The organism is Magnetospirillum sp. LM-5, from assembly GCF_902729445.1.
GTDB lineage: Bacteria > Pseudomonadota > Alphaproteobacteria > Rhodospirillales > Magnetospirillaceae > Magnetospirillum.
This window is the reverse complement of the sequence record NZ_CACVCE010000001.1, coordinates 55,791-278,885: the sequence shown is the minus strand read 5'-3', so window position 1 is coordinate 278,885 and position 223,095 is coordinate 55,791. Positions and strand designations below refer to the sequence as shown.

General features: G+C 65.2%; 221 protein-coding genes, 4 tRNA genes and 1 pseudogene (1 of these 226 cut by a window edge). 116 read left to right on the top strand and 110 right to left on the bottom strand.

Annotation, left to right across the window (positions count from 1 at the left end; genetic code table 11):
- Positions 1-6,058 precede the first annotated feature (6,058 nt).
- The 9 genes from MTBLM5_RS01395 (at position 6,059) to MTBLM5_RS01355 (ending at position 12,792) form a co-directional block, all read left to right on the top strand.
- On the top strand, positions 6,059-6,649 hold the full coding sequence (locus MTBLM5_RS01395; RefSeq protein ID WP_173974007.1) for an aminodeoxychorismate/anthranilate synthase component II: 591 nt from the start codon (positions 6,059-6,061) through the stop codon (positions 6,647-6,649).
- Positions 6,649-7,701, top strand: coding sequence for an anthranilate phosphoribosyltransferase (trpD, locus tag MTBLM5_RS01390; protein ID WP_173974006.1), 1,053 nt, complete (start codon positions 6,649-6,651; stop codon positions 7,699-7,701). Before MTBLM5_RS01395 ends, trpD begins: the two co-directional genes overlap by 1 nt.
- A 2-nt stretch (positions 7,702-7,703) precedes the next feature.
- A complete protein-coding gene (trpC, locus tag MTBLM5_RS01385) occupies positions 7,704-8,504 on the top strand; it encodes an indole-3-glycerol phosphate synthase TrpC (protein WP_173974005.1) in 801 nt (266 codons plus the stop codon).
- Positions 8,501-8,983 carry a cyclic pyranopterin monophosphate synthase MoaC gene (gene moaC / locus MTBLM5_RS01380; RefSeq protein ID WP_256367142.1) on the top strand — a complete coding sequence of 161 codons (483 nt, stop codon included), beginning with the start codon at positions 8,501-8,503 and terminating at the stop codon, positions 8,981-8,983. Before trpC ends, moaC begins: the two co-directional genes overlap by 4 nt.
- The gene (gene glp / locus MTBLM5_RS01375) at positions 8,980-10,182 is read left to right on the top strand and encodes a gephyrin-like molybdotransferase Glp (RefSeq protein ID WP_173974004.1); all 1,203 of its coding nucleotides are present in this window, start codon (positions 8,980-8,982) and stop codon (positions 10,180-10,182) included. Before moaC ends, glp begins: the two co-directional genes overlap by 4 nt.
- Before the next feature lie 104 nt (positions 10,183-10,286).
- Positions 10,287-10,997, top strand: a complete 711-nt coding sequence (gene lexA, locus MTBLM5_RS01370) for a transcriptional repressor LexA (RefSeq protein ID WP_173974003.1) — start codon at positions 10,287-10,289, stop codon at positions 10,995-10,997.
- 2 nt (positions 10,998-10,999) lie between these two features.
- A complete protein-coding gene (locus MTBLM5_RS01365; RefSeq protein ID WP_254430852.1) occupies positions 11,000-11,224 on the top strand; it encodes a hypothetical protein in 225 nt (74 codons plus the stop codon).
- Between the two features lie 175 nt (positions 11,225-11,399).
- Positions 11,400-12,101 (top strand): response regulator, encoded by a 702-nt coding sequence (locus MTBLM5_RS01360; RefSeq protein ID WP_173974002.1) that lies wholly within the window; start codon positions 11,400-11,402, stop codon positions 12,099-12,101.
- A gap of 10 nt (positions 12,102-12,111) precedes the next feature.
- Positions 12,112-12,792: a response regulator transcription factor gene (locus MTBLM5_RS01355; protein WP_173974001.1), complete on the top strand. Its 681-nt coding sequence runs from the start codon at positions 12,112-12,114 to the stop codon at positions 12,790-12,792.
- Between the two features lie 23 nt (positions 12,793-12,815).
- Here MTBLM5_RS01355 and MTBLM5_RS01350 read toward each other — a convergent pair whose 3' ends face one another.
- The gene (locus MTBLM5_RS01350) at positions 12,816-13,367 is read right to left on the bottom strand and encodes a GntR family transcriptional regulator (RefSeq protein WP_173974000.1); all 552 of its coding nucleotides are present in this window, start codon (positions 13,365-13,367) and stop codon (positions 12,816-12,818) included.
- 382 nt (positions 13,368-13,749) lie between these two features.
- Between MTBLM5_RS01350 and MTBLM5_RS01345 the strand changes: the two genes are divergently transcribed.
- From MTBLM5_RS01345 to MTBLM5_RS01335, 3 genes are read left to right on the top strand one after another with little or no spacing between them, the layout of a single operon-like run.
- Positions 13,750-15,219, top strand: coding sequence for a TolC family protein (locus MTBLM5_RS01345; RefSeq protein ID WP_173973999.1), 1,470 nt, complete (start codon positions 13,750-13,752; stop codon positions 15,217-15,219).
- A 54-nt stretch (positions 15,220-15,273) separates the two neighbouring features.
- On the top strand, positions 15,274-17,073 hold the full coding sequence (locus MTBLM5_RS01340) for a peptidase domain-containing ABC transporter (RefSeq protein WP_173973998.1): 1,800 nt from the start codon (positions 15,274-15,276) through the stop codon (positions 17,071-17,073).
- Positions 17,070-18,653 (top strand): HlyD family type I secretion periplasmic adaptor subunit, encoded by a 1,584-nt coding sequence (locus MTBLM5_RS01335; protein ID WP_217424947.1) that lies wholly within the window; start codon positions 17,070-17,072, stop codon positions 18,651-18,653. Before MTBLM5_RS01340 ends, MTBLM5_RS01335 begins: the two co-directional genes overlap by 4 nt.
- 12 nt (positions 18,654-18,665) lie before the next feature.
- Here MTBLM5_RS01335 and MTBLM5_RS01330 read toward each other — a convergent pair whose 3' ends face one another.
- The 15 genes from MTBLM5_RS01330 to MTBLM5_RS01260 form a co-directional block, all read right to left on the bottom strand.
- Positions 18,666-19,082: a hemerythrin family protein gene (locus tag MTBLM5_RS01330; protein ID WP_173973997.1), complete on the bottom strand. Its 417-nt coding sequence runs from the start codon at positions 19,080-19,082 to the stop codon at positions 18,666-18,668.
- A gap of 74 nt (positions 19,083-19,156) precedes the next feature.
- Entirely contained in the window at positions 19,157-20,764 is a 1,608-nt protein-coding gene (locus MTBLM5_RS01325; protein ID WP_173973996.1) for an ATP-binding protein, read from the bottom strand.
- Positions 20,765-20,783: 19 nt separating this feature from the next.
- Positions 20,784-22,490: a response regulator gene (locus MTBLM5_RS01320; RefSeq protein WP_173973995.1), complete on the bottom strand. Its 1,707-nt coding sequence runs from the start codon at positions 22,488-22,490 to the stop codon at positions 20,784-20,786.
- Complete coding sequence (gene cheB / locus MTBLM5_RS01315; RefSeq protein ID WP_173973994.1) at positions 22,487-23,542, bottom strand: chemotaxis-specific protein-glutamate methyltransferase CheB; 1,056 nt, start codon at positions 23,540-23,542, stop codon at positions 22,487-22,489. The genes MTBLM5_RS01320 and cheB overlap by 4 nt, the downstream gene beginning before the upstream one ends.
- The gene (locus MTBLM5_RS01310) at positions 23,539-25,836 is read right to left on the bottom strand and encodes a response regulator (protein WP_173973993.1); all 2,298 of its coding nucleotides are present in this window, start codon (positions 25,834-25,836) and stop codon (positions 23,539-23,541) included. Before MTBLM5_RS01310 ends, cheB begins: the two co-directional genes overlap by 4 nt.
- Entirely contained in the window at positions 25,833-27,452 is a 1,620-nt protein-coding gene (locus tag MTBLM5_RS01305; protein ID WP_173973992.1) for a methyl-accepting chemotaxis protein, read from the bottom strand. The genes MTBLM5_RS01310 and MTBLM5_RS01305 overlap by 4 nt, the downstream gene beginning before the upstream one ends.
- Positions 27,453-27,464: 12 nt before the next feature.
- Positions 27,465-28,010 carry a chemotaxis protein CheW gene (locus MTBLM5_RS01300; protein WP_173973991.1) on the bottom strand — a complete coding sequence of 182 codons (546 nt, stop codon included), beginning with the start codon at positions 28,008-28,010 and terminating at the stop codon, positions 27,465-27,467.
- The gene (locus tag MTBLM5_RS19090; protein ID WP_305792037.1) at positions 28,007-29,425 is read right to left on the bottom strand and encodes a protein-glutamate O-methyltransferase CheR; all 1,419 of its coding nucleotides are present in this window, start codon (positions 29,423-29,425) and stop codon (positions 28,007-28,009) included. Before MTBLM5_RS19090 ends, MTBLM5_RS01300 begins: the two co-directional genes overlap by 4 nt.
- A complete protein-coding gene (locus MTBLM5_RS01290) occupies positions 29,422-29,919 on the bottom strand; it encodes a chemotaxis protein CheW (RefSeq protein ID WP_173973990.1) in 498 nt (165 codons plus the stop codon). The genes MTBLM5_RS19090 and MTBLM5_RS01290 overlap by 4 nt, the downstream gene beginning before the upstream one ends.
- An 8-nt stretch (positions 29,920-29,927) precedes the next feature.
- Positions 29,928-31,019 carry a ParA family protein gene (locus MTBLM5_RS01285; protein ID WP_173973989.1) on the bottom strand — a complete coding sequence of 364 codons (1,092 nt, stop codon included), beginning with the start codon at positions 31,017-31,019 and terminating at the stop codon, positions 29,928-29,930.
- 390 nt (positions 31,020-31,409) lie between these two features.
- Positions 31,410-31,865, bottom strand: a complete 456-nt coding sequence (locus MTBLM5_RS01280; RefSeq protein WP_254430851.1) for a cache domain-containing protein — start codon at positions 31,863-31,865, stop codon at positions 31,410-31,412.
- A gap of 38 nt (positions 31,866-31,903) precedes the next feature.
- Positions 31,904-33,604: a methyl-accepting chemotaxis protein gene (locus tag MTBLM5_RS19085; protein WP_173973988.1), complete on the bottom strand. Its 1,701-nt coding sequence runs from the start codon at positions 33,602-33,604 to the stop codon at positions 31,904-31,906.
- A gap of 142 nt (positions 33,605-33,746) precedes the next feature.
- On the bottom strand, positions 33,747-34,916 hold the full coding sequence (locus tag MTBLM5_RS01270) for a patatin-like phospholipase family protein (protein WP_173973987.1): 1,170 nt from the start codon (positions 34,914-34,916) through the stop codon (positions 33,747-33,749).
- Positions 34,917-34,996: 80 nt separating this feature from the next.
- Entirely contained in the window at positions 34,997-35,308 is a 312-nt protein-coding gene (locus tag MTBLM5_RS01265; RefSeq protein WP_173973986.1) for a cytochrome C oxidase subunit IV family protein, read from the bottom strand.
- Positions 35,308-35,889 (bottom strand): cytochrome c oxidase subunit 3 family protein, encoded by a 582-nt coding sequence (locus tag MTBLM5_RS01260; protein WP_173973985.1) that lies wholly within the window; start codon positions 35,887-35,889, stop codon positions 35,308-35,310. The genes MTBLM5_RS01265 and MTBLM5_RS01260 overlap by 1 nt, the downstream gene beginning before the upstream one ends.
- A 146-nt stretch (positions 35,890-36,035) precedes the next feature.
- On the opposite strand from MTBLM5_RS01260, the gene MTBLM5_RS01255 reads away from it, so the two are divergent.
- The gene (locus tag MTBLM5_RS01255; RefSeq protein WP_173973984.1) at positions 36,036-36,389 is read left to right on the top strand and encodes an Hpt domain-containing protein; all 354 of its coding nucleotides are present in this window, start codon (positions 36,036-36,038) and stop codon (positions 36,387-36,389) included.
- A 64-nt stretch (positions 36,390-36,453) separates the two neighbouring features.
- Here the strand turns inward: MTBLM5_RS01255 and msrA are convergent, their stop codons facing one another.
- Entirely contained in the window at positions 36,454-37,089 is a 636-nt protein-coding gene (gene msrA, locus MTBLM5_RS01250) for a peptide-methionine (S)-S-oxide reductase MsrA (RefSeq protein WP_173973983.1), read from the bottom strand.
- Positions 37,090-37,194: 105 nt separating this feature from the next.
- Between msrA and MTBLM5_RS01245 the strand changes: the two genes are divergently transcribed.
- From MTBLM5_RS01245 to MTBLM5_RS01235, 3 genes are all read left to right on the top strand, one after another.
- A tRNA-Met gene (locus MTBLM5_RS01245) sits at positions 37,195-37,271 on the top strand.
- 289 nt (positions 37,272-37,560) lie between these two features.
- Positions 37,561-37,785, top strand: a complete 225-nt coding sequence (locus tag MTBLM5_RS01240) for an AlpA family transcriptional regulator (protein WP_173973982.1) — start codon at positions 37,561-37,563, stop codon at positions 37,783-37,785.
- A gap of 80 nt (positions 37,786-37,865) precedes the next feature.
- Complete coding sequence (locus MTBLM5_RS01235; RefSeq protein WP_173973981.1) at positions 37,866-38,591, top strand: hypothetical protein; 726 nt, start codon at positions 37,866-37,868, stop codon at positions 38,589-38,591.
- Between the two features lie 9 nt (positions 38,592-38,600).
- Here MTBLM5_RS01235 and MTBLM5_RS01230 read toward each other — a convergent pair whose 3' ends face one another.
- On the bottom strand, positions 38,601-38,783 hold the full coding sequence (locus MTBLM5_RS01230) for a hypothetical protein (RefSeq protein ID WP_173973980.1): 183 nt from the start codon (positions 38,781-38,783) through the stop codon (positions 38,601-38,603).
- 345 nt (positions 38,784-39,128) lie between these two features.
- Here MTBLM5_RS01230 and MTBLM5_RS01225 point away from each other — a divergent pair, with 345 nt between their 5' ends.
- Positions 39,129-40,832, top strand: a complete 1,704-nt coding sequence (locus MTBLM5_RS01225) for a glycosyltransferase (protein ID WP_173973979.1) — start codon at positions 39,129-39,131, stop codon at positions 40,830-40,832.
- A 6-nt stretch (positions 40,833-40,838) separates the two neighbouring features.
- Here MTBLM5_RS01225 and MTBLM5_RS01220 read toward each other — a convergent pair whose 3' ends face one another.
- Entirely contained in the window at positions 40,839-41,225 is a 387-nt protein-coding gene (locus tag MTBLM5_RS01220) for a hypothetical protein (RefSeq protein WP_173973978.1), read from the bottom strand.
- A gap of 282 nt (positions 41,226-41,507) precedes the next feature.
- On the opposite strand from MTBLM5_RS01220, the gene MTBLM5_RS01215 reads away from it, so the two are divergent.
- Positions 41,508-41,678, top strand: a complete 171-nt coding sequence (locus MTBLM5_RS01215; protein WP_173973977.1) for a hypothetical protein — start codon at positions 41,508-41,510, stop codon at positions 41,676-41,678.
- Positions 41,679-41,749: 71 nt separating this feature from the next.
- Complete coding sequence (locus MTBLM5_RS01210) at positions 41,750-42,178, top strand: DUF411 domain-containing protein (protein WP_173973976.1); 429 nt, start codon at positions 41,750-41,752, stop codon at positions 42,176-42,178.
- On the opposite strand, the gene mnmA is transcribed toward MTBLM5_RS01210, so the two are convergent.
- The 12 genes from mnmA to cysE form a co-directional block, all read right to left on the bottom strand.
- The gene (mnmA, locus tag MTBLM5_RS01205; protein ID WP_173973975.1) at positions 42,172-43,248 is read right to left on the bottom strand and encodes a tRNA 2-thiouridine(34) synthase MnmA; all 1,077 of its coding nucleotides are present in this window, start codon (positions 43,246-43,248) and stop codon (positions 42,172-42,174) included. The genes MTBLM5_RS01210 and mnmA overlap by 7 nt on opposite strands.
- Positions 43,245-43,949: a DUF599 domain-containing protein gene (locus MTBLM5_RS01200; protein WP_173973974.1), complete on the bottom strand. Its 705-nt coding sequence runs from the start codon at positions 43,947-43,949 to the stop codon at positions 43,245-43,247. Before MTBLM5_RS01200 ends, mnmA begins: the two co-directional genes overlap by 4 nt.
- Positions 43,950-43,994: 45 nt before the next feature.
- Positions 43,995-44,189: a Fe-S cluster assembly protein IscX gene (gene iscX, locus MTBLM5_RS01195; protein WP_173973973.1), complete on the bottom strand. Its 195-nt coding sequence runs from the start codon at positions 44,187-44,189 to the stop codon at positions 43,995-43,997.
- 94 nt (positions 44,190-44,283) lie between these two features.
- Positions 44,284-44,622, bottom strand: coding sequence for a ferredoxin family 2Fe-2S iron-sulfur cluster binding protein (locus MTBLM5_RS01190; protein ID WP_173973972.1), 339 nt, complete (start codon positions 44,620-44,622; stop codon positions 44,284-44,286).
- Between the two features lie 24 nt (positions 44,623-44,646).
- Complete coding sequence (hscA, locus tag MTBLM5_RS01185; protein WP_173973971.1) at positions 44,647-46,563, bottom strand: Fe-S protein assembly chaperone HscA; 1,917 nt, start codon at positions 46,561-46,563, stop codon at positions 44,647-44,649.
- 25 nt (positions 46,564-46,588) lie between these two features.
- The gene (gene hscB, locus MTBLM5_RS01180; protein ID WP_254430850.1) at positions 46,589-47,221 is read right to left on the bottom strand and encodes a Fe-S protein assembly co-chaperone HscB; all 633 of its coding nucleotides are present in this window, start codon (positions 47,219-47,221) and stop codon (positions 46,589-46,591) included.
- Positions 47,221-47,559, bottom strand: coding sequence for an iron-sulfur cluster assembly accessory protein (locus MTBLM5_RS01175; protein ID WP_068499817.1), 339 nt, complete (start codon positions 47,557-47,559; stop codon positions 47,221-47,223). Before MTBLM5_RS01175 ends, hscB begins: the two co-directional genes overlap by 1 nt.
- Before the next feature lie 23 nt (positions 47,560-47,582).
- Positions 47,583-47,996 carry a Fe-S cluster assembly scaffold IscU gene (gene iscU / locus MTBLM5_RS01170; RefSeq protein ID WP_068499820.1) on the bottom strand — a complete coding sequence of 138 codons (414 nt, stop codon included), beginning with the start codon at positions 47,994-47,996 and terminating at the stop codon, positions 47,583-47,585.
- Between the two features lie 61 nt (positions 47,997-48,057).
- Positions 48,058-49,296 carry an IscS subfamily cysteine desulfurase gene (locus MTBLM5_RS01165; protein WP_173973969.1) on the bottom strand — a complete coding sequence of 413 codons (1,239 nt, stop codon included), beginning with the start codon at positions 49,294-49,296 and terminating at the stop codon, positions 48,058-48,060.
- Between the two features lie 19 nt (positions 49,297-49,315).
- Complete coding sequence (locus tag MTBLM5_RS01160; RefSeq protein ID WP_173974054.1) at positions 49,316-50,440, bottom strand: cysteine desulfurase family protein; 1,125 nt, start codon at positions 50,438-50,440, stop codon at positions 49,316-49,318.
- An 18-nt stretch (positions 50,441-50,458) separates the two neighbouring features.
- Entirely contained in the window at positions 50,459-50,923 is a 465-nt protein-coding gene (locus MTBLM5_RS01155) for an Rrf2 family transcriptional regulator (RefSeq protein ID WP_068499826.1), read from the bottom strand.
- Positions 50,924-50,977: 54 nt separating this feature from the next.
- Positions 50,978-51,745, bottom strand: coding sequence for a serine O-acetyltransferase (cysE, locus tag MTBLM5_RS01150; protein ID WP_173973968.1), 768 nt, complete (start codon positions 51,743-51,745; stop codon positions 50,978-50,980).
- Between the two features lie 228 nt (positions 51,746-51,973).
- On the opposite strand from cysE, the gene MTBLM5_RS01145 reads away from it, so the two are divergent.
- Positions 51,974-52,660: an alpha/beta hydrolase gene (locus tag MTBLM5_RS01145; protein ID WP_173973967.1), complete on the top strand. Its 687-nt coding sequence runs from the start codon at positions 51,974-51,976 to the stop codon at positions 52,658-52,660.
- Between the two features lie 181 nt (positions 52,661-52,841).
- Here MTBLM5_RS01145 and MTBLM5_RS01140 read toward each other — a convergent pair whose 3' ends face one another.
- The 3 genes from MTBLM5_RS01140 to MTBLM5_RS01130 form a co-directional block, all read right to left on the bottom strand.
- A complete protein-coding gene (locus MTBLM5_RS01140; protein ID WP_173973966.1) occupies positions 52,842-53,321 on the bottom strand; it encodes a glycine zipper 2TM domain-containing protein in 480 nt (159 codons plus the stop codon).
- Positions 53,322-53,460: 139 nt separating this feature from the next.
- Positions 53,461-54,033, bottom strand: a complete 573-nt coding sequence (locus MTBLM5_RS01135) for a DUF1013 domain-containing protein (RefSeq protein WP_173973965.1) — start codon at positions 54,031-54,033, stop codon at positions 53,461-53,463.
- A gap of 89 nt (positions 54,034-54,122) precedes the next feature.
- Positions 54,123-55,091: an NAD(P)H-quinone oxidoreductase gene (locus MTBLM5_RS01130; RefSeq protein ID WP_173973964.1), complete on the bottom strand. Its 969-nt coding sequence runs from the start codon at positions 55,089-55,091 to the stop codon at positions 54,123-54,125.
- A gap of 84 nt (positions 55,092-55,175) precedes the next feature.
- On the opposite strand from MTBLM5_RS01130, the gene MTBLM5_RS01125 reads away from it, so the two are divergent.
- The 3 genes from MTBLM5_RS01125 to MTBLM5_RS01115 are packed head-to-tail and all read left to right on the top strand — an operon-like array spanning position 55,176 to position 56,590.
- Entirely contained in the window at positions 55,176-55,358 is a 183-nt protein-coding gene (locus MTBLM5_RS01125; protein ID WP_068499838.1) for a DUF1192 domain-containing protein, read from the top strand.
- 18 nt (positions 55,359-55,376) lie between these two features.
- Complete coding sequence (locus tag MTBLM5_RS01120) at positions 55,377-56,159, top strand: 3-hydroxybutyrate dehydrogenase (RefSeq protein ID WP_173973963.1); 783 nt, start codon at positions 55,377-55,379, stop codon at positions 56,157-56,159.
- Positions 56,156-56,590 (top strand): thioesterase family protein, encoded by a 435-nt coding sequence (locus tag MTBLM5_RS01115; protein WP_173973962.1) that lies wholly within the window; start codon positions 56,156-56,158, stop codon positions 56,588-56,590. Before MTBLM5_RS01120 ends, MTBLM5_RS01115 begins: the two co-directional genes overlap by 4 nt.
- Positions 56,591-56,780: 190 nt before the next feature.
- Here the strand turns inward: MTBLM5_RS01115 and MTBLM5_RS01110 are convergent, their stop codons facing one another.
- Positions 56,781-56,978, bottom strand: coding sequence for a hypothetical protein (locus MTBLM5_RS01110; protein ID WP_173973961.1), 198 nt, complete (start codon positions 56,976-56,978; stop codon positions 56,781-56,783).
- 153 nt (positions 56,979-57,131) lie between these two features.
- Positions 57,132-57,605: an Hsp20 family protein gene (locus MTBLM5_RS01105; RefSeq protein ID WP_173973960.1), complete on the bottom strand. Its 474-nt coding sequence runs from the start codon at positions 57,603-57,605 to the stop codon at positions 57,132-57,134.
- A gap of 227 nt (positions 57,606-57,832) precedes the next feature.
- Here MTBLM5_RS01105 and MTBLM5_RS01100 point away from each other — a divergent pair, with 227 nt between their 5' ends.
- Positions 57,833-58,225 (top strand): DUF1465 family protein, encoded by a 393-nt coding sequence (locus MTBLM5_RS01100; protein WP_173973959.1) that lies wholly within the window; start codon positions 57,833-57,835, stop codon positions 58,223-58,225.
- Between the two features lie 9 nt (positions 58,226-58,234).
- On the opposite strand, the gene MTBLM5_RS01095 is transcribed toward MTBLM5_RS01100, so the two are convergent.
- The 3 genes from MTBLM5_RS01095 to MTBLM5_RS01085 form a co-directional block, all read right to left on the bottom strand.
- The gene (locus MTBLM5_RS01095; RefSeq protein WP_173973958.1) at positions 58,235-60,031 is read right to left on the bottom strand and encodes an adenylate/guanylate cyclase domain-containing protein; all 1,797 of its coding nucleotides are present in this window, start codon (positions 60,029-60,031) and stop codon (positions 58,235-58,237) included.
- A gap of 167 nt (positions 60,032-60,198) precedes the next feature.
- A complete protein-coding gene (gene rpmE / locus MTBLM5_RS01090; RefSeq protein ID WP_173973957.1) occupies positions 60,199-60,423 on the bottom strand; it encodes a 50S ribosomal protein L31 in 225 nt (74 codons plus the stop codon).
- 82 nt (positions 60,424-60,505) lie between these two features.
- A complete protein-coding gene (locus MTBLM5_RS01085; protein ID WP_173973956.1) occupies positions 60,506-60,847 on the bottom strand; it encodes a response regulator transcription factor in 342 nt (113 codons plus the stop codon).
- Positions 60,848-60,998: 151 nt separating this feature from the next.
- On the opposite strand from MTBLM5_RS01085, the gene cyaY reads away from it, so the two are divergent.
- Positions 60,999-61,331: an iron donor protein CyaY gene (gene cyaY, locus MTBLM5_RS01080; protein ID WP_173973955.1), complete on the top strand. Its 333-nt coding sequence runs from the start codon at positions 60,999-61,001 to the stop codon at positions 61,329-61,331.
- A gap of 169 nt (positions 61,332-61,500) precedes the next feature.
- Here cyaY and tyrS read toward each other — a convergent pair whose 3' ends face one another.
- Positions 61,501-62,751 carry a tyrosine--tRNA ligase gene (gene tyrS, locus MTBLM5_RS01075; RefSeq protein WP_173973954.1) on the bottom strand — a complete coding sequence of 417 codons (1,251 nt, stop codon included), beginning with the start codon at positions 62,749-62,751 and terminating at the stop codon, positions 61,501-61,503.
- Positions 62,752-62,835: 84 nt separating this feature from the next.
- Between tyrS and MTBLM5_RS01070 the strand changes: the two genes are divergently transcribed.
- Together MTBLM5_RS01070 and MTBLM5_RS01065 are read left to right on the top strand one after the other, a co-directional pair.
- On the top strand, positions 62,836-63,903 hold the full coding sequence (locus MTBLM5_RS01070; RefSeq protein ID WP_173973953.1) for an anhydro-N-acetylmuramic acid kinase: 1,068 nt from the start codon (positions 62,836-62,838) through the stop codon (positions 63,901-63,903).
- 73 nt (positions 63,904-63,976) lie between these two features.
- A complete protein-coding gene (locus MTBLM5_RS01065) occupies positions 63,977-64,297 on the top strand; it encodes a ZinT/AdcA family metal-binding protein (RefSeq protein ID WP_173973952.1) in 321 nt (106 codons plus the stop codon).
- A 158-nt stretch (positions 64,298-64,455) separates the two neighbouring features.
- On the opposite strand, the gene MTBLM5_RS01060 is transcribed toward MTBLM5_RS01065, so the two are convergent.
- The 3 genes from MTBLM5_RS01060 to MTBLM5_RS01050 are packed head-to-tail and all read right to left on the bottom strand — an operon-like array spanning position 64,456 to position 67,785.
- Positions 64,456-65,013 (bottom strand): hypothetical protein, encoded by a 558-nt coding sequence (locus MTBLM5_RS01060; RefSeq protein ID WP_173973951.1) that lies wholly within the window; start codon positions 65,011-65,013, stop codon positions 64,456-64,458.
- Positions 65,014-65,015: 2 nt separating this feature from the next.
- Positions 65,016-66,164 carry a pyridoxal phosphate-dependent aminotransferase gene (locus tag MTBLM5_RS01055; RefSeq protein ID WP_173973950.1) on the bottom strand — a complete coding sequence of 383 codons (1,149 nt, stop codon included), beginning with the start codon at positions 66,162-66,164 and terminating at the stop codon, positions 65,016-65,018.
- A gap of 1 nt (position 66,165) precedes the next feature.
- Complete coding sequence (locus MTBLM5_RS01050; RefSeq protein ID WP_371813993.1) at positions 66,166-67,785, bottom strand: gamma-glutamyltransferase; 1,620 nt, start codon at positions 67,783-67,785, stop codon at positions 66,166-66,168.
- Here MTBLM5_RS01050 and MTBLM5_RS01045 point away from each other — a divergent pair.
- The 11 genes from MTBLM5_RS01045 (at position 67,772) to MTBLM5_RS00995 (ending at position 76,576) form a co-directional block, all read left to right on the top strand.
- Positions 67,772-69,148, top strand: a complete 1,377-nt coding sequence (locus MTBLM5_RS01045; protein ID WP_173973948.1) for a M48 family metalloprotease — start codon at positions 67,772-67,774, stop codon at positions 69,146-69,148. The genes MTBLM5_RS01050 and MTBLM5_RS01045 overlap by 14 nt on opposite strands.
- 76 nt (positions 69,149-69,224) lie before the next feature.
- Positions 69,225-70,013 (top strand): DsbA family protein, encoded by a 789-nt coding sequence (locus tag MTBLM5_RS01040; protein WP_173973947.1) that lies wholly within the window; start codon positions 69,225-69,227, stop codon positions 70,011-70,013.
- Between the two features lie 144 nt (positions 70,014-70,157).
- Positions 70,158-71,072 carry a branched-chain amino acid ABC transporter permease LivH gene (locus MTBLM5_RS01035; RefSeq protein WP_173973946.1) on the top strand — a complete coding sequence of 305 codons (915 nt, stop codon included), beginning with the start codon at positions 70,158-70,160 and terminating at the stop codon, positions 71,070-71,072.
- 1 nt (position 71,073) lies between these two features.
- Positions 71,074-72,327, top strand: coding sequence for a high-affinity branched-chain amino acid ABC transporter permease LivM (gene livM, locus MTBLM5_RS01030; protein ID WP_173973945.1), 1,254 nt, complete (start codon positions 71,074-71,076; stop codon positions 72,325-72,327).
- Positions 72,324-73,166 carry an ABC transporter ATP-binding protein gene (locus MTBLM5_RS01025; protein ID WP_173973944.1) on the top strand — a complete coding sequence of 281 codons (843 nt, stop codon included), beginning with the start codon at positions 72,324-72,326 and terminating at the stop codon, positions 73,164-73,166. Before livM ends, MTBLM5_RS01025 begins: the two co-directional genes overlap by 4 nt.
- A gap of 3 nt (positions 73,167-73,169) precedes the next feature.
- On the top strand, positions 73,170-73,886 hold the full coding sequence (locus MTBLM5_RS01020; protein WP_173973943.1) for an ABC transporter ATP-binding protein: 717 nt from the start codon (positions 73,170-73,172) through the stop codon (positions 73,884-73,886).
- Positions 73,883-74,224 (top strand): DUF6867 family protein, encoded by a 342-nt coding sequence (locus MTBLM5_RS01015; RefSeq protein WP_173973942.1) that lies wholly within the window; start codon positions 73,883-73,885, stop codon positions 74,222-74,224. Before MTBLM5_RS01020 ends, MTBLM5_RS01015 begins: the two co-directional genes overlap by 4 nt.
- A gap of 59 nt (positions 74,225-74,283) precedes the next feature.
- Entirely contained in the window at positions 74,284-75,384 is a 1,101-nt protein-coding gene (locus tag MTBLM5_RS01010; RefSeq protein ID WP_173973941.1) for a branched-chain amino acid ABC transporter substrate-binding protein, read from the top strand.
- A 161-nt stretch (positions 75,385-75,545) separates the two neighbouring features.
- On the top strand, positions 75,546-75,869 hold the full coding sequence (locus MTBLM5_RS01005) for a four-helix bundle copper-binding protein (protein WP_173973940.1): 324 nt from the start codon (positions 75,546-75,548) through the stop codon (positions 75,867-75,869).
- Between the two features lie 35 nt (positions 75,870-75,904).
- Complete coding sequence (locus tag MTBLM5_RS01000) at positions 75,905-76,150, top strand: hypothetical protein (RefSeq protein ID WP_173973939.1); 246 nt, start codon at positions 75,905-75,907, stop codon at positions 76,148-76,150.
- Between the two features lie 3 nt (positions 76,151-76,153).
- Positions 76,154-76,576, top strand: coding sequence for a bacteriohemerythrin (locus MTBLM5_RS00995; RefSeq protein WP_173973938.1), 423 nt, complete (start codon positions 76,154-76,156; stop codon positions 76,574-76,576).
- On the opposite strand, the gene MTBLM5_RS00990 is transcribed toward MTBLM5_RS00995, so the two are convergent.
- The 27 genes from MTBLM5_RS00990 to MTBLM5_RS00860 all read right to left on the bottom strand — a co-directional run bounded on the left by MTBLM5_RS00990 (position 76,554) and on the right by MTBLM5_RS00860 (position 105,605).
- On the bottom strand, positions 76,554-76,757 hold the full coding sequence (locus MTBLM5_RS00990; protein ID WP_173973937.1) for a hypothetical protein: 204 nt from the start codon (positions 76,755-76,757) through the stop codon (positions 76,554-76,556). The two genes, MTBLM5_RS00995 and MTBLM5_RS00990, sit on opposite strands and share 23 nt — an antisense overlap.
- Positions 76,758-76,843: 86 nt before the next feature.
- Positions 76,844-77,992, bottom strand: coding sequence for a diguanylate cyclase domain-containing protein (locus MTBLM5_RS00985; RefSeq protein WP_173973936.1), 1,149 nt, complete (start codon positions 77,990-77,992; stop codon positions 76,844-76,846).
- Positions 77,976-78,443 carry a hypothetical protein gene (locus MTBLM5_RS00980; RefSeq protein ID WP_173973935.1) on the bottom strand — a complete coding sequence of 156 codons (468 nt, stop codon included), beginning with the start codon at positions 78,441-78,443 and terminating at the stop codon, positions 77,976-77,978. The genes MTBLM5_RS00985 and MTBLM5_RS00980 overlap by 17 nt, the downstream gene beginning before the upstream one ends.
- 100 nt (positions 78,444-78,543) lie before the next feature.
- A complete protein-coding gene (locus tag MTBLM5_RS00975; RefSeq protein ID WP_254430849.1) occupies positions 78,544-79,779 on the bottom strand; it encodes a nitrate/nitrite transporter in 1,236 nt (411 codons plus the stop codon).
- A gap of 154 nt (positions 79,780-79,933) precedes the next feature.
- Positions 79,934-81,628 (bottom strand): ribonuclease J, encoded by a 1,695-nt coding sequence (locus MTBLM5_RS00970; protein WP_173973933.1) that lies wholly within the window; start codon positions 81,626-81,628, stop codon positions 79,934-79,936.
- The gene (locus MTBLM5_RS00965; RefSeq protein WP_173973932.1) at positions 81,628-82,407 is read right to left on the bottom strand and encodes a type III pantothenate kinase; all 780 of its coding nucleotides are present in this window, start codon (positions 82,405-82,407) and stop codon (positions 81,628-81,630) included. Before MTBLM5_RS00965 ends, MTBLM5_RS00970 begins: the two co-directional genes overlap by 1 nt.
- 14 nt (positions 82,408-82,421) lie before the next feature.
- The gene (locus MTBLM5_RS00960) at positions 82,422-83,165 is read right to left on the bottom strand and encodes a biotin--[acetyl-CoA-carboxylase] ligase (protein ID WP_173973931.1); all 744 of its coding nucleotides are present in this window, start codon (positions 83,163-83,165) and stop codon (positions 82,422-82,424) included.
- Between the two features lie 14 nt (positions 83,166-83,179).
- Positions 83,180-84,631 carry an NADH-quinone oxidoreductase subunit NuoN gene (gene nuoN / locus MTBLM5_RS00955; protein ID WP_173973930.1) on the bottom strand — a complete coding sequence of 484 codons (1,452 nt, stop codon included), beginning with the start codon at positions 84,629-84,631 and terminating at the stop codon, positions 83,180-83,182.
- Between the two features lie 15 nt (positions 84,632-84,646).
- Entirely contained in the window at positions 84,647-86,161 is a 1,515-nt protein-coding gene (locus MTBLM5_RS00950; RefSeq protein WP_173973929.1) for an NADH-quinone oxidoreductase subunit M, read from the bottom strand.
- A gap of 15 nt (positions 86,162-86,176) precedes the next feature.
- A complete protein-coding gene (nuoL, locus tag MTBLM5_RS00945) occupies positions 86,177-88,105 on the bottom strand; it encodes an NADH-quinone oxidoreductase subunit L (protein WP_173974053.1) in 1,929 nt (642 codons plus the stop codon).
- 10 nt (positions 88,106-88,115) lie between these two features.
- A complete protein-coding gene (gene nuoK / locus MTBLM5_RS00940) occupies positions 88,116-88,427 on the bottom strand; it encodes an NADH-quinone oxidoreductase subunit NuoK (RefSeq protein WP_173973928.1) in 312 nt (103 codons plus the stop codon).
- The gene (locus tag MTBLM5_RS00935; protein ID WP_173973927.1) at positions 88,427-89,038 is read right to left on the bottom strand and encodes an NADH-quinone oxidoreductase subunit J; all 612 of its coding nucleotides are present in this window, start codon (positions 89,036-89,038) and stop codon (positions 88,427-88,429) included. Before MTBLM5_RS00935 ends, nuoK begins: the two co-directional genes overlap by 1 nt.
- A 13-nt stretch (positions 89,039-89,051) precedes the next feature.
- A complete protein-coding gene (gene nuoI, locus MTBLM5_RS00930) occupies positions 89,052-89,540 on the bottom strand; it encodes an NADH-quinone oxidoreductase subunit NuoI (RefSeq protein WP_173973926.1) in 489 nt (162 codons plus the stop codon).
- A 13-nt stretch (positions 89,541-89,553) separates the two neighbouring features.
- Positions 89,554-90,585, bottom strand: a complete 1,032-nt coding sequence (gene nuoH, locus MTBLM5_RS00925) for an NADH-quinone oxidoreductase subunit NuoH (RefSeq protein ID WP_173973925.1) — start codon at positions 90,583-90,585, stop codon at positions 89,554-89,556.
- Positions 90,578-92,647, bottom strand: a complete 2,070-nt coding sequence (nuoG, locus tag MTBLM5_RS00920; RefSeq protein WP_173973924.1) for an NADH-quinone oxidoreductase subunit NuoG — start codon at positions 92,645-92,647, stop codon at positions 90,578-90,580. The genes nuoH and nuoG overlap by 8 nt, the downstream gene beginning before the upstream one ends.
- 21 nt (positions 92,648-92,668) lie before the next feature.
- A complete protein-coding gene (gene nuoF / locus MTBLM5_RS00915) occupies positions 92,669-93,946 on the bottom strand; it encodes an NADH-quinone oxidoreductase subunit NuoF (protein WP_173973923.1) in 1,278 nt (425 codons plus the stop codon).
- The gene (gene nuoE / locus MTBLM5_RS00910) at positions 93,946-94,551 is read right to left on the bottom strand and encodes an NADH-quinone oxidoreductase subunit NuoE (protein WP_173973922.1); all 606 of its coding nucleotides are present in this window, start codon (positions 94,549-94,551) and stop codon (positions 93,946-93,948) included. The genes nuoF and nuoE overlap by 1 nt, the downstream gene beginning before the upstream one ends.
- Positions 94,548-95,726 carry an NADH-quinone oxidoreductase subunit D gene (locus MTBLM5_RS00905; RefSeq protein WP_173973921.1) on the bottom strand — a complete coding sequence of 393 codons (1,179 nt, stop codon included), beginning with the start codon at positions 95,724-95,726 and terminating at the stop codon, positions 94,548-94,550. The genes nuoE and MTBLM5_RS00905 overlap by 4 nt, the downstream gene beginning before the upstream one ends.
- 1 nt (position 95,727) lies before the next feature.
- On the bottom strand, positions 95,728-96,336 hold the full coding sequence (locus MTBLM5_RS00900; protein WP_173973920.1) for an NADH-quinone oxidoreductase subunit C: 609 nt from the start codon (positions 96,334-96,336) through the stop codon (positions 95,728-95,730).
- Between the two features lie 24 nt (positions 96,337-96,360).
- Positions 96,361-96,921: an NADH-quinone oxidoreductase subunit B family protein gene (locus MTBLM5_RS00895; RefSeq protein ID WP_173973919.1), complete on the bottom strand. Its 561-nt coding sequence runs from the start codon at positions 96,919-96,921 to the stop codon at positions 96,361-96,363.
- Positions 96,912-97,277 (bottom strand): NADH-quinone oxidoreductase subunit A, encoded by a 366-nt coding sequence (locus tag MTBLM5_RS00890; protein WP_068501612.1) that lies wholly within the window; start codon positions 97,275-97,277, stop codon positions 96,912-96,914. The genes MTBLM5_RS00895 and MTBLM5_RS00890 overlap by 10 nt, the downstream gene beginning before the upstream one ends.
- Before the next feature lie 358 nt (positions 97,278-97,635).
- Entirely contained in the window at positions 97,636-98,709 is a 1,074-nt protein-coding gene (locus tag MTBLM5_RS00885) for a PQQ-binding-like beta-propeller repeat protein (protein ID WP_173973918.1), read from the bottom strand.
- Entirely contained in the window at positions 98,700-99,566 is an 867-nt protein-coding gene (locus tag MTBLM5_RS00880; protein WP_217424945.1) for a hypothetical protein, read from the bottom strand. The genes MTBLM5_RS00885 and MTBLM5_RS00880 overlap by 10 nt, the downstream gene beginning before the upstream one ends.
- 274 nt (positions 99,567-99,840) lie before the next feature.
- Positions 99,841-101,700, bottom strand: coding sequence for an ATP-binding protein (locus tag MTBLM5_RS00875; protein WP_173973917.1), 1,860 nt, complete (start codon positions 101,698-101,700; stop codon positions 99,841-99,843).
- 2 nt (positions 101,701-101,702) lie between these two features.
- Positions 101,703-102,140 (bottom strand): response regulator, encoded by a 438-nt coding sequence (locus tag MTBLM5_RS00870; RefSeq protein ID WP_068501622.1) that lies wholly within the window; start codon positions 102,138-102,140, stop codon positions 101,703-101,705.
- Positions 102,137-104,194, bottom strand: a complete 2,058-nt coding sequence (locus MTBLM5_RS00865; protein ID WP_173973916.1) for an ATP-binding protein — start codon at positions 104,192-104,194, stop codon at positions 102,137-102,139. The genes MTBLM5_RS00870 and MTBLM5_RS00865 overlap by 4 nt, the downstream gene beginning before the upstream one ends.
- 994 nt (positions 104,195-105,188) lie before the next feature.
- Entirely contained in the window at positions 105,189-105,605 is a 417-nt protein-coding gene (locus tag MTBLM5_RS00860; RefSeq protein ID WP_173973915.1) for a hypothetical protein, read from the bottom strand.
- Between the two features lie 190 nt (positions 105,606-105,795).
- Between MTBLM5_RS00860 and MTBLM5_RS00855 the strand changes: the two genes are divergently transcribed.
- Entirely contained in the window at positions 105,796-107,577 is a 1,782-nt protein-coding gene (locus MTBLM5_RS00855; RefSeq protein ID WP_173973914.1) for an alpha/beta hydrolase, read from the top strand.
- Here MTBLM5_RS00855 and MTBLM5_RS00850 read toward each other — a convergent pair.
- The gene (locus MTBLM5_RS00850; RefSeq protein ID WP_173973913.1) at positions 107,529-107,975 is read right to left on the bottom strand and encodes a bacteriohemerythrin; all 447 of its coding nucleotides are present in this window, start codon (positions 107,973-107,975) and stop codon (positions 107,529-107,531) included. The genes MTBLM5_RS00855 and MTBLM5_RS00850 overlap by 49 nt on opposite strands.
- A gap of 204 nt (positions 107,976-108,179) precedes the next feature.
- On the opposite strand from MTBLM5_RS00850, the gene fliN reads away from it, so the two are divergent.
- The 5 genes from fliN (at position 108,180) to MTBLM5_RS00825 (ending at position 111,668) form a co-directional block, all read left to right on the top strand.
- On the top strand, positions 108,180-108,443 hold the full coding sequence (gene fliN / locus MTBLM5_RS00845) for a flagellar motor switch protein FliN (protein WP_173973912.1): 264 nt from the start codon (positions 108,180-108,182) through the stop codon (positions 108,441-108,443).
- 64 nt (positions 108,444-108,507) lie between these two features.
- Positions 108,508-109,677 (top strand): cystathionine beta-lyase, encoded by a 1,170-nt coding sequence (metC, locus tag MTBLM5_RS00840; RefSeq protein WP_173973911.1) that lies wholly within the window; start codon positions 108,508-108,510, stop codon positions 109,675-109,677.
- Position 109,678: 1 nt separating this feature from the next.
- Positions 109,679-110,260 carry a DUF1007 family protein gene (locus MTBLM5_RS00835; RefSeq protein ID WP_173973910.1) on the top strand — a complete coding sequence of 194 codons (582 nt, stop codon included), beginning with the start codon at positions 109,679-109,681 and terminating at the stop codon, positions 110,258-110,260.
- Complete coding sequence (locus MTBLM5_RS00830) at positions 110,248-111,159, top strand: nickel/cobalt transporter (RefSeq protein WP_173973909.1); 912 nt, start codon at positions 110,248-110,250, stop codon at positions 111,157-111,159. Before MTBLM5_RS00835 ends, MTBLM5_RS00830 begins: the two co-directional genes overlap by 13 nt.
- Before the next feature lie 224 nt (positions 111,160-111,383).
- Entirely contained in the window at positions 111,384-111,668 is a 285-nt protein-coding gene (locus tag MTBLM5_RS00825; protein ID WP_173973908.1) for a hypothetical protein, read from the top strand.
- Positions 111,669-112,058: 390 nt separating this feature from the next.
- Here the strand turns inward: MTBLM5_RS00825 and MTBLM5_RS00820 are convergent, their stop codons facing one another.
- Positions 112,059-112,901: a carbohydrate kinase family protein gene (locus MTBLM5_RS00820; protein ID WP_173973907.1), complete on the bottom strand. Its 843-nt coding sequence runs from the start codon at positions 112,899-112,901 to the stop codon at positions 112,059-112,061.
- Positions 112,902-113,013: 112 nt separating this feature from the next.
- Here MTBLM5_RS00820 and MTBLM5_RS00815 point away from each other — a divergent pair, with 112 nt between their 5' ends.
- From MTBLM5_RS00815 to MTBLM5_RS00790, 6 genes are all read left to right on the top strand, one after another.
- A complete protein-coding gene (locus MTBLM5_RS00815) occupies positions 113,014-113,553 on the top strand; it encodes a TetR/AcrR family transcriptional regulator (RefSeq protein ID WP_173973906.1) in 540 nt (179 codons plus the stop codon).
- A gap of 5 nt (positions 113,554-113,558) precedes the next feature.
- On the top strand, positions 113,559-114,680 hold the full coding sequence (locus MTBLM5_RS00810) for an efflux RND transporter periplasmic adaptor subunit (RefSeq protein ID WP_173973905.1): 1,122 nt from the start codon (positions 113,559-113,561) through the stop codon (positions 114,678-114,680).
- A 1-nt stretch (position 114,681) separates the two neighbouring features.
- Positions 114,682-117,756 carry an efflux RND transporter permease subunit gene (locus MTBLM5_RS00805; protein ID WP_173973904.1) on the top strand — a complete coding sequence of 1,025 codons (3,075 nt, stop codon included), beginning with the start codon at positions 114,682-114,684 and terminating at the stop codon, positions 117,754-117,756.
- Positions 117,753-117,977: a GDCCVxC domain-containing (seleno)protein gene (locus tag MTBLM5_RS00800; RefSeq protein WP_173973903.1), complete on the top strand. Its 225-nt coding sequence runs from the start codon at positions 117,753-117,755 to the stop codon at positions 117,975-117,977. The genes MTBLM5_RS00805 and MTBLM5_RS00800 overlap by 4 nt, the downstream gene beginning before the upstream one ends.
- 589 nt (positions 117,978-118,566) lie before the next feature.
- Complete coding sequence (locus MTBLM5_RS00795; protein ID WP_254430848.1) at positions 118,567-118,929, top strand: nucleotidyltransferase family protein; 363 nt, start codon at positions 118,567-118,569, stop codon at positions 118,927-118,929.
- Positions 118,916-119,350 carry a HEPN domain-containing protein gene (locus tag MTBLM5_RS00790; protein WP_173973902.1) on the top strand — a complete coding sequence of 145 codons (435 nt, stop codon included), beginning with the start codon at positions 118,916-118,918 and terminating at the stop codon, positions 119,348-119,350. Before MTBLM5_RS00795 ends, MTBLM5_RS00790 begins: the two co-directional genes overlap by 14 nt.
- A 52-nt stretch (positions 119,351-119,402) precedes the next feature.
- Here MTBLM5_RS00790 and MTBLM5_RS00785 read toward each other — a convergent pair whose 3' ends face one another.
- From MTBLM5_RS00785 to MTBLM5_RS00770, 4 genes are all read right to left on the bottom strand, one after another.
- A complete protein-coding gene (locus tag MTBLM5_RS00785) occupies positions 119,403-120,815 on the bottom strand; it encodes a glutamate synthase subunit beta (RefSeq protein ID WP_173973901.1) in 1,413 nt (470 codons plus the stop codon).
- A 1-nt stretch (position 120,816) separates the two neighbouring features.
- Positions 120,817-125,436, bottom strand: coding sequence for a glutamate synthase large subunit (gltB, locus tag MTBLM5_RS00780; RefSeq protein ID WP_217424944.1), 4,620 nt, complete (start codon positions 125,434-125,436; stop codon positions 120,817-120,819).
- A gap of 337 nt (positions 125,437-125,773) precedes the next feature.
- Complete coding sequence (locus tag MTBLM5_RS00775; protein ID WP_173973899.1) at positions 125,774-127,366, bottom strand: flagellar hook-basal body complex protein; 1,593 nt, start codon at positions 127,364-127,366, stop codon at positions 125,774-125,776.
- Positions 127,367-127,538: 172 nt separating this feature from the next.
- The gene (locus tag MTBLM5_RS00770) at positions 127,539-128,669 is read right to left on the bottom strand and encodes a type III PLP-dependent enzyme (RefSeq protein WP_173973898.1); all 1,131 of its coding nucleotides are present in this window, start codon (positions 128,667-128,669) and stop codon (positions 127,539-127,541) included.
- 562 nt (positions 128,670-129,231) lie between these two features.
- On the opposite strand from MTBLM5_RS00770, the gene MTBLM5_RS00765 reads away from it, so the two are divergent.
- Positions 129,232-129,507, top strand: a complete 276-nt coding sequence (locus tag MTBLM5_RS00765; protein WP_217424943.1) for a hypothetical protein — start codon at positions 129,232-129,234, stop codon at positions 129,505-129,507.
- 4 nt (positions 129,508-129,511) lie between these two features.
- Here the strand turns inward: MTBLM5_RS00765 and thiS are convergent.
- Positions 129,512-130,494 (bottom strand): annotated as a pseudogene (thiS, locus tag MTBLM5_RS00760) (sulfur carrier protein ThiS).
- A 108-nt stretch (positions 130,495-130,602) separates the two neighbouring features.
- Positions 130,603-131,352, bottom strand: coding sequence for a hypothetical protein (locus MTBLM5_RS00750; protein WP_173973895.1), 750 nt, complete (start codon positions 131,350-131,352; stop codon positions 130,603-130,605).
- Between the two features lie 148 nt (positions 131,353-131,500).
- Here MTBLM5_RS00750 and aroQ point away from each other — a divergent pair, with 148 nt between their 5' ends.
- The 5 genes from aroQ to MTBLM5_RS00725 all read left to right on the top strand — a co-directional run bounded on the left by aroQ (position 131,501) and on the right by MTBLM5_RS00725 (position 135,014).
- Positions 131,501-131,947, top strand: coding sequence for a type II 3-dehydroquinate dehydratase (gene aroQ, locus MTBLM5_RS00745; RefSeq protein WP_173974049.1), 447 nt, complete (start codon positions 131,501-131,503; stop codon positions 131,945-131,947).
- 8 nt (positions 131,948-131,955) lie between these two features.
- On the top strand, positions 131,956-132,405 hold the full coding sequence (locus MTBLM5_RS00740; protein ID WP_068496872.1) for an acetyl-CoA carboxylase biotin carboxyl carrier protein subunit: 450 nt from the start codon (positions 131,956-131,958) through the stop codon (positions 132,403-132,405).
- Positions 132,406-132,415: 10 nt separating this feature from the next.
- Entirely contained in the window at positions 132,416-133,759 is a 1,344-nt protein-coding gene (gene accC, locus MTBLM5_RS00735) for an acetyl-CoA carboxylase biotin carboxylase subunit (protein ID WP_173973894.1), read from the top strand.
- Between the two features lie 141 nt (positions 133,760-133,900).
- Positions 133,901-134,353, top strand: a complete 453-nt coding sequence (locus MTBLM5_RS00730) for a YccF domain-containing protein (protein ID WP_173973893.1) — start codon at positions 133,901-133,903, stop codon at positions 134,351-134,353.
- A 190-nt stretch (positions 134,354-134,543) separates the two neighbouring features.
- The gene (locus MTBLM5_RS00725; RefSeq protein ID WP_173973892.1) at positions 134,544-135,014 is read left to right on the top strand and encodes a DUF3124 domain-containing protein; all 471 of its coding nucleotides are present in this window, start codon (positions 134,544-134,546) and stop codon (positions 135,012-135,014) included.
- 121 nt (positions 135,015-135,135) lie between these two features.
- Here the strand turns inward: MTBLM5_RS00725 and MTBLM5_RS00720 are convergent, their stop codons facing one another.
- A complete protein-coding gene (locus MTBLM5_RS00720; RefSeq protein ID WP_217424942.1) occupies positions 135,136-135,357 on the bottom strand; it encodes a hypothetical protein in 222 nt (73 codons plus the stop codon).
- A 167-nt stretch (positions 135,358-135,524) separates the two neighbouring features.
- On the opposite strand from MTBLM5_RS00720, the gene thiE reads away from it, so the two are divergent.
- The 7 genes from thiE to MTBLM5_RS00685 all read left to right on the top strand — a co-directional run bounded on the left by thiE (position 135,525) and on the right by MTBLM5_RS00685 (position 139,812).
- A complete protein-coding gene (gene thiE / locus MTBLM5_RS00715) occupies positions 135,525-136,160 on the top strand; it encodes a thiamine phosphate synthase (RefSeq protein ID WP_254430857.1) in 636 nt (211 codons plus the stop codon).
- Positions 136,160-136,741 (top strand): TIGR00730 family Rossman fold protein, encoded by a 582-nt coding sequence (locus MTBLM5_RS00710; protein ID WP_173973890.1) that lies wholly within the window; start codon positions 136,160-136,162, stop codon positions 136,739-136,741. The genes thiE and MTBLM5_RS00710 overlap by 1 nt, the downstream gene beginning before the upstream one ends.
- The gene (locus MTBLM5_RS00705; RefSeq protein ID WP_173973889.1) at positions 136,741-137,466 is read left to right on the top strand and encodes an MgtC/SapB family protein; all 726 of its coding nucleotides are present in this window, start codon (positions 136,741-136,743) and stop codon (positions 137,464-137,466) included. Before MTBLM5_RS00710 ends, MTBLM5_RS00705 begins: the two co-directional genes overlap by 1 nt.
- A gap of 122 nt (positions 137,467-137,588) precedes the next feature.
- Positions 137,589-137,663 (top strand) — tRNA-Val (locus MTBLM5_RS00700).
- A gap of 142 nt (positions 137,664-137,805) precedes the next feature.
- Entirely contained in the window at positions 137,806-138,279 is a 474-nt protein-coding gene (locus tag MTBLM5_RS00695; protein WP_173973888.1) for a type VI secretion system baseplate subunit TssG, read from the top strand.
- Positions 138,280-138,394: 115 nt separating this feature from the next.
- Entirely contained in the window at positions 138,395-138,784 is a 390-nt protein-coding gene (locus tag MTBLM5_RS00690) for a helix-turn-helix domain-containing protein (RefSeq protein WP_173973887.1), read from the top strand.
- A gap of 101 nt (positions 138,785-138,885) precedes the next feature.
- Positions 138,886-139,812, top strand: a complete 927-nt coding sequence (locus tag MTBLM5_RS00685) for an amino acid ABC transporter substrate-binding protein (protein WP_173973886.1) — start codon at positions 138,886-138,888, stop codon at positions 139,810-139,812.
- Between the two features lie 172 nt (positions 139,813-139,984).
- Here MTBLM5_RS00685 and MTBLM5_RS00680 read toward each other — a convergent pair whose 3' ends face one another.
- From MTBLM5_RS00680 to MTBLM5_RS00660, 5 genes are all read right to left on the bottom strand, one after another.
- Entirely contained in the window at positions 139,985-140,122 is a 138-nt protein-coding gene (locus MTBLM5_RS00680) for a hypothetical protein (RefSeq protein ID WP_173973885.1), read from the bottom strand.
- 10 nt (positions 140,123-140,132) lie between these two features.
- The gene (locus MTBLM5_RS00675) at positions 140,133-140,345 is read right to left on the bottom strand and encodes a hypothetical protein (RefSeq protein WP_173973884.1); all 213 of its coding nucleotides are present in this window, start codon (positions 140,343-140,345) and stop codon (positions 140,133-140,135) included.
- The gene (locus MTBLM5_RS00670; RefSeq protein ID WP_173973883.1) at positions 140,342-140,980 is read right to left on the bottom strand and encodes an acyl-homoserine-lactone synthase; all 639 of its coding nucleotides are present in this window, start codon (positions 140,978-140,980) and stop codon (positions 140,342-140,344) included. The genes MTBLM5_RS00675 and MTBLM5_RS00670 overlap by 4 nt, the downstream gene beginning before the upstream one ends.
- A 104-nt stretch (positions 140,981-141,084) precedes the next feature.
- Entirely contained in the window at positions 141,085-141,786 is a 702-nt protein-coding gene (locus tag MTBLM5_RS00665; protein WP_173973882.1) for a LuxR family transcriptional regulator, read from the bottom strand.
- Between the two features lie 113 nt (positions 141,787-141,899).
- Positions 141,900-142,385 (bottom strand): helix-turn-helix domain-containing protein, encoded by a 486-nt coding sequence (locus MTBLM5_RS00660; RefSeq protein WP_173973881.1) that lies wholly within the window; start codon positions 142,383-142,385, stop codon positions 141,900-141,902.
- 358 nt (positions 142,386-142,743) lie between these two features.
- Here MTBLM5_RS00660 and nifJ point away from each other — a divergent pair, with 358 nt between their 5' ends.
- The gene (nifJ, locus tag MTBLM5_RS00655; RefSeq protein ID WP_173973880.1) at positions 142,744-146,340 is read left to right on the top strand and encodes a pyruvate:ferredoxin (flavodoxin) oxidoreductase; all 3,597 of its coding nucleotides are present in this window, start codon (positions 142,744-142,746) and stop codon (positions 146,338-146,340) included.
- A 61-nt stretch (positions 146,341-146,401) separates the two neighbouring features.
- Here the strand turns inward: nifJ and MTBLM5_RS00650 are convergent, their stop codons facing one another.
- From MTBLM5_RS00650 to MTBLM5_RS00640, 3 genes are all read right to left on the bottom strand, one after another.
- Positions 146,402-146,998, bottom strand: a complete 597-nt coding sequence (locus tag MTBLM5_RS00650; RefSeq protein WP_173973879.1) for an OmpA family protein — start codon at positions 146,996-146,998, stop codon at positions 146,402-146,404.
- Positions 146,991-147,425, bottom strand: coding sequence for a FecR domain-containing protein (locus MTBLM5_RS00645; protein WP_173973878.1), 435 nt, complete (start codon positions 147,423-147,425; stop codon positions 146,991-146,993). Before MTBLM5_RS00645 ends, MTBLM5_RS00650 begins: the two co-directional genes overlap by 8 nt.
- A gap of 71 nt (positions 147,426-147,496) precedes the next feature.
- The gene (locus MTBLM5_RS00640) at positions 147,497-147,889 is read right to left on the bottom strand and encodes a hypothetical protein (RefSeq protein WP_173973877.1); all 393 of its coding nucleotides are present in this window, start codon (positions 147,887-147,889) and stop codon (positions 147,497-147,499) included.
- Between the two features lie 167 nt (positions 147,890-148,056).
- Here MTBLM5_RS00640 and MTBLM5_RS00635 point away from each other — a divergent pair, with 167 nt between their 5' ends.
- Both MTBLM5_RS00635 and MTBLM5_RS00630 read left to right on the top strand, forming a co-directional pair.
- Positions 148,057-149,487 (top strand): sigma-54 dependent transcriptional regulator, encoded by a 1,431-nt coding sequence (locus MTBLM5_RS00635; RefSeq protein ID WP_173973876.1) that lies wholly within the window; start codon positions 148,057-148,059, stop codon positions 149,485-149,487.
- Positions 149,487-150,809, top strand: a complete 1,323-nt coding sequence (locus MTBLM5_RS00630) for a sensor histidine kinase (RefSeq protein ID WP_173973875.1) — start codon at positions 149,487-149,489, stop codon at positions 150,807-150,809. Before MTBLM5_RS00635 ends, MTBLM5_RS00630 begins: the two co-directional genes overlap by 1 nt.
- On the opposite strand, the gene MTBLM5_RS00625 is transcribed toward MTBLM5_RS00630, so the two are convergent.
- Positions 150,705-151,406 (bottom strand): hypothetical protein, encoded by a 702-nt coding sequence (locus tag MTBLM5_RS00625; RefSeq protein ID WP_173973874.1) that lies wholly within the window; start codon positions 151,404-151,406, stop codon positions 150,705-150,707. The two genes, MTBLM5_RS00630 and MTBLM5_RS00625, sit on opposite strands and share 105 nt — an antisense overlap.
- Positions 151,407-151,529: 123 nt before the next feature.
- Between MTBLM5_RS00625 and MTBLM5_RS00620 the strand changes: the two genes are divergently transcribed.
- The 20 genes from MTBLM5_RS00620 to MTBLM5_RS00525 all read left to right on the top strand — a co-directional run bounded on the left by MTBLM5_RS00620 (position 151,530) and on the right by MTBLM5_RS00525 (position 171,900).
- Positions 151,530-153,053 carry a replicative DNA helicase gene (locus tag MTBLM5_RS00620; RefSeq protein ID WP_173973873.1) on the top strand — a complete coding sequence of 508 codons (1,524 nt, stop codon included), beginning with the start codon at positions 151,530-151,532 and terminating at the stop codon, positions 153,051-153,053.
- A 56-nt stretch (positions 153,054-153,109) separates the two neighbouring features.
- The gene (locus MTBLM5_RS00615; RefSeq protein WP_254430856.1) at positions 153,110-153,535 is read left to right on the top strand and encodes a putative toxin-antitoxin system toxin component, PIN family; all 426 of its coding nucleotides are present in this window, start codon (positions 153,110-153,112) and stop codon (positions 153,533-153,535) included.
- Positions 153,532-153,804, top strand: coding sequence for a toxin-antitoxin system HicB family antitoxin (locus MTBLM5_RS00610; protein ID WP_173973872.1), 273 nt, complete (start codon positions 153,532-153,534; stop codon positions 153,802-153,804). Before MTBLM5_RS00615 ends, MTBLM5_RS00610 begins: the two co-directional genes overlap by 4 nt.
- Positions 153,801-154,910 (top strand): alanine racemase, encoded by a 1,110-nt coding sequence (alr, locus tag MTBLM5_RS00605; protein WP_173973871.1) that lies wholly within the window; start codon positions 153,801-153,803, stop codon positions 154,908-154,910. Before MTBLM5_RS00610 ends, alr begins: the two co-directional genes overlap by 4 nt.
- A complete protein-coding gene (locus MTBLM5_RS00600) occupies positions 154,910-155,683 on the top strand; it encodes an ABC transporter permease (RefSeq protein WP_068501311.1) in 774 nt (257 codons plus the stop codon). Before alr ends, MTBLM5_RS00600 begins: the two co-directional genes overlap by 1 nt.
- Positions 155,684-155,685: 2 nt before the next feature.
- The gene (locus MTBLM5_RS00595; RefSeq protein ID WP_173973870.1) at positions 155,686-156,459 is read left to right on the top strand and encodes an ABC transporter ATP-binding protein; all 774 of its coding nucleotides are present in this window, start codon (positions 155,686-155,688) and stop codon (positions 156,457-156,459) included.
- Positions 156,460-156,529: 70 nt separating this feature from the next.
- Positions 156,530-157,270: an ABC transporter substrate-binding protein gene (locus MTBLM5_RS00590; protein WP_173973869.1), complete on the top strand. Its 741-nt coding sequence runs from the start codon at positions 156,530-156,532 to the stop codon at positions 157,268-157,270.
- Entirely contained in the window at positions 157,267-159,153 is a 1,887-nt protein-coding gene (locus MTBLM5_RS00585; RefSeq protein ID WP_173973868.1) for an ATP-binding protein, read from the top strand. Before MTBLM5_RS00590 ends, MTBLM5_RS00585 begins: the two co-directional genes overlap by 4 nt.
- Before the next feature lie 80 nt (positions 159,154-159,233).
- On the top strand, positions 159,234-160,019 hold the full coding sequence (locus MTBLM5_RS00580; protein ID WP_173973867.1) for an ABC transporter substrate-binding protein: 786 nt from the start codon (positions 159,234-159,236) through the stop codon (positions 160,017-160,019).
- A 13-nt stretch (positions 160,020-160,032) separates the two neighbouring features.
- Positions 160,033-161,499: an ATP-binding protein gene (locus tag MTBLM5_RS00575; protein ID WP_173973866.1), complete on the top strand. Its 1,467-nt coding sequence runs from the start codon at positions 160,033-160,035 to the stop codon at positions 161,497-161,499.
- A gap of 90 nt (positions 161,500-161,589) precedes the next feature.
- Positions 161,590-162,963: a DNA repair protein RadA gene (gene radA, locus MTBLM5_RS00570; protein WP_173973865.1), complete on the top strand. Its 1,374-nt coding sequence runs from the start codon at positions 161,590-161,592 to the stop codon at positions 162,961-162,963.
- A 35-nt stretch (positions 162,964-162,998) separates the two neighbouring features.
- Positions 162,999-163,682: a CvpA family protein gene (locus MTBLM5_RS00565; protein WP_173973864.1), complete on the top strand. Its 684-nt coding sequence runs from the start codon at positions 162,999-163,001 to the stop codon at positions 163,680-163,682.
- 20 nt (positions 163,683-163,702) lie between these two features.
- Entirely contained in the window at positions 163,703-165,163 is a 1,461-nt protein-coding gene (purF, locus tag MTBLM5_RS00560) for an amidophosphoribosyltransferase (RefSeq protein ID WP_173973863.1), read from the top strand.
- Positions 165,160-165,870 (top strand): SDR family NAD(P)-dependent oxidoreductase, encoded by a 711-nt coding sequence (locus MTBLM5_RS00555; protein ID WP_173973862.1) that lies wholly within the window; start codon positions 165,160-165,162, stop codon positions 165,868-165,870. Before purF ends, MTBLM5_RS00555 begins: the two co-directional genes overlap by 4 nt.
- Positions 165,871-166,025: 155 nt before the next feature.
- Complete coding sequence (locus MTBLM5_RS00550) at positions 166,026-167,309, top strand: hypothetical protein (protein WP_173973861.1); 1,284 nt, start codon at positions 166,026-166,028, stop codon at positions 167,307-167,309.
- Positions 167,310-167,402: 93 nt separating this feature from the next.
- Positions 167,403-168,569 (top strand): hypothetical protein, encoded by a 1,167-nt coding sequence (locus tag MTBLM5_RS00545; protein WP_173973860.1) that lies wholly within the window; start codon positions 167,403-167,405, stop codon positions 168,567-168,569.
- Positions 168,566-169,027: a VOC family protein gene (locus MTBLM5_RS00540; RefSeq protein ID WP_173973859.1), complete on the top strand. Its 462-nt coding sequence runs from the start codon at positions 168,566-168,568 to the stop codon at positions 169,025-169,027. The genes MTBLM5_RS00545 and MTBLM5_RS00540 overlap by 4 nt, the downstream gene beginning before the upstream one ends.
- Positions 169,028-169,078: 51 nt before the next feature.
- The gene (locus MTBLM5_RS00535; protein ID WP_173973858.1) at positions 169,079-169,852 is read left to right on the top strand and encodes a hypothetical protein; all 774 of its coding nucleotides are present in this window, start codon (positions 169,079-169,081) and stop codon (positions 169,850-169,852) included.
- Between the two features lie 230 nt (positions 169,853-170,082).
- Complete coding sequence (locus MTBLM5_RS00530) at positions 170,083-171,015, top strand: tyrosine-type recombinase/integrase (protein ID WP_173973857.1); 933 nt, start codon at positions 170,083-170,085, stop codon at positions 171,013-171,015.
- Between the two features lie 12 nt (positions 171,016-171,027).
- On the top strand, positions 171,028-171,900 hold the full coding sequence (locus MTBLM5_RS00525; RefSeq protein WP_173973856.1) for a hypothetical protein: 873 nt from the start codon (positions 171,028-171,030) through the stop codon (positions 171,898-171,900).
- Here MTBLM5_RS00525 and MTBLM5_RS00520 read toward each other — a convergent pair.
- A complete protein-coding gene (locus tag MTBLM5_RS00520) occupies positions 171,871-172,734 on the bottom strand; it encodes a hypothetical protein (RefSeq protein ID WP_173973855.1) in 864 nt (287 codons plus the stop codon). The genes MTBLM5_RS00525 and MTBLM5_RS00520 overlap by 30 nt on opposite strands.
- 470 nt (positions 172,735-173,204) lie before the next feature.
- Here MTBLM5_RS00520 and MTBLM5_RS00515 point away from each other — a divergent pair, with 470 nt between their 5' ends.
- Both MTBLM5_RS00515 and MTBLM5_RS00510 read left to right on the top strand, forming a co-directional pair.
- Complete coding sequence (locus MTBLM5_RS00515) at positions 173,205-173,867, top strand: hypothetical protein (protein ID WP_173973854.1); 663 nt, start codon at positions 173,205-173,207, stop codon at positions 173,865-173,867.
- A complete protein-coding gene (locus MTBLM5_RS00510) occupies positions 173,864-174,313 on the top strand; it encodes a hydrogenase maturation protease (protein ID WP_173973853.1) in 450 nt (149 codons plus the stop codon). The genes MTBLM5_RS00515 and MTBLM5_RS00510 overlap by 4 nt, the downstream gene beginning before the upstream one ends.
- On the opposite strand, the gene MTBLM5_RS00505 is transcribed toward MTBLM5_RS00510, so the two are convergent.
- From MTBLM5_RS00505 to MTBLM5_RS00480, 6 genes are all read right to left on the bottom strand, one after another.
- Complete coding sequence (locus tag MTBLM5_RS00505; protein WP_173973852.1) at positions 174,300-175,067, bottom strand: alpha/beta fold hydrolase; 768 nt, start codon at positions 175,065-175,067, stop codon at positions 174,300-174,302. The genes MTBLM5_RS00510 and MTBLM5_RS00505 overlap by 14 nt on opposite strands.
- 5 nt (positions 175,068-175,072) lie before the next feature.
- Positions 175,073-175,816 carry an amino acid ABC transporter ATP-binding protein gene (locus tag MTBLM5_RS00500; protein WP_173973851.1) on the bottom strand — a complete coding sequence of 248 codons (744 nt, stop codon included), beginning with the start codon at positions 175,814-175,816 and terminating at the stop codon, positions 175,073-175,075.
- A 1-nt stretch (position 175,817) separates the two neighbouring features.
- Positions 175,818-176,972, bottom strand: a complete 1,155-nt coding sequence (locus MTBLM5_RS00495) for an amino acid ABC transporter permease (protein WP_173973850.1) — start codon at positions 176,970-176,972, stop codon at positions 175,818-175,820.
- Positions 176,969-178,141 carry an amino acid ABC transporter permease gene (locus tag MTBLM5_RS00490; RefSeq protein WP_173973849.1) on the bottom strand — a complete coding sequence of 391 codons (1,173 nt, stop codon included), beginning with the start codon at positions 178,139-178,141 and terminating at the stop codon, positions 176,969-176,971. The genes MTBLM5_RS00495 and MTBLM5_RS00490 overlap by 4 nt, the downstream gene beginning before the upstream one ends.
- A gap of 9 nt (positions 178,142-178,150) precedes the next feature.
- Positions 178,151-179,170 (bottom strand): amino acid ABC transporter substrate-binding protein, encoded by a 1,020-nt coding sequence (locus MTBLM5_RS00485; RefSeq protein ID WP_173973848.1) that lies wholly within the window; start codon positions 179,168-179,170, stop codon positions 178,151-178,153.
- A 142-nt stretch (positions 179,171-179,312) separates the two neighbouring features.
- Entirely contained in the window at positions 179,313-179,456 is a 144-nt protein-coding gene (locus MTBLM5_RS00480; RefSeq protein WP_173973847.1) for a hypothetical protein, read from the bottom strand.
- A gap of 187 nt (positions 179,457-179,643) precedes the next feature.
- Here MTBLM5_RS00480 and MTBLM5_RS00475 point away from each other — a divergent pair, with 187 nt between their 5' ends.
- The gene (locus MTBLM5_RS00475; protein WP_173973846.1) at positions 179,644-180,984 is read left to right on the top strand and encodes a hypothetical protein; all 1,341 of its coding nucleotides are present in this window, start codon (positions 179,644-179,646) and stop codon (positions 180,982-180,984) included.
- Positions 180,985-181,020: 36 nt separating this feature from the next.
- The gene (locus MTBLM5_RS00470; RefSeq protein ID WP_173973845.1) at positions 181,021-182,097 is read left to right on the top strand and encodes a class I SAM-dependent methyltransferase; all 1,077 of its coding nucleotides are present in this window, start codon (positions 181,021-181,023) and stop codon (positions 182,095-182,097) included.
- A gap of 6 nt (positions 182,098-182,103) precedes the next feature.
- Here MTBLM5_RS00470 and MTBLM5_RS00465 read toward each other — a convergent pair whose 3' ends face one another.
- The 5 genes from MTBLM5_RS00465 to MTBLM5_RS00445 all read right to left on the bottom strand — a co-directional run bounded on the left by MTBLM5_RS00465 (position 182,104) and on the right by MTBLM5_RS00445 (position 183,430).
- A complete protein-coding gene (locus MTBLM5_RS00465; protein ID WP_068502490.1) occupies positions 182,104-182,313 on the bottom strand; it encodes a hypothetical protein in 210 nt (69 codons plus the stop codon).
- A gap of 61 nt (positions 182,314-182,374) precedes the next feature.
- Positions 182,375-182,451: transfer RNA gene (locus MTBLM5_RS00460), tRNA-Arg, on the bottom strand.
- 16 nt (positions 182,452-182,467) lie between these two features.
- On the bottom strand, positions 182,468-182,776 hold the full coding sequence (locus tag MTBLM5_RS00455) for an ETC complex I subunit (RefSeq protein WP_173973844.1): 309 nt from the start codon (positions 182,774-182,776) through the stop codon (positions 182,468-182,470).
- Between the two features lie 52 nt (positions 182,777-182,828).
- A tRNA-Pro gene (locus tag MTBLM5_RS00450) sits at positions 182,829-182,905 on the bottom strand.
- Between the two features lie 36 nt (positions 182,906-182,941).
- Positions 182,942-183,430, bottom strand: a complete 489-nt coding sequence (locus MTBLM5_RS00445) for a DUF192 domain-containing protein (RefSeq protein WP_173973843.1) — start codon at positions 183,428-183,430, stop codon at positions 182,942-182,944.
- A gap of 482 nt (positions 183,431-183,912) precedes the next feature.
- On the opposite strand from MTBLM5_RS00445, the gene MTBLM5_RS00440 reads away from it, so the two are divergent.
- Both MTBLM5_RS00440 and MTBLM5_RS00435 read left to right on the top strand, forming a co-directional pair.
- A complete protein-coding gene (locus MTBLM5_RS00440) occupies positions 183,913-184,317 on the top strand; it encodes a hypothetical protein (RefSeq protein ID WP_173973842.1) in 405 nt (134 codons plus the stop codon).
- A 17-nt stretch (positions 184,318-184,334) separates the two neighbouring features.
- On the top strand, positions 184,335-184,745 hold the full coding sequence (locus tag MTBLM5_RS00435; protein ID WP_173973841.1) for a nuclear transport factor 2 family protein: 411 nt from the start codon (positions 184,335-184,337) through the stop codon (positions 184,743-184,745).
- 261 nt (positions 184,746-185,006) lie between these two features.
- Here the strand turns inward: MTBLM5_RS00435 and MTBLM5_RS00430 are convergent, their stop codons facing one another.
- The 5 genes from MTBLM5_RS00430 to MTBLM5_RS00410 all read right to left on the bottom strand — a co-directional run bounded on the left by MTBLM5_RS00430 (position 185,007) and on the right by MTBLM5_RS00410 (position 189,928).
- On the bottom strand, positions 185,007-186,353 hold the full coding sequence (locus MTBLM5_RS00430) for an SLC13 family permease (RefSeq protein ID WP_173973840.1): 1,347 nt from the start codon (positions 186,351-186,353) through the stop codon (positions 185,007-185,009).
- Positions 186,354-186,356: 3 nt separating this feature from the next.
- On the bottom strand, positions 186,357-186,803 hold the full coding sequence (locus MTBLM5_RS00425) for an HPP family protein (RefSeq protein ID WP_173973839.1): 447 nt from the start codon (positions 186,801-186,803) through the stop codon (positions 186,357-186,359).
- Between the two features lie 69 nt (positions 186,804-186,872).
- Positions 186,873-188,156, bottom strand: a complete 1,284-nt coding sequence (locus tag MTBLM5_RS00420) for a TRAP transporter large permease (protein WP_173973838.1) — start codon at positions 188,154-188,156, stop codon at positions 186,873-186,875.
- Positions 188,153-188,854, bottom strand: coding sequence for a TRAP transporter small permease (locus tag MTBLM5_RS00415; RefSeq protein ID WP_173973837.1), 702 nt, complete (start codon positions 188,852-188,854; stop codon positions 188,153-188,155). Before MTBLM5_RS00415 ends, MTBLM5_RS00420 begins: the two co-directional genes overlap by 4 nt.
- A 60-nt stretch (positions 188,855-188,914) precedes the next feature.
- Positions 188,915-189,928, bottom strand: a complete 1,014-nt coding sequence (locus MTBLM5_RS00410; protein WP_173973836.1) for a TRAP transporter substrate-binding protein — start codon at positions 189,926-189,928, stop codon at positions 188,915-188,917.
- Between the two features lie 107 nt (positions 189,929-190,035).
- Between MTBLM5_RS00410 and MTBLM5_RS00405 the strand changes: the two genes are divergently transcribed.
- From MTBLM5_RS00405 to MTBLM5_RS00365, 9 genes are all read left to right on the top strand, one after another.
- Positions 190,036-192,000, top strand: coding sequence for a sensor histidine kinase (locus tag MTBLM5_RS00405; protein WP_173973835.1), 1,965 nt, complete (start codon positions 190,036-190,038; stop codon positions 191,998-192,000).
- Positions 191,997-192,608: a response regulator transcription factor gene (locus MTBLM5_RS00400; protein WP_173973834.1), complete on the top strand. Its 612-nt coding sequence runs from the start codon at positions 191,997-191,999 to the stop codon at positions 192,606-192,608. Before MTBLM5_RS00405 ends, MTBLM5_RS00400 begins: the two co-directional genes overlap by 4 nt.
- The gene (locus tag MTBLM5_RS00395) at positions 192,605-194,194 is read left to right on the top strand and encodes an MASE1 domain-containing protein (protein ID WP_173973833.1); all 1,590 of its coding nucleotides are present in this window, start codon (positions 192,605-192,607) and stop codon (positions 194,192-194,194) included. The genes MTBLM5_RS00400 and MTBLM5_RS00395 overlap by 4 nt, the downstream gene beginning before the upstream one ends.
- Positions 194,195-194,196: 2 nt before the next feature.
- The gene (locus MTBLM5_RS00390; protein ID WP_173973832.1) at positions 194,197-194,805 is read left to right on the top strand and encodes a response regulator transcription factor; all 609 of its coding nucleotides are present in this window, start codon (positions 194,197-194,199) and stop codon (positions 194,803-194,805) included.
- A 48-nt stretch (positions 194,806-194,853) separates the two neighbouring features.
- Entirely contained in the window at positions 194,854-195,999 is a 1,146-nt protein-coding gene (nhaA, locus tag MTBLM5_RS00385; protein WP_173973831.1) for a Na+/H+ antiporter NhaA, read from the top strand.
- An 88-nt stretch (positions 196,000-196,087) separates the two neighbouring features.
- A complete protein-coding gene (locus MTBLM5_RS00380) occupies positions 196,088-197,044 on the top strand; it encodes a TAXI family TRAP transporter solute-binding subunit (protein ID WP_173973830.1) in 957 nt (318 codons plus the stop codon).
- Between the two features lie 10 nt (positions 197,045-197,054).
- Entirely contained in the window at positions 197,055-199,118 is a 2,064-nt protein-coding gene (locus MTBLM5_RS00375; RefSeq protein WP_173973829.1) for a TRAP transporter permease, read from the top strand.
- Positions 199,115-199,498: a DUF1850 domain-containing protein gene (locus MTBLM5_RS00370; protein WP_254430847.1), complete on the top strand. Its 384-nt coding sequence runs from the start codon at positions 199,115-199,117 to the stop codon at positions 199,496-199,498. The genes MTBLM5_RS00375 and MTBLM5_RS00370 overlap by 4 nt, the downstream gene beginning before the upstream one ends.
- The gene (locus MTBLM5_RS00365) at positions 199,488-200,462 is read left to right on the top strand and encodes a ChaN family lipoprotein (RefSeq protein WP_173973828.1); all 975 of its coding nucleotides are present in this window, start codon (positions 199,488-199,490) and stop codon (positions 200,460-200,462) included. Before MTBLM5_RS00370 ends, MTBLM5_RS00365 begins: the two co-directional genes overlap by 11 nt.
- 42 nt (positions 200,463-200,504) lie before the next feature.
- On the opposite strand, the gene MTBLM5_RS00360 is transcribed toward MTBLM5_RS00365, so the two are convergent.
- On the bottom strand, positions 200,505-201,194 hold the full coding sequence (locus MTBLM5_RS00360) for an orotate phosphoribosyltransferase (RefSeq protein WP_173973827.1): 690 nt from the start codon (positions 201,192-201,194) through the stop codon (positions 200,505-200,507).
- 90 nt (positions 201,195-201,284) lie between these two features.
- On the opposite strand from MTBLM5_RS00360, the gene MTBLM5_RS00355 reads away from it, so the two are divergent.
- From MTBLM5_RS00355 to MTBLM5_RS00340, 4 genes are all read left to right on the top strand, one after another.
- Positions 201,285-202,064, top strand: coding sequence for an enoyl-CoA hydratase/isomerase family protein (locus MTBLM5_RS00355; RefSeq protein ID WP_173973826.1), 780 nt, complete (start codon positions 201,285-201,287; stop codon positions 202,062-202,064).
- A 1-nt stretch (position 202,065) separates the two neighbouring features.
- Complete coding sequence (locus MTBLM5_RS00350; RefSeq protein ID WP_254430846.1) at positions 202,066-203,031, top strand: mitochondrial fission ELM1 family protein; 966 nt, start codon at positions 202,066-202,068, stop codon at positions 203,029-203,031.
- Positions 203,025-203,834: a serine protease gene (locus MTBLM5_RS00345; RefSeq protein ID WP_173973824.1), complete on the top strand. Its 810-nt coding sequence runs from the start codon at positions 203,025-203,027 to the stop codon at positions 203,832-203,834. Before MTBLM5_RS00350 ends, MTBLM5_RS00345 begins: the two co-directional genes overlap by 7 nt.
- 115 nt (positions 203,835-203,949) lie before the next feature.
- Positions 203,950-205,680 (top strand): AMP-binding protein, encoded by a 1,731-nt coding sequence (locus MTBLM5_RS00340; protein ID WP_173973823.1) that lies wholly within the window; start codon positions 203,950-203,952, stop codon positions 205,678-205,680.
- Between the two features lie 231 nt (positions 205,681-205,911).
- Here the strand turns inward: MTBLM5_RS00340 and MTBLM5_RS00335 are convergent, their stop codons facing one another.
- Together MTBLM5_RS00335 and MTBLM5_RS00330 are read right to left on the bottom strand one after the other, a co-directional pair.
- Positions 205,912-209,367, bottom strand: coding sequence for a response regulator (locus MTBLM5_RS00335; protein WP_254430855.1), 3,456 nt, complete (start codon positions 209,365-209,367; stop codon positions 205,912-205,914).
- Positions 209,368-209,437: 70 nt separating this feature from the next.
- A complete protein-coding gene (locus MTBLM5_RS00330; protein WP_173973822.1) occupies positions 209,438-210,349 on the bottom strand; it encodes a dihydrodipicolinate synthase family protein in 912 nt (303 codons plus the stop codon).
- Positions 210,350-210,414: 65 nt separating this feature from the next.
- Between MTBLM5_RS00330 and otnI the strand changes: the two genes are divergently transcribed.
- From otnI to MTBLM5_RS00285, 9 genes are all read left to right on the top strand, one after another.
- Positions 210,415-211,191, top strand: a complete 777-nt coding sequence (gene otnI, locus MTBLM5_RS00325) for a 2-oxo-tetronate isomerase (protein WP_173973821.1) — start codon at positions 210,415-210,417, stop codon at positions 211,189-211,191.
- A complete protein-coding gene (locus MTBLM5_RS00320) occupies positions 211,188-212,444 on the top strand; it encodes a glycerate kinase (RefSeq protein ID WP_173973820.1) in 1,257 nt (418 codons plus the stop codon). Before otnI ends, MTBLM5_RS00320 begins: the two co-directional genes overlap by 4 nt.
- Positions 212,441-213,361, top strand: a complete 921-nt coding sequence (locus MTBLM5_RS00315) for an AEC family transporter (RefSeq protein WP_173973819.1) — start codon at positions 212,441-212,443, stop codon at positions 213,359-213,361. The genes MTBLM5_RS00320 and MTBLM5_RS00315 overlap by 4 nt, the downstream gene beginning before the upstream one ends.
- Before the next feature lie 92 nt (positions 213,362-213,453).
- On the top strand, positions 213,454-213,981 hold the full coding sequence (locus MTBLM5_RS00310; RefSeq protein WP_173973818.1) for a universal stress protein: 528 nt from the start codon (positions 213,454-213,456) through the stop codon (positions 213,979-213,981).
- Positions 213,982-213,994: 13 nt separating this feature from the next.
- Entirely contained in the window at positions 213,995-214,258 is a 264-nt protein-coding gene (locus tag MTBLM5_RS00305) for a hypothetical protein (RefSeq protein ID WP_173973817.1), read from the top strand.
- The gene (locus tag MTBLM5_RS00300) at positions 214,255-215,298 is read left to right on the top strand and encodes a sulfite exporter TauE/SafE family protein (RefSeq protein WP_217424941.1); all 1,044 of its coding nucleotides are present in this window, start codon (positions 214,255-214,257) and stop codon (positions 215,296-215,298) included. The genes MTBLM5_RS00305 and MTBLM5_RS00300 overlap by 4 nt, the downstream gene beginning before the upstream one ends.
- A gap of 19 nt (positions 215,299-215,317) precedes the next feature.
- Positions 215,318-216,175: a universal stress protein gene (locus MTBLM5_RS00295; protein ID WP_173973815.1), complete on the top strand. Its 858-nt coding sequence runs from the start codon at positions 215,318-215,320 to the stop codon at positions 216,173-216,175.
- An 81-nt stretch (positions 216,176-216,256) separates the two neighbouring features.
- Entirely contained in the window at positions 216,257-216,490 is a 234-nt protein-coding gene (locus MTBLM5_RS00290; protein WP_173973814.1) for a bacterioferritin-associated ferredoxin, read from the top strand.
- Between the two features lie 86 nt (positions 216,491-216,576).
- Complete coding sequence (locus tag MTBLM5_RS00285; protein ID WP_254430845.1) at positions 216,577-218,649, top strand: bifunctional diguanylate cyclase/phosphodiesterase; 2,073 nt, start codon at positions 216,577-216,579, stop codon at positions 218,647-218,649.
- Positions 218,650-218,869: 220 nt separating this feature from the next.
- Here MTBLM5_RS00285 and MTBLM5_RS00280 read toward each other — a convergent pair whose 3' ends face one another.
- Complete coding sequence (locus tag MTBLM5_RS00280; protein WP_173973813.1) at positions 218,870-220,312, bottom strand: DUF294 nucleotidyltransferase-like domain-containing protein; 1,443 nt, start codon at positions 220,310-220,312, stop codon at positions 218,870-218,872.
- 503 nt (positions 220,313-220,815) lie between these two features.
- Between MTBLM5_RS00280 and MTBLM5_RS00275 the strand changes: the two genes are divergently transcribed.
- Both MTBLM5_RS00275 and MTBLM5_RS00270 read left to right on the top strand, forming a co-directional pair.
- Positions 220,816-221,136, top strand: a complete 321-nt coding sequence (locus MTBLM5_RS00275) for a DUF485 domain-containing protein (protein ID WP_173973812.1) — start codon at positions 220,816-220,818, stop codon at positions 221,134-221,136.
- Positions 221,136-222,815: a cation acetate symporter gene (locus tag MTBLM5_RS00270; RefSeq protein WP_173973811.1), complete on the top strand. Its 1,680-nt coding sequence runs from the start codon at positions 221,136-221,138 to the stop codon at positions 222,813-222,815. The genes MTBLM5_RS00275 and MTBLM5_RS00270 overlap by 1 nt, the downstream gene beginning before the upstream one ends.
- 88 nt (positions 222,816-222,903) lie before the next feature.
- Here MTBLM5_RS00270 and MTBLM5_RS00265 read toward each other — a convergent pair whose 3' ends face one another.
- Positions 222,904-223,095, bottom strand: partial view of an alpha/beta fold hydrolase gene (locus tag MTBLM5_RS00265; RefSeq protein ID WP_173973810.1) — the 3' portion only. It continues 573 nt past the right edge of the window; 192 of the gene's 765 nt are visible here — the last part of the coding sequence; the start codon falls outside the window, past its right edge — the gene reads right to left on this strand; the stop codon is at positions 222,904-222,906.

Genomic DNA, 223,095 nt, shown 5'->3' with positions numbered 1-223,095 from the left:
TTCACCATCACCGTCAAGTCGGTGGCGGTCGAGAACGCCGCCGGCACGCCAGCCTCGGGCAAGATCGCGGTGACCACCGCCAACGCCACCGTCACGGTGTTCGGCGATGCCGACAAGCCCACTGTGCGGGTCGATGCCGACACCCAGATCATCAACGAAGATACCATGTTCCAACTGCGCTCGGTGCTGGCGGGTTACGACCCGGTCAGCGGCACCCTGGGCGAGGCCGGCAGCGCCCTGGCCACCAGCGCCGCCACGGCGATTTCGGCGGACGGATCGGAAACCCTGACCCTGTTCCGCATCTACCCGACCGAGACCGGCACCCGCCTGGCCATCAGCCCGGATACGACCATCGCCACCGGCGAGTACGTCGCCCTGCCCGCCTCGGGCTATTGGGAGGTGTCGGCGGCCGACGTCTTCGCCGGCAAGGTCTATGTCGGCGGCAAGGCCAACTGGTCTTCCGCCACCGACGGCGACACCATCCATTTCGACATCCGCACCGTGGCGCGCGAGGGCGACTATGCCGCCAACACCTCGGCGCTGACCGGCACCGGCCTGACCCGCGCGACCGAGACCGTGTCCGACCCGATGACCTTGACCTTGAAGGTGACCCCGGTGGCCGACAGCACCACCGTCGGCACCCTGTCGGCCGGCAACGAGGATGTGGCCATCGCCTTCAACCCGCAATTCACCCTGAACGACCAGGACGGGTCGGAGCATCTGGCCGGCACGGTGGACATCCTGATCCCCAAGGCCACCGCCCACGGACAGTTGACCGACGCGGCCGGCACGCCGCTGTCCTTCACCGACGACGGCACCAACTATGTCTATTCCTTCCCGGTGGCGTCGCTGACCACCACCCAGACGGTGGCCGGCGTGCCGGTCAAGTTCCGCCTGGACGGCGTCAAGTTCGACAATGTCGAGCATTCCGACACCGACCTGATCTACAAGATCCGCGTCACCAGCGAGGATAGCGGCGGCACCCGGAACACCTACACCACCCCCAACCAGACCCTGGTGGTCAAGGCGGTGGCCGATGCCCCGGTGGTGGCGGTCGGCAACGCCGTCAACGGCGTGGTGACCGGCACCGAAGACACCCGCATCGACCTGGATCTGTCGGCTTTGCGGGTCGACCTGGACGGTTCGGAAAGCCTGTCCAAGGCCGAACTGTGGAGCGTCGATGACGGCTGGGAGATCGGCTATGTCAACGGGTCCGGCCAGTATAGCGCCGCCACCAGCCTGGGCGGCGGCAAGTGGCAGCTCGATACCGCCAAGCTGGACCAGGTGGTGGTGACGGCGCCGGCCGACAGCCATCATCTGTCGGCGGCCAACGTGCAGATGGAGTTCCACGCCTGGACGCTGGAAGCCGCCACCGGCAGCCAGTTGGCGGTGGCCGAGGCGACCAGCCAGGTCAGCTTCCAGGTGGTGGTGAACGCCGACGCCGACACCCCGACCCTGCAATTGTCCCACGCCCGCGTCGACGAGGATGCCCGCGTCAAGCTGGAGATCAAGGCGGCGCTGACCGACACCGACGGCTCGGAAAGCCTGAGCTATTTCATCTCGAACCTGCCCGACGGCGGCACCTTGCAGACCTCGGCCGGCGGCCTGGCCGGGACCTTGGTGTCGTTCGACGGCAACAACCAGCCCTATGCCGACGCCAACGGCACCACCTGGATGCTGACCCCCGCCCAGATCGGCAACGTCTATTTCGTGCCCAAGCACGATTCCAACGTCGATGGCAATATCACCGTCACGGCGCGCTCGACCGAGGGCTCGAACCTCGACATCGCCGAGAACATTCAGACCCTGCGGGTCATCGTCAAGGGCATCTCGGACGGGCCGGAAATCCCGGCCGAGCACCTGTTGACCAACGGCGCCGGCCAGCCGGTGCTGGATGCCAACGGGCGCCAGATCCTTTCGGCCGTCGGCATCGAGGACAAGATCACCGACGCCCACGGCACCGCCTCGGGCTCGGGCTCGGGGGCGCTGATCGATCCCGGCTTCGGCGATTACGGCACGCTGGACATCGACAATTCCGAAACGCTGTCCATCGTCATCAAGAACGTGCCGGCCGACATCTCGATCGAGATGGCCAATGGCGGCGAGTCCTACCTGAAATATATCGGCGCCGACAAATGGTCGGTCGATCCCAGCCATCTGGGCGACGTGCGTTTCCGCGCGCCTTCCAATTATGCCGGGACCTTCGACGTCAAGCTGGACCTGATCACCACCGAGGATGATGGCCATTCGCTGGGCCAGGAGCGGACGCTGCGGGTGGCGGTCGATGCCGATGCCGACATTCCGAACGGCTCGATCGGCGCATCGGTCGCCGAGGATTCGTGGCGCTCGGGGGCCACCGACAACGGCATCGCCATCAACGTCTCGGCCTCGGTCGCCGACACCACCGGCGGCGTCGAGCATGTCAGCGCCCTGGTCATCGACCTCGACACCAGCCTGCTGGGCGGCATCGATCCGAACGGCGTGTCGCTGACCTTCGGCGGCCAGACCTATACCGCGATCAACGGCCACATCACCATCAGCCTGTCGGAAACCCCCGGTGCCGGCCAGTTGAACCTGGCCAGCCATTTCACCGACAATACCGCCAACGGCCTGGCCAACGATTCCGGCAGCCTGTCGGCGATGAAGCTGTACGGCGTGCCGGCCGACTGGTCCAACGACATCCCCATCAAGCTGACGGTGACGGCGACCGATATCGACGGCTCGACCGCGACGCGGGTGGTCAACGGCAAGGTGGCGATCTCGCCCGATGTCGATCAGCCGACCTTCACGGTGGATGACAGCACCATCTCGGCCTATCCCGGCGAGGTGGTCGATCTGGCCGCCGATACCGGCGCCAACCTGACCTTCGGCCTGAATGACGACGATCTGTCGGAAGCGGCCAGCTATTTCATGGTCACCGGCGTCCCGCAGGGCATGGTGCTGTCCTACGGCATCAATGCCGGCGAGGGAACCTGGATCCTGCCGGCCAGCGCCGGCACCTTCCCGCCCACACTCAGCACCAACTATACCGGCACCGCGACCTTGAACTTCTATGCGGTGGTCAAGGACACCGATTCCGAGGGCCATGTCGATACCGACCGCTTCGGCCCGGTGGCGGTGACGCTGACGGTCGCCGCCGACGGCACCCATCCCGGCAACGGCCCGTGGCCGACCACGCCCCCGGCCACCATCGGCGCCCCCGACATCGCAGGCTCCCTGGCCACCCCCGAGGATACCGCCTTCACTCTGGGCGGCCTGACCGTGACCGCCGACAATCCGGCCACCGAGACGATCAGCGGCCTGGTGGTCACCGACGTTCCGGCCGGCGCTTCGGTGTCGGGCGGCTATTACAACTTCCTGACCGGCGACTGGGTGGTGCCGGCCGGATCGGCCGCCTCGCTGTCGATCACCCCGCCCGACGATTTCTCAGGGACCATGGCGATCGGCCTGCGGGCGGTGGCCATCAAGGACGGGCTTTACGCCGTCACCGAAACCGCCGCCCTGCCGGTGGCGGTCAGCCCGGTCACCGACGGTGCCTCGTTCGCGCTGTCGGCCAATGGCGGCGGCGCCATCATCGAGGACATGGGCGACATCCCGCTGTCGATCTCGCTGGCCGAACTGGATGCCGATTACTCGGAATCCCTGGTCGATGGCGTGCTGACCATCCGGCTGACCGGCGGCGCCGGCCAGTTGGTCGATGCCAGCGGCACCCCGCTGATTCCGGTGTCTGCCAACACCTATCAGGTCAATGTCGCCGACTTCGCCGCCAACGGCTCGAGCAGCCTGACCGGCCTGTCGTTCCGGCCGCCGGCCCAATATTCGGGCCAGGTGTCGCTCGCCTTCTCGATCACCGTGTCGGACCAGGGGGCAACGGCTGCCACCGCCACCGGCGCGCTCAGCTTCTCGGTCCAGGCCGACGCCGACGCGCCCATCGTCCATGCCAACGCGGTCAGCGGCAACGAGGATACCGCCATCGCCCTGGACGTCATGATGGACGGCAAGGATCTGGTGGGGGCCAACACCTATGGCTCGGAAGGCATCTCGGTGGTCATCGGCAATGTGCCGGCCGGCGCGCTGATCCAGGGCGCCTTCAATAACAATGACGGCACCTGGACGGTCAAGGGCGCCAATATCAGCCTGGTCAACGACCCGACCCACGGCTGGGTCGCCAAGCTGACCGGGGTCAGCTTCCTGCCCGGCCAGGACGATTCGTCCGACTGGAATTTGACGGTCACCGCCTATACCTCGGAGAACGGGGTGAAGAACGAGATCGCCTCGGCCTCGGGCTCTTTCACCGTCACCGTCAACGGTGTCGCCGACCAGCCGACCATCGATCCGCAGGCCGCCTCGGGCTCCGAGGATGTCGAGCTGGCGCTCAACCTCAACGCCCAATTGATCGACCTGTCGGAAGGCCTGTCGGTGACCATCGGCAACGTGCCGGTGGGCGCCACCTTCACCGACGGCGCCGGCCATGCGGTCGGCACCCAGGTTTCGGCCGGAATATGGAAGATCGAATCCGCCGACCTCGCCCACCTGCATTTCAAGGGGCCGCTGAACGCCTCGGGGTCGTGGACCATGACGGCCTATGCCACCTCGACCGACGATGCCTCGACCGCGACCAGCGTGACCAAGTCCTTCGCGGTGATGCTGACCGGGGTGGCCGACCTGCCCACCGTGACCATCACCGATCTGACGCCGGCAACCGCCGGCAACCAGGCCTCGGGGCTGGAAGACACCGCCACCGCGCTGTCCTTCGCCGCCGCCCTGACCGACACCGACGGTTCGGAAACCCTGGCGGTGACCATCACCGGAGCACCGGCCGGCACCAAGTTCCTGGCCGTGGATGGCACCCAGATCGTCGAATCCTCAGGCGGCAAGTGGATCATCGACGCCGCCGACATCGCCGGCCTGAAGATGATCCCGCCCACCAACTGGTCGGGCGACGCGGTGCTGACCATCACCGCCACCGCCACCGAGGCCGCCACCGAGCAATCGGCCAGCAGCCAGTTGACGGTCCACTTCGACGCCGTCAACGACGCCCCCGATGTGTCGCTGTTCACCGTCGCCCAAGGGATCAGCGGCACCGCCACGACCAACCCGATCCATGTGCTGCCCGGGCCGGACACCATTCAGGTCACCGACGTCGATGGCACTGCGCTCAGCGGCATGACTGTCAAGATTTCCGGCGGCTGGGAGATGGGCGACAGCCTGGGGGTGTCGGGCCTGGATCTGGGCTTCAACGCCCAGGGCTCGCTGGTGGTCGAAGGGACCGGCATCACCGTCGCCTATGACGGCGCCAACCATGCGCTGGTGTTCTCGGGCGCCGGCACCTATGCCGATTACGGCGCCATCGCCGCCAAGGTGGTGTTGACCAACGACACCGGCACCATCGATCCCGGGGCGCGGACCTTCAGCGTCACCGTGTTCGATGAAAGCGGTGCCCAGGACAGCGTCCAGACCACCGCCTCGATCGGGGCCAACGGCGCCACCGACCCCATCGCCCTGCAAGGCGACGCCCTGGGCGACATCCGCTGGAACTCGACCGGCGGGGTGATCAACGGCGATTCCTTGTTCATCAGCCCCGAGGATGGCGGCGCCACCTTCAACGGATCGGCCGGCCTGGACATGCTGACGGTCCGCCATGGCGACGGCGGTGCCGGCGACTGGCTGCTGCAGGTCGATCAGAACGATCCGACCATCGTCACCGGCACCTCGGCCAGCGACCAGGATTTCGTCGTTCATCTCGATCCCGGCTCGGGGCCGGCTTCCATCGACGCCAATGGCGATCTGGTGTTCAACGGCGACGCCTCGGGCCGGATCGAGTTCGAGGATCACCACACGGTGGCGTTCAACCACCTGGAAAAGCTGGGGGCATAGAAATAGTCGGGGCGGCCGAAGCCGGCCGCCCCGCATGCGAATGCTTGCACCGAATCCGCCGGTTGCGATGAAAATCGCACCAGCCTAATATCCCGGTCGTCCCGCTTCGCCCGGCGCCCCTGGACCATCCTGGGTGGGGCGAGCAGGCGAATGTCGCCGATTCAAACGGTTAGGTGCAGACTTGTTCCTTCTGATCGATAATTACGACAGCTTCACCTACAACCTTTGGCACTATCTGGGCGAACTGGGTGTCGAGGTCGAGGTGCGGCGCAACGACGCGCTGACCGTCGAGCAGGCGCTGGCGATGGGGCCGGAAGGCATCGTCATCTCGCCCGGGCCGTGCGATCCCGACCGCGCCGGCATCTGCCTGGACCTGATCAAGGCCGCCGCCGGGAAGGTGCCGATGTTCGGCGTCTGCCTGGGCGAGCAATCCATGGGCCAGGCCTTCGGCGGCCGCGTCGTGCGCGCCCCCGAGCCGATGCACGGCAAGGTCGATACCATCCACCATGACGGCACCGGCATCTTCGAGGGATTGCCCTCGCCGTTCCGGGCGACCCGCTACCATTCGCTGGTGGTCGAGCGCGCCTCGCTGCCCAATTGCCTGCACGTCTCGGCCTGGACCGAGGATGGGCTGATCATGGGGCTGGCGCACAACGACATCGCCGCCTGGGGGGTGCAGTTCCACCCCGAAAGCATCGAGACCGAGCATGGCCACGCCATGCTGCGAAACTTCATCGCGCTTTGCCGCAAAGCCCAAGGGAACGCCGCCTGATGTCCACCGCCCCTGCTCCGGTCCCGGCGTCCCTGGCCCTGATGAAGGAAGTGCTGGGCCGTATCGCCGTCGGCCACACCATGTCCGAGGCCCAGGCCGAGGAAGTGTTCGAGGTCATCATGTCCGGCGACGCCACGCCGGCCCAGATCGGCGGCCTGTTGATGGGCCTTAGGGTGCGCGGCGAGACCGTCGAGGAAATCACCGGTGCTGCGCGCATCATGCGGGCCAAGGCGCTGCGCGTCGAGGCCCCGCCCGGCGCGGTCGACACCTGCGGCACCGGCGGCGACGGCTCGGGCACCTTCAACATCTCGACGGCGGCGGCCTTCGTCATCGCCGGCTGCGGCGTGCCGGTGGCCAAGCACGGCAACCGGGCGCTGTCGTCGAAATCGGGATCGGCCGACGTGCTGGCCGCGCTGGGCATCAAGGTCGATGCCGACATGGCGCTGGTCAAGGAAAGCCTGTGGGACAACCATCTGGGCTTCTTGATGGCGCCGCGCCACCACAACGCCATGCGCCACGTCGCCGGCCCGCGGGTCGAGCTGGGCACCCGGACCATCTTCAACCTGCTGGGGCCGCTGGCCAACCCGGCCGGGGCGGCCTTCCAGGTGATGGGCGTGTTCGCCAGCCAATGGGTCGAGCCCATCGCCGAGGTGCTGGGCCGCCTGGGCGTCGAACGCGCCTGGGTGGTGCACGGCCGCGACGGCCTGGACGAACTGACCACCACGGCGCCGTCGCTGGTGGCCGAATGGAAGGACGGCAAGGTCTCGACCTTCGAGATCCGGCCCGAGGATGCAGGCCTGCCCCGCGCCCATGCCGCCGATCTCAAGGGCGGCGACGCCACGGTCAACGCCGCCGCCTTGAAGGCGCTGTTGGACGGCGCCAAGGGCGCCTATCGCGACATCGTGCTGCTGAATGCCGCCGCCACCCTGATCGTCGCCGGCCGCGCCGCCGACCTGAAGGAAGGGGTCGCCGCCGCCGCGCAATCCATCGATTCCGGCAAAGCCCGCGCCGTGCTGGATCGCATGGTCGCCATCACCAACCGCGAGGTTTGATCATGTCCACCGTCCTTGACCGCATCTGCGACGAGAAGCGCAAGCAGGTCACCGAGCAGAAAAGCCGCCGGCCGATCCAGGAACTGTTGAAGCGCGCCCAGGACCAGGCCCCGCCGCGCGGTTTCGCCAAGGCGCTGACCGCCAAGGTCGAAGCCGGCGGCATCGGATTGATCGCCGAAATCAAAAAGGCGTCGCCGTCGGCCGGGGTGATCCGCAAGGATTTCAAGCCGTCGCAATTGGCCCGCGCCTATCAGCGCGGCGGCGCCACCTGCCTGTCGGTGCTGACCGACCAGAAATTCTTCCAGGGCTCGGACGCCGATCTGGGCGAGGCGCGGTCGAACTGCGATCTGCCGGTGATCCGCAAGGATTTCATGGTCGATCCCTATCAGGTGGTCGAGGCCCGCGCCCTGGGGGCCGACTGCATCTTGCTGATCGTCGGCGCCCTGCCCGATGCCGACCTGGCGTCCCTTGAAGACATCGCCCTGGGCTATGGCATGGACGTGCTGATCGAGGTCCATGACGAGGCCGAGCTGGACCGCGCCTTGAAGCTGAAATCGCCGCTGATCGGCATCAACAACCGCGACCTGCGCATCATGAAGACCGACCTGGCCACCACCGAGCGCCTGGCCCCGCTGGTGCCGGCCGACCGTCAGATCGTCTGCGAAAGCGGCATCGACAGCCCCGTCGACATCAAGCGCATGGTTGCCGCCGGCGCCAAGCGCTTCCTGATCGGCGAGGCGCTGATGAAGCGCCCCGACGTCGAGATGGCCACCCGCGTCCTGTTGGCCGGCGCCAAAACGTGAGTTCCGAGCTCACCCATTTCGACGGGGCCGGCAACGCGGTGATGGTCGATGTCTCGGCCAAGGACGAGACCGAACGCGTCGCCATCGCCCAGGGCACCGTGCTGATGGCGCCGGCCACCATGGCCTTGATCCAGTCCCGCGGCCTGAAGAAGGGCGACGTGCTGGCGGTGGCCCAATTGGCTGGCATCATGGGGGCCAAGCGCGCGCCCGATCTGATTCCGCTGTGCCACCCGCTGGCCCTGACCTCGGTCAAGGTCGAACTGGCGCTGGACCCTGAAAACAACGCCGTGCTGATCGAGGCCTTGTGCAAGCTGAAGGGCCGCACCGGCGTCGAGATGGAAGCGCTGACCGCCGTGTCGGTGGCGGCCTTGACCGTCTACGACATGGTCAAGGCGGTCGACAAAGGGCTTCGCATCACCAACATCCGATTGATCCACAAGTCCGGCGGCAAGTCCGGCACCTGGGAGGCCAGCCCATGATCACCGTCGATGTCGCCCTGGAACGGGTGCTGGCCGGCCTGGCGCCGACCGCGACGGAAGTCGTGGCCCTGCCCGCCGCCCTGGGCCGCGTGCTGGCCGAGGATGCGTGCGCCCGCCTGGCCCATCCGCCCTCGGACGTCTCGGCCATGGACGGCTATGCGGTGCGGGCCGAAGACATCGCCCAGCCGGGCAGCCGGCTGACGGTGATCGGCGAATCCGGCGCCGGCCATCCGTTCACCGGCATTGTCGGCCCCGGCCAGGCGGTGCGCATCTTCACCGGTGCGCCGATGGCCAAGGGCGCCTGCTCGGTGGTGATGCAGGAAGACACCAGCCGCGAGGCCGATATCGTCATCATCACCACCACCCAGGCCGCCGGCCGCCATGTCCGCCCGCAAGGGGCCGATTTCTCGGTGGGCGAATGCCTGCTGAAGGCCGGAACCCTGCTGGGGCCGCGCCAGATCGGCCTGGCGGCGGCGATGAACCTGCCATGGCTGACGGTGCGCCGCCGGCCGCGCATCGCCATCTTGTCCACCGGCGACGAAATCGTGATGCCCGGCGATCCGGTCGGCCCCGCCCAAATCGTGTCGTCCAACGGGCCGGCCCTGGCCGCCATGATCGCCCAGGCCGGCGGCGAACCGGTGCAGTTGGGCATCGCCAAGGACAGCCGCAACTCGCTGTCGGCGATGATCAAGGCCGCCGCCGGCTGCGACCTTCTGGTCACCTCGGGTGGTGCCTCGGTCGGCGATTACGATCTGGTTCAGGACGTGCTGGCCGAACAGGGGCTGGAGCTGGATTTCTGGAAAATCGCCATCCGCCCCGGCAAGCCGCTGATGTACGGAAAATTGAAGCATGTGCCGGTGCTGGGCCTACCGGGCAATCCGGTCTCGGCCATGGTGTGCGCCTATGTCTTCCTGTTGCCGATGCTGCGCGCCCTGCAGGGTCTGACCCCGGTGGTGCCGCCGGTCGCCGCTCGCCTGGGCGGCCCGGTCAAGGCCAATGACGGCCGCCAGGATTATCAGCGCGCCAGCCTGGAACGCCGACCCGACGGCAGCCTGGTCGCCACCCCCTTCCCCCGCCAGGATTCGGCGGTTGTCTCGGGCCTGGCCGCCGCCGGCTGCCTGCTGATCCGCCCGCCCCACGCCCCCGAAGGCAAGGACGGCGACCCGGTCCTGGTCATGCCGCTGCCGGACGGGACATAAGCCTGAATTCTTTGCTTGACGCCCACCGGGAACAGGCATAGAACAAAGCCAACAGTTTTGGCTTTGTTCCGCTTTCTGTGCGGTCCAGGTGGGAGTGATCGGCGATGCTGACCCGCAAACAGTACGAATTGCTGATGTTTATCGACGAGCGCCTGCGGGCCTCGGGCATCTCGCCGTCCTTCGACGAAATGAAGGAAGCGCTGGACCTCAAGTCGAAATCGGGCATCCACCGTCTGATCACCGGGCTCGAGGAACGCGGCTTCATCCGCCGCCTGGCCCACCGCGCCCGCGCGCTGGAAGTGGTGAAGCTGCCCGAGAACCAGGGCGATCAGCCGCTGCCGGCGCCGTCGCCGCGCTTCTCGCCCAACGTCATCAAGGGTGATTTCAGCCAGACCGCGCTGGCCGGCGCCGCCATGGTCGCGTCGGCCGCCGACGCGGTGTCGCTGCCGCTTTACGGCAAGATCGCCGCCGGCACGCCGATCGAGGCCCTGCGCGACCATTCCTCGACCGTCGAGGTGCCGGCCGCCTTGTTGGGCGGGGGCGAACATTACGCCTTGTCGGTCGAGGGCGATTCGATGATCGACGCCGGCATCTTCGACGGCGACACCGTGCTGATCCGCCGCTGCGACAGCGCCGAGGCCGGCACCATCGTCGTCGCCCTGGTCGATGGCGAGGAAGTGACCTTGAAGCGACTGCGCCGCAAGGGCGCCTCGATCGCGCTGGAACCGGCCAACAAGAAGTACGAAACCCGCATCTTCCCGCCCGATCGCGTGCGGGTCCAGGGCCGCCTGGTCGGCCTGATGCGGTCTTATTGATCATGCCCGGATTGACCGCCATGCCGATGACCGCCACCCTTCGTTTCCGCTTCGACCTGGATGGCCGCCCGGTGGCCGACGGCCCGGGCGAGATGAACGTCACCTATCTGGGCCGCGTCAACCGCAAGGCCGCCGAGGCCGACGCCCGGCGCCGCTTCGAGGAATGGCGCAGCCTGTCCAACTCGCTGTCGCGCCGCTGGTCCAGCAACCAGGTGGTGGTCAGCTGACAGGCCGCACCAACTGATCCCCGGCCCATGACCCAGACGGGAACGGCGGTGACCTGCGCGTCTCTCCCCCGCTTCCAGCGTCGGATTTGACCCGCTTTGCCCTAAACACAAAATCATGGTGTCAAACGTTCCCCCCTTGGGCATACTTGCAGGCCTGAGTTTGGGGGCTGGCAAAATGCCGGGTACGGCGGCAAAAAAGGGTCACGGCAAGAATCGGGCGCCAATTCAGGCCGCCGCGGCAGAGTCGATGCAGCCCCGCTTTATTCACGATGCTAACCAATGCTTGCATGTCATCCGATTGGCGGCCGAGACATTGCGGCTTGACGCGACCGATGGCCGGTTGGACATCCAGCGCGTGGTGCGCCGCGCCGATGCCATCTTGACTCAGGTCGAGGAACTGGCCGCGCTGATCGCCGAGGCCCGACCGCTGGCCGAAACACCGGCCAGCATTCATGCCGAGGTCGAGGCCGGTGCCGATTCCGATGGCGAATCTCGCCCGAGAATCCTGCTTGCCGACGACGAGGCCTTGTCCTCGATGATGCTGGCGGAATATCTGGAACGGGCGGGCTATACCGTCGATATCGCCTATGACGGTCTGGCGGCGCTGGGTTTTTGCCGTTCGTCGCTTTATACCGCGGTGGTCACCGACATCCGCATGCCCGGACTGGACGGCCACCAATTGATTTCGCAGTTGGCAGAAATTCAGCCGGGCACGCCGGTCATCATCGTGACCGGACACCTGGACCCCGGAGCACCTGGCGATTTGGGCGCCAATGTAACGGGTATTTTGTCGAAGCCGTTCAATCCGGCCGAACTGAAGCGGCGGCTTGACGAACTGGCGGGGCAGAATTCGACGCCTTTTCAGGATCACGCGTGAGGGGGGAGCCATGCACATCCTGTTAGCCGACGACCATGCGATGGTTCGTGATGGCCTGGTCCCGTTCCTGGAACGGGTGGGGCCCGACGTCACGGTGATCGAGGCGGCCTCGCTGGAGGAGGCCTTGACGCGGTGCGCTGGCGGCTCCGATCTGGCGCTGGCGATCCTAGACCTTTACATGCCGGGGATGGATCGCCTGGCTGGCCTGGATCGTTTCAAGGCGGCCTTCCCGTCGGTGCCGGTGCTGATCTTGTCGGGATCGACCAAGCCCGACGATGCCTTCGCCGCCATCGAGGCCGGCGCCGCCGGCTATATTCCCAAGACCATGCGCGGCGAAACCATTATCGGCGTTCTGCGGCTGGTTCTTTCGGGCGAGAAGTACGTGCCGCCGTTCTTGTTCGAACACCGCGACATGGTGCGCAGTTCGGCCGAGCAGGCCGAACCCACCTTGCCGCCGGGTTCGCCGATCGCGTTATTGACGCCGCGCGAACGTGACATCTTGAACCAGATCGTCGACGGCGCGCCGAACAAGGTCATCGCCCGGGCGCTCGACCTGCAGGAAGTGACGGTCAAGGCCCACTTGCGCAACATGTTCCGGAAGTTGGGCGTGGCCAACCGGACCGAGGCCGCCCGAATCGCGCTGATGGCGGGAATTTCCGGAAACAAGGCGAGCTCCGGCCGCCCGGTCTGATCGGAAGCCTGTGCATTGCCCGTTCAGGCAGCGCGCGCACCCTCGACGCATCCAGACACGGCGGACAGATAGGCGCGAAGCGCGATGCGCCCCCGCTCGCCATCACCATCCTCGACCGCCTTGGCCAAACTGGCACGCACCGCGCCGGCCTGATCGACGCGGGCGATGGCGTCGAAGATGTGCCATAGCGTCAGGCCGATTCGGCTCAGAATCGGGTTATGGCTGCCGCGCATCAGCCGCGCGCCCCAATCGCTGCCGGCCAGGATCGCATTGGCGGTTTGGCGTCGTTCGTCCGGGGTGGCCTGGGCCAGATGAACGCTCAGGCGGGCGCCGATCAGTTCCTCGACCGCCTGCAGCAGGGCCAGACCGGCACCATCGACCACGAATACCCCGCAATGGGATCGGCTATGCGCCAACCCCATCGAGGTCAGCTGGCACAAGGCCTCGCGCAGGGGCGTGCGCGAGACGCGAAGGCGCGCCGACTGAACCTTTTCGTCAAGGCGAGAGCCGGGAAGCAGGCTTCCAGTGACGATCTCGATGGCGAGTTGCAGGGCGACCTGCTCCGCCAGGGTCATTTTAGGTTTTGCCTGCCCGCTGCCAATACCAGACATCAAAAAATCGCCATACACAATTGTACCTTAAGGCTGCATTCTTAGCAGGTTTGCACCTCTTTGAGTAGCATTTTTCACCGTTCGCCAGACGCGGCCGCGCTTCGGCTGTCGTTTATTGCTTTATAAATCAAAGTGATCGGGTTATATCTTCTGATGGTGGGTCATACTGGCCATACTTGGAATGCCTGGCTTCGGTGGTTTTCCCGGCATTTCAATGGGTGTATAAGAATGTCGCGCGGGTGAAGGCGGCGGCATGATGTTCGCGCCTTTGGCTTCGAGTTGGTTTCAGGGGGAAGTCTTCTTGTCCGTACAGTCTTTCCGCTCTCTGCTTCTGGCATCCGGTGCGATGGTCGCCGTATTGCTCGCCTCGGCGCCAGCGTCTGACGCGCAGACTCTGCTTGATGAACTGCGTACCGCCGACGAAAACCACCCGAAACTGCAATCCAAGCGCAATTCCGTAGGCTCCAGCACCGAGGGAATCGGCGTCGCCCGCTCCGGCTATCTGCCGACGGTCAAGCTCACTGGCGATTCCGGCCCGGAATATGTCGACAGCCCGACCCGGCGCACCACCGAAGGCCACCGTTACTACAAGGGCCGCGAAACCGCCGGCATCACCGTCACCCAGAAGATCTTCGACGGCTTCTCGACCGACGCCCAGGTCGATCAGGCCAAGGCCGCCAAGGCCATGGCCGAAGCCGATCTGCGCGTCGCCCGCAAGACGGTGTTTTCCGAGGGCATGAGCGCCTATGTCGAGGTCTTGCGCTATCACAAGATGATCCAGTTGGCGCGCGAGAGCGAACGCAAGATCGCCGAGCAGCAGAACCTGGAAGACGAGCGCGTGCAAAAGGGCTCGGGCATCGCCGCCGACGTCCTGGCCGCCAAGCAGCGCCTGCAGGTGGCCAAGGTCCGCCGTCTGGCCTATGAACGCGACTTCCAGGTCTACGCCTCGATCTTCGCCCAAAATTTCGGCCACGCTCCGGAAGTGTCGAAGATGAGCGACCCGCCGATTCCGGCGACGGTCCTGCCGAGCGAACTGGAATCGGCCTTGCGTGCCGCCGAAGACGAAAGCCCGATGGTCGATTCCGCCGCGTTCAAGATCGAATCCTTGAGCGAGCAGAAGCGGGTGATGGAAGCCGGCTACTTCCCGACGCTGGACCTGATCGGCAAGGCCAATTACGAAAACGACAAGAACGCCACCCTGGGCGTGCGCCGCGACTGGTCGCTGCTGCTGACCGCCACCTGGGAACTGTTCTCGGGCTTCAAGACCGATTCCCAGGTCGCCCAGGCCACCTTCAACGCCACCGCCGCCAAGGACGATCACCTGGATGCCATGCGCACTGTCGCCAACGAAGTGCGCAGCGCCTGGCACAAGCTGAACAACGCCAAGGAAAGCCTGGACCTGCAGGACAACGCCGCCATCCTGGCCGAGGAAGTCTGGGAGGCGAAGAAGAAGCAGCGCGACGCCGGCAAGGCCACCGTCCAGGAAGTGCTGGACGAGGAAAACGCCATCATCCTGGCCCAGATCGAGCGCACCCAGGCCTATTACAACATCATCAAGCATTCTTATGAGTTGCTGGCCGGCATCGGCCGCCTGGAATTGCCGGTGATCGAGCAGGCCGCCACGCTTCCGCCGCAATATCCGGGCCGCATGGCTGTCCCGACCGCGCGCGACCTGAACCGTCAGCAATCCGGCGCCAATTCGCTGGCGGCCATGCCGGTGTCGGCCCGCAAGGACGAGGCCGAGGGCGTCCGGTCGCGCATGTCCGATCTGCTGCGTCAATCCGACCAGGCCGCCGCCCGAAAGGGCCAAAGGTAGGCCGGGCCGCACATTTCGTTTGCGTGACGCGCAACCTCGGGCAAGAGTCTGGGCATGAGCGACGCACCATCGAAAAATGCCTGGCTGATCGACATCATCGAGCCCTTGCGCCCGGTGGTCCGCGAGATGCTGGCCACCTCGGCCTTCATCAATATCCTGGCCCTGGCGGTCCCGATCTTCGTGATGCAGGTCTATGACCGCGTCATCGGCCACTCGGCGCTCGAGACCTTGAAGGGCATGGTCATCGGCGTCTTCCTGGTGCTGGCCTTCGACTACATCCTGCGCCAGTCGCGCGGCCGCGTGATGCAGACCGTCGCCTTGCGGATCGATGTCGAGATCGGCACGCGCCTGTTCGACAAGCTGATCCGCCTGCCGCTCAGGACGCTGGAATCCCGGCCGGGTTCCTATTGGCAGCAATTGTTCCGCGACGTCGATACCATCCGCAACACGCTGTCGGGCGGAACCGCCGTGCTGATGGCCGACCTGCCCTATGTGCTGATCTTCCTGGTCGTCATCTTCATGATCGGTAAGCCGCTGGCCATGGTGTTCCTGGCGATGTTCGTAGCCTTCGTGGTGCTGGCCTGGCGCTCGGGCAAAAGCCTGGCCGAATCGTCCCAGCGCGAGAAGAACGTCACCCAGTCGCGCGACGCCCTGGTGGCCGAGATCATCGCCGGGCGCGGCACCGTCAAGGCGGTGTCGCTGGACCGGGCGCTGCGGCCATTGTGGGAGGAACGCCAGGCCGGGGCCATCGAGCATTCCATCGAGCGCGGCGCCATCGGCGACGGCTATGTCAATCTGGGCACCGGCCTGACCACGCTGGCCAGCGCGGCGCTGACCTCGGTCGGCGCGGTGTTCATCATCAACCAGGAGCTCAGCATGGGCGCCCTGGTGGCCTGCAACATGCTGTCGTCGCGCCTTTACGGCCCGATCAATCAATTGGTCGGGGCCTGGCGCACCTTCGGGTCGTTCCGCCAGTCGGTCGATCGCCTGAGCGCGGTATTCTCGGAGACCGAGGAACGCACCACCAGCGCCATCCGCCGCGAGCGCCCCAAGGGTCTGCTGACCGTCGAGCAGGTGACCTTCGCCTATGACGAAAAGGCCAAGGAGCCGACGCTGGAGATCGAGCGCCTGCAGATCCTGCCGGGCGGCATCACCGCGATCCTGGGCCGCAACGGCTGCGGCAAGACCACCCTTTTGAAGCTGCTGCTGGGCCTTTACAGCCCGTCCAGGGGCCGCATCCTGCTCGACGAATCCGACATCGCCCAGTTCACCCGCGCCGAGCTGGCCGGCTGGATGGGCTATGTCCCGCAAGAAACCCTGCTGTTCGCCACCACGGTCCGCGACAACATCGCCTATGGCGCACCCGGCGCCGACGACGACGCCATCCTGGACGCCGCCAAGGCGGCCGGCGTGCACCAGGCCATCGCTGACCTTCCCGAAGGATACGCCACCCAGATCGGCGAGGCCGGCTCGCGCCTGTCGGCCGGCCAGCGCCAGCGTATCGCCATCGCCCGTGCCCTGGTCGGAAACCCGCCGGTGCTGGTGCTGGACGAGCCGTCGGCCAGCCTGGACCGCCAGGCCGAGGAAGCCCTGCGCGCGACACTGATGGAGCTGGCCAAGGAACGCACCATCATCATCGTCACCCACTCGCCGGTGCTGCTGCCGGCCTGCCGCGACGTGGTGGTGATCGATCGCGGCCATCTGGCCGCCGCCGGACCGGCCGCCAAGGTCCTGCCCGAGATCTTGGGGGCACGCCCGCGCACCCAGGCGCCCGGGACCCCCGGGGCTCCGGCGGCCCCGTCGGCTCCGATGCCGGCCATGCCGCCGCAATTGCAGGGCTCGGTGACGCCATGACCGAGGCGCCGCCCCTTCCGCCCGCAGCCCCCCAGCCGCCGCCCGACATGGCCGGCTTGGCCCTGGGCCAGCTTGGGCTGCCCGACCCCGCCCCCGCGCCCCGTCCGACCGGGCCGGCCGCATGGGCCAATCTGGTGATGGCGCGATTGCGCGGCCTGCTGGTCGCCTCGGACCCCGCCGCGCCGCCGCCGCCGCTGGCCCTTGCCTTGGCGCGGATCGGCGCCTTCCTGCGCTGGATCGGGCCGCAATCGGCCATCCCGCGCAAGCACGAGCCGGCCAACCCGCAAGGCGGCCGCCTGTGGACCCTGGGGCAATCCTACCCGCTGCCGACCTGGACCACCTTGTCGCGCTTCGTCATGGGAGCGACGGCCTTGTCGGTGGTGTGGGCGATGTTCGCCCGCCTGGACGAGGTATCGGTCGCCCAGGGCGACGTGGTCCCCGAGGGCAAGGTCAAGGTGATCCAGCACCTGGAAGGCGGCGTCGTGCGCGAGATCTTGGTGTCCGACGGCGCCGAGGTCAAAGAGGGCACGCCCTTGATGCAGCTGGAATTGTCGGCGTCGTCGATGAACCGCGAGGAACTGCAGGTGCGCCTGGACGGCCTGGTGCTGCAGCGCGCGCGCCTGCAGGCCGAACTGGCCGGCAAGGACATCATCGACTTCCCCGCGGCCGAAGCCGCCCGGCAGCCGACCTTGGTGGAATCGGAAAAGCGCATTTTCGACAGCCGGCGCCAGGCCTTGAAGGCCACCTTGTCGGTGATGCAGGACCAGGTGCGCGGCAAGCATGGCGAGGTCCAGGAACTCGACGCCCGCCAGCGCGCCGTGCTGTCCAACCTGCGGCTGGTGCGCGAGCGCCTGGCGATGTCGACCGAATTGATCAAATCGGGACTGACCTCACGCATGGACCACGTCGCCCTGCAGGGCCAGGTCGAGGAGCAAGAGGGCGTGCTTGAAACCTTGCGCGCCTCGATCCCCCGCGCCCAGGCCGCCCTGGCCGAGGCCAAGGGTCGCATCGAGGAGGAGCAGGCCAAGTTCATCCGCCAGGCCCAGGGCGAACTGGGCGAGGCCGAGCTGAACCTGGCGCGCACCCGCGAATTGCTGAGCCAGGCGTCGGATCAGCAGCGGCGCACCCTGCTGACCAGTCCGATCGACGGCATCGTCAAGAATTTGCGGGCCAACACCATCGGCGGCGTGGTCCGGGCCGGCGACCCGATCATGGAAATCGTGCCGCTGCACGAACGCCTGCAGATCGATGTCCGGCTGAATCCGATGGATCGCGGCTATGTTCAGGTCGGCCAGCCGGCGATGGTCAAGCTGACCGCCTATGACTACACCACCTATGGCGGGCTGGAAGGCAAGGTCATCATGGTCGCCCCCGACACCACCGTCGGCCAGGACAATCAGGCCTTCTACCGGGTGGTGGTTCAGACCGAAAAGGCCTATCTCGGCGACGAGGGCTCGAAGCGCTCGATCACCGCCGGCATGCAGGCCACCGTCGATATCCACACCGGCACCCGCACGGTGATGGAATATTTGATCAAGCCGGTCCTGAAGCTGCGCCACGAAGCCTTCCGCGAGCGTTAGACCATCCTTGGCCTAGGCCGCGTCCTGCTGCCTGACCGACACCGGCGCGATCACCCACGGCACATATTTGGGGTCCTCGTGGCGGATGTGGGTCATCCACCAATGGGCCAGGATCAGCAGGGTTTCCGCCTCGATCACCGGGACGCGCTTGTGCTCCCAGCGATCCCTGAGCTCGATGATCTGCCGGCGGAATTCACCGTGCAGGGCGATATGGGCCTCGAGGTCCGGGTATTGGCCGGCCCGCATCAAGGCCTCCTCGCGGGCGAAATGCCGCCTTACATAGCGGTCCAGGCCCGACAGCGCCCAGCTGACCAGGGCGGCGTCGCCATGGGAATCGTTCAGGTTGTTGATGATGTCGACCACGACGCGGTGGTCGTCGTCGATATCGGCATGGCCGATATCGAACCCTTGGCTCCAGACGATCAACATGTCCCCTCCAGAACGCGAAGTTTGTGCCTATCGCACATGCGTCAAAGGGATATGGCGACGGTGCCTGTGCGTACTTACCCCATCCTTGGTATGGTGCGGTGTGCCGGAAAGGTCAGGGTGACGGTGGTCCCCTTATCGACCACCGATTCGACCGACAACGTGCCGCCATGCAGCTCCATGAAGCCCTTCGACAGCGGCAGGCCCAGGCCGGTACCTTCCTGCTTGGGGGCCATCTTGTTCTCGACCTGGCCGAACGGCTGCAGCACGGTCAAGATATCGTCGGCGGCGATGCCGACGCCATCATCCTTGACCAGCACCGTCACCTGATTGTCGATCAGCGTCGCTTCCACCGAAAAATGGCCGCCGACGGGCGTGAACTTGGCGGCATTGGACGCCAGGTTCAGCAGGATCTGCTTCAGCAGCCGCTCGTCGGCCAACACCATGGGGAAGCCGTCGGGAACCGAGCTGGTCACCGACTGGCGCTTGGCCGAGGCGACATGGCCGATCAGCCGGATGGCCGAGCCGATCACCTCGCCGATATCCACTTCGACCTCGCGCAAGGTCACCTTGCCGACCTCGACCCGAGAAACGTCCAGGATGTCGTTGATCACCCGCAGCAGATGATGCGCCGATTCGGTGACATTGGACATGAAGCCGCCATACTTTTCCAACTCGGACGGGTTCATCATGGTTTCGGCCAATTCGGCGAAGCCGATGATGGCGTTCAAGGGCGTGCGCAATTCGTGGCTCATGTTGGCCAGGAAGATGGTCTTGGCGCGGCTGGCCGCTTCGGCGACGTCGCGGGCGGCGCGGGCTTCGCGCTCGGCCTCGGTGCGGCGCTTGACCTCGTCTTGCAGGTCGATGGTGCGCTCGTCCACCGCCTTTTGCAGCTGGTCGTGGGCGTGGCGCAGATAATCCTCGGCCTGCTTGCGCTTGGTGACATCGCGGGCGATGCCGACCAGACCGACGATGGTGCCGTTTTCGTGCAGCGGCACCTTGGTATGGGAGTACCAGGCCTGGTTGCCGGAACCATCGGTGACGCCGACGATGTCGTCGATGCTGGTACCGCCCTCGGCCAGCAGCTGGCGTTCGGCCGCTTCCAGGGCGGCGGCGGCGGCCCCCGGGACCAGCTCCGACAGGGTCCGGCCGACCGCCTGGGCTTCGCCGGCCACCCCGATCAGCGCCGCCTGGATCGGGTTGAGCTGGGTGAAGCGCAGATCGGCATCCTTGAAGAAGATGGCGTCGGGGATGCTGTTCATCAGCGAGCGCAGCAGATTGCGTTCGTGTTCCAGCTTGCGGCCCAGGCGCCAGCGGTCGGCGGCGGTACGCACCACCACTTTCAGCTCCAGCGGGTTCCAGGGCTTGGACAGATAGGCGTGAATCTGGCCCAGATTGACCGCCTTGACCAAGGCGTCCAGATCGGAATAGCCGGTCACCAGGACGCGGGTGGCGTCCGAGGCCTCGCGCACATGGCTTAACAGTTCGGCGCCGGTCATGCCGGGCATGCGCTGGTCCGACAGCACCACGGCCATCTCTTGGGCGGCCAGGATTTCCAGTGCCCGCGCGCCGGTCTCGGCGGTGAAAACGGTGAACTCGTCTTCCAGCAGGTCGGTGATCGCCGTCAGGATCTGCGGTTCGTCATCGACGACGAGAACGCATTCCTTGTGTCCGTGCTCGACCATCGATCCCTCTCCTATTTCGTCAGGCTGTCAGGTTGCGCGGAATCAACACCCGAACCTTGGTCCCGCTGCCGACCTCGCTTTCCACCTCGATCCGCCCCTTGTGGGCCTGAACGATCTTGTAGGAAATCGCCAGCCCCAGCCCGGTGCCTTGCCCGACCGGCTTGGTGGTGAAGAAGGGATCGTAAATCCGTTCCAGGTTTTCCGCCGGAATGCCGCAGCCATTGTCCTTGACCTCGATGACGAACATGTCGTCCTCGATGGCGGTGCCGACGGTGATGATTCCCTGGTCGGGGATGGCATCGACGGCGTTGGCGATGATGTTCATCACCACTTGGTTCAACTGACCGGCGAAGCAGGCCAGGTCGGCCTCGGGGCCGTAATCGCGGACCAGTTCGATGCGGTTGCTCATCTTGTGGCGCAGGAACAGCAGCACCGATTCCAGCGCCTCGCGGACGTCGATGGTCTTGAACTCGCCCTCGTCCAGACGCGAGAAGGTGCGAAGCTTGACCACCAGTTCGCGCACCCGCTCCAGACCCTGGCCGGTATCGACGATGCGCGAGCGGGCCTTTTCCAGCCGGCCGCGTGCCGCTTCGGGCAACGAATCGGCCGCCTCGCCCAGCACCGTGGTCAGCCAGTTCTCGATCGAGAAGACGTTGGACAAGGCGAACGACAGCGGATTGTTGATCTCGTGGGCGATGCCGGCGACCAACTGGCCCAGCGACGCCATCTTTTCCGACTGGATCAGATGGACCTGGGTCTCGCGCAATTTGCGATTGGCCTCTTCCAGCTCGGCATTGGCCTTGGCCAGCCCTTCCGCCAGGGCGGCGCGGGCTTCCATCGCGTCTTTCTCGGCGGTGGCGCGCAGCGCTTCCATCTCGCGCAGGCGGAATTCCTCGATGATCCGTTGGTTCTGTTCCAACAGGAACTTGCGGCGCAACAGGGCGCGCAGGCGGGCGCGCAGCACGCTCATCTCGGTCGATTTGCCGACGAAATCGTCGGCGCCGGCTTCCAGGGCGCGGGCGACGTTTTCCTTGTTCTCGTAGGCCGACAGCATCAACACCACCAGGGGCGATTCGACGTCGGTCCGCTGCTTGGTCAGTTGCTGGCAAAAGGCGATGCCGTCCATTTCCGGCATCACCATGTCGACCATCACGCAATCGAAATCCACCTCGTCCAGGTGACGCAATCCGTCGGCGGCGCTGCCGGCCAGGGTGACCTCGCAGCCCTCGTCGCGCAGCTCGGCGGCCAGGCTTTCCCGATAGGTGTTGCTGTCATCGACGATCAGCACGCGGGCGCGACGGAACATCGAGCGGGCGGCGTCGGGCACGGTGAAGTCGCGAACCGAACGGCGCAGCAGATTGTGGACACGCAGCAGCAGGATTTCGGTGTCTTCGGACTTCGACACGAAATCGTCGGCGCCGGATTCCAGGCCGTGCAGCTCGGTGGTCTGGGTCTCGTCGGCGGTCAGCATCAGGATCGGAATCGAGCGCGTGCCCAGATTCATGTGGATCTGGCGGCACAATTCGTCGCCCTGGATGCCGGGCAGGTGATAATCGACGATGATCAGGCTGGGCAGCAGCCGGTTCATCTCTTCCAGCGCTTCCTCGCCGGAATAGGCGCAGACGCTGGAGAAGCCGGCATTTTCCAGCACCAGCTGCAGACGCAGCGCCTGGGTCGCCGAATCCTCGACCACCAAAATCAATTCGCCGTTGGAAGGATGGCTCATGACTTCTCTCCGCTCACCAGGCGAATCAGACGAGGCCCGATGTCGGGCAGAGGCAGCATTTCCTTGACCGCGCCCAGCTTGGCGGCGGCGGCCGGCATGCCATAGACGACGCAGGTGCTTTCATGTTCGGCAATGGTGTGGGCGCCGGCCTTGTGCAGCGCCGCCATGCCGTCGGCGCCGTCGCTGCCCATGCCGGTCAGCACCACGCCGATGGCGCGCCGGCCCAGGTCGCGGGCCATCGAGGCCAGCAGCACCGAGCCCGACGGACGCTGGCTTTGCACCGGCGGATCATCGACCAGCGCCAGGCGGCCATCCTTCAGCACCATGTGACGATCGACCGGCGGCACATAGACGGTGCCGGGGGCCGGCACCTCGCCGGCGGCGGCGATCTTGACGGCGAACGGGGTGACGCCGGCCAGCCACGACACGAACCCTTCCAGGAAGCTGGCGGTGATGTGCTGGACCAGCAGCACCGGCAGCGGAAAGCCCGGCCCCATGCCGCCCAGCACCTGGGTCAGGGCCTGCGGCCCGCCGGTGGACGACACGATGCCGACCATGGCGTAGCCGTCGGCCGGGCGGCGCGGGCGCACCTCGACCGGCTCGGCGGTGCCGAACGACAGGCCGCGATTGATGCCCTGCCGGACCACCCGGACCTGGCTCATGATCGCCAGCTGCGTGCACAGGCGGCTGGCCATGCCCTCGAAGGCGACGTTGGTGACGCCGACCGGCTTTTCCACCACCGCCAGGGCGCCGGCGCGCAGGGCGTTCATGGCGATGTTCAGTTCGTCATCATCGACATTGGCGGCGACCACCACGATGGGGGTCGGCCGGCGCGCCATGATCTGCAAGGTGGCATCCAGGCCGTTCATGCCGGGCAGGCGGATATCCAGCGAGATGACGTCGGGCTGCAGGCTGTCCAGCAGTCCCAGGCCCTCCTCGGCGCTTTCGACGGCGGCAACCAGGTCGAAGCGGCTGTCCGAGCCGATGATGTGCTTGAGCAATTCGCGGACGACCAACGAATCTTCGACGATGAGAACCTTGATCTTCTTCATAAAATCTGCCCGATCGTGTCGAGGAGTTCCCTCTGGTCGAATTTGCGTTTGACGACATAAGCGTCGGCGCCCAGCGCCAGTCCGCGCTCGCGATCTTCGCGCGCTTCCAACGACGACACCAGGATCAACGGAATTTTCTTGAGCACCGGATCGGCCTTCAAGGCCTGCAGCAGGCCGAAACCGTCCAGGCGCGGCATCTGGATGTCGGAAATGACCAGATCGACGTGCTCGGCCCGAACCTTGCCCAGGGCTTCCAGCCCATCGACCGCCAGGCGGACGATATAGCCGTGCGCTTCCAGGATGCTTTTTTCCAGGGTGCGGGTGGTCAGCGAATCATCGACCACCAGGATGACCGGGGTGCGCGCCTCGGGCGGCTTTTCGACGGTGGTCAGGACGCGGGTGGTGCCGGATTTGCGGAAGGTCTCGACGATCTCGAACGGATTGAGCACCAGGGCGACCGCCCCGTCTTCCAGCAGCATGCCGCCCGCGACCATGGTGCCGATGGCCGCCGGCACGCCGATGTCACGGACCATCGCCTCGCGAATCGACAGGAAATCATCGACGGCGACGGCGACGCGGCGCTCGCCATGCTTCAACACCACCAGCGGCACGACGTTGCGGCTGACCGTCACCGCCGTCTCGCCCAGGGCCAGAAGATGGGCCAGGGACAGCAGCGGCAATTGCTGCCCGCTTAAGAAGACCACCGACTTGCCCTCGACGGTGCCGACGCTTTCCGAGGCTACCCGGTGCAGCCGGTCGATGCCCTCGGTCGGCAGGGCGTAGGTATAGCCCTGGCAGGCCACCAGGAACAGACGCTGGGTCGAGACCGACAACGGCACCGACAGTCGAAAGCGCGTGCCCGTGGGCTGGCGCTCGGACACCTGCACGGTGCCGTTCATCATGGTGGCGGTCTCGCGCACCACCGACAGCCCCATGCCGCGCCCCGACAGGTCGTTGACATCGCGCGAGGTGGAAAAGCCGGGATCGAAGATCAGGTCGATCAGGGCCTGGCGCGGCAGGTCGGCCGCTTCCTCCACCGTGAACATCCCCTGCCCGACCGCCTTGGCCCGAATGGACCCGTAACTGATGCCGCGGCCGTCATCCTCGACCACCACCGCCAGGCGGCCGTCGCTGACCGAAAAGGACAGGCCGACGATGGCAGCCGGCGGCTTGCCGGCGGCGACACGCTCGGCCGGGCTTTCCACCCCGTGTGCCAGCGAGTTGCGCAACAGGTGCATCACCGGGTCCTTCAGACCCTGCAGCACCATGCGGTCGGCTTCGACATCCAGTCCGTGCACCTGGACATCGACCTGCTGGCCGGCATCGCGGGCCAAATCGCGCACCATCTTGCGAAAGCCGGCGAACACGCTGTCGGCCGGCACCATGCGGGCGTCGCGGACCTCTTGCTGCAACTCGGTGCCCAACTGGCGGGTGGCCCAGCCGTTCCGTTGCTGCAGCCGGCGCGAACGGCGCGCCTCGCGGGCGACGACGCGCAATTCCTGTTCCCACGCCTCGGCCTGGCGGTCCCAGGCCTGGGCGCGATCGCGATCGCCCAGGTCGCGGGCCATGCCGGCGGCGAACTTGCGCAGACGGCGCCATTCCTTGTCCATCTCGGTCAGGCGGCGATCGACGTCTTGCAGGGATTCGGTGACCGTGCGCTGGTTCATGCTTTCGGTCAGCAATTCGTTCGAGGTGCGCAGCAACCGGTCGAGATGAACGGCGCGCACCCGCACGGTATCCTCGGCCTGGACGGCGACGCGCGGCGGCTCGGGCTCGGCGATCGGCTGGGGGGCGCTGACCGGTTCGGGCTGGGCTTCGGGTTCAGGAACGGCCGCCGCGGCGACGGCGGCCTCGATCTCGGCGGGAACCATGGGTGCCGCCGGCGGCGGCGGCGGCGGATCGTCGGACAGCGACAGCAGGGCTTCCAGCGCGCCGATGGCCGGCCCCATGTCGGGCGGCTGGGTGCCGCCGGCGAAGGCGGTGACCCAATCCTCGACGGAATCCAGCGCATCGGCGATGCGGGCGGCCAAGGGCGGGTCCATGACCACCGCCCCCGACCGCAGCCGGGTGAACAGGGTCTCCAGCCGGTGGGCCATCTGCTCGACCGGGGCCATGTCGACGGCACGCGCCGCGCCCTTCAGCGAATGGGCACGGCGGAAAATCTCGTCCAATTGCGGCGAGCCAGCACCCTCCGCGCGCATCGCCAGATCGACGATGAGCTTGCGGATAACCCCCAGGTGTTCTTGGTACTCGACCTGGAAGGCGGCCAGCAATCGTTCGCGGATGCCGATCAAAGCCGGTATTTCTCCAGGGTTCGGGCCAATTGTTCACCCAGCTTGGTCAGCTCGACCGACGAGCGTTCCAGATGCGCGGTGGTGGTGGCGGTCTGCTGGCTGGCCTGGCGGATCTCGTGCAGCGCCTGGGTCACCTGTTCCAGGCCGATCTGCTGCTGGTTGGTGGCGCCGACGATCTGCTGGAAGGCATGCACGCTGTCTTGGATGTTGGCGGCCATCTGGCGGATCACCTGCTCCGACAGGTCGGTCCGCTCGCGGCCGGATTCGACGCGCTTCAAGGCCTCTTCCGTCAGCATCACCGAGGTATTGATGCCCTTCTGGGTCTGTTCCAGGATGCCGCGCACCTGGCCGGTGGCTTCCTTGGCCTGGTCGGCCAGATTCTTGATCTCGTTGGCGACCACCGAGAAACGGCGGCCGGATTCGCGGGCATCGGCGGCTTCGATGGCGGCGTTCAGCGCCACCAGGTTGGATTGCTCGGCGATGTCGTTGACGGTGGCGATGATTTCGCCCACCGCCTGGGTCCGCTCGGACAGGGTGATGATGTTCTCGGCCACCGTCTCGGTCTGCTCGCGGATGGCTTCCATCCCTACGCTGGCGTCATGCACCGCCTGCAAGCCGGCGGTGCCGGATGCCGCCACCGCTTCCGCCGTGCCGGCCACCTGGCGCGAGCGCTCGGCCACCTGCTTGGACGACAGGTTGATTTCCTCGACGGTGGTGGTGATTTCCTGCACCGCCGCCGCCTGCTGCTTGGTACCGGCCGCCTGTTCCTGGGTCGAGGTCAGGATCTGGGCCGCCGCCAGCGTCAGGCTGTCGCAGACGCTCCGCGATTGCTGGGCGATCTCGCGCAGGCTGAACAGCATCTCGTTGAAGGATTCCTGCAACTGGCCCAACTCGTCGCCCGAGGTCACCTTTTGCGGATCGATCCGCAGATTGCCCTTGGCGATTTCCAGGGCGGCGACGGCGCACCGGGCCAGCGGATCGACCATCTGATGGCTGATCAGCCAGGAAATGCCGATACCGCCCATGGCCGCCACCAGTCCGGCGATCACCTGCCAGATGATGGATTCGGTGATGTGCTGGTCGGTATCGCGGCTGAATTGCTTGACCGCCTGGTCGGCGCTTTGCAGCACCTGGACCTGCACCGCCAGGACCTCTTTCAGCTTGTCGATCCGGCGCGCATCGGTGGGCGGCAGGGCCAGATAGCGACCGGCCTCGGTCTCGAACTGGCGCAGCAAGGCCGATTGTTCGGTCAGCCGCGCCCTGGTGTCCGAGCTTCGGGCTCCGGCCACCATCACCCGCAGCCCGCTTTCCGGGTTCATCAGAACCGAACCGCCATCGGTCAGCGCCGCCAGGCTTTCGCGCATCAGCCGCATGGTGCCTTCGTGATCCGAGGCGATGCCCTGGGCCGCCAGGATCACCTCCTTGGCGTATTTCTGCGACAGCATGCGCTGGCGCCCGGCCAAATCGGTGACGGTGCCGAAATCGCGCTGGTTGCCGATGGAATAGGCGGAAAGCCCGATCAGCCCGGCCAGGACGCCGGTGAACATCACGGCGACCACCACGAATTTGTGGCGGAGCCGAATGGTTTTCCACAGCGAGAAATTGCCAGAATTCATCAGAGCGTTCCTTCAGGTGGCGCAGGTGTAATCGGGGCGGCGCGGACGCAGGGCGTCGAGCGCCAGAATCTGGTGCGAATCGAGCAAGATCACGGTGTCGGCGGTGATGCCGGCGATGAAGCGCTGCGGCAGGCCGTTGCCGGCCTGGTGCGGCAGGGTCATCTGGTCGGGGTCGAACAGGCGGATGCGCAGGACCTCGTCGACGCGCAGGCCGACCTCGCGCCCGGGGCCGCGGATGAAGATCACCGACATCGGCGCGTCGGGCGCCGGATCGGGCAGGCCCAGCATGTCATGCAGATTGACCACCGGCCTGATCTCGCCGCGCACATTGGTCACCCCCAACAGGTGGCGCGACTGGCCGGGGACCGGCGTGGTCTGCTTCAAGGGCAGCACTTCGGTCAACACGTCCAGCGCGACGGCGTAAATCTCGACGCCGATCCGCACGCACAGGGCCGCCTGGCCGGTAGGGGCCGGCTCGGCCTCGGCGCGCGGGCTGGCCAGCCGCTTGGCCCGCAGCTTCAAGATCTTTTGTGCCAGTGCCGCGTCGTCCAAGGTCATGACGACCCGATCAGCTTAAGATGCATCTCGACACTCTCGCGCAGTTGCGATGCGGTCAAATCGTCGCCGTCCTCGATCGGGTGGTCGTCCGGCAAATCAGCCAACAAGGCCAGCACGTTGCGAAACGATCGACGTGCGCCGTTATTGTCGTCCCCCCGGGCCAGGAACAGCCCCAGGTGATAATGCGGCAGAACCGCCTTGCGGTCGAGATAGATGGCGCGACGCAAAGCGGTTTCGCACCCGGCGCCATCGCCCAGCTGTTCCAGGATCAGGGCGCGCAGCAGGTGAAGGCGCCAATCCAGGCCGGTGGCGGCCAGCAGCGCGTCGCACGAAGCCAGCGCCTCGTTCCATTGTCCGGAATCGGCCAGACGGCGAACCTTGGCCGCCCCTTCCGCCGGCGGAGCCACCGGACGGGGGGCCACAAACGCCGCCTTTTGTCGCGCGGGCGACGGACGCCGGACCGGAGTCGGAGCTGCCGGCCGGCAGGGCGATGGCGGGGGCGGCGCCAACGGCCGGGGCGCGACCGCCATTTGCGCAGGTTCGGCCGTCTCGGGCCGATCGACCCGCTGATACAGCACCGCGCCCGGCACGTTGACGGTGCGGAAGTCGCGGAACAGTTCCATGTTGGGCTCGGCGTGGCCCATGATCAGCCAGCCGCCGTCCATCAGCGATTCGCGGAAACAGGGCACCAGCTGGGCCACCGTCTCGGGGCTGAAATAGATGATGACGTTGCGGCAGATGATGATGTCGAAGGCGGCGATATTGTCGACCAGCGACGGGAAGCGGTTGCGGGTCAGGTTGTGGTACTGGAAGGTCACCAGCGAGCGGAACTGGCTTTTCAGCACCCAGTGCTTGGCCACCTTGTCGAAGCAGTCGCGGCGGATGTCGTCCGGCGTGGTGCGAAAGGCCCATTCGTCATAGCGAGCCTCGCGGGCGCGGGCCAGGAATTTCTGGTTGATATCGGTGGCGATGATCGAGATGTGCCAGTCGGCCAGCTTCTGGCCGAACTCGCGCTTGAGCATGATGGCCAGGGTATAGGGCTCGGGGCCGATCGAGCATCCGGCGCTCCAGATGCGCAGGCGCTTGAAGGCCTGATTGCGGGCGATCACGTTGGGCAAGATAGTGTCGCGCAGCGCGTCGAACTGTTCCTTGTGACGGAAGAAATAGGTCTCGCCGATGGTCAGTTCGGCTACCAGCGCCTCCATCTCGCCGCCATGGCCGGGCTCGCGCTCCAGCAGGGTCAGATAGCTGGCGCAATCGGACAGCTTGCACGCTTCCATGCGGTCGGCGGCGATGCGGGCCAAATCCTCGTCCTTGTCGGAATAGAAGGCCATGCCGGTGGAATTGATCACCAACGATTTCAGCCGCGCGAAGAAGGGATCGGCCAGCAAGGCGGCCATGGCTTCGGTGATCACGACAGCTCTTCCGCCAGGTCGTCGAGCCGCTTGGACATTTGGCCAAGATAGTCGAGGACGCGCTGGCGTTCCTCTTCCAGCAGGATTTTCGGCCAGGACAGCAAGGGGATGGCTTGCTCGCCTATTTCCAGCTGCGCCTCGACGCAGCCCTGGAACGTGCGGGTCTCGTCGATCGGCAAGACCCGGCAGGCCGACAGCGGATAGACGCCATCGACATGCTGGACCAACAGCCCCATCGGCACGGCCCGCTCCTTCATGATCAGGATCGAGGAATCCAGGCCGACCGAAAACGGTTCAAGCCCCAACAGCAGATCGGCGCGCAGCACCGTCACCGCGACGCCACCCAGATTCAAGATCCCCTGGACGATCGATGGCATCCCCGGCGGCTTGGCCAGCCACGGGATCGGCACCACTTCGGCGACGTATTCGACGGAAGCCGCGAAGGGCTGATCCGACACGTTGAACACCACGACCGAATGGGCGTCGTCGCTCATTACCCCCCCTAAGACAGTCCGAAGGCGTCGGCCAACAAACGCACGCCTCCGACTCCGGCGCCGATCACCATCAGGCCGACCAACGCGACCAGAGCCAAGAACACCGCCAGCACGCCCCGATGGTCGATGAAGAAATGGATCAGCGCCAGATGCAGGCGCTCGATGGTGGTGCGGTCGCCATACAGCATGCGGTCCAGCCGCGAGGTCTGCTGCGCCAGTCCACCCTGTTCCGGCGCCGCCAGATGGTCGGCCAGCAGGCTCCGCCAGCCCTGCAGGCGGTCCAGCGCCGCCTGGCGGGCCGGAAACGGCGCCAGTTCCTGACCGGCCTTGGCGGCGATCTTATGATGGCGTTCCAGGAACTCGACGGTGAAGTCCAGGTGGGCCTGAGCGGCCGCCGATTTCGGAGCATAGACGCACACCGGCAGCCGCGAGGCCGCCGCCTCGATCACCATGTTGTCGCGGGGGATTTCCGCCCCATAGACCGTGCCGCCCAAACGGGCGCGGATCAGGTCGCTGATCTTGCGCGCCGCCTTGTGGCGATCGTGGATGGTGAACAGAACGCCTTGCAGCAGCAGCCCCTTGTTCAGCCCTTCCTGCACGTACTTGATCGATGGCAGCGTGCGCAGCAGCCCGTCATTGGCGTAGGGCGTGGCGGTGACCGGAATGATCACCGCATCGGCGGTGGCCAGGGCGTTGATCGGCAAGATGCCCAAAGCCGGCGGGCAATCGATGATGATGTAGTCGCAATCGATCGAGGCATGGCTGACGATGGTGGAAAGCGTGCGCTGCGAATCCTTCAGCTCGGACAGCTTGATCTCGATGCCGGCCAGCGAATAGGTCGAGGGGATCACCCGCAGCCCCTCGAAACGGGTCGGCAAGATGACGTCTTCCAACTTGGCGGCACCGATGAACAGATCATAGATGCCCTGGCGGACATTGGGATCGATGCCCAGGCTTTTGGTCGAATCGCCCTGGGAATCGAGGTCGATGACCACCACCGACTTTCCATGCGCCGCCAGACAAACCGCAAGGTTCGTGCTGGTGGTGGTCTTGGAGATGCCACCCTTCTGATTGAATATGGCCACGATGTACGGTTTCATGCCGTCCAACACCACCCTCGCCCGTCCGCCACCCCGGCGCCAGGGGCCCCACCAAAACCGCGCAGCCCCCAAGCTTACGCGGTCCTTGCGGCCCGAAGCAACCAACCATGCCGCCCCGCAAGGGAAAATCCGATGGGATACGGCAAAAGTTTGGAGACGGTCGACCTAATCAAACCCCATACAATGCATACGATTCCAACCATTACCAAAAGATAAAGGCGCCGCCAGAACACCTCTGGCGACGCCCTTTATCCGGGAAAATCGGCTGGTGGGGTGATTTTGAAGTTCGCGTCAGAATGATGATGGCGAAATCACCACACAACCCCATGAATTAGTGGCCTGCTTATCCCAGAAGTTCGCATGCGGACTTCTGGGGCAGGACACCAGCGATTACGGATAGCAGCCGGCCATGAACAACTGGGCATCGTGGACCTTGACCCAAGTTTGCTTGGGGGCCAGTTTCTTGGTCTCGGGGTGGGTCCAGGTGTACTTGGCCCAACCGCCGTTGGGGGTTTCCTTGCCGACGCGGATCATTTCCTGAATGATCATCACGCCGTTGGTGTCCTTGAGCGCCGGCAGCGCCGGATTGTCGATCAGCTTCGGATTGATGGCGTGCACCTTGAAGATGCCGTCCATGGTGCTGACGATGACGTACAGCTCGCCATTGACCCAATCCTTGTTGTCCTTGTTCATGAAGTCGGCGAACGACTTTTCCTTGCCGGCGGCCTTGTAGTGCGCGATCGACTTGTCGACCAACATCTGGGCCGAGGCGCATTCGTCGGCCTTGGCGGCACCGGCGGCCAGGGTCAGCCCAAGGGCTGCGGCAATCCCAACAATCTTCTTCACGATATCCCCCTATGGATGTGAATGGGTGAACGGGTAGATCAGGCCGTCCGCAGACGGTGGACCAGACTGTCGACCTCGGATTGCAGGCGGGCGAACTCGCCCACCAGCCCCTCGGTGGTGGAATGGACATTGGCGGCGGCGGCGCCGACATCCTCGGCGACGCGGCGGACCTCGCCGATGCCGTCGCTGACGATGCGGGTGCCGTCGGCGGCCTCGCTGACCGAGGTGCTGATCTCGCCGGTGGCGCGCCCCTGCTCGGCCACCGCGCCGGCGATGGCGGCCAGGGCCTCGCTGACCCGGCCGATGGTGGCGACGATGCCGTCGATGGCGCGTACCGCTTCGTCGGTGGCTTCCTTCATGGCGCTGATCTCGCCGGCGATCTCGTTGGTGGCGCGCGCGGTCTGATTGGCCAGGCTCTTGACCTCTTGGGCGACCACAGCGAAGCCCTTGCCCGCTTCGCCGGCCCTGGCGGCCTCGATGGTGGCGTTCAGCGCCAACAGGTTGGTCTGGCTGGCGATGTCGTTGATCAGCTTGACCACCTCGCCGATCTTCTGCGAGGCGGCGGTCAGGCCCTTGACCGTCTCGTCGGTGCGGGCGGCCTCGCTGACCGCGTCCTCGGCCACGCGTGAGGATTGGGCGACCTGGCGATTGATCTCGTTGATGGCGCCGGCCAGTCGCTCGGCGGCCTGGGCCACGGTTTCGACGTTGCCGCTGGCCGCTTGCGAGGATTCGGCCACCTGGGCGCTGCGGCTGGACGCGGTCTCGGCATTGCCGGCCAGCACCTCGGCCTCGCCGCGGATGGCGTCGGCGGCCGACGAGGCGGCGGCGACGGCACCGCGCACGGTGCTCTCGATCTCGGCGGCCAGTTCGGCCATGGTGCGCCGCTTGCTTTCCTCGGCCTCGCGCTGCAGCGCTTCTTGTTCGGCGGTCAACGCCTTGACCCGCACGGCATTGTCCTTGAACACCTGCACGGCGGCGGCCATGGCGCCGATTTCGTCCTTGCGGCCGATGGCGGGGATCGCCACCCCCAGATCACCTTGGGCCAGCTGGTCCATCGCCCGGGTCATGCCGCCGACCGCCGACGAGATGGCCCGGCCCAGGAAGACCGAGAACGCCACCAGCAGACCGATGGCGGCGATGGCGATGCCGATGAACAGCGAGCGGGTCCGCCCGGCGGCTTCCATGGCGGCGGCCTTGGATTCCTCGACCAGCCGGCCTTCCAGCGCGATCATGCCGCGCGCTTCCTTCATCAGGTCCAGGAAGTTGTCCTCGGCGGTCCACATGAAAGACACGGCGGCGGTGAAGTCCAGCGCCTGCATCGACAAGACGTGATGGGTGTTTTCCTTATAAAGGGCCAGGGCCTTGTCAAGCTTGCCCAGCAACTGCGCCTCTTCGGCCGACAATTCATAGCCCTTGCGATAGGCCGCGATCGAGGATTCGGCGGTGGCGACCGCGCCCTTGAAGGCGTCTTCGACCTTGTCCATCTGCTTGGCATCGACGCCGGCCGCGTTCCAGGTCAGCAACCGGTACAGGTCGGAATGGGCGGCCTGGATGATTCCGGACAATTCGGCGGTCTTGACCGATTTGGCGAAGGCGATGTCGGCGATATCGTCGAGCGCACGCTCCTGTTTGGCCAGGCCCATCATGCCGACAATGGCGATCACCACCATGCCCAGGGTCGCCACCACCGGAATGACCGCGATCTTGGCACCAATCCGGACGTCGTCGAATACGCTCATAATCCCCCGCACTGCTGGCCGCGCTTCGTATGCACAGTTCTACCGACTCATTGGGCGAAACCAAAGCGGGACTTTGCTATCCTTAAGAATGTAGGTTATTCACCCCACCCCCAATGATCCTATGGAACGCGACATACCACCGTCACACGAGGGCCGGGCGCTTGCGCTTCGGCGCTTCCTCGGGCTTGGGCGCCTCCTCGCGCGAGATGCGTTCGGACTCGGTCGCGGTCAGATTGCGGCCGTCGCGATAGGCCTTGATCACATGGTCGGCGGCGTCGGCGCCCTCGGCGATGCCGCGATCGAGATTCGACCACGACCAGTCGTAATTGACGTTATAGGCCACCGGGATCTCGATGACCTTAAGGTCGGGGCGATCCTTCTCGACATGGGACTTGAACAGGCGGACATCGTCCTCGCTGGTGGTGGCGGCGAACAGCATCACCAGATTGTTCAGGGCGTCGTACAGATTCTCGGGCTTCCTGACCTGCTTGATGTCAAGGATGCGGCTGACCCACACCTCTTCCAGGTCGGGATGGTTGGTCAGCAGATCCTGGAAGTTGACGGTATCGACGGTGGCGCCCTCGCAATAGGTCTTGTCGCCGATGGTCACCGGGTCCTCGATATAGGGCAGCGCCGAGCAGGCGCACAGGGTTTCGGCCCGGATCTTCTGGTATTTGGGATTGAGGTTGGAAAACAGCTCGAGCCGGTCGTCGGTCAGGTTGTAGGCATTGTGGTAGATGGTCGGCCGCCCCGGCTCGCTTAAGCGGCCAAAGTCGATCTGGGCCAGGAAGGCGCTGTCGGGGTAATAGATGCGCGACAGACCCTTGGTCTCGCTTTTGTAGATCAGGCTGGTCAGGAAGCGCGACCACGGATTGACCGCCAGGATCTGGTTCAACACCAAAGCGTTGACGTTGGCCATCGACCATTGGCGGGGGTCCGCGGCGAAGCGCAGGATTTCCTGCCAGGCCTCAAGGATCGCCTCGGGCACCACCAGATTGTGGTAGCTGGCCGGATTGAGCATGAACGACACCGAGTTGCGCAGGCTGGCTTCGAAGTCGGGCGCGAAGGCGGCGGCGACCGGGAAACGGTCGTAGACATTGTCGGGACGGAAGATCTTGCGAAAGAATGTCTCGGAGACCTCGGCCTCGTGGCCGATATCGGCCTGGTTCCACACGATGCCCAGCCAGGCGCCGATGCACGACAGCGTCCACACGTCGAAGCGGATATCGGGCTCCTGGTGCAGGCGCTTCAGCGCGCCGAGGCTGATTCCCACCGCCGGACCGCCGCCAGCCAACGCAATCGCACGCTTCATGACAAACCCCTCTCTGTGCACTTCTACTTGGAAGTGTAGACGTCGCGACGCTCAGTCGCAACGCCTGCAGGGGTATGGGGTCATATGCCCGTTGGGCTAGCCCAAGCCGCGATCAGATAGGTGACCATCAGGCCACCCAGGATGACGATCAGCATGCCGGAAAAGAAGCCGCGCCAGCCCTTGTCGGCCCGGCGCAGGTCCAGGAAATGGTCCAGCACGGCACGCGCCTTGAAGTAAGACGCCACCAAGGCGATGGCGGCGGCCACCAATCCGGCTTCGGTGTGGCCAAAGACCAGCACGGCGGTCAAGGACACCAGGGTCAGCCCGACCAGCAGCGCCCAGGCGCGGACCAGACGGCGGCTCCACTCGGCTTGGCTTTCGGCATTGGTCATCAGCGCACCAGATAAACGATGGGGAACAAGATCAGCCAGATCAGGTCGACCATGTGCCAGAAGGCCGCCCCGGTTTCCAGATTGTCGACCGAATTGCGCCAGCCGACGATGGCCAGCACCACCAGTCCCATCACCACATGCAGGGCGTGGAAGCCGGTCATCAGATAGAACAGCGTGAAGAAGGTGTTGGTCTCGATGTCGATTCCATGGGCCGCCTTGTCGGCATATTCGACGCCCTTGACCGCCAGGAAGGCGAACCCCAGCACGCCCGCCGCCAGCAGCCAGCGGCGCGACACCGCCCCTTGGCCGGCGTGCCCGGCCTGCACCGCCTTGGCCGCCAGCCAGCCGCTGGTGACCAGGATCAGGGTATTGAGCCCGCCCAGGCGCAGATCCAGCATCGCCTGGCCGGCGCGGAACATCTCGACATCCAGGATGCGAGCGGCGCCGAAACCCAGGAAGAAGGCGCCGAACACCAGCAACTCGCTGATGATCAGCACCCACATGATGGGATTGCCGGGCAGGTTGGACAAAGCGCCCCATTCCTGGGCCGCCGCGTCGGGCGAAGAGGAGGTGTCGGTCATGGCGCCACCCTAGAAGACGGCCATCCCCGACCCATTGATTGCGGTCAAGCGCATCAGGAATGGCTGATATGCCCAACCGGGAGTAGCCAGCCGAAGCGGTTAGGCGCACCATCGGCTGATGTCCCGAGGACGGCAGGGGGGGAACCATGGCCGAAATGGGCGAGGACGTCCTTGACCACGCCTATTTGAGTGAACTGACCGAGTGGGTCGGTGCCGCCACCTTGACCGACCTTGCCGCCAAGGCGCCCGAGTCCTTCGGTGTGGAATCCGACGCCATGCGGGCGGCCTGGCAACAGGGCGACGCCACCGAATTGCGGGCCGCGTCTCACCGGTTGAAAGGCATGGCTTCCAGCCTGGCCTGCTGCCGGCTGGCGCAATTGTGCCAGTTTGCCCAGCACGACCCGGCCCGGGCGATGATCGACCGCGACCTTGGCGCCCGGCTGGACCGCGAGCTGGCCGCCGCCCTGGACGCACTGTCCGTCAGGTTCGGGCTTCGTTGATTTTGTGGGCCGATTCACCAGGCAGACGGTTCATGCAAATGAACCTTCTGTCTGGATCGGACCACTAGCCATAGGCGATCCCGGTCCCCCCCAGCCCGCAATAGCCGCCGGGATTCTTGGCGAGATATTGCTGGTGATAGGCTTCGGCGTAATAGAACGGGCCGGCATCGACGATCTCGGTGGTGATGGCGCCGCGACGCCCGGCATCGAGGCGAGCCTGATAGGCCGCCCGGCTGGCCTCGGCCAGCTCGCGCTGTTGGGCCGATCCGACATAGATGCCCGAGCGGTATTGGGTGCCGATATCGTTGCCCTGGCGCATGCCCTGGGTGGGATCGTGGCTTTCCCAGAACAGCCGCAGCAGGTCCTGATACGTGATGCGGGTGGGATCGAACACCACCTGAACCAGCTCGTTATGGCCGGTGCGGCCGCTGCAGACCTCTTGGTAGGTGGGATTGGGGGTGAAGCCGCCGCCATAGCCGACCGCCGTGCTGATCACGCCATCCTGGCTCCAGAACCGTTTTTCGGCGCCCCAGAAGCAGCCCAGGCCGAACCACGCCAACCCGGCGCCCGGCGGAAACGGAGCCACCAGGGGGGAACCCAGCACGAAATGCCGGTCGGGGACCGCCATCACCTCGTCCCGGCCGGCCAGCGCCTGGTCGCGGGTCGGCATCTGCATCTTGCTTGGTCCGAACAGGCCCATTTTCTCTTGTGCTCCTTTTGCTTCCCGTCCCAAAGATAGGTGTTTCCTTTGCCGCTTGACAGGGGGGCGAGATGCCTTTATATCGGCGCCTCTCGCACGGGATATGGCGGGGTAGCTCAGCTGGTTAGAGCACGGGAATCATAATCCTGGGGTCGGGGGTTCAAGTCCCTCTCCCGCTACCAACCTTCGCGAAACAAAAACCCTGACAGGTCGATGACTTGTCGGGGTTTTTTGTTGCCTGGGCGCATTCTTGCCGGAGCCTTTCCGAGCCCTTGCCACGCTTCCGGGGCACAAACGGGGGCACAAAATCAGTCAGGGGTACATGCCAAAAGATCTCTGAATTTTTCATAACCCCCACCACCCAATCCGCCCCCATCTCGACTCACACGGACGCTGATGCTACCTTCGGTATGCCTACCGGTGCAGCTTTTCACCGAGGCATCGCGATGCCTCCCGAAAGGGAGAAATCCGATGTTTCGGTACGAGAAGCGGCTCGTGTCGAAAAAGGAGCTGAAGAGCGTCTGCGGCATCCCGTACACGCCCCAGCACATCGGGCGATTGGAAGCGGCGGGGAAATTTCCCAAGCGGGTAAATCTCGGGCCGGGTCGGGTCGCATGGGTGTTGGCTGAGGTGGATGCGTGGCTGAGCGAGCGTATCGCCGAACGCGATACACCCTCTCACGATCCTTCCTTTTGACGGGGCGGGGTGGCCGGTGCGCACAACCGGCCACCCCAGTAATATTAATGTGAAGTTTACTCACAAACATTGGGTATGCCATGCAAGCCGCAGAAAAAATAAGGATCATCGCCAATATCAACAGCAACGGCGGCCGATCGTCAACGGTTGCATCTCGCTTAGGAATATCTAATTCTGTTGTTTTGTCTGCAATCGATGAAATCAATGCTGACTGTATATATGATATTAAATCAGGAAAAGGCGGTGGATTGGAGGTTTATGGCAAAATTTCTGATGAGAAGGAATCGTATTCTCACATTGGGAAATGCGCTGAAGATTGGATGGTGAAAAATATTTATGGCCCTCATGGGGTTACAGGACGCATTCTCAGGGCAACGCACGATAAAAAACTGAGTGGAAAGTGGAGTACCCCAGATTTCTCTGGCCTTTGCGTTCACAACTTCCAGCACACAAAAACGAAGCGCGTAGAAATTGTAACATTTGAAATAAAGTACGCGCCAAAGCAATTTAACGTATCATGTGTGTATGAGGCGCTTGCGCACACACGGGCGGCAAATTACGGAATTTTGTTTTTTTACGACGACCCACTGAATGAGAAAATTGATGCTGATGCCTTCGATGAAATTAAAATGGAGTGCTTGAGGCTCGGGATTGGAATGGTGATATCACAATACCCATGCGACATAAGTTGCTGGAATTATGTTGTACCTGCACGCTCTTTTAACCCAGATCCAAGAAGGGTTGATGCCTTCATTGAAGATGCGTTTGGCACTGCGGACAAGAAGTGGCTAAACAATAATTTGTAAGTAAATAATCTATTTCGCCCGGATCACCGGGTCTACACTCCACGTTTTCCCACCTGTAAACCGTTTTGCGATAATGGCGGGGACGGTTTTGGCAAGGTATTTGGGGAAGCCCTGCTCCAGGGCTTCCCGCTCATCCTCCGGCAGTCCGTCTATAAATTCCATGATGGCCGCTTTCTCACGGGCAGCGTCCACCTTGCGTCCTTCCGCTATCTGTACATCACGACGAGATTTACCGTATGCATGCAGACGGTAAATCTCGCATCTCTCGTCAAGGCTGACGTGATCATAGCTCGTCCCATAGCGGTCCCAGCATAGCTGGGTGTTGCGCTTGAGTTCTGAATCTAGGCTCGACGCGCCCGCGTCGATTCGGCCCCAGGTAGCTGACGGTCAGGATGGTGCGTTTGTAGTGGATGAGGACAACCCGCCCGTCGTCCGTCTCTGCGTCCCATTGGGACGGGAGGGCCGGACAAGGGTTTTTTGTTTGCTCGCGCGTCAAAATCTGCCACCACATCATCGGCTGAGGTCGGGATACGCGCGATGGTCGATGACGAGGTCTTGAAGCGGTGGCGCCACGACGTGCAGCAGGCAGGCGGCGGGCCGCAGGCCTGGCTGAACCTGGCCGGCGGGCTGGCCGGGCAAGGCCTGCTCGATGGCGGGGCCATCCCGGCCCTGCAAGACGGCCTGGCCCAGCTCCCCGGCGATGGCGGCCTGATCAAGGCCCTGGCCCTTTACGAGTTCCGCGCCGGCCTTGACGATGTCGCCCGCGCACGCCTGGCCGAGTTGGCCCCCCTTGATGCCGAGGCGGCGCTGCTGCGCCTCAGGATCGACCAGGCCAGCGGCGCCATCGCTCGCGACGACATGGTCCGGGCTGCCGCACTGGTCATCAACGTCACCCCCTGGGGCGAGCCGCACGAGGAATTCATCCGCCTGTGCCGCGAGGCCGACCACCACGATCTGGGGGTGCAACTGGTATCGCAATGGCTCCAGCACCGGGGCGCCAATGTGTGGGCCTATCTGCGGGCCGGCGAGATGATGCTGGAATCCGGCCAGGTGGCGGCTTCCATCCCGGTCTTGCTGGATTTGTGGCAGCAGCGTTATCTGGTCAGCGCCGATATCGGCCCATGGACCGGCATCCCCGACGACAATCCCGCCGACGAGGCCCGGGTGATCGAGGCGATCAGCCACGCCTTCGCGACCCCCGAGAGCGAGCTTCCCCTCCACCCCCTGCCCGACCATGGCCACGACCCGGCGCGGGTGTCGGTGCTGTATGTGGGGTCCGAAAGAACCGGCGCCGGCCTGGACGCCCAGAACGATCTGGCCGCCCACTTCAAGGCCGCCGCCCTGGCCGCCGGGGGACAATGCTCGGTCTGGCTGGACAGCGTGCTGGCCGCGCCCTGGGGCCGGCGCTGCGGCGATGCCCTGGCCCAGGCGCGGCGCCACGCCTTCGTCGCCGAACTGGACCGGACCCGCCCCGACATCGTCTTGTTCGACGTTCAGGCCCTTCCGGGCGGACGCAGCGTCTCGATCGACGACATGAAGGATCTGAAACAGCGCTTCGGGTTCCGGCTGGTGTTCGTCAGCCGCGACACGCTACGGGCCACCCACGGCCTGATCGAAGCGTGGGCGCGGGTCGCCGACAAGATCTTGCTGTTCGACCCCAACGCCTATGTCTTCACCGATCGCAACGCCACCGATCTGGGGGCGCGGTCGCTGGCCATCCCCGTTCCCGCCCTGGGCGCGCCGTTCGCGCCCATCGACGCGCCGGCCGAACACCAATTGCTGTTCGTCGGCAGCACGTCGGGGCCGCACCGTTCCTATCTGGTCGCCGGACTTGCCGCCGCCGATATCGGGCTCGAGGCCGTCATCGGCCGCCGCCGCCGCCAGATCGCCCCCGACCGCGAATCCTATGCCCGCCTGCTGGCGTCCAGCCGGGCGGTGGTCAATGTCGCCGCCCACGCCTATGGCGACGGCGGCTCGCTGGTGACCGGGCGGGTGTGGGAAACCATCGGCGCGGGATCGCTGTTGTTCGAACAATTGTACGAAGGATCGTCGCGATTCTTCGCGCCGTGGCGCCATTTCGTGCCGTGGAGCGAACCCGCCGACATCATCCGCCGCTGGCGGGTGCTGTCCCGTCACGAGGAATTGCGCGCCAAGATCGCCCGCGAGGCCCACGATTGGGCCGAACGCCATTACGGCCCGGACCGGGTGTGGCAAGCCATCCTCAGCCACGCTTTGGCTTGAGCGGCCTTAGCCCGGCTGGATGCTGGGGCAGTCGATGAGCGAGCGGCGGCAGCCATCGGGCTGGGCCGGGGCATAGTCTGGGCAGGTCCGGCAATCGCGGTCGTGGGCCAGCAACAGGCGGTCGCGTTCGGCGATCATCGCCTCGATGTCGCCCTGTTCCAGGATGTCCAGGGTGCGGTTGCGCTCTTCGGCGGCGCGCCCGGACCTTTGGCTCAGGGTCTGTTCCGCCTCGATCAACGAGGCCCGCGCCATCTCGCAGGCCGAATCCACCACCTGATTGAAGCGGTCGAAGGCCACGGTCATCGCCCGCAGCCCGTCGGCGGCGCGCTGCAGTTCGACGGCCGACCGGAACATCAAGAAGCGTTCGTGGCTGATGATCTTGGCGCTCGGCACGGCGGAACGCTCCCACCAATGAAGGACACACTCAGGATAGCAGTTCCCCCCTCGGTCAAGTCGAGAGAAATCGGGGAATGCCAGGCCCGCCCATCGGAGGGGGCTCGGCGAAAAAGTATAAGAACGGAACTAGGCCTATCGCGGGTTCCTTAAGCTTCCGCCACTTTGCTCCCCCACCGATGCTCATTATCCCTGCGGCCTGGTCATGGGTATGCTTCCAATCAGAGAAACGCACACCCAATTCAACCGCACATACGGTTGACATCAAGAGGGAGAGAGACCATGGAAAGCCGCCAGCAATGGATCGAACTGGCCCACATTCTGGAAGCCGAGTGGCGCGGCGAGCGCATCAACCGCAACCAGGCCCGCGATCTGGCGGTGACTTTGCTGCCCAAGCATCCCGAAATGCGCATGACCCTGTCCAGCATCCAGACCCGCATGGCGAGGGCTTGACCGAAGCGCTTGTTTTCGCGCTTGGCCGACCGACATAGTGCACCCGTCGTCGCAAGATTTTCGGGTGTTCCATGAAAAGTATCGTGTTGGCCTTGGGGCTGGTGTTGACCTCGCTTTTCGCCTGGGCGGCTGACGCGCCGCGCCAGGCGGTGGTCTACAAGAACCAAAGTTGCGGCTGCTGCGGCGGCTGGGTCGATTACCTGCGCGACAATGGCTGGCAGGTGGTGGTCCACGATGTCGATGACCTGGACGGGCTGAAGGACCGCATGGGCGTGCCCGATCAGGTGCGGTCGTGCCATACCGCCAAGGTCGGCGCCTATGTGATCGAGGGCCACGTTCCCATCGAAGCCATCGACAAGCTGTTTCAGGCCAAGCTGAAAATCACCGGCATCGCGGCGCCTGGCATGCCGCAGGGCTCGCCCGGCATGAGCGGAATCAAGGAACCCAACCCCATCGTCACCTTCGGCGGCGGCCCCAGCAAACTGATGGGGATCTATTGATCGGCGGCTGCGATCCAGCCGCCGCCCAGCACCCTGGCCCCTTGATAGAACACGCAGGCCTGGCCCGGGGCCACCCCTTCCTCGGGTGCCGCCAGCTCGACCCATGCGCCGCCATCCTCGGTCAGCTCGACCATGGCCGGCGCCGGCGGCCGGGTCGAGCGCACCCGCACCTCGACCGCCACCGGCCCGCAAGGTTCCTCGCCCAGCCAGTTGACCCGCTCCAGCCGGATGCGCCGCCGGCCCAGGGCCGAACGGGGGCCGACCACCACCCGCGCCGAGGCGGCGTCCAACGCCACCACATACAGCGGGTCACCGCCGCCCAGGCCCAGGCCCCGTCTTTGGCCGATGGTGTAATGGATGATGCCCGCGTGGCGGCCCAGCACGCGGCCATCGACATGGACGATGTCGCCGGGCCGCGACCCGCCGGGGCGTAGGCGCTCGACCAGGCCGGCATAGTCGCCGTCGGGGACGAAGCAGATATCCTGGCTGTCGCGCTTGGCCGCCACCGGCAAAGCGTGGCGCGCCGCGATGGCCCGGGTCTGGTCCTTGCTGTCCATGCCGCCCAACGGGAAGCGCAGGAATTCCAGTTGATCCTGGGTGGTGGCGAACAGGAAATAGCTTTGGTCGCGGGCGGGATCGGCCCCTTTCAGCAAGGTCGCCCGCCCGCCTTGCCAGCCCCGCTGGACGTAATGGCCGGTGGCCAGGGCCTGGGCGCCCAAATCCCGGGCAAAGCCCAGAAGGTCGCGGAACTTGACGGTGCGGTTGCACTCGATGCAGGGGATCGGGGTGCGGCCCTGGACATAGGAATCGGCGAAGCTCTCGATCACGTCGGCGCGAAAGGTCGCCTCCATGTCGATGACGTAATGGGGGATGCCCAGGGAATCGGCCACGGCGCGGGCGTCGTGGATGTCCTTGCCGGCGCAGCAGGTATTGGGCCGGCAGATGGCCTGGCCGTGGTCGTAAAGCTGCAGCGTGACGCCCACCACCTCCCAGCCTTCCTCCTGCAAAAGCGCTGCGGTGGCCGAGGAATCGACGCCCCCCGACATGGCGACGACGATGCGCCCCTTCATGCCCGTTCCCCGCCATCGACGATCGAGGCCAGCGCCTTCATGCTTTTGGAATGGAACTCGCGGCGGAACAAGATGGCGGTGACCGCCGCCGCCGCGGCCATGAACACCCAGGAATTGACGAACCAGCCCAGCATGGCCAGCGCGAAGTAATAGGCGCGCAGGCCGCGGTTGAAGCTGTTGGCGGCCAGGGCCTGCAGGCGGGCGGCATGGCAGGCGAAGCGGTCCTTGTCGGCGTCGGCCCCCTCGGGCATCGGCGCCGAGCCCATCAGGATGCAGCAATAATTGAACTGCCGCAGCGACCAGGTGATCTGGAAGAAGGTGTAGATGAACAGGCAGGCCAGCAGCAGCACCTTCATCTCGAACGCCTCGTGGCCGCCATCGGCCATGAAGGGGATGTCGAGAGTGACTTCATAGCCCCTGCGGCCCGAGCCCATCAGCGCGGCCAGGCCGCCGACCACCAGCAGGCTGGCCGAGGCGAAGAAGGCCACCGAGCGCATCAGGTTGCCGATGATGGCGGTGTCGGCGACGCGGTTGTCGCGGTCGCACAAGGATCGCATCCACACCAGGCGGTGGCGGCCCATCACCGCCGACAGCGAGCGGCCCTTCGAGGTGTAATGATCGGCCGCCACGGTATAGCCGACCCACAGCGCCAGGAACACGCCCAGCGCGGCAAGGTCGAGAAGGGGGATGGACTGGATCATGGCGACATCCGAATCATGAAGGGGCCGCAAGCGGCCCCTTCGTCGTCAATCCCGTTCGTCGATCCAGGCCATCTGGATGGCTTCCAGGATCTTTTCGTTGGACTTGGTGGGCTCGTCGTCGAAGCCCGGCAGGGCGCACACCCAGGCATGCAGGTCGGTGAACCGCAGGTTCACGTTGTCGGCATCCGGGTGACGCTCTTCCAGGGCGATGGCGATGTCCAAGACGTCGGCCCACTTCATTCTTTTCTCCGTCACCCTCGGGCTTGACCCGAGGGTCCAGAGGGCGCCATGGATGGCCGGGTCCAAGCCCGGCCATGACGCCCCTATCGGTGCGTCACTTCTTATCGACCATCATGTTGCGGGTCGCCGCCGGCAGGGTGACCACCAGGCCGTCCAGCGCCTTGCTCATGATCACCTGGCAGCCCAGGCGCGAGGTCGAGGTCAGGCCGAACGCCAGGTCCAGCATGTCTTCCTCGTCCTCGGTGGCCTCGGTCAGCTTGGCGAACCATTCCGGCGCCACCACGATATGGCAGGTCGAGCAAGCCAGCGAGCCTTCGCAGGCGCCTTCCAGCTCCAGCTTGTTGCGGTGGGCGATTTCCAACACCGACAGGCCCTCGGGGGCTTCGACCTCGTGGCGGTTTCCGTCGGGAGCAATGAACGTCATCTTGGGCATGGTCAAACCTTCTTCGAGTGCGATCTATTCGCCGCCCCCCAGGGCGCCATCGAGCCGATCCACCGACATGCCGGCCAGGGCGTTGCGGATGCCGCGGTCCATGCGCTTTTCGGCGAAGGACTTGGTGGCGTTCTCCAAGATGTCGATCGCCTGCGTCACCGCGTCGCGGTCCGACCCCGCGCACGCGGCGTTGACCTGCTCGATGGCCGCATCGATAGCCTGTCGTTCGTCCGCCGACAAGAGGTCTTGATCGACCGACAGCGCCGATTGCACCGCCAGCACCGACCTTTGCGCCTCGACCACCGTCTCGGTCAGCAATCTTTGCTCCATGTCGCCTTTGGCGTTGACCAGCGAATCGCGCAGCATGTTGGCCATTTCGTCGTCGGTCAGGCCATAGGACGGCTTGACCACCACCTGCTGCTCGACCCCCGTGGTCATCTCGGTCGCCGACACGGTCAAAAGCCCGTCGGCATCGACCTGGAACTGCACGCGGATGCGCGCGGCGCCGGCCGTCATCGGCGGAATGCCGCGCAGCACGAAGCGGGCCAGCGAGCGGTTCTGGTCGACCATCTCGCGCTCGCCCTGGACCACGTGGATGGCCATGGCCGACTGGCCGTCCTGGTAGGTGGTGAATTCCTGCGCCATCGCCACCGGGATCGGCGTGTTGCGCGGAATGACCTTCTCGACGATGCCGCCCATGGTCTCGATGCCCAAGGACAGGGGCGTGACGTCCAGCAAAAGCGTATCCGAGCCCACCGTCAGGGCTTCGGCCTGCAGGGCGGCGCCGACGGCGACCACCTCGTCGGGGTTGATGTCGGACAAAGGCGGCCGGCCGAAGAATTCGGCGACCCGGGCGCGCACCAGCGGCATCCGGGTCGAACCGCCCACCAGCACCACGCCCTGGATGTCGGCGACATCGATGCCGGCATCTTCCACCACGTCGCGGCAGATCGAGATGGTGCGCTCGACGAAGGGCGCGGCCAGGCTTTCCAACTGTTCGCGGGTCATGGTGTGCAGGCTGGGCTTGCCATCCACCTCGATCATCCATTCGCCCGTGGGCCGGCTGGTCAGGCATTCCTTGGCGACGCGCGCGGTCATCAGGGCCTGCTTGACCTCGCCCGAGGAAATCGGATGATCGCCCACCGCCACCTTGCGCTGGGACAGGAAATGCTCGGCGATGGAATGGTCGATATCGTCGCCGCCCAGCACGGCGTCGCCGCCGGTGGCCTTGACCTGGAACACGCCCTTTTCCATCTTCAGGATCGAAATGTCGAAGGTGCCGCCGCCCAGATCGTAGACGGCGTAAAGACCCTCGACCGAATTATCCAGGCCATAGGCCAGGGCGGCGGCGGTCGGCTCGTTGACCAGGCGCAGCACCTCGATGTCGGCCAGGCGGGCGGCGTCCTTGGTGGCGGTGCGCGCCGCATCGTCGAAATAGGCCGGCACGGTGATCACCGCGCGGCTGACGAACTTGCCCAGCAGGGCTTCTTCGGCGCGCGCCTTGATGGCGCGCAGGATATCGGCGGAAATCTCGACCGGGGTCAGCACCCGGCCGGCGACGCGTAACCGCACCATGCCGCCGTCGGGATTGGGCTCCAGCGTATAAGGCAGCGTGCCGGCCAGGCTTTTGACGTCCTCGATGCCGCGCCCCATCAGCCGCTTGATCGAGGTCACCACATGGTCCGGGCTTTCCAGGATCGCCTCGCGCGCGGCCTGGCCGACCACCACCTCGCCGTCATCCTTGTAATGGACCACCGACGGGATCAGCGCCTTGCCGTCGGCGGCGCGCAGCACCTCGACCTCGGTCTCGAAGGACAGCGCCACCACCGAATTGGTGGTTCCCAGGTCGATGCCGACGGCGGCGCCCTTCTCGGATTCGTGCGGGGCCGGCGTTTCACCCGGCTCGCACAATTGCAGCATGACGAGACCGTCGTCGGACATGGGATTCTTCCTTTTTCTTTGGCGGTCAGCGCGCCTGGCGGGTCAGGCGGGACTTCTTGGTGCGGGCCTCTTCGGCCAGCTTGACCAGATATTTCAGGCGGATGGTCAGGTGCACCGCTTCGTCCAGATTCTCGCCGTTGATGGCGGCCGAGATGTGGCACTGGCACGACAGGACGTCGGTGTCGGCGGCGGCCGACAGCTTGGTGATGGTCTCGACGCTGTCGGCCTCGGCGATGGCCTCGCGCTTTTCCATCTGCTCCATCAGCAGGCTTTTGTCGCTGATGGTGCCGCACGCCGTCAGATCGACCTTGTGGCCCATCAGCTCCAGCAGATAGGCCGCCCGCTTCAGCGGGTCCTTCAAGGTCTCATAGGCCTCGTTCAGGGCGGTGGCCTGCGATTGCGACAGCGCCCGTTCCTTCGGCGTCTTGGCGGCGAAGCGGTCGGGATGCAGCCGGCGCTGGAAGCCGAAATATTGCTTTTCCAGCTCGTCCAGATCGATATCGAAGGTGGCCTTGATGCCCAGCCGGGTGAAATGATCCACCGGCCCCGGCCCTTGGACGGCGCCACAGACCGAGCAGAACAGGGCGCGTGTCGCCACCGGCCCCTTGCAGGACCAGCACGGCATCAGTGCGGGCATCGCCTGGGCGGTCATGTCCATCAGACGTGGAAGGACTCGCCGCAGCCGCAACGACCCTTTTCGTTGGGATTGCGGAACACGAAGCCCGACTTCATCTGCTCTTCCACCCAGTCCATCTCGGTGCCGAAGACGAACATCGCCGCCTTGGGATCGATCAGCACGGTGACGCCTTTCTGTTCGACCACTTCGTCGAACTGAGTCTTCTCGTCGGCATATTCCAGGGTGTACTGCATCCCCGAGCAGCCCTTCGAGCGCACGCCGATGCGGATGCCGGCCGACGGCTTGCCGCGCTTGGCCAGCATGGCCTTGACGCGGTCGGCGGCGGCATCGGTCAGGATGATGGGCGTCTTCATGTCCATACGCAGGTCCCCTTTCTTTCCGGTCAGCCGGCGGCCTGTTCGGCCTCGTCCTCGCCCTGGCCGGACTTCTTGCGATAGTCCGCGATGGCGGCCTTGATAGCATCCTCGGCCAGCACCGAACAATGGATCTTGACCGGCGGCAAAGCCAGCTCGTGGGCGATGTCGGTGTTCTTGATGGCCGCCGCCTCGTCCAGCGTCTTGCCCTTGACCCATTCGGTCACCAGCGAGCTGGATGCGATGGCCGAACCGCAGCCGAAGGTCTTGAACTTGGCGTCCTCGATGATGCCTTCGGGGCTGACCTTGATCTGCAGCTTCATGACGTCGCCGCAGGCGGGCGCCCCCACCAGACCGGTGCCGACATCGCCGGAATCCTTGTCCATCGAACCGACATTGCGGGGATGTTCGTAATGGTCGACGACCTTTTCACTGTAAGCCATGGAAACCTCCAACCTGACCGGCCTAAACCGGAATCATTCTAGAATAGCACGAAAGCGCTTATCAATGCTCGGCCCATTGGATCGACTTGATATCGACTCCTTCGAGATGCATGTCCCACAGCGGGCTCATGGCGCGCAGATGCTCGACCGCCTCGGCGACATGGCCGATGGCATAGTCGATGTCGGCCTCGGTGGTGAAGCGGCCCAGGCCGAAACGCAGCGAGGTATGGGCCATCTCGGCATCCAGGCCCAGGGCACGCAGCACATAGGACGGCTCGAGCGAGGCCGAGGTGCAGGCCGAGCCCGACGACACCGCCAGATCCTTGACCCCCATCATCAGCCCCTCGCCTTCGACGAAGGCGAACGAAATGTTGATGTTGCCGGGGATGCGCTGTTCCAGGTCGCCATTGACATAGATTTCCGGCAGCCGCGCCTTCAGGCCGTTCAGCAGGCGGTCGCGCAGCATGTGCAGGCGCTCGCCCTCGGCCCCCATCTCGGCCTTGGCCAGGCGGCAGGCCTCGCCCAGGCCGACGCACAAGGGCGTCGCCAGCGTGCCCGAGCGCATGCCGCGCTCTTGCCCGCCGCCATTGATCATCGGCACCAGACGCACGCGCGGGCGACGGCGGACATACAGGGCGCCGATGCCCTTGGGACCATACAGCTTGTGACCCGAAATGCTCATCAGGTCGATGTTCATGGCGTTGACGTCCAGCGGAATCTTACCCACCGCCTGGGCGCAATCGGTGTGGAAGAAGGCGCCCTTCTTGCGGCAGATGGCGCCGATGGCCGCCAGCGGCTGGATCACGCCGATCTCGTTGTTGACGGCCATCACCGAGACGATGGCGGTCTTGTCGGTCACCACCGCTTCCAGTTCGGCCAGATCGATCAGGCCGTTGGTCTGCACCGGCAGATAGGTGACGCGGAAACCTTCCTGTTCCAGGTGGCGGCAGGTGTCCAGCACGCATTTGTGCTCGGTGACCACGGTGACGATGTGGTCCTTCTTGTCCTTGTAAAAATGGGCGACACCCTTGATGGCCAGATTGTTCGACTCGGTGGCACCCGAGGTGAAGATGATTTCCTTGGAATCGGCGCCGATGATGTCGGCCACCTGCTCGCGGCCGATCTCGACCGCTTCCTCGGCTTCCCAGCCGTAACGGTGATTGCGCGAGTGGGGATTGCCGAACTTCTCGAAGAAGTAGGGCAGCATCTTCTCGACCACGCGCGGATCGCACGGCGTGGTGGCTTGATAGTCGAGATAGATCGGCTGTCCAGGAGCCCGGGCAAGAGTGGTGTTGGTCATCCGTTCGATCCCTTTTGCTTCACGCGGCCTTGGCCGCCTGTTTAACGTCCAGTCCCTTGCGGCCCGCCAATTCGGTCCAGGCGTTCAGGAACAATTCGATCTCGGTCTTGGTCGTGTCCGGCCCCAGGCTGACCCGGATCGCCGAACCGGCCCATTCGGGCGCCAGCCCCATCGCCTTCAAGACATGGCTTTCGCCCACCTTGCCCGACGAACAGGCCGACCCGGCGCTGACCATCAATCCGGCCAAATCCAGCGCCATGACCTGCAACTGCGCGGCCACGCCGGGCAGCACCAGGCAGGTGGTGTTGCACAGACGGGCCACGCCTTGCGCGACCACGCGGGCCGCCGGCACCCGGGCGAGGGCTTGGGATTCCAGATGATCGCGCAAATCACTCATCTCTAATATGGTATCCTTGCGCAGGATGTCATCGGCGGCGACACCGAACCCGACGATTCCGGGAAGATTCTCGCTCCCCGAGCGCCGACGTCGCTCCTGCCCTCCACCAAGCAAAAATGGTGCCATCGGAAAGTCGGGGTTTTTCAACGCCAACGCGCCGCATCCGGGCAACGCGCCCAGTTTGTGAGCCGACAATGTCAGGAAGTCGACATCCAGGTCCGACATCGACAAAGCCAGCCGGCCGGGGCCTTGGGCGGCGTCGCAATGGACCAGGGCCCCCAAGCGGTGAGCCAGGCGCGCCACCTCGGCGACCGGCTGGATCACCCCGGTTTCGTTGTTGGCCAGCATCACCGAGACGATCGCCGGCTGGTCGGATTCGGCCAGCAGGCGTTCCAGTGCCGCCAGATCGACGATGCCGTCCTGGTCCACGGGGATGATGTCGGTGGCATAGGCCAGCACCGACGGATGCTCGACCGCCGAGGCGACGATGCGGGCCAGCCCGCACCCTTTCAGGGCCAGGGCATTGGCTTCGGTGCCGCCCGAGGTGAAGACGATTCCGCCGGCCTGCCCGCCGACCAGGGCGGCGACCGACATGCGCGCCGCTTCCAGCCGGGCACGGGCGGCACGGCCGGCGGCGTGGACCGAGGATGGATTGCCGGCCTCGCGCAAGAGGTCCGCGACGACCGCCACCACCTCGGGCCGCGCCGGTGAGCCGGCGTTATGATCGAGGTAAGCCGAAACCGTCACGGTCAATCACGCTCCTTTCTACTGGGCCGCCACCGAGCCGGAATTGCCGTGGAACATGCCCGAACTGCCGAGGATACGGCGCTCGCACACGTCGGACAGCGACACCGACGACAGGTACAGGTAAATCTGGTTGCCCAACTCTTCCCACAAATCGTGGGTCAGGCAGCGGCCCTTGTGGTGGTGGCAGCCGGCCGGCGAACCGGGCGAACAGCGGGTGGTCTGGATCGGCTCGTCCACCGCCAGGATGATGTCGGAAATGCGCAACTGAACCGGGGTGCGGGCCAACAGATAGCCGCCGCCGGGACCGCGCACGCTTTTCACCAGGCCGCCCTTCCTGAGCTTGCCGAACAGCTGCTCGAGATAGGACAGCGAGATTTCCTGGCGCTCGGCGATGTCGGCCAAGGCCACCGGACTTCCCTGGGAATGGCTGGCCAGATCGACCATCGCCATCACGGCATAGCGCCCTTTGGTGCTGAGTTTCACGTCTTCGTCTCCCGAGATGGCGGAACCTTGCTTTGGGCCCCGCGCCCGTTGTCGTTACTGCTGCGAGGATGCCGAGAGGGAGCCTTCCTCCTCGTCCTCGCCATGATGGGCCGCGATCACCCGCGGCTTGCGACGGCTGGTGCCGTTCTTTGATTTGGTAGCTTCCAGCTCGGCTTCCAGGTCGCCGACCCGTTCCAGCAGGGCGCCGACCTGGGCGCGCAGCGAATCCACCGCGCGCGCCACCGGATCGGGCAAATTCTCGTCTTCCAGACCATAGGCGCAGAAGGTCGGCTCGCCCTCTTTCGCCTTGCGAAGCACCATGCGGGCCGGGATGCCGACCATGGTCGCGCCCGCAGGCACCTCGGTCAGCACCACGGCGTTGGCGCCGATGCGCGCCCCCTTGCCGACGGTGATCGGCCCCAGCACCTGCGCGCCCGAGCCGACGATCACCCCGTCTTCCAGGGTCGGATGGCGCTTGCCCTTGTGCAGCGAGGTGCCGCCCAGGGTGACGCCGTGATAAAGGGTGACGTCGTCGCCGATGATCGCCGTCTCGCCGATCACGACGCCGGTGCCGTGATCGATGAACAGCCTGCGCCCGACGGTGGCGCCGGGATGGATTTCGATGCCGGTGAACACCTTGCCGATGTGCGACAACACGCGGCCCAGCAGACGCAAGCCCTTGCCCCAGCACCAATGCGCCAGGCGATAAATCAGCAGCGCATGCAGGCCCGGATAGCACAAGATGACTTCCAGCCACGAATGCGCCGCCGGGTCACGGCTGCGGATCGACGCGATATCTTCTTGAAAAGACTTGAAATCCATGGCGGGCAATATGCTAATCTTCCGGCTCGGTCGCGGCAGACCACGGCTTGGGGGGATACCGGCCAAGGTTCTGCAGCGAACGAAAGTGAATATAGGATGTCCGACCAGGCCGGTCAACCATGACCGACCCCAATCCATGAAGGCCTCGATAAGTCTCCGACATCGACGGTGGGAGATTCCCGCCGGTCCCGGCCGGAGAATGCAACGAAGCTGAAGTCAGGGGATACGATGCCCGAGGTTATTTTCAACGGACCAGACGGCCGCCTTGAAGGCCGCTATCACCATTCCAAGGTTCCCAACGCTCCGATCGCCTTGTTGCTGCACCCGCATCCGCAGCATGGCGGCACCATGAACAACAAAGTCGTCTATGGGATGTACCACACCTTCGTTCGGCGTGGTTTCTCGACGCTTCGCTTCAATTTCCGCGGCGTCGGGCGCAGCCAGGGCAAGTTCGACAACGGACAGGGCGAATTGTCCGATGCCGCCTCGGCGTTGGACTGGATGCAAAGCTACAATCCCAATGCCGGCGCCTGCTGGGTCGGCGGTTTCTCGTTCGGGGCCTGGATCGGCATGCAATTGCTGATGCGCCGGCCGGAAATCGACGGCTTCATCTCGGTGGCGCCGCCGGCCAACATCTACGACTTCACCTTCCTGGCGCCCTGCCCGTCCTCGGGTCTGATCGTCCATGGCAGCTCGGACGAGCTGGTGCCCGAGCCCAGCGTCGCCAAGCTGGCGGCCAAGCTGGGCACCCAGAAGAACATCAAGGTCCGCTATCGCACCGTCGAGGGGGCCAACCATTTCTTCGGCGCGCACATGGACCCCTTGAACGAGCTGGTCGACCAGTATCTGGGCGAATCGCTGGACGGCGCCACCCGCGCCGAGCCGGCTCCGGCCCTGGCCGCCGCCCTGCCCTGACCGTAAGACCGCGTTCCGTCATGGCCGGGCTTGACCCGGCCATCCCGAGCGGACCCCCGGGTCAAGCCCGGGGGTGACGGACAGAGAATAGGGCCGTCCCTGGTGTCCTGCCCCCGAAATTCGCATCGCGAATTCCGGGGATGAGCAGGCCACACACGAGGGACGGCCCGTTTCGTTTGGATCAATAGCGCGGCGGCACGGTGGCATAGCCGCGCGGTTCCGGCGGGCTCCAGCTGGGCTGGTTCCAGCCGCCGCCCCACGCGCCGCCTTGCGGAGCGCCGTAAGCCGGCGGCGGCGCATAGTTCCACGCCTGGGGCGCGCCATAGCCCTGGGGGGCGCCATAGGCCGGCGCCGGGGCATAATGCTGATAGGGCTGCGGCCCATAGGAATAGCGCGGCTGCTGTTGGGCGGCATAGGTGCGGTCGGCGCGATCGAGCGAGGCGCCGGCTTCCGAGCCCATCCAGGCCCCCAGCAAGGTGCCAAGCGCCGTGGTGGCCAATTGCCCCTTGCCCTTGCCGAACTGCGAGCCGGCCAGGGCGCCGCCGGCACCACCCAGCACGGCGCCGCCGGTCTGCTTGCTGATGCCGAAACCGTCGCCACCCGGCTGGGCGCAGGCGGCGAGAGACAGGGTCAACGCGGCCGCCACCAGAATCTTGCGCATGATGTCCTCCATGGTCGGGACCCCATGTCGGAAGGTCCCATGGACATCCTATAATACGCCCGGATGGCCGAATTATGGCAGCCCAAACGAAAACGCCCGCCGTTGCCGGCGGGCGTTGGTTCGCGCCAGTGGCCCTTGATTATTCGGCCGAGCCTTCGCCTTCCTCGTGGAATTGCGGCGCCACCGTGCCGGCACGCGGCCGGGCCAGGGCGACGGCCTTTTCCAGTTCCGCCTCGGTGCACAGGCCCAGGGTGACGGGATTGCGCGGCTTGATGTTGGTGGCGTTCCAGTGGGTCTTTTCCCGCACCGACTGGATGGTCGGCTTGGTGGTGCCGATCAGCTTGCACAGCTGCGGGTCCGACAGTTCCGGATGGTGCTTCAGCAGCCAGGCGATGGCGTCGGGGCGGTCCTGACGCTTCGAGACCGGAGTGTAGCGCGCCCCCTTGGGCTTGGCGCGCGGCTGCGGATAGTCGGTGATGTTCAGCTTCAGGTGGGCGTCCTGATCGGCTTCGCAGCGCTCGATCTCGGACTTGGACAGCTGGCCGTTGGCGACCGGATCCAATCCGACGATGCCGGACGCGACTTCGCCATCGGCGATCGCCTGCACTTCCAGGGCATGCAAGCCGCAGAAATCAGCGATCTGCTCGAAGCTCAGAGCCGTGTTCTCGACCAGCCAGACGGCAGTTGCCTTGGGCATGAGCGGCAGGGCCATGTATCTCTCCATCTTGGGGCGCCCGTGCTGGTGGGCGCCGACAATCAATTCCATGTGCGCCGTTGTTATAGGGGAGTGGTCAGCCCGGGTCAAACCGTCAACACGATCTTGCCGATATGGGCATTGGATTCCATCAGCCGATGCGCGTCGGCGGCCTGGGCCAGGGGGAAAGTGGCGTGCACCACCGGGCGGATGGTACCGGCCTCGATCAGCGGCCACACCTTGTCCTTCAGCCCTTGCGCCATGCGGGCTTTGGCATCGTCCGATTGCGGCCGAAGGGTCGAGCCGGTCAGGGTCAGACGCTTCAACATCACCGGCATCAGGTTCAGTTCGGCACTCGACCCCTTCAGGAAGGCGATGTTGACCAGCCGGCCGTCGGCGGCCAGCGAGCGGATGTTGCGGGCCATGTAATCGCCGCCGACCATGTCCAAGATGACGTCCACCCCCTTGCCGCCGGTCAGGTCCTTGATGGCGGCGGCGAAATCGGTGGCGGTGTAGTCGATGGCGTGGTCGGCCCCCAGCGCGCGGCAGGCGGTGATCTTCTTCTCGCCCGAGGCGGTGGCGAACACCGTCGCCCCGAAGGCCTTGGCCAGCTGGATGGCGGTGGTGCCGATGCCCGACGTGCCGCCATGGACCAGGAACTTCTCGCCCGCCTTCAACTGGCCGCGCTCGAACACATTGTGCCAGACGGTGAAGAAGGTTTCCGGCAAGGCCGCCGCCTGCACCAGATCCAGCCCGGCCGGAACCGGCAGGCAATGGCGCTGGTCGGCGGTGACGTACTCGGCATAGCCGCCGCCGGCCACCAGGGCGCACACCGTCTGATCGGTGCCGACAACGGTGCCGGCCACTTCCAGCCCCGGCAGGTCCGAGGCCCCGGGCGGCGCCGGATAGGCGCCCTGGCGCTGCAGCACGTCGGGGCGGTTGATGCCGGCCGCCGCCACCTTGATCAACACCTGCCCCGGCCCCGGCTGCGGCACGGGCCGGGTGGCGGGCTTCAGCACCTCGGGCGCGCCCGGTTCGCTGATCTCGATGCAGGTCATGGTGGTGGGCAGGGTCATGGTCGAAGCTCTTTCCGGGCCTGTTTCGCGCCGCGACAATCTGGTACGGTCACGGGAATATGGCAAGTGGCGCCGGAGGTTCCGATGGATTGGGACGAACCCGAGAAGAAGAAAAAGCGGCTGGAACCAGCCAATCTCGAGGTTTTGGGGGTCGCCGAACTGGGCGAATACATCGCCGAACTGGAAGCCGAGATCGCCCGCGCCCAGGCCGCCATCGCCGCCAAGAAGAATGTCCGTGCCGGCGCCGAGGCGCTGTTCAAGAAATAACCAACGGGGGGAATGACCATGTTGAAGGGACGCACCGCCATCGTCACCGGCTCGACCAGCGGCATCGGCTTAGGCATCGCCCGGTCGCTGGCCGCCAAGGGGGCGGACATCATGCTGAACGGCTTCGGCGACGCCGCCGAGATCGAGGCGATCCGCGCAGGCCTGGAAGCCGAATTCAAGGTCCGCGCCCTTTATAACGGCGCCGACCTCGCCAAGGCCGACCAGTGCGAGGCGCTGGTCAAGGATGCCGAGACCCGGCTGGGCCGCGTCGATATCCTGGTCAACAATGCCGGCATCCAGCATGTCGCCCCCATCGACGAATTCCCGCCCGAGCGCTGGGACGCGGTGATCGCCATCAACCTGTCCTCGGCCTTCCACACCATCCGCGCCGCCCTGCCCGGCATGAAGGCGCGCGGCTGGGGCCGGCTGATCAATGTCGCCTCGGCCCATGGGCTGGTGGCCTCGGTCAACAAGGCGGCCTATGTCGCCGCCAAGCACGGCCTGATCGGCATGACCAAGGTGGTCGGCCTGGAATGCGCCGAGACCGGCATCACCTGCAACGCCATCTGCCCCGGCTGGGTGCTGACGCCCCTGGTGCAAAAGCAGATCGACGCCCGCGCCGCCGCCCAAGGGGTGTCGGTGGCCGATGCCGGCCGCGACCTGTTGTCGGAAAAGCAGCCGTCGAAGCGCTTCACCACGCCCGAGCAATTGGGCGACACCGCCGTCTTCTTGTGCTCGGACGCGGCCTCGAACATCACCGGCACGTCGCTTGCGGTGGATGGCGGCTGGACCGCGCAATGACCAAGCCCGCCCCCCTGACCAAGGCCGATTTCCGCTATTTCGTCGATATCCAGACCCGCTGGGCCGACAATGACATGTTCGGCCATGTCAACAATGTCGAATATTACCGCTTCTTCGAAATCGCCGTGGTCGATTTCCTGATGGGGCCGTGCCAACTGGACCTGTTCAAGGCCCCGGCGGTGCCGTTCGCCGCCGAAAGCAAATGCCGGTTCTTCCGGCCGCTGTCATGGCCGGAAAAGGTGGTGGCCGGCATCCGGATCGAGAAGCTGGGACGGACCTCGGTGACCTATGGGATCGGGCTGTTCGGCGAAGGATCGGATCAGGCGGCCGCCGAAGGCCACTGGGTCCATGTGTTCGTCGGTCGCGCCGATCAGCGCCCCACCGACATCCCGCCAGCCCCTCGCGCCGCTTTCGAGGCGCATCTGGCGTGATGCCCTGAACCAATCGACATTCAGTCGGCAAGGGCGGACTTTCAGACACAGATGAACACAGAACCCCGCTTCGCGGGACACAGATGAAAGAAAATTATCTTCTTTCATCTGCGTTCATCTGTGTTCATCTGTGTCTGCAATTTCTTCCGTGACGACATTCCGGCAAGACATGCCCAGGATACCGCCCCCCCTAATCTTTTTCCCGCTTCAGCAGCACGCGGACGTCCGGCGTGTGGTCGAAATTGTCCAGTCGCCAGCCGATATCCTCGACCCGATAGACACGGCCGGAACGTGCGCGGATAAGATTGCCAATCCGGCAGGGGATATCCGCCTCGAAATAATGGTTCACTTCAGTCTTGTCGAAAGACTCTGTAATGACGAACCGCATGACACCCACCATGTCTTACGTTTAACCCCTATTCATCATTATGCCTCCACTTTAGAGTGATTTCAATATTTTCAATTTTATCGATTTTTTCACTGTATTCGCAAACAAAACGCCCGGAGCCATTGCTGGCTCCGGGCGTTCGTACGACGGCGATCAGGCCGCCTTGTCTTCGGCCGGCGGGCTTTCAATCAGCCGCGGGCGTTCCTTCATTTCGATGGGGATGCTGCGCGGCTTGGCCGATTCGGGGATTTCCCGCTTCAGATCGACATGCAGCAGGCCGTTCACCAGGGCGGCACCATCGACCAGGATGGTGTCGGCCAGTTCGAAGCGACGTTCGAACGAACGTCCGGCGATGCCGCGATGCAGGTATTCGGCGGGCTTTTCCTCGTGGCGGCTCTTGCCGGTGATCACCAGGGTATGGTTGGTCACGGTGACGTCCAGGTCGGCTTCGGCGAAGCCGGCCACCGCCATGGTGATGCGGTAATGGTCGTCGTCCAGCTTCTCGATGTTGTAGGGCGGATAGGCCAGCGTCTGGTCGTCCAGACGGCCGGCGGCATCCAGCATCCGCGACAGATGGTCGAAGCCGATGGTCGAGCGGAACAGGGGGGAGAGATCAAAAGCACGCATGTCCAGTCCTCCTTCTCGAAGCAACCAGAATTGAGCTGGCGGGCCATTGGCCGCCCGTGCCGTCCCCCAGGGACCGGACAGCGGCCAATCCCGCGCGAAGTGCCGGTTCCGGCCACCTCGCACCATCGATTTAGGATGGATTTTTGGGCCGTCAAGTCCCCGCCCCTTGCCGGTCGGAACCGGCATTCCCACCTCGGAAAAGATGGGCATCACACGGGATTTCGGCCATGCAACACCCGGCTTTCGTGCGCAAGACCTATGCCGAGACCCTGGACCTGCTGGTCGAGGCCCGCAATTACCTGGGCCTGGCCGGCCCTTCGGTCGGCCGGTCCCCCATCGAGTCCGTGGTCGGCTTGCGCCATTCGTGCGAGGCGCTGCGGGTGACCGCCCGGCTGACCAGCGTGATGGCCTGGCTGATGATGCAACGCGCGATCCAGCGCGGCGAAGTGGCCGAGGAGCAGGCGCTGGCGGGAGCCGCCTGGCTGGACGGCGACCCGGTCTGCCTGACCGAGGCCGACGAACCGCTTCTGCCGCAAGGGCTGCAAAGCCTGCTGAGGCGCAGCCTGCTGCTTTACGTCCGGGTGTCGCGGATCGAGGAACGCCTGCGCCAGGTGGCGTGAGCAGGCCGGCTACTTCCAGGGAATCTCGTAAAGGGGGATGGCGTCCTTGAAGCCCTTCATGTGCTTGGCGCCGACGGCGCGGAAGCCGGCCTTGGGCTTGCCCGACAAATCCATCACCGAGGCGGTGCACAGGATTTCGTCGGTATTGGTGGCGGCGCAGACGCGGGCCGCCAACTGAACGGTCGAACCGAACAGATCGTCTTCCTCCTGGATCGGCTCGCCGGCATTGAGGCCGATGCGCAGATGCAGTTCCTGGCTGGGCATGCGCTGGTTATGCTCGGCGACCTGGCGCTGCATGGTCACCACCGCGTCGATCGCGCCGGCGGCGGAATAGAACGACGCCATGATGCCGTCGCCGGTATGCTTGACCTCGTTGCCGCCATACTTGGCCAGGGCGTTCCTGACGATCAGATTGTGGCGGCGCACGATTTCCTGGGCGGCTGCGTCGCCCCGCTGCTGGGTCATGTCGGTCGAGCCCACCATGTCGGTGAACAGCACCGTCATCATCTGCTTCTTGGTCTCGCCGCCCTTGCGGTTCCAGTTGGTGAAGACGTCGCGCAGGCCCAGATGGGCGCCGTCCTCGTCGCCCAGCAGGAAGTTGCCCATGGCGTCGCGGCCGGCCTGGACCACCGACAGATAGCGCGGCTCGCGCAGATATTCCGGCAGCTTGTCATGGAAGCCCTCGGCCAGTTCGCCCTTGGTCCCCAGCCGATCCAGGGCCTGGGCCAGCAATTGCCGCCGGCCGGAGCTGGAAATCTTCCTGAACTCACCCAGGGATTCGATGGCGCCGGCCAGATAAAGGTGCAGGGCGAACTTGTTGTAGGCGTCCATCTCGATGCGGTTGGCGCGGCAGAAATCCATCGCGCCGTCGAGATAGCGGCGCACCGCGCCGGCCTGCGATTCGGCCGACTGGCCGCTGACTTCCTCTTTTTGCGGTTTGCCGGATTCGGCCTCGCGCGATGGCTGCGACATGATCTCGGGCAGGGCTTCGTCGGCGGGCGGCAGGATCGGCGGGAAGTCGTCATCGGCGAAGGCCGGCAGGTCGTCGTCCTTGTCGGCGATCAGCGGCAGGTCGCGCGCCGCCTCGTCGGCCAGCTTGTCCACCGACTTCTGCAACTGGCTGTCGCGGCGGGGCGCGCGCTGTTTGCCCCACGACAGGTTGGGCGCGCCGAAGGTCGGCACCTGGGCGCGGCGCGGCATGAACTTCATGCCCAAGGGCACCGCCGTCATCAGGAAGGTCAGGGCGAACACGGCGACCAGCAGCTGGTTGTAGGCCGCTTCCGAGATCGACATCGAAAAGCCCATCTTCCACAACAGCACGATCGCTTCCGGCGTGACCTTCAGCGCCAGCATCGATACCGCCAGCGACAGGGCGCAGATGCCCATCAGGCGGACCAGGATCTGCCGCAGCTTGGCGGCATCCTCGATCTCGGACGCGGTCTTCTTGCGCTGGGGCGCGGGCGCCGGTCGGGCGGCGGCCTTGGCGGCCGGCTTGGCGGCCGCCTTGCCCGAGGATTTGGGCTGGTCGCGCTCGCCGGATGACGATGCGCGGGCCTGGGCCGGCTTGGGCGGAGCCGGCGGCGGCTTGCCCGAACCGACGCCCGAGCTGACATAGACGTCGGCTTCCTCGAAGGCGTTGTTGTCGGTGTAATAGGTTTCGCGGAGGACCTTGACCTTGATTTTCAAGGCCTGCTCCAGCTCCTTGGCTTCGGCAATCGCGGTTTCACGCTCGGTACGTGGGAACCGTGCGTGCAGCATCCAACCCCGGCCTTCGAGGACGTAAACCTCGTAATGGACGATGATCATGACGTCTGCTTACCCGCTCTTCTGATCCGCTCCAGCGAACCAATCCCCCGGTTGCTGTACCCATTTCACCGGGATAAGTCTATCCCAAAACGGCAATAGGGCCGCCAGTCCAAAAGACTGGCGGCCCTAAAAATCGTCCGTGATCGGGCCTGACCGGCCCGCAAGTATCAGGACTTGATGCCGAAGCTGGCAAAACGCTTGTTGAACTTGGCGATCTGGCCGCCGCTGTCAACCATGCGATGCACACCGGTCCAGGCCGGGTGCGACTTGGGGTCGATGTCCAGGCGCAGGCTGTCGCCTTCCTTGCCCCAGGTCGAACGAGTCTTGAACTCGCTGCCGTCCGTCATGACCACGTTGATTTCGTGGTAGTCGGGATGAATGTCGTTCTTCATGGCGTCCTGCTCCGCAAATCGAAGGCGCCTCTATACAGAAAAGCCCAGGCCTTCGCAAGCGCTCGAACGGAAAAAAATGCGATCAGCGCGCAGCGGGGATCGGCGGGGCGGCGCCCAGGCTGACCCGGACGGCAGCCAGCAGGTCTTCGCGGCCGAACGGCTTGGGCAGGAAATGGGTGATGTCGGTCCCCTTGACCGCGTCGCAGGCGCCGCCGCCGGGCACCGCCAGGACGCGGGTCCCGGTAAAGCCGGCCGGGCTGACATTGCCGTCGGCAATGAGCAGATCGGCCGGGCGACGGGTGTGGCGCGACAAGGCGTCAACGCCATCGTCGGCGACATCGACCTCGTATCCGGCGGATTCCAGGATGGTCTTCAGCGAATGGCGCAGGCGCAGTTCTGATTCCAGCACAAGGATGCGGGTCATGGTCGTCTCCCCAGACTTCTTTTGGGCCGTTTGGCCGCTTGGTTGCCTCCAGTATCACCATCCGGACACAAATACGCAATCACCGTGATGACGAAGCGCGCCCAAGGCGATACCATTCGGCCCAACTGTGAAAGCCCAAGGAACCACACCGATGACCATGGATCTCAGCCGTTTCAACACCTTGGCCGACGACACCATCGAAGCCATCGCCGACACGGTCGACGACCTGCTGGGCGACAAGATCGACGCCGACCTGCAGGGCGGCATCCTGACCATGACCATCGGCGGCGGCGGCGGTCAGTATGTCGTCAACAAGAACGGGCCGATGCGCCAGGTGTGGCTGGCCTCGCCGGTCAGCGGCGCCTGGCATTTCGAATGGGACGATTCGGGCCATTGGCTGTCGACGCGCGAGCCGAAGCTGGCGCTTGACGCCATCCTGGCGCAAGAGCTGAACGACCGCTTCAAGGTGGCGATCGCATTCTGACAGGCTCGAGCGCGGAAGGGACGCTAGTCGTCGCCCCACACTCCGTCATGCCCGTGCTTGACACGGGCATCCCCGTGGTGCCGAACAAAATCGAATGAAGACAGTGCGTTATGCGGATGCGCGTGGATGGCCGGGTCAAGCCCGGCCATGACGGAAATGGGATCTAGGCTTACTCCGGCCGGACCAGGACGTGACGCTTCTTGCCGGCGGTCAGCTTCAGCACGCCGTCCTTCAGGTCGGCGCTCGCGATAATCTGGGCCGGGTCCTTGATCGGCTGGTCGTTCAGGCGACCGCCGCCTTGGCTGATCAGGCGCCGGGCCTCGCCGTTCGAGGTCGCCAGTCCGGCCTGGACGAACAAGGCGAACGCGGTGATGCCGGCCGCCAGATCGCCGGCCGCCACCGACACCGTCGGCAGGTTGGCCGACAGCGCCCCTTCCTCGAAGGTCTTGCGGGCGGTCTCGGCGGCTTCGGCCGCGGCCGCCTCGCCGTGGGCCAGGCGGGTGACCTCGCCGGCCAGGATCTTCTTGGCCTCGTTGATCTCGGCGCCCTGCAGGGCCTCAAGCTTGGCGATCTCGGCCAGCGGCAGCTCGGTGTAGAGCTTGAGGAAACGGCCGACATCGGCGTCCTCGGTGTTGCGCCAATACTGCCAGAAATCCCACGGGCTCAGCATGTCGGCGTTCAGCCACACCGCGCCGTTGGCGGTCTTGCCCATCTTGGCGCCCGAACTGGTGGTCAGAAGCGGGCTGGTCAGGCCGAACAGCTCGGCCCCATGGACGCGCCGGCCCAGTTCCACGCCGTTGACGATGTTGCCCCACTGGTCCGAGCCGCCCATCTGCAGCACGCACTTGTTGCGCGCCCACAGCTCGGCGAAATCGTAGGCCTGCAGGATCATGTAGTTGAATTCAAGGAAGGTCAGCGGCTGCTCGCGCTCGAGGCGCAGCTTGACCGAATCGAAGGTCATCATGCGGTTGATGGTGAAGTGGCGGCCGTAATCGCGCAGGAAGCTGATATAGTTCAGCTGGTCCAGCCAATCGGCATTGTTGACCATCATGGAATCGGTCGGACCGTCGCCGAAGCTCAGATACTTGGCGAACACCGTCTGGATGCCGGCCATGTTGCGGGCGATATCCTCGTCCGACAGCATCTTGCGGGCTTCGTCCTTGCCGGTCGGGTCGCCGATGCGGGTGGTGCCGCCGCCCATCAGCACGATCGGCTTGTTGCCGGTCTTCTGCCACCACCTGAGCAGCATGATCTGCATCAACGAGCCGACATGCAGCGACGGCGCGGTGGCGTCGAAGCCGATATAGGCCACCGCCGGCCCCTCGCCCAGACGCTTGTCCAGCGCGTCGAGGTCGGTGCACTGATGCATGAAGCCGCGCTCGGCGACGACCTGCAGGAATTCGGAGCGGGGAGAGGTCATGGCTTCGACCGATCGTTTCTGTTGCTTGCCCAAAGGCGGCCCCTTTAGCACAATCGGCGCTTTCTCACAACGACGCGGGCGACCATGCTGGCCTTGGGACTGATGAGCGGGACCTCGCTGGACGGCATCGACGCCGCCCTGGTGGCCACCGACGGCGAGAGTGTGGAAAGCTTCGGCGCCGCCGCCACCTTCCCCTATGACGAGGATTTCAAGAAGGCCCTGCGCCAAATCCTGGGAGGCTTCGGCCCGGTCGCCGAAATCGAGCGGCACCTGACCCACCTGCATGCCGAGGCGGTGGCCGGGCTGCTGGCCAAGGCAGGGCTGGAAACAACGGCGGTCGACATCATCGGCTTCCACGGACATACCATCCTGCACCGGCCCGACCAGCGCCGCACCTGGCAGATCGGCGACGGTGCCCTGCTGGCCCGGCTGACCGGCATTGGGGTGGTGAACGATTTCCGTTCGGCCGACGTCGCCGCCGGCGGCCAAGGCGCGCCGCTGGTGCCGGTGTTCCACCAGGCGCTGGCCGCCGGGCTGGCGAAGCCCTTGGCGATCCTGAACCTGGGCGGGGTCGGCAACGTCACCTGGCTGGGCGAAGACGGTGCCATCCTGGCCTTCGACACCGGCCCCGGCAACGCCCTGATCGACGATTGGGCGCTGGCCCATACCGGGCGGGCCTGCGACACCGACGGCGCCCTGGCCGCCCAGGGCCGTGTCGATACCGGCGCCCTGGACCGCTTCGCCAGCCACCCCTATTTCGCCCGCAAGCCGCCCAAGTCTCTGGATCGCGACGATTTCCAGGCCTTCGCCCGAAAGCTGGTCGCCGACCAGGACGCCGCGACCGGCGCCGCCACCCTGACCGCCTTCACCGCCCGGGCGGTCGCTTTGGCGCGCCACAGGTTCCCCGCCCCGGCCGCGCGCTGGCTGGTGTGCGGCGGCGGCCGGCACAACCCGGCCCTGATGGCCGCCCTGACCCGCGAACTGGGCATCGAGGTCGAGCCGGTGGAACGGGTCGGCTGGAACGGCGACGCCCTGGAGGCCCAGGCCTTCGGCCTGCTGGCGGTGCGCTCACGACGCGGGTTGCCCCTGACCCATCCCGCGACCACCGGCGCACCTTTTTCGTGCAGTGGTGGAAGATTTCACTCTGCCTGAGGTAAAGCCCGTATCGACTTTGTTAAGGCCTGGTGTCTAGGCTAGCCGACCATCGAAGGCTCGGGAGGAACCGATGAAGGTGCTGGTCGCTGCCGCCATTCTGATGCTGTCGATGCTGGCGCCGTCGGCCCGGGCCGATCAGGTCTCGGCGATCGCGGCGGTGCGCGCACAGCCCAAGGTGATCAATGCCCAAGCCGACAATTCCGGCACCATCTACGCCTTCGTCAAGGCCGACAAGGCGGCATGGGACCAGTATGCCGCCTATCTGTGCCAGGTGATCAAGCCGCACCAGGCCCGCATCTTCCACATCCGCATCGTCGATGTCACCAAGGCCAATTTCAGCCAGAATCCCAACAATTGGCCGCGCCTGGGCGAATCCGCCTGCGGGAGATAATACCAACGGTCGAAACCTTCGACCGTTGGACGGCCGCAAGTGCGGCCGCGCGCCTTATGGCGCGAAAGCCAAGGCGGACGGAGGTCCGCCGCCCGGCGCGTGAGGGCGCCGTAGTGACGGACCGAAGGTCAGGCATTACGGCCGCTGGTATAACAAGCTTACTCCGGCTTCTTCGGGGTCAGCGCCTTGGGATTCCAGCCCTTGACCGCCACCGGCTTGCCGCTTTGCGAGCGCATGACCCGGGGCCGCACCACCTGATCGGCCGACGGCGCCGCCCCCTTGGCCGCCGCCTCGCCCTGGTAGAACTTGACCATCTCGGTGAAGGGGATTTCCTCGTTGGGGCCCTTGTTCATCGCCGCCGCCACCGCCGGATGGTCGTTCAACCGCTTGTTGAGCTGGTCGGCCGAGTACTGACCGAAGCGGCGCCAGATGCTGTCGAGGAAATGGGCGGCCTGGTCGGGCACCGGATTGCCTTCCAGATGCGGCGGCCGTCCATAGGCGAAGGCGTGGAACACGGTGGGCTCGACGGGGCCGAAATTGTCGGTGACGAAGGTCGCCGGCATCAGCTTGCGGCCCGGATAGGCCACGGTGTAATAGGCCTGGGCCAGGAACATCAGCCGATGCAGCTTCTGCGGCTGAATGTATTCGCGGTCGTTCAGCGCGCGGTCGGAAAACCAGATCACCACATCCAGGCATGATTTGATGGCGAACTGCATGATTATCTCCGCCAGCTTTTCAGACGCTTGGCCGCCAGGGCGATGTCGGCGGTGGCGCCCGCGAACGAAAAGCGCAGGGTCCGGCTGCCGTGGAACGGATCGAAATCGGTCCCGGGCGTGACCGCCACCCCGGTCTCGGCCAGCATGCGCTTGCAGAATTCGGGGCTGTCGTTGGTCAGCTCGGCCACATCGGCATAGAGATAGAACGCCCCGTCCGACGGCGCCAGCCGCGTAAAGCCGGCCTTGGGCAATTCTTCGCGCAAGATGTCGCGGTTGACGCGATAGGTGGCGACGCGGGCGTCAAGCTCGTCGATGCAGTCGAACACCGCTTCGGCGGCCAGTTGCGACAGGGTCGGCGGCGAGATGAACAGGTTCTGCTGCAGGCACTCGACCTCGCGCGCCAGGTCGGCCGGCACCACCATCCAACCCAGCCGCCAGCCGGTCATGGCGTAATATTTCGAGAAGGAATTGACGATCAACGCATGGGGGGCGATGCCGGCGGCGCTGGCCGCCGCCCCTTCATAGGTGATGCCGTGATAGATCTCGTCCGACACCAGGCGGACCTGATGGGTCTCGCACCAGGCGGCCAGCTCGGCCAGCTCGGCGGCGGACAGCATCGACCCGGTCGGATTGGAGGGGCTGGCCACCACCACGCCGTCCAGCCGGCCGGGCACCGCTTCCAGGATCGGCACGGTCAATTGCCAGCGCGATTGCTCGCCCACCTGAACCGGCACGCACTCGATTCCCAGGGCGGTCAAGATATTGCGATAGGCCGGATAGCCGGGTGCGGCCACCGCCACCCGCGCCCCCTTGGGGAAGGCCGCCAGGAAGGCCAGAACGAAGGCCCCCGACGACCCGGTGGTCACCGCGATCCGCTCGGGCTCGACCGTCACCCCATAGGTCTGGCGGTAATGGCCGGAAATTCTTTCACGCAAGGAAGGAAGCCCCAGCGCGTCGGTATAGCCCAGCCCATGGGACGACAGCGCCGCACGGGCGGCCTCCAGCACCCGGGCCGGGGCCTGGCCCGAAGGCTGGCCGACTTCCAGATGCAGCACGTCGCCGCCGGCCGCCGCCCGTTCGTTGGCGGCGCGCATGACGTCCATGACGATGAACGGATCGATCTGCCCCTTCAGGGCGTTATGAAAGGCCATGTCAGTCCTTGCCGACCACCGCCGACAACCCCGCCCCACGCGGGTCGGCGACCGCCCGGCAGGTCGTGAAGCCGGGCTTGCCGGAATCGCATTGCAGGGCGTTGACCCGGGCCGGGATCGGCGTCGCCCGCACCTCGTGGCCGCGCTTGGTCAGCGGTTCGGGGTTGCCGCCCTGCTCGGCCGGCTCGATGGCGGTGGTGTCGGGATTGCCGGAATGGTGGACACGCGGGGCGGCGACAGCGTCGGGCAGCTTGCGGCCCTCGACCTGGGCGGCCAGCAGCACCTGGGTCAAGGCCGTCGGCGCGGTGATGCCGCCGCTGGGCGAGGCGGCGAAATGCGCCTCGTTGACATGGGGGTTGACGACCACCACCGGGCCCAGGCCGGCCGGGCCGGTATTGTGCCCGGGCGAGGCCGCCAGCACCATGCCGGTGCCCGGGGCCACCTTGCCGATCCCGAACAGGCCGTTGGTGCTGACGTTGCAGGCGATGGTGTTGCCGCGTCCGTCCATCACCAGCAGGCCGGCGGCCTGGATGGCGTCGGCCGGCTTGTTGGCCTCGACCGCGACGTGACGGGCCGGATTGTAGCCCGCCAGCAGACCGGCCACCCGGTCGGCATTCAACAGACCGGCGGCCTGTTCGTTGGGCCAGCCGTCGGGCCGCATCCAGCGGGCGCGATCGGAAAAGGCCCGGGCCGAGGCCTCGGCCATCAGGTGCGGACGTTCTTCGGCGGCGACGTCGGCCCACTTGCCGACCAGGGCGGCGGTCAGTTGGGCCGCCACCGCGCCGGCCACCGCCGGCGGCGGGGCGAAATGGGCGACGTCATGGCCGACCTTGACCTGCATCGGCGCCACCCATTCGGGCTTGACCGCGCGCAGGTCTTCGGGCGTCAGCGAACCGCCGGCCTGGCTCACCGCCTGGACCAGGTCGCGCGCCAAGGTGCCGGTGTAGAAGTCGCCGGGTGAGCGCCGCACCCGGGCGATCAGGCTGGCCAGGTCGAACTGCACCAATTCCTGGCCCTCGGCCAGCGGCCGGTTGTCGGGGAAGAACAATCGACGCGCCCCCGGGTCGGTGGACAGGGCCTGGGCGGCGCGGTTGAAGTCGTTGGCGAAGGCGCGCGAGGTGGGCGTGCCCAGGCGAGCCAGCTTCTCGGCCTCGTTCAGCAGGCCTTCCCACCTCATTTTGCCATATTTGGCGTGTAGGGCATAAAAGCCGCGCACATTGGCCGGCACGGCCGTCGGCACCCGGGCCTGGCCTGCGGCCGCCGACGGGCGGGCCATGAATTCCAGCGCCTCGGTGGTCTTGGAATCCTTGTCATGGACCACACAAACGCCGCCGCCGCCCAGGCTGGCAGTTGACGGAAGGGTGACGGACATCGTGAAATACATCGCGACCATCGCATCGGCGGCGGTGCCGCCGGCCGACAAAACGTCGCGGGCCACCAGGACGGCTCGCGGCTCGTCGGCAACGGCGACGCCACCGAAGCCCTTGACGTACCCGATGGTGCCGACCGGCTTGCCGCCATCGAAACAGGCCGAAAGGCCGGTCGCCAGAAGGGCCGTGAGGATCGCACGGTTGAAACGACGAGACCCATTCGACGGAGACCAAGGCTTGCTCACGCGCATCATCCTTCTTTCATTCCTGGTGCTGACGCTGATGATGCCCGGGGCCGCCCATGCCCAGCAGGGCCAACCCAAACGCAGCTTCATCCGCGACGCGGAGGTGGAAAATACCATCCGCACCTTCACGACGCCACTGTTCCAGGCGGCCGGCCTGGCGCCCGATTCGGTGCGCCTGCATCTGATGGTCGATCCGTCGCTGAACGCCTTCGTCGCCGGCGGGCTCAACATGTTCATCCATACCGGCCTCTTGATCCGCGCCGAAAGCCCCGGCCAGTTGATCGGCGTGCTGGCCCACGAAACCGGCCACATCGCCGGCGGCCACCTGGCCCGCATCCAGGATGCCGCCGGCAACGCCTCGACCGAGGCGCTGATCGGCATGCTGCTGGGCGCCGCGGTCGGCGCCGCCACCGGCCGCGCCGATGCCGGTGCCGCCGTGATGATGGGCTCGCAGGAACTGGCGGTGCGCAACTTCCTGACCTACACGCGGGGCGAGGAATCCTCGGCCGACCAGGCGGCGCTGCGCTTCCTGGACGGCACCGGCCAATCCTCCAGGGGCCTGGCCGAGTTCTTCGAGATCCTGGGCGACCAGGAATTGCTGGTGACCACCCGCCAGGACCCCTATGTCCGCACCCACCCGCTGACCCGCGATCGTATCTCGGCGGTCCGCGACCATGTCGCCAAATCGTCCTTCTCCAGCGTCCCGCCCCGGCCGGAATGGGTCGAGATGCAGCGGCGCATGCGCGGCAAGCTGTTCGCCTTCATCGAACCGCCCTTCCGCACCCTGACCCGCTACAAGGACAATGATGCCAGCCTGGAAGCCCGCTATGCCCGCGCCATCGCCCTTTACCGCAAGCCGGACATGGCCGCAGCATTGCCGGCCGTCGAGGCCCTGCTGGCCGAGCGCCCCAACGACCCCTATTTCTGGGAGCTGAAGGGGCAGATGCTGTTCGAGAACGGCCGTGGCACCGAGGCCCTGGCCCCCTATGCCAAGGCCGTCGAGCTGTTGCCCGAAAGCGCCCTGATGCGGATCCAGCTGGCCCAGGTCCAGATCGAGCAGGAGGACCCCGCCCTGCTGGCCGAGGCGCAAAAGCACCTGGCCCTGGCGGTCCACCAGGAGCCCGACAACCGCACCGGCTGGCGCCTCTTGGCCATCGCCCACGGCCGCGACGGCAACGAGGGCATGGCCGCCTATGCCATGGCCGAGCAGGCCCTGATCGAGGGCCGCCTGCCCGACGCCAGCTTCCACGCCGGCAAGGCCGAGCGCCTGCTGCCCAAGACCGGCGAAGTGTGGCTGCGCATCCAGGACATCAAGGAGCGCGCCGCCCAGGCCGTCGACGAGCAGAAGGGCCAGCGGCGCCGGCGCTAAATTTCAATCCTTTGTTGCCCGCCGTTCGGCCTTGGGCCAATATGCCGCCACACTGTTTGCAGGAGTTTCTCCGTCGATGATTCGCAAGACCTTTGCCGCCGCCCTGCTGGCCTCGGCCGCCCTGTTCACCGCGCTGCCCGCCAGCGCCCAGGAAGACCAGACCTTCAACGCCAAGCAGACCGACGCCATCCGCAAGATCGTCCGCGACTATCTGATGGAGCATCCCGAGGTGATCGGCGAGGCCATCGAGGCCCTGCGCGAGAAGATGAAGGCCCAGGCCGAATCCGACGCCAAGAAGGCGATCGAATCGCGCAAGGATGAAATCCTGAACGCCGCCGATGATCCGGTCAGCGGCAATGCCGCGGGCGACGTCGTGGTGGTCGAGTTCTTCGACTACAACTGCCCCTATTGCAAGGTGGTCCTGGACCCGATGATGGAGGCCGTCAAGGCCGACACCAAGGTCAAGGTGGTGTTCAAGGAGATGCCGATCCTGTCGGAAGAATCGCTGACCGCCGCCCGCGTCGCCCTGGCCGCCAAGAAGCAGGGCAAGTATGACGACGTGCACCGCGCCTTCATGAAGTTCCGCGGCAAGCTGGACGACAAGGCGATCTTCCGCCTGGCCGGCGAGGCCGGCGCCAACGTCGATCAGATCAAGAAGGAAATGATGGCGCCCGAGATCGAGAAGCAGATCCGCAAGAACATCGACCTGGCCCACGCGCTGGACATCTCGTCGACGCCGTCCTTCGTGGTGGCCGGCAAGGACGGCAAGGCCGCCCGCATCCTGGCCGGCGCCATCGAAGGCCCGGTGTTCAAGCAATTGTTCGACATCACCCGGAAGGGCGGCCGCCTGAGCGGCGCCAACTGACCGGTCCCGACAGCTCTGGGCGAAGGCCGGCCGCAAGGTCGGCCTTCGTCGTTTCGAGCACCCTGTCCGCTTGACTTGCCCGCCCGCTCGCGTAGGGTTTCCAGGGCCCTGCCCGAGGGTGGGCGGCGGCGACCGGGAACAGGCATGGAATACTTCCTTCAGCAATTGATCAACGGCTTAACACTGGGGGCGATCTATGGGTTGATCGCCATCGGCTACACCATGGTCTACGGCATCATCGGCATGATCAACTTCGCCCATGGCGAGGTTTACATGCTGGGTGCCTTCATCGCCTTGATCGCCTATTTGGTTTCGACCTTGGTCGGCGGCCAGTCGGTGGCGCTGGGCCTGATGGCGGCCCTGTTGGCCACCATGCTGTTCACCGGATTGTGGGGCTGGGCCATCGAGCGGGTGGCCTATCGCCCGCTTCGCGGCGCGCCCAAGCTGGCGCCGCTGATTTCCGCCATCGGCATGTCGATCGTGTTGCAGAATTTCGCCCAGATCAGCCAGGGCGCCCGGGTCAAGCCGCTGCCGCCGGTGATCGGCGGCGGGTTCGAGCTGATGCAGGGCGACGATTTCACCGTCAGCCTGTCTTCCCTGCAGATCGTCATCATGGTGGTGACGGTGGTCCTGATGTCCCTGTTCACCTGGATCATCACCCGCACCCCGCTGGGCCGCGCCCAGCGCGCCACCGAGCAGGACATGAAGATGGCCGCCCTGCTGGGCGTCGATGTCGACCGGGTGATCTCGGCGACCTTCGTGATGGGGGCGGTGCTGGCCTCGGTGGCCGGGCTGATGGTGACGCTGTATTACGGCGTCATCGATTTCTATATCGGCTTCCTGGCCGGCATCAAGGCCTTCACCGCCGCCGTGCTGGGCGGCATCGGCTCGCTGCCGGGCGCCATGCTGGGCGGGCTGCTGCTGGGCCTGATCGAGGCCTTCTGGTCGGGCTATTTCTCGATCGAGTACAAGGATGTCGCCGCCTTCTCGATCCTGGTGCTGGTGCTGTTGTTCCGCCCCACCGGCCTGCTGGGCCGGCCGGAAGTGGAGAAGATCTGACATGATCGCGCCAGCCATCGCCACCGCCTTGCGTGAGGGCCTGGCCGGCGCCTTGGTCGCCGCCGGCCTGGCCCTGCCGATGCTGGGCTTCCGCCTGGTGGATTCGTCGCAAGGCCTGTCGCTGGGCACCCGGTTCGACTGGGTGCTGTGGGCCGCCCTGATCGTCGGATTGGGCCGCTTCGCCATGACCATGCTGCGCGGGGCCTGGCAGCCGTCCCAGGCGCCGGCCATGGGCGAGGCCAAGGCCGCCCGCCTGCGCCTGATGGCCGGCTGGGCCTTGGCCGGGCTGGCGATCACCCTGCCCTTCCTGCCCTTTTCCGACCGCAATCTGGTCGATAAGGCGACCTTGGTGCTGATCTACGTGATGCTGGGCTGGGGGCTCAACATCGTGGTCGGGCTGGCCGGTCTGCTGGATCTGGGCTTCGTCGCCTTCTATGCCGTCGGCGCCTATTCCTATGCGCTGTTGGCCACCGGGCTGGGCTGGTCGTTCTGGCTGTGCCTGCCGCTGGCCGGTCTGTTCGCCGCCGGCTTCGGGATCGCCTTGGGCTTTCCGGTGCTGCGCCTCAGGGGTGATTATCTGGCCATCGTCACCCTGGGCTTCGGCGAAATCATCCGCGTCATCTTGCAGAACTGGCAGGATTTCACCGGCGGCCCCAGCGGCATCAGCTCGATCCCGCGCCCGACCCTGTTCGGCCTGCGCTTCATGGCCAGTGCGCCGGAAGGCCACCAGACCTTCGCCGATTATTTCGGCCTGGCCTTTTCGGGCGACCACCGGGTGATCTTCCTGTACTTCATCATCTTAGGCCTGGCGCTGTTGACCAATCTGTTCACCCTGCGCATCCGCCGCCTGCCCATCGGCCGGGCCTGGGAAGCGCTGCGCGAGGACGAGATCGCCTGCCGTTCGCTGGGGCTGAACCCCACCACCATCAAGCTGTCGGCCTTCGCCCTGGGGGCGATGTTCGCCGGCTTCGCCGGTTCGTTCTTCGCCACCCGCCAGGGCTTCATCAGCCCGGAAAGCTTCAGCTTCATCGAATCGGCGGTGATCTTGGCCATCGTCGTGCTGGGCGGCATGGGCAGCCAGATCGGGGTGGTGCTGGCCGCCCTGATCCTGGTCGGCCTGCCGGAATGGTTCCGCGAATTGCAGCAATACCGCATGATCGCCTTCGGCGGCGCCATGGTGTTGATCATGCTGTGGAAGCCGTCGGGATTGCTTGCCAGCCGCGCCCCCACCATCCGGCTTAAGGGGGCGAAATGACCTTCACGCCGCTGTTGGAGGTCGAGCACGTCACCATGCGCTTCGGCGGCCTGATCGCCGTCAACGACCTGTCGTTCCAGGCGGGCCAGGGCAAGATCACCGCCATCATCGGCCCCAACGGCGCCGGCAAGACCACCTTGTTCAACTGCATCACCGGCTTCTACAAGCCGCAGGTCGGGCGCATGGCGCTGCACCACCCTTCGGGGCCGGTGCTGCTGGAGCGGCTGGACGATTTCCGTATCGCTGGCCAAGCCCGGGTCGGGCGCACCTTCCAGAACATCCGCCTGTTCGCCCGCATGAGCGTGCTGGAAAACCTGATCGTCGCCCAGCACAAGACACTGATGGCGGCCAGCGGCTTCTCGCTGGCCGGCCTGTTGGGCCTGCCCCTCTATCGCAAGGCCGAGGCCCGCGCCGTCGACAAGGCCCGCCATTGGCTGGACAAGGTCGGCCTGACCGAATGGGCCGATGCCGATGCCGGCTCGCTGCCCTATGGCTCGCAACGCCGGCTGGAAATCGCCCGGGCGATGTGCACCGACCCGCTGCTGTTGTGCCTGGACGAGCCGGCGGCCGGCCTGAACCCCCGCGAATCGGCCGAGTTGAACAATCTGCTGGTCGGCATCCGCGACGAAGAAAAAATCGGCCTGTTGCTGATCGAACACGATATGAGCGTGGTGATGGGCATTTCCGACTGGGTGGTGGTGCTGGATTACGGCGCCAAGATCGCCGAAGGCGCCCCTGCCGACATCGCCCGCGACCCGGCGGTGATCCGCGCCTATCTGGGCGAGCCCGAGGACACGCCGCTGCCGCCCGACATCGCCGCCGAGATCGGGGAGCTTTGACCCATGCTGAAGGTCGAAAACCTCCATTCCGGTTACGGGCGCATCCAGGCGCTGCACGGCATCGACCTCGAGGTCGGGCAAGGCGAGATCGTCACCCTGATCGGCGCCAACGGCGCCGGCAAGACCACGCTGTTGATGACCATCTGCGGCAATCCGCGCGCCACCCAGGGCCGTGTGCTGCTGGACGGCACCGACATCACCCGCTTGCCCACCCACAAGATCGCCCGCCTGGGCCTGGCCCACAGCCCGGAAGGACGGCGGATCTTCCCGCGCATGAGCGTGCTGGAAAACCTGCAGATGGGCGCTGTGGTGGCCGATCCCAGGCATTTTTCCGACGATCTGGACCGCGTGCTGGCCCTGTTCCCGCGCCTGCAGGAACGCCTGAACCAGCGCGGCGGCACCCTGTCGGGCGGCGAGCAGCAGATGCTGGCCATCGGCCGCGCCCTGATGAGCCGCCCCGCCCTGCTGTTGCTGGACGAGCCGTCGCTGGGCCTGGCCCCCTTGGTGGTGCGCCATATCTTCGACCTGATCGCCCGGATCAATTCCGAACAGAAGGTCACGGTGTTCCTGGTCGAACAGAACGCCTTCCACGCCTTGAAGCTGGCGCACCGGGGGTATGTCATGGTCAACGGCCGCATCGCGCTGGCCGGCAGCGGCGCCGAATTGCTGGCCAACCCGGAAATCCGCAGCCATTACCTGGAAGGGGGCGTGCAGGCATGATCGACAGCGTCCCCGTCTTCATCGGAATCACCATCTTGTTCATGGGCGGCTGCGCCTTCATGACCGGCAACGCCTTGGCCCGGACCTGGCGGCCATGGTGGATGGGCGCCCTTTACGCCCTGGGCCTGGGCGCCGCCGACCGTTTCATCGGCTTCGCCCTGTTCGGCGGCAGCCTGCTGTCGCCCGGCGGTTACGTCATCGACACCATGGTCCTGGAAGCCATCACCCTGGCGGCCTGGCGGGTGACCCTGGCCAAGCGCATGTGCGACCAATATCCGTGGCTTTACCAACGGTCCGGCCTGTTCGGCTGGACCGATAAGATCGCCCATCGCCACTAACCGGCCTGGGTGTTAAGGTTTAACAGGGACACGAACCACCTACTGGAGGGACAAGGGAGATGAGGACGATCAAGACGATTGCCGTCGCCGCCGCCATCGCGGCGTTGACCACCGCCACCGCCAAGGCCGACATCGTGATCGGCGTGGCCGGCCCGATGACCGGCTCGGAAGCCGCCTTCGGCGAGCAGTTCAAGCGCGGCGCCGCCAAGGCGGTCGAGGACATCAACGCCAAGGGCGGCGTGCTGGGCCAGAAGCTGCAATTGGTGATGGGCGACGACGCCTGCGATCCCAAGCAGGCCCGCTCGGTCGCCGAGGAACTGGCCTCGAAGAAGGTCGCCTTCGTCGCCGGCCATTTCTGCTCGGGCTCGTCGATCCCGGCCTCCGAGGTCTACCAGGAAAACGGAATCTTGCAGATTTCCCCGGCCTCGACCAATCCGAAGTTCACCGAACGCGGCCTGCCCAACGTGTTCCGCACCTGCGGCCGTGACGACAACCAGGGCAAGATCGCTGCCGAATACGTCGCCCAGAAGCTCAAGGGCAAGGTGGTCGCGGTGATCCACGACAAGTCGGCCTATGGCAAGGGCCTGGCCGACGAGTTCAAGGGCTCGCTGAACAAGCTGGGCGTCAAGGAAGCCTTCTTCGAGGCCATCACCCCCGGCGAGAAGGATTATTCGGCGCTGGTGACCAAGGCCAAGCAGGCCAAGGTCGATGTGCTGTTCCTGGGCGGCTACAAGACCGAGGGCGGCCTGATCGTGCGCCAGATGCGCGACCAGGGCATGAAGACCACCCTGATGGGCGCCGACGCCCTGGTCACCGAGGAATATTGGGCCATCACCGGCGCCGCCGGCGAAGGCACCTTGATGACCTTCAGCCCCGATCCGCGCCTGCTGCCGCAGAACGCCGATCTGGTGAAGCATTTCCGCGCCCAGAATTACGAGCCCGAGGCCTATACCCTGTACACCTATGCCACCATCCAGGCGTGGGCGCAGGCGGTCGACAAGGCCAAGAGCACCGAGTGGAAGAAGGTCGCCGACACCTTGCGCGCCAACAAGTTCGACACCGCCATCGGCAATGTCGGCTTCGATGCCAAGGGCGACGTCATCGGCCCGACCTATGTCATGTATGTGTGGAAGAACGGCAAGTACACCTACGCCGACTGACCCGCGTTTCGGCAAGATGAGAGCGTCGCGCCTTTGATCGAAGGCGCGACGGTTAAACCAGGGCCCGGCGGTCATCCGCCGGGCCTTTCGCGTTGACGGAACGCGCCAATGGTTGCACGCTTTTCCACGAGCGATTCGCCACACGAGGGAGGGACCAGACCATGTCCATGAAGAGCTGTATCGACGCCTGCGACGAGGCCCACCGCGTCGCCACCGAGGCGGCCATCCACGGCATGCAGCACGGGGGCGCGCTGGCCGAGTGGGAACTGGTGCAATTGCTGCTGGATACCGCCGACATCGCCGAGACCGCCACCGACTTCCTGCTGCGCAGCTCGCGGCAATTCACCGGCCTGTTGCGCGTCACCGCCGAAATCTGCGACAAGTGCGCCGATTCCTGCGAGAAGCTGGCGGCCGAGGATCTGCGCATGAAGCAATGCGCCGAGGCCTGCCGCCGCGCCGCCACCCAGTGCCGCAAGCTGCTGTAGCCACAGCCCCCACACCAACCAGGAAGGGCAGAGCCATGGACGAGACCCGGATCACCGCGGAGCTGCCCAACCTGACAATCGCCATCGACCATCGCGCCGAAGACGGTGCCGAGACCATCATCATCCGCCTGACGGCCTGCCCCGATTTCCGCCAGGCCCTGCCCCTGGCGGAAGGAATGATGCAGGCTTTGCCGTGGTTGGCGCCATGGTCCTTGTGGACCCGAACGATCGAGACCATGCTGGCTCCTTGGGCCGCGCTACTGCCGCCGCCCCGGAGCTAAGAAATGCCCTTGATCGTTTGGGATCACAGCTACAGCGTCGGTTCACCCCAACTGGACGCCGACCATCAACGCTTTCTCGACATCCTGGGCCGGGTCTACGATCTGTGGCGCCAGGGTCAGCCCGACACGGTCGCCCTGAACGCCCTGTTCGACGAGCTGCAATCCTTCACCGACGAACATTTCACCCGCGAGGAAGCGGCGCTGGCGGCGCGCGAATACCCGGTCGATTTGTTGCTGGCCCACCACGAAATGCACCACGAGTTGAAGCGCCACGTCGTCGAGTTCCGCGCCCGGCATTTATCCGGGCAGGCGCCCGACCGCCTGACCGACGAGATGATCCGCTTCCTCAAGCATTGGCTGCTGGATCACATCATGAACGAGGACATGAAATACCGGCCGTTCTTCACGCAGCAGCGTCACGCATAAGCGATTCCATCACCTGCGAGGCCAGGCACGAACAGGTCAGGCGAAATTGGCAATGGATGGTCCGGTCGCAGGTCAACGCCATGTTCAACGCGCGGCGAAGATCCGGCCCCGGCACGGCGCCGCCGACCAGTCTGGCGTTTGACAAGGCCGGCAGGCAGCAAAAGAAATCGCGGATGTCCATCGGCCCCAACCGTCTGTTTTCCTGACGGGATGCTAGGGCCAAGCCGGATGCTCGGCTACTATCCTATGGACTCAGTCGCGAAACCTTCATCTTTGCGCCACGACATAGCAATTCTTGCCGTGCCTTTTCGCGGCATACATCGCCTGATCGGCGCGCTTCATGATATCGCCTAACCTCTCGGGGCCGGGGTGCGGCGTCGCCACGCCGATGCTGCAGCCGATCCCGTCGCCGATGGTGGCGATGCTGGCAACCAACCGGCCGGCGATGTCGGCCGCCAGTTCACCGATTGCGTCGATCGGCCCGGCCACGCCGATCACGAATTCGTCGCCGCCCAGCCGTCCGACGACATCGCCAGCACCGATCGCGGCCCTTAGAATGTCGGCGGCGCGAACCAGGACACGGTCGCCCGCCTCGTGCCCCAACGTGTCGTTGACCGCCTTGAAGCCGTCGAGATCGATGAACAGAATGGCCAGACCCGACCCGTCCGGGCAATTGTCCTTCAGGGCCTGAGCCTGGTCGAGGAACAGCCCGCGGCCGGCCAGGCCGGTGAGTTGGTCGCATTGCGCCTGACTGAGCGCGGCCGCGGTCTGCTCGTTGACGCTGACCGCCTCGAGCAGGGCCGCCTGGGTCTCGATCTCGCGTGCCTTGACGGTGCCAAGGGCGGCCCCCATCGCCCCCAACTCGACGATATCGCTGTCCGGCACGCTGTCGGCATGGCCGTCGGCCAGCGCCGCAGACGCCGCCGAGGCCCGCGTGATCTGGCCGGCCAGATGGCGCGCCAACCACAGGGCGACGACGATGCTGGCTGCCAGAACGGCGCAGCCGGCCACCGCGACCTCGATCAGGAAGCGGTCGGCCTCGGCGTCGATGCTGGCCTCGGGCACCGCGATCGCCACCCACAAATCCCAGCCGGGCACCTTGGACAAGGCTGTGGAACTGGGCACGCCCTCGCGCGTCAGGGTCGGAAACAGGCCGGTGCGCCGCTCGGCCTGCGCCTTCACCAACGAAGGCGGCGCCTTGGTCCCGATCGCCGATTCGGGCGAGCGCGTCCGCGCCACCGTGGTTCCGTCGGCGGCAAGCAGCACCCCGGTCCAATGCTCGGGCAGGCGCTGCTCGCCCAGGACGTCGTTGAAACTGCTGGCGGTCATGTTCATGCGCAGGCACAGCACCCCTTTGTCGCCCAAGCTGACCGGCAGCCCCAGCGACACCGCCCACACCTTAGACACCGCCCCCATGAACGGCCCGGAAATGACCGGCCGGCCGGTGGCGATGGCGCGGCCGGCCGAGTCGATGTCGGCGGTCGGCGGTCGGCGGCAATTTTTCGCCGAACGGGCGCGAGGTGTGAAAGATCATCTCGCCGTCGGAACGGACCATATTGATGGCCAGAACCTCGGGATAAAGCGGGCGGACCCGACGGGCGAACTCGGCCAGGGCGGCCACGTCGCCCTTCCGGGCGGTGTCGGACTGAGCCAAGGCGTGCAGGCCACCCAACGCCGCCGACAAACGCTCGGCCACCGCGTTGGCGGTCGCTTCCGTTCGTTGCGTCAGCAAGATCGCCGTCGCCTTGCTCTGCGACAGACCCAATTGATAGACGGCATAGCCGGAAAAAGCGATCAGCGGCAGCGCTGCGAACGCAGTCAGCAATACAAGCCAGGCCCCCAGCCGCAGCCGCACTCGAAGTCGCATGGAATTTCTCGTCGCCCGATCCGGGACGCCATTCGCAGGCGGCCCTACCCGACGACACTATACATCGCCCCGCCCGGTAATCGCTTGATTATTCAAGATATCAGGCCGGTTTGCGCAGCAAGGGCAGCGCCCACACCATCGAGGCCGCCAGCAGAACCGCCGGCACGGCAAAGGCGATGGTGAAGGCTTCCGCCGGCCAACCGATGTCCGATTTCGGCCATAGTCCGATCACCGCCCCCAGCCCCCACTGCATCAGGAAAGCGCCCATGAACATGCCCAAATTCAGGCTGGTGGTCGCCCGGCCGGCCAGATGCGGCGAAAACCCCCGGGTCGCCACCACATAGGACAAAGTGCTGGACGCCCCCGAGAAGCCATAGACCACCGCCAGCACCAAGGGCGCGGCGACGAAGCCGGCCATCATCAAGGTCTGGCAGATCAGGAACAGCACCAGCCCGCCGCCCAGCACCCGGGCGGGATCGACGCCAACCCGCCCGGCCCGTTCGGCGATGACGCCCCAGCCCAGGAAACCGGCGGCCATGCCGGCGGCCATGGCGGTCAGGCCGGTGGCGACGCCGTCGGGGGGCAGGCCGGCGACATCGCGCAGCCATGGTCCGGCCCACAGGCCCTGGATGGCCATGAAGGCCGCCTGCGATACCACGCCAACCGGCAGCAGCCGCCAGAAGCGGCGGTCACGATAGATGCGGCCGACCTCGGCCAGTTGCTGGGGCAGACTTTCGGGGACCGCGTTGCCATGGCGATCGGGCACCACCAGGAACAGGTTCACCGCCGCCGCCACCGTCAGGAATGCCAGCACCACGAAGATGGTGCGCCAATCGACGAAGGCCAGCGCCGCCTGGACCGGCGCGGTGGCCGCCACCGCGCCTAGGCCACCGGCCGACAGGATGATGCCGTTGAACAGGGGCAGCTTGGCCGGCGGGAAGAACTGGACGTTGGCCTTCAAGGCGGCCATCAGGCAGGCCGACACCCCCAGCCCGACCAGGGCGCGCCCCAGGATCAGGGTCTCGGCCGATTGCGCCACCGAAAAGGCGGCCGAGCCGGCGGCGGCGAACAGCAGCAGCGCGGCCTCCACCCGGCGCGGCCCGAAGCGATCGAGCAAGATGCCCAGCGGCAGCTGGAACGAGCCGAAGGCCAGGAAATACACCCCGGTCATCAGCCCCAGGTCGCCGGCATCCAGATGCACCGCCTTGCTGATCAGCGGCGCCAGCACCGCGTTGACGGTGCGGTACAGATAGGACAGGAAATATCCGGCGGCGAACGGGGCCAGGACCCGCAGGGCCAACACACGAAGGGACAGGGTGTGACGGGCGTCGGACACGGGAATATCTTTCGTCATTGCCGGGCTTGACCCGGCAATCCATGGATGCCCGGATCAAGTCCGGGCATGACGGGACGGTGTCGTTGATCGACGGGTCACTGGTATTACCATGACCGCGCCGGGGACAGGAATCAACGAAGCGATTGAAACGGTGTCAAACCCGGACCAGATGGACATTGGTGATGGGCTTGTGGCCCAGCATCTCTTTCAACTGGCGACGCACGGCGCGGCGCACCGCCTCGGCGGCCACCGCATCGTCCTTGCGGCCCGAGGGGGGCAGGTCCTCGAAGGCGTCGCGGGCGGCTTCCACCACCAGATCGTGCTCCTCGGCCCAATGCTCGGCATCCAGCAGGCCCAGCGCCGTCACCTGCGGATCGGTCAGCAGGAAGCCCTTGCGGTCGCAGACGATGGTGCACACGGCCGAGCCGTTGAACACCATGCGGCGGCGATCGCGGATCAGCTCGCTGTCCAGGCGGACCAGACGGGGGCCGCCTTCCAGGGCCTGGCCGTCCACCGCCAGCCGGCCGGTGGGGACATGGTCGATCACCTCGGCTGGGCCGGGGGCCAGGCGCAGCATGGCGCCATTGTCGATGGCCACCGCCTGGGTGCAGCCCAGTTCCAGCGCCAGGGCGCAATGGACCTGGACGTGGCGGGCCTCGCCATGCACCGGCACGGCGATGGCGGGCTTGAGCAGGCGATACATCTCTTCGACCTCGTCGCGGGCCGGGTGGCCGGACACGTGGATCGGCTCTTCCCGATCGGTCACCACATCGACGCCCAGCCGGATCAGCTGGTTCTGCACCCGGAAGATGGCCTTTTCGTTGCCGGGGATGACGCGCGACGAGTAAAGCACCACGTCACCCTTGCCCAGCTTGACGGTGGGATGGTCGTTGGCGGCGATGCGGGCCAGTGCCGCCCGCGCCTCGCCCTGGCTGCCGGTGCACAAGTAAAGGATCTGGTCGGCCGGCAGATGGGCGGCGTCGTGGTCGGTCAGGAAGGGGCGGATATCCTTCAGATAACCCAGCTCGCGCGCCGCCTTCTCGATGCGCCACAGGCTGCGCCCGACCAGGGCCACCGAGCGGCCATTGGCCTCGGCGGCCAGGGCGACGCTTTCCAGGCGGGCGACGTTGGTGGCGAAGCAGGTGATGGCGACCCGGCGCTTGTAGCGGCCCAGCAGGCCGATCAGGTGGGCCCGGACCTCGGCTTCCGAGCCGGAATGGCCCTTGGTCATGACGTTGGTGGAATCGCCCACCAAGGCCAGCACCCCTTCCCGGCCGATCCGGCGCAGGGCCTCGTAATCGGACGGGTCGCTGATCAGCGGATCGGGGTCGAACTTCCAGTCGCCGGTATGGACCACCAGCCCGGCCGGAGTGCGGATGGCCAGCAGGTTGGGTTCGGGGATCGAGTGGGTCAGGGACACCATTTCGATGTTGAACGGGCCGACATCGAAGCGCGAGCCCTGGGCCACCACATGCAGCGGCACGATGTTCTGCAGGCCGGTTTCGTGCAGCTTGCCCTTCAGCACGGCGGCGGCGAACGGGCTGGCATAGACCGGGCATTTCAGGCGCGGCCACAGATACTGGATGGCGCCCAGATGATCCTCGTGACCGTGGGTGATGACCAGGCCGACCAGATCGTCGCGATGGTCCTCGATCCATGACGGATCGGCCATCACCACGTCGATCATCGGCATGGTCTCGTCGCCGAAGGTGACGCCGCAATCGACCATCAGCCACTTGCCGTCATAGCCGTACAGGCCAAGATTCATGCCGATCTCGCCGGCACCGCCAAGGGGAAGGAAGGTAAGCTCGCCGACGGAATCGGCGGTAACAGGCTTCTTGCGCGCCATCAGGCTTCCAAACGTTTGTTGCGACGGTGAATTTCCAATAGGCCCCGCAGCGTCAGGTCGGGGTCCAGCTTGCCGATCACCGGCGTCGCCTCGGCGAACAAGGGCGCCAGCCCGCCGGTGGCGACCACCAGCATCTTGGCTCCGGCCTCTTCCTCGATGCGGCGCACCAGCCCCTCGATCAGGCCGACATAGCCCCAAAAGATGCCCGACTGCATCGCCGGCACCGTGGCCTTGCCGATCACCTGCTTGGGCCGGCCGATGGCGACGCGCGGCAGCTTGGCGGCGGCCATGTGCAGGGCTTCCAGCGACAAATTGATGCCCGGCGCGATGGCGCCGCCGCAATAATTGCCCTCGGCATCGACAACGTCGAAGGTGGTGGCGGTGCCGAAATCGATGACGATCAGCGGACCTTGATAGCACATATGGGCGGCCACCGCGTTGACCAATCGGTCGGCGCCCACTTCCTCGGGCCGGTCCAGCAGGACCTGGATGCCCAATTGCACCCCTTCGTCGCCGACCACCACCGGGTCACAGGCGAAATAGCGCCGGCACAGCGTCTTCAACGAGAACACCATGGCCGGCACCACGCTGGCGATGATCGCCGAGGTGATGTCCTCGCGGCGCATGCCGGCGGTGGTCAGAAGCTGCATCAGCCACACCCCCAATTCGTCGGCGGTGCGGTCGGTGTGGGTCGAAGCCCGCCACTCGCCCTTGACCTGTTCGCCGTCGAAAACGGCGAAGACGATGTTGGTGTTACCTGCGTCGATGGCAAGAAGCATGGGGACCCTTCCGGTCAGACGGGGGGAAAGAACACATCGCCGGCCAGGATACGGCGCAATCCCTGGCCGGGTTGATCCAAGATCAGTGCGCCTTCCTCGTCAAGTCCGGTGAAGGTGCCGGTCACGGTTTCCGCTTCCAGACGCACCACGCACGGCTCGCCCAACCCGCGCGAGCGATCCAGCCAGGCGTGGCGGATCGGTGTGAATCCCTGTTCGCGCCACAGCCCAACCGCCGGGATGAACGCCGCCATGAAGCCGTCCAGCACCCCCATCGCGTTGCCGCGATAGCCCAGCTCGGCCAGGCTGACCGCCGGATGGTTCATGCCCTCGGCCGGCGGTGCGTCGGCGACATCGACACCCAGACCCAGGATCAGCCATTGGCTGCCGACCGGCTCCAGCAGCATGCCGGCGCATTTCTTCCAGCCCTCATGGGTCTCGGCCATCACGTCGTTGGGCCATTTGGCGCGCAGGCGGGTCAGGGGAAGGGCCTGGGAAAGCCCATCGACCAAAGCGGCGGCGGCCGCGAAGCCCAGTTGTGCCGCCTGCCCCAGGCGCCCATCGATGCCGATCAGCACCGAACAATGCAGGTTGCCTTCCGGGCTGATCCAGGTGCGGCCGCGCCGCCCCCTGCCCTTGCTTTGCTGACCCGCCGCCACCACAAGCAGATCGGCGGCTGATCCGTTCGCGATCAGCCGCCGTGCTTCATCGTTGGTACTGTCGACGCTGTCCCGCCAGACCAGGCGGGACGGCGTCGGCATTTGGGGAACCGAGATCACTGGGCGAACAATACCGCCGCAGCCGCCTTGGCGCGGACCAGCAGCGGACCCGGGACGAGGGTGAACAGCAGCACCACCGCGGTCGAAACACCCATCACCAGGGTCATCGCCCCGCCCTGCAGACGGTCGAAGGTTTCCACCACCTCATCGAAATACATGATCTTGATGATGCGCAGATAGTAATAGGCGCTCACCACGCTGGTCAGGATACCGATCACCGCCAGGGCGAACAGGCCCTGATCGACGGCGGCCTTGAACACGTAGAACTTGCCCCAGAAGCCGGCCAGCGGCGGGATACCGGCCATCGAGAACATCAAGATGGCCATCACCGTCGCCATCAGCGGATGGGTCTTGGACAGACCGGCCAGGTCCTCGATGCCTTCGACCAGGCGGCCCTTCTGACGCATGCACAAGATCACGGCGAAGGCGCCGATATTCATGAACAGGTAGATGGCCAGATAGATCAGCACGCCCTGGACACCGTCGGCGGTCCCGGCGGCGATGCCGACCAGGATGAAGCCGACATGGCCGATCGAGGAATAGGCCATCAGACGCTTGATGTTGGTCTGGACGATGGCGGCGAAGGAGCCGACGAACATCGACATGATGGCGATGAACGACACCACCTGGCGCCACTGGTCGGCCATATCGCCGAACGGGCCGACCATGACGCGGGTGAACAGCAACATGGCGGCGATCTTGGGGGCGACGGCGAAGAAGCTGGTCACCGGGGTCGGAGCACCTTCATAGACGTCGGGGGTCCACATGTGGAACGGCACCGCCGAGATCTTGAAGGACAGGCCGGCCATGATGAACACCAGGCCGACGATGAAGCCCAGATGCGGGTGGACGGCATGCTCGCCGCCGAACAGCTTGGCGATCCCGTCGAACGAGGTGGTGCCGGCGAAGCCGTAGACCAGCGAGGCGCCGTACAACAGCAGCCCCGAGGCCAGGGCGCCCAGCACGAAGTACTTCAAGCCGGCCTCGGTCGCCCGGGCGCTGTCGCGGTGATAGGCGGCCAGCACGTAAAGCGACAGGGATTGCAGTTCCAGGCCCAGATAGAGCGACAGGAAATCATTGGCCGAGACCATCATCATCATGCCCAAGGTGGCGAACATGATGAGGACCGGATACTCGAAGCGGCCCAGCTTTTCCTTTTCCAGGTAGTTCATGCTCATGGCGGCGGTGAAGGCCGAAGCCACCAGGATCATCACCTTGGCGAACACGGCGAAACCATCCAGCACGAACATGCCGCCGAAGGTCGAAAGCTTCTCGCCGCCCAGGCCCCAAGTCACCAGCACGCAGGCCACCAGGGTCAGGATGACGATGATTGTCGCGGGCTTGGTGGTGTCGGACTTGGAAAACACGCCCAGCATCAGAAGGCCCATGGCCACCACGGCCATGATCACTTCCGGCAAAGCGGGGATGAGGTCGATCGTTGCAGTCATGTCGTCCAATCCCCTTTAGCGAGCCGCGACCGAAAGGCCGTTGGCGGCGGCCTTGGCCAGTTCGAAATTGTCGATCAGCTTGGCGACCGAGGCATGCATCGGTTCCAGGAAGGTGTTCGGATAGACGCCCATCCAGATCACCAGCACGATCATCGGGGCGAACATCGCCACCTCGCGCGGGGACAGATCCATGATGGACTTCAGATCCTCGCGGGTCAGCTTGCCGAACACCACGCGGCGATAGAGATACAGCGCATAGCACGCACCCAGCACCAGGCCGGTGGCGGCGAACAGGGCCACCCAAGAATTGACCTGGAACACGCCCAGCAGCACCAGGAACTCGCCGACGAAGCCCGAAGTGCCGGGCAGGCCGACCGAGGCCATGGTCATCAGCATGAACACCGCCGCATATTTCGGCATGCGTTCCACCAGGCCGCCATAACGGGCGATCTCGCGGGTGTGCATGCGGTCATAGACCACGCCGACGCACAAGAACAGCGCGCCCGAGACGATGCCGTGCGACAGCATCTGGTACATCGCGCCCTCGACGCCCTGGGTGGTCATCGAGAAAATGCCGATGGTCACGTAACCCATGTGGGCGATCGAGGAATAGGCGATCAGCTTCTTCATGTCGTCCTGCACCAGGGCCACCAGCGAGGTGTAGATCACCGCGACGATGGACAGGGTGTAGATCAGCGGCGTGAAGTATTCCGAGGCGATCGGGAACATCGGCACCGAGAAGCGGATGAAACCGTAGGCGCCCATCTTCAACAGCACGCCGGCCAGGATCACCGAACCGGCGGTTGGGGCCTCGACGTGGGCGTCGGGCAGCCAGGTATGGACCGGCCACATCGGCACCTTGACGGCGAACGAGGCGAAGAAGGCCAGCCACAGCCACAATTGCATGCGGCCGTCAAAGGCATGGGCCATCAGGGTCGGGATGTCGGTGGTGTGGGCGTCGAAATACATCGCCAGCATGGCGATCAGCATCAGCACCGAACCGGCCAGGGTATAAAGGAACAGCTTGAAGGCCGCATAGACCCGGCGTTGGCCGCCCCACACGCCGATGATGATGAACATCGGGATCAGCACGCCTTCGAAGAAGACGTAGAACAGCACCATGTCCAGGGCGCAGAACATGCCCACCATCATGGTCTCGAGGATCAGGAACGAGATCATGTATTCCTTGACCCGATTCTCCACCGCGCCGATGGACGACAGGATGCAGATGGGGGTCAGGAAGGTCGACAGCAGCACGAACCACACCGAGATGCCGTCGACGCCCATGGTATAGGCGATGGCGGTTCCCGGCAGCCAGGTGGTGGATTCCTTCAACTGGAAATCCGCCGAGGCCGGATCGAAGCCGGACAGGATGAACAGCGAGACGACGAAGGTCGCCACCGAGGTCAGCAGCGCCACGTTGCGGGCATTACGCGCCACCACCTGGGCTTCGCCGCGGATCGCCAGGATGAACAACGCGCCCACCAGCGGCAGGAACGTCGTCAACGAGAGCAAGGGCCAATCGGTCATGGTCTTCCCCAGACTTTAGCGCGCGTTGAACATGTACCAGGTGACGAAGGTCGCCACACCGATCAGCATCGCAAAGGCGTAATGGTAAAGGTATCCGGACTGCAGACGGCCGACCTTGCCGGCGATCGCCTTGGTGGCGGCCGCGACACCGTCGGGACCGACACCGTCGATCAAGGCGCCGTCGCCGCCCTTCCACAGACCCCGGCCCAGCTTGAAGGCCGGACGCACGAACAAGAAGTCGTACAGCTCGTCGAAATACCACTTGTTCAGCAAGAACAGGTAGATGCCGTTGAAGCTCTTGGCCAGCATGCCCGGCACCGACGGCGCGAACATGTAAAGGATATAGGCCAGCGCGATACCCGACACCGCCACCACCGTCGGCAGGGTCGCGACCCAGCTGGGGATGTGGTGCAGGTTTTCCATGGTCGGATGGGCGGCGGTCACCAGGATGGCCGACTTCCAGAATTCGGCGCGGTCGTGACCGACGAACATCTCGTAGCCCAGCCAGCCGGCCAGCACGGCGCCGGTGGCCAGCACCAAGAGCGGCAGCACCATCACCGCCGGGCTTTCATGGACGTGGGCCATGGTGTGCTCGTCGGCGCGCGGCTTGCCGTGGAAGGTCAGGATCAGCAGACGCCAGGAATAGAAGGCGGTCAGGAAGGCGGCGGCGACACCCAGGACATAGGCCAGCAGGCCGACGTTGGAATGGGCGGCGAAGGCGGCTTCCAGGATGGTGTCCTTGGAATAATAGCCGGCGAAGAACGGGATGCCGGCCAGGGCCAGCGAGCCGATCCACATCAGCGCCCAGGTCACCTTGACGTGCTTCCAGATGCCGCCCATGCGGCGGATGTCCTGTTCGTCGCTCATGGCGTGGATCACCGAGCCGGCACCCAGGAACAGCAGCGCCTTGAAGAAGGCGTGGGTCATCAGGTGGAAGATCGCCGCCTGATAGGCCGACACGCCGATGGCGAAGAACATGTAGCCCAGCTGCGAGCAGGTCGAATAAGCGATGATGCGCTTGATGTCGTTCTGGACGCAGCCGACGGTGGCGGCGAAGAAGGCTGTCGCCGCGCCGATGATGGTCACGGTGGCCAGCGCGGTGTCCGAGAACTCGAACAGCGGGCTCATGCGGGCAACCATGAAGACGCCGGCGGTGACCATGGTGGCGGCATGGATCAGCGCCGACACCGGGGTCGGGCCTTCCATCGCGTCGGGCAGCCAGGTGTGCAGGCCCAGCTGAGCCGACTTGCCCATGGCACCGACGAACAGCAGCAGGCAGCAGACGGTGACCGCGTGCCATTCGACGCCAAAGAAGGTCACCGTCGCCCCGGCCTTTCCGGGAGCGGCGGCGAAGATGGCGTCGAAGACGACCGAGTCGAACATGTAATAGACGCCGAAGATGCCCAGCGCGAAGCCGAAATCGCCGACGCGATTGACCACGAAGGCCTTGATGGCGGCGGCGTTGGCCGACGGCTTGTGGAACCAGAAGCCGATCAGCAGGTACGACGCCACACCGACGCCTTCCCAACCGAAGAACATCTGGATCAGGTTGTCGGCGGTCACCAGCATCAGCATGGCGAAGGTGAACAGCGACAGATAGCTCATGAAGCGCGGCTTCGACGGATCATGGCTCATATAGCCGACCGAGTAGACGTGAACCATGAACGACACCCAGGTCACCACGATCATCATGACCGCGGTCAGGGTGTCGAACTTCAAGGCCCACGACACGTTGACGGTGCCCGACTGGATCCAGTTCAGCAGCGGGATGACCACCGCATTGCCCTCGATGGCGACCGACTTGAAGATCAGCCCCGAGATGGCGGCGGACACGCCCAGAAGCGTGCAGGTGACGAGCTGCGCACCCCGGTCACCGATGAAGCGGCCGAACAGGCCGGCGACGATCGAGCCCAGCAGCGGCAGGAAGACTGCGGCGATATACATCATTGCCGGATTACCCCTTCAGCTGGCTGATTTCCTCGACCGCGATGGTGCCGCGGTTGCGGAAGAAGACGACGACGATGGCCAGACCGATGGCGGCCTCGGCGGCGGCGACGGTCAGGATGAACATGGTGAAGACCTGGCCGACCAGATCGTTCAGGAACGACGAGAAGGCCACCAGGTTAAGGTTCACCGCCAGCAGCATCAGCTCGACGCTCATCATGATGATGATGACGTTCTTCCGGTTCAGGAAGATGCCGAACACGCCCAGCGTGAACAGAATGGCGGCAACGGTCAGGTAATGGGCGAGACCGATAGCGAACATCAGATGCCTCCCCCGGTGGGAACCTTGACGATTTCGACGCTGTTCTTGGCGGTGCGCGCGATCTGATCGGCGATCACCTGCTTGCGCACGCCGGGACGGCGGCGGTGGGTCAGCAGGATCGAGCCGACCATGGCCACCAGCAAGATCAGGCCCGACGCCTGGAACAGATAGGCGTAGTCGGTATAGAGCAGCCGGCCCAGCGCCTCGGTGTTGGTGATCTGGTCGGCCGCCGGAGCCGGGGCCTTGATCAGCGCCTCGACGTCGGGGGCAAAGGCCCAGCCGCCGAAGATCACCGCCAGTTCGACCACCAGCACCAGGCCGATGACCGCGCCGATGGGCAGATACTGCGCCACCCCTTCCCGAAGCTTCAGGAAGTTGATGTCCAGCATCATGACGACGAACAGGAACAACACCGCCACCGCGCCGACATAGACGACGACCAGAACCATCGCCAGGAATTCGGCGCCCAGCAGCAGGAACAACCCGGCCGCGTTGAAGAAGGCGAGGATGAGGAACAGAACCGAGTGGACCGGGTTCCTGGCCGAGATGACCATGACACCGGCAGCCACCGCCAGGCCTGCGAACATGTAGAAAATGAGAGCCGCGATCATGCCATCCCCCTGGTCAACGGTACGGCGCGTCTTCGGCGATGCGGTGGGCCAGTTCGGCCTCCCAGCGATCGCCGTTCGCGAGCAGTTTGGACTTGTTGTACATCAGTTCCGCCCGGGTCTCGGTGGCGTACTCGAAGTTCGGCCCCTCGACGATGGCATCGACCGGGCAGGCTTCCTGGCACAGGCCGCAGAAGATGCACTTGGTCATGTCCAGATCGTAGCGGCGCGCCCGGCGCGAGCCATCTTCCCGAGGCTCGGCCTCGATGGTGATCGCCTGGGCGGGGCAGATGGCCTCGCACAGCTTGCAGGCGATGCAGCGTTCTTCGCCCGAGGCATAGCGGCGCAGCGCGTGCTCGCCCCTGAACCGCGACGACAGCAGACCCTTTTCATAAGGGTAGTTGATGGTGACCTTGGGCTTGAACATGTAGCGGAAGGTCAAAGCCAAGCCCTGGAACAGTTCCGTCAACAGGAACGCCCGGGCGGTACGGTCGAGAAACGACATACCCAATCCCTCCTTAGCCCTGGTTCGGCAGCCAGCCGAACGCGACCAGCACGCCCGACGTCAGCACCAGCCAGAACAGCGAGAACGGCAGGAACACCTTCCAGCCCAAGCGCATCAGCTGGTCGTAGCGGTAGCGCGGGAACGTCGCGCGGACCCACAGGAACACGAACAGCACGGCGCAAATCTTCAGCGCGAACCAGATGATCCCCGGCACCCAGTTGAAGGGGGCGACGTCGAACGGGGGCAGCCAGCCGCCCAGGAACAAGATGACGGTCATGCCGCTCATCAGGATCATGTTGGCGTATTCACCCAGGAAGAACAGGGCGAAGGTCATCGCCGAATATTCGACGTTGTAGCCGGCCACCAGCTCGGATTCCGCTTCCGGAAGGTCGAAGGGGGCGCGGTTGGTCTCGGCCAGGGCCGAGATCAGGAAGATGAAGAACATCGGCAGATGCGGGATGACGAACCACATCGTCTCTTTCTGGCGCAGCACCACGTCGGACAGGTTCAAGGACCCCACCGTCAGCAGCACCGACACCAGCACGAAGCCGATCGACACTTCATAGGACACCATCTGCGCCGCCGAGCGAAGGCCGCCCAGGAAGGCGTATTTCGAGTTGGACGCCCAGCCCGACATGATGATGCCGTAGACGCCCAGGGACGAGATGGCGAACAGGTACAAGATGCCGACATTGATGTCGGCCAGCACCCAGCCCTGGTCGAACGGGATCACCGCCCAGGCGATCAGCGCCAGGAAGAAGGTCAACATCGGGGCGATGATGAACACCGCCTTGTTGGCCCCGGTCGGCAGAATGGTTTCCTTCAGGAACAGCTTGACGCCGTCGGCCAAAGGCTGCAGCAGGCCGAACGGGCCGACCACGTTGGGACCCTTGCGCAGCTGGATGGCGCCGATGACCTTGCGCTCGGCATAGGTCAGATAGGCGACCGCGATCAGCAGCGGCAGGACAATGGCGAGAATCTGGACGACGATGACGATCAGGCGCCAGATCTCGGGGGGCATCAGCCCGGCGAGCATATCAACCATGGGTCCCCGTCTTCTTGTGGTGGTTGCAGCCACAGCCGGCGCCGAACGAGGCGGTGCATTCCGCCATGGTCTTCGAAGCGCGGCTGATCGGGTCGGTCATGTAGAAATTGTCGATGCACGAGACCAGCTTCTTGGCCTCCAGCGCGCCCTCGGCGCCAAAGGCGCCCCAGGCGGCCGGATGCAGCAGGCCCAGCTGACCGAACAAGGGATGACGGGTGCGCAGCTGGCCGACGGTGTCGTAGGCCAAGGGCTTGCCCAACGCGTCGGACAGGGCGCGCACGACCTTCCAGTCGTCCTTGGCCTCGCCCGGCGGGAAGATCGCCATATTGGTGCGCTGCGCCCGGCCTTCCATGTTGACGAAGGTCGCCTGCTTCTCGGTATAGGCGGCACTCGGCAGAACCACGTCGGCCCGGTGGGCACCAGCATCGCCGTGGCTGCCCATATAGACCACGAAGGCCTTGCCCAGGCCGGCCATCTCGACTTCGTCGGCACCGGCCAGGAACACCAGCTCGACGTCGCCCTTGCCGGCGGCGGCTACGATACCGGCGGTATCAAGACCACCCGAACCGGGCAGGAAGCCCAGATCCAGGCCACCGACGCGAGCCGCGGCGGTGTGCAGCACGTTGAAGCCGTTCCAGCCGTCCTTCACCAGACCGGCCTCGTCGGCGATCTTCTTGGCCAAGCCCAGGATGGCGGCGCCATCGGCACGGGCCAACGCGCCCTGACCCAGGATGATGGCCGGCTTGGCGGCCGACTTCAGCACCTGGAAGAAGGGATGCTTGCCCGAGGCGATATCGGCCAGGATGGCGGCATCGTCACCCAGCCAGTCGGCCTTGAAGGTCAGGTCGGCCTTAGGGCCGATCACCGCCGCCTTGAAGCCGCCCTTCAGGTAACGCTTGCGGATGCGGGCGTTCAGCACCGGCGCTTCCTTGCGCGGGTTCGAGCCCACGATCAGGACCGCGTCGGCCTCTTCGATGCCGGCGATGGTGCTGTTGAACAGATACGAAGCGCGGACCGAACCATCGAGCTTGGCGCCATCCTGGCGGCAATCGATGTTGGCCGAGCCCAGCGAGGTCATCAGGTCCTTCAGGGCCACCATGGTCTCGCAATCGGTCTGGTCGCCGGCGATGGCGGCGATCTTCGACCCCGCCAGGCCCTTGGCCTTTTCCGCGATGGCGGCGAAGGCTTCCGACCACGAGGCCGACACCAGCTTGCCGTCCTTGCGGACATAGCAGCGGTCCAGGCGTTGACGCTTCAGGCCATCGACGGCGAAGCGCGAGCGATCCGACAGCCATTCCTCGTTGATGTCGTCATTGACGCGGGGAAGGATGCGCACCACCTCGTTGCCGCGGCTGTCGATGCGGATGGCCGAACCCAGCGCGTCCATGGCATCGACCGATTCGGTCTTCTTCAGTTCCCAGGCGCGATAGGTGAAGCTGGCCGGCTTGTTGGTCAGCGCGCCCACCGGGCACAGATCGATCAGATTGCCCGACAATTCGCTGGACACGGCGGCGTTGACGTACCGGCCGACTTCCAGATGCTCGGACCGGTGCAGACCGCCCAGGACCGGGGTGCCGGCGATTTCCGAGATGAAGCGGATGCAGCGCGTGCACTGGATGCAGCGGGTCATCATGGTCTGGATCAACGGACCGTAATCCTTGTCCTCGACCGAGCGCTTCTCTTCCAGGTAACGGCCGCGATCGCCGCCGTAATTCATCGCCTGGTCCTGCAGGTCGCACTCGCCGCCCTGATCGCAGATCGGGCAATCCAGCGGGTGGTTGATCAGCAGGAACTCCATCACGCCCTGGCGCGCCTTGCGCACATTGGCGTTGTTGGTGTGGACCACCATCCCCTCGCCCACCGGCATGGCGCACGACGCCACCGGCTTGGGCATCTTCTCCACTTCCACCAGGCACATGCGGCAATTGCCGGCCACGGCCAGGCGCTCGTGATAACAGAAGCGCGGGATTTCAATCGGGGGGTCAAGGCGTTCGGCGGCCTGCAGGATGGTCGTCCCGGCCTCGACCTCGATCTCACGTCCGTCGATAGTCAGTTTCGGCATGGTCTATCGGTCCTTACAGCCTTAAGCCGCGCTGGAAGCCCGGCCCTTGATCTTGGCTTCGATCAGGGGACGGAAGTGACGGATCAGGCCCTGGATCGGCCAAGCGGCCGCGTCGCCCAGGGCGCAGATGGTGTGGCCTTCGACCTGCTTGGTGATTTCCTGCAGCATGTCGATTTCTTCCAGGGCGGCCTCGCCCTTGTTGATGCGCTCCATCATGCGCCACATCCAGCCGGTGCCTTCGCGGCACGGCGTGCACTGGCCGCAGCTTTCGTGCTTGTAGAAGCGCGACAGCCGGGTGATGGCCCGCACGATGTCGGTGGACTTGTCCATGACGATGACCGCCGCCGTGCCCAGGCCCGAACCAGCCTCTCGCAGGCCGTCGAAATCCATCAGGACGGTCTCGCAGATGTCCTTGGTCAGCGCAGGCGTCGAGGAACCGCCGGGGATCACCGCCAGCAGATTGTCCCAGCCGCCGCGGATGCCGCCGCAATGCTTGTCGACCAGCTCGCGGAAGGGGATGCCCATCTCTTCTTCGACGTTGCACGGCTTGTTGACGTGCCCCGAGATGCAGAAAAGCTTGGTGCCGGAATTCTTCGGCCGGCCGATTCCAGCGAACCACGCCGCTGACCGGCGCATGATGGTCGGCACCACCGCGATGGATTCGACGTTGTTGACCGTGGTCGGGCAGCCATACAGACCGACGCCGGCCGGGAACGGCGGCTTCAGGCGGGGCTGGCCCTTCTTGCCTTCCAAGCTTTCGATCAGCGCCGATTCCTCGCCGCAGACATAGGCGCCGGCGCCGCGATGGACGTAGCAATCGAAATCGAAGCCCGAACCGCAGGCATTCTTGCCGATCAGCCCGGCTTCATAGGCCTGGTCGATGGCGGCCTGCAGGTGCTTGGCCTCAAGGATGAACTCGCCGCGGATATAGATGTAGGCGGCGTGCGCGCCGACCGCGAAGGCGGCGATCAGCGCGCCCTCGACCAGCTTGTGCGGGTCGAAGCGCATGATCTCGCGGTCCTTGCAGGTGCCCGGCTCGCCCTCGTCGGCGTTGATGACCAGGAAGTGCGGACGAGCCCCTTCGGTCTTGGGCATGAAGGACCACTTCATGCCGGTCGAGAAGCCGGCGCCGCCACGGCCGCGCAGGCCGGAATTCTTGACTTCCTCGATGATGGCGTCGCGGCCCTTTTCCAGGATGGCCTTGGTGCCGTCCCAGTCGCCGCGAGCCTGGGCGCCCTTCAGGCCCCAGTCGTGGATGCCGTAGAGATTGGTGAAGATACGGTCTTGATCGCGCAGCATCACGCCTTCTCCGTTCCGAAGGTGAGTTCGGTCAAGGTGGTCGGGCCACCCTCGGGGGCCGAGAACTGCCGGCCGTTCTGCGGACCCACCTTCGGGGTCTCGCCGCGCTTCAGCGCGTCAAGCACCGCCTTGGTGGTGTCCGGCGTCAGGTCCTCGTAATAATCGTCGTTGACCTGCATCATCGGGGCGTTGACGCAGGCACCCAGGCACTCGACCTCGGACAGGGTGAACATCCCGTCGGCCGTGGTCTCGCCCCACTGGACGCCCAGCACCTCCTGGGCGGTGGCGCCGACACCGTCGGACCCACGCAGCAGGCAGCAGATGTTGGTGCACACCTGGACGTGGAACTTACCGACCGGGCGCTGGTTGTACATGGTGTAGAAGGTCACCACTTCCTGCACCCGGATCGGGGCCATCTCCAGCATCTCGGCGATCGCCTCGATCACCGCGATGGAGGTCCAGCCGACCTGGCGCTGGGCCAGGTCCAACAGCGGCATCACCGCCGATTGCTGACGCCCGGCCGGATACTTGGCGATGATCTTCTTCGCCAGTTCCAGGTTCTCGGGGGTGAAGGCGAAGCTGGTCATTTCGGTTTCGTTGCTCATCGGTCGATCTCGCCGAAAACGATGTCGATGGAGCCGATATTGGCGACCACGTCGGCCATCATGTGTCCCTTGGACATCATGTCGAGGGCCTGCAGGTGGACGTATCCCGGCGGACGGATCTTGCAGCGATAGGGCTTGTTGGTGCCGTCGGCGACGATATAGACGGCGAACTCGCCCTTGGGCGCCTCGACGGCGGTGTAGGTCTCGCCGGCCGGCACGCGCACGCCCTCGGTGAACAGCTTGAAGTGATGGATCAGGGCTTCCATCGACCGCTTCATCTCGGCCCTGGGCGGCGGGCTGACCTTGCGGTCATCGACCCGGACCAGACCGGCCGGCATCTCGCGGATGCACTGCTTCATGATCTTGACCGATTCGCGCATCTCGATGACGCGGATCAGGTAGCGGTCATAGCAATCGCCGGCCTTGCCGACGGGGATGTCGAAATCCATGCGGTCATAGACTTCGTAGGGCTGGCTCTTGCGCAGATCCCAGGCGATGCCGGAAGCCCGCAGGTTCGGGCCGGTGAAGCCCCAATCCAGCGCCTGCTCGGCGCTGACCGTGCCGATATCGACGGTGCGCTGCTTGAAGATGCGGTTCTCGGTGACCAGGGTCTCGATATCGTCGATCACCTTGGGGAACTGGTCGCACCAGGCATCGATGTCTTCCAACAGGCCCGGCGGCAGGTCCATGGCGACGCCGCCGATGCGGAAGTAGTTGGCGTGCAGACGAGCACCGCAGGCGCGCTCGTAGAACTCCATCAGCTTTTCGCGCTCCTCGAAGCCCCACAGCATCGGCGTCATGCCGCCGACGTCGAAGACGAACGAGCAGACGTTCAAGATGTGGTTGAGGATGCGGCCGATCTCGCAGTAAAGCGTGCGGATGTACTTGGCGCGCAACGGGATATCGACGCCCAGCAGGTTTTCCACCGCGAGCACGAAGGCGTGCTCCTGGTTCATGGTGCCGACATAGTCCAGGCGGTCGAAATAGGGGATCGATTGCTGGTAGATCTTGTGTTCGATCAGCTTCTCGGTGCCGCGATGCAGCAGGCCGATATGCGGATCGGCGCGATCGACGATTTCGCCCGACATCTCGAGGATCAGACGCAGCACGCCGTGGGCGGCCGGGTGCTGAGGACCGAAATTGATGTTGTAGCTCTTGATCTCGGCTTCAGCCATGTCAGCGGCTCCCTTCCGCCTTTTCGTCGCCCGGAAGCGGCCCTTGGCCTTCCCATGGCGACAGGAAATCGAAGCTGCGGAAATCCTGGACCAGCTTGACCGGCTCGTAGACGCAGCGCTTCTGCTCTTCGTCGTAGCGGATCTCGACAGTGCCGGTCAGCGGGAAGTCCTTCCGGAGCGGATGGCCTTCGAAGCCGTAATCGGTCAGGATGCGGCGCAGGTCGGGATGGTCGGCGAAGATGATGCCGTACATGTCCCAGGTCTCGCGCTCGAACCAGCCGGCCGAACTGAACACGCCGACCACCGACGGGACCGGAGTCTCTTCGTCGGTCCGGGCCTTCACCCGCACGCGCTGGTTATGCTTCAGCGACAGCAGGTGATAGACCACGTCGAAGCGTTCCTCGCGCTCGGGGTAATCGACCCCGCAGACATCGACCAGCTGCTTGAACAGGCAGCCGGAATCGTCACGCAGGAAAGTCAGCACGCGGGCCACCGAGGCGGCACGGACGTTGACCGTCAATTCGCCGACGCGGTTCACCTCGGCGGACAGGACGTCGTTGGGCAGGGCGGCGGCGATGTAGTCGCCCAGATCCTTCAGCACTTGCGTCATGGTTTGTGACCGTCCCAAAGGTGGCTAGCGCAGGATGGTGCCGGTACGGCGGATCTTCTTCTGCAGCTGCATGATGCCGTACAGAAGCGCCTCGGCGGTCGGCGGGCAACCGGGGACATAGACGTCCACCGGAACCACGCGGTCGCAACCGCGCACCACCGAGTAGGAATAGTGATAATAGCCGCCGCCATTGGCGCACGAGCCCATCGAGATCACCCAGCGCGGCTCGGCCATCTGGTCGTAGACGCGGCGCAACGCCGGAGCCATCTTGTTGGTCAGGGTGCCGGCGACGATCATCACGTCGGACTGACGCGGGCTGGGACGGAAGACGATGCCGAAGCGGTCCAGGTCATAGCGCGAGCAGCCGGCATGGATCATTTCCACGGCGCAGCAGGCCAGACCGAAGGTCATCGGCCACAAGGAACCGGTGCGGACGTAATTGACCAGCTTGTCGAGATTGGCGACGACGAAGCCCTTGTCCTGGATTTCGTCGGCCACCAGCTTCATCAGCTGGTCCTGCGCCGCGCCGGGGGCCAGCGGGCCTGCGTGGGCGGGCGTCACCAGCGAGGAATTGCTCACTCCCATTCCAGGGCTCCCTTTCGCCATTCATAGATGAAGCCGATGGTCAGCACGCCCAGGAACACCATCATCGACCAGAAGCCGAACAGGCCGATCTTGCCCAGGGTCACCGCCCACGGGAACAGGAACGCCACTTCCAGATCGAAGATGATGAAAAGGATGGCCACCAGGTAGAAACGCACCTCGAACTTCGAGCGGGCGTCGCCGAAGGCGTCGAAGCCGCATTCGTAAGCGGCGTTCTTTTCCGGATCGGGCCGTTGCTTGCCGGCCAGCCACGACGCCGCGATGGCGATCACGGATACGGCAATGGCGATCCCCAGGAAAATCAGGATCGGCAGATATTCGAGCAGCCAAGCGTCCATCGTCCCTGCCCTTCAATTGGGTGCGACCCGAAGACAATCCCCCGCGCCATCATAGAGGCGTTCCGGACGAAAACGGGGACCGATTGCTGATCTGACAGGATCGGAAGGGCCCGGGTTCGGCGGATGACACCGCATGGCAGGATGACGGGGAACAGCCCTCCAACAAACAAGCACAAGCCATCCCACGCGGATGTCGGGTCAGGAACCGACCACCCGCGCGGGTAGGCGTGGTGTAATCCAGCCCCCCTGGACTGTCAAGCCGACATGGCTATTGACACGTAAATTTGCCACATTCGCGCAAGGAGCGCTTGCCCCGGATGGGGCGGCTGGCCCTACCCGGAAACGGGCAGGAGAGCGACTAAATCGTCACTCCGAGCAGACGGCCGTCCTGGGTGCCGAAGGCCGCCAGGCCCTGGCCCAGAGGCACGACGAACGGGCGCAGCTTTTCTCCGACCGCCACGCGGAGTCGCTCGCGACCCGAGGCGATATCCAGCACATGCAGGACATCGGCCATGTCCAGGGCGAACAGATCGTCGCCTTGCACCACCAGTTCGGCCATCAGCGGCGCCCAATTGCCGGCGGCCTTGCCGTAATCGGTGGTGCGATGGCGCCAGCGCACGGCGCCGTTCGCGGCATCGACGGCATACAGCCAGCCGGTCGGCGACCACAAATAGGCCGAACCGTCGGCGACCAGATGGGAATTGATGAAATTGCCGGCATAGAAGCTCCAGCGCTCGGCCCCGGTGGCGATGTCCAATCCGTGCAGCTTCTCTTGATAGGCGCCGGCCACCAGGATGTCGTTCCAGATGTGCAATTGCCGCAGATACTGCCATTCCTTGGCGCGATCGATCCGCCACAGCAAGCGGCCGCTGGCCAGGTCCACCGCGTTCAGCACACCATCGCCGCCGCACACGAACACCGTGCCGGCGGCGGCGGCGGGGGCGTAATGGATGTCGGTGTCGAGATGGGTATCGAAATGCCAGCGAACGGCGCCGCTGGTCAGATCGCGGGCGACCAGCCGGTGACCGTCGCCAGCCAGCACCGTTCCTTTATATATGAGCGGGGCGCCAAAGGCCCGCTCGGCCTCGGCCCGCCACAGCGGCCGGCCATCCTCGCCCCCCCAGGCCTTGAAGGCCCCGGCGGCGCCGGTCAGCATCACACCATCGGCCAGACGCGGACGGAAACGGGCCGCATCGCCGTCGGTCAGGTCCCGCCCCCACAGCAGCCGGCCGGTGCGGCCTTCGACCAGCCCGACCCGGGCCTCGCCGGCAAAAGCCAACCGGTCGCCGTCCCGGGCCGCCGGCGTCAACACCTTGTTGCCGGTATCGACCGTCCAGGCCAGCGACCCGCGCGGCATCGACGCCTTCGCCGCGCCGGCCCAAAGGGCTAAGCCGCCGGCCAGGAACCGGCGGCGCCCCAGATTCAGTCGCACCTGGCCCCCTGCTCGATCCAGCGCAGCAGCAATTGGGTGTTGGGATGGTCGCGATCCGACGACGGCTCGATACCGGGCGGCATGCGGTTTTCCACCAGATGCTGCATCAGGCCGCTTTCGTCGGGCTTGCCGGGGATCACGACCTTGGTGGCGTTGGCCACGCCCTTGGCCACCGAATCGGCGCCCAGCATGATGCCCTTGTAGCTGGACAGGTCCAGTTCGTGGAAGCTGGGCGGCTCCTGGTTGGACATATGGCACTCGGTGCAGGCCGGAGTGTTGGCCGCGAAGGTGTTGGCGGTGGCGAACAGCGGCAGGATGTCCTTCTTGAAGTGGGCGTCATCCTTGGCGCCGTCGGCGATCCATTGGCGGATGGACAGGATCGGCGGACTGTCGGTCGGGACGTTGAAGCGAACACCCAGCGGCATGCGGTTGTTGCGCAGCATGCGTCCCAGCAATTCCTTCTTGGCGCCCTTGCCGGGAGTGAACAGCTTACGGGCCGGCGGTTCGGTCGAGCCCTTGTTGATGCCCTCGCAGGTCGACAGGTCCAGGCCGCGATAGGACACCGACGGATCGCCGGACCCATGGCACACCACGCAGGCCGGCCCTTCGCCAAAGGCATTGGGCGTACGCATCAGCACCGCGATGTAACTATAGGTGATCGGGATGTTGCGTTTGATGATCAGTTCGTTGACGGCGGCATGGTCGCCTTCCAGCTCCATCTTGCCGGCTTTGATGTCCTCGACCATCTGGCGGGTCAGGCTGGCCTTGCGGTCTGTGGCCCCGGCCTCCTCGACGCCGACAGCCAGCAAGGTCACGGCCCCGATCGCGGCGCCGCGAATAACCATCGCGAAATTCATGAAGTCCCCCTAATCCGTCTGCCCGCCCTGTTCGGCGCCCCGCCACCGTTTTCCGCAATCGCGTCCGTGACATTAGTCAATTACAGTAAAATAAAGACGGTATTCGATCAATATCAAACAATTAGCGCGTCACCGTATAAGTATGAATACCTATATTCTTTCGAATAGGCAGCTGACTACTAAACAATCGCGGAGGCAATATTGCATCGCACCATCAGGAGGATTATCGAACCCACAAACAAGAATGGCGCCGACCACATGCGATCGACGACAGTCACGCTGCCTTGGGCAGGGACACGAAGAAGGTACTGCCCTTGCCGGGCACCGATTCGATCCAGATGCGGCCATGGTGCTGTTCGACGATCTTGTGGCAGACCGCCAGGCCGATGCCGGTTCCCTCGCACTGCTCGCGGGGGACCAGCCGCTGGAAGATGCCGAAGACCCGTTCAAAATCGCGGGCCTCGATCCCGGTGCCGTTGTCTTGGACGAAGGCGACCCAGTGGGACGAGCCATCATCCTTCCACCCCACCGAGATGACCGCAGCGCGGTCGGGATGGCGGTACTTGACGGCATTGCCGATCAGGTTCTGGAACAGGCGCACGATGTCGCGATGATAGCCGATGACCGAGGGCAGGTCCTCGGCGATCGTCAGGTCGGCACCGACCTCGATCAAGGTCGGCCCCAGGATCAGGCGCACCTCTTCCAGGACGGTCGCCAGGGACACGGTCTCATGCACGGCGTCGCGGCCGACCCGGGAATATTCCAGCAGATCGCGGATCAAGGCATCCATCCGGGTGGCGCCATCGACCGCGTAGCCGATGAATTCCTGCCCGGTCGCGTCCAGCGACGCCCCCAGGCGCCGTTTCAGCAGGTTGAGATAGCTCGAGATCATCCGCAACGGCTCGCGCAGATCATGGCTGGCGACATAGGCGAATTGCTCCAACTCGGCGTTGGACTGGCGCAATTCTTCCTCGTGGTGCTTGGTGGCGTTGTAATCGGTGACGTCTTGCATCACCGACAAGATGCATTCCTCGCCGTTCAATTCGGTCAAGGCGGCGGAATACAGGAACTCGCCGACCGCGCCCCCCTTGCGGACCAGGCGGATCTCGCGATTGATGACCGGCTTGCCGCTTCTCAGGGCCGACACCGCCGCCTTGCGCACGGCCAGGTTTTGCCACATCCCGATCTCGATCGCCGTGTGCCCGATCAATTCCGCGCGTTGGTAGCCGAAGGTCGAAAGGAAGGTTTCGTTGGCTTCGAAGAACAGGCCGTCGGCAGCCCGGCTGACCGCGATCGCTGCCGGGCTGATATGGAAGATGGCCGACAGCCGCGCCTCGCTGACCCGCAGGGCCTCGCGCCCTTCGCGGGTCTCGTGGATGTCGGAACTCGAGCCGAACCACTTCTCGATCCGGCCGTCCTCGGTGCGCAAGGGCACCGCCCTGGTGTCGAACCAGCGATAGGCGCCGTCATGCCGGCGCAGGCGAAACTCGACGGCGAAATCGCTGCCCGCCGCCACCGCCGCATTCCAGGCACTCATCAAGCCGGCTTGGTCGTCGGGATGCACGCTTTCCAACCAGCCATATCCCAGTTGGATGTCGGCGGGAATGCCGGTATAGGCCACCCAGCGCTCGCTTAAGAAGTCGCAGGCGCCGTCGGGGTCGCAGGTCCACACCGGATGGGGCAGGCCGGCGATCAATTGCCGCATCCGGAAGGCGCCGTCACGCACCGCCTGTTCCGCCTCGCGGACCGCCCGATGCTCGGCGGCGTCGCGCATGGCGCGCTCGATGGCCGGCACCAGCCGGGCCAGTCCGCCCTTGAGGACGAAGTCCCAGGCGCCCCGCTTCAGCCACTCGGCCGCCTCTTCCTCGCCCAGGCCGCCGGAGATCAGGATCAACGGCAGATCAGGCCGGCAACCGCGCAGAAGTTCCAGCGTCTGCCCGAACGACATGGCCGGCATGGAATAGTCGCTCAAGACCACGTCCCATTCGGACTCGTCCAGGGCCGCGGTCAAATCGGCCAAAGTGTCCACCCGCCGACACCTGGCATCCAGGCTGGCCCGGCGCAGATGACGCTCGACCAGCATGAAATCTGCCGCCGAATCCTCGATCACCAGGATGTTCAACGGGCGGTCCACGGTCACACCTCGGGCGGCGTGTTGACGGCCAGCCAATAGACGCCCAGGCGCGCCACGGTCTCGGCGAATTCGGCGAAACCCAGCGGCTTGCGGACGAAAGAATTGGCGCCGCCCTCGTAACTCTTCAGGCGATCCTCCTCCTCGTCGGACGAGGTCAGGATCACCACCGGCAACAGATGGGTTTCCTTGTGCTCGCGCAGCCGCTTCAACACCTCGAGCCCGCTCAGGCGGGGCAGGTTGATGTCGAGCAGGACCACCGTCGGCAGGTCCGAGCCCACTCGCCCGGCGAACTCGCCTTGCTGGAACAGATAATCAAGCGCCTGTTGGCCGTCGCGAACCACGTCCACCTGATTGGCCAGGTTGACCTTCTGCAGCGACCGAAGCGCCAACATCTCGTCTTGCGGATTGTCCTCGACCATCAGGATCGATTTGACCTTCATGATTGCCCCATCCCCATGTCTTCTTCGGTTCCCACCGGCAAACTGAAACAAAACGTCGCCCCCTTCCCGGGGGCCGAGGTGGCCTCGATGGCCCCGCCATGGCGCGAGACGATGCGCCGGACCGTCGCCAGGCCGATGCCCAGACCGGGAAACTCGTCCTGGCGATGCAGGCGCTGGAACGGGCGAAACAGCTTTTCCGCATGGTCGGGATTGAAGCCGGCGCCATTGTCGGCAACGCAAATGCGCACCGTGGCACCGTCGCGTTCCGAGAAGATGCGGACTTGCGCGTCTTCGGTGCGGGCGGTGTATTTCATCGCGTTGCCCATCAGGTTGCGCATGACGATTTCGATCATGCGCGGATCGCCCCAGGCCGACAGCCCGTCCTCGATGGTCCAGGTGACCTTGCGGTCCGGATGGGCCTGGTGCAATTCGCGCTGCATCCAGGTCGCCATGCCCGAAAGGTCGATATTTTCGCGTTGCAGGTCGCCGCGCGAGCAGCGCGACAGCAGCAGCAGCCCGTCGATCAGGGCCCCCATGTGGCGGCTGGCGATGACGATCTGGTCGAGATAGACCTTGGAATTGTCATCCAAAGTGCTGCCGCAATCCTCGATCAGGGCTTGGCTGAACCCGGTCATCGCCCGGAGCGGCGCCCGCAAATCGTGGGAAACGGCGTAGGTGAAGCTTTCCATTTCCTGGTTGGCGGCGACCAGTTCGGCGGTGCGTTCCTCGACCCGGCGTTCCAGGACGGCGGCAAGATGGCGGATTTCGTCCTCGGCTCGCTTGCGCCGGGTGATGTCGCGCACGATCTTGGACGCGCCGATGATCTTGCCGCGCCCATCCAAGATCGGTGAAATGGATACCGAGACGTCGATCAGACGGCCATCCTTGGTCCTGCGCTGCGTATCGTAAAGTTCCACCGGCGGCCCGTTGGCGATCCGGCTCAGGACGTCCTGCGCCTCACCCGGGCGCTCCTTGGGGCCAAGCATGGTGACGGACTGCCCGATCGCCTCGGCGGCGGCGTAGCCGAACAACCGGCTGGCGCCGCCGTTCCAGCTGGTGATCCGCCCGGCCAGAGTCATGCCGATGATGGCGTCGTCGGACGACTGAATGATTTCAGCGAGGTTGCGCAGCGAATCCGTGCGCCGCTCGACGACGAAGGTCAGGAACAACACCACCCCGGCCAGAACCAGGATGGTGACCACGCCTTGCGCCATTTGCTGGCGCCATTCCTGCAGCGCGATCGGCACCGGCAGGGTCGATATCGCCACCAAGGGGTAATTGGCCATGGCGCGATAGGCGATCACCCGCTGGCGGCCGGTGACGATGTCGGGCACCTCGACCACCCCGGCCGACGCCGACGGCAGATGCTGGCGGAAGATCGGGCTGTCGGCGGCGGAAAGACCGCGATACTGGATCTCGTCCGGGAAGCGGGCCAGGAACATGCCGTCGCGGCGCAACAGCGATGCGCTGGCATCTTGCTGCATCGCAAAGCCCCCCAGGACCTTTTCGAAATAGACCGGGTTGATTCCGGCCGCCACCAGGCCGCCAAAGGCCCCGTTCCGGCCCGGCAACGGCCGCGACAGCGGGATGACGTGCCGGCCCAGCGCCCGGCTGACCACCGGGGCGGCGATATGCAGGGACTGATCGGCCCAATGATCGCGCTGGTGCAGGAAATATTCCCGGTCGGACACGTCCAGAACCTGCGCCGTCGTCGAGCGGGCGTTGATGATTTCCGAAACGGTTCGCCCATCGGGGCCGACGATGATCAGATCCTGGATTTCCGGGAAGCCCCCCAGCCGCGCCTGGATATAGCTGACCGCTTGCGGGTTGGGCCAATGGTCAAGGTCGATGGACTTGGCGGCATCCTGCAAAAGACCGTCGATGGCACGCACGCTGCCCTCGATCCCGACGCTGGCGGCGTTGGCCAACGTCGCCATCTGGCGGTGGACCAAGTCCTGCTGGGCCCGGTAGCTGCCATAGACATCCCAGCCGGTGGCGACGGCGATCAAGCCGATCAATGCCAGCGCATAGGCCAGCATGGGGCGGCGAATCACGTCGCGACGATCAGAGGATTGGGGAAGGTGTTCGTTCACTGTCGGCACATGACGGGGAAGGGGCGTGCCGGGAAAGTATACGGTTTTCCCCTTAGGGCGTACATTAATCCAAACCTTCCCGGGCCATTTACATCCATTGGGCGACCCATCAAAGCCCGCAGCCAGCAAGCCGCGCGCAGCCTAATACTAACGCCAGACGGCACATTAGCAAATAGCATTAAAACCGCTGATTGGGCAAATCTAGAGCGGCGCGCCTAAAATCTGGATCAGCATTTCTTGATCGTCATTGCCGTGCTTGACCCGGCAATCCATGGACCACTGGATCACGTCCATTGAAGATTAAAGGCTCAACCATCTAGTCGTAGATGGCGGGAGTTCAGACACAGATTAACACAGATACCCGCTTCGCGGGACACAGATGAAAGGAAAAATATCTAATTTCATCTGTGTTTATCTGTGTTCATCTGTGTCATATAGCCGCGAGCATAAAATCCGGATCAGCCTTTCTTGATTGTCATTGCCGGGCTTGACCCGGCAATCCATGGTGGCGAAGCTGCCTCCGGCAGCATGGACCCCCGGATCAAGTCCACTTCTGTCCGGTTTAATCTCTGGCGTCGCGGCGCAAACCCTTGTGGCGCGCGCCTTTCAAAGGCTCGGGCCCGGACGGGACGTGACGCCATCGCCCCACACTCCGTCATGCCCGTGCTTGACACGGGCATCCCCGTGGCACCGAACAAAATCGAATGGAAACAGCGCGTTATGCGGATGCGCGTGGATGGCCGGGTCAAGCCCGGCCATGACGACGAGGGCTGTGGATGGTACCGCGATAATTGAACCGGACAGCCGTGGATCAAGTCCGGGGGTGACGGCAGAGGGTATGAACCAGATTAAAGGCTCGATGGACTAAGGTGTGAACCTGGCCCGAGTTCGCAGCCCCCAACAACACCGAAAACGGCGCCGACCAAGGCCGGCGCCGTTTGTCGATCTCAATCAGTCAGTAGACGTAATTGAGCACGCTGCCGGGGCGCACCGCACCCGGGGTGGTCACGCGCATGTTGCGCTCGTAAGTACCGACCCCGCGCATCACCATGCCAAGGAAACTGCCTTCGCCAGCCCCGCCATTGATCACCTCGTCCACTTCCTCGGCCTTGAAGGCGTTGGTGGCGCGGATGATGAACGGCGTGGCCTGCTGCTCGGGTTCACGGCGATCCTCGGTCCCGAACTGCATTTCCTCTTCATAGCGGAGCAGACGGTTGTCGTTGATCCCGATCTGCGGCGCGAAGACGGCACTTTCGAGCGGGGCACCATGCGAAGTCGCGACATTGCGACCGCCGGAGGCCGGGCGGGCTGTTGCCGCCGCAGCTATTCCGGGCGATCCCATCGCCGAGACTTTGTTGGTGCCGAGAGCCATAATTACACCAAGGCTAGATTAACTCGATAATAACTATATGGCACCGCCGGGAAAAAGGCCAGCGGATTCCGAAAATTTTTCATTGGTTTCAATGGCCATCCCCCGTTCTCGCGGTTGCAAAATCGTCATGCCGCGCCGCCCTCGCGCGGGGGTATAGTTCTGGGATCATCCGCGTGGGGAAGGCATCGCCATGAACGAGATCCGCCCGCAACCGACGGCCGCGAACAATCCGCAGCCGGAATCGTTTCGTCCGCCCTTCCCGGTGTTCACCGAAAGCACCGACCGCCTGATGCATGCGGTCCAGGGCCGCTTCACCATGGCGCTGTCGCCGGCCTCGCTGGGGCTGGCCTATCTGGACTGGCTGGTCCACCTGATGAACTCGCCCGGCAAGATGGGCGAACTGGCCCAGAACGCCGCCGCCAAGGCGCTGCCCTTGATGCGCTATGCCGCCGCCTCGGCCGCCGGACACACCGACCCCGACCCGTTCGTGCCGCTGGCCCAGGATTCCCGCTTCGCCAGCGCCGAGTGGCAGAAACACCCCTACAACGTCCTCAGCCAGGCGTTCCTTTACACCGAGCAATGGTGGCACTATGCCACCACCAACATCCGGGGCGTCAGCCGCCACCGTCAGCAGGTGGTGGAATTCGCCGCCCGTCAGCTGCTCGACGTGTTCTCGCCGGCCAATTTCCCGCTGACCAATCCCGACGTGCTGAAGGTGACGCTGGACCAAGGCGGTCAGAACCTGGCGCGCGGCTGGCAGAATTACTGCGACGATCTGTTGCGCCAGGCGACCGGCCGCGACTATGCCCCCGACCCGCGCTTCATCCCCGGCCAGGGCGTGGCCTGCACGCCCGGCAAGGTGGTCTATCGCAACAAGCTGATCGAGCTGATCCAGTATGCGCCGACCACCGAGACGGTCCATCCCGAGCCGATCCTGATCGTACCGGCCTGGATCATGAAATATTACATCCTCGATTTGTCGCCGGCCAATTCCATGGTCCGCTGGCTGGTCGGCCAGGGCCACACGGTGTTCATGATCTCGTGGAAGAACCCCACCGCCGATGATCGCGACCTGGGCATGAGCGACTATCGCCGCTTAGGGATCATGGCGGCGCTGGACGCCATCAACGCCATCGTGCCCGAGACCAAGGTCCATGCCGCCGGTTATTGCCTGGGCGGCACGCTGCTGTCGATCGCGGCGTCGGAAATGTCCCGGGACGGCGACGACCGCCTGGCCTCGGTGACCCTGCTGGCCGCCCAGACCGATTTCGAGGATGCCGGCGAGATCATGCTGTTCATCGACGAAAGCCAGGTCGCCTATCTGGAAGACGTGATGTGGGACCAGGGCTTCCTGGACACCAAGCAGATGGCCGGCGCCTTCCAGCTGCTTCGCTCCAACGATCTGGTGTGGTCCAGGATGGTGCGCCACTACTTCCTGGGCGAGGCCGACCACGGCAACGATCTGATGGCGTGGAACGCCGACGCCACCCGCATGCCGTACCGCATGCACAGCGAATATCTGCGCCGCCTGTTCCTCGACAACAGCCTGGCCAAGGGCCGCTTCACCGTCGATGGCCGCCCCATCGCCCTGACCGACATCCGCGCACCGATCTGCGCCGTCGGCACCACCAAGGACCATGTCGCGCCGTGGAAGTCGGTCTACAAGATCGGCATCCTGACCGACACCGACGTCACCTTCATCCTGTGCTCGGGCGGCCACAATGCCGGCATCGTCTCGGAGCCCGGCCACAAGGGCCGCAGCTTCCAGATATCCACCCGGGCCGACGCCGACAAATATGTCGATCCCGACACCTGGGTCCTGGTGACGCCGGTTCAGCAAGGCTCGTGGTGGAGCGCCTGGAGCGCCTGGCTGGCCGAGCGTTCCGGCGCCCGGGTCGCACCGCCGCCCCTGGGGACCAAGGACTACCCGCCGCTGGCCGAGGCGCCCGGATCATATGTGCTGATGCCCTGATCCGTGTCGGCGACACAGGCCTTGATGCCCTGGTCGAAGGTCAGGACATGGCTGACGATCCAGTCGTGCATCAACAACGCCATCTGCCAGATGACCTCGTCGGCGCTGGCTCCCTTGGGCTGGAGGAAATAGTCGCGGATATGCCCCTTCAATTCGTCCAGGATATGGCGGTGCGCCGCCGCGTGGTGCTCGAGCCCGGCAAATCCCGCCAGCCGCAACACCTCCTCCTCCCGCAGGAAGTGGGCCTCGGCATAGCCAAACAGCTTGCGCGCCGCCACTTCCGCATGCGCCAGGTCGGGGCTCTTTTCGAAATCGTTGATGATGCGGATCAACCGCATGTGGTCTGCGTCGATCTCGTCATTGCCGACGCTCATGGCTGGGGTCCATTTGGTGGGCATCAGGAACTCAACTCCCTTTGTCCCGGCTCGTCTTGAAGCCGGCAACGTCAACACCCGAACCCGGCCTCAGACTAACGATCTATCGCGATCGATTGCAAACAAGATTTTATCATGGTTCTAATGCGCAGACTGACGCGCAACGCATCCTTAACCATTGTCGGCGCTATGATCAGGCTGGAGTCAAATAGCTAAGGGCAGCCGGCGATGGGCGACGATACGATGGTGGGCGGCAAAGAGGCGGTCTATGACGTCTCGGTCGAATGCTACGCCGTGCTGGGCACAGCCAACCTGCCGATCGCCCAGCTTCTGAAGCTGGGCCGCGGCGCCGTGGTGGAACTGGACCGCAAGGTCAACGACCCGGTCGATCTGTACGTCAACCGCAAGAAGATCGCCAAGGCGGAAGTGGTGGTGGTCGAGGACCATCTGGCCGTCACCGTCACCGAGGTCCTGAAGCGGGCGGCGGATTAACTGGAATCCGGCGCCGCTTGGTGCCACCATCCGGGCCGGTCATCCCTGCCTGCCCGACGGAACCATGAAAAAAGACTCTCAGATCGTCCATGCCGGCCGCCACCCCGAGCGGCATTTCGGCGCCGTCAACCCGCCGGTCTATCACGCCTCGACCATCCTGCACCCGTCGGTGGCGGCGATGGAGGCCAGCGGCAAGCATCCGTTCGAGGGCGTGCGCTACGGCCGCTTCGGCACACCGACCACCTTCGCCTTCGAGGAAGCCATGGCGGTGGTCGAAGGCGGCCACAAGTGCGTCGCCACCTCGTCGGGCCTGGCCGCCATCACCGGCGCGCTGCTGGCCTTCCTGAAGGCCGGCGACCATCTGCTGATGGTCGACAGCACCTATTTCCCGACCCGCAAGTTCTGCGATTCGGTGCTGACCGGATTGGGCATCGAGACCACCTATTACGACCCGCTGGTGGGCGCCGGCATCGCCGGCCTGATCCGGCCCAACACCCGGGTCGTGTTCACCGAATCGCCCGGTTCCTTGACCTTCGAGGTTCAGGACATCCCGGCCATCGCCGAAGCGGCGCACCGTGCCGGCGCGGTGGTGATGATGGACAATACCTGGGGCGTGCTGACCTTCCAGCCCTTCGCCCATGGGGTGGACGTCTCGATCCAGGCCTGCACCAAATACGTGGTCGGCCATGCCGACGCCATGCTGGGCGCCATCACCTTGGCCAACGAAGACACCTGGCTGAAGGTCAAAAGCTCGGTCGCCGCCTTCGGCCATTCGCCAGGCGCCGAGGAATTGTATCTGGGCCTTCGCGGTCTACGCACCCTGCCCGTCCGTCTGCGTCACCATGGCCAAACCGCGCTGGCCCTGTGCCGGTGGCTGGAAACCCGCCCCGAAGTCGAGCGCGTGTTGTACCCGGCCCTGCATTCGGACCCCGGCCACGCTTTGTGGAAGCGCGACTTCACCGGCGCCTGCGGCCTGTTCGGGCTGATCTTGAAGCCTGCGTCGAAGGAAGCGGTCGATGCCATGCTGGACGGGTTCAGCCACTTCAAGCTGGGCTTTTCGTGGGGTGGTTTCGAAAGCCTGGTGATCCCGACCACGGGCCATTCCATCATCCGCACCGCCAGCACCTGGGCGCCGGCCGGGCCATCCTTGCGCTTCCATGCCGGGCTCGAGGACGCAACCGACCTGCAGGCCGACCTGGAGGCCGGCTTCACGCGCCTGACGGCGGCCGCCTGACATGCGACGCTGGGCCTTGGTCCTGGCTTTGCTGCTGCCCTGGCCGGCCTGGGCGCATCCCCATGTGCTGATCGATGCCCATATCATCCTTTTGTTCGACAAGGGGCTGATCCACGCGCTGCAGATCGGCTGGAAGTTCGACCCGGTCTATTCCGGCACGCTGGTCGCCGATTTCGACCAGGACAAGAGCGGCACCCTGTCGGCCAAGGAAATCTCCGCCATCGAGAAGGACGCCTTCCAGGACACCCTCCAGCACCAGTACTTCACCTATGCCAGCATCGACGGCCAGCCGGTCACCTGGCCGCCGGCCCGCGACTTCAAGCTGCTGGTGCAAAAAGACACCCTGGTCTACGGCTTCAGGCTGGCCCTGCCCCAGCCGGTCGATCCGCGCAGCCACGCCTTCAAGGTCTCGACCTACGAGGAAAGCTTCTATATCGACATCGACATCCCCAACGACGCAGCCATCCGTCTGGTCGGCGACGGCTCGGCCGGCTGCCGGGCGACCTTGAGCGAGGATCGCGCCAACCCGCTGTTGGGCGGTGCCGCCTATCCCAAGAAGGTGGTGGTGACATGCGAGCCCTAAGCCTGGTCTTGTGCCTGCTGCCAAGCTGGGCCTGGGCGGCGCTGTCGCCGCCGCCCTCGGGATCAGGCTTCGACCTGCCCGAGCCGCTGCGGTCCATCGCCCAATGGGCTTTCGCCTTCCAGCGCACCCTGAACGCCGAGATGCGCCAGCATTTGGCTGCGATGAAAGAGACCGGCGCCGTCGAGCCGGCCCTGGCCCTGATGCTGGCCGCCTTCCTGTACGGCGTGTTCCACGCCATCGGCCCCGGCCACGGCAAGGTGGTGATCGGTGCCTGGTTCGCCAGCCGCCGCGCCCGCATCGGCTATGGACTGGCGGCCTGCGCCCTGTCGGCGCTGGTCCAGGCCGGATCGGCCATCGCCGCCGTGCTGCTGCTGGCAGGCGCCTTGTCGCTGGCGCCCCGCGACGTCATGGCCCACGCCGCCTGGCTGGAAGTCGCCTCATACGGCCTGATCACCGCCATGGGGCTGTTCATGCTGGTCCAGGCCTTGCGCGGCAAGCACGGCTGCGGCCACGATCACGAGCACCATGAACACGGCCCCCAATGCGCGCACCATCATCACCACGAACAGGACCGCGGCCTGTGGGCGATGGCGGCGGCGGTGGGCTTCCGGCCCTGCTCCGGCGCCATCCTGGTGCTGCTGTTCACCCTGGCGAGCGGCCTGTTGTGGGTCGGCATCCTGGCCACCCTGGCCATGGCGGTCGGCGTGGCCTTGACGGTGTCGGGCATCGGCCTGTCTGCCTTGGGCCTCAACCGCCTGCTGGAACGCCTGTTCGGCGCCTCGGCGCGTTCCGACCGGTGGCGCCGGGTCCTGGGAATCGTCGGCGCCCTGACCATCACCTTGCTGGGCGCCAGCCTGCTGGCCGGGGTGTGGATCAACGGGCCGGCATTGACGGGCTAAGGAAATAGGATTTTTTTCTTGACTTTCCCATCGAAATTCGGCAGAATTTATGAACATTTTCTGATGTGCTTGCCGCCACCTCCAAAACTGCCATACAGTTCGCTATATTGGTTGTGTGCCCGTTGCAACACACGTTCCGCATGAATTTCGACTGCGGTGCTCGCGCCCTCTTGACGGCGGCCGCGGGATTAGGTCAATAGATGTCCGTGTTGGAGGACTGTGTAATGCACTTGTTGGAACATGCGCCAGAAACGGTGAGCATCATTTACCGTAAGGCCGGTGATGTTCATGTCTTCATCTCGCCCGACCTGCAGGGGCTTCACGTCGGCGCCAAGACCATGCGTCAGGCGTTCAGCATGATCCCGGACGCTGTCAGCGGCCTGGTCGAGCTGTCCTGCGGCGTCAAGGCCGATTATGAGCCCTCGCTGTCTTACGAAGAGTTCAAGACCCAGGTGCGGCATCTGAACCCGATCCTGACCGTCAAGATCGACCATCACGCTCATTCCTGAGCGTCTCGTTCAAGCCCCTTGGCGTTGTCTCAAGGGGCTTTTTCATGCCTAGGATCGCCGGGTTGCATAAATCCAGACACTTCATATCGGAAAAACGTCTTACAGACGCTCTTAACCGTCTTGGGTGTGTCGATACGGATATGCGCAAGCCTGGCATGTCGTTCTGGCGCACGCCGGAACCCCATGGGATACCGTTCCCGGTCATGGACCCGGACATGCCGTTGGCAAGTGGAAAGCGCGCTTACAGCGTGGACTATGCCAGAGACCTGATAGCACATGTTCTGACTTTGATCGATGGCAGCCCCCACGACGGGGCAAGTGACCCGCAATCGTGCGATTGTCACAAATCGTTGATCATGAATCGGGTCAAGAAACAGAGGCACTGACGGGTTAAAGCAACCCAGCCACATTTTCCGCCGTCAGCGCCGAGCCGTCCTGCCCGACCTTGGCCGCACCCCACCTGACCGCCACCGCCAGTGCGTCCTCCATCTCGGCGCCGCCGACCAAGGCGTGGCACAGGCCGGCGGCAAAGGCATCCCCCGCCCCGGTGGAATCGATGGCCTGCACCTCGGGCGAGGGCTGGCGCAGATGGCGGGCGGCGGAAAACGCCTCGGCGCCGTCGGCGCCCCGGGTCAGCACCATCCATTCCAGCCGCGTGCCGGCGGCCATCAGGCCGGCGGTGACCGGCTCGGCCAGCAGATCGGGCGGCAGGTCGGAAGCCGAGGCGACGATCACCTGGGCCGGAAACACCCCCGGCTCGATGGGCGGGATATGCGCAACCACCTTGCAAAATCGCCCCTTCTCGGCCAGCAGCGGCGCCAGGCCGACGGCGCGGGTGCGGACATAGACCAGATCGGCCGGGATATCCAGCAGGCGGGCCGGCGGCTGCTCTTCCTTGGCGCGGCCCAGATTGACGATGGTCCGCTCGCCGTTGGGATCGACCATGACGATCGAGCGGGTGCTGCCGCCCTTGACCCGGCGGATCGCCGAAACATCGACGCCCGAGCGCGCCAGGGCCTCGATCTGCCAATCGCCGTCATCATCCTCGCCGACGGCGGCGACCAGGGTGACCGTATGGCCGGCCGCCGCCAGCGCGACCGCCGTGTTGGCGCCGCCGCCCCCTAAGCGCGGCACCTCCATGATGCCGTTCAGATGCGCCCCTTCGCGGCACCGTTCGGTCAACCGCACCACCTCGTCGGTGGCGACGCTGCCTACCACCACGATCCGCGCCATGATCCGCTCCCCCTTCCTTTATGCATACCCCCCCTGACGTTATCAGGGGATGACTGAGGCGATGGCCGTGCCATATAAACCGTCCAGACGGTACAGTAAGGCCAGCCAGTCCATGACCACCCCCTCGACCCGTGAAAAAATCCTCGACGCAGCCATGTCCATCATGCGCGACCACGGCGTCGCCAAGCTGACGCTGGACCAGGCCGCCCGCGTCGCCGGAGTGTCCAAGGGCGGTGTATTATACCACTTCAAAAGCAAGGACGACCTGATTCGCGGCATGGTCCAACGCATGACCGATTCCTGCGACGCGCTTCACCACCGTTATTACGCCGAACAGCCCGAAGGCCCCTATCGCTGGGCCCGGACCGTGGTGCACACCGCCTTCGACCCCCAGGGCCCGGCCGGCGACCCGGTCAGCGGCGCCCTGTTGGCGGCGATGGCGGTCAATCCCGATTTGATGGCGCCGATCCAGGCCAAGTACGCCGAATGGGTCGAGCGCGTGATGAGCGACAGCCCCGATCCCGCCAAGGCCGCCCTGGTCTGTTCGGCCATGGACGGGGTGGTGTTCCAGCGCATCCTGGGCCTGTGCCAGGGCTGCGAAAAAGATGCCGAGCGCCTGAAGCAGGCCGCTCTCGACCTGCTGAAGGAGTAAGGATCATGAACGTCAAGCGCATGGCAATCATGCTGGCCGGCAGCGCCATCGTGTTCGGCGGGGTCCTGGGCTTTGTCCAGTTCCGCGACAAGATGATCAAGGATTACTTCGCCAACATGCCCAAGCCGGTGATCGCCGTCACCGCCCAGCCGGCCGAGCTGACCTCGTGGCAGGACAGCCTGTCGGCGGTCGGCACCCTGTCCGCCGTCAACGGCGTCGATATCGCCGCGCAAGGGGCCGGGCTGGTCAAGGATATCACCTTCCAATCCGGCCAGACGGTGAAGAAGGGCCAGGTGCTGTTGCGGCTGGACACCGATGTCGAGATGGCCGACCTGCGCTCGGCCCAGGCCGATGCCGACCTGGCCCGCATCTCGGCCAACCGCCAACGTACCCTGGTCAAGACCGACGCGGTCAGCAAGGCCGCCGTCGACAAGGCCGAGGCCGAGTTGAAGGTCAAGGAGGCCAAGGTCGCCGGCATCCGCGCCCTGATCGACAAGAAATCGGTCTCCGCCCCGTTCGAGGGCATCTTGGGCGTGCGCAAGATCGATCTGGGCCAGTATCTGCAGCCCGGCCAAGCCATCGTCAACCTGCAGGACCTGTCGACCCTGCTGGCCGATTTCACCGTGTCGCAGCGCGACCTGTCGGCGCTGGCCCCCGGCCAGACGGTGCGCATGACCACCGACGCCTGGCCCGGCCATGTGTTCGAGGGCACCATCGCCGCCATCGAGCCGCAGGTCGATGCCAAGACCGGCATGGTCGCCGCCCAGGCCCGCTTCCCCAATGTCGAAGGCCGCCTGCGGCCGGGCATGTTCGCCCGCATCGACATCGCCCGGCGCGGCACCGAACAGGTGGTGACGGTGCCGGCCCAGGCGATTTCCTACAACCTGCACGGCGACGCCTTGTTCGTGGTCGAGGACGGCCCCGAGGGCAAGCACGCTGCCCGCGTGGTGGTCGAACTGGGCGAGCGCAAGGATGGCCGCGTGGTGATCAAAAGCGGCCTGAAGCCGGGCGCCCTGGTGGTCACCGCCGGACAGTTGAAGCTGGAGCACGGATCGAAGGTCCAGATGGACGGCGCCGATCCCCTGAAACAATCGGCAGCCCGTAACCAGCCGAGCGGGGCCAACTGACATGTTCGACATCTTCATCAAACGCCCGGTTCTGGCCAGCGTGGTCAGCCTGTTGATCCTGTTCGTCGGCCTGCGCGCCCTGATGATGCTGCCGGTCCGCCAGTATCCGGCCATGAAGAACACCGTGATCACGGTGACTACCACCTATCCCGGCGCCGATGCCGACCTGATCCAGGGCTTCATCACCCAGCCCTTGCAAAAGGCCATGGCGACGGCGTCGGGCCTGGATTACCTGACGTCCCGGTCCTTCCAGGGGGTTTCGGAGGTCAAGGCCACTGTCCGCCTGAACGAGGATCCCGACGCGGCCATGACCGAGGTGATGAGCAAGACCAACGAGGTCCGCTCGCTGCTGCCCCGGGGCATCAATGATCCGGTCATCAAGAAGGAAACCGGCCAGACCTTCGCCTCGGCCTATCTGGCCTTCTCGTCGGACCGCCTAAGCCAGGAACAGATCACCGACTATGTCAACCGGGTGATCCAGCCCAAGCTGGCCTCGGTGCCGGGCGTTGCCAACCCGGCGGTTTACGGCGGCCAGAAATTCTCGATGCGGGTGTGGCTGGACCCCGAGAAGCTGGCCCAGTTCGGCATCTCGGCCGACGAGGTCAAGGTGGCGCTGACCAGCAACAATTATTCCTCGGCGGCGGGCAGCACCAAGGGCGCCTTCGACGTCGTCTCGACCCAGGCCGAGACCGACCTGACCACCGCCGACGATTTCCGCAAGCTGGTGATCCGCCATTCGGGGACCAGCCTGATCCGCCTGGCCGACGTCGCCGAGGTGTCGATGGGGGCGGAAAGCGACGACATGGCGGTCTATGCCAGCGGCAAGCGGGCCATCTTCGTCGGCATCTACACCACGCCCGAGGCCAACCCGCTGACCGTCATCCGCCAGGTGCGCGAACACACCTTGCCGGCCATCGAGGCGCAATTGCCGCCCGGCCTGACCGCCCAGGTCGCCTATGATTCCACCATCTTCATCGAAGCGGCCATCCGCGAGGTGATCAAGACCATCCTGGAAGCGGCGGTGATCGTGATGATCGTCATCTTCGCCTTCATGGGCTCGGTGCGCTCGGTGATGATCCCGGTGGTGACGGTGCCGCTGTCCTTGATCGGCGTGGCGATGTTCCTGCTGGCGCTGGGCTTCTCGATCAATCTCTTGACCCTGCTGGCCATGGTGCTGGCCATCGGATTGGTGGTCGATGACGCCATCGTGGTGGTCGAAAACGTCCATCGCCATATCGAGGAAGGCCTGTCGCCGTTCCAGGCGGCCATCGTCGGCACCCGCGAAATCGCCACCCCGGTCATCTCGATGACCATCACCCTGGCCGCCGTCTATGCCCCCATCGCCTTCATGGGCGGCCTGACCGGAGCGCTGTTCAAGGAATTCGCCATGGCGCTGGCCGGTTCGGTGATCGTGTCGGGCATCGTCGCCCTGACCCTGTCGCCGATGATGTGCTCGCGCATCCTGAAGCATGACGAGGACAAGAAGGGCCTGTCAGCCCGCATTGACAAGATGTTCGCCGCCATCCAGACCCGCTATGGGCGCTGGCTGAAGGCCTCGCTGGCCGACCGCTCGTCAACCCTGGCGTTTACATTGATTGTCGTCGCCGTTTTGCCGTTTCTTTTCAAAGCCGTGCCGAACGAACTTGCACCGGAAGAGGACCAGGGCGTGGTGTTCACCGCCTTCACCGGCCCGGCCTCGGCCAACATCGATTACATGGATGCCTTCCTGCATCAGGTCGAGCACGCCCTGGGCAGCTTCCCGGAAATCCGCGACACCTTCATGATCGCCGGCATGGGCGCCGTCAACCAGGGCTTCGGCGGCGCCGTCACCAAGCCGTGGGATCAGCGGACCAAGTCAACCAAGGAGTTGACACCGATCTTCCAGCAGGCGGTGGACAAGGTGTCGGGGGTCAAGGCCTCGGTGTTCGCGCCGCCGCCCCTGCCCGGCTCGGACGGTCTGCCGGTGCAGTTCGTCGTCACCGCCACCAACGACTATCGGGTGATGAACGACCTGCAAGCCGAGATGATGAAGCGGGCTCAATCGTCGGGGCTGTTCGCCTTCATCGATTCCGACCTGAAGTTCGAAAGCCCGCAGACCATCGTCGATATCGACCGCGACAAGGCCGCCGCCTATGGCGTCACCATGCAGCAGATCGGCGAGGCGCTGGCCACCATGACCGGCGGCAATTACGTCAACCTGGTCAATCTGCAGGGCCGGTCCTATCAGGTCATCCCGCAGGTGTCGCGCGACTTCCGCCTGGACCCGCGCCAGCTGGGCCGCTTCCACGTCACCGCCACCGATGGCGCCGCCATCCCGCTGTCGTCGTTGGTGACGCTGTCGGCCGCCGTCAAGCCGGTCAGCTTGAACCAGTTCAACCAATTGAACAGCTTCACCATCCAGGCCTTCCCGATGCCGGGCGTCACCCTGGGCCAGGCGCTGGACTTCCTGGACAAGATCGCGGCCGAGGTGTTGCCGCAAGGGGTGAGTACCGACAAGGCCGGCCAGTCGCGCCAGTATGTCCAGGAAGGCAGTTCGCTGATGGTGACCTTCGTGTTCGCCCTGGTGATCATCTTCCTGGTGCTGGCCGCCCAGTTCGAAAGCTTCCGCGACCCCTTGGTGATCCTGGTGTCGGTGCCGCTGTCGCTGTCGGGCGCGCTGATCCCGCTGGCCCTGGGGGTCGCCAGCATGAACATCTACACCCAGGTCGGACTGATCACCCTGATCGGCCTGATCACCAAGCACGGCATCTTGATCTGCGAGGTGGCGCGCGAGCGCCAGGAGCAGGACGGCCTGAGCCGCATCGAGGCGGTCCAGGTGGCGGCCAGCCTGCGCCTGCGCCCGATCCTGATGACCACGGCGGCCATGGTCACCGGTCTGGTGCCGCTGCTGATCGCCAGCGGCGCCGGTGCGGCCAGCCGGTTCTCGATCGCCGTGGTGATCGTCGCCGGCATGAGCATCGGCACCTTGTTCACCCTGTTCGTGCTGCCGGTGATCTACAGTTTCCTGGCGACTGAACGGGGCCGGGTGGAAAAGGCCGCCGAGGACGGCCACAAGGTGGTGGAACCGGCCCAATGAGCGATAGCTGGTTCACCACCTCGACCGTCACCTGCCCGGCCTGCGGGGCCAGGCAGGAGGAAGAGATGCCCGGCCAGTTGTGGGCGCTGACCTGCAAGGCCTGTGGTCACGTCATGCACCCGCCCAAGGGCGAATGCTGTGTGTTCTGCGCCTATGGCGACGTGCCCTGCCCCGATTCCCAGATCGGGCGGTCGTGCTCGTGCGGGGCCGAGGAGGGGTAATGGTGGATGACGGTGTTGCCAAGCCCCCGCCAGGAACGATCAATAATAGCATTTCGTGCCAAGCTGATTTCGCCTATGCTTGCATAACGTCCGCACATTATACGGAGGCGTGGTATGAACATAGTACTGCACACGGCAAGAGCACGCTTGGCTTGGCCACATCTGGTCCAGGCAGCCGCCCATAACAAACCCATCACATACAAACAGCTATCTGCAGCTATAGGCGTCCATTGGCGTGCTGCATCTTGGTTCCTTGGTGTAATACAAGATTATTGCAAGAAAAATAGTAATACTGGCATGCCAAAATTGCAGTCATTCGCGGTTAATGCGAAGACAGGAATGCCCGGAGGTGGCTACGATGGCAGCATATCTACCATTCCACATGAGCAGCACCAGGCACATAAGTACACTTGGCCACAGAATGCACCTTTCTGACCCCCCAAATGACCACCTGATTGAACCGCATCAAAGCTTTTGATATGGCCTGCAGGTGATCAGATATCCTGCGGCTCTGTCTTGACCGAACTCGATCGCTGGCGGCTCGGTGCTTCGTGAAGATAGTGACCACGCCCGGAACCGATGGCATGATGTGTCTCTGGTCATCGCATCGGGCAGAATCGAGGACGTGATGGCGGCGGTTAGTTCGGTTCCGGATCAGTTGTTGAATCAGGTGGTGTCGGTGTTCCACCCCCGGCGGGTCATCCTGTTCGGCAGCCGGGCACGTGGTGATGCCCGCTTGGACAGCGATATTGACCTTGTGGTGGAATTGGACAATGACGCGCCGCCAGAAATGATGTCGGCAAAAGTGATCCATTCCGCCCGGGCCGGCTATCACGAACCGGTCGATATCCTACCGTGCCGCGAGGGCGTGCTGAAGGAACGGGCACGAGCGATCGGTTCGTTCGCCCATACCGTCCTGACCGAGGGCGTAATCGTCTATGAGCGGCCCTGATCCGCAAGCCCTGCTGCAATGGGCGGAGGCCGGCCAGTGGTTCGCCAAGGCCGATGAAGATATTTGCATGGCGGAAATGGCCTTGGGGCGCGAGCCACCATTGATCGATCCGGCCGCTTTCCACTGTCAGCAGGCGGGCGAAAAGATCATCAAGGGCCTGTTGGTCGCGGCAGCGCTTAAGGTCCCGCACACCCACGACCTTGATGCATTGGCCAGGCTGGCGACCCCGTCCTATCCCGACTTGGCCGCAATGATGGAGGAAGTCGCCCCGGCTTCCGTCTGGCTTGCGCGGACACGCTATCCCGACTTGACCGAGGGAGACGGAACGGCAAAGAGCGAAGTCGCCGACATGCTCGTCTCAATCAAGGCATTCCGGCAGACGGCGGCGGCCCGCTCTCCGGTTCCATGGGCGTCCGAATGAAAAGGGCGCCCGGGTTGCCCCGGACGCCCTTTTGCTTGCACGACTCGGACGCTCAGCGCGGCAGGTCGCTGGTGCCCATCAGGAACTCATCGACCGCGCGGGCGCATTGGCGGCCTTCGCGGATCGCCCACACCACCAGCGACTGACCACGGCGGATGTCGCCGGCGGCGAACACCTTGGGGTTCGAGGTCTGGTACTTGACCGTGTCGGCCTTGACGTTGCCACGGCCGTCCTTGTCCAGCCCCAGACCATCGACCAGACCTTCATGGACCGGATGGACGAAGCCCATGGCCAGCAGGACCAGATCGGCCTCCAGGGTGAACTCGGTCCCCGGCACCGGCTGGAACTTGGCATCGACCTCGACGCACTTCAGATGGGTGACGTGGCCGTCCTTGCCCACCGCTTCCACCGTCGACACCGACCAGCGGCGCTCGCAGCCTTCGTCGTGGCTGGTCGACGAACGCAGCTTGTTGGGCCAATGCGGCCAGGTGGCCAGCTTGTCTTCCTTTTCCGGCGGCCGGGGCATGATCTCGATCTGGGTGACCGAGGCGGCACCCTGGCGGTTCGAGGTGCCGACACAGTCGGCACCGGTATCACCGCCGCCGATCACCACCACCTTTTTGGCCGTCGCCAGGATGTCGGCGCCCTTGACCGGCTCGCCCGAGACGCGGCGGTTCTGCTGGGTCAGGAAATCCATGGCGAAATGGATGCCGCCCAACTGACGGCCGGGCACCGGCAGATCGCGCGGCTTTTCCGAGCCGCCCGACAGCACCACGGCGTCATAGCCATGCAGTTCCGAGACCGGCACCGTCACGCCGACATGGGCGTTGGTGCGGAACTCGACGCCTTCGGCCTGCATCTGGGCGACGCGGCGCTCGATGATGGTCTTTTCCAGCTTGAAGTCAGGAATGCCGTAGCGCAGCAGGCCGCCCGGCTGGGCGTTCTTCTCGTACAGAACCACGCCGTGGCCGGCGCGCGCCAGTTGCTGGGCGGCGGCCATGCCGGCCGGACCGGCACCGATCACCGCGACATTCTTGCCGGTGCGGGTCTTGGCCGGTTCCGGCTTCACCAGACCGTCGGCGAAGGCCCGTTCGATCACCGCGTGCTCGATGGTCTTGATGGCCACCGGGCTGTCTTCCAGGTTCAGGGTGCACGATGCTTCGCACGGAGCCGGGCAGATGCGGCCGGTGAATTCCGGGAAGTTGTTGGTCGAATGCAGCACCGCGATGGCCTCGGCCCAGCGGTCCCGATAGACCAGATCGTTCCAGTCGGGGATGATGTTGTTGACCGGGCAGCCCTGATGGCAGAACGGGATGCCGCAATCCATGCAGCGCGCGCCCTGCTTCGACAGGTCTTCCGCAGCCAGCGGCTTGGTGAACTCGCGGTAATGCTTGACCCGTTCTTCCGGCTTTTCAGTGCCGGGGGTCTGGCGGGCGAATTCCTTGAATCCGGTTGCCTTGCCCATCTTAGCGGCCTCCCCCGACAACCTGCTTCGGCTCGTTGGCCTTCTGCATTTCCATCAGCGCCCGGCGATAATCCACCGGCATCACCTTGACGAACTTGGGCATGTAATATTCCCAGTTGAGCAGGATGTCGTGCGCCCGCTTCGATCCGGTGTGGCGCTGATGATTGTGCAGCAGCGCCAGGATGCGGGTGGCATCGTCCTTGGTCATGTCGCCCATCACATCGACCAGGCCGTGGCTTTCCAGGTCGTTGGACATGCCTTCATGCTTGGCCATGGCGTCTTCCTCGGCGACCACCGGTTCCAGATCGACCATGGCCAGGTTGCAGCGGTGCTTGAAGTCGCCGGCCTCGTCCAGGACATAGGCGACGCCGCCCGACATGCCGGCGGCGAAGTTGCGGCCCGTGGGGCCGATCACCAGCACGCAGCCGCCGGTCATGTATTCGCACCCGTGGTCGCCCACACCCTCGACCACCGCGATGGCGCCCGAATTGCGCACGGCGAAACGCTCGCCGCCGACGCCGCGGAAGTAGCATTCACCCTCGATGGCACCGTACAGGACGGTGTTGCCGACGATGATGTTGTCTTCCGCCACCAGCTTGGACGTCTTCGGCGGATAGATGATCAGGCGGCCGCCCGACAGGCCCTTGCCGACATAATCGTTGCCCTCGCCTTCCAGCTCCATGGTCACGCCACGGGCGACGAAGGCGCCGAACGACTGGCCGGCGGTGCCGGAAAGACGGACATGGATGGAATCGTCGGGCAGGCCGGCATGGCCGTGCACCTTGGCCACCGCGCCGGACAGCATGGCGCCCGCCGAACGATCGACGTTCTTGATGGTGCGCACGATGCGGACCGGCTTACGGTCCTTGATGGCCGGCTGGGCCTCGGCGATCAGAGTGCGGTCCAGCACGTCGTGAACGTCGTGTTCCTGGTTCTCGCAATGATGGACCGGCTGGCCCTTGGCATCGACGACGTGGAACAGGCGTCCGAAATCCAGGCCCTTGGCCTTCCAATGATCGACGGCCTTGCGGGAATCCAGCAGGTCGGCGCGGCCGATCATCTCTTCCAGCTTCCTGAAGCCCAGCGCGGCCATCAGCTGACGCACTTCCTCGGCGACGAAGAAGAAGTAGTTGATGACATGCTCGGGCTGGCCGTTGAACCGCTTACGCAGTTCCGGGTCCTGGGTGGCGACGCCGACCGGGCAGGTGTTCAGATGGCACTTGCGCATCATGATACAGCCCGCCGCGATCAGCGGCGCGGTGGCGAAGCCGAATTCGTCGGCGCCCAGCAAGGCGCCGATGACGACGTCGCGGCCGGTGCGCAGCGCGCCATCGACCTGAACGACGATGCGCTTACGCAGCCCGTTCAGCACCAGGGTCTGGTGGGTTTCGGCCAGGCCGATTTCCCAAGGCGATCCCGCATGCTTGATCGAGGTCAGCGGCGAGGCGCCGGTGCCGCCATCGAAGCCCGAGATGGTGACATGGTCGGCCTTGGCCTTGGACACGCCGGCGGCGACGGTGCCGACGCCGATTTCCGAGACCAGCTTGACCGAGATGCGGGCTTCGGGGTTGACGTTCTTCAGGTCGAAGATCAGCTGGGCCAGATCCTCGATCGAATAGATGTCGTGGTGCGGCGGCGGGCTGATCAGGCCGACGCCGGGCGTCGAGTGACGGACGCGGGCGATGTTCTGATCGACCTTGTGGCCGGGCAGCTGGCCGCCCTCGCCGGGCTTGGCGCCCTGGGCCATCTTGATCTGAATGTCGTCGGCATTGACCAGATATTCGGCGGTGACGCCGAAGCGGCCCGACGCCACCTGCTTGATGGCCGAGCGCATGGAATCGCCGTTGGCCATGGGCAGGAAGCGTTCGGCTTCTTCGCCGCCCTCGCCGGTATTGGACTTGCCGCCGATGCGGTTCATCGCAATCGCCAGCGTGGTATGCGCCTCACGCGAGATCGAGCCGAAGCTCATGGCGCCGGTGACGAAGCGCTTGACGATCTCCTTGGCCGGCTCGACCTCGTCCAGCGGGATGCCGTTGCCTTGCGGCTTGATCTCGAACAGGCCGCGCAGCGTCAGCAGACGGCGCGACTGGTCGTCGATCAGGCTCGAGAATTCCTTGAACTTGTCGAAGGAATTGGTGCGCACCGCATGCTGCATGGCGGCGATGGATTCCGAGGTCCAGGCATGGTCCTCGCCGCGGTTGCGCCAGGCGTACTCGCCGCCGACATCCAGCGCGTCGCGATAGACCGGCGCGTCGGAATAGGCAAGCTTGTGGCGACGCACCGCCCCTTCGGCCACCTCGATCAGACCGACGCCGCCGACGCGGCTGCCGGTGCCGGCGAAATACTTGTCGACGAAGTCCTGGGCCAGGCCCAGGGCGTCGAAGATCTGGGCGCCGCAATAGGATTGATAGGTCGAGATGCCCATCTTGGCCATCACCTTCAAGATGGCCTTATCCATGCCCTTGATGAAGCGCTTCTGGACTTCCTGGGACGACAGGGGCTCGGGCAGGGTCGGACGCATCGATTCCAGCGTCTCGAACGCCAGATAGGGATTGATCGCCTCGGCGCCGAAGCCTGCCAGGCAGCACATATGGTGCACCTCGCGGGCCTCGCCGGTTTCGATGACCAGGCCGACCTGGGTGCGCAAACCCTCGCGGATCAGGTGATGATGCACCGCCGAAACCGCCAGCAGCGACGGCACCGGGATGCGGTCGGCACCGACCTTGCGGTCCGACAGCACCAGGATGTTGTAGCCCTCGATCACCCGCGACTGCGCCTCGCGGCACAGGGCGTCGATGGCCTTTTCCATGCCGGCCGCGCCGGCGGTGGCCGGCCAGGTGATGTCGAGATCGATCGACTTGAAGCCGGCGCCTTCCACCTGCTCGATACGGCGGATCTTTTCCAGGTCCTCGTTGGTCAGGATCGGCTGCTTGACCTCCAGGCGCTTGCCCTCGGCGCCATGATGCACGCCCAACAGGTTCGGGCGCGGACCGATCAGGCTGACCAGGCTCATCACCGATTCCTCGCGGATCGAATCGATCGGCGGGTTGGTCACCTGGGCGAAGCATTGCTTGAAGTAGTTGAACAACGGCTTGGGCCGGTCCGAGAGGACCGCCAGCGGCGTGTCGGTGCCCATCGAGCCGATGGCTTCCTGGCCGGTCACCGCCATCGGCTGCATCAGGAACTTCAGATCTTCCTGGGTGTAGCCGAACACCTGCTGGCGATCCAGCAAGGTGTCGGCGTCGAAGCCCTTGGGCTCGACGGGGATCGAGAGCTCTTCCAGGATCATCTGCGACTTGTTCAGCCACGCCTGGTACGGCTTGGCCGAGGCCAACTGCTCCTTGATCTCGGAATCGTCGATCAGGCGGCCGGCTTCCAGGTCGATCAGCAGCATCTTGCCGGGCTGCAGCCGCCACTTCTTGACGATCTTGTCCTCGGGGAAAGGCAGCACGCCCATTTCCGAGGCCAGCAAAATCTTGTCGTCGTCGGTGATCAGATAACGGGCCGGACGCAGACCGTTGCGGTCCAGCGTGGCGCCGATCATGCGGCCGTCGGTGAAGCACACGGCGGCCGGGCCGTCCCACGGCTCGAGCAGGGCCGCGTGGTATTCGTAGAAGGCGCGGCGGCGGTCATCCATCAACGGATTGCCCGACCACGCTTCCGGAATCAGCATCATCATGGCGTGCGGCAGCGAATAGCCGCCCAGCACCAACAGCTCCAACGCATTGTCGAAGCAGGCGGTGTCGGACTGGCCTTCGGCGATCAGCGGGAACAGCTTGGCCAGTTCCTCGCCCAGGACTTCGGAATTCATCGCGCCGCGCCGCGCATTCATCCAGTTGACGTTGCCGCGCAGCGTGTTGATCTCGCCGTTATGGCAGACCATGCGGAACGGATGGGCCAGACGCCAGCTGGGGAAGGTGTTGGTCGAGAAACGCTGGTGCACCAGCGCCATGGCCGACACCATCCGCTTGTCGGACAGGTCCTTGTAATAGGTGCCGACCTGATCGGCCAGCAGCATGCCCTTGTAGACCAGGGTGCGGGTCGACAGCGAGGGGATGTAGAAATCCTTCTCGGCGCCATGCGGCACGCGGTTTTCCGCCTGCTTGCGGATGATGAACAGCCGGCGCTCGAAATCCTGCTGGTCGGTGACGCGCGCGCCCCGGCCGATGAACACCATGCGCACGAAGGGCTCGGTCGGCTTCACCGTCTCGCCCAGGCCGGTATTGTCGGTCGGCACGTCGCGCCAGCCCAGCAGCACCTGGCCCTCGGTGACGATCAGACGCTCGACCATCATCTCACAGGCGCGGCGCGAGGTGGGGTCCTGCGGCAGGAACACAGTGCCGGCGCCGTAAAGGCCCAGGTCCGGCAGGGTGATGCCGGCCCGCGCGGCTTCCGCGCGCAGGAAGGCGTCGGGCATCTGGATCAGGATGCCGGCACCGTCACCGGCCAGCGGATCAGCCCCCACCGCGCCGCGATGGGTCAGGTTTTTCAGGATCTCCAGACCCTGCACGACGATATCGTGCGACTTGCGGTTCTTGATGTCGGCGATGAAGCCGACGCCGCAAGCGTCGTGTTCGTATCGCGGGTCGTAAAGTCCTTGGCTGTCGGGCAATCCGCTCATTTGACGCTCGGTTCCTCTCGCTCGCGAAGTCGTGTCGCCTCGCTGGCGCTGTCTCATGGGGAATCCGGGCGGACCAGGGGTCAGCCCGGAGCAAAGCTGCTTACATACGGCATTCCGGCCCCGCCGCCAAGTGCGGCGAACACCCGATCGGAAAGGCCGTCCGTCTTAGCGCAAACGGCCCCGCGCGCCTACTCCCCCATAGGGGTAGGTGCGGAGCCACCCATCAGTGAATCAGGGGCATCCCATCTCCGAATGGTCCATTCGAAGATGGGATGCGGCGCCCATTGCGGGCGCGGCCAAGCCGCCGGAGGCGGCGCCCGGCGAGGGCTATTTCGGTCTAAGCCTTGAGGTCGCGCGCCACCGTCGTCATCTCGTCGGCGGTGCGAAACACCGTCGCATTGGTGGAATAGGCCTTCTGGGTCATGATCATCTTGGTGAATTCGTCCTCGATATCGACCGTCGAATTCTCGATGGACGAGGTGGCGAAGCGCGGCTCGCCGACGGCGTCCTCGATCATGCTGACGGTAATGTCGCCGGCCTCGGCGGTGCGCTTGAACAGCGTGCCGGAAATCGCCTCGAGATTGTTTTCCGAGATGAACTGCGCGATCGGAATCTTGAACAGGGACTTGGTCTCACCATTGGTGAAATAGCCCTTGAAGGTGCCGTCCTCGGTGAAGTACGACCGCAGCATGTCGCCGTCGGCATAGCCGTCCTGGGTGACGTTGACGACGTTCAACCCACCGTTCAGCTGGGTCATCTTGGACATGTCAACCGTCACCGAGGCGGTGGTGGTGGTGCTGTTCCGGGTCCAACTGAGATCGGCGGTCACATCGCCGCCATCGACGACGTTGCCATAGGTATCGAAGGTGATGGTGGCGGCGGTCGGCGTGGTGCCGGTGGTGGCATACTGGCCGGAAGACGGGTGGATGTACCACATGCTGGTGGCGGTACCGGTCGGCGCGGTCAGGAAGGTCGCCTTTTCATAGCCGAAGATCGCCACCTGGGACGTGCCATCCGCGTCGAAAATCTCGACCGAGATCTTTTCGAGGTCGATGCTCGGCTTGGAATCCGACAGATTGACGTTCTCAGTGGAACTGGCGGTGGCCGCACCGTAGGCGGTGTCGTCCCAATCGATGGTGGCGGTCTGGGCCAGGGTGGTGGGACTGGAAATGTTGCCCCAGCCGTCCATGGTCACGGTGATCGGCCCCAGGCTGGCGGTACCGACGGCAGCCGGCACGCTGGCGGATACCGTCCAGGTGACGCCATCGACCCGTTGCCAGTTGACCGACAGGGTCTGCGAGGCGCCCAGGGGATCGGTGATGGTCGAGGTGGTGGTGACCGAATTGGCGGTCTGCTGCGCCTCGCTGGGCAGGTTGGCCTGAATGGTGCCGGTGGTAGTGGCCTTGCCCTGCATGGTGGTCTGCGGCATGGAATAGACCGGCTCCAGCGAGCCTTCCTGAATCAGGCCATCGTCGTCGGCCATATAGCCCAACACGTAGTGGCCCGAGCCGCTGGTGAAGTAGCGTTCGTCGTTGGGGCCGACCTTGAAGCGGAAGGCGCCGTCGCGGGTGTAAAGAACGCTTTCCGGATTGTCCACCGAAGCCGTCGATGGCGCACTGCCGTCATCGGAGGGCGCGACCATGAAGAAGCCGGTGCCGTTGATGGCCAGGTCGGTACCGGTCGAGGACGGAGTCACCACGCCCTGGACACCGATATGGGTGCGGTCGGCGGTCTGCACGCCGAACACGTTCAGACGGCCGGAAAACGCGCTGGGGCTGGCGTGCGATTCCGACATCACCGTCTTGAACAGCGTTTCCTTGCGCTTGTAGCCGTTGGTGTTGACGTTGGCGATGTTCTGGCTGATGGACCCCATGTCCCAGCTCATCGCCATCATCGCCGAACACGAATTATTGAATGCACCCCATAGCATCGCGAGCCTCCTTGCGCCCGGCGGAACAGACTTTTCCGCGAAACGCGCTGCAGGCAGCGTGCCAATTCGATAATGCTGTTTTTTCAGTGGGTTGGCCTGTCACAACGCAGGCCGAAACTGCCGGGTCGGCAGGGCTGGCCCGGCAATTCCTGCCGGGCCGCCTGGGGCAAACCTAAATAAAGTAGGCCTTCAAGGGCGCGAAGCCGTTGAAGTTCACCGCCGAGTACGAGGTGGTGTAGGCGCCGGTCGACAGGATGCGGACCTTGTCGCCGACCTTCAGGGTCACCGGCATCTTGTAGCCGGCCTTCTCGTACAAAATGTCGGCGGAATCGCAGGTCGGGCCGGCCAGGATGACCGGAGCGGCCTCGTCGCCGTCCTTCTCGGTCTGGATGCGGTACTTGATGGCCTCGTCCATGGTTTCGGCCAGGCCGCCGAACTTGCCGATATCCAGATAGACCCAGCGGACTTCCTCGTCATAGGACTTCTTCGAGATCAGCACCACTTCGGCTTCCAGGATGCCGGCATCGCCGACCAGCGAACGGCCGGGCTCGATGATCATCGCCGGCAGGTCGTTGCCGAAATGGTTGGTCATGGCATGCATCACCGCGTCGGCATAACGTTCGACCGCCGGCACGTCCGATCGGTACTGGGCCGGGAAACCGCCGCCCAGATTGATCATGCGCAGGTCGATGCCGGCCTCGTTCAGGGCGGTGAACAGCATGGCGGCCTTGCCGACCGCAATGTCCCACTGGCTCAAGTCGGTCTGCTGCGATCCCACATGGAACGACACACCGTAAGGGTCCAGGCCCAGTTCGCGGGCGCGGACCAGCAGGTCGCGGGCCATATCGACCTCGCAGCCGAACTTGCGCGACAGCGGCCATTCGGCGCCGTCGCAGGTCATCAGGATGCGGCAGAACACCTTCGAGCCCGGGGCCAGTTCAGCCAGCTTCTCGAGCTCGCATTCGGAATCGAACGCGTACAGCCGCACGCCCTTGGCATAGGCATAGGCGATGTCCGAATTCTTCTTGATGGTGTTGCCGAACGAGATCTGCTCGGCCGAGGCGCCATTTTCCAGGCACAGATCGATCTCGCCGCGCGAGGCGACGTCGAAGCTGGAGCCCAGGCCGGCGAGCATGCGCACGATTTCCGGGGCCGGGTTGGCCTTGACGGCGTAATAGACGGTGGCCAAGGGCAGCCAATGGCGCAGGCCCAGGTAATTGTCGCGCACCACGTCCAGGTCGACGATGACGCAGGGCGAGGCGGGACGGACTTCATCGAGGAAACGGGCAATCTTCGCAGTCATCGCGATATCTTTCCGGTACGGCCGGGCCAAAGGCCCGAAAGAAACCTGCGCCCTGGCGCCACATGAAGGCGCCAGGACGTCGAAACCAACGGTATTTTGGGAAACCGTCAGATCCGCCGGATCGGACTTCGAACATCGCTCCACAGCAAGGCCCAGGCCTGCCGCGGACGCTGTCCATACGGGAATGCGGAAAAGGTCACCGACAGCGACTGCCTGGCCACCACGTTCATAGCTACTTCCTCCAAGCACCGGGGGTTTTTCACCCCGCTTGCACCCAGAAGACGCCTTGGACGTCGTTACTTACACCCCACCTTGGGGCCAGAGGCACGTGCGCTGTACGTCTCACCTGAAACCGCTATATACGCGGTTTTCGGCGGATGAAAAGTGAAACTTTGCCCGCGACCGTCATTTTTTTGAAACTTTCCGGCATTGTTGTTTTTTGTCAATGGGTTGGCCGAAGGGCCAACCGGCCGCACCCCCCAGGTATGGTACGGTCTTTGGCGCGGTTCGCGCCATTAGAAGGGGGTTCCCGCGGCCGGCCGGAATGGCTTAGCCTGCCGCCATGGACCTGCCCCCTATGGACCTGATCGTGACGCTGCACCAAGATGCGCCGGCCAAGCCGGCCTGGGGCCAGCCCTGCAACGGCTGTGGCCTGTGCTGCGCGGTGACCACCTGCCCGCTGGGGCGCATCCGCTTCTGGCGCATCAAAGGCCCCTGCCCGGCCCTGACCTGGGACGATGGGGGGCAACGCTATCTCTGCCGGCTGGCCACCAATCGGTGGACAAGGCGCTGGATCGCCGCCGGCATCGGCTGCGATTGTTCGCTGCCAGCCGGGTGAGCCGTCAGATCAGCCCGGCCAGCGGCGAGCTGGGGTCGGCGTACATCTTCTTGGGCATGCGCCCCGACAGATAGGCCAGACGGCCGGCCTCCACCGCCAGCTTCATGGCCAGGGCCATGCGGATCGGGTCCTTGGCGGCGGCGATGGCGGTGTTCATCAGCACGCCGTCGCAGCCCAGCTCCATCGCTTCGGCCGCGTCCGACGCCGTGCCGACGCCGGCATCGACCAGCACCGGCACCGACACCGATTCCTTGATCAGGCGGATGTTGATGGGGTTCATGATCCCCAGCCCCGACCCGATCAGCGAACCCAGCGGCATGATCGCCACGCAGCCCATGTCTTCCAGCTTCTTGGCCTGGATCGGATCGTCGGAACAATAGACCATCACCTTGAAGCCGTCCTTGATCAGGGCCTGGGCCGCGGCCAGGGTTTCCGGCATGTTGGGGTAAAGGGTCTTCTGGTCGCCCAGCACTTCCAGCTTCACCAGGTCCCAGCCGCCGGCCTCGCGCGCCAGGCGCAGCGTGCGCACCGCGTCGTCGGCGGTGAAGCAGCCGGCGGTGTTGGGCAGATAGGTGTATGTCTTCGGGCTGACGTAATCGACCAGCATCGGCTGGCTGGGGTCGGACAGATTGACCCGGCGCACCGCCACCGTGACGATCTCGGCGCCCGAGGCCTCGATGGCCTTGGCGGTTTCCTCGAAATCCTTGTACTTGCCGGTGCCGACCAGCAGGCGCGACGAGAATTTGCGCCCGGCCACCTCGAAGAAATCGTCGTTCGCCACGTCTAACATCCTCCGCCAATGAAATGCACGATTTCCAGCCGGTCGCCATCGCCGACCGCCACGTCGGCATAGGTCGATTTCGGCACGATTTCCAGGTTGCGCTCGACCGCCACCTTGCGCGGGTCGATGCCCAGGCCGGTCAACAGGGCCTCGACGCTCATGGATTCGGCGAAGGTCTTTTCCTCGCCGTTGATCATCACCTTCATGAAAACGCCCTCGGGCTGGTCACGCGGAACAGGCGGCGGTATGTCACAGCCGCGAATCGCGGCAGTATGTCACAGCCGCCTGTCCGGGCAACCCCCGAACGCGAAGGGTTACTTCCCCATGATCCCCTTCAGCGCGCCGCCGGCATCGCCGGGCACCGCTCCCTTCAAGGCCTCGCCGACATTGCCGATCCCCATGGACTGGCCGGCCTTCAGCGCCGACTTGGTGATGGCGTCCAGCACCTGTGCGGCGATCTCCGCGCCGGTGGCGCCGCCCGACTTCTTGCCGATGCCGGTCAGCACGATGTCGGCCAGGTTGGCCGAGCCCTTGACCCCGGGCATGGCGGTGGCCAGCGTCACCGTGCCGCCGGTGATGGCCATGCGGTCGATCACCAGCTTCTTTTCTTCGCCCTGGGCGGCTGGCTTGTCCTGGGCCTTCTGGGCGCCGCCGCCGGTCTTGGCGGCGACGTTCTTCTGGATGACGTCGATATTGCTGCCGGCGCCGGCCATCTCGTAGGTCACCTGCGGCTTGGCCACACTGATATCCTTGATGACGATCGGGTTGCCGGTCACCGAACCGGTATCGATGGCGATGGCGATCTGGCCCAGGGCGAAGGCGGTCGGCGCGGTGAAGCCGGGCGGATTGGCCACGGTCAGGCCGGAAATGCTGGCCTTGCCGTCGGACAGCGAAATCTTGACGTCGCCGACCGAGACCTTGACCCCGGCCACCTCGGAGCCCGCACTCTCGATGGCCTTCTTGACCAGGCTGTCGAGGTTCGAGAACAGAAAGGTCACCGCACCGACGACCACCACCACCACCAGGGCGACAACCGCACCGCCGACAATCAGAATCTTCTTCATGACCCGCTCTCCTCCCGTTCGCATCCCGCGTGATGATGCGCCCGTCGGCAGTCCGCGTAAAGCGGTGCCGGAACCAAGACAGCGCAACAATATTTCGCGTTGGAAGTTCCCCCATTGCGCCATTTGTAGCGCATGCTATAAGACCGGCATGGCGAAACCACTTGTCCTGATCGTCAACGGGCCGAACCTCAACATGCTGGGCAAACGCCAGCCCGAGGTTTATGGCCATCAGACGTTGGCCGACATCGAAACCGCTGCGGCAGCGCATGCGGAATCGCTTGGCCTGGACATGGAGTTTCACCAATCCAACCACGAGGGCGACCTGGTGGATTGGATTCAAGGCGCCAGGGGGCGTGCGGCCGGCATCATCTTGAATGCCGGGGCGTACACCCATACCTCGGTGGCACTGCTCGACGCGCTGAATGCGGCCGAGGTGGTGTGCGTCGAGGTGCACCTGTCGAACATTCACCAGCGGGAAGAATTCCGCCACCACTCCTTCGTTTCCAAGGCGGCCAAGGGGATGATCTGCGGCTTCGGAAGCCACGGCTATATCCTGGCGCTCGACGCCCTTGCCCGCCTGATCAAGGAAAGCTGAACAGGCACATGGCCACTAAATCCATCGATTCCGAATTGGTCCGCTCGCTCGCCACCCTGCTGGACGAGACCAACCTGACCGAGATCGAGTACGACACCGGCTCGATCCGTATCCGCGTCGCCCGCCAGGGCGCTCCGGTCCAGCATTACGCCCCGGCCATGCCGGCGGTCGCGGCTGCGCCCGTCGCCCAGCCGGGCGGTGCGGCGGTCGACGATGCCAACCATCCCGGCGCGGTGACCTCGCCGATGGTCGGCGTGTCGTACCTGTCGCCGGAACCGGGCGCGCCCAAGTTCGTCGAGGTCGGGGCCACCGTTTCGGAAGGCCAGACCCTGATGCTGATCGAGGCGATGAAGACCTTCAACCCGATCCGCGCCCCGCGCGGCGGCAAGCTGGTCCGCTTCCTCGTCACCGACGGCCAGCCGGTCGAGTTCGGCGAGCCGCTGGCCGTCATCGAATAGGATCGATCCGATGTTCGAGAAGGTGCTGATCGCCAATCGCGGCGAGATCGCTTTGCGTATCCATCGCGCCTGCCGCGAGATGGGCATCCGCACCGTGGCGGTGCACTCCACCGCCGACAACGACGCCATGCATGTCCGCCTGGCCGACGAGGCGGTGTGCATCGGCCCGCCGTCGGCCAAGGATTCCTATCTGAACAAGGCGGCGATCCTGTCGGCGGCGACCATCACCGGGGCCGACGCCATCCATCCCGGCTACGGCTTCTTGTCGGAAAACGCCGATTTCGCCCAGATGGTCGAGGAACACGGCTTCGCCTTCATCGGCCCCAGCCCCGACCATATCCGCATGATGGGCGACAAGATCACCGCCAAGCAGGCCGCCAAGTCGGCCGGCCTGCCGTGCGTGCCCGGTTCCGACGGGGCGCTGGACACCGAGGAAGCGGCCCTGGCCACCGCCGAGACCGTCGGCTATCCGGTGCTGATCAAGGCCACCGCCGGCGGCGGCGGCAAGGGCATGAAGGTGGCACGCAGCGCCGACGAACTGCGCGAGGCCTATCGCCTGGCCAGGAACGAGGCCAAGGCCGCGTTCGGCAACGACGAAGTCTACATGGAAAAGTACCTGGGCAAGCCCCGGCACATCGAGATGCAGATCCTGGCCGACAATTACGGTGCCGTGGTCCATCTGGGCGAACGCGATTGTTCGCTCCAGCGCCGCCATCAGAAGGTGCTGGAAGAGGCGCCGTCGCCGGCCTTGAACGCCGCCCAGCGCGAACGCATCGGCGAAATCGCCCGCAACGCGGTGAAGAAGCTGGGCTACCGCAATGCCGGCACCCTGGAATTCCTGTTCGAGAACGGCGAGTTCTATTTCATCGAGATGAACACCCGCCTGCAGGTCGAGCATCCGATCACCGAGGCGATCACCGGCATCGATCTGGTGCGCGAGCAGATCCGCATCGCCGCCGGCGCCCCCTTGGGGTACGAGCAGTCGGACGTGCGCTTCCAGGGCCACGCCATCGAGTGCCGCATCAACGCCGAGGACCCGCAGACCTTCATCCCCTCGCCGGGCCGCATCGTCGGCTATCACGCCCCGGGCGGACTGGGCGTGCGCGTCGATTCCGGCATGTATGCCGGCTACCGCATCCCGCCCCATTACGACAGCATGATCGCCAAGCTGATCGTGTCGGGCAACAGCCGCAACGAGGCGATGATGCGCCTGCGCCGCGCCCTGGGCGAATATGTCATCGACGGGGTCAAGAGCACCCTGCCGCTGCATCAGCGCCTGGTCAACGACAGCGACTTCCTGAACGGTGATTACGATATTCACTGGTTGGAAAAGTTCGTCGAGCAGCACAGCTGAACGAACGGACAAGACGGAAAACGTGAAGGGGCGGCCCAGGGCCGCCCCATTCTTTTGTCGCACGCATACCATTTTTAGATGTCCACAAGTGCAGCATTCTCGTCTAAGGTATTGATCCCTACCCTGACAAAGGCTTTCTCGATGCGCGCGCTCGGCAACATTTTGTGGCACATCCCCTTCCTTGGCTTCGTCAATGCCGGTCTGACCTTCCTGTTGGGATTGCTGCTGACCGCGACGGTGGTCGCCGCGCCGATCGGTCTGGGACTGATGCAGTTGGGCAAGTTCTTCCTGGCCCCGTTCGGCCATGAAATGGTCGCCAGGTCCGACGCCATGCCGAATGAAGATACCAATCCCGCCTGGAAGAGCTATTCGACCATCGTGATGATCGTCTGGCTGCCGCTGGGGCTGCTGCTGGCCATCGGAACCATCATTCAGGTGGTCTTCCTGTTCATCAGCATCCTGGGCATTCCGGTGGCGGCGGCGCTGGCCAAGACCGTCGGCACCATGTTCAATCCGGTCGGCAAGGTCTGCGTCACCTCGGAAGCGGCCGCCGAAATCCGCAAGCTGGCGGGCCTGGGCAAACTGGCGGGCTAGAGCGTTTTCACGCCAAGCGTGAACACGCGACCAGCCAGAGCGGCGCCTGAGCGGCCCGGCACGGGCCAAACGTAAGACTCTAGACCGCTTTCCGCTCTGGCGGAAAACGGGCTAGGCTTGCCGCCGCCTTGAACCGGGCGCCGTTTGCGCCATACTGACAGGCGTCGAATTCGATCGAAAGGCCTGCCCGATGCGCCGATTGCTGCTGGCGTTAGCCCTGCTGCTCCCCGCCCTGCCCGCTTGGGCCGAGGATGTCCGGCCCAGCGCCGGCCAGACCGTCTATGTCCCGGTCTATTCCCATATCTGGCACGGCAACCTGGATGCCAAGGGCAAGCCGCAAATGCTACTGCTGTCGTCGATGCTGGCGGTGCGCAACACCGATCCCGATGACGGCTTCACCGTGACCTCGGTGCGCTATTACGACACCGCCGGCAAGCTGCTGCGGGAATTCCTGCCCAAGCCGGCCCGGCTGGGTCCGATGGCCTCGACCGACTTCTTCGTCGAGCACAAGGATGACGACGGCGGTACCGGCGCCAATTTCGTGGTGGAATGGAAGGCCGACAAGCCGATCAGCCCGCCGATCATCGAAACGGTCAACGCCTATTTCTTCGGCCCGCATTCCCTGGCCTTCACCAGCCCGGGCCGAGCCATCGTCAAGTAAAGAAGCGGGGCCGATCCCTGATGGAATCGGCCCCGTTATGTCGCCGGGTGGCGGGACGGCTGGGGGGAGGGTCGAGGGAGCGTCGATCGCGGCCCCGCCTGGTGCCCGGCGATGGAAAGGCTTACTGCTTGACCGGCTCGGCCTTCTTCTCGGCCTTCTTTTCGACCTTTTCCGCCTTCTTCTCGGCCTTCACCGCAGCCTTTTCGGCCTTCTTCTCGACCGCCTTTTCGGCGGCGGGAGCAGGCGTGGCCCCAGTGGCGGGGGTGGCGGTCTGAGCCAGGGCGGCAACCGGCGCCAGCGACAGGGCGACCAGGGCGGCAACCAGGGTACGAGAGACGCGCATGGTGAAATCCTTCCTTCATCTTCGGTCCGACGGGCCATCCCGTTCGGATGGAAGGATCATCGCCGCCACTGATGGCGCAATCAGGGTGCAATGGTGATTCTTTCGTGGCACGCGGCCATGTTTCGGCCATACTTCGCCGAAACCACCCTGCTGTCGGGAGAGACGCCATTTCCACCCATTCCTGCCGCCTGTACCTGATCACCCCGCCGGTGATCGAAAATCCCTTCCAGTGGGTGAACACCTGGGAAGAGGCGCTGAACGGCGGCGACGTCGCCTGCGCCCAGATCCGGCTGAAGGGCCTGGACGACGACCAGATCGCCCGCATCGTCGATGTCCTGCGCCCGCCGGCCCAGCGGGCCGGGGTGGCGGTGCTGCTGAACGACCGCCCCGACCTGGCCTTCGAGACCGGCTGCGACGGCGTCCATATCGGCCAGGAGGACGCGACATTGGCCGCCGCCCGCAAGGCGGTCGGCAAGGACGGTATCGTCGGGGTGACCTGCCACGATTCCCGCCACCTGGCGATGGAGGCCGGCGACCAGGGCGCCGACTATGTCGCCTTCGGCGCCTTCTTCCCGACCGAGACGAAGGAAGCCAAGTTCACCGCCGACCTTGACCTGCTGCGCTGGTGGTCGGAATTGTTCACCGTGCCGGCGGTGGCCATCGGCGGCATCACTGTCGATAATTGCCGCCCGCTGGTCGAAGCCGGGGCGGACTTCCTGGCGGTGTCGGGGGGCGTGTGGAACCACGTGCAAGGCCCGGCGGCGGCGGTGGCCGCCTTCGACCGCATCTTCAAGGGGGCCTGATGCAAAGGGTCTGCGTCTTCTGCGGATCGTCCATGGGCAACCGCCCGGTCTATGCCGAGGCGGCGGCGGCCCTGGGCCGACTGGTCGCCGAGCGCGGGCTGGGCCTGGTTTACGGCGGCGGCAATGTCGGCCTGATGGGCATCACCGCCAACGCCGCCCTGGCCGCCGGCGGCGAGGTGATCGGCATCATCCCCGAGGCGCTGATGCGGATGGAGGTCGGCCATATCGACCTGACCGAGCTGCATGTGGTCGGCTCGATGCACGAACGAAAGGCGCAGATGGCCGATATGGCCGACGCCTTCATCGCCCTGCCCGGCGGCATCGGCACCATGGAGGAATTGTTCGAGGTGTGGACCTGGGGTCAGTTGGGCCTGCACCCCAAGCCGCTGGGCTTCCTGGACGTCGACGGCTATTTCGACCATCTGCACACCTTCCTCGACCACATGGTCGCCGAAGGCTTCCTGCGGGCGCGCCACCGCGCCATGGTCGCAGTGGAATCCGATGCCGGAACCCTGCTGGACCGCTTCGCCGCCTACCAGGCGCCGGACATGGTCCGCGTCATCGCCCGCGACACCGCCTGATGGAAACCCTGCTCGCCTACTGGTCCGCCGACGCCTTGAAGGTCAACGGACTGATCTTGCTGCACCTGTTGGGCGCGCTGGCGGTCGGCATCCTGATCGGCTACGAACGGTCCTATCACGGTCGCGCCGCAGGCCTTCGCACCTATGCGCTGGTCTGCGTCGCCAGTTGCGTCCTGACCGTCATCAACGGCTATCCGCACATGTGGTTCGGCGGCACCGGCCACACCCCGCCCACCGCCGACCCGACCCGGACCATCCAGGGCATCCTGACCGGCATCGGCTTCCTGGGGGCCGGGGTCATCATGAAGGAAGGCTTCTCGATCCGCGGCCTGTCCACCGCCGCCTCGATCTGGATGACGGCGGTGATCGGCGTGGTCATCGGCGTGGGCTTCTACGGCGCGGCGATTTCGGCGGCGATCCTGACCGTGGCGCTGATGAGCGGCGTGCGCAGCATCGAAAGCTCGCTGCCGCACGAGACGGTGATGCACGTCTCGCTGACCTTCCTGCGCGACCACAAACCATCGGCCGAGGACATCACCGCCATCATGTCCAATTTCGGCTACGACGTGACCGGCTGGACCTTCGACCTGATCAACGAGGGGCAGCGCTTCGCCTACCATCTGGTCCTCAGATCGACCGGCGACCACGACCCCGCCAAGCTGGCCGACGCCTTCGCCGGCCTGAAGGGATTGGTCGAGTTCCACCTGTCGCCCAACCGCTCGTGATCGAACGACGCCGGTGCTTGACAGGGGGCCGCTCTCGCCCTATAAAGCCGCCTCCCGAGCGGATGGGAACCTTGGCGACAGCCGGGAAATTCCCAGCGGCATCATCGGCCGCACGAGTAGATGGGCGATTAGCTCAGCGGTAGAGCACACCCTTCACACGGGTGGGGTCGCAGGTTCAATCCCTGCATCGCCCACCATCTACTCCCTCTCCCCTCGCCGGGCCCGCCTACGGCTTCTTCCACATTTTCAGCACCTTGTTGCCCTTCCATGACTTCAGGTCGCCTTCCTTGTGGTGGAGCATGGATCACATGCCCCCCGGTCCGGCGAATCTCTCGTGCTGTGATCGAGCGGCTGCGGTCCGAGCGGACCTTGTCCTATACCCTGGCGATGCCGGTGAAGGTGGTGCCGTTCACCGGCCGCTGGCTGCGTCTGGACGACGACCAGACCACCATCCTGGGCCCCCTGGGCCGCAACGCGATCCTGGGCGACGGCGCCGTCCTGGGCCGCCGGGTGTGGGACCAGTCCGCCGCCATCCGGCTGGATCTGGGGCCGATGACCCTGCGCGACATGGTCCCGCTTCTGCCCGGATCGAAGCGCCATGCCCTGTTGCGGGAAATCCTGGACTTCACCTTGGGCGGCCATGTCGAAAGCGAAATCCGCATGATCCTGCCGCCCCGTCAGGTCCCGGTGTCGCGCCTGTGGACCAAGAACCCGGCCCGGTTGCCCCGACTGGGATGGACATCGTGGCTGACGACCCGCCAACGCAAGGTTCCCGCCGAGGTCACGCTGCGCCTGGGACAGGCGGCCGGCTGATATCGGACCACTTACATCCTTCTCGCGAATAATATACTCTGCTATCTCGCATTCGAGGTGACACGGGGGCCATACCTTGACCAGTGGCGGCATTGACGACGACGGACCAAGCCCAGTGGATGCGCATGTCGGCGCCCGCCTGAAACGGCGGCGGGTCGAATTGCGCCTGAGCCAGGGCGAATTGGCCAACCTGCTGGGCTTAAGCTTTCGGCAGATACAGAAATATGAAAATGGCTCCAACCGCGTGGGGGCGTCGCGGCTTTACGACGTCGCCCGCGTCCTGGGGGTGTCGGTCGATTACTTCTTCGCCGAGATGAGCGCCAAGGTCGAAGCCGCCGCGGTTCCCCGCATGGCCGCCGCGATGCCGGTTTCCGACGCGGGCTCGCCGCAATTCCAGAATGATGTCATCGAGTTGATCCGCGCCTATCGCGCCATCACCGACCACCGGATCCGCCGTCGCGTCCAGGACTTGGCGAAGGTCCTGGCCGACATGCCCGAACCATGACCTTGTGGCGATTGACAATCACTACCCCTCATGCGAATACACCCATTAGGTGATGAAGCGATCCGAAGGACGGGCATCACCACCGGGAGGGGGGGACTTCGATGCGCATGGCTTTGTTGACGGTGGGAGTGGCCCTGGCCGCGGTGATTGTCGCCCCGCTGGAGGCGATTGCCGACCAGCCACAAACCGAGATGACGCTGGACAAGATCAAGCGCACCGGCGCCATCACCTTGGGGGTGCGGGAAAGCTCGTACCCGCTGTCCTATGCGCTTGAAGGCGGTCGTTTCGTCGGATACCACGTCGATGTCTGCAACCGCGTCGTCGATGCGGTCAAGGCCAAGCTGGGGCTGCCACGGCTTGAGGTCCGTCACGTCGCGGTGACCTCGGCCAACCGCATCGCCAGCACCGTTGCCGGCACCATCGACCTGGAATGCGGATCGACCACCAACAATACCGAACGCCAGGCCCAGGTCGCCTTCGCCCCCACCACCTTCGTCTCGGCGGTGCGGGTCGCGGTCAAGAAAGGGTCCGGGATCAAAACGTTGGGGCAATTGCGCGGCGCCTCGGTCGCCACCACCAAGGGCAGCACCAGCATCCAGTTGCTGGGCGCCCGTCAGCCCGTCGGCGGCACGCCGATGCGCGAATTGTTCGGCGAGGACCACCTGCAATCCTTCGCGCTGCTGGAAAGCGACCAAGCCCAGGCCTTCGTCATGGACGACAACCTGCTGGCCGGCCTGATCGCCATGTCCGCCGATCCGCAAGGATACGAACTGCTCGGCCCGTCGATGTCGATCGAGCCGATCGCCATCATGCTGCGCAAGAACGACCCGGCCTTCAAGGCGGTGGTCGATGGCACCGTCAAGGCGTTGATGAAGAGCGGCGAGCTGGAAAAACTGTATATCCAGTGGTTCCAGTCGCCGATTCCCCCCAAGGGCGTCAACCTCAACCTGCCGATGACCGGCCTGTTGCGACAACAGATTCTGTATCCCAGTGACGACCCCGCCGAGTCGTTCCGGGCACCGGAATAGTTCCCGCGGGGAAAAGTCCCTCGGCTTCGCCTCGGTGTACTTTTCCCCGATTCTGTTGGGAAATCCCGGGCTCCGCCAAGCTTTCCGCGCGGGAGTGGTTTATTTTCCCGCCATAAGGCGAGCACGGCTCGACTCATGGCGGCTGTCAAAGGACTTTTGCACGGAGCCCCGATCAGGACCGGCGCCGGTCGTAATCGGCATCCAGCGCGGTCAGCGCCAGATCCAGGGTCAGCGTGGTGTCGGCCAGGCCCTGCTGGCGAGCGTGGCTGAGCATCCGCACCAAGGCGGTGCGAAACATCTTCTGCGACATCAAAGGCGCTTCAATGAGGCTGTCGGATTCCGGCTTCAGACGCCGCAGCGACACAACATTGTTCATTGTAGTCTCCCTTCTCATCCATGATGTTTTCTATTGTCGAGATCGCGTCGTAGATCACCCGCGACACCGCCGGGCTTCCCGAGCGCAACGCTTCCACCGCCAGGTAGTGAAGGCCGGGCAGCAGGGCTCGGGTGGCGTCTTGTTCGGCTTCGCTCATTCGGCCGCCACTCCCTGGTAAAGAATATCGTCGGCGGTGCGCAGCACCGGGCTATGGATGCCGGTGGCGGCACGCAGATTGTGCAGATGGGCGTGCGACACCGGCAGCAGGCCGACATAGCTGCTCAGCCCATCGATTTCCTTGTTCGGCCCCAGCCGGCGCACCGGCCAGCCCTGCCGATTGAAGGAATGTTCCCAGCACCATTCGTAGCCGATGCCGATCAGGCCCTTGACCTGATAGCGCAGCGAGGCCTCCATGTAGGCCAGGATCAGCTCGGACAGGATGCGCCGGCGCAGCGGCTTGGGCAGATCATGATCGATGCCCAGGCGGGTCGATTCCCAGATATCCGGGCTGGCCGGCAGCTCGCCGTTGGTGACCAGCTCGGGCCACAGATCCTTGATCATGTAGGGGATGGTGGTCGGCGCCAGCCGGGCGACACCGCGCACCACCGCGTCGTCGTCGCGCCACACGCAATAGACCGCCGCCGGCGTGTCGTACTGGTCGTACTCCATGCCGCGCCAGTTCGGCACCCCCCATTGCTGCTTCTCGACGAAGACTTTGTGGCGCAGGCGAAACTGCGACGCCAAGGCATCGCCGAACAAATGCGCGGTTTCGTAGGTGAAGCAATCAATCACGGGAACTTCCTCCGCCCAGCCATTTTGCTGAAGCGAAGAATGCCCACACTCGGTCGACTGAAACATCCCACGGAACTCCGTGGGGTCAATTCAACCCATTGTTTTTACAGGGAAATAAGCCCGAGATGCAGCGCCTTGACCACGGCGGTCACGCGGGAATCGACCGACAATTTGCGGAAGATGTTCTTCAGGTGCCACTCGACCGAATTCTCGGCGATGTGCAAGATCTCGCCGATGGCCCACGAGCTTTTGCCACGCCCGCACCACAGCAGGATTTCCCGCTCGCGCGGGGTCAGGTGGATGGCGGTCAACTGGCGTGGCTGGGCCAGTGCGCTGTAAGCGGTGTGAAACTGCACCGCCATCAACTGCAGCTTGGACAGCGAGGCGCGGCCGTCGATGCCGCCAACGGTACTGGCGAAACCGATCCCGACGCATTCGCCGTTGGGTCCGTGGATCGGCACCGCGGCGCCGTCCTTCAGGCCGAATTCCTCGGCCTCGTTCAAGATGGTGCCGGCATGGCGGTTGCCCTTTTGCACCGCCTCCCACCACAGGAACGGCAGCCCCGAAACCAGCATGCGCACACCGACCGGGTCGGTATCGACATAGCCCTTCGCGACGTAATGGGCGATCCATTCCTCGGGATAGGTCTTGGCGACGCAGGGCAGCGAGGTGTCGGGATGGTTGCGCAACGCGCGGTACATCATGCGGTCATAGCCCAGCGACGCCGCGGCCGACTGGAACAGAGCGAACACATCGTCTTGGCTTGTCGCCTGATTGGTGGCATCGATGTAGTCGTCAATCCGCATACGCCGCCCAGGCTCCCGTTTCCGGCGTCGTCCGTTGCCGGACCAAGTCGCGGACTGCCCCCCTGGCGCTTAGCATCCTATCCCGGACACTCGCGCCAAGGGGGACCAGCCGATTATTCGCCCGAACCGACCACGGCGCCCAGCGCCTTGGCCAGGTCAAGCACCCGCCGGCGAACCTGCGGGTCGGTGATGCGGTAATAGGCGCGAACCAGTTCCAGCGTCTCGCGCTTGGTCATCGGGTCGGCCTCGAACGTCGCCGGCTCTTCCTTGAGGCCCAGGATCAGGCGAGGCGACAACGATTCCACTTCCTCGGTCATGTCGTCGAAGAAGAAGCTGACCGGCACGTCGAGGACGCGAGACAGGTCGAACAGACGGCTGGCGCCAACGCGGTTGGCACCGCGCTCGTACTTTTGAACTTGCTGGAAGGTCAGGCCCAGCGCTTCGCCCAACTTTTCCTGGCTCATGCCAAGAAGGGTGCGGCGAAGACGGACCCGCCCCCCCACATGCACATCGATGGGGTTGGGCTTGCCCGATGGCGTGCGTCCACGGCTGGACGGACGACGGGGGGTTTTCGTGACTTTCTTAGCGGCTGCGGTCATGGCGGTTCCTGTACAAATGCCCCGGTTGTAAATCTACTCTGCATTGGTCGCGGATGGCAACCTCTTGTTGTGCCCCGCGAGAAATTTTTATGTCTTTCGTATTGCGCCACCCAGGCCAACACCATCGGGCGAGCCCGCCCCGCCCATTCAGGTATCTTCTCCACACCAAAAGGTGGGAGGGCGGGGGATTATTTTTTGAACGCCTCCAGATTGCAAGCAATTTTATTTCGTTTATCAGCCTCCTTTTGATTAGTTACTTGCGAGTTCCCGCCACCCCTGCCTATGCTGCCGTCCCGTTTGAACTAGACCCGGGGCGGGCCCGTTCGGCTCGTCCCTTTCAGCACCGGACGAAGCAAACATGACCAAACGCCACCTGATCACCGTCGACGGAAACGAAGCCTGCACCTCGGTCGCCTACCGGCTGTCCGAAGTGGCGGCGATCTATCCCATCACGCCCTCCTCCACCATGGGGGAACTGGCCGATCAGTGGGCTTCGGAAGGTAAGACCAACATCTGGGGCGTGGTTCCCAACGTCGCCGAGATGCAGCACGAGGGCGGCGCCGCCGGCGCCGTGCACGGCGCGCTTCAGGCCGGGTCGCTGGCGACCACCTTCACGGCGTCGCAGGGCCTGCTGCTGATGATCCCCAACATGTACAAGATCGCCGGTGAGCTGACCTCGTTCACCATGCACGTGTCGGCCCGCACGGTGGCGACCCATGGCCTGTCGATCTTCGGCGATCATTCCGACGTCATGGCCTGCCGCCAGACCGGTTTCGCCATGCTGGCCGCCGCCGGCGTCCAGGAAGCCCACGACATGGCGATGGTGGCCCATGCCAGCTCGCTGCAGTCGCGTGTGCCGTTCCTGCATTTCTTCGACGGTTTCCGCACCAGCCACGAGGTCGCCAAGATCGAGGAACTGGCCGATGCCGACCTGCACCGCATGATCGACGACGATCTGGTCAAGGCGCACCGCGAGCGCGCACTTTCGCCCGACCATCCCAGCTTGCGCGGTTCGTCGCAGAATCCCGACACCTTCTTCCAGATGCAGGAAGCCAGGAACCCGTGGTACGACGCCTGCCCCGGCATCGTGCAGCAGGTGATGGACCGCTTCGCCAAGCTGACCGGCCGCCAATACAACCTGTTCGACTATCACGGCGCCGCCGACGCCGACCGGGTGATCGTCATCATGGGGTCGGGCGCCGACACCGTGCACGAAACCGTCGATTACCTGAACAGCCAGGGCGAGCGCCTGGGCGTGCTGAAGGTCCGCCTGTTCCGTCCGTTCTCGATCGATGCCTTCGTCTCGGCGCTGCCGACCTCGGCCCGCGCCATCGCCGTGCTGGACCGCACCAAGGAATGCGGCTCGGTCGGCGAGCCGCTTTACCAGGACATCGTCACCGCCCTGGCCGAGGCCCGCGCCGCCGGCAATCGCGCCACCGCCGCCGAGCCGGTGGTGATCGGCGGCCGCTACGGCCTGGCCAGCAAGGAATTCACCCCCGCCATGGTCAAGGCGGTGTTCGACGAACTGAAGGCCGCCAAGCCCAAGCGCCGCTTCACGGTGGGCATCACCGACGACGTCACCGGCCTGTCGCTGCCGGTGGATTCCGCGTTCGAGCTGCCGCAGCCCGGCGTCAAAAGCGCGGTGTTCTTCGGCCTGGGCGCCGACGGCACGGTGGGCGCCAACAAGAACTCCATCAAGATCATCGCCGAGAATGCCGGCTTCCAGGGCCAAGGCTATTTCGTCTACGATTCCAAGAAGTCGGGCGCGGTGACCATCTCGCACCTGCGCTTCAGCCACGACGCCATCCGCTCGGCCTATCTGGTCGGCGAGGCGGACTTCGTCGCCTGCCACCATTTCGTCTTCCTGGATCGCTATGAGGTGCTGGCCCACGCCAAGCCCGGCGCCACCTTCCTGCTGAACGCGCCCTATTCCAAGGACGAGCTGTGGGATTACCTGCCGCGCGAGGTGCAGCAGGACATCATCGACAAGAACCTTCAGGTCTATACCATCGACGCCCGCAAGGTGGCCCAGGCCGCCGGCATGGGCCAGCGCATCAACACCATCATGCAGACCTGCTTCTTCGCGCTGTCGGGCGTGCTGCCCCGGGACGAGGCGATCGGCCACATCAAGAAGGCCATCGAGAAGACCTATGGCCGCAAGTCGCAATCGATGGTCGAGAAGAATTTCGAAGCCGTCGACATGGCCCTGGCCCACCTGGAAAAGGTGACCATCCCGGCCGACGCCACCTCGAACCGCACCCGGCCGCCGATCGTGCCGCAGGACGCGCCGGAATTCGTCCAGCGCGTCACCGCGATGATGCTGGCCAACAAGGGCGACCTGCTGCCGGTTTCGGCCTTCCCGCCCGACGGCGTGTGGCCGACCGGCACGGCGCGCTTCGAGCGCCGCAACATCGCCGCCGAGATCCCGGTGTGGGAACAATCCTTGTGCATCCAGTGCAACAAGTGCGCGATGGTCTGCCCGCACGGCGCGATCCGCGCCAAGGTCGCCGAGCCGGCGGCCCTGGGCAATGCGCCGTCGACGCTCAAGCACATGGTCTATAAGGGCGCCGAGTTCAAAGGCGCCGAGTACCTGCTGCAGGTGGCCCCCGAGGATTGCACCGGCTGCTCGCTGTGCGTCAAGGTCTGCCCCGGCAAGGACAAGGCCAATCCCGACCGGCTGGCGCTGGTCATGGTCGACAAGGACCCGATCCTGGCCGACGAGAAGGATAATTGGAGCTTCTTCGTCGATCTGCCGGAAGTCGATCGCACCAAGCTCACCAAGCCGACCGTCAAGACCGCGCAGCTGCTGCAGCCCTTGTTCGAGTTCTCGGGCGCCTGCCTGGGCTGCGGCGAGACGCCCTATATCAAGCTGTTGTCGCAGCTTTACGGCGACCGCCTGATGATGGCCAACGCCACCGGCTGCTCGTCGATCTTCGGCGGCAACCTGCCGACCACGCCCTATACCAAGAATTCCGACGGCCGCGGCCCGGCCTGGGCCAACTCGCTGTTCGAGGACAATGCCGAGTTCGGTCTGGGCATCCGCCTGGCCGTCGACCAACATGGCGAGAACGCCAAGCTGCTGTTGAGGCACATGGTGACCGCCGGCATCGTGCCCGAAAAGCTGGCCAACGAGATCACCCACGCCACCCACGAAGACGATGCCCAGATCGCCCTCCAGCGCACCCGCGTCGAGGAACTGCGCACGCTGCTGGCCGGCCGCACCGAGCCCGAAGCCAGGCGCCTGGACCAGCTGGCCGACTATCTGGTCGACAAGGTGGTGTGGATCGTCGGCGGCGACGGTTGGGCCTATGACATCGGCTATGGCGGTCTTGACCACGTGCTGGCGTCGGGCAAGAACGTCAACATCCTGGTGATGGATACCGAGGTCTATTCCAACACCGGCGGCCAGCAATCCAAGGCCACGCCGCTGGCGGCCACCGCCAAGTTCGCGGTGGCCGGCAAAAGCCTGCCCAAGAAGGATCTGGGCATGATGGCCATGGCTTATGGCGACGTCTATGTCGCCCATGTCGCCTTCGGCTCGAAGGACGTGCAGACGCTGCGCGCCATCCAGGACGCGGTGGCATGGCCGGGCGTGTCGCTGATCATCGCCTATTCCCATTGCATCGCCCATGGCTACGACCTGTCGTCGGGCCTGGAACAGCAGCGTCTGGCGGTGCAGTCGGGCTATTGGCCGCTCTATCGCTGGGACCCGCGCAAGCTGGGCACCACCGACAACCCGCTGACGCTGGACAGCCAGGAGCCGACCGGCAGCCTTTACGACTTCGCCAAGGGCGAGGCCCGCTTCACCATGGTCGAGCGAGCCGATCCCGACCGCTTCCACCATCTGATGGGCGAGGCGGAAGTGCAGATCCGTCGTCGTTTCGAGATGCTGCGCCGCTTCGCCGGCCTGCCGCCGGCCCCGCCGCCGGCCGGCAAGGACGCCGCCGCCGAATAGTCGCCGCCCAACGAGAAGCCCCCCTTCGTCACCGAAGGGGGGCTTTTTCGTTACGCAGCGGTCACTGCACGGTGACGGTGACCCGGCGGTTGCGGGGTTCGGCCACGCCGTCGGCGGTGGGCACCAGCGGGTTGCGCTTGCCGTGCGACGACACCTCGACCGCCCGGGCGGTGATGCCGTCCTTGACCAGCAGGGCGCGCACCGATTCCGCCCGCTCGCGCGAGATGCGGATATTGACCTCGTCCGAGCCGACCGCGTCGGCGTGGCCGGCGATCAGCAGCACCACATGCGGACGGCTGGCGGCCAGGGCGCGAACCTTGGGCAGTTCGGCCAGACCCTCGGGCGTCAGTTCGGCGGTGCCGGTCTTGAAGTAAAGCTGGAAGGTCACCGGCCGGTCCGGCATCGCCCGCAGGGCGTCGCCCCACAATTTGGTGATGGTGTCGGCCGGCACCGCCTCGGGGGCGGACGGCGCCTTGCCGGCCTGGACCACCGTCCCGGTTCCGGCCTGGTTCAGCACCTGGCTGCCCTGGGCCGAACTGACTTCGACCTTGCCGACCTTGCCATCGGGATCGGCCAGCAGCACCACACGGTCGCCGCTGGCGCAGGCCGACAGCAGCGTCATCAAGGCGGCGGCGGCCGCGTTCCGCGTCCTATTCATTGCCGTCGACCTTGACCAGGAACGAGGTGCCGCGAATGGCCAGGCTGGCCGTCGGCGTCCGGAAGTTGGTCCGTTCCGGCGCCAGCTTGGCGATCTGCCCCGACTGCACCGAGAAGGTGCCCTTGTCGAAACTCAAGCCCAGATCCAACTGGCTGGCGGCCGGCTGGAACAGCAGGCGGTCGATCACCAAACGGCTGGACGGCCCCATGGCCAGGGTGGTGTCGTCGCGAAAGACGATCCCCAGGGTAGAGCCCGCCTTGGTCACCAGCACGTCGTCGGCCTGCAATGCCTCGCCGCCGGCCAAGGCCTGTTCGGCCCCGGCGCGGATCACGCTCGCACTGCCTTCCAACGATTTGATCTGGCCAACCGGATCGGCCGCCAGCGCCGCGCCTGCCCACAAGACAAGCGCACCGGTCAACATGCGCATCGGACACCCCTTTGTTGCGATACCACCACAGCATCGCCCAAAAAGCGCGCCCTGCCCATTGGGAAAATGGGTTACTTCACCATGAAGGGCTGAACCCCGGTCCGGGTGGCGATATGGCGGATCACCAGCTTGGCCAGGCTGAATTGCAAGGATACGAAATGCAGCCGGGTGTGCCCGTTTCCGACGCCGACCACCTCGGCAAGGGTGTTGACGGCATGGTTCAGCGCCAGCTTCGAGCCCTCACGCGGGATCAGCTGGACCTGGACGGTCCGCCCGCGCGGCAGGCGTTCGCCCGGAACCCGGAGGCCGGAAACCGAGATGTCATCGACCTCGAGCAATTCCTGATCGATATTGGCGATCAATCCCGCCCCTTCGTAACGGCGAAACTGGCGGCGGTCATCGGAAGCCCCGGATCGGGCCATATGCGCCAGCCGGCGATGGTGAAGCTGAGTGACATGAGTCATCGGTTGGCCCCAACTCGATTTGCAATATTGATAGTGGTCATACCACGGCGATGTAACAACGGTTTGCGGCCGTCTTAAACCGTCGATGAACGGTTCTTGATTCCTTTGCCCGTTCGCTTCCACAATGCGCCGGGTGGAAAGCAACCTTACAGACGGTGGACAGGCTTTTGACCAAGCTGCCGATCATTCTCGTCATCGATGACGAGCGCCAGTCGCAGGAAGCGTTGAAGCGCGTCCTGGCCGACGAGTTCGTGGTGCTGACCGCCTCGAACGCCGACGAGGCCTGCGGCGTGCTGGACAGCGAGCTGGTGCACGCCATCTTGTGCGACCAACGAATGCCCGGCATGCAGGGCGTCGATTTCCTGAAGAATGTGCGCGACCGCTGGCCCGATCCGGTGCGGATGATCATCTCGGGCTATACCTCGTCGGAAGACATCATCGCCGGCATCAACGAGGCCGGCATCTACCAGTACATCACCAAGCCGTGGGACCCCGACGAACTGGTCGGCACCGTGCGCCAGGCGCTGCGCCTGCGCGAGCTGCAAAACGCCAATGCCCAGGCCTCGCTGGATCTCAAGGTGGCGCCGGCCATGCTGGAAGAGGTGGTGGCCAAGAAAACCCGCGCCCTGAAGCGCGCCCACCATTTCGACCGCATCACCCACGCGCCGGGATCGCCCATGGCCGGCATCCTGGACCTGGGCGCGCGTGTCGCCGCTTTCGACATCTCGGTGCTGATCACCGGCGAATCCGGCACCGGCAAGGAATTGCTGGCGCGCGCCATCCATTACAACTCGCCGCGCGGCAACCGGCCGTTCGTGGTGGAAAATTGCGGCGCCCTGCCCGACCAGTTGCTGGAATCCGAACTGTTCGGCTGCAAGAAGGGCGCCTTCACCGGCGCCTACGAGGACCGGATCGGCCTGTTCGAGCAGGCCGACGGCGGCACCATCTTCCTGGACGAGATCGGCGAGACCTCGCCGGCCTTCCAGGTGAAGTTGTTGCGCGTGCTGCAGGAAGGCGAGATCAGGCCGCTGGGTGCGCGGCTGACCCGCAAGGTCGATGTCCGCGTCATCGCCGCCACCAACCGCAACCTGGAAATGGAGGTCGCGGACCAGACCTTCCGCCGCGACCTTTATTATCGCCTGGCCGCCTTCCCCATCCACATCCCGTCCCTGCGCGAGCGGCCGATGGACATTCCGGTGCTGGCCGGGCGCATCCTGGCCGATACCGCCAAGGCCTTCGGCAAGGCGATCAGCGGCTTCTCGCCCGAGGCCGAGCGCCGGCTGACCGGCTATGACTGGCCGGGCAACGTGCGCGAGATGATGAACGAAATCCAGCGCATGGTGGCGCTGTCGGAAAATGCGACCATGGGGCCGGAGCTCTTGAGCCCGCGCCTGCAGGCCCATGCCCGCCCCGCCGCCATCGATGGTCACGAGCCCCTGACCCTGAAGGACCGGGTCGAGGCGCTGGAAGCGGAAATCCTGGCCGAGGCTCTGGCCCGCCATGGCGGCAATATCAGCCGCGTCGCCGACGAGCTGGGCCTGTCCCGCGTCGGTCTGCGCGCCAAGATGGCCCGCTACGGGCTGGAACGGCGGCCCTGATGGCGTCGTCCACCGAACCCCGCCCGCCCTCGGCGCTGTCCTTCGCCGGCCTGGCCGATACCGACATCGCCCAGGCCCAGGAAGCCGCCTGGATCGAGGTGATCCGCAAGATGGAGGAGGTCTATTCCGACCTGATCTCCTATGAAATCGAGCTGGAAGAGAAGAACACCGCGCTGGAAGAAGCCCAGCGATTCATCACCTCGGTCCTGTCGTCGGTGTCGGACATCCTGGTGGTGTGCGATTCCAAGGGCCACATCCAGCAGGTCAACCTGGCCTTCCTGAAACTGACCGACATCGCCGAGATCGACCTGAAAGGCCGGCCGATGGCCGAGTTCCTGGGCGAGGATGTCGGCCCCTTGTGCCACTGGCTGGAAGCCGGAACCGGCGGCGACCGCGAGGTGCGCTTCCGACACAGGGACGGCGGCACCACCGAGCCGGTCGCCCTGACCTGCGCCACCCTGCTGGACCATCGCGGCCTGCCGGCCGGCACCGTCCTGACCGGGCGCCCGGTGGGCGAGCTGCGCCGCGCCTATGAGGCCCTGAAGCGGGCGCAGGCGCAATTGGTGCAGCAGGAAAAGATGGCCTCGCTGGGTCGCCTGATTGCCGGCGTCGCCCACGAGCTCAACAATCCCATCAGCTTCATCGTCGGCAATGTCCACGCTTTGACCAAGTACCGCGACCGGCTGGAGGCCTATCTGGCCGCCATCCATGCCGGCGCCGATGCCGACAGGCGCGAAGCCTTGCGCCAATCCTTGCGCATCGACGGCCTGATGGCCGACCTGCCGCCGCTGATCGCCGGCACCCAGGAAGGGGCGCAGCGGGTCGCCGACATCGTCAAATCGCTGAAACGGCTGTCCTTTTCGGCGTCCGGCGACCCCGAGCCGGTCGCTCTGGCCGAACTGGTGGAAAACGCCGTCCAATGGGTGGCCAAGGGCCGCAAGCAGCCGCCGTCCATCAGCCTGGACCTGCCGCCCGACCTGAAGGCCCTGGGCCATGCCGGCCAGTTGCACCAGGTGCTGGTCAATCTGGTCGAAAACGCCCTGGACGCGGTGGCCGGCCAGGCCGACCCCAGGGTCGCCATCCGCGCCGTCGCCGCCGGCCCGCAGGTGGCGGTGGAAGTGGCCGACAACGGCCCCGGCATCGATGCCGTCGATATCGGCAAGGTGTTCGACCCGTTCTTCACCACCAAACCGGTCGGCCAGGGCACCGGCCTGGGCCTATGGATCAGCTACGGCATTGTCCGCGACCATGCCGGCACCCTTGAGGTGGCCAACCTGCCCGACGGCGGCGCCTGTTTCCGCATGTCCCTGCCGGCCGGCTGACGGCCGCCCCATCAGCGCGAACAGGCTGTCGCAGGCATCGGCGATGCGTGCCACCGCCGCCCGATCGACGCGGTGATGGCGGCGCCGATCGGCCAGATCGGCTGGCCCCAGGATCAGCAGCCGGTCGCGCGGCTGCGCCAGGGCAAGATCGACCTGGCCGGCACGAAGACCCGATTCCAGCAAGACGGCACGCATCTCGGCGCGGGCCTCGCCCAGCCCGGCAGTCGACGAAGCCTGGCTGTAGGGGCCATGCAGCCCAAGAACGCCGCCAAGTGTCAGCCGGGCGCCGCCCAGCGCCGCCACTCCGGCGGCGGACAGGGCCCGCGCGCCGCGCGGCACCTCGACCGCCAGGCCGGCGCGGGCGAACAGCCGGGCCAGTTGCGCGCCGGCCCAGGCGTTGCCGCCGGCCGAATCGATCCGGACCAGGGTGACGGCGGGATTGGCGCGCAGAGCCAAGGCGGCGTGGCAATGATCCTCGGCGCCGACCCGGCCGGTCAGCGACAAAGAGGTGCCGCCCGCTCCGATGGCGATATCGGCCCGGGCCGAAGAGGTCAACGCCAGGAAGACGGCAATCATCATGATCAGGTAAGGGTGCATCTGCACCTCCCGCAACGACTGCCTCCGCCCCACAGCTGGGATACGCACCATACTTTTTCAATAGAGGCTTGTCCTTGGCCTTTTCGCTGGAAACGACCACAGGCGCTTGCTACGCTGCCGGCCATGTCATCCGTCATCCCGTTCGGCTCCGGCGCGCCCACTGGCGAAGGCGTGCCCTTTCGTACTCCGCCCCATAATTACGAGGCGGAGCAGGCGCTGTTGGGCGCCATCTTGCTGAACAACCGCGCCTTCGAGAAAGTGTCGGAATTCCTGCGGCCCGAGCATTTCGCCGAGCCGGCGCACGGGCGCATCTTCGCCGCCTGCGGCAAGCTGGTCGAGCGCGGCCAGATCGCCAACCCGGTGACCTTGAAGACCTTCTTCGAGAATGACGGCGGCCTGGCCGAGATCGGCGGCACCCCCTATCTGGCCCAGTTGGCCAACGCGGTGGTGTCGATCATCAATGCCGAGGATTACGGCAAGCTGGTCCACGACCTGCATCTCAGGCGCGAGCTGATCGCCCTGGGCGAGGAACTGGTCAACCGCGCCTTCGAGCCGCAGATCGACGATCCGGCCATGGACCAGATCGGCCGGGCCGAGGCGCAATTGTACGAATTGGCCACCACCGGCCAGACCGAGGGCGGCTTCGAGACCTTCGGCACCGTCCTGGTCGAGGCGGTGCGTCAGGCCGAAGCGGCCCACCAGCGCCAGGGCAAGCTGTCGGGGGTGCCGACCGGCCTGATCGACATGGACAAGAAGCTGGGCGGCCTGCATGCGTCGGACCTGCTGATCCTGGCCGGGCGCCCGTCGATGGGCAAGACCTCGCTGGCCACCAACATCGCCTTCAACGCCGCCAAGGCCTACCGCGAGGAAATCGACGCCCTGGGCCACAAGAAGGGCGTGGATGGCGCCGTGGTCGCCTTCTTCTCGCTGGAAATGTCGTCCGAGCAGCTGGCCACCCGTATCCTGGCCGAGCAGGCGGAAATCTCGAGCCACAAGATCCGCCAGGGCGAGATGAGCAACGACGAGTTCGAGCGCCTGGTGGTCGCAGCGCAAGAGCTGAGCCGCCTGCCCTTGCATATCGACGACACCCCGGCCCTGTCGATTTCCGCCGTCCGCACCCGGGCCAGGCGCCTGAAGCGCCAGCACGGCCTGGGCCTGATCGTGGTCGACTATCTGCAATTGCTGCGCGGCACCGGCGGCAGTTCCGATCAGAACCGCGTCCAGGAAGTGTCGGAAATCACCCGCGGCCTGAAGGCCCTGGCCAAGGAGCTGGACGTGCCGGTGATCGCCCTGTCGCAGTTGTCGCGCGCCGTCGAGCAGCGCGAGGACAAGCGCCCGCAATTGGCCGACCTGCGTGAATCCGGCTCGATCGAGCAGGACGCCGACGTGGTCATGTTCGTGTTCCGCGAGCAATATTACCTGGAACGCGCCGAGCCGGCGCGGCGGCCGGAAGAGGCCGAGGACAAGTTCAACGAGCGTTACGCCAAATGGCAGGAACGCTGCGAGCAGGTCTACAACACGGCGGAAGTGATCATCGCCAAGCAGCGCCACGGCCCGGTCGGCACCGTGCGCCTGTCGTTCCTGGGCGAGTTCACCAAGTTTGGCAACCTGATCACCGACGACCATTTCGAGGCGCCGGAATACTGATCGCCAAGACGGGCCGGTGGTTGACTGCGAATAGTGACGTCTCATATGATATCATAATGATTCGCTTGGTCATCGACACCGACGTCATGGTCGCGGCCTTCGACAGCCCCTTCGGCGCATCGCGCCAATTGCTGCTCGCCGCCTTGGACGGCCGTTTCCGCCCGCTGCTTTCGACGCCGTTGATGGTCGAGTACGAATCCGTGTTGTGCCGTCCCGCCAATCTTGAAAAATTCGGCATTGGCGTGGTCGAGGTGCTGGCGGTCTTGGATGAATTGGCGGCGATCTGTATCCCGGTCGCCTTCGATTATCGCTGGCGGCCCTCGGGAGCCGACGCCGATGACGAGTTGGTGATTGAAACGGCGATCAACGGTCAGGCCGACGCGATCGCCACCTTCAATCTTCGGCATATCGGCGAGGCGGCCCGCCGGTTCGGCATTACCGCGGAACGCCCAGGATCTGTGTTGCGGAGGATCAGGACATGAGCACCGGCAATTTTCCGCTGCGACTTCCCGAGGACCTGAAGGATCGGGCGGCGGCCCAGGCCGCCGAGGTCGGCGTCAGCCTGAACCAATACATCTCGTCGGCGCTGGCCGCCAGGGTCGGAGCCCAAGCCGAGGCCGAACGCTATTTCACCGCCCGTGGCGAACGTGCCGTTCCCGGCCAGGCCAAGGCGATCCTACAACGGTCGGGCAGCCGCTCCATCCCGCGCGACGACGATCGACTGGAAGGTACGGACGGCGCACCTAAATGACCTCCCACGACCGCGCCCCCGCCTTGCTGACCGTCGATCTGGACGCCATCGTCGCCAATTGGCGCGCCATCGCCGCCCGCGCCCCGGGCGCCGAGGCGGCGGCCGTGGTCAAGGCCGACGCCTATGGCCTGGGGGCCGGACCGGTGGCCCGCGCGCTGGAAGCCGCCGGGTGCCGCACCTTCTTCGTCGCCACCATCGACGAGGGCATCGACCTGCGCGCGGATCTGCCCGATTCCCGCATCCTGGCGCTGGGCGGACCGCTGCCGGGCACCGCCGCCGACATGGCGGCCCATGACCTGATCCCGGTGCTCAACAGCCTGGAACAGGTCGGCCAGTGGGTCGGCCTGGCCCGGGCCAGCGAGCAGGAACTGGAAGCGGTGCTGCATCTCGACACCGGCATGAGCCGGCTGGGGCTGGACCAGGCCGCAATCGCCGACCTGGCCGACAACCCGGCCATGCTGGGCGGCATCCGGACCACTTTGGTCATGAGCCACATGGCCTGCGCCGACGAGCCCGAACATCCCAAGAACCGCGAGCAGTTAAAGCTGTTCACCGATGCGACCCGGCGCCTGGGCCTGGCCGCCCGGCTGTCGCTGGCGGCGTCATCGACGGTGTTCCTGGGGCCCGATTACCACTTCGACCTGGTTCGCCCGGGGGCGGCGCTTTACGGCCTGAACCCGGTGCCGGGACAGCCCAATCCGCTGACCGACGTGGTGCGCCTCGAGGCCCGGATTCTGCAGGTTCGCGACGTTGACTCCCCCCAGACCGTTGGCTATGGTGCCACCCATCGTTTCACCGGCAAAACCAAGGTCGCGGTCGTCGCGGCGGGCTATGCCGACGGATTGTTCCGCTCGCTGGGCAATCGTGGTTTCGGGATGATCGGGGGGGTACGCGTGCCGGTCGTGGGGCGAATTTCGATGGATCTGACCACCTTCGACGTCTCGGCCGTCGCGCCCGAATTGGCGCGCCCCGGCGCCCTGATCGAACTGATCGGCGCGTCCCATCCCGCCGACGAGCTGGCCGCCGAGGCCGGCACCATCGGCTATGAAGTCCTGACCGCGCTGGGCCGGCGCTATCACCGCACCTATGTAGGGGACGACGCCTGATGGATTTCGTCGCGACCATCGGCCGGACCTTCCTAGGCTTCCTGGCCCATGTCGGCCGCCTGTCCGCCTTCACCGGCACCGCCGTCTCGCATGTGGTGCGCCCGCCCTTCTATCCGCGCCTGCTGCTGCGCTCGATGGTCGAGATCGGCTATTACTCGCTGCCGGTGGTCGGACTGACGGCGGTGTTCACCGGCATGGTGCTGGCGCTGCAATCCTATTCCGGCTTCTCGCGCTTCGCCGCCGAGGGCGCGGTCGCCACCGTGGTCGTGCTGTCGGTCACCCGCGAACTGGCCCCGGTGCTGGCCGGCCTGATGGTGGCGGGCCGCATCGGCGCCTCGATGGCCGCCGAGATCGGCACCATGCGCGTCACCGAGCAGATCGACGCGCTGACCACTTTGTCGACCAATCCGTTCAAGTATCTGGTCGCCCCCCGCCTGCTGGCCGGCCTGTTGATGGTGCCGTTCCTGGTGCTGGTGGCCGACATCATCGGCGTGTTCGGCGGCTATATCGTCGGCATCTACAAGCTGGGCTTCAATCCCGCCACCTATCTGGCCCGCACCTGGGAATTCCTGGAACCGTTGGACGTCATCTCGGGCCTGACCAAGGCGGCGGTGTTCGGCTTCCTGATCTCGCTGATGGGCTGCTATCACGGATATTATTCCAAGGGCGGCGCCCAGGGCGTGGGTGCCGCGACCACCAACTCGGTGGTGTCGGCGGCGATCATGATCCTGATCTGCAATTACATCATCACCGCGCTGTATTTCGGGAAATGACCATGAGCGCGCACCCCATGATCGACATCAAGAACGTCCACAAGTCGTTTGGCCCCAAGGTCGTGCTGGACGGGGTCGATCTGTCGATCGCCCGGGGCGAATCGGTGGTGGTGATCGGCGGTTCGGGCACCGGCAAGTCGGTGCTGCTGAAATCGATCCTGGGCATCCTTCGGCCGGAAAAGGGCTCGATCAAGGTCGATGGCGAGGAAGTCATCGGCATGCGGGCCAAGGACCGCGACCGCATGATGCTGAAGTTCGGCATGCTGTTCCAGGGCGCCGCCTTGTTCGATTCCTTGAAGGTGTGGGAAAACGTCGCCTTCGGCCTGATCCAGGGACGCGGCATGGACCGCGTCGGCGCGCGCGCCGTCGCCATCGAAAAGCTGGCCCAGGTCGGCCTGGCCGAATCCACCGGCGAGCTGTTTCCGGCCGAATTGTCGGGCGGCATGCAAAAGCGCGTGGCGCTGGCCCGGGCCATCGCGGCGTCGCCGGACATCATCTTCTTCGATGAACCGACCACCGGCCTGGACCCGATCATGGCCGACGTCATCAACGATTTGATCGTCAAGTGCACCAAGGAACTGGGCGCCACGGCGCTGTCGATCACCCACGACATGGCCTCGGCCCGCAAGATCGCCGACCGCATCGCCATGCTGTACAAGGGCCGTCTGATCTGGGTCGGCCCGGCCAAGGACGTCGACCATTCCGGCAACGAGTTCGTCGACCAGTTCATCCATGGACGGGCCGAAGGCCCGATCAAAATGGAATTGCGGGCCTAGGGCCGCCCCCTCTCGCCAATCAATACCTTTAGTATTATAATTGTGCGTCGACCTCCGCCGGGGGACTTGCATGGTGCGCTTTCTGTTGGTCTGCCTTCTTGTTGTCGCCGCCGGCATGGCCCAGGCCGCCGAGCGGTTGACGCTGTCTTCGGGCATGCGCGAACCGTGGACCAATGCCGAGCAAACCGGGTTCACCAACCAATTGCTGGCCGAGCTGTTTCGAAGCGCCGGGCTTGATGGCCAGGTCCTGTTCAACCCGGCGGCGGCCCGGGCACTGGCCTTGGCGAACGACGGCACCGACGACGGGCTGGCGGCCCGCATCGCCGGCCTCGAGATCGAGTACCCCAACCTGATCCGCGTCCCCGAGCCGATCTTCTTCAACGATTTCGTCGCCGCCTCGGCCATCGACGCGCCGGTGGCGATCCGTGCCTGGGGCGACCTGGGCACGTTCTCGGTGGCCTATATCCTGGGCTGGCAGATCTTCGACCACAACGTCCCCAAAGTGCGAGAACTGACCCAGACCAAGGATTCCGCCCAATTGCTGAACCTTGTTCGTGCCGGCCGAGCCGAGGTGATCTTGCACGAACGCTGGCAGGTGTTGTGGCATGCCCGCCAGTTGGGAATCGCCTTGCGTATCCACGAGCCGCCCCTGGTGTCGGTCCCGATGTACCTTTACCTGCACAAGCGCCATGCCGGGTTGGTCGGCAAGTTCGACCAGGCCTTGAAGGCCATGAAGGCCGATGGCCGTTACGCCCGCCTGAGCGAGCGGGTGCTGGGACCGCTGGCGCCGACGGTGAGCCCACGAAAATGACCGCGCAGCCCTTCAAGACAGGCGCCGTTGCCCGACACCTCATCACCCGCCTGGCCATCGTCGGAATCGTCCTCAGCCTTGCGGTGTCGTCTTTGCAGCTGGCCAACGATTATCGTCAGGCCGTCAGCCAGTTGGTCGAGGCGCTGGATCGGATCGAGACCACCTATCTGCCCAGCGTGGTCGAAAATGCCTGGCTGGACGACCGCGACCGGATCGGAACCCTGCTGGATGGCATCGTCCGCCTGCCGGCCTTCGCCCACGCGGCGGTGCGGGGCAGCGATGGCGCCATCCTGGTCGAACGGGGCGCCCCGGCCCAAACCCCCCTGACCCGTTCGTTCGCCCTGACCCGGCCCTATGGCGACAAGAATGTCGATCTGGGCAGCTTGACCCTTACCGCCGATCTGGGGGTGTTGCGTGACCAGGCGCTGCACCACCTCGTCAGCGCGGTTGCCGGCAATGCCGTCTTGCTGGCCGCGCTGGCCGTGCTGTTGTACCTGCTGGTCCACCGCACCGTGACCGCTCGCCTGGAACTCATCGCCGCTCAGGCCGAGCGCCTGGGTCGGCTGGGACCCAGCCAGGCGCCGCCGCTGGACCTTGGCCCGGCGCCGCAGCCCGACGAATTGACCGCGCTGGGCCAAAGCCTGAACCGGATGCAAGGCCAACTGGCCGACGCCATCAGCAGCGTCGCCGTCAACGAGGAACGCTATCGCGAGCTGTTCGCCAGATCGCCGGTGTCGCTGTGGGAAGAGGATTTCTCGGCGGTGCGCCAGGCGATCGAAGCGGTCAGCCACGACATCACCGACATTTCGACCTATCTGGACCAGCACCCGCAATTCGTCCGCGACTGCGCCGCCAAGGTCCGCATCATCGCCGTCAACGATGCCACCGTGACGATGCACCGCGCGAGCGACGCAGCCGATCTGTGCGACCGGCTGCCGACCATCTTCACGCCGGCCTCGTTCGACGCCTTCCGCCAACAACTGGTGGCCATATGGCTGGGCGAGGGCGACGTGACCGCCACCAGCGAAGTCCGCACCCTGGAAGGCGACATCCGCGACATCGTGATCCGCTGGCATGTTCCGCCGGCCCACCGCGACCGTTACGACCGGGTGATCGTGTCTCAGGAAGACATCACCGACATCAAGGTGGCGCAACGCTCGGCCGAGATCACCATGGAAAAGCTGATGCAGGCCAAGGCCGAGCTGGAACGCTTCACCTTCGTCGCCTCGCACGATCTGCGCGAACCGATCCGGTCGATCATCAGTTTCTCGCAATTGCTGGAACGGACCATGGCCCTGACCGGGCCGTTGCCGCCCGACGTCGCCGAGTACCTGGCCTATCTGAAGGCGGCGGCGAGCCGCATGCAAGATCAGGTGACCGGCCTTTACGACTATGCCCGTGCCGGCCAACCGAAAGAGGCCTTTCAGCCGGTCGCCCTGAACGAACCGCTGGCCGACGCCCAGCAGGCCTTGAAAGAGGTGATCGAGCAAACGGGCACCATCATCCGGTCCGCCCCCCTTCCCCTGGTATCGGGCCATCGCCAGCAATTGGCCGAGATGTTCCGCCACCTGTTGGACAATTCCATCAAGTTCCGTCGCCCGGGCGTCCCCCCCGAGATCTCCGTCGATTCCTGCCCGGCCGGCGATTTCGTCCGCGTCACCATCTCGGACAACGGGATCGGCATCGATCCCCTTTATGTCGCCGGCATCTTCGACGTGTTCCGTCGCCTGCACGGGCCGGGGGAATATCCCGGGGCCGGGCTGGGGCTGTCGATCTGCCGACGCATCGTCGAGACCCATGGCGGCCATATCAGCGCCGACCCGACGCGAACGGTCGGGACCGCGATCGTCGTCTTGCTGCCGGCGGCGAATTCCGCATCCTGATCGAGCCCGAGCGAGCGTGAAATCTGGACAGACGCACCGTCATGGGTGAAGCTGCAGGAAACCTGTGGGGAGGTTTTGCCATGACTTTTGTCGGGTGGCGCGCGGGGGTCCGGGTCATTGCGGCGGGTCTGGTCGGCCTGTGGCTCGGCGCGGCAAGCGCCGCCGAGACGGCGACCGTCACCATCGGGGTCTATCCCTATCCGCCATTCGGCTATGTCGCCGATGGCCGTCATACCGGCTACGCCTACGACATGATCGAGGCGGTGGTGCGCCGGGCCGGGTTTGCCGTCGCCGTCGAAGAGGTCCCGGTGATGCGCGCGGTGGTGATGCTTCGCGAGTCCACCAACCTTTTGATCATGGCCACCAAGACCGCCGAGACGGTGGCGCGCTACGAAGCCCATTGGCCGTTCTGTTTCGAGACCGTCACCCATGCGCTGCTGATGAAGAAGGCGACGCGATACTCCCGGCTCGAGGATTTGCCGCGCGACACGGTCATCGGGGCTTTCCTCGGCTATACCTTGAAGACCCACCTGGCCGAGTTGGGCTTCACCGACATTCAATTCGCCAGCGAGAACGGACAGGTGGCCGACATGCTGCTGCACGGCCGCGTCGAGGCCTGGGCCAGCTTCGAATCCGCCGCCTATTACCTTCTCGAGGCCAAGGGCGTCGGCCAGGACGCGGTCAAAAGCATCCCGGTTCAACGTTTTCCCTTCTGTGTGATGGCCAGCCGCAACACCAGCCCGGACATCCTGGCCCGTCTTCATGCCGCCGCCGCCGCGATCGAGGCCGACGGGACCCGCGCGGCCATCCGTGCCCGCTACGCCCGCTATCTCGGACCCGATCTGCCGCTGCCGGCGAAACCGTGATGGATCGCCGCCGATGATCGTGCTGCTAAGGTCCACCAACCGGATCAGCAAGCTGGGCAAGAAGCTGATCTTGCTGCTGGTGACGTTCAGCTCGGCGATCACCCTGGTCATCACCGGGATCCAGTTGTTCATGGATTACCGGGTCCAGCGCGATCAGGTCGAGACGCTGCTGGAAAGGATGTCGATCCTGTTCCCGCCCATCGCCGCCCAGGTGTGGAGCTTCGACGACGCGCAAATTCAGCTTTCGCTGGATTCCCTGGCCCACCTGCCCAACATCGAGCGGGTCACCGTGACCGCCACCGACCACGGCACCCGGTGGACGGCGCAATCCGGCCATTCCACCCGCCAGATCATCCGCACCTACCCGCTGGTCTACAAGGTGAAGGGCGATGACCGCCAGATCGCCACCATGGAGATCGCCGCCGGACTGGACGAGGTTTACGGGACCCTGGTCTGGCAGGGCGTGACGATCCTGTTCAGCAACAGCATCAAGACCTTCTGCGTGGTCCTGTTCATCTATTGGGTGTTCCGCCAGTTGGTGACGGTCCGGATCGAGGAATTGGATCGACGGGTTCAGGGGCTGGTGCCCCACCTCAGCAACGACCACCAGATGACCCCGGTCGGCCTGGATGACCGTCCCGCCCATGGCGATGAACTGGATGCGGTGCGCTGGGCCTTCGACGACATGGCCGACCGCTTGAAACTGCTGGTCCTCGACCTCAACGCCCGCAATCAGCAACTGGCCGCCGAGAATCGCGAGCGGGTGCGAGCCGAAATGGAACTGCGCGAGACGGTCGAGAAGCTGTCGCGGGCGATGGTCGAGATCGAACGCTTCGCCTATGTCGCCGCCCACGACCTGAAAGAGCCGATCCGCTCGATCGTCAGCTTCTCGCAGATGCTGGACAAAGGCTACGCCGACCGACTGGGCGACGAGGGACGGGAATTGCTGGGGTTCCTGATCCAGGGCGCCCGCCACATGTCCAGCCTGATCACCGACCTCTTGGATTACGGCGCCTGCGAAAGGCGGCGAATGGCGGTCGGCACCGTCGATTGCAACCGGATCGTCGGCGAAATCGTCGCCGGCCTTGCCGCCCTGATCGAGCAAAAGCACGCCGAAATCGTCGTGGGACCGCTGCCTGTCCTGCAAGCCGATCCCGGCCAGTTGTACCAACTGTTCCACAATCTGCTGGCCAACGCCTTGAAGTTCAGCCGGGACGACCGCCCCCCTCGGGTGACCGTGTCGGCCGAACGGGTCGAGGACGGGTGGCTGTTGCGCGTAGCCGACAACGGCATCGGCATCGACCCGCAATACCGCGACTACATTTTCGAGGTGTTCCGCCGGCTGCACACGCGCGACACCTTCCCCGGCACCGGTATCGGCCTGTCCATCTGCAAGCGCGTGGTCGAGAACCATGACGGCCGCATCTGGCTGGAGAACGGCAACACCGACGGCGCCACCTTCTGCATCCTGTTGCCCTAGCAGTGGAGTCGCAGGCCGACATTGATTTTCCGGCGGCGATCGGTTACGCCTCGCCCCATTGATCGATCACAGCGCGGATTGTTTCCCGGCATGTCCAAATCCGCTCCCCGCTTCGTCTGCCAGGATTGCGGCGCCGTCACCTCGCGGTGGGTCGGCAAGTGCGAAGCCTGCGGCGCCTGGAACTCGATCGTCGAGGAAGCCCGGCGCGAAGAGGCTCCCAAGGGCCTGGGCGGCAAGCCCGGCAAGAAGATCGAGTTCGTCGGCCTGGAAGGAATCGCCAAGCCGCTGCCGCGCCTGATCACCACCATCGGCGAGCTGGACCGCGTCTGCGGCGGCGGGCTGGTGCCCGGGTCGGCCCTGCTGGTCGGCGGCGATCCCGGCATCGGCAAATCGACCCTGCTGACCCAGGCCGCCGCCCTGCTGGGTGCCACGGTCCCCGTCGCCTATATCTCGGGCGAAGAGGCGGTCGATCAGGTGCGCCTGCGGGCAGGACGGCTGGGCCTGGCCAAGGCCAATGTCGCCCTGGCGTCGGCCACCAATCTGCGCGACATCGTCGCCAGCCTGGACCAGCCCGATGGCGCCAAAGTGGTGGTGATCGATTCGATCCAGACCATGTATGCCGACAATGTCGATTCGGCCCCGGGCACGGTGACCCAGGTGCGCACCTGCGCCCACGAACTGATCCGCCTGGCCAAGCGTCGGGGCTTCGTGCTGTTCCTGGTCGGCCACGTCACCAAGGAAGGCACCATCGCCGGCCCGCGCGTGCTGGAACACATGGTCGATACCGTCCTTTATTTCGAAGGCGATCGCGGCCACCAGTTCCGCATCCTGCGGGCGGTCAAGAACCGCTTCGGCGCCACCGACGAGATCGGCGTGTTCGAGATGACCGATGCCGGCCTGGCCGAGGTCTTGAACCCGTCGGCGCTGTTCCTGGCCGAACGGCGCGGAAACGTGTCGGGCTCTTGCGTGTTCGCCGGCATCGAGGGAACCCGGCCGATGCTGGTGGAAATCCAGGCCCTGGTGGCGCCCAGCACCCTGTCCTCGCCCCGGCGCGCCGTGGTCGGCTGGGATTCCGGCCGGCTGTCGATGATCCTGGCGGTGCTTGACGCCCGTTGCGGGCTTGCTTTGTCGGGCAATGACGTTTATTTGAACGTCGCAGGTGGACTGCGCATCACCGAGCCGGCGGCGGACCTTGCGGTCGCGGCGGCCCTGGTGTCTTCGGCGACCGATGTGCCGGTGCCGGCCGACATGGCGGTGTTCGGCGAAATCGGCCTGTCGGGCGAGATTCGCGCCGTCGCCCAGGGGGACATCCGCCTGAAAGAGGCGGCCAAGCTGGGGTTTGCGCAGGCGTTGGTGCCGGCCAGCCCACGAAAAGGAAAAGGCCAACCGGGCGGCAACGTGCTGACCGTGCGGCCGATCGGACACCTGCAGGACCTGCTGGGGCTGTTCCGCCCCGGCAAGTAAGCCCGGCCACTTAAGGACACGAGAACCGCGCTTTCATGGGCAACCTTCCCGTCACCGCCGTCGACATCGTCGTGGCCGTCGTGCTGTTGGGCTCGGCCGGGTTCGCCTTCATGCGCGGCTTCGTCCACGAAGTGCTGGCCATCACCGCCTGGGTCGGCGCCGCCTTTGCCGCCCTTTACGGATTCGCCCACGTTCAGCCGCTGTTTCGCGCCCAGATCGGCAGCGCCCTGGTCGCCGACATCGCCGCCGGCGCCACGCTATTCCTGGTCACCTTGCTGATCTTGTCGGTGGTCACCAAGATGGTGGCCGACCGCGTGCGCCGATCGGCGTTGAACAGCGTCGATTCGTCGCTGGGATTCGTTTTCGGCCTGGTCCGGGGTGCGGTCCTGGTCAGCCTTGCCTATATGGGAATGGTGATGGTCACCGAAGAGCCGCCGGACTGGCTGGCCCGGGCCAAGACCCAACCATGGCTGGAACGCGGTTCCGACCTGTTGCGCGGCCTGGCCCCGGAAGGGTTCGGCGCCGCCGAGGCCAAGGCGCGCGAAAGCGCCAAGGACGCCAAGGACCTGAAGCAGGCGGAAGAAACTTTCCGCAAATACGTAGCCCCCCAGCCTTCGGCGCCCAGCGCCGACGGAAAGAAGACGGGGGACAAGTCAGGGTCGGGATACGACAAGGAAAGCCGGAGCCAGTTGGACCGGCTGATCCAATCAAACCAGTGATGCGAGCGGCGAGAACGGGCATGTTCACCACCAATCCTTATGACGATGACCATCTGCGCGAGGAATGCGGGGTGTTCGGCATTTACGGCCACCCCGAGGCCGCGGCCCTGACGGCGCTAGGCCTGCACGCGCTGCAACATCGCGGACAGGAAGCGGCCGGCATCGTCTCGCTGGACGGCGACAAGTTCCACAACCATCGCGACCTCGGCCATGTCGAGGATTGCTTCGGCTCCGAGAACGTCATTCGGAAGCTGAAGGGCGCCAAGGCGGTCGGCCATGTCCGCTATTCCACCACCGGCGAGACCTTGCTGAGAAACGTCCAGCCCTTGTTCGCCGAAATGGAGTTCGGCGGCCTGGCGCTGGGCCACAACGGCAACCTGACCAACGCCCAGGCGCTCAGGCGCTCGCTGGTCAAGCGCGGCTGCCTGTTCCAAAGCACCACCGACACCGAAGTCATCATCCACCTGATCGCCATCAGCCTGCATGGCCCGGTCGAGGACCGCGTCATCGACGCGCTGCGCCAGATCGACGGCGCCTATTCGCTGGTCTGCCTGACCGGCGAGGGTCTGATGGGCATGCGCGACCCCCAGGGCATCCGCCCGCTGGTGCTGGGCAAGCTGGACGGCGCCTGGTGCCTGGCGTCCGAAACCTGCGCGCTGGACATCATCGGCGCCGAATTCGTCCGCGACATCGAGGCCGGCGAGGTGGTGATCATCACCGATGCCGGCGTGCGTTCGGTCAAGCCGTTCGGCGACACCAAGCGTCGCTTCTGCATCTTCGAGTACATCTATTTCGCCCGCCCCGATTCGATCGTCGAGGGCACCAGCGTCTATGATGCCAGGAAGCGCATCGGCGCCGAACTGGCGCGCGAAAGCTTCGTCGATGCCGACGTCGTGGTGCCGGTGCCCGATTCCGGCGTTCCGGCCGCCCTGGGCTTCGCCGCCGAAGCCAAGCTGCCGTTCGACCTGGGCATCATCCGCAACCATTATGTGGGCCGGACCTTCATCCAGCCGACCGACCAGACCCGTCATGTCGGCGTCAAGATGAAGCACAACCCCAACAAGGCCACCATCCAGGGCAAGCGCGTCATTCTGGTCGATGATTCCATCGTGCGCGGCACCACCAGCCGCAAGATCGTCGAGATGGTCCGCCAGGCCGGCGCCACCGAGGTCCATATGCGCATCTCGTCGCCGCCGACCACCCATTCCTGCTATTTCGGCATCGACACGCCCGAGCGCGACAAGCTGCTGGCGTCGCGCTACGACGTCCAGGGCATGGCCGACCTGATCGGCGTCGATTCCTTGGCCTTCATCTCGATCGACGGCCTGTATCGCGCCGTCGGCGAGCCGGGCCGCAACTCCCACAGCCCGCAATTCTGCGATGCCTGCTTCACCGGCGACTATCCGGTCATCCCCACCGATTACATGGACGGACTGACCGAATCGAAGCAATTGTCGCTGCTGACGGACCCCAAGAAATGAGTGGTCGTCTGGCCGGCCGGGTCGCGGTCGTCACCGGCGCCTCGCGCGGGATCGGCCGGGCGGTGGCCAAGCGCTTCGCCGCCGAGGGCGCCGAGGTGGTGTGCATCGCCCGCACGCAAGGAGCGCTGGAAGAGCTGGACGACGAAATCGCCGATGCCGGCGGCAAGGCGGTATTGTGCCCGCTGGATCTGCGCCAGTTCGATTCCATCGATCAGGTCGGGGCCGCCTTGTTCCAGCGCTTCGGCCGCGTCGATATCCTGGCCGGCATCGCCGGCGACATCGGCGGCGGGCTGGGACCGGTCGGCCACCAGAAGCCCAAGCACTTCCAGGAAGCCTTCGACGTCAACGTCACCGCCAACTACCGCCTGATCCGCGCCTTCGACCCGCTGCTGCGCCTGGCGCCGGCCGGCCGGGCATTGTTCGTCACCTCGGGCGCGGCCCATGCCGGCCTGCCCTATTGGGGCTGCTATGGCGCCACCAAGGCGGCGCTGGAGCAATTGGTGCTCAGTTGGGCCGCCGAGGTGGCCAACATCACCGCCTTGAAGGTCAACCTGATCGATCCCGGCGCCGTCGCCACCCGCATGCGCGCCATCGCCTTCCCCGGCGAGGACCAGGCCACGCTGCGCCAGCCCGACCAGATTACCGATACTTTCGTCGAGGCCGCCGAGGCTGCCTGCACCCGCCACGGTGACATCATAAAAATTTAGCGCACATTCTCGGTTATCTGCCGGATTGACGCCGTCTTGTCAAAAATCGAAGATGCGCACAGATGGGCTAGGGCTTGCGCCATGGACAGGAGTCCTGTAATCCCCATCTGGGAAGAACCGCTACAATGCGGGCATATGGGCGGGATGAGGCCTGGATGACGGAAGCGCGTGACAACAAGACGTTCGAGGCGAAGGTCTCGAATCTGATTGCCACGACCCGGCACCTTGAGGTGCCGCAAATCCTGATGCTGCGCCGCCTGACCTTGACCGACCCCGAAAGCCTGAAATGGGCCAACGAACGCCAACTGAACGTTGTGTTCAACGTGCTGGTCACCAAGGCGCTCGAGCGCATGGACAAGACCGCGCTGATCGCCGCCCGCGAAGCCGATTACAAGACTTTGGTCATGCCCGGCAAGCCCGAGGCCCAGGCCGAGGATCTGCGGGTGGTCACCGCCATCGCCGTCCAGATGATCGGGCCGAAGCCCAAGCCGGCGGCGATCGAAGCCGAGCATGGCAACTCGTTGGCCAAGCTTTTGTCCCTGAGCCCCACTGCGCCGGGCGAAAAGGTCAGCCGGACGGTGTGCAAGCCCAAAGAGCCGCCGCCGCTGTTCGCGGCGCAGCTGGGCCCCGATTCCGAACGGATGATGCCATCGGCCAATTCCCGCTCGGTCGAGGGGAGCGAGGAAAGGCCGTTCAGCGATTTCAAGACGCTGTTCGACGACACTCTGTCCGCCTATTCGCGCAAGATCCTGGCTCTGTTCAGCATCCAGGGCGCCATCAAGGGCGGTCGCCCGCCCTTCCCGCTGGCCCCCGAATTCGGCCGCTGCTACGAAGAGGTTCTGCGCCGCTACATCCTGCCGCCGATGCACACCTCGCGTCATATCCAGCAACTGGGCATGAGCTACAATTGGGCCGAGGTCGGCGGCGCCAAGCTGATCGACATCATCGGCTCGGGCGACCATAACAACCCGGTCCTGCACAATTGGGACACGCGCTGGGGCTCGATGCGCGCCCCCAAGGGCAAGAAGCCCAAGCCCGAGGAAAACCCGTGGCCATTGTTCCGCGAGGACGCCACCAACGGCAATTACGACCCGCCGACCGAAGAGCACCTGCAATTGCTGCAGGATTTCATCCGCTTCGAGGTCGAGGCCATCGCCAAGGCCTGGCGCGAGATCTCGCAATTGTACGAGCAGGAATTCGCCCCCTCGGGACGCCAGGAGCAGGCGCGCGAAGGCGCTTTCCGCGACGGCCTGATGCGCTGGTCGGCCAAGCTGCCCGACCATGTCGGCGAGTTCCTGGCCATCAAGTCCTATTTCATGTTCCCCGCCATCAACGGCAACTTCATCCGCCGCCTGCTGACCAATTTCGGTCGCACCGACAGCGAGCGTTACCGTCAGGCCCCATTCCTGGCGACCTTCGCCCAGACCGTGCCGGAATAGCGTTCCTGCCCCCCGGCCCATCACAAAAGCTTGCGCTGTCTCCAAGCCTGCCGATAATGGACCGCTTGGGGGAGAGCAGTTACGGGACAGGGGATGAGCGGCGGAAATTTCGAAAGCAAGGTGGCCGACCTGGTTTCGGTGACCCGCCGTCTGGAGGTGCCACAAATCCTGCTGCTGCGCCGCCTGACCCTGGGCGACCCGGAAACCCTGAAATGGGCCAACCTCAAGCAGTTGGATCTGATCTTCAACGTCATCTTGGACCATGCGCTGCGCCGCACCGGCCAGGCGGCGGTCGAGGCCGCCAGCCGCGACCATTTCGACCCGCTGCTGCCGACCGGCGACGAAGGGGCGCGCGACAAGGAACGCTGGCTGCTGTTCGACCTGGCCAAACCGATGCTGAGCGGCAAGGTCGCCGAAGAAGAAGAAACCACCGAAGCGGTCATGGACCGGCTGGACCCCGCCGACGAAGACCTGTCCAGCCTGTCGTTCGGTGACTTCCCCACCTTGTTCGACGAAGCCATCGCCCGCTATCTCCGCCGCACCCTGACGGTGCTGGCGGCCACCGGCACGCGCCACCACATCCCGCCCCCCTTCATCGTCGCCCCCGGCTTCGCCGCCTGTTTCGACAAGGTGGTGCGCGAATGCGTGCTGCCGACCATGCGGGGCAGCCGCCGTCTGAAGGAACTGGCCAACACCCGCGACTGGACCGAGGACGGCGCCGCCGCCCGCCTGATCGGCATGGCGCAGTCCCAGGACATCAACAACCCGATCATGCATCAATGGCACAGCCGCTGGGCCAGCCTGCATCCGGACGCGGCCCTGAAGGGCAAGGACGGCAAACCGCGCCCGCGCCAGGCCCATGACGATCCCTGGCCCGACTTCCAGGAAGACGCCGCCAAGCGCGGCTATATCCCGCCTTATCCGGCCGACATCCCGGCGCTGGAACGCATTTTGCTGCTGGATGGCGAGGTGCTGGCGGCGGCGTGGGAATCGCTGGCGCAATTGTACGAGCAGGAATTCCAGCCCAAGAGCAAATCCGATTACGGCCGCCCGGGATCGTTCCGCGACGGGCTGCTGGCCCAGATCGAACGGCTGGAGCACCATGGCGGCGACCTGTTGGCCATCAAGGCCTTCTTCGACTTCCCCAAGGTCGATCGGGTGTTCATCAGGCAACTGATCCAGACGCTGGGCCGGTCCGACATCGAGCGCGAGCGTAAGGCGCCGGTGCTGATCGCCTTCTATAACGACCTGCCGAAATGACCCTGCTGGACCATGTCAACCTGGTGGTGACCGACCCGGTGGCATCACGGGATTTCTATGGCCGGCTGCTGGGGCTGGTGCCGGTGATGGATCGCTGGCTGGAGGGCGAGTGGTTCGACCGCCTGACCGGCATCGACGGCGCCCGCGCCCGCTGCATCATCCTGGACGCCCCCGATGGCGGTTGCCGGATCGAGTTGCTGGCCTTCACCGCCCCCGAAGGGACGACAGCCGCAGACCTGTCCAACCACGCCGCCACCGGGCTGCGCCATGTCGCCATCCGCGTGGATGATCTGGATGCCTGCCTGGCCCGGCTGGAGGCGCAGCCGCCGGCAATCGAGGTGCCGCGTGCCATCGTGCCGGTGGGCAAGCGCATGGCCTATGTGCCCGACCCCGACGGGATCATCATCGAACTGGCCGAATATGGGGGAACACCCAGTGTCACCTTTGGGGGTTGTTAACCTCTTGGGTGGCAGTCTGATCGATGACTCGACTGTTTTGGACTGGGCTTCATGGGTACGCGCGGGCCGCGCCTTTTGCGTCAGACCACCAACCACGTCCTTGACGCGCTGCTGAAGGCGGCCGAGACGGCCTATCACGGCCAGCCGATCGGCATGAAGTCGCTGCACGACATCGTCGAGGGATTGAAGGCCGGCGCCCATTTCGACGAATTCTACCGCCACGCCTATACCGAGATCATCGACGCCGTCGAGCAGGACAAGTTGGCCCAGGAACGGACCAACGCCTATGGCCGCCTGATGATCCACCCGCTGAACGAGGATCTGCAGGACGGAAGGCTGGACCGCGACATGCTGCCCAACGTGTTCTCGTTCTTCCATCTGGTGCTGGGCGACGACGCGCAGAAATACGGCGACCAGTGCAAGGAGATCGTCGTCGGCATGAAGGAAGAACTGGGCGATCAGTTCCACTGGGACCTGTTCTACGCCGATCCCCAGGCCAAGCGCATCCAGTGGCACACGCTGACCCGCATCGCCACCTCGTTCAAGCGGTGGGAGCTGCGCAAGGACTGGTTCATCAAGCTGATGCAATACACGCCGACCACGGTCAGCCTGGGCCAAAGCGCCTTCGTCACCCGCGAGATCGACCATAGTGAAGAACCGCGCGTGTTCGGCAACCGCGAATTCTGCGCCTTTTTCCAGGCGCTGTTTCGCCCGCTGACCGAAATGGCCCCGGCCGACGAGCCGGCCTTCCGCAAGGAATTCGGCTCGGACCCCCACCACCTGATCGGCCACTTCCTGGTCCACCTCGCCACCTGCGAGGTGTGACGGAAGGCCACCGGGCGCGTGACAGCGTCAGGCGGCAGCAAACGGCAATTCCTCCATCATTTGGATTAAGGCCGGGCGCGAAGCGGGCCATGAGTGGTAATTTCAAAGATATTCGCAAATACAGGGAACATCAAAAGAGTTCCATTGAGTGATTTTATACCGAATGGTGAATTGTTCTTGCCCCCTTATCCTGGGACAAGGCTTCTGGGGTCATCCTTGGGGCGGAAATCTTGGACATCACCTTTTCGGACGCGGCCGTCCGCTTTCTCGACCATTGTCGAGTTGCCAAGACCTTGTCCTCCCACACGCTCCGGGCCTATGAGACCGACCTGGCTCACGCGCGGACTCGATTGGGTTCCGCCGTGCCGGTGGCAGAGGTCGATCGCGACAGGCTGCGCCGCTATATCGGCGGCATGCTGAACGACGAGGGATTGAAGGAAACCAGCGTCAAACGGCGCTTGGCGACCATCAAACAATTGTTCAAGTGGCTGGAGCGCGAGGATATCCTGGCGCTCAACCCCTTCCACCGTTTCGACCTGACCATCCGCCTGCCAAGGCGGCTGCCGCGCGCCTTGGGTGTGGCCGACATCCGCAAGCTGATGCGGGCCGCTGAAGCCGAGGCGGAGATTCGTCAGACGCAGATGGCGCGGCAGATGTATTTCGTGGTGGTGGCGCTGTTCGTCAGCGGCCTGCGAGTCGGCGAGTTGGTCGGGATCCGCCTGAGTGAGGTCGATGCCGAGGCCGCGACCATCGTGGTCCGCGGCAAGGGCAATCGGGAACGCCGTGTCTATCTGCCCGGCGCCGAGGCCCGCGCCCTGCTGCACCGCCACCTGGCCGAGCGCATGTCGGTTCCGAGCGACGGCAATTTGCTGCTGGTGTCCCCGACGGGAGCGGCGATTTCGCCGCAATATATCCGCCGGAGCCTGGCCCTGCTGGCCGAGCGGGCCGGCCTGTCGCGCCGGGTCACCCCGCACATGCTGCGGCACACCGCCGCCACGCAATTGATCGAAGCCGGCGTGGACATCCGTTTCGTCCAGAAGCTGCTGGGCCACGCCAGCATCGCCACCACGCAGATTTACACCCAGGTCAGTGATGCCAGCCTGAAGGCGACCCTGGAACAGGCAGATACGTTGGGACGCTTGGCGGGGGATAGCGAACGATAACTGGGAATTAACATGACGGACGCCTTTGATCTTCTATGGAAGCCATTGTTAGAGGCATCGGCCCAGACCATCACAGGCGCAATCGGCGGCTATGCCTTCTCGAAGGCACTGGAAAAGCTCCTAGAGCGCAACCGTTTTGATGGCCCTATGGATTTTTGGAGACGCGGAATAGCAGGTGGCCTGATCCATGACGGCGATCAAGTCTATATCGACGGCCTCATTTCCCCTTATTTCCAGCTGTTTCCAGGGGACCCTTTTGATAATGGGAAACGGTGGAACAAACTTTACGATTTCGAGGGGACCATTAACAGCGAGGAATACCAAGCTTTAGATTTTCTTTGCGGGTCCGATGCAGCCCTGAGACTTGGCAGCCTGAATGGTGAAACCGTACTTGGGATTTTTGCCCGATATGGATATGTGGGCGACGGCCTCGTTGGTGTTGCCCCTACATCATTAATTCGCAAGAAGTTTCCAGACTTTTTCCACCCTAAATATTACGGCAGTCGGGCGGTCATTGGCGGAAAAATATCGCGCTGCCCAACTCAACATGCAGTAATTGCCAAAAGCATCGCTAGCAGGCTCGATCCGAACAAGGAATTTTCAGTCGATTACAAGCATCTCTACTACCTTCAAATCAATTCAATCCGGCTTTTCAACCGCGAGAGCGACAAAACATGCTCGCTCATCGGCTCGCCCTGGGCGCTCACAGACAACCGTTCGGAACAATATCTGGTTCAATATGGATATTTTAACGATCCGACCGAGTTGGAAGGCTGCATCAGTAAAATCAAGGGCGCACCAAGCTGGTCTGAAGCCCAGGTGTTCTTTGACGACATCACTGCCCCATCAGAGAGTCTAGGATTCAAGAAGGCTTTTATTCTCTAGTGCAGGGAACGAAGCGCGGAGAAAAGGCGGCAGATACAAATGATAAGCCAGATTCCGGGGGTCGAAGAAGCGCAGCTTTCCCGGATCACCAATCCATGCAAGCTGTTCCTCATTGATGGATCGTTTCACTTCCTGGGAAACTTGACGATTATGCCCCCATATCGTGAGCAAATGCATGGCGCCAGGATATTCGGGGACAAACAGCAATCCAGCGGCACGGCCCGCAAAACCGTTCATACGCTGAATTGCCATGGTGGTGGTGGCCATGTCAAAGACGTTCCGATACACCATGTCGCTGCAGACGCCCTCAGGTGAAAGGTTGCTCGCAATCACGCCATAGATGTTTTCGTCTTCTCGAAAATCGTTAATGAAGTCAAAGCAGTCATTGATGATGACATCATAAGTTCCAGCGTCCTGAATGAGCTCCTTGGCATCGCCAATAACTAGGCGAAATCGAGGGTCTTCCAAAACAGCCCTGGCATGCGGATAAATTTCGGACATGACCTGGACGAGCTCCTCGTCATGCTCGTACATGACGACCTCTTCCATTGTTCGATAGCGTAAAAGCTCGCGCGCGGCGAAGAAATCTCCGCCGCCAAGAACGAGCGCGTTGTGGGGGGCCTTCGAGAAAGCCAGCGGCAGATGAGAGACTGGTTCGTGGTAAAGAAACGACCATGCCTCGACGTGTTGAAGTTCCCCGTTAATGATAAGGACGATGCCATGGGAAGAGTGACGGTAAACACCAAATTTTTGCACCTTGCTTTCCCGGACAGCCAATTCCCGAAGGTTGGTTAGCAGGATCGAACTGTCGGCGTTTTCGAGGAAGTGCAGCATAATTCCCAGTTATCGCTCTGTTGGGGGAGAATGCGGGAAGTCACTCAGATGACTATGCACCACCACACCACCATGTCAACCAACAAGCGATTAATTTCAGATGCGCGCCGCCATAGCACCATGCATCACCATGGTATCAATCCATTGGCTGCAGCGGCCGCCAGCAGGGTCGCGCAGAGCGTTTCCACACAAAACCTGGGAAGTCGGAATCGCCGCGGCGACCGTCTCCCGCATCCCCGCGCACAAAAAAATTGCCGTCCACCAAGGGGGGGAGGTGGACGGCGGGGAAGTTGTCTTAGAGAGGGAGGCTGACCTCGGGGAGGCCAACATCTGAGAATTACCCTATCGCCCACCTCGGCCTTTGTCAAAACGATTTTAATATCAATTCGCAAAATATTTCCGGCGGTTGCGGCACCGCCGGGAAAAGTGCTATGTCCTGCCCGGTTTTCCGCCATTCCCAAGGCCCCGCGATGATCCTGACCCCGATCGACCACGACGCCCTGGCGCCCTTGCTGCCGGCCTTCCGCACCGCCCTGGCCGATCTGCCGCTCGCCGCCAAGGTGTTCGACCGGGTCACCGCGTTGATCCCGGAAGGCTCGTTGATGACGCTGTCCACCGACAGCACCCATCATGCCGATGCCGTCGAATTGTGCCGCCGTTTCGGCTTCGGCATCCTGGATGTCGATCCCAAGAGCTGGTTCACCTGGGACGGCACCAACGTCGCCATCCAGATGGAGCCCAGCGTGCTGATCCACGAGGTGGCGCATTATCAATGCGCCTCGCCCGAGCGGCGCGCCGTGCTGGATTTTGGCCTGGGCTGCGGCCCGGAAAGCGGCAAGCGGGCCGAGGCCGACGCCGTCCAGACCCTGTTCTGCCCCGAGCGCGATGTCGAGGAGGCCTTGTGCTCGCTTCTCGGCATCCTGTGGGAGGCCGAGCTGGATCAGCCGGCGGTGCTGGCCTTCCTGGAGCAGAACTGGATGGAAGGCGGCACCAGCCTGCACAATGTCGCCCATTTCAAGAAGATCGTGCGCTGGCTGGACCAGATGGGTCTGATCGACCAGGATGGCCGCCCGACCATGGGCTTACGCACCGAGGCCGACGACACCTTCTTCGCCCGGTGGTTCGCCGAGTGACCGCCATCCTGGTCATCGGGATCGGCCATGCCTTCCGCACCGATGACGGGATCGGGCCGAAACTGGCCGAATTGGTCGCGGGCCGGCACATCGCCGACGTCACCGCCATTTCCCATCACGGCGAGGGCACCGCCCTGTTGGAGCTGTGGAGCGACGCTGGCCGCGTCATCCTGATCGACGCCACCATCTCGGGCGCTGCCCCCGGCACCATCCGCCAGTGGGACGCCAGTACCCCCCTGCCCGCCGGCCAGTTCCCCACCGGCAGCCATCTGTTCGGGGTGGCGGAAGGAATCGAACTGGCGCGCCGCCTGGGCCGGCTGCCGCCCTCGCTGACAATAATCGGCATCGAGGCGGCCGATCTGTCCCGCGGCGAGGGCCTGAGCCCGGCGGTCGAGGCCGCCCTGCCCCAGGCCTTGCAAACGGTCCTGGATCTTATCGCTGGATGAAGGCGGCCAGGGCCTGGATGAAGGCGGCCGGCTGGTCGGCATGGACCCAGTGGCCGGCCCCCTCGACCGCCTGCCATTCGGCCTGGGGGAACAGGCTGGTGATCACGTCCTCGTGGGCCGGCAGCACATAATCCGACCGATCGCCATGCAGGAACAGCGCCGGCCCGCCAAAGGTGGTGCCATCGGCGAAGGGCGGGAAGTCCAAGATATCGTCCATCGCCGCCCCCAGGGTGGCCAAATTGGCTCGCCAGCGGTAGGAACCGGGCTGGCCTTCCAGATTCTGCATCAGGAAGGCGCGCACGCCGGCATCGGGAATGATGGCGCGCAGCGATTCCTCGACCTCGCCGCGGCGGGTGGCGGTGCCGACCGGGGCGGCACGCATCGCCTTGATATAGGGGGCGAAGGTGTGGGCATAGCGCACCGGGGCGATATCGACCACCACCAGCCGGCGGACCAGCTCGGGCCGGGTCAGCGCCAGCACCATCGCCGCCTTGCCGCCCATGGAATGGCCGACCAGATCGACCGGGACAGGGAAACTGTTCTCGATGAACTTGGCCACTTCGCGGGCCATGAAGGGGTAATCCATCACTTCCGACCATGGCGAGGCGCCGTGATTGGGCATGTCCACCGCCACCACCCGATGATGGCTGGCCAAGGCCCCTGCTACACCGCCCCAATTGCGGGCCGAGCCCAGCAGCCCATGCAAAATGACCAGCGGCCGGCCCTGGCCGGCTTCGATGTAATTCAGTTTCATCTATCCTAATGTCCGATGATCTGCCCCAGGAACTGGCGGGTGCGCTCGCTTTTGGGGTTGGTGAAGAATTGGGCCGGCGTCGCCACCTCGACCACCCGGCCCTCGGCCATGAAGACCATTTTGTCGGCCACCGCGCGGGCAAAGCCCATTTCGTGGGTGACGCAGATCATGGTCATGCCCTCGCCGGCCAGCTCGATCATCACGTCCAGGACTTCCTTGACCATTTCCGGGTCCAGGGCCGAGGTCGGCTCGTCGAACAGCATGATGCTGGGTTTCAGGCACAAGGCGCGGGCGATGGCGACCCGTTGCTGCTGGCCGCCCGACAATTGGCCGGGGTACTTGTGGGCCTGTTCGGGGATGCGCACCCGTTCCAGATATTGCATGGCGATGGCTTCGGCCTCGCGCTTGGGCACCCGTTTGACCCACAAGGGCGCCAGGGTCAGGTTTTCCAGCACCGTCAGATGGGGGAACAGGTTGAAGCTTTGAAACACCATGCCGACATCGCGGCGGATCAGTTCGATGGCCTTCAAATCGTCGGCCAGCTCGACGCCGTTCACCACGATGCGCCCGCCCTGATGTTCCTCGAGCCGGTTGATGCAGCGGATCATGGTCGACTTGCCCGAGCCCGACGGCCCGCACACCACCACCTTCTCGCCCTTGGCGACCGACAGCGACACGTCCTTCAGGACATGGAAGGCGCCGTACCATTTCTGCACGTCGATCAGTTCGACGACCGGGGAATCGCTCATGTTATCTCCTCGACCCCTTGGCGAGTTCGCGTTCCAGCCACTGGCTGTAGCGCGACATGAAGAAGCAGAAAGACCAATAGACCAAGGCGGCGGCGATATAGCCCTCGACGAAGAAGGGCCGCCAGTCGGGATCGGCCAGGGCCGCCTTGGTCGCCGCCAGCAGGTCGTACAGGCCGACGATGGTCACCAGCGAGGTATCCTTGAAGCAGCTGATGAACTGGTTGACGATGGGCGGAATGACCAGCCGCAGCGCCTGCGGCAGCACCACCATGCGCATCTTCTGCCAATAGGTGAGGCCCAGCGCGTCGGCGGCTTCTTCCTGGCCGCGCGGAATGGCCTGCAGGCCGCCCCGGACCGCCTCGGCCAGATAGGCGGCGGTGAACAAGGTGATGCCGACCAGGGCGCGCAGCAGCTTGTCGATCGTCACCCCTTCCGGCAGGAACAGCGGAAACATCACCGAGGCCATGAACAGTACGCTGACCAGCGGCACGCCGCGCACCAGCTCGATATAGCCGACCGACAAAGCCCGGATCGCCGGCAGGTCGGACCTTCGCCCCAGGGCCAGCACGATGGACAACGGAAAGGCCAGGACGATGCCTAAGATGGCCAGGCCCAAGGTCAGCGGCAGGCCGCCCCATTGCGCCGTCTCGACATAGGCCAGGCCCAGCACGCCACCCCACATCAAGATGCCGACCACGACCAGGCCGACAGCCCAGGCCCAGATCAGCCAGCGCCCCCACAGGCTTCTGACCGCGCTGGTGGCCAGCAGGCCGATCACCAGGGCGGTGGCCAATGCCGGCCGCCAGTGCTGGTCATAGGGATAGACCCCGAACAGCATCAGCCGGTTCTTTTCGCCCATCAGCGCCCAGCAGGCGCCGGTGCCCTCGCGACAGGCGGCCGCGCCCCCGGCCGGACTGAACACCGCGTCGACCAATCCCCAGCGAACCAAGGGCGGCAGGATTTCCCACAGCAGCCAGAAGGCCAGCAGGGTCAGGATGGTGTTGGGCAGGCTGCCGAACAGGTTCTTCTTGGCCCAGCCCAGCAGGCGCAATTGACTGGCCGGCGGCGCGCGCTCGGGCGTTTGCGCGGCACTGGGTTCCTCGATTTCCGAGGCGGCGGTGGCGCGCCGGGTCTGGTCGTCGGGGGCCTGGGTCATCGGGTCACCAGCGCGACCTTGGCGTTGTACCAATTCATCAGCCACGACAGCGACAGGCTGATGACCAGGAACACCCCCATCACCAGGGCCACGCCCTCGACCGCCTGACCGGTCTGATTGATGGTGGTGTTGGCGACGCTGACCAGATCGGGATAGCCGATCGCCACCGCCAGCGACGAATTCTTGGTCAGGTTCAGATATTGGCTGGTCAAGGGCGGCACGATCACGCGAAGCGCCTGGGGCAGGATCACCAGCCGCAGGGTCTGGGCGCGCGACAGCCCCAGCGACAGGGCTGCCTCGGTCTGGCCGGGCGGCACCGCCAGGATGCCCGACCGCACGATCTCGGCGATGAAGGCGCCGGTATAGACCGACAAGCCCATCAACAGCGCGACGAATTCGGGGCTAAGGGTGCCGCCGCCCTGGAAGTTGAAGCCGGCCAGACGCGGCATATCCCATTCCAACGGCGCGCCGACGGCCATGAACACCAGCCCGGGCAGGCCGATCGCGCCGGCGAATCCCACCGCAGCCCAGGGAAAGGGCTGGCCGGTGCGGTATTGGCGGGCCACCGCCCAGCGGCGCAGGAAGAACAACCCGATCAGGGCGACGCCCAGGGCGATCATCACCGGCCCATAGGTCTCGTGCCACACCGGCAACGGAATTTTCAGGCCACGATTGGACAGCACCAGCCCAAGACCGGGCTGCAGGGCCTGACGCGGCCCCGGCAACGCGGTGACCAGCCCGTACCACACGAACAATTGCAGCAGCAGCGGCACGTTGCGCACGGCTTCGACATACAAGGTGGCCAGGCGGGCGACGATCCAGTTGCCCGACAGCCGGGCGATGCCGATCACCAGCCCCAGGGTGCTGGCCAGGATGATGCCGACCACCGACACCGACAGGGTGTTGAACAATCCGACCACCAGGGCGCGCAGATAGGAATCCGACGCCTGATAGGCAACGGCGCCCTCGCCGATGTCGAAACCGGCCTCGCGGCCCAGGAAGGACAGGCCGGTGGCGATGCCGCGCGCGGCCAGGTTGGCCAGGGTGTTGTTGACCAGATACCAGCCCAGGAGGACGACGGCGGCGACCACCACCACCTGATAGACAAGGCCGCGAAAGCGGGCGCTGTAGATCAGCGCCCGCATGCCGCCCTGTCTTTTCGCCCGCATGGCGCGACCCTACTTGAAGGGCGGCGCGTAGAGCAGGCCTCCTTGGGTATAAAGCGCGTTGAGGCCGCGGCTGATCTTCAGCTTCGAGCCCTTGCCGACATTTCTTTCAAAGCTTTCGCCGTAATTGCCGACCTGTTTGATGATCTTGGCGGCCCAGGCTTCATCGATTCCCAGGGCCTTGCCGTTGCCGGGGGTCACGCCCAGCAGCCGCTTCACCTCGGGATCGGCCGAAGACATCATCTGGTCGACATTGGCCGAAGTGATGCCCTTTTCCTCGGCGGCGATCATCGCCAAACCCGACCAGCGCACCAGATCCATCCATTGGTCGTCGCCCTGGCGCACCGCCGGAGCCAACGGCTCCTTCGAGATCAACTCGGGCAGGATGACGTAATCGTCCGGATTGGGCGATTCGTTGGCGCGGATGGCCGCCAATTGCGAGGCGTCCGAGCTGATGGCGTCGCAACGCCCCGAGAAGAAGGCCCCGTTCAATTCCTCGTTCTTCTCGATCACCACCGGCTTGAAGGTCATCTTGGTGGCGCGGAAGTAATCGGACAGGTTCTGCTCGGTGGTGGTGCCGGGCAGCACGCACACGGTGGCGCCGTTCAGCTCCTTGGCGCTTTTGACGCCCAGCTTCTTGGCGACCATGAAGCCCTGGCCGTCATAATAATTGACCGTGGTGAAGTTCAGGCCGTTGGCGGTGTCGCGCGACAGCGTCCAGGTGGTGTTGCGCGCCAGCATGTCGATTTCGCCCGATTGCAGGGCGGGCAGGCGCTGCTGCGCCGATAGCGGCGTGAACTTGACCTTGGTGGAATCACCGAACAGGGCGGCGGCGACGGCACGGCAGGCATCGACGTCCAGCCCGCTCCAATTGCCCTTGTCGTCGGGGGCCGAGAACCCGTACAGGCCCAGATTGACGCCGCACTGGACGAAACCCTTGGCCTTGACGGAATCGAAGGTCTGCCCGGCCAGGGCCGGACCCGCGAACAGCGCGGCGGCGGCCGCTGCCATGACGGTCTTGATGATCTTCATCGTCTCTCCCCCGAGGAATGGTCGATCCTGTAAGACAGGCTAGACCGAAGGTCGTCGCCGGTCCAGTCGCATGATGCGATCGACGGGCGATGAGGGAAGAGATGGGAAGCCCTGCCGGAAATTGCCAGACGGGCGGTATAACTTACGCGGCCAGGGCGGCCTGGCTTTCGCGGACCATCAATTCGACGACAGCCAACTGCCAGATCCGGGAACCCGCCACCTTGGTATCGGCGGCAATGCCCCGCAAGGTCTCGATCGGCAAATTCTGCACCCATTCTTCGAGCATGACTGATGCCCTCCAAGTTGTTGCGGCGCAGCATACAGGGGAAAACAGTGGCATTACCATTGCCACCCTTGCATCGGAGCCATGTGCTTAACGCAGTTCCTTGTGGTTTTCCGAAACAGACGGCACGGGCCGGCATGGCCGGCGCGGTGCCTTTCCAATTGCGCGCATCTGTGCCAATCATCGGCTTATGACATCAGGCTCAACCAACGACGATGCCCTTGATCGACGGCTCGAGAGCGCCATTCGCTCGGGCCGGCTGGCCACATTGGCCGAGTTGGTCCCCCATGATTTCCTGAACCAGCTCGACCGCGCCTTATTCGGCGATCACCCCGCCGCGTCCACCATTCTTTTGCTGGCCCAAGGACTGGCGGCCATGGGGCTGCCCCATTCCGCGACCGCCACCTTGGACCGAGCCGTCGCATTCGCCATCACCGCCAGGGAAAGGGGCGCTGTTCTGGCGCTCAGGGCGACGCTTGGCGCCGGCCCCGGAGCCAACGCCGATCGGCTGGCCAGTCAGCGGCTGCTGGGGACCAAGGGGGCGCGGCCCGCACTGCCGGAAAGCCGGGCCGGGGCATTATCGACCCTGTCGAGAGCCGTCTCGCCGGGCCCGTTCCGGGCGGTCCGCGACGGGGTCGCCGCCCATCCCCTGCGCGAGGACCCGCTGCGCGATCCCTGGCTGACCAAGCCGGCCCGGCAAGCGGTACAAGACGATTGGACGGGAATGCTGGAGGACCTGTCGTTCCTGGTCATGAATGAGAACAAGCCGCTTTTGCACATCGAATGCGATATCGAAGGCGACGGGCCGCTGGCCAACCTGCAAGGCGCCATCCGATTGACCCCGCTTTGCCCAGATTCCGGCCAGCCGGCCTTCGAGCTTGCCATCCGCCATCTGGAAGCCAGCGCCATCCATGCCGGCGCGCCGTTCATCCTGATGGAGAATGCTCCCGTCCCCGCCCTGGAATCCTGGTTGCGCCAGCCGGGAACCACCGCCCGCGCCCTCGAGGAGGCATGGATCGACCTGACCCAGCCGACCGAATTGATCGAAAAGGATTTCCGCGAGACCCACCGCCAACAAGTCCGCTGGGGCCGCAAGAACCTGGTCATCAAGCGCTGGACCGGCCCGACCGACGACGAATTGATCGATGCCTATCGCGCGCTTTGCCTGGCCTGCCAGCGGCCGGCGCCGCCGCCTGAATTTCACCACCGCTTGCGCCGGGGCGAGGCCGAGCTTTATGTCGGCATCTGGAACGACGAGCCGGTCAGCGGATTGATCGTCGGCCTTCATGGCGCCACCAGCTATTACGAAAGCGGCCTGTCGCTTCGCCGGGGCAACGCGCCCCTGTCGCATGCGCCCCTTGCCAACGCGATGATCGATGCGGCACAAGCCGGCCAGCGGCGCTTCTTCCTGGGCGCCTTGCACGTCGATCCGTCCTTCGATGCCAAGCTGCGCTCGATCGCCGCCTTCAAGAAGGGCTTCACCCGCACCACCCGGCCGTTGACATGGACAGCGGTTCCGGTCGGCGGATAGAGTCTCGCCAATTTCGCTCAGGATTTTCGCCCGCCCATGTCCGACATTGCCCCAGCCGACGCGGTCGGCATCATCAACGCCTTGATCCGCGACGGTAGGCACCAGGAAGCCACCGACCTGGCGGTGCGATGCGACGGCCAGTGGCCGAACCTGGCGATCTTCCCGCTGCTGGCCGCGCAATCGCTGGCCAGCCGGGGCCAAGCCGAGCCGGCACTGTCGGCCTGCCTGCGGGCCGTCGGCAAGGATCGCCTGGGCCTCGAGTCCAACGCATTTTTCATGGCGCTGCTGATCCATCTGGTCCCGCAGGTCCATTGGCCGCAATTATACGACGTATGGCGGCAAAACTTCCCGTCGGCCGCCGATCTTGACGCCCTGGTCGCCGCCTTGGCCGAGCACCCGCAACGCTATGACTTTTTCGGCGCCTGGTCCCGGATCCTGCTGGGCACCGAACACGGCACCGAGGCTGTCGATCGCTTCGCCCATTGCCTGGGGCCGCTGTCCGAGGCCCCACCGCCAGCCGACGCGATCGTCGCCGAATATTCGGACAAGGCCATCGCCTATGACGACGATTCCGTCCACAGAAACTCGGTCGATGGCATCGCCCCCCACCTGACCCGCGGGCTGGGCGGACAGGCCGGCCAGACCATCATCGATGCCGGCTGCGGCACCGGCCTGGCCGGACATCACCTGCGGCCGCTGGCCAAGCGCTTGATCGGCATCGACCTGTCACCCGACATGGTCGCCCGCTGCCGCGAAAGCGGCCTGTACGACACGGTGATCGAGGCTGACCTGATCGCCGCCCTGAACGACATGCCGGGCCAGGCCGGCGGCATCGCCATCCTGGGCTGCGCCTATTATTTCCCCGATCTCGCCCCGATGCTGACGGCGGCGCGCGATGCACTGGTGCCGGGCGGGCGGCTGATGCTGATCGATTTCCCGGCGGCCGGGGCGAAGTCGGTCCGCCAAACCATCGGCGGCACGCGGCGTTATTGCCGCAGCGCCGAGACCATTCGCGACCTGGCCGCCGCGGCCGGGCTGGTGGTCCAGCCGCCCGACATCGTCGCCTACTTCAATTTGCCCTGTTATTTGTGGACCTTCACCCGGCCCGAGTGACCGGCCCTAATCCTGCGCCTCGAAGAAGCGATAGGCGGTCTCGGGGACATCGCTGCGGACCCGTTCGCGGCCATCGACGGTGACGTAGAAACAGCGGTCGATCTGGCAATAGGCCAGTTCCTTGACGGCGCCCGAAGACGCCCGGCAGGCAGCGATCTTGACGTCGTCGCAGCCCTTGGAATGGCAGACGATATCGTCGATGGCCTTGCGGTCCATGTTGCCCTTCTCCCTGGCTGCCCGCCGCAAATATGGCCCCATGGGGGGCAAAATCAAGGGCTGGCGCGCCCTGCTGGATTCGAACCAGCGACCACCCGCTTAGAAGGCGGGTGCTCTATCCAACTGAGCTAAGGGCGCCCGCTGGCCCGACCGCTTAGAAGCGGCCGAATTCCAGCTTGTCGAAGCGGAAATTGTCGGCGTAGTTCTTCGGCGCGCACGGCTTCTTGACCGCTTCGGCCTGAACCTCGAATTCCAGGCCCTTGCGCTTGGCATAGGCCACCGCGTCTTCCTGGGTGGCGAACTTCAGCCGGACCTGCTGGGTGGTGTCATCCGAACCCAGCCAGCCCATCAACGGATCGGCCTGCTTCGGAGCGGCGGGCTCGAACTCCAGCACCCACGCCTTGGCGTTGCCCTTGCCCGATTGCATGGCGGTCTTGGCGGGGCGGTAGATGCGAACCGGCATCGGCACTCTCCATATCCAGGGGCGGCGCTTTGGGCCGCGTGTGGTCGTTTCTTGGTCGGGGCGAGAGGATTCGAACCTCCGGCATCCAGCTCCCAAAGCTGGCGCTCTACCAGGCTGAGCTACACCCCGACGCCCCGGGAGTTCTAGACGGACACCCGGTCAAGGTCAATGCTTGAACCATGGATGCTCGACCCGGTCGCCGGCTTTCAGGCCCAGCCGCGCCGCGTTGCCGGCATTCAATTCCAGCACCGACAGCACCGGCGAAGGCGAACTGATCACCGCCTCGGAATGCGGTACCGCGCCGGCATGGATGCCGACCACCCGCCCGGTCTGGTCGATGAACACCATGTCCAGCGCAATCAAGGTATTCTTCATCCACATCGACACCGGCCGCGGCCGGCCGAAATTGAACAGCATGCCGGCATCGGCCTTCATGTGGGTGCGAAACATCAGCCCTTGCGTCAGTTGATCGGGCGTCTCGGCCAGTTCAACGGTGAAGGCGTGGGCGCGCCCCGACGCGGTGACCACCCGCAGCGGCGATTGCGCGAATTCGACGCGCGATGCCTGGCTGTCGGGACGGTCCTCGGCCTGCGCCGCCCCGCCCAGCACCGCCAGCGCCATCGCGAAGGCCAGGCCCCAACGGCTGATCGTCATGTCGCCCCTCCCTTAAGTCTGCCCCATGGTGCCTGTCGCCAGCCGAATCCACAATATCGACGATGGGACAGGAACCTTGTCACATGATTGACCGCACCCCCCTTGCGGCTTTTTGGGCGCGCCTCCATTCCACCATCGGAGGCACCCGGCCATGGCGGCACGGAGCCTGCGGAATCCCTGGACGGGTGGCAATTGCATAAAATTTTACCGAGATTTTCTTCAAAGAAATTACATAATGGAGATAACATTTTACTACAATTGATCGGTTGATTTTCCTGTTTCATTTATCTGCGCACAGGGCTAGTCTAGGAATTGCCGAGGGGATGAAGAACTCCAGCCCCAAGGCAACAGACACTGTCGGGGGGGACCTTCCCGCCCATCCCCATCCCCCCCGCAGGGAAACGCCGCTTCTAACAAAGCGGCGTTTCCGTTTTCTGGGGTCCGGAGTAGACTGGGGCAGGTCTTCCCAGGGAAGTGATCCGATGCCCCTGTCTCCTCGCTCGGTCCTGTTCATCGGCCTTGGCGGCCTGGCGGCGGTATTGGTGTGGGCCGCCAGCGTCCCCGACGAAATCGCCGTCGACAAGAATTGCCAGCCGCTGGGGACCGCCCATGTCGCCGCCCTGGTTCACGGCGGCGATTTCTGGCAGGCCCAACAGCGTCTGCTGGCCGCCGAGCGCGACCGCCTGCTGGCGCTGCCGGCCAAATTGGATCTGGCCAAGGAAGCCCAGGAAAAGGAACGTTCGGCGCTGGACGCCCACTTGAATCGGCTGTCGCGCGGCGGCGCCGAACAAGAGGAACGCGACCAGGCGGCCGCCCAGCGCTATCGCGCCGAAAGGCTGGCCTGGATGCTGCAATGCGAGGCCAAGGCCCGCGAACGGATGAATTGACCAAGGAGAGGTTGGGGATGGACATCGAACGCTTCATGCAAGGCTACAAGGCCGCCTGGGAAGCCCGCGACCCGGCCCTGTTCGCCGCCCTGTTCCATCCCGACGGACGCTACCACAACACCCCCTTCCAGGTTCAGCAGGGCAGCGCCCAGCTGATGGAATATTGGAAGCGGGTGCAGTTGCAGGAAGACGTGCAGGTCACCTTCGAAATCCTGGGTGCGGGGATCGCCCATTGGCACACCACCTATCAGGTGGCGTCGGAAGACCTGTTCCAGATCTGGGCCAAGTCCACCGGCACCAATTTGGTGTCGCGCCAGCCCGGCGATCCCCTGCCCCGGATGGTCCTGGACGGCATGCTTGTCGCCACCTTCAAGGATGGCTTGTGCGCCGAGGCCCGCATCTGGTGGCACAGCCAGCCGCAGGCCTGAGCGTTTAGACCGTCACAGAAAGCAGGCGATGCCGGCGCGGCGGCGACGGGATTGCTCGGCGGTCTCGGCCTTGACCTCGGGCTGGGCTTCGGTGGTGGCGGGCTTGACGGGTTCGACACTCTTGCTCGACATGATGTCCTTGTCCTGGCGCCTGGTGCGGGGGTGATCCCCGGCGAAGCGGCGCGAACCTCGCCATGCCCGGGACCTTAGACGCCGATGATGGCGGAAAGGTCCCGGGAACAAGGCGATTTCAGGGCAGCATCAAACGTACCTGATCAGCAGATAGACGTTGGCGATGGCGATCGACAGCAGCATCAGGCCGAACGCCACCTTCATGAACGGGACGAAGCGGATCGGATGGCCGGCCCGCTCGGCCAGTCCGGCCACCGTCAGGTTGGCCGACGCGCCGACCAGGGTGCCGTTGCCGCCCAGGCAGGCGCCCAAGGACAGCGACCACCACAGGGGCTCAAGCGCTTCCGGGCCACCGAAGGTCGGCGCCATGCTCTTGATCAGCGGGATCATGGTGGCGACGAACGGGATGTTGTCGACCACCGCCGACAGGATCGCCGACGCCCACAAGATGGCGATCGCCGTCACCCGCATGTCGCCGCCGGTCAGGCCGACCAGCTTCTCGGCAAGCATGGCCAGCACGCCGGCCCGCTCGACGCCGTGCACCACCACGAACAGGCCGATGAAGAAGAAGATGGTGATCCACTCGACCTCGCCGAAGATGTGGTGCACCTCGTGCGACTGGCTTTCGGCGTCGCGGCCCAGGCAGTAAAGCAGCATCAGCACGGCAGCGCCGAACAGGGCGATGGTGCCGGGCTCCAGACCCAGGGCATGGGCGCCGATGAAGCCGCCGATGATCCCCGCCAGCACCGCCATCGACTGCTTGAGCAGGCGGAAATCGGTGATGGCCTCGATCTCCGAGAAGCCCATGACGTGGGCGCGGTTCTCGGCCGAGGCGTGCAGCTTGCGGCCCCACATCACATGGAACAGCAAGGCGGTGAGCAGTTGGATGACGATGATCACCGGCGCCAGGTTGAAGACGAACTGGTTGAAGGTCAGGCCGGTGGCCGAACCGATCAGGATGTTGGGCGGATCGCCGATCAGGGTCGAGGTACCGCCGATGTTCGAGGCGAAGATCAGCGCCACCAGAAACGGCCACGGCTTCAGCTTCAGTTCCTCGGTGATCACCAGGGTCACCGGCACCACCAAAAGCACGGTGGTCACGTTGTCCAGGAGCGCCGAGAAGATTGCCGTCACGATCTGCAGCAGGAACAAGATGCCGGCCGGGTCGGCCTTGGCCTTCTTGGCCGCCCAGATGGCGACATACTGGAACACCCCGCAGCGCCGGGTGATGGCAACGACGATCATCATGCCGACCAGCAGGGCGATGGTGTTGAAATCGATGCCGCCGATGGCGGCGGCTTGGTTCAAGATGCCGACCAGGATCATGGCGCCGGCCCCGATCAGGGCGACGACGGCGCGATTGATCTTCTCACTGATGATCACCGCGTAGGTGGCGACCAGAACCAACGTGGCCACCCACATGGCGTCCAGGCCGAAGATCACCTGCGGCACCCAGGCATGCGTTTCACCGTGCATCGCTTAGGCCTCCGCCATGCGGGTCAGGGCGTCGGCGGCGGTCACCACCCCCACCAGGACGCCGGAACCATCGACCACCGGCAGGAAGGAATCGCCGCGATACAACAACAGCAGGGCTTCGACCAATTGAGTCTCGGGCGCGACGCTGCGGTGCGCAGCCACATGCTTGCCGACCGGTTCCTTGCCTTGCGTCGCCAGACGATTCCTCAGGTCGGCCAGCCCATCGGACAGGAAGCCCAGATCGCCCAGGTCCTCGCCCAACCGGGCGGCCTTGGGCAGCACCAGGGCCACCACCTCCTTCAGGCCGAACACCCCGACATAGTGGCCCTTGGCATCCACCACCGGAAGCATGGGCACCCGATGGGTCAGCAGCACCCCCAGGGCTTGGGTCACCGTGTCGGTCTTGGCCAAGGTCGCCGGTGGGGCCGAGATGATCGATTGGCAGGTCATGGCGTCTCCCAGGAAAAGAAGATGGGCCGATCCTAACGGATCGGCCCAGTTTTGTGAGGGTCAAATTCCTTACATGACACCCAATATCTTCGGCAGCCAGATGGTCAGCGGCGGCCAATAGGTCACCACGATCAGGAAGCCCAGCATGGTCAACAGCCACGGCAGCACCGCCACCGTCAGCTCGGAAATGCCCATCTTGGTGATGCCGGAAGCGACATAGAGGTTCAGGCCCACCGGCGGGTGGCACATGCCGACTTCCATGTTGACGACGATCAGGATGCCGAAATGGACCGGGTCGATGCCCAGCTTCATGGCCACCGGGAACAGGATCGGGGCCATGATCAGCACGATCGAGCTGGGTTCCATGAAGTTGCCGGCGGCCAGCAGCAAGACGTTGACCACCAGCAGGAAGGCGATGATGCCCAGATCCATGCCGACGATCCAATCGGCGATGGCCTGCGGGATGTTCTCGTTGGCCAGCACGAAGGAAAACAGCACGGCGTTGGTGATGATGTACAAAAGCATCGCCGACATCGACGCCGACGACAGCAGGATCTTCGGCACGCCCTTCAGCGGCATGTCCTTATAGACGAACACCGCGATGATGAAGGCATAGACCGCGCTCATCGCCGCCGCTTCGGTCGGCGTGAACACGCCGGTATAGATGCCGCCGATGACGATGACGATCAGCATCAGGCCCCAGATGGCTTCCTTCAGCGTCCCCAGACGCTGCTTGAAGTCGGCCTTGGGCAGGCGCGGATAATTGTTCTTGCGGGCGATCCACCAGGTGGTCAAACCCAGCAGGAAGGCCAGCACCAGACCGGGAATGACGCCGGCCATGAACAGCGCGCCGACCGAGGTGTTGGTGGCGACCGCGTACATCACCATCACCAGCGACGGCGGGATCAGGATGCCCAGCGCGCCCGACGTGGTGATGACGCCGGCACCGAAGCTTTTCGGGAAGCCCTGCTTGACCATGGCCGGCAGGATGATCGAGCCGATGGCGACCACGGTGGCCGGCGACGAGCCCGACACGGCGGCGAACAGGGCGCAGGCCATGACGCCGGCCAAGGCCAGGCCGCCATGCCAGTGACCGACCATCGCCGTGGCGAAGTTGATCATGCGACGCGCCACGCCGCCATGGGTCAGGAAGTTACCGGCCAGGATGAAGAACGGGATCGCCATGATCTCGAACTTCTCGATGCCGGTGAACAGCTTCAGGGCCACCGATTCGATCGGCACCTGGGTCATGGTGAACAGGAAGGTCAGAACGGTCAGGCCCAGCGAGATCGAGATGGGCATGCCGGTCAGCATCAGGGCCATCAGCAGCCCGAAGATGATGGCGGCGTTCATTGGCCCTTCTCCTTGTTCTCTTGGCCCTCGTGGTGGGCGATGTCCTTGGGATGCAACCCGTCATCCATTTCGAACCAGTTGATGTCCTGGGCGGCGCGCTGCGGATCGGCGCTGTCTTCCTCCAGACCCTCGACATGGCCGTGGTCGTGGTGCGGCAGCTCGCCGGTGCGCAGAAAGGCCCAGCAGACCTGCAGGAAGCGGAAGCACATCAGCGACGAGCCCAGCGGGATGGCCGAATAGACCACCCAGGTCTGCCATTCCAGATCCGGCGTGGTCGGGCCTTCGTACAGGTCGGGATTGACGATGCCCAAAGCGTGGGTGATGCCGTAATGGGCGCCGTTTTCCCACACGAAATGGCCGCCCATCAGGGCGATGGTGCCGGTGAACAAGGCGCCCGACAAAAGGCCGAACACGATGAAGCGGCCGCGATTCTTGGCTTCCAGCCGATTGATCACCACGTCCACGCCGACATGGATGCCGGTGCGCACGCCGTAAGCGGCGCCGAACTTGGCCATCCACACGAACATGATGATGCACAATTCCTGGGCCCAGGAAAAATCCAGATGGCCGACATAATCGTACAGGAACGACACGCCCGAGGCGTATCGGTGCATGACCGCGACGAAAATGATGGTCGTCGCCGCGGCCATGAGGAAAGCAATGAAGCCTTCCTCGAGGTGGTCGAGGACTTTCAGCATGGAAGCTCCGGTGGATAAGGCGGGGGCGCCTCGGTGGGCGCCCCCTTTTGTCACGTCAAATCAGTTCTTGAAGCCCAGCTTGGCGGCTTCCTTGTAGACCGCCTCGATGGTTTCCTTGCCGACGCGGCTTTCCATGTCCTTGTGGACCGGCAGCAGGGCCTTGCGCCAGGCGGTGACTTCGTCGGCGGTGGGGGTGTAGAAGTCGGTCTTGCCCGAAGCCTTCATGGCGGCCAGCGCGTCCTCGTTTTCCTGCAGCGCGATGGCGTTGGCGAAGCGGGTCGATTCGTTCATGGCCCCTTCCAGAACCGCGCGGATGTCGGTCGGCAGGCCTTCCCAGAACTTCTTGTTGACGATCACCGCATAGCCCAGATAGCCGTGATTGGTGACGGTCGCGTGCTTTTGCACTTCGTGCATCTTCTGGGTGAACATGTTGCTGGGCGGGTTCTCGGTGCCATCGACGACGCCGGTCTGCAGCGCCTGATAGACTTCCGAGAAGGCCATGGATTGCGGCAGCGCCTGCAGGGCGCGCATTTCGGCATCCAGCACCTTCGACGACTGGATGCGCATCTTCTGGCCCTTCAGATCCTCGGGCTTATGGATCGGCTTGTTGGCGCTCATGATCTTGAAGCCGTTGTCCCAATAGGCCAGACCCAGGATGCCCTTGGTCTCGAGCTTGCGCAAAAGACCCTGGCCGACCGGGCCTTCGGTGACCGCGCGCAGCACTTCCTTCGACGGGAAGATATAGGGCAGGTCGAACACCTCGAATTCCTTGACGCCCAGCGGGCCGAACTTGGCGAGCGACGGGGCCAGCATCTGGACGGCGCCCAGCTGCAGGGCCTCCATCTCTTCCTTGTCCTTATAGAGCTGGCTGTTCGGGAAGACCTCGACCTTGACCTTGCCCTTGGTGCGTTCCTCGGCCAGCTTCTTGAACATCTCGGCAGCCTTGCCCTTGGGCGTGTCGACCGCGACGACGTGGCTGAACTTGATGACGATGGGCTGGGCCTGCTGGGCCATGGCCGAGCCGGCGGCGATCACGCCTGCGACCGCGCAGCAAAGAAGGGTACGAAAATTCATGGGGCACGTCCTCCCGGGACTGAATTGGACTGATTATCGCCGCCGATTGTTCTTAAGTTTCGCCGCTTGAGCTATTGTGGATATCCGAACACGGGCCTTGATTCCGGATGAACGCGCGCAACCCCTTGATTGGCCGGACTTTTCTGCAGACCATGCCGATCGCGGCGATGGCCCTGGTGGTCATGCTGCTAGGCGTGCTGCTGTGGGTGTTGCAGCGCACCGAACTGGAAGAGGAACGGCTGACCCTGATCAAGGACATCTTGTGGGTCGAGCAGAACATCCATTTCCACCTGACCTCGGCCGAGGAAAAGCTGGCCCAGATGGCCACCGACCTCGAGCGCGGCACGTTGTCGCCCGACGGGTTCGCGGTCAGCGCCCGCGCCCTGGTCGCCAACAACAAGGAAATCGACCGCATCTTGCTGCGCGACGAATCCGGCCGCGCGATCCTGGCGATGCCGCCGGCCGAGGGCGACCCTTACGGCTATCCGCCCGACGAGACGGCGCCGTGGTGGACCGCCTTCTCGCTGGCCCGCTCGGTCGGCCGCGCCGCCTGGACCGGGTCCTTCATCGCGCCGGGGCGCGGGCCGGTGTTCGAGGTGCATGTGCCGGTCTATCGCCATCGCCAGTTCGCAGGCACGATCGTCGGCATCTTCGCCACCGAGGGCCTGCTGACCCATCTGGTGCCATGGTGGGTCGCCGAGAAATACAAGGTCGAGTTGGTCGATGCCGGCGGCGCGGTGCTGGGCACCAAGACCGGCGTCGATCTGTTCCAGCCCGGCCCGTCCCATCAGGTCGGGCTGAACCCGCCGGGACAAGGCGTCGCGGTGGTCGCCACCGTCTATCGCAGCGCCACCAACCTGGTGCGCAACATCCTGGCGGCGGCGATCTTCACCCTGGCGGTGGTGGCGGCCTTCAGCCTGTGGCTACTGCGTCGCAGCGTGCAGCGGCGCCAGGCGGCCGAACAGGCACTGCTGGCCGAGCACGCCTTCAGAAAGGCCATGGAGGATTCGCTGACGGTCGGCATGCGGGCCCGCGATTTGGACGGCCGCATCACCTATGTCAATCCGGCCTTCTGCCAGATGGTCGGCTGGAGCGCCGCCGAGTTGGTCGGCACCGCGCCGCCGATGCCCTATTGGCTGCCCGAGGAATTCGACCAGACCATGGAGATGCACCGCCGGGTCATGGCCGGCGACGCCCCCCCCGACGGCTTCGAGATCCAGTTCCGCCGCAAGAATGGCGAGCCGTTCTGGGCCCTGGTCTATGAAGCGCCGTTGATCGGCGCCGATGGGCGCCAGACCGGCTGGATGGCCTCGGTCCTGGACGTCACCGAACGAAAGCGCGCCCAGGAAATGGCCCGACAGCAGCAAGAGCAATTGCAGCGCACCGCCCGACTGATCACCATGGGCGAGATGGCCTCGACGCTGGCGCACGAATTGAACCAGCCGCTGTCGGCCATCGCCAGCTACACCGCCGGCTGCCTGAACCGACTGGACAGCCCGCGCTTCGAGCGCGAAGACCTGCGCCCGGCGCTCGCCAAGGTCGGCCAGCAGGCCCAGCGGGCCGGCCAGATCATCCGCCGCGTCCACGATTTCGTCCGAAAGTCCGAGCCCCGGCTGAACGCCTGCGCGCTCAATCAGGTGATCGAGGATTCGGTCGGCTTCATCGAGTTCGACGCCCGACAGCGCGGCATCCCCATCCAGGTCGCCCTGGCCGGCGCCGACCCGCAGGTCGAGGCCGACCGCATCTTGCTGGAACAGGTGATGCTGAACCTGGTCCGGAATGGGATCGAGGCGATGAGCCACGCCGACCATTCCGGCGCCCCCCTTGTCATCACCGTCGAGGCGGCGGATGATCACGCGGTGGTCAAGGTGGCCGACCATGGGCCGGGCATCGCCGCCGACGCCGCCGACAGCTTGTTCCAGCCGTTTTTCACCACCAAGGACGAGGGCATGGGAATGGGGCTCAACATCTGCCGCTCGATCATCGAGTTCCATCGCGGACGATTGTGGTTCGAGCCCAATCCGTCGGGCGGCAGCGTGTTCTGCTTCTCGCTGCCGACGAGGGCGGCATGACCGCCGAGACCGTGTTCATCGTCGATGACGACGAAGCCATTCGCGACGCCCTGTCCTGGCTGCTGCAATCGCGCGGGCTGGAGGCCATCGGCTTCGGATCGGCCGAGGAGTTCCTGGCCGCCTGGCGCCCCGACCTGGTCGGCTGCCTGCTGTTGGACATCCGCATGGGCGGCATGAGCGGGCTGGACCTGTTCGACAAGCTGAAGGACGCCAGCTCGATCCTGCCGGTGATCTTCCTGACCGGCCACGGCGACGTACCGATGGCGGTGTCGGCCCTGAAGAAGGGGGCGTTGGATTTCGTCGAGAAGCCGTTCAACGACAACGAACTGGTCGATCGCGTCGTCGAGGCGCTGGCCTGGGCGGCCCGGCGGCGCCAACAGGAAGTCGGCAGCGCCGGCATCGCCAGCCGCCTGGCCAGCCTGACCGCCCGCGAGAAGCAGGTCATGGAACTGGTGCTGGCCGGCAAGATGAACAAGGTCATCGCCGACGATTTGGGCATCACCATGCGCACCGTCGAGGTCCACCGCGCCCACGTCTTCGAGAAGATGGCGGTCAAGACGGCGGTCGAACTGGCGCAATTGCTGTCGACCTTCAAGGGCGAGCGATGAGCCTCAGGCGCGTCCTGGAACCGGCGATCTTCCTGGCCGCCTATGTGTTCCTTGACCAGATCAGCTTCATCCATTCGATTTCCCACCTGTCCATCACGCCGTGGAACCCGCCGGCGGGATTGGCGATGGCCTTTTTGCTGATCCGCGGAATCCGCTGGACCCCGTTGGTGTTCCTGGCCTCGCTGCTGGCCGATTTCCTCATCCGCACCCCGACCACCACCATCTTGCCGGCCGTCCTGACGGCGGCGACGATCGCCGGGTTCTATGGCCTGCTGGTCCATATCCTGCGCCGCCCGCTGGGATTGGACATCTCGCTCCACCGCCTGCGCGACGTGCTGCTGCTCAATGTCGGGGCCGCCGTCGGCTCGCTGGCGGTGGCGGTGCTTTACGTCGGCACCTTCGTCTGGTTCGGCCAGCTTGACCCCGCCCGCTTCACCGCCGCCACCACCCGCTTCTGGATCGGCGACATGATCGGCATCGCGGTGATGACGCCGCTCTTGCTGGTGGCCTACCGCTTCGTGCCGCGCTGGCCATCACCCCGGCGAACGGCCGAGGCCGCGCTGCAGGGCCTGACCATCGTTCTGATGGTGTGGCTGGTGTTCGGAATCCGCGCCGCCGACGAATTCCGGCTGTTCTATCTGCTGTTCGTGCCGATGATCTGGGCCTCGGTGCGCTTCGGGCTGGACGGCGCGGTGCTGGCCAATCTGGCCACCCAAGGGGCGCTGATCATCGCCATCCAGTCGGTCGGTCACGAATCGACCACGGTCACCGCCTTCCAATTGCTGATGCTGGTCCTGGCCCTGGCCTCGCTGGCCCTGGGCGCGGCGGTGGCCGAGGGCCGGCGCACCGCCGCCGCCCTGCAGGCCCGCCAGGTCGAACTGGCCCACATCTCGCGCCTGTCGCTGGCCGGCGAGATGGCCGCCGCCCTGGCCCACGAACTGAACCAGCCCCTGATGGCCGCCATGGCCTTCGCCCGGGCCGCCCAACGGCTGCTGGACAATAATCCCGAAGACAGCACCAAGGCCCGCGCCGCCATGGGGCGCGCCGTCGACGAGGCCCAGCGGGCCGGCGACATCGTCAAGTCGCTGCGCCAGTTCATCGGCCAGGACCGGTTGACCCGCGAAATGGTGCCGCCGGCCCGGCTGATCGCCGACGCCCTTGCCCTGGTCGCCCCCGAGGCCAAGCGGCTGGGCATCCGGCTGGCGGCCAATCCCGACAAATCGGCCCCCGACCTGCCGGTCGATCGGGTCCAGGTCCAGCAGGTGCTGGTCAACTTGATCCGCAACGCCCTGGATGCCATGGTCAAGGCCGACAGTGCCGACCCGTGGGTGGCGCTGTCGGCGGAACCAGAGGACGGCGCCATCGTCTTCGAGGTCGCCGATTGCGGCCCCGGCATCGCGCCCGACATCGGCGAGCGGCTGTTCGAGCCGTTCAATACCTCGAAGGCGACCGGCATGGGGCTGGGCCTATCGATCTGCCGTACCCTTGTCGAGGCCCATGGCGGCATTATTTGGCTGGAACGAACCGGGCCGACGGGAACATCCTTCCGCTTCCGCCTGCCCCTTGATCCGACGGAGAAGGATTGACCATGCCGCCAGCCCCCCTTGTCTATGTCGTCGATGACGATCAGGCCATCCGCGAATCCCTGGTCCTGCTGCTGGAATCCTCGGGCCGGTCGGCGCGGGCCTTCCCGGACTCGGGCTCGTTCCTGGCGGGGTTCGAGCAAGGCGCGCCCGGTTGCGTGATCGCCGACGTCCGCATGCCGGGAATGAGCGGGCTGGATCTGCAGCGCCACCTGAAGGGCGCCGGCATCGACCTGCCGGTGATCATCATCACCGGCCATGCCGACGTCGCCATGGCGGTTCAGGCCTTGAAGGACGGCGCGTCGGACTTCATCGAGAAGCCGTTCGACGAGGACGTCCTGGCCCGCTCGGTCGATGCCGCCCTCGATCAGAACCAACGCGTCTTGAACGAGCGCAGGGCGCTGGACGATTTGCGCGCCCTGGCCGCCGAATTGACGCCGCGCGAACGCGAAGTGATGGCCCTGGTGGTCCAGGGACTGGCCAACAAGGCGGTGGCGGCCGAATTGAACATTTCGGTCCGCACCGTGGAAATTCATCGCGGCCGGGTGATGGAAAAGATGAATGCCGGCAGCCTGTCCGAACTGGTGCGCATGGCCTTGCGCCTGGACCAATAGGGGGATATCCCGACTGGTGCTTTCCCGGACGTTCCCTAGATTGACGCCATGAACAATCCTGCCCGTCCGCTATTGTCGGCCATCCAAAGCTTCCTGGCCCTCGAGGCCGCGTCCGGCCTGGTGCTGGTGGCGATGATGGTGGTGGCCCTGGTCCTGGCCAACTCGCCCTGGGGCGCAGCCTACCAGTGGGCGCTGGATGCCAGGCTGGGGCCGCTCTCGACGCTGCATTGGATCAATGACGGCCTGATGGCGGTGTTCTTCCTGCTGGTGGCGCTGGAGATCAAGCGCGAATTCACCGCCGGAGAGCTGTCGCAGCCCGGTCAGCTGGCCCTGCCCGCCCTGGCGGCGGTGGGCGGCATGGCGGTGCCGGCGGCGATCTATGTGGCGCTCGCCTGGAACGACCCGGCCGCCTTGCGGGGCTGGGCCATCCCCACCGCCACCGACATCGCCTTCTCGCTGGGCGTGCTGGCGCTGTTGGGCAGCCGGGTCCCGGTGGCGCTGAAGGTGTTCCTGACCGCGTTGGCCATCATCGACGACCTGGGCGCCATCCTGGTGATCGCCCTGTTCTATTCGGGCGGCCTGAACCTGGTCGCCCTGGCCGGGGCCGCCGCCTGCGCCCTGGTCCTGATCGGCATGAACCGGGCCGGAACGACCCGGACCTGGCCCTATCTGCTGGTTGGCCTGGTTCTGTGGGCCTGCCTGATGCCGTCGGGGCTGCACGCCACCATCGCCGGTGTCGTGCTGGGGCTGACCATCCCCCTGAAGGACGGCCACAGCCAGTTGGAACATCGCCTGCACCCGTGGGTCGCCTTCCTGATCCTGCCGATCTTTGCCTTGGCCAATGCCGGGATCGACCTGGACGGAATCGATGCGGCGATCCTGGCCGATCCGGTGTTCCTGGGCATCTGTGCCGGCTTGTTGGTGGGCAAGCAGGCCGGCGTGTTCGCCGCCAGTTGGGCGGCCATCAAGACGGGCCTGGCGCCGATGCCCCACGGCGCCGACTGGCGCAGCCTTTACGGCGTCGCCGTGCTGACCGGCATCGGCTTCACCATGAGCCTGTTCATCGGGGGACTGGCCTTCCCCAATGGCGAGGGCATCGCCGCCACCCGGCTGGGCGTGATCGTCGGCTCGCTGGCCTCGGCGCTGATGGGATTGGCGATTTTGTCGATGCTTCGCCCTGCGGCAGACTCGTAACTGGTCAGACCCGCCCTTGCCGCTTCCCGGGCTTCGGGGTACCGTGTTTCCAACGATAAAAAACGAATATCTCGACACGGAGGAACCCATGTCCCGGATTACGTCCCTCGCCGGCCGTGCGCTGGCGGCTGCCGTCGTGCTGGCGGCCACCTTTCCCGCCAAGGCCGATCAATTCGTCAACGTCCTGACCGGCGGCACCAGCGGCGTCTATTACCCGCTGGGCGTCGCCCTTTCCAACATCTACGGCAAGGTGCCGGGGGTGAAGGCGTCGGTGCAGGCCACCAAGGCCAGCGTCGAGAACCTGAACCTGTTGCAGCAAGGCCGCGGCGAAATCGGCTTCACCCTGGGCGATTCCCTGTCCCAGGCCTGGGAAGGCCACGAAGAGGTCGGCTTCAAGACCAAGCTGGACAAGCTGCGCGCCGTCGCCGCCATCTATCCCAACTACATCCAGATCGTCGCGGCGGCCGATTCCGGCATCAAGAGCCTGGCCGACCTGAAGGGCAAGCGCATCTCGGTCGGCGCACCGAAATCGGGCACCGAGCTGAACGCCCGCGCGGTGTTCGCCGCCGCCGGCATGAGCTACAAGGACTTCGCCCGCGTCGAGTACCTGGCCTTCGCCGAATCGGTCGATCTGATGAAGAACCGCCAGATCGACGCCACCTTGCAATCGGCCGGCCTGGGCGTGGCCTCGATCCGCGACCTGTCCAACTCGGTGCCGATCGTGGTGGTTCCGATCCCGCCCGAGGTGATCGCCAAGATCGGCGACGCCGCCTATCTGCCGGCCACCATCCCGGCCAACACCTATGGCGGCCAGACCGGCGACGTGCCGACGGCCGCCGTGCAGAACTATCTGGTCACCCATTCCGACGTCTCGGAACAGACCGGCTATGACCTGACCAAGGCCCTGTTCGACAATCTGGACCAGATGACCGCCGCCCATGTGGCCGCCAAGGTCATCAAGCTCGATGCCGCCGCCGCCACCGCTCCGGTGCCGCTGCATCCGGGCGCGGCCCGGTTCTACCGAGAAAAGGGCGTGCTGAAATAGGGCGCCCGCCATGGACGATACCAGCGTCAAGCGGATCGTCGACAAAGAGAATCCCGCCTCGGCGCATGGCTTCCTGCAAGGGGAAGCCGCCCGGGCGGTGTTCTGGGTCGGCGTCGCCTTTTCCGCCTTCCAGATCTGGACCGCCACCTTCACGCCGCTGCCGACCCAGGCGGTGCGCTCGATCCATGTGGGCTTCCTGCTGCTGGTGACCTTCCTGTTGTTCAACGCCCGCGAGGCCGACAGCCGCGCGCGCATCCCGTGGTACGACTGGCTGCTGGGGGCGGGCGGCTTCGCGTTGGGCCTTTACCATTGGGTGTTCGAGGCCGAGCTGATCCAGCGGGCGGGTGATCCCAGTCAGACCGACCTGCTGGTCGGCACCATCGTCATCGCCCTGGTGTTCGAAGGCTCGCGCCGCATCATGGGCTGGTCGCTGCCGATCATGTGCGGGGTGTTCATCCCCTATGCCCTGCTGGGGCCGTGGCTGCCCGGGCCACTGGCCCATCGCGGCTTCGGCTTCGACCAATTGATCGACCAATTGTTCCTGGGCACCGAGGGCATCTACGGCACGCCGACCTTCGTGTCGGCCACCTACATCTTTTTGTTCATCCTGTTCGGCAGCTTCCTGGAACATGCCGGCATGATCCGGCTGTTCAACGACGTCTCGATCGGTCTGGTCGGCTGGGCCAAGGGCGGTCCGGCCAAGGTGGCGGTGATCAGTTCCGGCCTGATGGGCACCATCAACGGCTCGGGCGTCGCCAACGTGCTGACGGTCGGGCAGTTCACCATTCCGCTGATGGTCCGCTTCGGCTATCGCCCGGCCTTCGCCGGCGCGGTCGAGGCCACCGCCAGCATGGGCGGCCAGATCATGCCGCCGGTGATGGGGGCGGTGGCCTTCATCATGGCCGAGACCCTGGGCATCCCCTATTCCGAGGTGGCCATCGCCGCCATCATCCCGGCGGTGCTGTATTACGGCAGCGCCTTCTGGATGGTCCATCTGGAAGCCGGCCGCCACAAGCTGGTGGGCATCCCCCGTTCGGAATGCCCCGACGCCGTCAAGGCCATCCGCGAGGGCTGGTACCTGCTGCTGCCGGTCGCCGCCTTGGTGGTGCTGCTGTTTTCCGGCTATACGCCGCTGTTCGCCGGCGTCATCGGCCTGGCCTGCACCCTGGTCCTGATCCTGGGCAACGGCCTGACGGTGACGATGAAGACCAACCTGTTGCGCATCGTCTTCTGGCTGGCGGTGGCCGGTGGCGCCGTCGCCCTGTCCCGGGCCAAGCTGCCGCACGAAACCGTCGCCGCCAGCGTGGTCGGCGTGCTGGTGATCGCTTCCGCGCTGCTGGCGCGCGGGCGCTCGATCGTCCAGACCATGGTCGGCGCCCTGGCCGACGGCGCCAAGAACGCCGTCGGCGTCGGCATGGCCTGCGCCCTGGTCGGCGTGCTGATCGGGGTCACCACGCTGACCGGCATCGCGTCCAGCTTCGCCACCGCCATCGTCGAATGGTCGGGCGGCAACCTGTTCTTCGCCCTGGTGCTGACGATGATCGCCTGCATCATCCTGGGCACCGGGCTGCCGACCATTCCCAATTACATCATCACCGCCTCGATCGCGGCGCCGGCCCTGTTGAAACTGGGCGTGCCGCTGATCGTGTCGCACATGTTCTGCTTCTATTTCGGCATCATGGCCGACCTGACGCCGCCAGTGGCGCTGGCGGCGCTGGCGGCCAGCTCGATCGCGCGGGCCGGCCACATGGAAATCGGCTGGCTGGCCAGCCGCATCGCCCTGGCCGGCTATGTCGTCCCGTTCATGACCGTCTATGACCCGGCCTTGATGCTGCAGGGCGACCCGACCGTCTGGCAGGTGGCCTATGTGCTGTCCAAGGCGTGCCTGGCCATTGCCTTGTGGGGTGGCGCGGCGATCGGCTATTTCATGACCGAGCTGAACTGGCCGGAACGGATCTGGGCGACCTTCGGGGCCTTCCTGCTGGTCCTGGCCGTGCCCCTGACGGACGAGTTGGGCATCGCGGTCTCGGCGGCGTTCGTCGGCTGGCAATGGTGGAGAAGCAAGAAACCATGATCGCCCTGTGCCTGGCCCTGATGGCCGGCGGACCGGCCGCCCAGGTGGCCTTGCCCGACGACCGCTTCACCTTAAGCTGGATCCACACGATCGAGAAGGTCGAGTGGCAGGAAGACTGGCGCGTAGGCAAGACGGGCTTGACCGGATTGGAAGCGCGCATTAAAGGCTCGGGCGCCGGCATGGAACCGCCGGCCTTCGCCCGCCTGGAACGGGGCTGGTACCGCTGGCCGATGCCGCCCGAAACGCGGCCCCGGCTGATCCTGGCCCGGTCGGAATTCGCCGCCGACCATCGTCTGTGCGTCAAGGGCGAGTGCCGGTCGCTGTCGCATTATGTCGGCGGAGTGGATTCCGTCATCCTGGAACCCTGCCATGCACCTTAGATCGTTGTTTGTCGCCCTGTCCCTGCTGCTGTCGGCTCCTGCCCTGGCGGGATCGCCGCCGGCCTTCATCAGCACGCTGGAAACCGGCCATCCGCTGGCGGGCAAGGTGTGGGACCCCCAGACCAAGGCCTTCGTCGCCATCGACGAACTGGTGCGCACCGCGGCGGCCGCCGACGTGGTGATCCTGGGCGAGACCCACGACAATCCCGACCATCACACCTTGCAGGCCTGGATCTTGCGTCATCTGATCGCCGCCGGCCGCAAGCCGGCGGTGGCGTTCGAGATGCTGGATTCCAGCCAGCGCGAGGCCTTGGCCCGCCACCTCAAGGACCGCCCCGGCGACGATGCCGGCTTAGGCGCCGCCGTCGAGTGGGAAAAGACCGGCTGGCCGGATTGGGCGCTTTACCGCCCCATCGCCGACGCCGCCTTGTCGGCCGGCCTGCCGATCCTGACCGCCAACCTGTCGAAGGATGAAACTCGGCAACTGACCAAGAACACCTTCCCGGCCGCCACCGCCCACCATTTGGGCCTGGACAAGCCGCTGCCGCCCGCGGTCCAGCAGGGGATGGAGCGCGAGATCAAGTCCAGCCATTGCGACATGCTGCCCGACAAGTCGTTGCCGGCGATGGTGCAGATCCAGCGCGCCCGCGATTCGGTGATGGCCCACGCCATCGTCGAAGGCATCGCCGCCCGCAAGAGCGCCGTGCTGATCGCCGGCGCCGGCCATGCCCGCTTCGATCGCGGCGTGCCGGCCCATCTGGCGACCATCGCGGCCGGTCATCAGGTCTTCTCGATCGCCTTCATCGAAGTGCAGTCGGACAAGAACCTGCCGGCGATGTACGCCGACCTTTATGAGACCGAGCAATTGCCGTTCGACATGGTGTGGTTCACGCCGCGCAGCCAGCGCGAGGACCAGTGCGAGGCCTTCCGCCGCCACATGGAAAAGAAGAAGCTGGGCCAGTAGGCCTGACGAAAAAGACGCCGGGTTCGCCCCGGCGCCTTTTTCCTATTCGCTGCGACCGCCGTGCAGCTTCGACCATTGCACCGGATCGTGCAGGAAGCTGCGCACCGCCTCGATGGTCTTCTTGTCGAACAGGCTGTCCTGCTCGGCCACTTCCAGCACGTCCCACCAATTGGCCAGGTAGGACAGGCTGACGCCGGCTTCGTTCAGCGACTTCAGGGCGCCGGGGAACACCCCGTAGAAGAACACCACCGCCGAATGCTTGATCACGCCGCCGGCTTCGCGGATGGCGTTGCAGAAATTGACCTTCGAGGCACCGTCCGAGGCCAGATCCTCGACCAGCACGACGCGGGCGCCCGGGGCGAACTCGCCCTCGATCTGGGCGTTGCGACCGAAGCCCTTGGGCTTCTTGCGGACATACAGCATCGGCAGAGCCATCTGCTGGGAAATCCACGCGGCATAGGGAATGCCCGCCGTCTCGCCGCCGGCGATGGCGTCGGTCGATTCGTAGCCGGCATCGCGCAAGATCGCCTGGGTCATCAGGTTGCAGATGGTGGCGCGCGCCCGCGGGAAGGAAATCACCTTGCGGCAATCCACATAGACCGGGCTGGCCCAGCCCGAGGTCAGGATGTAAGGCTCTTCCGGACGGAAGTTGACGGCCTTGATTTCCAACAAGATGCGAGCGGTGGTGATGGCCGCCTGCTTCTGTTCGGGCGTGCGGGAAGCGGTCTGCATGGAAGAACACCTTATGCCTGGGTTGTCGGCTTTGCGGTCTATAGGCACAATCGCGCTTTCCTGCAAGCCGACAATCAAGGAAGCGCATTGATGTCCGATCTTATCTTGGTGAACCGCGAAGGCAACATCGCGACGGTGGTGCTGAACCGACCGGACCGCATGAACGCGCTGAACCTGCCGATGTGGCAGGGCCTGGCCCAGGCCTTCGAGAGCCTGGCCGATGATTCCTCGGTCGGCGCCATCATCGTGCGCGGGGTCGGACAAAAGGCCTTCGCGCCGGGGGCCGACATCGAGGAGTTCGAAACGCTGCGCGCCAATGCCGCCCAGGCCAAGGAATACGACGTGGTGATGCGCCGGGCACTCGACGCGGTCAGGACCTGCCCCAAGCCGGTGATCGCCCTGATCTTCGGCCCCTGCGTCGGCGGCGCGCTGGAACTGGCCTGCTGCTGCGACATGCGCATTTCCGCCAAGTCCGGCAAGTTCGGCGTGCCGATCAACAAGATTTCGGTGGTGATGGCCTATCCCGAGATCGCCGCCATCCGCCGTATCGCCGGCCCGGCGGTCGCCGCCGAGATCTTGCTGGAGGCCCGGGTGTTCGACGCCGACGAGGCCTTCGCCAAGGGACTGTTGAACCGCGTCGTCGCCGACGACGAGGCCGAGGCCGAAGCCCAGGCCACAGCAAAACGCATTGCCAACGGCGCGCCGCTGGCCAATCGCTGGCACAAGGCCTTCCTGGCCCGCCTGGACGATGCCACGCCGATCAGCGACGCCGAACTGAATGAATGCTACGATTTCCTGGCAACCGAGGATTACGCCGAGGGCATGGCCGCGTTCCGCGAAAAGCGCCGCCCCGCCTTCAAGGGGAAATAGGGTGAGCGAAACTGCCCCGATCTGGGTCCTGACCGACGACCGCGCAGGCAATGTCGGCCAGTGCCTGGGCGTCGCCGAGGCGCTGGGCCTGCCGTTCGAGGTCAAGGACATCCGTTACGGCCGGCTGGGCGGGCTGCCCAACCTGCTGCGCGGCGCCAGCCTGACCGGCATTACCGCCAGCTCGGCGGCAGCCCTGGTCGCACCCTGGCCGCGGGTGGTGATCGCCGCCGGGCGGCGCACCGCGCCCGTCGCCCGCTGGATCAAGCGCCGCTCGGGGGCGATGCTGGTGCAGATCATGGATCCCGGCCCGGGCGGGCGGGCCGAGTTCGACATCATCGCCGTACCCGGCCATGACGAGTGCCGGCTTACCGGCGGCTACGTGCTGCCGATCACCGGGGCGCCGCACCGGGTGACACCAGCCAAACTGGCCCAGGCGGCCGAGATGTGGGCGCCCCGCTTCGCCCACCTGCCCCGGCCGTGGGTGGCGGTGATCGTGGGCGGCGCCACCCGGCGGCGCCCATTCACCCCTGCCATGGCCGCCGAATTGGGCCGGCGGGCGGGCGACCTGGCGGGCGGCGGCTCGCTGCTGGTCACCACCAGCCGCCGCACCGGCGCCGAATCCGAACAGGCCCTGCTGGCCGCCATCCCCCAGCCCAGTTTCATCCATCGCTGGGGGGCTGCCGGCGACAATCCCTATTTCGGCTTCCTGGCGTTGGCCGATGCCCTGGTGGTGACGGGCGATTCGGTGTCCATGGCCTGCGAAGCCTGCGCCAGCCCGGCCCCGGTCTATCTGTTCGCCCCCGACGGCTGGGTAGTGGCCAAGCATGCCCGCCTGCACGCCCAATTATACGCCCTGGGCCTGGCCCGACCGTTGAATGCCGGCACCCGGCTGGAGCGCTGGAGCCATCCGCCCCTGAACGCCGCCGCCGACATCGCCGCCGCCATCCGGGCGAGGCTGGCATGCTGATGACCCGCCTTGGCGCCCTGGTGGTGCTGGCGGCCGCCCTGCCCGCCGCCGCCCAGGGGCTGAAGGGCATCAAGGGCGCCGACGACCGTATCGAGGTCGCCCGCGACCAATATCCGTGGAGCGCGGTGGCCCGGCTCAATAACGGCAAGGGCGGCCATTGCAGCGCCATCCTGGTCGGCCCGGCCCTGGCCGTCACCGCCGCCCATTGCCTGTGGAACAAAAGCACCTTGAGGCCGATGCCGCCCACCTCGCTGCATGTGGTCGCCGGATATGCCCGGGGCGCCTATCTGGGCGCCACCCGTGTTGTCGCCACCAGCGTTGCGCCGGGCTGGCAGTTCGGCCAGCCTTATTCACCGGCGCTGGCCGCCCATGATTGGGCGGTGCTGACCCTGGCCGAGCCGCTGGGCGACATCGCCGGCTGGGTCGCCATCGGCGAGACGGCGGCAGCCGTTGATTCCTTGGTCGCCGTCGGCTACGGCCAGGACAAGGCGCACATCCCCGCCGCCCATATCGGCTGCAGGGTGGCCGGCCGCATGGGGGCCGGGCTTCTGACCCATGATTGCGACGCGGTTCATGGCGATTCCGGCGCGCCGGTGCTGGTGTGGCGGGCCGGTCAACCGACCCTGGCCGCCATCCATGTCGGCACCTTCACCTTCGAGGGCGGCCGCGTGCTGGGCGGCGCGGTGCCAAGCGCCAGCTTCGCCGCCGAGGCGCGCCGGCTGGGAGCCCTGGCCACGGGCAAGGCCGGCACGGCCAGCACCGCCCTGGAGCCCGACATCGCCGCCCGCGTCGCCAAGCCATGATTTGATGCATTTCTGGCTTGCGATTCAGATCATTGCGCTGGCGCCTTGCTGCACGCAGAATGCTCGACCACCAGCGAAGGACACTACCCGGCGGCTGGACCGGGCGGGAGGATGAATGGCCAAGGCGAAATCCGGACGGGGAGCCCCCGCCGGCGACACGGATTTTGACTGGAGCAAGGCGCACGCGTTGCTGGCCGGTTTGCCCGGAGGCGGCCTGAACATCGCCTATGAAACGGCCGACCGCCACGTCGCCGACGGCCATGCCGGCCGCCCTGCCCTGGTCAGCCTGGGCCGACGCTACGAACGGCGCCAATTGTCCTATGGCGAGTTGGCCGAGCAATCGGGCCGTGTCGGCGCCGCCCTGAACAGCCTGGGCGTCGCCAAGGGCGAGGTGGTCGCCGTGCTGCTGGATCGCGGCCTGGAATTCTTCCTGGCGGCGTTGGGGACGTGGAAGGCCGGCGCGGTGTTCTGCCCGCTGTTTTCCGCCTTCGGCCCCGGCCCGTTGAAGGCCCGCCTGGAATTGTCGCGCGCCCGGGTGGTCATCACCACCGCCAGCCTTTATCAGCGCAAGATGACCACCATCCGCGCCGCACTGCCGGACCTGGCCCATGTCATCACCATCGGCGAGCCGGGCGAGTGTCCGGCCGGCTGTCACGACTTCGCCGCCTTGATCGGCAAGGTCGCGCCGATGGAACCGGTCGCCACCACCGAGACCGATTCGGCCCTTTTGCATTTCACCAGCGGCACCACCGGCACGCCGAAGGGCGTGGTCCATTCGCACCGCACCGTACTGTCGCTCTTGGTCAGCGCCCGCCAGGTGTTCGAGCTCGCGCCCGACGACGTCTATTGGTGCACCGCCGATCCGGGCTGGGTGACCTGTTCGTGCTACGGCATCATCGCGCCGCTGGCGGCCGGCTGCCTGTCGGTGATCGACGAGGCCGAGTTCGATACCAGGCGCTGGTACGGCATCTTGAAGGACGAGAAGGTGACGGTGTGGTACACCACGCCCACCAACATCCGCATGATGATGCGCTTCGGTGCCGCGCTGGCCCGCTCGTATCGCCAGAACTCGCTGCGCGTCGCCGCCAGCGTCGGCGAGCCCTTGAACCGCGAGGCGGTGGCCTGGGGCGAGAAGGCGCTGGGCGTGCCGTTTCTCGACACCTGGTGGCAAACCGAAACCGGCGCCATCGCCATCGCCAACCGCATCGGCTGCGCTGAACCGGGCAGCATGGGCCGGCCGCTGCCGGGCGTCCAGGCGGCGGTCGCCACCGTCAAGGACGGCAAGCTGCTCTTCTCGACCGAGGCCGAAGCGGTCGGAGAATTGGCCATTCGCGCCACCCTGCCGTCGCTGTTTTCCGGCTACCTGAACGATCCGGCCCGCACCGAGGCGTCATTCGCCGAGGGCTGGTACCTGACCGGCGATCAGGTGCGGCTGGGGGCCAATGGCTGCGTGTGGTTCATCGGCCGCATCGACGACATGATCAAGTCGGCGGCTCACACCATCGGCCCGTTCGAGATCGAATGCTCGTTGATGAATCATCCGGCGGTGGGTGAAACCGGCGTGGTCGGCAAGCCCGATTTGCTGCTGCGGGAAGTTCCGGTGGCCTTCATCTCGGTCAATCCCGGCTTCGAGGCCGGCGATTCCCTGCGGCTGGAATTGTTGTCGTTCGCCCGCCATGAATTGGGCACCGCACTGGCGCCCCGTGAGGTTCACTTCCTGGAAAGCCTGCCCAAGACCACCACTGGCAAGATTCTGCGCCGCGCCTTGAAGGCCAAGGCGGTGGCCGAGCCCGAGGACGACGATCCGGCCCCGCTTCCCTATCCGGGCCGCTTCGACGACGAATAGGGGCTTGGTGTCCCGAGGGTTCGTACGGCGTCCTTCCGCCCCCGGTTAAAATCCCCCGTGAAAAAGTCCCTCGGCTTGGCCTCGGTGTACTTTTCCCCGATTTTGTTGGGCAATCCCGTGCTCAAGCAAGCTTTCCGCGCGGGCTTAGCTTGTCTTCCCGCCATGAGGCGAGCACGTTGAATCAACGTGTAAAAGTACACCAAGCGAAGCGAAGGACTTTTACACGGACAACTAAAGCGCCGCGATCGCCGCGGCGGCTTCCTCGAAGGCCGATTGCAGGGCCGGCAGCAGCGCCTCGGCCACTTCGCCATCGTCGCGCCCGCAGGCGGCTTCGATTTCGGCGCACAGCCGCCCGAAGCGGAAGCAGCCCGCCGAATTCCCCGCCCCCTTGGCCGAATGGGCCGCCTCCCGCGCGGCTTCGATGTCGGCGCGACCCAAGGATTCGTCGATCTCGACGACCAGCGGCCGGGTGCTCTCGACAAACAACGCCAGCAATTCCTTGGCGTCGTCGGTGACGCCGCCGAAAATCGCCCGCATCGGCGCCAGGTCCAGAACCGGCGGGCGCGCCTCCTCGACCTGGGCCTGCGACGGCGGCGCCCCCGCGGCGCTTGCCTCGGTGGACACCCGTCGGCGCAGGGCGGCCGCCGCCGGCAGCAACTTGCGGACGGTGGCATCCAGTTGCGCCAGGTCGATCGGCTTGGCCAGGAACGCGTCCATGCCGCTGTCGTGGCAGCGTTTGGCGGTTCCGGCCAGGGCGTCGGCGGTCAACGCCACGATCGGCATACGGTTCAGGGTTTCCTTTTCCCATGCCCGCACCCGCTCGGTCAGGGCATAGCCGTCCATCTCGGGCATGTGGCAGTCGGTCAGCAACAGCCCGTAATCGCGGATCTGCATGCGGTCCCACGCCTCGCGGCCGTCGCCGACGATGTCGATGGCATAGCCCAGCCGCTCCATCAGGCGGCGGATCACCACCTGGTTGGTGGGATTGTCCTCGGCCACCAGGATCAGCGCGCCGGCCGCCGCCGCCTCCTCGAAGCTGGGCGGGTGGTAGGCCGAGGCCAGCACGGCGCGATCCTCGTCGATGTCGTCGAGCATGGTGCGACCGGCGGCGGCGGCCACCGTCCGCCACAGGGTGCGCCGACGCACCGGCTTGGGCAGGGCGGCGAACAGCCCGGCCTCGCGGGCATTCGAGGACGCCGAGGAATAGACCGAGTGGGCGGCGACCATCACCACCTTGGTCGTGGTCTGCGGACCGGCGGCGGCCAGCAGGGCGCGGGCCACCGACAGGCGCAGCTTGAAGTCCTGCGCCCCGTCCATCACCACGACGTCATAGCTCCATCCGGCCAGGGCGGCGGCGCGCACCGCCGCCAACGCCCCGTCGGTCGAGGCCACCACCGCCACCTGGGCGCCCAGATGGCCGAGATATTGGCGCATCGCCTCGGCGGCCAGCGGCCCCTCGGCCAGCACCAGCACCGCCACCCCGGCCAAATCGGGGCCGGGTTCGGCGTCGGGGGCGACGATCTCCAAGGGCACGCTGAACCAGAACACCGAACCCTCGCCAACCTTGCTGTCGACGCCGATCTCGCCGCCCATCATCGCCACCAGACGGCGGCAGATCGACAGCCCCAGGCCGGTGCCGCCATAGCGTCGGGCGATGGTGGCGTCGGCCTGGGCGAAGGGCTCGAACAGGCGGGCCTGCTGCTCGCCGTCCAGCCCGATGCCGGTATCCTTGACGGTGAAGCGCACGAAACCGGCCCGGCCGGGATCCATCTCGACGCCCAGGCGGACGCAGCCGCGATCGGTGAACTTGATGGCGTTGCCGGCCAGGTTGGTGATGATCTGGCGCAACCGCACCGGATCGCCGCGCAGATGCCCGGGCAGCATGGGATCGACGAAGGAAATCAGCCCGATGCCCTTCTCGACGGCGCGCGGCGCCAGCAGCTCGGCCACCCCTTCGACGATGTCCACCAGGGACAGATCGACGTTTTCCAGCTGCAGCTTGCCGGACTCGATCTTCGAGAAGTCCAGGATATCGTTGATGATGGTCAGCAACGCGGTGGCCGAATCGCGGATGATGCGGGCCATTTCGCGCTGTTCCGGCGGCAGCGGCATTTCTTCGAGCAACTGCGCCATGGTCAGCACGCCATTCATCGGCGTCCTGATCTCGTGGCTCATGGTGGCGAGGAACAGGCTTTTCGCCTGGCTGGCATCCTCGGCGGTCTGCTTGGCCTCGGCCAGGGCCTGTTCCTGTTCCTTGCGCTTGGTGATGTCGGTGGTCGAGACGCACACCGCCGGCTCGCCGTCCATGATGATGGCCGCCGCCGACATCATCGCCCACAAATCCTCGCCGTCGGCGCCCCTCATCCGGCTTTCGTAATCGGCCAGGAAGCCCTGGCGCGACACCAGATCGACGATGCGGTCGCGGTCGGCGGGGTCGGCGTAGAATTCGGCGGTGGTCATGCCGATCGCCTTCTCGGCCGGCGGGCCGTACAGCTCGCTCCAGCGCGGGTTGACGTACAAGATGGTGTTGTCGGACGTCCGACTGATGGCCAGCGCCAACGGCGAGGTGTCGAGGATGGTGCGCATGCGCCGCTCGGATTCCTTCAAGGCGTCCGAGGATTCGCGCAGCTTGGTCAGTGCATCGCGGAAAATCGCCAATTCGCCGGCCATGTCGGATATCTCGTCATTGCCGTCGGCTTCGACCTTGGTGGCGATGTCGCCTTCCGAGATGCGGTGCATCGCCTGGGCCAACGAGGCCAAGCGGTTGACGATGTTGCGGGCCAGGTACAGCCATACGAACAGCAAGGCGCCGACCACGGTGATGACGGCGATCACCGCCATGAAGCGGCGCCCCTCGGTCAGGGCCTGGTGGGCGCGCCGGCTGTTATCGGAGGCTTCGGCCTCGGCGGCGGCCACCAGACGGCCGATGGCCGAGGCGGTGCGGGCGACCAGATCGCGGCCTTCCTCGTTGGCGGCGGCCAAGCGGGTCTCGGCGATCAGGCGGCGCACGTTCAGTTCGAACACGTTGTCCGGACCGCTGCCGAACGAGACGGTGCGTCGTCCCAGTTCGCGCATGGCGGTGTCGCCCGCGCTATCCATCAGCAGCACCAGCCGGCGAGCTTGCTCTTCATAGCCGCGGCGGGCGTCGGCCACCTTGTCCAGGCTGGCCGCGTTGGCGCCGGCCCGCAACAGGTCGGCGGCGGCCACCACCTGCTCGGCCATGGGGTCGCGGGTGCGGTGCAGCAACCTGGCGTGCAGATCGACGCTCAGGCGATCGACCTCGGCCGCCAGGGCCAGGCTGCGGCTTTGCAGCACCAGGCGATGTTCGACCATGGCATTGCGGTTGGTCATGTTGTCGCCGATGCCGGTCATCAGCGCCCGCAATTCCTCGAGCTGGGCGCGATCGACGCCCGATCCCTCGAGGGTCTCGATCAATCCACGCAGGCGTTCGGTCTGCTGCTGCAGGGCGATGAAGGCGCCTTGGCGCTGGAACTGGCTTCGCGAGGCGTCAAGCGACGGCGCCGAGGCGGCCAGCCGGGCGGTCGCTTCGGACAACTTCAAGGCGGTGGTCACACGCGGCAGGTTTTCGCCGGTCACCGCCGCCAGCAGACGGCCGATTTCGTTATAGCCGGCCCAGGCGATGATGCCGGCCAGCAGGGTCATGGCGCTGACGGTGCCGATCGCCACCAGCAACTTGGCCCGAATTCCAAAACGCCACCGCTGCACGAACGAAGCCCCTCTCCGGATGATCGCGAGTTTAGACTTTGAACCCGGCCTTATCCAGCCGCTTGACCAGTTGGTCCTCGGCCTCGAGCGACAGGTCCATCAGCGGCGGACGGGTCAGGCGCCAGGTCTGGTCACCGCAGGCCCCAGCCACCAGCGCCTTCAAGGCGGCGATCAGCGGAAAATCCTGGGTGGCGACGCGAAAGGCGGTCAGCGCCTCTTGCAGGCCGGCCGCTCCCGGCTCGCGCCAGTTTCTGAACAGCTCGACCATCGCCGCGCCGTTGACGTTGGCATTGGCGGAAATGCAGCCGGCGCCGCCGGCCTTCAGCACGTCCAGCATCACCGCCTCGGTGCCGGTGAAGACGTCGAAGCCGGGGAAGGACTTGATCATCGCCTGCATGTTGGCAAGCTCGCCCGAACTGTCCTTGATGCCGGCGACGGTGCCGGGATAGGCCTTCAGCAGGCGCTCGATCAGGGCCAGCGACAAAGGCACCTGGCTTTGGCGCGGGAAGTGGTACAGATAGACCCGCAAAGCCTTCGAGCCGACCCGCTGGATCACCTCGGAAAAGGCGCGGAACAGGCCGTCGTCGGACACCCCTTTGTAATAAAAGGGCGGCAGCATCAGCACGCCGCCGCAGCCCAGCTTGACCGCGTGGGCCGACAGCCGCGCCGTCTCGACGATCGAGCAGGTGCCGGTCCCGGGCATGACGCGGCCCATGTCGGTGCCGTCGGCGGCCAGCGCGTCCAGCAGCGCCAGCTTCTCGCCGGCTTCCAGCGAGTTGCCCTCGCTGGTGGTGCCAAACGGGGCCAGGCCGATATCCAACTGACGCAGAACCCGGCAGAATGCCACGAAGCGTTTGGGGTCGGGTGCCAGCGTCCGGTCGAACGGGGTCAGCACGGGAGCGAGAATTCCGGTGATGCGATCCGATTTGGTCGACACAGCCATTGCCCACGCGCTCCTTCCAAGGCACCATCGTTGCTGGTCGACACCTTAGCTGATTTGCACCGCTCATGCCCAGACTTGCCGCCAACCTTTCTCTGCTGTTCACGGAACAGGCCTTCCTGGACCGTTTCGCCCTTGCCGCGCAGGCGGGCTTCAAGGCGGTCGAGGTCCGCTTTCCCTATGACGTGCCGGCCGCCGCCATCCGCGAGCGCCTGGATGCCACCGGACTGGAAATGGTGCTGTTCAACCTTCCGGCCGGCGACTGGGACAAGTCCGAACGCGGGCTGGCCTGCCTGCCCGGCCGCGAGGACGAGTTCCGCCAAGGCGTCACCCAGGCGCTGGACCTGGCCGAAGCCTGGGGCGTGCGCCAGCTGAATTGCCTTCTGGGTATCGCGCCGCCGACCGGGCACCGCTCGGTGCGCGAGACCCTGATCGCCAACTTAAGCCATGCCGCCGAGGCGGCGGCCCACCGCGGCATCACCATCCTGGTCGAGCCGCTGAACAGCCACGAGAATCCCGGCTATTACCTGTCGCGCACCCGTCAGGCCATCGAGATTCTGGACGATGTCGGCCTGGGCAACCTGAAGCTGTTGTACGACGTCTATCACCAGCAAGTGTCCGAAGGCGACCTGGCCCGCACCCTCGAGAAATACCTGGCACGCATCGGCCATATCCAGATCGCCTGCCCGCCGCACCGCAGCCAGCCCGGCACCGGCGAGGTCGATATCGCCTGGCTGCTGGGGCACCTGGACCGCCTGGGCTATGACGGCTGGGTCGGCTGCGAATACACCCCCCAGGGCACCACCCTCGAAAGCCTGGGCTGGGCCAAGGCCTGGCTGGCATGAGCCCGGCCGCCCTGCTGCGCGAGATGTTCGCGCAAGCAGTGGCGGCGGCCTTGCCGGCGCGATCGCTGGCGGCCTTTCTGCCGGCGCCGCCCAAGGGCCGCACCATCGTCATCGGCGCCGGCAAGGCGGCGGCCAGCATGGCGCACGTGGTCGAGGCCCATTGGCCCGGCCCGCTGACCGGCCTGGTGGTCACCCGCACCGGCCACGGTGCGGCCTGCTCGCGCATCCGCGTGGTCGAGGCCGGCCACCCCCTGCCCGATGCCGACGGTTTGGCCGCCGCCGCCCTCATCTTCGACATGGTCGGCGGGCTGACCGCCGACGATCTGGTGCTGTTCCTGGCCTCGGGCGGCGGCTCGGCCCTGCTGGCCCTGCCGGCACCCGGCATCGATCTGGCCGACAAGCGAGCCGTCGGCGCCGCCCTGCTGCGATCGGGTGCGCCGATCGCCGACATCAATTGCGTGCGCAAGCACCTGTCTTCCATCAAGGGCGGCAGGCTGGCCGCCGCCGCCTTCCCCGCCCGCTTCGTCACCCTGGCCATTTCCGACGTGCCGGGCGACGATCCCAGCACCATCGCCTCGGGACCGGGCATCGCCGACCCGACCAGCTTCGCCGACGCTCGCGCCGTCGTCGAGCGGTGGAAAATCGCCGTCCCCGACGCGGTGCGCCGCCACCTGGCGAATGCCCACGACGAGACACCAAAGCCCGGTGACCCGCGCCTGGCCCGGGCCGAGACCTTCATCGTCGCCACGGCCTTGGAATCGCTGCTGGCCGCCGCCCGGCTGGCGGAAAGCCGGGGCTTTCGGACCCTGGTGCTGGGCGATTCCATCGAGGGCGAAGCGCGCGAGGTGGCCAAGGTCATGGCCGGCATCGCCCTGTCGGCCCGCCGCAACGGCCAGCCCTTGGCGGCGCCGCTGGCCATCCTGTCGGGCGGCGAGACCACGGTCAGCGTGCGCGGCACCGGCCGGGGCGGGCGCAATGCCGAGTTTCTTTTGGCCCTGGCCCTGGCGCTGGACGGCGCCCCGGACATCCATGCCATTGCCTGCGACACCGACGGCATCGACGGGTCCGAGGACAATGCCGGCGCCATCCTCGCCCCCGACAGCCTGAGCCGGGCGCGGACCCTGGGCGTGGATCCGGCCGCCCGGTTGGAGGATAACGACGCCTATGGGTTCTTCGCCGCCCTGAATGACCTGGTGGTGACCGGGCCGACTCGGACCAACGTCAACGACTTCCGGGCGATCCTGATCCGATGACCGGCGCCGAGCCCCTGCTGGCGGTGAAACTGATCCCGCTTTATCTGCTGGTGGCCATCGGCTTCATGCTGGGCCGTTTCCTGGAGGTCAACGCCCGCGAGATCGGCAAGCTGGCCCTGTTCGTGCTGTCGCCGGCGGTGGTGTTCAAGGGCTTCTATAACGCCCGGCTGGATGCGGCCATGGCCGTCTTGCCGCTGGCGGTGTGCGCCCTGGCCTGCCTGGCGGCCTGGGTGGCGCTGCCCTTGGCGGCAAGGCGGTGGAGCGACGGGCGCGAGCGCATCGCCGCCTTCACCGCCGCCACCGGCAATACCGGCTTCTTCGGCATCCCCGCCTGCCTGGCCCTGATCGGGCCGGACAGCCTGGCCTATGTGGTGCTGGTGTCGTTCGGCGCCACCGCCTACGAGAATTCCGTCGGCTTCTTCGTGGTCGCCCGCCAGGAATCAGGCGTCATGGGGGCGTTGATCCGGGTGGCGAAATATCCCGGCCTGCACGCCTGCTGGCTTGGCGTCACCCTGAATTTGGCCGCAATCACCCTGCCGGCCTTCGTGCCGCAGACGGTCGATCTGCTGGCCGGCGGTTTTTCCGCCGTCGGCATGATGATCGTCGGGCTGGGCCTGGCCGGCATCCGCCGCTTCCGCGTCGATTGGGGCTTCCTTGCCTTCGCCTTCGCCTGGAAGTTCGCCGTCTGGCCGGCCGCAGCCCTGGCCTTCGTCGCCGTGGACCGGATCTGGCTGCACGCTTTCCCGCCGGTCGCCCATCAGGTGCTGGTCGTCGAAAGCCTGGTGCCCATGGCCGCCGTCACCGTGGTCCACGCCACGCTGCAGGGCATCCATCCCGACCGCGCCGCCGTTGCCGTAGCACTCAGCACCCTGTTCGCCCTGGTGTGGCTGCCATTGGTGTTTTCAGCCTGGAACTGAACACATTCCATTTGGCAAGTAAATAAAATGATAATATAAGCATTGGTGAATTAAACGGACGCCGGCAAACGGCGCCGCCAGGGAGGACATGGATGGACGCCGATCTCCGTGACGGAGGCGCGCGCCAGCCTGCATCAGCGCCGGGAAAGACCATCTTGCTGGTGGTCGATGAGTCCCGTCTGAGCCGGATGCGCGCACCGCTTCGCTATGCCTGCCGGCGCGCCCGCGCCACCGGCAGCCGCCTGGCCCTGGTGGGGGTCTACGAACCGCCTCGGGGCGAATATGCCTGGCTGTCGGCGGCCCAGGCCATCCGCGGCGAGGCCCAGACCGATTTTGGCACCGCCCTGGCCCAGCTGGCCGAAAACGCCGCCGGCTGCACCGGCCAGGCGCCGATGGTTCTGCTGCGCGAAGGCGATCCGGCCCAAGAGGTCTGCGCCCTGATCGATGCCGATCCCGGCATCTGCAACGTCATCGTCGGGCTGGATGTTCGCCCCTCGGCGATGGGCGGGCCGCCGCCCTCGGCCACCGCCCTGTTGAACAGCCATTGCAACCGTCTTCGGATCCCGGTCACCGTCGTTCCCCGGCACATGACCGATTCCGAAGTCGATATGATCAGCTGACGGAGCGCCAGCCATGTCGACCATCACCGCGCGGCTGACGCCCCAGACCCTGCGCACCCTGGCCTTGGGGGCGCTCAGCCTGGCCCTTTACATCCTGCTGTTTTCCTTCGAGGCCGAGGTGCTGGCGGCCAGCACCGGCGGCGGCTGGGCCTTCGTGGTGCCGATCGTCATCGCCTTCGTGTTTTCGTTCGTGCACGGCGCCTTCACCAGCGGCTTCTGGGACATGCTGGGGCTGAAGGCCAAGACCCGCAAGGAGCCCAAGCGATGGAGCAAATGACCCAATTCATCGCCCTGGACCTGGCGGGGATGGCCGGCCTGTTCATGGTCGGCTTCGTCGGCGGCATGGTGTCGGGCTTCATCGGCTCGGGCGGCGCCTTCGTGCTGACGCCTGCGATGATGAGCATGGGCGTGCCCGGCATCGTCGCGGTGGCCAGCAACATGTGCCACAAATTCCCCAAGGCCCTGGTCGGCGCCTATAAGCGCGCCAAGTTCGGACAGGTCGACGTCAAGCTGGGCCTGATCATGGGCTGCTCGGCCGAGGCCGGCGTGCTGGTCGGCGCCCAGCTGCAGCAAAACATCAAGCAGTCCTTCGGCGATGTCGGCTCGAACCTTTACGTCAGCGTGGTGTTCGTCGTCACCCTGGCCATCGTCGGCACCTATGTCCTGAAGGACGCCATCCGCATCTACCGTTCGGGCAACACCAAGGCCGAGGAAACCGTCGGCCCGCTGGCCCGCAAGGTGCAGTCCATCCACATCCCGTGGACCATGGTCTATTTCAAGTCCATCGACGCCAAGGTGTCGTTCCTGATCACCATCCCCATGGGCTTCGCCACCGGCTTGCTGGCGGCCACCATCGCCGTCGGCGGCTTCATCGGCGTGCCGTCGATGATGTATGTGCTGGGCGTGCCCAGCCTGATCGCCTCGGCCACCGAACTGGTGATCGCCTTCGTCATGGGCCTGGGCGGCACCGTCAAGTTCGCCCTGGGCGGCTTCGTCGATGTCCGCCTGGCGATGATCATCCTGGCCGGCTCGCTGTTCGGCATCCAGGTCGGCGCCATCGGCACCACCTATGTCCGGCCCTACATGATCAAGCTGGTGATGGGCATGATCATGGTCACCGTGCTGTTCAGCCGGCTGTTCGTGATCCCGGTCTATATGGCCCAGCTGGGCATGATCGACGCCATCGGCGAGCCGACCATGGCGCTGTTGAAGACCATCAGTTTCTGGATCATGGTATTCGCCTTGGTCCTGGGTGCCGTCATCATCCTGAAGGCCTTGTGGAGCGGCATGCGCGAAGCGGCGGCACAGCCGGCGTGACCGGCGAACGGAGGGTACAATGAGCCAAGCCAGCACTCAGCTTTCCCCCACCGGCCGCTTCGAGAAGGTGATGGTGGCGTCCGACGGCTCGGAATTTTCGGCCGGTGCCGAGCGGGTCGCCATCGCCATGGCCAAGAAGGGCGGCGCCCATCTGACCATCATGAGCGCGGTGATTTCCAGCCCCGAGCTGGACGACATGGGCCCCGACATCGTCGCGCAAGCCGAGGCCGCGGCCGAAGACAATCTGAACCGCATCGAGGCGACCGCGCTGGCGGCCGGAATCGACTGCACCAAGGTTCTGCGCTACGGCGACGATCCTTACCGCGAGATCCTGGCCGAATCCGAGGATTCCAACATCGACGCCATCGTCATCGGCCGGCGCGGCAAGCGCGGGCTGGCCCGGCTGATGCTGGGCGACGCCACCGCCAAGGTGGTCGGCAATGCCAAGTGCAGCGTCATGGTGGTGCCCAAGGCCGCCGAAATGTGGACCCGGCGCGTTTTGCTGGCCACCGACGGCTCGCGCTCGTCGGACGCGGCGGCGATGGCGGCGGCCCGCATCGCCCATTGCTGCGCCACCCCGATCACCATCTTGTCGGTCGAGGTCCCCCATCATTCCCCCGAGCGTCAGGCCGAGGCCCGCAAGGTCGTCGATCGCGTCCTGGCCTTCTATCAGGCCGAAGGATTGGACGCCGAAGGATTGGTCGGGCGCGGCCTGCCCGATCAGGTCATCGCCCAGACCATGCAGGACAAAGGCTGCGACCTGGTGGTGATGGGCAGCCACGGCCGCACCGGCCTGGGCCGGCTGCTGCTGGGCAGCAATTCCGAACGGGTCATCGGCCAGGCCACCTGCCCGGTCCTGTGCGTGCGCGGCGCCTGACAAAGCCACAAGAAAATTATTGCATTGCGTTGTTGCGAATGATTATCATTACCCTGTGGTGATCAACGCAGCGGAGGCCCCATGTATGTGTGTCTGTGCCACGCCCTGAACGAACGCGCCGTCCATGCGGCCATCGCCGAGGTCGGCGCCGGCTCGCCGGCCCATGTCTGGCGCCACCTCGAGCTGAAGCCGCGTTGCGGAAAATGCGTCCCTACCATGCGCGACATGATCGATGGCGGCGAATCCTCGCATCACTGCCAGGGCGGCGGCCAATGCGGACGCTGCAGCCATGATCATGGTGGCGGTGATCATTGAATCTCGCGCTTGCAATGCAGGACCGGAAAGTGGCATTCCTGTGGACCAGGGTGGAGACTGTATAAACTGGGACCGGGACCACCATCTTGGGTGCCGTCGAAACGATCGCTCACCCCCTTGATCAATACCGTTCTCTGTTCGAGAACGCGGTCGAGGGGATTTATCGCACCACCCCCGATGGCCGCTATCTGGCGGCCAATCCCGCCCTGGCGCGCATCTACGGCTATGACAGCCCAGGCGAGTTGATCGCCGGCCTGACCGATATCGCCCGCCATCTTTACGTCAACCCCGCCGACCGCGACCGTTTCAAGGAACAATTGGGCACGACCTCGGTGGTCAAGGCCTTCGAGGCCCAGGTCTACCGCAAGGACGGCTCGGTCATCTGGATTTCCGAGAACGCCCGCGCGGTACGCGACCCGGGCGGCGCCATCGTGTGCTACGAGGGCACGGTTCAGGACATCACCGAGCGGAAGCTGGCCGAGGACCGGCTGCGCCTGGCGGCGGCGGTGTTCGAGAATGTCGGCGAGGTGATCGTGGTCACCGACCGCGACCATGTGGTCCAGGCGGTCAACCCAGCCTTCGAGCGCATGACCGGTTTTGCCGCCGAAGGCGTGGTCGGCCAACGTTTCCGCATCCTGGCGCAAGAGATCAACGATGCCGACATGGTGCGCGACGCCTGGGACACCGCCATGGCGGGGGCGATCTGGCAGGGCGAGCTGTGGGCCAGGCGGTCCGACGGCGACGTGTTTCCGGCGGCGGTGGCGCTGACCGGCATCGCCGATGAATCCGGCCAGGTCGGCAGCTTCGTCATGTTGTGCCGCGACATCACACGGCGCAAGCAGGACGAGGAGCGCATCCGCTACCACGCCAGCCACGACACCCTGACCCGGCTGGCCAACCGCCACACCGTGCTGGAATCCCTGAAGGATTCGATCCTGCGCGCCGACCGCGCCGGAACCCGCATGGCGCTGTTGTTCCTGGACGTCAACCGCTTCAAGGACATCAACGACAGCTTCGGCCATGCCGCCGGCGACGAATTGCTGCGCCAGGTGGCGCGGCGCCTGAAGGGCTGTGTGCGGGCCACCGACATCATCGGCCGACTGGGCGGCGACGAATTCGTGGTGGCGCTGCCCGACCTCAAGGAACACCATTCGGCGCTCAATTGCGTCGACAAAATCCTTTACGCCTTCTCGGAGCCGTTCGCCCTGGACGAGGCCCGCGAGATCTATTGCTCGACCAGCATCGGCGTCGCCATCTACCCCGAGGATTCCGACACCGCCGAGGGCCTGCTGACCTGCGCCGACGCGGCGATGTACCACGCCAAGTCGGGCGGCATGCCGTACCGCTTCTACGATGCCGAGATGAACCGTCAGGCCGTCGATCGCATCAATCTCGAGATCGATCTGCGCCGCGCCGTCGCCGAGGGCCAGTTCCGCCTGCACTATCAACCCAAGATCGACAGCGTTTCGGGCCGCATCGTCGGCGCCGAGGCCTTGATCCGCTGGACGCATCCCGAGCGCGGCCCGGTCAGCCCGGCCCTGTTCATCCCGGTGGCCGAACGGGCCGGCCTGGTCGGCGCCATCGGCGACTGGGCGCTCGCCGAAGCCTGCCGCCAGATGCGGGCCTGGACCGAGGCCGGGCTGGATTTCGGCTGCGTGTCGGTCAATTTGTCGCCGGCCCAGTTCCACGACGCCCGCCTGAAGACCAAGGTCGAGCAGGCGCTGGCCGACAACCACCTGCCCGCCAGCGCGCTGGAACTGGAAATCACCGAAACCATGATGGCCACCGAGGTCGATCGCGCCATCACCATCCTGTCCGACCTGGGCCAGATGGGCGTGCGCATCTCGATCGACGATTTCGGCACCGGCTATTCGTCGCTGGCCTATCTGAAGCTGTTCCCGGTGCACGCCTTGAAGATCGACCGCGCCTTCGTGCGCGAACTGCCGGGCAACAGCAAGGACGGCGCCATCGTCGCCTCGGTGGTGGCACTGGCCACCAACCTGGGCTTCGAATTGATCGCGGAAGGGGTCGAGACCGTCGCCCAGGCCGATTACCTGCGCACGCGCGGTGTCGGCACCATGCAGGGCTTCCTGTACAGCCCGGCCATCGATGCCGAATCCTTCGGCCGGGCCTTGAGCGGGGAAAAGTCCCTCGGCTGAGCCTCGGTGTACTTTTCCCCGGGCAAACAGGGAAAACCCGTGCTCAAGCAAGCTTTCCGCGCGGGTTCGCCTTTTTCGTCACCGTGAGCCGGGCAAGGCCCGTCACACGGTGCCCGCGGAAAAGTGAAAAATAGGCGCAGGGCCGCCCCAAGCCTATTTTTCTCCGTTTAAATTCTCGGGGAAAAGTACACCGAGCGAAGCGAGGGACTTTTCCCCGCCCTTAGCCGCCGCCGACGCCGCAGATGTATTTCAGGGTCTTCAGGCGCTTGAACGCCCAGCGCAGCCTTTCGCGCAAGCGCTTGGGGAAGCGCTTGGGGTCGACCTTGGCCGAGGCCGGGATGCCCGCGGCCAGATCGGCCAGCTGCTGCTCCAGCATGATCCGGAAGGCGATCTCGCGGATTTCCAGCAGGTCGCGCCAATCGTCCTCGTGCAGCAGTTCCTGGTCCTTCAGCGCGGTATAGCGCTCGTCGGTGCCGGTGGCCAGAACATGGGCGCGGATGGCGCGGAAACGAGCCGCCGACACCAGCGGCAGCAAAGCGAACTTCTTGACGTTCAGACGGCCCTGCTTGGTGATGAAGCCGCCGAACAGGCCGGTGGCGACATCCATCTTGGCGACGTGCTGGGCCAGATACTGCATGAAGAAGCCCGATTGCGACGCCTTCTCGATGGCGTAGACCCGCAATTCCTCGGCCAGGTCGCGATCGCCCCACACCGGCTGGAAATCGAAGAAGATGTCGCAATACATCACGGTCTGGTTCTCGACCGAATAGACCCAGGAATGGACCTCGTCCTTCCATTCTTCAAGGCTTTTCCGCCATTTCGGCTCGCGCGCCATGACGCCGCCATCGCAGAACGGGATGCCGGCCTGGTTCAACATCTCGTTGACGCGCTTGCCCAGCTCGGCGAACCACACGTCGTCGGCGGGGCTGCCGCGATGGACGATGGCATTGTCCTGGTCGAACACCAACAGGCTTTCGCCACGACCGCCCGAGCCCAGCACCAGCATGGCATAGGCGGCCGGCGCAGCCCCCCATCCATCCTCGGCCATGCTGGCCTCGGCCAGTTCGGTGGCCCGCGCCGTCAGGTCGCGCACCACCAGCGAAATCACCGAGCCGATATTGCGGGCCGACACGCCCTCGGCCAGCAACGACCGGGCCAGACCGGGCAGCGCCGCCATGGCGGCCCGCATGTCGTCGGCGCCCTTGGCCTCGTGCACCGAATCGCCGATGGCCAGGGCGTCGGTGGCCCGGACCTTCAACAGGGCGCGGCCGGTGATCATGCCGATCGGGCGGTTGACCTCGTCGACCACCACCAGATGGCGCAAGCCCAGCCGGTTCATCTTGGCCAGCGCGACATAGACGAAGGCGTCGCCGGGGACCGCCGCCACCGGCCGGGTCATCACGGCGCCCAGGCTGGCATCCATTCCGGCCATTCCTTGGCCGGACAGGATGCGCAACAGGTCGCGCTCGGTCAGAATCCCCAGGCAGCGGCCGCGATCATCGACGGCGACGATCGACGACACCTTGGCCTGGTACATCGCCTTGACCGCCTGCTCCAAACTCATGGTTTCGGAACCGGTCAGGACAGGGGTGCTCATCACCTCGCGCAGACGGTGCTGATAGGGGAAGCTGTCGATTCTCGCCAGGGCGCCAATGTCATTCATGGAAGTTCACCATAATGGCGGTTTCTAACGGCGCAACCGATAAATTGCACGCTCGAAGTCATCCCCCACCCCATTCCGCCCCACCCAAAAGTGTCGAAAGAGAAGACACAGCACTGTGTATTGCCATGCAACATGGAAAAAAACCAGTAACAAAATTGTGCCGTAAGTGCCTACTGCCTATCAACTAAACACAACCGTAACGAAAACACCATTTACTTCGAACGCTCTTATATTTCATGACGGATGAAAACTTTCATGACGGAAAGGTGTCCTTCTTTTGCACTGCAGAAACAAGCGTATGGTGTTGACGTCAATGTGCACCAATGCTAATGACGTCTAATGCCCCGCGCAAGCTGGGGGGATATGCCGTGGACGCATAGGTCCGCCATGCCCCTTTGGCCGGCGATGCGGGAAAAAGATGGTTCGAGCCGGCACCAAGACCGGCGACCAAAACGACAAGCCGTCGGCCTTGGCCAAGGCGGCACAAATTGTGGAGGGTCAAAGTGAAACAAGCCCAACATTGCCAAGTCACCCATGACAAGATCACGGCCAATCCGAAGTTCCAGGAACTGGTGAAGAAGCGCACCGCTTTCTCCTGGACCCTGTCGGTGGCCATGCTGGCCATCTATTTCGGCTTCATCCTGCTGATCGCCTATGGCAAGGCGTTCCTCGGACAGTCGCTGTCCGGCGGCGTCACCACCGTCGGTTTCCCGATCGGCGTCGGCGTCATCCTGTCGGCCATCGCGCTGACCGGCATCTATGTCCGTCGTGCCAACACCGAGTTCGACGAACTGAACCGCCAGATCCTCGAGGAAGCCCGCTAATGAATTACAAGAAGCTCGCTCTCGTGGCCCTTCTCGCTGTCTGCGGGACCCTGGCCGCTACCGCCGCTTTCGCCGCCGGTGCCGATCTCGGCAACGCGCAGAAGCAGGAAACCAACTGGCACGCGATCGTCATGTTCGTGATCTTCGTGGGCATCACCCTGGGCATCACCTACTGGGCCGCCAAGAAGAACAAGACCGCTGCCGATTTCTACGCCGCCGGTGGCGGCATCACCGGCTTCCAGAACGGTCTGGCCATCGCCGGCGACTATATGTCGGCCGCCTCGTTCCTGGGTATTTCCGCCCTGGTGTACGGCTCGGGCTTTGACGGCCTGATCTTCTCGGTGGGCTGGCTGGTCGGTTGGCCGATCATCCTGTTCCTGATCGCCGAACGCCTGCGCAACCTCGGCAAGTACACCTTCGCCGACGTGGCGTCCTATCGTCTGGCCCAGGGTCCGGTCCGTATCTTCTCGGCCACCGGCGCCCTGATCGTCGTGATCTTCTACCTGATCGGCCAGATGGTCGGCGCGGGTCAGCTGATCAAGCTGCTGTTCGGCCTGGACTACCTGATGGCGGTGATCGTCGTCGGCGCCCTGATGATGGTCTACGTGACCTTCGGCGGCATGACCGCCACCACCTGGGTGCAGATCATCAAGGCCTGCATGCTGCTGGGCGGCGCTACCTTCATCGCCCTGGGCGTGCTGTCGAACTTCGGCTTCTCGTTCGAGGCTCTGTTCGCCAAGGCCGTGGAAGTTCACCCGAAGAAGGGCGCCATCATGGCCCCGGGCTCGCTGGTGACCAACCCGGTTGACGCCATCTCGCTGGGTCTGACCCTGATGTTCGGCACCGCTGGTCTGCCGCACATCCTGATGCGCTTCTTCACCGTGCCGAACGCCAAGGAAGCCCGCAAGTCGGTCTTCTACGCCACCGGCTTCATCGGTTACTTCTACATCCTGACCTTCATCATCGGCTTCGGCGCCATCACCATGGTGCTGACCAACCCGGAATACATCATCACTGCCGGTAAGCTGGATCTGAAGGGCGGCAACAACATGGCCGCGGTGTGGCTGTCCCACGCCATCGGCGGCAACCTGTTCCTGGGCTTCATCTCGGCGGTCGCGTTCGCCACCATCCTCGCGGTGGTGTCGGGTCTGACCCTGGCTGGCGCCTCGGCCATCTCGCACGACCTGTATGCGTCGGTGTTCGCCCGTGGCAAGTCCACGGAAGGCACCGAAGTCATGGTGTCGAAGGTCGCCTCGCTGGGCCTCGGCGTCATCGCCGTGATCCTGGGCGTGGTCTTCGAGAAGCAGAACGTCGCGTTCATCGTCGCCCTGACCTTCTCCATCGCCGCGTCCGCCACCTTCCCGGTGCTGGTCATGTCGATGTTCTCGAAGTCGCTGACCACCCGTGGCGCCGTCATCGGCGGTTACATCGGTCTGGTCGGCTCGGTCGGTTGCGTGATCCTGTCGAAGGTGGTTTGGGTTTCGAGCTTCGGCTTCAAGGACCCGATCTTCCCGTTCGTGTACCCGACCCTGTTCACCATGCCCGCCGCCTTCCTGGCCTGCTACGTGTTCTCCATCATGGACAACAGCGAGCGTGGTCAGAAGGAGCGTGCCGCCTATCCGGCGCAGGCCATCCGGTCCGAGACCGGCCTGGGTGCCGAGGGTGCCGCCGCCCACTAAGGGCAGCGACGCTCCAATCAATCTTCGAAGAAAACTTGGCCGCCGGCTCGTCCGGCGGCCTTTTTCGTTTATGGGATGGGCGGGGGGATCAGCGCAGGAAGTCGATGATCGCGGCCAGCACCGCACCGGGCTGATCGCGATGGGGCGAATGCCCGCAATCGGGCAGCAGCAGGGTGGTGGCCCCGCCCGGCACCCGGTCGCGGATGGCATCGACTTGCAAGATGGTGCCGTATTCGTCGTCCTGGCCCTGGATCACCAGCACCGGCACGCCGATGGCGGG

What these genes read in the sequence shown, in the direction of transcription:
- MTBLM5_RS01120 (WP_173973963.1), top strand. Translation starts at nt 55,377, where the DNA reads ATGTTGAAGGGACGCACCGCCATCGTCACCGGCTCGACCAGCGGCATC.
- MTBLM5_RS01285 (WP_173973989.1), bottom strand. Translation starts at nt 31,019, where the DNA reads ATGAAACCGTACATCGTGGCCATATTCAATCAGAAGGGTGGCATCTCC.
- MTBLM5_RS00545 (WP_173973860.1), top strand. Translation starts at nt 167,403, where the DNA reads ATGAGCGGCGGAAATTTCGAAAGCAAGGTGGCCGACCTGGTTTCGGTG.
- aroQ (WP_173974049.1), top strand. Translation starts at nt 131,501, where the DNA reads ATGGCGAAACCACTTGTCCTGATCGTCAACGGGCCGAACCTCAACATG.
- MTBLM5_RS01140 (WP_173973966.1), bottom strand. Translation starts at nt 53,321, where the DNA reads ATGCGCAAGATTCTGGTGGCGGCCGCGTTGACCCTGTCTCTCGCCGCC.
- MTBLM5_RS00895 (WP_173973919.1), bottom strand. Translation starts at nt 96,921, where the DNA reads ATGGGAGTGAGCAATTCCTCGCTGGTGACGCCCGCCCACGCAGGCCCG.
- livM (WP_173973945.1), top strand. Translation starts at nt 71,074, where the DNA reads ATGATCGCGCCAGCCATCGCCACCGCCTTGCGTGAGGGCCTGGCCGGC.
- MTBLM5_RS00615 (WP_254430856.1), top strand. Translation starts at nt 153,110, where the DNA reads ATGATTCGCTTGGTCATCGACACCGACGTCATGGTCGCGGCCTTCGAC.
- MTBLM5_RS00965 (WP_173973932.1), bottom strand. Translation starts at nt 82,407, where the DNA reads ATGCTTCTTGCCATCGACGCAGGTAACACCAACATCGTCTTCGCCGTT.
- MTBLM5_RS01210 (WP_173973976.1), top strand. Translation starts at nt 41,750, where the DNA reads ATGAAAAGTATCGTGTTGGCCTTGGGGCTGGTGTTGACCTCGCTTTTC.
- MTBLM5_RS00305 (WP_173973817.1), top strand. Translation starts at nt 213,995, where the DNA reads ATGTCGACCATCACCGCGCGGCTGACGCCCCAGACCCTGCGCACCCTG.
- MTBLM5_RS00520 (WP_173973855.1), bottom strand. Translation starts at nt 172,734, where the DNA reads ATGCTGCACTTCCTCGAAAACGCCGACAGTTCGATCCTGCTAACCAAC.
- iscU (WP_068499820.1), bottom strand. Translation starts at nt 47,996, where the DNA reads ATGGCTTACAGTGAAAAGGTCGTCGACCATTACGAACATCCCCGCAAT.
- nuoH (WP_173973925.1), bottom strand. Translation starts at nt 90,585, where the DNA reads ATGGTTGATATGCTCGCCGGGCTGATGCCCCCCGAGATCTGGCGCCTG.
- MTBLM5_RS01005 (WP_173973940.1), top strand. Translation starts at nt 75,546, where the DNA reads ATGTCCATGAAGAGCTGTATCGACGCCTGCGACGAGGCCCACCGCGTC.
- MTBLM5_RS01145 (WP_173973967.1), top strand. Translation starts at nt 51,974, where the DNA reads ATGCCCGAGGTTATTTTCAACGGACCAGACGGCCGCCTTGAAGGCCGC.
- MTBLM5_RS00390 (WP_173973832.1), top strand. Translation starts at nt 194,197, where the DNA reads ATGCCGCCAGCCCCCCTTGTCTATGTCGTCGATGACGATCAGGCCATC.
- MTBLM5_RS00540 (WP_173973859.1), top strand. Translation starts at nt 168,566, where the DNA reads ATGACCCTGCTGGACCATGTCAACCTGGTGGTGACCGACCCGGTGGCA.
- nuoK (WP_173973928.1), bottom strand. Translation starts at nt 88,427, where the DNA reads ATGTTCGCTATCGGTCTCGCCCATTACCTGACCGTTGCCGCCATTCTG.
- MTBLM5_RS00870 (WP_068501622.1), bottom strand. Translation starts at nt 102,140, where the DNA reads ATGAAGGTCAAATCGATCCTGATGGTCGAGGACAATCCGCAAGACGAG.
- MTBLM5_RS00435 (WP_173973841.1), top strand. Translation starts at nt 184,335, where the DNA reads ATGGACATCGAACGCTTCATGCAAGGCTACAAGGCCGCCTGGGAAGCC.
- MTBLM5_RS00985 (WP_173973936.1), bottom strand. Translation starts at nt 77,992, where the DNA reads ATGGGGGCGGTGTCTAAGGTGTGGGCGGTGTCGCTGGGGCTGCCGGTC.
- MTBLM5_RS00680 (WP_173973885.1), bottom strand. Translation starts at nt 140,122, where the DNA reads ATGTCGCAGAAGATGTTTCGCACCGCCTTGGTGCGGATGCTCAGCCAC.
- MTBLM5_RS01350 (WP_173974000.1), bottom strand. Translation starts at nt 13,367, where the DNA reads ATGACCCTGGCGGAGCAGGTCGCCCTGCAACTCGCCATCGAGATCGTC.
- MTBLM5_RS01330 (WP_173973997.1), bottom strand. Translation starts at nt 19,082, where the DNA reads ATGTTGATCGTCTGGAGCCAAGGGTTCGATATCGGCCATGCCGATATC.
- MTBLM5_RS00610 (WP_173973872.1), top strand. Translation starts at nt 153,532, where the DNA reads ATGAGCACCGGCAATTTTCCGCTGCGACTTCCCGAGGACCTGAAGGAT.
- MTBLM5_RS00475 (WP_173973846.1), top strand. Translation starts at nt 179,644, where the DNA reads ATGACATCAGGCTCAACCAACGACGATGCCCTTGATCGACGGCTCGAG.
- MTBLM5_RS01135 (WP_173973965.1), bottom strand. Translation starts at nt 54,033, where the DNA reads ATGGCCCTGCCGCTCATGCCCAAGGCAACTGCCGTCTGGCTGGTCGAG.
- MTBLM5_RS01290 (WP_173973990.1), bottom strand. Translation starts at nt 29,919, where the DNA reads ATGAGCGACGACGCCCATTCGGTCGTGGTGTTCAACGTGTCGGATCAG.
- MTBLM5_RS00410 (WP_173973836.1), bottom strand. Translation starts at nt 189,928, where the DNA reads ATGAATTTTCGTACCCTTCTTTGCTGCGCGGTCGCAGGCGTGATCGCC.
- MTBLM5_RS00630 (WP_173973875.1), top strand. Translation starts at nt 149,487, where the DNA reads ATGGCGTCGTCCACCGAACCCCGCCCGCCCTCGGCGCTGTCCTTCGCC.
- MTBLM5_RS00290 (WP_173973814.1), top strand. Translation starts at nt 216,257, where the DNA reads ATGTATGTGTGTCTGTGCCACGCCCTGAACGAACGCGCCGTCCATGCG.
- MTBLM5_RS01200 (WP_173973974.1), bottom strand. Translation starts at nt 43,949, where the DNA reads ATGATCCAGTCCATCCCCCTTCTCGACCTTGCCGCGCTGGGCGTGTTC.
- MTBLM5_RS01270 (WP_173973987.1), bottom strand. Translation starts at nt 34,916, where the DNA reads ATGAAGCGTGCGATTGCGTTGGCTGGCGGCGGTCCGGCGGTGGGAATC.
- MTBLM5_RS00645 (WP_173973878.1), bottom strand. Translation starts at nt 147,425, where the DNA reads ATGCGCATGTTGACCGGTGCGCTTGTCTTGTGGGCAGGCGCGGCGCTG.
- MTBLM5_RS01065 (WP_173973952.1), top strand. Translation starts at nt 63,977, where the DNA reads ATGAAGGTGCTGGTCGCTGCCGCCATTCTGATGCTGTCGATGCTGGCG.
- gltB (WP_217424944.1), bottom strand. Translation starts at nt 125,436, where the DNA reads ATGAGCGGATTGCCCGACAGCCAAGGACTTTACGACCCGCGATACGAA.
- MTBLM5_RS01015 (WP_173973942.1), top strand. Translation starts at nt 73,883, where the DNA reads ATGATCGACAGCGTCCCCGTCTTCATCGGAATCACCATCTTGTTCATG.
- MTBLM5_RS00320 (WP_173973820.1), top strand. Translation starts at nt 211,188, where the DNA reads ATGAGCCCGGCCGCCCTGCTGCGCGAGATGTTCGCGCAAGCAGTGGCG.
- MTBLM5_RS00625 (WP_173973874.1), bottom strand. Translation starts at nt 151,406, where the DNA reads ATGCACCCTTACCTGATCATGATGATTGCCGTCTTCCTGGCGTTGACC.
- MTBLM5_RS00455 (WP_173973844.1), bottom strand. Translation starts at nt 182,776, where the DNA reads ATGCCGGTTCGCATCTACCGCCCCGCCAAGACCGCCATGCAATCGGGC.
- nhaA (WP_173973831.1), top strand. Translation starts at nt 194,854, where the DNA reads ATGAACAATCCTGCCCGTCCGCTATTGTCGGCCATCCAAAGCTTCCTG.
- MTBLM5_RS00675 (WP_173973884.1), bottom strand. Translation starts at nt 140,345, where the DNA reads ATGAGCGAAGCCGAACAAGACGCCACCCGAGCCCTGCTGCCCGGCCTT.
- MTBLM5_RS00565 (WP_173973864.1), top strand. Translation starts at nt 162,999, where the DNA reads ATGGGCAACCTTCCCGTCACCGCCGTCGACATCGTCGTGGCCGTCGTG.
- MTBLM5_RS00470 (WP_173973845.1), top strand. Translation starts at nt 181,021, where the DNA reads ATGTCCGACATTGCCCCAGCCGACGCGGTCGGCATCATCAACGCCTTG.
- MTBLM5_RS00935 (WP_173973927.1), bottom strand. Translation starts at nt 89,038, where the DNA reads ATGATCGCGGCTCTCATTTTCTACATGTTCGCAGGCCTGGCGGTGGCT.
- MTBLM5_RS01320 (WP_173973995.1), bottom strand. Translation starts at nt 22,490, where the DNA reads ATGAGCCATCCTTCCAACGGCGAATTGATTTTGGTGGTCGAGGATTCG.
- MTBLM5_RS00665 (WP_173973882.1), bottom strand. Translation starts at nt 141,786, where the DNA reads ATGCGGATTGACGACTACATCGATGCCACCAATCAGGCGACAAGCCAA.
- MTBLM5_RS01235 (WP_173973981.1), top strand. Translation starts at nt 37,866, where the DNA reads ATGCAAGCCGCAGAAAAAATAAGGATCATCGCCAATATCAACAGCAAC.
- MTBLM5_RS00905 (WP_173973921.1), bottom strand. Translation starts at nt 95,726, where the DNA reads ATGGCTGAAGCCGAGATCAAGAGCTACAACATCAATTTCGGTCCTCAG.
- nuoG (WP_173973924.1), bottom strand. Translation starts at nt 92,647, where the DNA reads ATGCCGAAACTGACTATCGACGGACGTGAGATCGAGGTCGAGGCCGGG.
- MTBLM5_RS00430 (WP_173973840.1), bottom strand. Translation starts at nt 186,353, where the DNA reads ATGCACGGTGAAACGCATGCCTGGGTGCCGCAGGTGATCTTCGGCCTG.
- MTBLM5_RS00995 (WP_173973938.1), top strand. Translation starts at nt 76,154, where the DNA reads ATGCCCTTGATCGTTTGGGATCACAGCTACAGCGTCGGTTCACCCCAA.
- MTBLM5_RS00380 (WP_173973830.1), top strand. Translation starts at nt 196,088, where the DNA reads ATGTCCCGGATTACGTCCCTCGCCGGCCGTGCGCTGGCGGCTGCCGTC.
- hscB (WP_254430850.1), bottom strand. Translation starts at nt 47,221, where the DNA reads ATGGACATGACCGCCCAGGCGATGCCCGCACTGATGCCGTGCTGGTCC.
- MTBLM5_RS00300 (WP_217424941.1), top strand. Translation starts at nt 214,255, where the DNA reads ATGACCCAATTCATCGCCCTGGACCTGGCGGGGATGGCCGGCCTGTTC.
- MTBLM5_RS00295 (WP_173973815.1), top strand. Translation starts at nt 215,318, where the DNA reads ATGAGCCAAGCCAGCACTCAGCTTTCCCCCACCGGCCGCTTCGAGAAG.
- MTBLM5_RS00330 (WP_173973822.1), bottom strand. Translation starts at nt 210,349, where the DNA reads ATGGCTGTGTCGACCAAATCGGATCGCATCACCGGAATTCTCGCTCCC.
- MTBLM5_RS00880 (WP_217424945.1), bottom strand. Translation starts at nt 99,566, where the DNA reads ATGAATTTCGCGATGGTTATTCGCGGCGCCGCGATCGGGGCCGTGACC.
- MTBLM5_RS00345 (WP_173973824.1), top strand. Translation starts at nt 203,025, where the DNA reads ATGCTGATGACCCGCCTTGGCGCCCTGGTGGTGCTGGCGGCCGCCCTG.
- MTBLM5_RS01360 (WP_173974002.1), top strand. Translation starts at nt 11,400, where the DNA reads ATGCCGGGTACGGCGGCAAAAAAGGGTCACGGCAAGAATCGGGCGCCA.
- MTBLM5_RS00710 (WP_173973890.1), top strand. Translation starts at nt 136,160, where the DNA reads ATGCAAAGGGTCTGCGTCTTCTGCGGATCGTCCATGGGCAACCGCCCG.
- MTBLM5_RS01305 (WP_173973992.1), bottom strand. Translation starts at nt 27,452, where the DNA reads ATGAATTCTGGCAATTTCTCGCTGTGGAAAACCATTCGGCTCCGCCAC.
- nifJ (WP_173973880.1), top strand. Translation starts at nt 142,744, where the DNA reads ATGACCAAACGCCACCTGATCACCGTCGACGGAAACGAAGCCTGCACC.
- MTBLM5_RS00620 (WP_173973873.1), top strand. Translation starts at nt 151,530, where the DNA reads ATGTCATCCGTCATCCCGTTCGGCTCCGGCGCGCCCACTGGCGAAGGC.
- tyrS (WP_173973954.1), bottom strand. Translation starts at nt 62,751, where the DNA reads ATGACCTCTCCCCGCTCCGAATTCCTGCAGGTCGTCGCCGAGCGCGGC.
- MTBLM5_RS01105 (WP_173973960.1), bottom strand. Translation starts at nt 57,605, where the DNA reads ATGCGTGCTTTTGATCTCTCCCCCCTGTTCCGCTCGACCATCGGCTTC.
- lexA (WP_173974003.1), top strand. Translation starts at nt 10,287, where the DNA reads ATGCTGACCCGCAAACAGTACGAATTGCTGATGTTTATCGACGAGCGC.
- MTBLM5_RS01110 (WP_173973961.1), bottom strand. Translation starts at nt 56,978, where the DNA reads ATGCGGTTCGTCATTACAGAGTCTTTCGACAAGACTGAAGTGAACCAT.
- nuoE (WP_173973922.1), bottom strand. Translation starts at nt 94,551, where the DNA reads ATGAGCAACGAAACCGAAATGACCAGCTTCGCCTTCACCCCCGAGAAC.
- MTBLM5_RS01100 (WP_173973959.1), top strand. Translation starts at nt 57,833, where the DNA reads ATGCAACACCCGGCTTTCGTGCGCAAGACCTATGCCGAGACCCTGGAC.
- MTBLM5_RS00425 (WP_173973839.1), bottom strand. Translation starts at nt 186,803, where the DNA reads ATGACCTGCCAATCGATCATCTCGGCCCCACCGGCGACCTTGGCCAAG.
- MTBLM5_RS00415 (WP_173973837.1), bottom strand. Translation starts at nt 188,854, where the DNA reads ATGCTGAAAGTCCTCGACCACCTCGAGGAAGGCTTCATTGCTTTCCTC.
- glp (WP_173974004.1), top strand. Translation starts at nt 8,980, where the DNA reads ATGATCACCGTCGATGTCGCCCTGGAACGGGTGCTGGCCGGCCTGGCG.
- MTBLM5_RS00770 (WP_173973898.1), bottom strand. Translation starts at nt 128,669, where the DNA reads ATGACTGCGAAGATTGCCCGTTTCCTCGATGAAGTCCGTCCCGCCTCG.
- MTBLM5_RS00830 (WP_173973909.1), top strand. Translation starts at nt 110,248, where the DNA reads ATGCGAGCCCTAAGCCTGGTCTTGTGCCTGCTGCCAAGCTGGGCCTGG.
- MTBLM5_RS00495 (WP_173973850.1), bottom strand. Translation starts at nt 176,972, where the DNA reads ATGACCCAGGCCCCCGACGACCAGACCCGGCGCGCCACCGCCGCCTCG.
- nuoN (WP_173973930.1), bottom strand. Translation starts at nt 84,631, where the DNA reads ATGACTGCAACGATCGACCTCATCCCCGCTTTGCCGGAAGTGATCATG.
- MTBLM5_RS01125 (WP_068499838.1), top strand. Translation starts at nt 55,176, where the DNA reads ATGGATTGGGACGAACCCGAGAAGAAGAAAAAGCGGCTGGAACCAGCC.
- metC (WP_173973911.1), top strand. Translation starts at nt 108,508, where the DNA reads ATGAAAAAAGACTCTCAGATCGTCCATGCCGGCCGCCACCCCGAGCGG.
- MTBLM5_RS01095 (WP_173973958.1), bottom strand. Translation starts at nt 60,031, where the DNA reads ATGATCATCGTCCATTACGAGGTTTACGTCCTCGAAGGCCGGGGTTGG.
- MTBLM5_RS00440 (WP_173973842.1), top strand. Translation starts at nt 183,913, where the DNA reads ATGCCCCTGTCTCCTCGCTCGGTCCTGTTCATCGGCCTTGGCGGCCTG.
- MTBLM5_RS00660 (WP_173973881.1), bottom strand. Translation starts at nt 142,385, where the DNA reads ATGACCGCAGCCGCTAAGAAAGTCACGAAAACCCCCCGTCGTCCGTCC.
- MTBLM5_RS00580 (WP_173973867.1), top strand. Translation starts at nt 159,234, where the DNA reads ATGACTTTTGTCGGGTGGCGCGCGGGGGTCCGGGTCATTGCGGCGGGT.
- cysE (WP_173973968.1), bottom strand. Translation starts at nt 51,745, where the DNA reads ATGGATTTCAAGTCTTTTCAAGAAGATATCGCGTCGATCCGCAGCCGT.
- MTBLM5_RS01115 (WP_173973962.1), top strand. Translation starts at nt 56,156, where the DNA reads ATGACCAAGCCCGCCCCCCTGACCAAGGCCGATTTCCGCTATTTCGTC.
- trpD (WP_173974006.1), top strand. Translation starts at nt 6,649, where the DNA reads ATGTCCACCGCCCCTGCTCCGGTCCCGGCGTCCCTGGCCCTGATGAAG.
- MTBLM5_RS00505 (WP_173973852.1), bottom strand. Translation starts at nt 175,067, where the DNA reads ATGAAACTGAATTACATCGAAGCCGGCCAGGGCCGGCCGCTGGTCATT.
- MTBLM5_RS00370 (WP_254430847.1), top strand. Translation starts at nt 199,115, where the DNA reads ATGATCGCCCTGTGCCTGGCCCTGATGGCCGGCGGACCGGCCGCCCAG.
- MTBLM5_RS00315 (WP_173973819.1), top strand. Translation starts at nt 212,441, where the DNA reads ATGACCGGCGCCGAGCCCCTGCTGGCGGTGAAACTGATCCCGCTTTAT.
- MTBLM5_RS01325 (WP_173973996.1), bottom strand. Translation starts at nt 20,764, where the DNA reads ATGGTCGAGCACGGACACAAGGAATGCGTTCTCGTCGTCGATGACGAA.
- MTBLM5_RS01300 (WP_173973991.1), bottom strand. Translation starts at nt 28,010, where the DNA reads ATGACCTTGGACGACGCGGCACTGGCACAAAAGATCTTGAAGCTGCGG.
- MTBLM5_RS19085 (WP_173973988.1), bottom strand. Translation starts at nt 33,604, where the DNA reads ATGAGCGTATTCGACGACGTCCGGATTGGTGCCAAGATCGCGGTCATT.
- nuoL (WP_173974053.1), bottom strand. Translation starts at nt 88,105, where the DNA reads ATGTATATCGCCGCAGTCTTCCTGCCGCTGCTGGGCTCGATCGTCGCC.
- MTBLM5_RS00835 (WP_173973910.1), top strand. Translation starts at nt 109,679, where the DNA reads ATGCGACGCTGGGCCTTGGTCCTGGCTTTGCTGCTGCCCTGGCCGGCC.
- hscA (WP_173973971.1), bottom strand. Translation starts at nt 46,563, where the DNA reads ATGTCCGACGACGGTCTCGTCATGCTGCAATTGTGCGAGCCGGGTGAA.
- MTBLM5_RS00575 (WP_173973866.1), top strand. Translation starts at nt 160,033, where the DNA reads ATGATCGTGCTGCTAAGGTCCACCAACCGGATCAGCAAGCTGGGCAAG.
- MTBLM5_RS01055 (WP_173973950.1), bottom strand. Translation starts at nt 66,164, where the DNA reads ATGGCCTTTCATAACGCCCTGAAGGGGCAGATCGATCCGTTCATCGTC.
- MTBLM5_RS00595 (WP_173973870.1), top strand. Translation starts at nt 155,686, where the DNA reads ATGAGCGCGCACCCCATGATCGACATCAAGAACGTCCACAAGTCGTTT.
- MTBLM5_RS00640 (WP_173973877.1), bottom strand. Translation starts at nt 147,889, where the DNA reads ATGACTCATGTCACTCAGCTTCACCATCGCCGGCTGGCGCATATGGCC.
- MTBLM5_RS00650 (WP_173973879.1), bottom strand. Translation starts at nt 146,998, where the DNA reads ATGAATAGGACGCGGAACGCGGCCGCCGCCGCCTTGATGACGCTGCTG.
- nuoF (WP_173973923.1), bottom strand. Translation starts at nt 93,946, where the DNA reads ATGCTGCGCGATCAAGACCGTATCTTCACCAATCTCTACGGCATCCAC.
- MTBLM5_RS00365 (WP_173973828.1), top strand. Translation starts at nt 199,488, where the DNA reads ATGCACCTTAGATCGTTGTTTGTCGCCCTGTCCCTGCTGCTGTCGGCT.
- MTBLM5_RS01255 (WP_173973984.1), top strand. Translation starts at nt 36,036, where the DNA reads ATGGCCGAAATGGGCGAGGACGTCCTTGACCACGCCTATTTGAGTGAA.
- MTBLM5_RS00465 (WP_068502490.1), bottom strand. Translation starts at nt 182,313, where the DNA reads ATGGACCGCAAGGCCATCGACGATATCGTCTGCCATTCCAAGGGCTGC.
- MTBLM5_RS00525 (WP_173973856.1), top strand. Translation starts at nt 171,028, where the DNA reads ATGACGGACGCCTTTGATCTTCTATGGAAGCCATTGTTAGAGGCATCG.
- trpC (WP_173974005.1), top strand. Translation starts at nt 7,704, where the DNA reads ATGTCCACCGTCCTTGACCGCATCTGCGACGAGAAGCGCAAGCAGGTC.
- MTBLM5_RS00535 (WP_173973858.1), top strand. Translation starts at nt 169,079, where the DNA reads ATGGGTACGCGCGGGCCGCGCCTTTTGCGTCAGACCACCAACCACGTC.
- cyaY (WP_173973955.1), top strand. Translation starts at nt 60,999, where the DNA reads ATGACCATGGATCTCAGCCGTTTCAACACCTTGGCCGACGACACCATC.
- MTBLM5_RS00775 (WP_173973899.1), bottom strand. Translation starts at nt 127,366, where the DNA reads ATGCTATGGGGTGCATTCAATAATTCGTGTTCGGCGATGATGGCGATG.
- MTBLM5_RS01060 (WP_173973951.1), bottom strand. Translation starts at nt 65,013, where the DNA reads ATGCAGTTCGCCATCAAATCATGCCTGGATGTGGTGATCTGGTTTTCC.
- MTBLM5_RS00815 (WP_173973906.1), top strand. Translation starts at nt 113,014, where the DNA reads ATGACCACCCCCTCGACCCGTGAAAAAATCCTCGACGCAGCCATGTCC.
- MTBLM5_RS00400 (WP_173973834.1), top strand. Translation starts at nt 191,997, where the DNA reads ATGACCGCCGAGACCGTGTTCATCGTCGATGACGACGAAGCCATTCGC.
- MTBLM5_RS01165 (WP_173973969.1), bottom strand. Translation starts at nt 49,296, where the DNA reads ATGACCAACACCACTCTTGCCCGGGCTCCTGGACAGCCGATCTATCTC.
- MTBLM5_RS01025 (WP_173973944.1), top strand. Translation starts at nt 72,324, where the DNA reads ATGACCTTCACGCCGCTGTTGGAGGTCGAGCACGTCACCATGCGCTTC.
- MTBLM5_RS01340 (WP_173973998.1), top strand. Translation starts at nt 15,274, where the DNA reads ATGAGCGACGCACCATCGAAAAATGCCTGGCTGATCGACATCATCGAG.
- MTBLM5_RS00850 (WP_173973913.1), bottom strand. Translation starts at nt 107,975, where the DNA reads ATGCCCACCAAATGGACCCCAGCCATGAGCGTCGGCAATGACGAGATC.
- MTBLM5_RS00280 (WP_173973813.1), bottom strand. Translation starts at nt 220,312, where the DNA reads ATGAATGACATTGGCGCCCTGGCGAGAATCGACAGCTTCCCCTATCAG.
- MTBLM5_RS01000 (WP_173973939.1), top strand. Translation starts at nt 75,905, where the DNA reads ATGGACGAGACCCGGATCACCGCGGAGCTGCCCAACCTGACAATCGCC.
- MTBLM5_RS00825 (WP_173973908.1), top strand. Translation starts at nt 111,384, where the DNA reads ATGCACTTGTTGGAACATGCGCCAGAAACGGTGAGCATCATTTACCGT.
- MTBLM5_RS01035 (WP_173973946.1), top strand. Translation starts at nt 70,158, where the DNA reads ATGGAATACTTCCTTCAGCAATTGATCAACGGCTTAACACTGGGGGCG.
- MTBLM5_RS01020 (WP_173973943.1), top strand. Translation starts at nt 73,170, where the DNA reads ATGCTGAAGGTCGAAAACCTCCATTCCGGTTACGGGCGCATCCAGGCG.
- MTBLM5_RS00980 (WP_173973935.1), bottom strand. Translation starts at nt 78,443, where the DNA reads ATGCGACTTCGAGTGCGGCTGCGGCTGGGGGCCTGGCTTGTATTGCTG.
- MTBLM5_RS00790 (WP_173973902.1), top strand. Translation starts at nt 118,916, where the DNA reads ATGAGCGGCCCTGATCCGCAAGCCCTGCTGCAATGGGCGGAGGCCGGC.
- rpmE (WP_173973957.1), bottom strand. Translation starts at nt 60,423, where the DNA reads ATGAAGAACGACATTCATCCCGACTACCACGAAATCAACGTGGTCATG.
- MTBLM5_RS00860 (WP_173973915.1), bottom strand. Translation starts at nt 105,605, where the DNA reads ATGGCTCTCGGCACCAACAAAGTCTCGGCGATGGGATCGCCCGGAATA.
- MTBLM5_RS00395 (WP_173973833.1), top strand. Translation starts at nt 192,605, where the DNA reads ATGAGCCTCAGGCGCGTCCTGGAACCGGCGATCTTCCTGGCCGCCTAT.
- MTBLM5_RS01130 (WP_173973964.1), bottom strand. Translation starts at nt 55,091, where the DNA reads ATGACCCTGCCCACCACCATGACCTGCATCGAGATCAGCGAACCGGGC.
- MTBLM5_RS00600 (WP_068501311.1), top strand. Translation starts at nt 154,910, where the DNA reads ATGGATTTCGTCGCGACCATCGGCCGGACCTTCCTAGGCTTCCTGGCC.
- MTBLM5_RS01225 (WP_173973979.1), top strand. Translation starts at nt 39,129, where the DNA reads ATGGTCGATGACGAGGTCTTGAAGCGGTGGCGCCACGACGTGCAGCAG.
- MTBLM5_RS01345 (WP_173973999.1), top strand. Translation starts at nt 13,750, where the DNA reads ATGGTCGCCGTATTGCTCGCCTCGGCGCCAGCGTCTGACGCGCAGACT.
- MTBLM5_RS00310 (WP_173973818.1), top strand. Translation starts at nt 213,454, where the DNA reads ATGGACGCCGATCTCCGTGACGGAGGCGCGCGCCAGCCTGCATCAGCG.
- MTBLM5_RS00705 (WP_173973889.1), top strand. Translation starts at nt 136,741, where the DNA reads ATGGAAACCCTGCTCGCCTACTGGTCCGCCGACGCCTTGAAGGTCAAC.
- MTBLM5_RS00960 (WP_173973931.1), bottom strand. Translation starts at nt 83,165, where the DNA reads ATGCCGACGCCGTCCCGCCTGGTCTGGCGGGACAGCGTCGACAGTACC.
- MTBLM5_RS00480 (WP_173973847.1), bottom strand. Translation starts at nt 179,456, where the DNA reads ATGCTCGAAGAATGGGTGCAGAATTTGCCGATCGAGACCTTGCGGGGC.
- MTBLM5_RS01050 (WP_371813993.1), bottom strand. Translation starts at nt 67,785, where the DNA reads ATGCGCGTGAGCAAGCCTTGGTCTCCGTCGAATGGGTCTCGTCGTTTC.
- mnmA (WP_173973975.1), bottom strand. Translation starts at nt 43,248, where the DNA reads ATGAAGGGGCGCATCGTCGTCGCCATGTCGGGGGGCGTCGATTCCTCG.
- MTBLM5_RS00765 (WP_217424943.1), top strand. Translation starts at nt 129,232, where the DNA reads ATGGACCTGCCCCCTATGGACCTGATCGTGACGCTGCACCAAGATGCG.
- MTBLM5_RS00445 (WP_173973843.1), bottom strand. Translation starts at nt 183,430, where the DNA reads ATGACGATCAGCCGTTGGGGCCTGGCCTTCGCGATGGCGCTGGCGGTG.
- purF (WP_173973863.1), top strand. Translation starts at nt 163,703, where the DNA reads ATGTTCACCACCAATCCTTATGACGATGACCATCTGCGCGAGGAATGC.
- MTBLM5_RS00800 (WP_173973903.1), top strand. Translation starts at nt 117,753, where the DNA reads ATGAGCGATAGCTGGTTCACCACCTCGACCGTCACCTGCCCGGCCTGC.
- MTBLM5_RS00725 (WP_173973892.1), top strand. Translation starts at nt 134,544, where the DNA reads ATGCGCCGATTGCTGCTGGCGTTAGCCCTGCTGCTCCCCGCCCTGCCC.
- cheB (WP_173973994.1), bottom strand. Translation starts at nt 23,542, where the DNA reads ATGAAGAAGATCAAGGTTCTCATCGTCGAAGATTCGTTGGTCGTCCGC.
- MTBLM5_RS00405 (WP_173973835.1), top strand. Translation starts at nt 190,036, where the DNA reads ATGAACGCGCGCAACCCCTTGATTGGCCGGACTTTTCTGCAGACCATG.
- msrA (WP_173973983.1), bottom strand. Translation starts at nt 37,089, where the DNA reads ATGGGCCTGTTCGGACCAAGCAAGATGCAGATGCCGACCCGCGACCAG.
- MTBLM5_RS00590 (WP_173973869.1), top strand. Translation starts at nt 156,530, where the DNA reads ATGGTGCGCTTTCTGTTGGTCTGCCTTCTTGTTGTCGCCGCCGGCATG.
- MTBLM5_RS01260 (WP_173973985.1), bottom strand. Translation starts at nt 35,889, where the DNA reads ATGACCGACACCTCCTCTTCGCCCGACGCGGCGGCCCAGGAATGGGGC.
- MTBLM5_RS00340 (WP_173973823.1), top strand. Translation starts at nt 203,950, where the DNA reads ATGGCCAAGGCGAAATCCGGACGGGGAGCCCCCGCCGGCGACACGGAT.
- accC (WP_173973894.1), top strand. Translation starts at nt 132,416, where the DNA reads ATGTTCGAGAAGGTGCTGATCGCCAATCGCGGCGAGATCGCTTTGCGT.
- MTBLM5_RS01365 (WP_254430852.1), top strand. Translation starts at nt 11,000, where the DNA reads ATGCCCGGATTGACCGCCATGCCGATGACCGCCACCCTTCGTTTCCGC.
- MTBLM5_RS00420 (WP_173973838.1), bottom strand. Translation starts at nt 188,156, where the DNA reads ATGAACGCCGCCATCATCTTCGGGCTGCTGATGGCCCTGATGCTGACC.
- MTBLM5_RS00720 (WP_217424942.1), bottom strand. Translation starts at nt 135,357, where the DNA reads ATGCGCGTCTCTCGTACCCTGGTTGCCGCCCTGGTCGCCCTGTCGCTG.
- MTBLM5_RS00515 (WP_173973854.1), top strand. Translation starts at nt 173,205, where the DNA reads ATGATCCTGACCCCGATCGACCACGACGCCCTGGCGCCCTTGCTGCCG.
- MTBLM5_RS00585 (WP_173973868.1), top strand. Translation starts at nt 157,267, where the DNA reads ATGACCGCGCAGCCCTTCAAGACAGGCGCCGTTGCCCGACACCTCATC.
- MTBLM5_RS01215 (WP_173973977.1), top strand. Translation starts at nt 41,508, where the DNA reads ATGGAAAGCCGCCAGCAATGGATCGAACTGGCCCACATTCTGGAAGCC.
- MTBLM5_RS01335 (WP_217424947.1), top strand. Translation starts at nt 17,070, where the DNA reads ATGACCGAGGCGCCGCCCCTTCCGCCCGCAGCCCCCCAGCCGCCGCCC.
- MTBLM5_RS01010 (WP_173973941.1), top strand. Translation starts at nt 74,284, where the DNA reads ATGAGGACGATCAAGACGATTGCCGTCGCCGCCGCCATCGCGGCGTTG.
- MTBLM5_RS00355 (WP_173973826.1), top strand. Translation starts at nt 201,285, where the DNA reads ATGTCCGATCTTATCTTGGTGAACCGCGAAGGCAACATCGCGACGGTG.
- MTBLM5_RS00685 (WP_173973886.1), top strand. Translation starts at nt 138,886, where the DNA reads ATGCGCATGGCTTTGTTGACGGTGGGAGTGGCCCTGGCCGCGGTGATT.
- MTBLM5_RS01240 (WP_173973982.1), top strand. Translation starts at nt 37,561, where the DNA reads ATGTTTCGGTACGAGAAGCGGCTCGTGTCGAAAAAGGAGCTGAAGAGC.
- MTBLM5_RS00375 (WP_173973829.1), top strand. Translation starts at nt 197,055, where the DNA reads ATGGACGATACCAGCGTCAAGCGGATCGTCGACAAAGAGAATCCCGCC.
- MTBLM5_RS00485 (WP_173973848.1), bottom strand. Translation starts at nt 179,170, where the DNA reads ATGAAGATCATCAAGACCGTCATGGCAGCGGCCGCCGCCGCGCTGTTC.
- MTBLM5_RS00490 (WP_173973849.1), bottom strand. Translation starts at nt 178,141, where the DNA reads ATGCGGGCGAAAAGACAGGGCGGCATGCGGGCGCTGATCTACAGCGCC.
- MTBLM5_RS01355 (WP_173974001.1), top strand. Translation starts at nt 12,112, where the DNA reads ATGCACATCCTGTTAGCCGACGACCATGCGATGGTTCGTGATGGCCTG.
- MTBLM5_RS01265 (WP_173973986.1), bottom strand. Translation starts at nt 35,308, where the DNA reads ATGACCAATGCCGAAAGCCAAGCCGAGTGGAGCCGCCGTCTGGTCCGC.
- MTBLM5_RS01175 (WP_068499817.1), bottom strand. Translation starts at nt 47,559, where the DNA reads ATGGACATGAAGACGCCCATCATCCTGACCGATGCCGCCGCCGACCGC.
- MTBLM5_RS00740 (WP_068496872.1), top strand. Translation starts at nt 131,956, where the DNA reads ATGGCCACTAAATCCATCGATTCCGAATTGGTCCGCTCGCTCGCCACC.
- nuoI (WP_173973926.1), bottom strand. Translation starts at nt 89,540, where the DNA reads ATGTCGTTTCTCGACCGTACCGCCCGGGCGTTCCTGTTGACGGAACTG.
- MTBLM5_RS00990 (WP_173973937.1), bottom strand. Translation starts at nt 76,757, where the DNA reads ATGGACATCCGCGATTTCTTTTGCTGCCTGCCGGCCTTGTCAAACGCC.
- MTBLM5_RS00970 (WP_173973933.1), bottom strand. Translation starts at nt 81,628, where the DNA reads ATGGCGCGCAAGAAGCCTGTTACCGCCGATTCCGTCGGCGAGCTTACC.
- MTBLM5_RS00360 (WP_173973827.1), bottom strand. Translation starts at nt 201,194, where the DNA reads ATGCAGACCGCTTCCCGCACGCCCGAACAGAAGCAGGCGGCCATCACC.
- fliN (WP_173973912.1), top strand. Translation starts at nt 108,180, where the DNA reads ATGGGCGACGATACGATGGTGGGCGGCAAAGAGGCGGTCTATGACGTC.
- MTBLM5_RS00855 (WP_173973914.1), top strand. Translation starts at nt 105,796, where the DNA reads ATGAACGAGATCCGCCCGCAACCGACGGCCGCGAACAATCCGCAGCCG.
- iscX (WP_173973973.1), bottom strand. Translation starts at nt 44,189, where the DNA reads ATGAAGTGGGCCGACGTCTTGGACATCGCCATCGCCCTGGAAGAGCGT.
- MTBLM5_RS00805 (WP_173973904.1), top strand. Translation starts at nt 114,682, where the DNA reads ATGTTCGACATCTTCATCAAACGCCCGGTTCTGGCCAGCGTGGTCAGC.
- alr (WP_173973871.1), top strand. Translation starts at nt 153,801, where the DNA reads ATGACCTCCCACGACCGCGCCCCCGCCTTGCTGACCGTCGATCTGGAC.
- MTBLM5_RS00820 (WP_173973907.1), bottom strand. Translation starts at nt 112,901, where the DNA reads ATGGCGCGGATCGTGGTGGTAGGCAGCGTCGCCACCGACGAGGTGGTG.
- MTBLM5_RS00270 (WP_173973811.1), top strand. Translation starts at nt 221,136, where the DNA reads ATGAATTACAAGAAGCTCGCTCTCGTGGCCCTTCTCGCTGTCTGCGGG.
- MTBLM5_RS00950 (WP_173973929.1), bottom strand. Translation starts at nt 86,161, where the DNA reads ATGACCGATTGGCCCTTGCTCTCGTTGACGACGTTCCTGCCGCTGGTG.
- MTBLM5_RS00500 (WP_173973851.1), bottom strand. Translation starts at nt 175,816, where the DNA reads ATGAGCGATTCCCCGGTCGTCGAACTGATCGACGTGCAGAAATGGTAC.
- MTBLM5_RS00785 (WP_173973901.1), bottom strand. Translation starts at nt 120,815, where the DNA reads ATGGGCAAGGCAACCGGATTCAAGGAATTCGCCCGCCAGACCCCCGGC.
- MTBLM5_RS01070 (WP_173973953.1), top strand. Translation starts at nt 62,836, where the DNA reads ATGCTGGCCTTGGGACTGATGAGCGGGACCTCGCTGGACGGCATCGAC.
- radA (WP_173973865.1), top strand. Translation starts at nt 161,590, where the DNA reads ATGTCCAAATCCGCTCCCCGCTTCGTCTGCCAGGATTGCGGCGCCGTC.
- MTBLM5_RS01040 (WP_173973947.1), top strand. Translation starts at nt 69,225, where the DNA reads ATGATTCGCAAGACCTTTGCCGCCGCCCTGCTGGCCTCGGCCGCCCTG.
- MTBLM5_RS00555 (WP_173973862.1), top strand. Translation starts at nt 165,160, where the DNA reads ATGAGTGGTCGTCTGGCCGGCCGGGTCGCGGTCGTCACCGGCGCCTCG.
- MTBLM5_RS00890 (WP_068501612.1), bottom strand. Translation starts at nt 97,277, where the DNA reads ATGGACGCTTGGCTGCTCGAATATCTGCCGATCCTGATTTTCCTGGGG.
- MTBLM5_RS00900 (WP_173973920.1), bottom strand. Translation starts at nt 96,336, where the DNA reads ATGACGCAAGTGCTGAAGGATCTGGGCGACTACATCGCCGCCGCCCTG.
- MTBLM5_RS00810 (WP_173973905.1), top strand. Translation starts at nt 113,559, where the DNA reads ATGAACGTCAAGCGCATGGCAATCATGCTGGCCGGCAGCGCCATCGTG.
- MTBLM5_RS00550 (WP_173973861.1), top strand. Translation starts at nt 166,026, where the DNA reads ATGACGGAAGCGCGTGACAACAAGACGTTCGAGGCGAAGGTCTCGAAT.
- MTBLM5_RS00730 (WP_173973893.1), top strand. Translation starts at nt 133,901, where the DNA reads ATGCGCGCGCTCGGCAACATTTTGTGGCACATCCCCTTCCTTGGCTTC.
- MTBLM5_RS01190 (WP_173973972.1), bottom strand. Translation starts at nt 44,622, where the DNA reads ATGCCCAAGATGACGTTCATTGCTCCCGACGGAAACCGCCACGAGGTC.
- MTBLM5_RS01085 (WP_173973956.1), bottom strand. Translation starts at nt 60,847, where the DNA reads ATGACCCGCATCCTTGTGCTGGAATCAGAACTGCGCCTGCGCCATTCG.
- MTBLM5_RS00750 (WP_173973895.1), bottom strand. Translation starts at nt 131,352, where the DNA reads ATGAAGAAGATTCTGATTGTCGGCGGTGCGGTTGTCGCCCTGGTGGTG.
- otnI (WP_173973821.1), top strand. Translation starts at nt 210,415, where the DNA reads ATGCCCAGACTTGCCGCCAACCTTTCTCTGCTGTTCACGGAACAGGCC.